The organism is Corallococcus sp. Z5C101001 (assembly GCF_007352635.1).
GTDB classification, from domain to species: Bacteria; Myxococcota; Myxococcia; order Myxococcales; family Myxococcaceae; genus Corallococcus; species Corallococcus silvisoli.
Genome location: NZ_VKLU01000001.1, coordinates 1,020,733 through 1,251,418 on the forward strand (window position 1 = coordinate 1,020,733; position 230,686 = coordinate 1,251,418).

Consider the following 230,686-nt stretch of genomic DNA (forward strand, 5'->3'; position numbering starts at 1 on the left):
GGCCTCATCATTCCTGGTGTCCAGGTCACGGTCGTCAAGGAAGTCTTGCCCCAGCAACTCGCCCCCTCGGGAGTGCTTGGCATCACCGGCTTCACGGAACAGAACGCCGGCAAGGTCGTCCGCGCCGAGAGCTGGTCCCGCTTCGTGGAGGTCATGGGGCGCGCCAGCGCCTACAGCCTCCCGGAGGCGAGACAGGCGCTCGACAACGGCGTCTCGGAGCTGGTCATCTCGCCGCTCCCCGTGGGAGCCGGGGCCGCCGCTTCGATCGCCATCGCGGGCGACGCCAGCCGGTTCCCCGCGGGCGCCACGGGGGATAAGGCGGGCATCACCCTGACGGCGAAGGCCCCCGGCCCCTGGGCCAACGGCCTCACCGTCAAGGTGGAGTACCGCGAGTACATCGACAAGTCGGTGTCCTTCGACCTGGAGATCACCCACCCGGCCAGCGGCGCCTCCGAGGTGTTCCGGCGCGTCGGCTCCGCGTCGCTGGTCTCCTCGCTGGAGGGCTCGTCCTTCGTGAAGGTGGACGCGTCCAAGCCCGTGGGCTGGCCCACGGCGGGCACGTACACGCTGGCGGGCGGCAAGGACGCGACGGCGGACGAATACGCCACCGCGCTCGGCCGGCTGTCCAACGAGCCCGACGTCGACCTGGTGATCGCCGCCGTCCAGGACTTCAGCGACCGGGCGAAGGTGACGCGCATCTACGGCGACGTCATCAGCCACTGCAACAGCTTGAGCGGCGACAGCAAGGGCCGGCTGGGGCTGGGCCAGGTGCCCCCCTCGGGGGCGGCGAGCGCTCACACGCAGCTTGCCAGCAACCTCGTGAGTGACCGCTTCGTGCTGGTGGCGCCCAATGGCGTCGTTGGCGCGGTGGCGGGGCTCGTGGGCAGCCTGGCTTCGCACCAGTCCCCCACCTTCAAGCGGGTCTCCGGCGTCGGAGAGCCCACGCTGACGGTGGCGGATCAGAAGGAACTGCTGCGCGGCAACGTGGTGCCGGTCGTCGTGGAGCGTGGCCGGGGCACCATCGTCGTGCGCGGCCTCACCACGGACGGAGATCAGATCAACGTCCGTCGCGTGGCGGACCGCGCCGTGCGCACGCTGAAGATGGTGGGCGACCTGTTCATCGGTCTGCTCAACAACGCGGACGGCCGCAGCGCTCTGAAGCAGAAGCTCGTGGAGGCGCTGGTGCAGATGCAGAAGGACGGCGCCATCGTTCCCTCCACGGACGGCAAGGACCCTGCCTTCAAGGTGGAGGTCTATTCGTCGCAGCAGGACTTCGCGCTCGGAATCGTCCGGGTCAACATGGCCGTCCGGCCTGTGCGAGCCATCGACTACATCTACGCGACCATCACGGTCCAGGTCTGATGAGGAGGAGCACTGATGCCAACGGTATTCTCTGCCAACCGTAGCAGCATCCTGGTCGACGGCGAGGCCGTGGAAGGGCTGCAGTCGCTCGCCTTCCGCGTCGTCACCGAGCGCGAGGACATCCGAGCCATTGGCTCCAACGAGCGCGTCGACGTCATCTTCGGGCTGCGCACCGTCCTGGGCGAGATGGTCATCCGCTCCGCGGCGGTGAAGCTGGATGAGCTCCTGGAGGCTCGCGGGAAGTTCCAGCTCGTGGCGAACCTCAACCGCACGGAGGGGACGGACGAGACGCGCACGCTCTCGTTCGATGACTGCTTCGTGGAGGGCAAGTCGTTCCAGATGGACGCGCACGGAAGCGCGGCCACGACGTACGCCTTCACGGCCACGCGGATCCGGGAGGAGTAGTCCGTGCGGGAGGCGTCCGAAATCCCAGACACGGAGGCCCCCTCCTTCTCGACCGAAATCGAGATCGACGGGCTGTGCTTCCGCGTCCACCTGGGGGGCCCCACGGGCCCGCTGGAGCTGGAGACGACCGCCGGAGAGCATTTCCGGCTGCGTCCCTGGGGTTTCGACGCGCACCTGCGCGCCCTGGATCAACACACCCGGGTGGACGCAGCCGGGCGGACCTTCGATTCGGAAGGCTTCGCCCGCGACGTGCTGCGGGACTCGGGTGTGCCGGAGTCGAAGTTCGATGAACTGGCGCCGCTGGCGCTCTGGTGGGCCTCGGGGGGCGCGCGCTCCGGCCCGGTGCCGGCGCGCCTCCGCCCGTGGACGTACTCCGAGCGCTCGAGGGCGCTGGAGGAGAGCGTTGTCTCGCGACCCGACGGCACGCGGGAGCTCAGCCTGGACCGCTATCTGCGGGCCATGCTGCAGGCCTCCGTGGTGACGCTGGAGCCACCGGGCGCGACCCTGTCGGCGCTGGATGGCCCCAGCACGGCGGCGCTGCTCGAAGAGGTGGTCGCGCTCAACCAGGGCGGTGAGCGTGTCGAGGACCAGACCGTGAAGTCCGCGGGCCGCGAGGCCCGGGCCCTGGCGCAGATCACCTTGCGGCTGTGCAAGGCCCTGGGCTGGACGCCTTCCCAGGTCTGGGCGACGCCCGCCGCCGAGGTGGATCGGCTGCTCGCGCTGCTCCAGCTCACGGAGCCGCCCACCCCCGCACCCGCACCCGCGCCTGTCTCCCGGAGGCCGCGCCTGTCTGACTTCCCCGACGCGGTGGTCATCCAGGTAGAGGACCGGTGATGCGGAAGACCTTCACCACCGCTCAGCTCACGGCCTTCCTGTCGCGTCCCGCGCTCCTCGCGCTGGAGGGCGTCGCGCGGCAGCTCGGCGTCAAGCTGCCCCCGGAGCCCGAGGCACGGCGTGAGGAGCGCTCCGAGCCGTCCGTGGCTGTCGATGGGGCCGCGAATGCATCACCCGCTGGGGCCCCGCGCGGCATCGACGGGCGGACCCAGGGGGCACCGGAGGTCGCTCGCGCGGAGGCCCGGCCCGTCATGGCGTCCACGCCGGCTCCGGGGGCAGAAGCCCGCGCCCCCTTCGTCGAGACGCCCGGGGCCTCGCTGGTCCAGGCGCGCGCACCCGGGTCGCCCTCGGCGTCACCGGACGGCGCGAACGCTCCGACCTCGGAGGGCCCTCGCGCCCAGAGGACAGCCTCGATGCCCGCGAGCCCCGGAGCCTCGGGCCCTCGCACGGTGCGGGTGGTCCGCCCCGCGTCGCCCGGTGGCGATGCGAATCCGCTGCCGCCCGTCGCGCCGCTCGCGGCCGTGTCCACGGCTCTCCCGTCGGAGGGCTCCGCCTCCGCGCCGGCACGCGACGCGGGGGCAGCCGCGAGCAGCCCGACCTCCGACCGGCGTGTCATCCGACTGCTCCCGTCGAAGCCCGCCTCGCCCCCCTCCATGCCCGAGCACCCGGAGGCCACTCGAGACGCGACGTCAGCCGTCCCTCCTCGGACGGATGCGCACTCCGGCACTCCCGCGGTGGCCGCGCCAAGGCGCCGGCTCACCTTCTCGCCCGAGGGCGGCTCGACGACGGATGCGGCTCCGGGTCCGGGCTCGCCGCCTCAGGCGACGACCGGCCTGGGGGCGCCTCTGGAGGTCACGGCTTCACCGGGCCGGGCAGCACCGGCCGTGGGCGCCTCCACGGCGGAGGGCACACCTTCGGTTGGCCTCACGCAACCCGCGCTCCGCGCCTCGACTCCTGTGACCGCCGCTTCGGCCAGGAGCGTTCCTCCGCCCTCTCATGCGACCCCTCCGTCGTTCGACCTGCCGCGACGGGAGTCCTCCGCGCCCACCGTCGAACGCGCGCACCTGGAGCCGCGGACCGGCGCGCCCGCGTTCGCGCCGGGCTCCTCGGACACTCCCTCGCTCGACGTCTCGCGGCCGGAGCCTCGGGCGTCCGCGCCCAGCGAAATCGCCCCCGGGGTTGAACGCGCGACGCCGCGTCCGCAGGCCCCGCTGGGTCACTTCACCGAGAAGGTCTCCGCCGGCCTGACCCCGGTCTGGGAGCAGGCCCAGGGGGCCACCCACGCCGCGCTCCCGGTGGAGCGAGTCACCACCTCCTCGGCGCAGGGCGCCGCCGTGCGCAACACGTTCAATGTCAACGTCCACCTGGACGCCTCGGAGGCTCCGGCGGGCATGGACCGACGCTCACTCGAGGACGCCCTGGTGGACATCCTCCGCGAGACGGCGCGCCGTCACGGGCTGGAGGTCTGAGCCGATGGCGGGCATTGCCTACAGCGTGACGATTGGAGCCTTCCAGGCCTCCAGCAAGGCGGGCCGGGGCAATGGCTTCGTGCGCTCCATCCGCAGCGAGCTGACCATGGACGGGGCCGGCGGCCGCTGCACCCTGGAGCTGGTGACCTCGGACGCGCTGCCCGCTCCTGGCGACGCGACGACCCTCTCCCTCGACGCGGGCGATGGCGGGGTCACGGTCTTCACGGGCGTGGTGCTGGAGACGCGCGCGACGCCGGAGTCCGTCATCGTCGTCGGCACGGATGCGCTGGCGGACCTCGCCCGCCTGGATGTCTCCGGCTCCTACGCGCAGACCACCGCCGGCTCCATCGTCAGCGGGCTCGTGAAGCAGGCCGGAGCCACCGCGGGCACCATCGAGGATGGCCCCACGTTTCCGGCCTACGTGCTGCACCCGGGGCCCCGCGCGCTCCGCCACATCCAGCGCCTGGCCGAGCAGTGCGGCTGCGACGTCTACACGGACGGCGAGGGACAGGTTCACTTCGCGGCGCCGAGGACGGGCGGCCCGGACCACACGTTCGTCTACCGGGAGCAGGTGCTGCGCACCGAGCTGCGCCAGTCGCCCGCCGCCTATGACGGCGTCGTCGTCTGGGGCGAGGGCGCCAGCAGCACCCAGGGTTCGGAGAAGGCCCACTGGCTCGTGGCCGACCTCGCGTCCATTCGCGGCAAGGCCTCGCTCGCGAAGGATGGGAGCGTGCGGGCCGGGAGCGAGGGCTCCCTGCCGCGCGAGCTGCGAGACGGCGCGCTGCGCACCGGTGACGACGCGGCCACCCAGGCCCAGGCGCGGATGACGGCGCTGGCGTCGCGCCCGCTCCGGGGCTTCATCGAGGTCCTGGGGGCTCCGGCCGTGAACCCGGGGGACCTCGTGCAGCTCGAAGACATTCCCGAGGGGCAGCCGGTGAAGGCGCTCGTCTCCGGCAAGCAGCTCCGCGTCCGCGCGGTCCGCCACACCCTGAATGCCCGCGCGGGCTTCACCACCCGGATGGAGTTCTGACATGGCGGTCCGGATTGGAAAGATCGAACTCGTCGGGCTCACCAACATCTACACCGAGGATGCGCGCAACCTCGTGCAGCAGCGCGTGCCCGGTCAGTCCGGCAGCGTCTTCCAGGACCTGGGCCGCGAGCCTGTCACCATCGTCATGGAGGGCATCTTCCTGGGCAATGACACCCAGGCGGAGCTGGAGGAGTTGCGCCAGGCGCAGATGAAGGCCACGCCGATGTCGTTCGCCTCGGACGCCATCGCCGGAGCCGACCTCACCGACGTCCTCATCGCGGACTTCCAGGTCAAGCAGCTCGCGGGCCACCAGAGCCGCTTCAGCTTCTTCCTCCGCGTGAAGGAATACGTGGAGCCCCCCGTCGCCGCGGACGCGGGCGTCGCGGCGGTGAACAAGGCCGTGGCCGCGGACGCCGGGGCCTGGGCCAAGGGCTCCGTGGATGCCGCTGGCGTGCTGCAGGACCCCAGCTCGCTCATGGCGGCGGTGGATGGAAACCCGGAGCTGCTGGGCCACCTCACGCCGGATGAGCTGGGCTCCGTCGTCAACGGCACCAAGGACTCGCTCACGGGAGAGAACTTCGGCAGCCTGCTGGGCTCGCTCGGCAAGGTGAACCCCGCCGCCGTGGGGGGCTTCATCGACTCGCTGAAGGAGTCCGGGAGCATCGGGGAGTTCATCCAGAAGCTCGCCACCGAGGGTGTCAGCCTCCTGGAGATGGTGAAGGGCATCGACTTCGGCGCGGCCCTCGACGTCATCAAAGGCATCGCTGGCGCCGGCGACTTCCTCGCCAAGCTCAAGCGCGTCGCGGAAGAGGCGTCCGCGCTGGGCACCACCCTGGGTGAGTTCGATCCGCTCGGGCCCTTCAAGGACCTGGAGTCGAAACCATGAGCAACACCGCCGACATCGTCGACGGAATCACCCGCCTCGTCAGCGCGGTGGACGCGCTGCTCCAGACGGACACCGTGAAGGCGCTCACCGACCTGGTGCGCTCGCTCGGCATCGGTGGCTACGTGAAGACGGGGCTCCAGGCGATTGGCAAGGTGCTGGACCTGATCACCGGATGGCTCTCCCGGCTGGAGCAGGTGGCGGCCATCCCGCTCCTCCTGGAGAAGCTGGAGCCCGCCTTCGACGGGCTGCGGGCCATTGGCGAAACCTCCGGCGAGGAGATGCGGGAGATGGGCATGGATGCCCTGGCCCCGCTGGCGGGCGCGGCCCACTCCGCGTTGCTGGTGCTCGAGAAGGTCCGCGCCGGTGTCGCCACCGTCATTCAAGGCTACCTGCCCGCGGAGTCCCTGAAGGCGTTGCGCGAGTCGGTGGAGTCGGTCGCGGCCACGCTCGAGGAGCTCGAGTCCGCCGTCGTCGTCGCGCCTCCGGCCAAGGCGAAGCTCCAGCTGGCGGGAGGCACGACATGAGCGACCTGGTCACCATCATCCGCGCCATCGTCCGGGATGAGGTCGCCTCCCTGCGCCTGGGCGACCTGGGCGTGGTGACGAGCGCCTTTCCGCACGCGGACGGGGATGCGCACAACCACGAGTGCAACGTGAAGCTGCGCGAGAGCGGGTTGGAGCTGCGCAAGGTGCCCATCGCCACGCCGCACATCGGCATGGTGAGCGCGCCGCACGCGGGCGAGGTGGTCGTCATCACCTATATCGGTGGGGATCCGAACCGCCCCATCATCACCGGCCGGCTCTACTCCGACTCCATCAACCCGCCCCTCCACGAGGCGGATGAGTGGCGCGTCGTGGCGCCTCCGGGCGGCAAGACGTCCATCGCCATCGACCAGGAGCAGTCCATCATCCTCACCGCGGGCGAGACGGTGGTGACGGTGAAGCAGGACGACGTCATCACCATCAAGGGCAAGACGGACCTCAAGCTGGAGGTCGAGGGCAACGTCCAGCTCAAGTGCGCGGACTGCACCCTCGACGCGTCCGGGAAGATCGACCTGGGCAAGGGCGGCAGCGGCGTCATCACCGAGCAGAGCCACAAGTGCTACTTCACCGGCGCCCCGCTCAAGGGCTCCCAGGACGTGAAGGCCAAGTGACCATGCCCGCACCCACCGGCTCCGAGATAGGCAACCTCGCCAAGGGCGCCATGCAGTCCGCGAGCCTCCGGGGCGAGAACGCGCCGGACCTGGCCACCGCGCTGGGCGACGCCTGCGGACAGGCCTTCACCCTCTTCGTCGGCATGGCCATGGTGTCGCCCGGCATCCCCGCGGCGGCGCCTCCGCCCGCGGGCTCGGGCAGCACGGTGGGGCCGGGGATGATGCTGCCTCCACCCGCGGGAGGACCGGGCGCCTCGCAGATAGAGCCCATCGTCCAGGGGCTGCTGGCCTCCAACAAGATCAACGGTGAGAAGCAGGGCGCGCTGGCGAAGGCCATCGCCCAGTCCGTGGAGCAGGCCCTCACGCTCTTCACCTCCATGGTGATGGTGGCGCCGGGCATGGCCATCGCGGGCTTCACCACCTCCTCGCCGGGCACCCTGATGGGCGCGGCGCCAGCCAAGGCCCTCCTTCAGCCCCTCGCGATGGGCTTCCTCCAGGCGGGCGGCATCCAAGGCGAGAACGCGCCGGACCTGGCGGGCGCCATCGCGGAGACGCTGTCCAACGCGATGACCCAGATGATGTCGCGCCTCAAGGTGACCCCGGGCATCCCGTGCTCTCCTGGCGCGACGGCCGGCCCCGGGAGGTTGATGTAATGGCGGACGAGCTTCGGACCGACCTGCGCCTCGCGTTCAAGGAGTCCGGCGAGGTGGACCTGGACTGGTCCACCGACACCGGCGCCACGACGGTCAGCGGCAAGGACAACCTCATCCAGGCGCTGACGCTGCGCCTCATCGTCTACCGGGGACACCTGGAGCAGCTGGGCCACACCCGCTACGGCAGCCGCGTCGCGGACCTCATTGGAGAACCGTTGGACCGGGCCAACCTGGACCTGCTGCGGCGCTATGTGCGTCAGGCGCTCAAGGAGGACCCGCGCGTGGACGAGGTGACGGCGTTGAGCGTCACCGCCCGGGCCGACCTGCCGGGCGCGGTGGACGTGAGGGCCAGCATCCGGGCCGTCACGGGAGACGCGGTGGAGCTGGGGCTGGCGCTCGACCTGGGTTGAGCGGGACGCGGCAAGGACACGACTTCGGGAGGACGCGATGGAACTCAGGGAGAAGCAGGGCCTGGCGGGGGTGCTGACAATCGAGCTGCTGGACACCGGTGGCGCGCTGATGGAGCGGCGCCACGTGCCCAACCTCATCACCACCGCGGGAAAGCAGCTGCTCGCCAGCCTCCTCATGGGCAAGGCGGATGCGCTGCCCACCCGCTGGGCCATCGCGGTGGGGACGGGCACCTCGCAGCCGCAGAGCCTGGACACGGCGCTGGGCACCAAGGTGGACGAGGCGACCGACACGACGCCGAAGGTGGAGGTCGTCAGCCGGGGGGATGGCACCAGCCAGGTGCGCGCCACGGTGACGGCCATCCTGCCCGCGCTCACCCAGCCCGGCGTGCAGCCCCTCACCGAGGCCGGCATCCAGATCACCCTGGGCGGCGCGACCCCGGTGTTGTTCAACCGCGTCCGCTTCGAGGAGGTCAACCGCGGTCCCAACATGGTCATGAAGATGACGTGGGAGATCTCCTTTTGAGCCTCCTCCCGCCCGAAGAGACCTCGTTCAGCGCCATCGTCGACCGGCTGCTGTCGAACCTGGGGCCGGGGAGCGACACGAACGCTGGCAGCATGGCGCGCACCCTGGCGGAGGCCTATGCCCGGGAGATGGCGACCTTCTACGCCATGATGGATCTGGCCCACCGCTCCGGGTACCTGGACACCGCCGAGGGCGCCGCCCTGGACAACGTGGTGGCCGTGCTGGGCCTGGAGCGCGCTCGCGCCGGACGCCTGACCGGCGAAGTGGAGCTCAGCCGCGCCGCGCCCGCCCCGGATGACATCGGCATTCCCGCGGGCCGTCAGGTGACGGGCGTGACCGCGGACTCCAAGCCGCTGCCCCTCTTCGAGACGATGGAAGAGGCCACGCTGCGCCGCGGAGAGACGCGCGTCACCATCCGCGTGCAGGAGATCCGCGACGACTCGGATGCGTCCAAGCAGGCCCCGCCCGTCATCAACCCCCTCCGGCTGACGATGATGCCCCGGCCCATCCTGGGCATCGAAGCCGTCACCAACCGCGCGCCGCTGCACCGGGGCAGCGAGGACGAGTCGGACGCAAGCCTCCGGGCCCGCGCGCGCACCGCCCTGCGCGATGGCGAGAAGGGCACCGTGGAGGCCATCGCCGCGGCCGTGCGCCAGCAAGGCGTGCAGCAGGTCACCGTGCGCGAGCCGGAGGATGCGCCCCCGGGCGTCATCGACGTGCTCGTGGGGGATGCCGACTTCGAGCTGAACACCGCGGGAGTGGCGCGCGTGGAGGCCGCCATCCGCGAGTCGAAGGCCGCCGGCATCCGCGTGCGGCTGCGCTACGCGCGCACCGTCTACTTCCAGGTGGACTTCCAGGTGGAGCCCGTCGACCCGGAGATGGACGAGGGGACCTTCGACCGGCTCCGCCGGGAGCTCCAGCAGGCGCTGATGCGCTACACGCTGGAGCTGCCGGTGGGGGAGAGCCTGAACCGCCGCAAGCTGGAGGCCCTCCTCTTCGGCAACGCCGCCATCCGCCGCATCAGCGACCTGGCGGTGGAGACCTTCGTCTGGGGCTCGAGCCCCCAGAACCCCCTCCAGAAGCAGCTCGTCCGCGAGAGCAAGAGCCGCGTCTACGGGGCCAACCGCGACTGGAAGATGGATCCGTTGGAGGCGGCGCGGATCGACCTGGACCTGAAGCCGCCGCGCATCACCCGGCTGCGTCCTCCCGTCTGGCGCCTGGATCTGGTCGTGGCGCTGCCAGGAAGCGAACCCCGCACGCCGGAGCAGGTTCGCGAGTCGCTGCGCGGCGCGGTGGAGGTCTACGCCGCCCGGCTCGGCGAGGATGTCCAGATGGGCCGTGAAGCGCGCGTCAGCCTGGACGACCTCCAGCAGACGCTGAAGACCCAGGCGCGGATCGACTCCCTGCTGGCCTGCAACGTCACCCTGGAGACGGGGCTCGCTGTCTCCCTCGTCGCGGCCCCCCCCGCGACCGGGCTGCGGGAGCAGGTCACCTTCATCGTCCTGCGGCCGGATGTCCGCATGGTGCTCGGCGGCGCCGAGCTGGTGGGGGTCGGATGACGCCGGAGCAACGTGCGCGCCGCATGGTGGGCTACCTCCCGCCGGTCCTCCAGACCGGCGCGAAGCTCAAGCTCTTCTTCTCCTCGCTCGCGATGGAGCTGGGGAAGATGGAGGAGGGTCTCACGCAGCTGATGCGCTCGCGCTGGTACACGCTGGCGAAGGGCTTCGCGGATGAGGACTCCCTGGCGGACAAGGCGGCCTCCGAGCTGGGGATGCTGGCCGCGCTGTATGACCTGCATCCGCGCAGGGGAGAGGCGGCGGACTACCTCCGCCAGCACCTCGCGGCGCTCGTTGAACTCCACCGCACGGGGCTGGGCTCGGCGACCGCGCTGCTCCGGCTGGTCTCCCTGGTCTACATGGCGCGTCAGCCTCCGGAGCTCTTCTGGGAGGGCGACACCGCCGTCGGGCTCTTCAGCGTGCCGCGCGCGGATGGCACCTTCCGGCCGCTGCGCATCGAGCTGGTGGACAGTCCGGCGACTCCGGCCATGGCGCGCTTCAGCGGCGTCGGCGCGAGCCAGCGGCTGCTCACCGTCAATGGCGGGCTGGAGACGGCCATCCCTGAAATCTCGTTGAAGGCCACCGCGAAGGAGATCGCCGTCCCCATCCTCCGCCACCACGAGTCAGGGCTCGACCTCATCTTCCTGGGCCGTGTGCCCAAGGGTGGCACCCTCACGCTGCGCAACCTGCGCGCGCCGTTGATCGACGGGCGCCCCGTCACCGAGTCCATCATCCTGGCCCACCCGACGCGCTTCTCGAGTCTGGACGATGGTGGCGTGATGGCCCGCTTCAATGCGCCGGAGTCGCGCTTCTCCGTGTTCGGAGAGGACCGCCGCATCCCCGAGCTCGTGCCCGGTGAGAGCCATTGGAGCTACGACACGCTGGAGCGTAAGGATGTCCGCTCCTACCTCCTGGGCTGGACGGAAACGCGCCAGAAGGAAGCGGAGGAGAGGGCCCTCGTGAAGCGCGACACGCCGCTCGCGGAGCTGCGCTTCGACTGGACGGAGATCACCCCCGCCACCTGCGTGCTCCGCATCCCCGCGGACCACATCCCCCCGCACCTCCAGGTCCCGGACCAGGAGGGGGAGGTCCCCGGCCTGCCCGGGCTGGTGCGCGAGCTGACGGCGGCGCTCAACTATGGCCGCGCGGCGGGCGTGCGCACGCGCGTCGAGCTGACCCTGCCCATGCCCGCCGAAGTCCTCTCCATCGACGAGGGCCCGCTCCGTCAGGAGGTCTCCACGTCGTTCACCGACGCCCTGGAGACGAAGGATTCGCTCACCTCCTTTGGCTACACCATCGAACTGCACGAGCAGGTGCCGGAGCCCCAGGAGAAGCTGTCCTGGTCCGGCATCTTCGATGCGACCCGCTTTGACTCCTCGAGGTTCCAACCATGAGTGACCCTTTCTACCCGGCGAAGTCTGGCGACCCCATCCTGGCCGACACCTGGAACAACATGCAGATCAAGGTGCGCGACGAGATCCGCTCGCACACGCACCGGGGCGCGGATGATGGGAAGCAGCTCGATGGGGACAGCATCGTCCCCACCGCCTCGTTGAAGGTGAACCGGGTGGACGCCTCCGTCGCCCTGACGGTGAAGAGCATCGACGTCCTCACGCGGCTGACCGAGCTGGGCGCCCAGAAGCTGTCGCTCACGGGAGGCGCCATGACGGGCGCGCTCTCCGTGAACTCGAGCGTCGCCGTCGGCGCCTCCGCCCCTGGTACGAAGCGGCTGCTCGTCGTCCAGCCGGGGACTCCTGACAACAACGCGGGGTTGGAGGTCCGGGGCAACGGAGACCACTCCTGGGGCGTGAACCTGGTCTTGCGCACGGTGGCGGGCGTGGATGGCGCGTCCATGCTGTTGCGCAGCCGGAGCAAGAGCTGGCAGGTCCGAGGCGAGACGGGCGCCGCGGCGACGGGCTTCCAGATCACCGAGGACGGCGGCGATGTCGAGTACGGCAGCGGAGCCGGCACGCCACGTCTGCACATCAAGTCCGGCGGCGCCGTGGGCATCGGCACCACGGATCCCCAGGGCATGCTGGACGTCCGGGTCCCGGGCGCCAACGGCTGGGACCGGCTCACGGTCACCACCACGGCGGATTGGGGCGACGGCACGCTCCAGTATGTGACCATTGGCGCGGGGGGCGCGTCCGGCATCATGATGAGCAACCCCCATGTCGTCTGGCACAAGGGGGCCCAGAGCGCCGCCATCCGCTATGGCCGCAGCGGGGGAGTCCAGGCTGGGGCCTTCTGGGACGTCGGCACACGTCCGAACAACGCCTTCTCCCTGGCGCTCAACGGCGGCAACCACGCGCTCTGGCTGACGCAAGAGGGCAACATCGGCATCGGCACGACGGCGCCTGCCGTCCGGTTGGACGTCCAGGGGGGAGGACTCCGCGTCAACGGCGGCGCGATCATCCCGTCCGTGGGCAACTCGCCCTCCGCCGGCATCATGTTCCCGACCGACCCGGGTGGCGGGAGCGGTGACGCGGCCTTCATCCGCTACTACGTCGTGGGCGGAGAGGCGTGCAAGCTGCTCATCGGCATCGACAACGACGGTGACGACAGCCTCGGGTTCTGGCAGACCGGCGGGGAGCGGATGACGGTGATGAACGGCAACGTCGGGATCGGGGTCACGAACCCGCTGACGGCGCTGCACATCAACCAGCGGGCCTGGTCGCAAGGCATCCGCATCCAGGACTACACCGGCGGCGGGAGGTACTTCGGCATCCACTACGACAACCCGGGGGTCATCTGCCTGTACCATCAGAACGGCTCCGGCCAGTACATGAAGGAAGACGGGCTGTGGAACCGGAACTCGGATGTCTCGCTGAAGGAGAACATCGTGGAGATGCAGGGGGTGCTGGAGCGCTTCGTCGCGCTCCGCCCGGTGACCTTCGACTGGAAGGTCGACGGCCTGCCCACCCTGGGCCTCGTGGCACAAGAGGTGGAGCCCCTCTTCCCGGACATCGTCAGCGAGAGCGGGAAGCGCGGAGAGGATGGCAGGCCGCTCAAGGGCCTCGCCTATGAAGCGCTGGGCGTGCTGGCGGTCGCGGCCATCAAGGAACTCAAGCAGCACTACGACGCACGCATTGAAGCCCTGGAGCGACAGCTCCAGCGCCAGGAGTCGAATCGATGAAGGACCAGATTGAAAAGCGCCTCGCGGGCCTCCGCGCCGAGCATGAAGAAGGTCAGAAGATGCTCGCGGACCTCGACGCGAAGCGGATGCAGCTCGTGCAGACCATGCTCCGCATCGAGGGTGCCATGCAGGTGCTCCGGGAGATGCTGCCGCCGGAAGAGGGCGCGTCGGCCACGGTCACGGACATCAAGGACGCCGCTCGCTGAGCCCCAGCGCCACGTCGGGACATCTCCATGAGTGATTCACGCGTCGGCGCCACGTTGACCTATGCGGGGACGGCGAAGCCCCCCACCACCGCGGTGGTTCCCGTGGACTCCGCCGGCCTCGTCCTCGCGCTGGACGTGCCGGCGGGGGTGGCATTGTCTCGCGCGGCGCTGACCGTGCAGGCTCCCGGCGACGACCTGACGGTGGACCTCACGCCGGTCGCGGCGCTGACCACGAACCTGGGGAAGAGCACGCTCGGCACCGACAAGGTCCAGTGGCTCAGCCTGGACTGGAACGCGCGCCGGCCGCTCATGTCCCTGGAGCTCCAGCCCAAGAGCACGACCCAGAAGGGGCGCCTCAGCGTCGCCGAGGGAGGGCCCTGGTATCCACCCACGCCCTCGGACACCGTGCCCATCGGGAGCGTGGTGCCCCTGCCGGGCCTCTTCGCGAGCCGGCTCCTGGTGGAGTTCGTGGACGCGGCCAGCGCCACGCCTGTCGGGACACCGAAGACGCTCGTGGACACCCCGCTCACCAGCGTCGTGGTGCGCGCCGCCGCCCGTCCTCCGGACCTGTCGGCGATGCTGGGCGCGGGCGCTCTCTTCTTCCATCAGGCGATGCCCTTGTTGCCCCGGCAGGAGTTGGTGCTGGGGGATGCCCTGAGCAGCGCGTTGCAGCGCGCCTGGCCTCCGGAGCTGAAGGGGGGCGCGCTCAACGTCACGCTCCGCTCCTCGGGGCTGGGGATGCTGGAGCGCGTGCAGCTCACCCTGGACACGCTCGCCGTCGCCCAGACGTGGAGCGGTGGAGAGGCGGCGGTGTCGCTGCCGGTGGCGACCGACGGCCAGGCGGCGGGGCTGGTGGCCGTGCCGCCCGACCGCGCCCTGTCGGAGGTCCGCTTCGCCGTGCGGTATCAGCCGAAGGACGAGCGGCTGCCGCTCGCGCCCCAACCGCCGGAGACACCTCCCCTGTCCCATCGCTGCGGCTCCGGCTACTCCGCCGCGCAGGCCTTCTCCACGCCCGGGCCCGCGGAGGCGCTGGTGGGGCTGGACCTCCACGTCCGGCCTCTCACGCGCTCCGTGAAGGCCCTGCTGTCTCTCTACGCCGATGCCCACGACAGGCCCGGGGACGTGCCCCTGATGGCCGCTCCCGTGGAGCTGGTGCTCGAGGAGAAGGGGCCTCCGCCCTGGAAGGCGCGCTGGGTCTCCTTCGAGCCCCTGAAGCCCGTGGCGCTGACGTCCGAGACCTGGTGGGCCGTGCTCACGGTGACGGAGGGGGACCTGCTCTGGAGCCTGTCGCCGCCGCTGACGGGCTCGGCCGCGGCCCGGTCCCTGGTCCCTGGCCTCGCGCTCTACCGCACCGACGCCGCGGGGCCCTGGCTCCCCAGGGACACGTCCCTGACCGCGGGGCAGGCCCCCGGAACGTCCTGGGCCTGTGCGCGGCCTCGGCTGCGCGCCACCGCCTCCGCGCCGCCCCCCGCGCCCGGGGTACAGCTGCGCTGGGGGACGCGCGTGCTGGACGTGAGCCCCAGCGAGGACGGGAGCGTGGCGTTGGATGCCAAGGCCCTGGCCGCGCTGACACCGCCGGGAGGCACGGGGAGCGCGCCTCCGTTGGAGGTGCTCGTCCGCTCGCGCGTGGCCGGAGTCGTCACCCTCTCCGGGCTTCGCGTGACGAGCCCGCGCAGCGAAACCTACGCGCTCTTCCCGCGGAAGTGAGGCCCGCCGTCATGCTCGTTGCCCTCGAGTCCTACTTCCACGATGCGCTGCGCCCCGCCGTCCCCGACGCGGTGGAGATCTCGACGGGGCCGTCACTGGGGCCTGTCGCGGGGGCGGAGTCCCTCGTGGAGGTCTGCGTCTCCCAGTTGAAGCTGGAGCCTCTGCCGGGGCTCGACCTCGCCGCGCAGCGCGAAGCGGCCTACTTCGCGCAGGTCCACCGGTGGGCCTCGGACGGGAAGAAGGTGGACTTCGAATTGCCAGCGAAGGCCCTGGGACAGGTGGCGGAGGTGGAGTCGCCCCCAGGCCGGCCGCTGCGTCGGGGAGACGACTACGTCGTCGACGGGCGCACGGTGCGCTTCTATCAACCGCCCGCGCTCGCCGACGTGGCCGTGGTCGTCTTCCTCCGGGGAGCGCGGTCCGCGGGCTTCCTGGAGCGGCGGCGCTGCGAGCTCTCCCTCGTCATCCGGGCGTGGGCACGGCAGTCGGGCGCGGCGGATCCGCTGCTCTCGGCCGCGCTCGCCGCGGCGCTGGTGGCCTCCGCGGACCTGGGCAACCTGGACGACTCGTACGCGAGCCCGGCGGACTCCGGTGTTCGCCTCCGGCTGCTGCGGCCCGTGATGAGCCTGTCGGGCATCCACCGGAGCGCGGAGACCGTCGCCGAGACGCCCTTCTTCCGCGCCGAGGCGGAGTTCCTGATCCGTGGCGACCTCGAACAGCTCGTCGCGCTGGGCGAGCCCGAAGCCGAGGGCATCATCCGCGAGGTGCGCAAGGCGTAGCGTGCCCTGGCCGTGGAAGAGGGTGCTCCGGGTTCCAGGCGGGGCGTCCTGTGTCGCGGCGGCCCGTCTCGAGTCGCGGGCGCCACTCCGGACACGTGCCTCGCGCGCCCGCCGCGCAGCCTGCTCACGGAGCTGTGGCGGGTCCTGCTCCGGAACGGGGCCGTGCTGGCGCGACGGGCCACGTCGAACGTGACGCTCTGAAGACCGCCGCGCCTCCCTGCGGGTGGAGGCGCACCGGACGTCACTCCGCCGCCTTCGCGGCCTCCACGAAGTGCGCGAGCGCGGCCTCGAAGTCCGCAGTCGCCTCGATGAAGGGCAGGTGCCCCACGCCGGGGAGCCACGTGCCCCGCGCCGCGCGGGCGCGCGACAGCACCCCCTCCGAACTCATGGCCGGAAGGACCACCAGGTCGAGCTCACCGTGGAGCGTCGCCACGGGGCGGCCGCAACGCTCCAGCTCCACCGAGTAGTCCTCCGCGCGGGAGAGGAGCGCGCGCCGGACGTTCGGGGGCACGCGGAGCATGGCGCGGACGCTCTCCTCGGCCAGCGACGGGTCGACCCGTCGCGCGGAGCATGCGCCGATGAAGGCGCGAGCGGCGGCCTCGTAGGTTTCCGTGTCCTCGGACAGCAGGCCCCGCGCGTTCGACATCATTCCCGGCCCGAACAGGGCGCGCGCGGGCTTGCCTGTCTTGAGCGACGCCGCCACGAAGAAGAGGCCGCCCAACGCGGCATCTCCCCGGTGCCGGAGGTAGTCCCCGACGACGACGCCACCGTATGACCAGGAGACCACGACCGGCCGCTCCAGGCCGAGCCGCTGGATGACCGCCTCCAGGTCTCCGGCGAAGTGGACGCCATTCACATACGGCTCGTCCCCTTCAGGCTTGTCCGAGTCGCCGTGACCGCGGAGGTCGACCGCGACGAGCCGGTGGCTTCGAGCCAGGCCGCCCTGGAGGACCGTGTCCCACGCATGGCGGCTCTGGGCGAAGCCATGCACGAAGAGCACGGAGGGAACACCCGACGACGGGCCCGTGTCGCTCACCGCGAGCCGGACGCCACCGGAACCTTCAACGAAGCAAGTGCGCAGCATGTCGTCCGCCGCCAGTACGCGCCCGTGGACGGGCCGTCAATCCTTTGCGGGAAGGGAACGGCTTTTTGTCGGCAAATTCTTTTGAGGGGATGGAGCGTTCGCGCGCAGCCCCGGGTGGACCTGGAGGACCAGCTCGGTGGTCCTCGCCAGGTGTTCGGTCAGGAGCGCGCAGGCACGCTCCGCGTCGCGGTCCAGGGTGGCTCGCACGAGCGCGGTGTGCTCTCCCTCCACGTCCCTCCCGGCCTTGCCGTGCGCCTGGGCGAGGCGCCGGTAGCGCTCGGTCTGGTCGAACAACGTCGCATGGAACTTCAAGAGCCAGGGCGAGCCGCACGCGCTGAGCAGGGCCGCGTGGAAGCGCGCGTGCTCGAGCTCCCAGGCCTCGTCGAGCGTCCCGCGCTCCGAGGTCTGGACGCTCCGGAGGAGGCGGTGCAGGGCCGCGGTCACCTCGCCCTCCCAGGTGATGTCGCCATGGATGATGGCCGCGCGCAGCGCGAGCGTCTCGATCTGCTGGCGCGTCCGCGTCAGGTCCAGGATGTCGGCGCGAGAGATGGGCGCCACCCGGAAGCCACGCTGGTCCTCGATGGTGACGAGCCCCTCGGACGCCAGTCGGCAGCAGGCCTCCCGCAGCGGCGTCCGCCCGACGCCGTAGCGTGGCGCCAGGTGTTCGAGCCGCAGCTTCTCACCCGGGGGTAGCACCCCATGAAGGATGTCCCCGCGCAGCCGGTCCACGACCGCTGACGCGAGCGTGGGTTCGGACACCGGGCCACGGATGCGGGATGGAGCAGCCATCGACCTCCTCATGGGAACGACAGGACCTATACGCCAGGGGGCGAAATTGACACAAGGCGTCGAATTGGGTGCAAAGTGTATTTTGTCGACATTCGATTGAAGTGCCTCGACTCCCTCGCTAACCTGGGCGGGCGGCACAGGAGACCAGCGACATGCGGATGGCATCGATTCTCGTGAAGGATGTGCCCGCCCTGGGCGTGCGCACCCCCAGAGGGATGGTCAACATGACGGCTCTCGATCCGTCGGTCGGGAGCTCGCTGCGGGCCCTGCTCGAACGGGGCCCTGGTGTGTTGGCGACGCTCGCCGCGCGTGCGGCGGAGGCGGCCGAGTCGTACGTGCTTTCGCCCTCGGAGTTCCGCTTCCGGCCGCTCGTGCCGGAGCCGAGCAAGTTCCTCTGCCTCGGGTTGAACTACGTCGCGCACGCGTCGGAGGCGACCTACGAAACGCCGCGCCACCCCGTGGTCTTCACGCGTGTACCGTCGAGCCTCCTCGCGCACGGTGAGCCGCTGGTGGTCCCCACCTGCTCGAATCAGCTCGACTACGAGGCCGAGCTCGCCGTGGTGGTGGGGCGCCCGGGGCGGAACATCCCACGGGAGCGGGCGCTGGAATGGGTCGCCGGGTACACGCTCTTCAACGACGGCTCGATTCGGGACTACCAGAAGCGCACTCCCCAGTGGACGGTGGGGAAGAACTTCGATGGGACAGGGCCCCTGGGCCCCGAGCTCGTGACCCCTGATGAGCTGCCCGAGGGAGCCCGCGGGTTGCGCATCCAGATGCGTGTCGGGGGCGAGCTCCTCCAGGACGCGAACACGTCGGACATGATCTTCGACGTCGCCACCGTCATCGCGGACCTCTCCGAGGCCATGACGCTCCAGCCGGGTGATGTCATCGCGATGGGGACTCCGAGCGGCGTGGGCGCCGCGCGAACGCCGCCGCGGTACCTCCGCGCCGGTGACGTGTGTGAGGTCTCCATCGAGCGGATCGGCGCCTTGACCAACCCCGTCGCCGACGCTGTCTCCGCGCGCGCCGGGGCGCCGCGCACGCACGAGCAGCCAGCCGCACCGGCGGCGAAGTGAGCTGGAATCGTTGAGGAAGCACCCACGGGAGGACGAATGTCCACGCAAGCGAAACTGCCCAGCAGGCTGCATCACACGGCCTACGTGACCCGGGACCTCGAGGCGACACGGAGGTTCTACGAGGAGCTGATTGGCCTGCCGCTCGTGGCGACCTGGTGCGAGTCGGACGAGCTGTTCGGTGCCGTCCGCACCTACTGCCACACGTTCTTCGAACTCGCGGATGGGAGCGCGCTCGCGTTCTTCCAGTTCGAGAAGCCGGAGGACCAGCAGCTCTTCGGGCCGGAGATGCCCGCCTCTCCGTTCCACCACATCGCGCTGAACGTGGACCAGGAGGCCCAGCACGGAATCGAGCAGCGTCTGCGGGCTGCTGGCTACAAGGAGCCCGAGCTGTACGTGCTCGAGCACGGCTACTGCCGCTCGCTCTACGTGAAGGACCCGAACGGGATGATCGTCGAGTTCACGCATGACAGCCCGGAGGCCGTGAAGCCCGCGCTCGTGGAGGTCCGCCGCGCCAAGGCCCGCCAAGAGCTGGCGCGTTGGCTCGCGGGAGACCGCACCTCCAACAACGTGTTCCGGTGAGCCTGCTCACGCTCTCGTTCGACAACGGGCCCGATCCCCGCGTGACACCGCGGGTGCTCGACATCCTGGCGTCGCACGCCATCCCCGCCTGGTTTTTCGTGCTGGGGAAGAACCTCGTCTCGGACGAGGGGAGGCGGCTCGTCGCGCGTGCGCGCGATGCGGGGCACGTCATCGGGAATCACTCCTTCACGCACGCCATTCCGCTTGGGGAAGATGCGCGCCCGGACGCGGTGGAGGAGGAGATCGCCGCGACGGAGGAGCTCCTCTCCCCGCTGGTCTCCGCGCCGAAGTGGTTCCGTCCCTTCGGAGGCGGAGGGAGGCTGGGCCCACACCTGCTGAGTCCGCGCGCCGTCGACCACCTGTGCACCCACCAATACTCGTGTGTGCTCTGGAACAGCGTTCCCGGCGACTGGCTCGACCCCGTGGGATGGCCCGAGAAGGCGCTCCAGGATTGCGCGATGCGCCCTCACACGCTGATGGTCTTGCATGACATCCCGGACGCCTGTCTGGAGGGATTGGACGGGTTCCTCGTCCGGGCGAAGGCGCTGGGCGTGCGCTTCACGACGGAGTGCCCGCCGGACTGTGTGCCCATCGTGGAGGGTCGCATCGTTGGCGACCTCTCGGGGCTCGTCGCCGCTGGCTGACGGGGCGAGAGGCGTCGGCTCACGGGCGGGCTTCAATCGGGGGGCGCTCTTGCTGTAGCGGTGCACGCCCGGGCGCGCGAACTACGCGGCGAACTGCGGCTGGGTGGCCATTTGCGCGACCAGCGCGTCAATCACCAGTCGAATCCGCGGAGGCATGTGCCTCCCCCTCGGCCAGACGGCGTGGATGGGGAGCGAGGCCCCCCGGAGCATCGGCAGCACACGGCGCAAGGCGCCCGCCTGCAAGTGTTCAGCGGCCAGCCACGAGGGCAGTTGCGCCACGCCCATGCCCGCCAGCGCCGCATCCAGCAATGCGCCGGTGTCACGCAGGCAGAGCGCGCCATCCACGGGAACCTCGCTCGAGGCCATTCCCGCCTCCGGTCGCGTTGCGTCCACAAGCTCCGTCAACCGCCAGCCCGTCCGGCGATCCGATAGCAGGCAACGGTGCCCGGCGAGGTCGGCGAGGGTCTGAGGCACGCCGCCGCGCGCCAGATACGTCGGTGAGGCGCAGAGGATCGTCCGCTGTACACCCAAGGGACGCGCCATCAGCTCCGCGCGGTCCGCCAGCTTGCCGATGCGCACGGCCAGGTCCACTCCGTCGGCCACCAGTTCGCTCACGCGGTTGGAGAACGTCACATCGAAGCGCAAACGCGGATGCCGCGCGGCCAGCTCACCCACGACCGGCATGACCCAGCGACGGCCGAACAGCAGGGGCACGTCCAGGCGCACGTCGCCCGCCGGCTGTGTCCGCCGGGTGCTGACGGACGCCTCCGCCGAGGCCAAGGCCTCCATCACCTGCCGACAACGCTCGTGGAATTCACGCCCCTCCGGCGTCAACGCCAGCCGGCGGGTGGAGCGCTCCACCAGGCGGACGCCCAGGCGCGCTTCAAGCCGCGAGACCGCCTTGCTCACGGCCGTACGCGACACGTCGATGCGTTGCGCCGCGTCGGTGAAGCTGCCCGTGTCGCCCAAGGCGACAAAGGCGCGGATTCCAGCCAGTGCGTTCTCCGTCAGCATCCGGTCCCCTTTGGGTTCGCCGTCGAACGACGGACTGGTGACACTTTGTCACGTTGGAGGCGACCTCACCGCACGCCACCTGCTCGGTAGATTGAAGGTTTGACGCAGCTCAATCCGTCATCGAGGAGACAGGATGTCACGCGACAAGACGTTGGTGGTGATTGGCGGCAGCTCCGGCATCGGCCTGCGGACCGCGGAGCTGGCGGCCGAGTGCGGGATCCACGTGGTCATCGGGGGCCGTTCTCAAGACCGGCTCGACGGCGCACTGGCCCGGTTGGGCGGCGGCGCGCGCGGCTACACCGTCGATTCGGCGTCGCGCGAGTCGCTGGCGGCGTTCTTCGGCCACATCGACAGCATCGACATGCTCTTCACGCCAGGGGCGAGCTACCGCGTCGGGAGTTTCGCCGACAGTCCGCCAGAGGTCGCGGAGAGCCCGTTCACGCACAAGTTCTGGGGACAATATTGGGCCGTGCATGCCGCACTGCCGAAGTTGACGGAACGTGCCTCGGTGGTGCTGATGTCGGGCGCGGCCGGCGCCCGGCCCGTCAAGGGGGGCGCGGCCTACGCCGCCTGCAACGCCGCGGTCGAAGGGCTCGCGCGGGGGCTGGCCACGGAGCTCGCGCCACGTCGGGTCAATGTCATCGCGCCGGGCACCGTCGACAGCGACCTGTGGCGTCGGCGCCCCGCCGAGCTCCGCGATGCCGCCTTCAGCGGCTATCGCGCCGCCACGCTGCTCGGTGAAGTCGGGCGTGTCGACGATGTCGCGGATGCGGCCCTGTTCTTGCTCACCAACAGCGCCATGACCGGTTCGACACTCTTCGCCGATGGCGGCTACGTGTTGCGCTGAGCCTGGTGCTTGTTTCGGGAGGTCGAGCCGGGTTGGAGGGAGGCGCAGGAGTGCGCCTCCCTCCGTGGAAGACCCGCGGTCCTCCGGCCCTACGGAATGTTGTACGTCAAGGTCAGGTCGTAGGTGCTCGCGGTGTAGCCCCGCACCATGAGGTAGACGCGTTGCACGCCGGCCGGAACCGTCATCAGGCACGACTCGGCGGCACCGGAGAGGTAGGGGCGGCAGTCGTAATCCGTGAGGGTGGGGGGCTGGTTCCAGCGGACGTACAGGTCTGGGTCCCCCGTTCCCGTCATCACCGCGGTGAGCTTGCTGCCTGGAATGACGCAGAAGGGGCCCATGGGGTGCTGATCACCAAGGCTGAGGCTCCCCTTCATGTTCACCGTCGGCGTGTCGTAGGTGCCAGGGGTATAGGTGGCCGTCAGCGAGACGCCGGCGAAGGCGCTCTTGCCATGCAACATGACGTACCACTTGCCAGGGGACGGGCTGGGGAACGTGCAGGTCTCTTCATTTCCGGGAAGCATCGACCGGCAGTCGAAGTTGGTGAGTGTCGGCTGCGCGTCGAACTTCACGTACAGGTCCGCGTTCCCCGTGCCGCCGCTGCTGCTGATGGTGAGCTTGCTCGGGGTGGCCAGCGTGTTGAACGTGCCGTTCCCACCCTGTGCGAGCGGGAGGCAGTTTCCGCCGCCCGGTTGACTCGGCACCTCGAAGTAGGCGTATTGCGTGCTGTCCGGGGCGCCTCCCAGACCTGGGAGCGGCACGCCGTTGATGAGCTGTGGCGTCGCGAGCGAGGACACCCCCACGGCGGTCCATGCGTCCTCGACCGACCGGGTCGTGGCCGCGTCGTAGCCGAGTGCCTGGGCCGCCTGCACCGTGTACAGCCTTGCCTGCCGGAGGGTGGTGGTGGAGGTGAAGTAGTTCGTGTTCGCCCAATAGAAGATGCGCCCTGCCTTCTGGATGCCAATGCCCGACACGACCGTGGTCGTCTTGCCGCGTGGGTGGGTGCCACCTTGGGCGAGCAGATAGAAGGCCAGGTTGGGAATGCCGGAGCCGTAGTGCACATCCGTGCCGGAGGAGTAGTTCGGGTAGTAGTCCACCGACGCCCCGTCCAGCACGGGGTCGTTCATGTAGCGGAGCGCGTCGTTCGGGATGCTCGGAGTCCAGACGTCGTCGCCAATCCTGTAGACGCCGCTGTCGATGCTCCACCCTTTCGCCCACGCTTCGCAGTAGGCGGAGAAGATGTCGCTCAGGGACTCGCTGAGCGCCCCGGACTCGTTGGCGTAGACAAGGTTCGACTCGCGCTCCGTCACCGCATGCGTCAGCTCGTGCGCGGTCACGTCCCGCGACTTGCCCAGCGCGATGGAATTCACGCCGTCCCCATCGCCGTACACCAACTGCACGCCATTCCAGTAGGCGTTCACGTAGTTGGTGCTGTAGTGCACCGTGCTCCTGAGCGGTGCGCCCGCGTTGTCGAAGGAGTCGCGGCCGAAGTTCTGGAGGTAGCACTGGTAGACGGTGCTCAGGTGGCCGAAGTTCTCGTCCACATGTGAGTCGCCCGTGGCCGCGCTTCCCTCGGAGCGTCTGAGGGTGCCGGGGAGCGTGGTGCCGTTGTTGGCCGAGTACACCTGGCGGTTCAGCGCCGTCTGGATGCGCGAATGAACCGCCAGCCGCGCTCCCGTCTGCGCGTCCACGTACACCTGCTCGTCCGCTGGCAGGTCGCCGCGGTCGCCTGTGACGTGCACCTCGTAGGCCAGCGTCGTCGGACGCGCGCCTTCGCCCAGCAGATACACCAGCCGCGCGGGACGCTCCGCCACCGCGCCGCTGACCCCCAGGTCGCGGACCGCCGCGCTCGCCGCCAGGGCCTCTGACAGCGCCGGTGACACCGCCGCCTTCGCCCCGTCACGCGCTGAACCGTTGGCCGCGTAGACGAGGCCCGCGGTGTCCGCGTGGAGAATCAGCTCGCCGCCCACCACCTTCAGCCCGTTCTTGAACTGCTGGAAGCGCAGGTGGCCGTGGCCCCGGTCGTCCACCGTCACCCGTGACAGCACCAGGTCTTCGCCACGCAGGCGGAACGCGGGCGCGATGCCTCGCAGCGACTCCTGCGTCCGCGGTCCTCCTGGGAGCAGCCGCGCATCCGCCCCCGTGTCGATTCGTCCCAGCTCGCCACGGATGAAGTAGGGAATCCCTCCCTCCGCTCCCTCGCTCCGGGCCTCGTGCAGGTTGCTCAGCGCGGCCCGGATGTCGTTGTCCTCTTGCTCCACCGGAGCCGCGGGGGCTTCCCCGCCGGCCATGCTGCATCCGCAAAGCGAGAGGCCAGCCCAGACGGCGCAAAGACTCCTCAATCGGCTTTTCATTGGAGAATCCCCCACTTCAATTGGAGTTTTGCTTTTACCATGAAGACTGGCAATTCCATGCTCAGGGGCGTCCTGGCCGCCAGGGGAGGTTCGCCACCGCGCAAGATTCTCCAAGCGCGGTGCGCGGGGCGTGACTAGGGTCGCGCCGCGTCATGACAGCGCCCGGGGCCGCCCTCCTGGATGCGGCGGCTGGCGGACGGGGAGAACGATGGCGGCGACGACGGTCATGAGGTGTGACTCGCTCTCGGTGTTCGACTACCGGTGCCACGCGGGTCCCTGGGACACGCCGTTCACGGAGCAGCACACGGGCTTCTCCATTGCCTATGTCAGGAAGGGGAGCTTCAGCTACCACACGCGGGGGAACACGTTCGAGCTGGTGGCGGGCTCGCTGCTGATTGGCCACCCCGGTGACGAATACCAGTGCACGCACGAGCACGTGGTGGGGGATGAGTGTCTGTCGTTCCGGCTCTCGGAGACGCTGGTGGATGCCCTCGGCGGTCGGCAGGAGGTCTGGCGGACCGGCTCCATCCCTCCGCTGCCGGAGTTGATGGTGTTCGCCGAACTCGCGCAGGCGACGGTGGAGGGCAGGCGCGACCTGGGGCTCGATGAGCTGGGAGTCCTGTTCGCTGCACGCTTCGTGGATGTCGCCTCTGGAAGGAAGCGCAGGCCGGTGGACGCCCGGCCGCAGCAGCGCCGCCGCGCGGTGGAGGCGGCGCTGTGGTTGGACGCGCACTCGCACGAGCCGGTCGTGCTCGAACGGGTGGCCCGGGAGGTCGGGCTCAGTCCATTCCACTTCCTCCGGCTCTTCTCGAAGGTCCTGGGCGTCTCTCCGCACCAGTATTTGATCCGCTCCCGGCTGCGCCACGCGGCCCGCCTGCTGGCCGACGACGCTCGCTCCATCACCGACATCGCGTTCGACGTCGGCTTTGGTGACCTCTCCAACTTCGTGCGCACCTTCCACCGCGCCGCGGGCGTCTCTCCCGGAGGCTTCCGTCAGGCCGCGCGGAAGGAGCGCAAGTTCCACCAAGTCGCGCGCACGGTGCCCTTCCTAGGATGACGGTCATCACCCAGGAGAACATCGTGTACGACCATATTGGATTGAAGGTGACGGACCTGGCCAGGAGCGTGCGCTTCTACGAGAAGGCACTGGCTTCGCTGGGACATGTGCTGTGCACCCAGGACGCGTCGAGCGCGGGCTTTGGCCCACCGGGCGAGCCGTGCCTGTGGCTCTATGACTCCAAGGATGGCGCGGGCCCCGGCGTGCACGTGGCGCTGAAGGCCTCCGAGCGAGCCGCGGTCGACCGCTTCCACGCGGAGGGGCTGGGGGCGGGCGGACGCGACCACGGGGGGCCTGGGCTGCGCGCCGACTACAGCCCCACGTACTACGCCGCGTTCCTGCTCGACCCGGACGGCAACAACGTCGAAGCGGTCTGCATGCGCTGAGGTCTGGCTTCCCCGTCGTGCGGGGGAGGGTCGGCAGGGGTGTGTGCCCTGCCGACCGCATGGCGACGCATGCCCCTGCTTCTCGGAGACTGGGGCGTGATGCGGGGTGCGCTATGCTGGCGCCCTCATTCCTATGGCCTCTTCTCGAAAATCTCCCGGTCTTGTCCGCGGCTACGTGCTGCCGGCCCTCCTGCTCTTCGCCGTGCCGCTCTTCGGGTTCTGGTTCTCCGGCCATGCGTCCGACCGCCTGGATGCCCGGGTGCTCGACGTCGTCGAGAAGCAGATCGCACAGGACACCGCGTTGAGCGAAGCGGACCGTCAGGAGGCGCTCGCCTTCTACCGCGCGGTCCCCGCATCGGCGGCCTGCGCGGACGACAGGGCGGAGTTGACGAACTACCGCAACAGCCTTGGCGGCGCGTGCTCGGACCTGAGGCAGTTCGGGTGGGCGCACCTTGCCTCCTGGGTCCTGCTCGCGCTGGGGCTTGCGTCCACGGTGCTCGCGCTCCTGTGCGGTCTGGCCGCGTTCATCTCACGCCCCTTTCAATACGGCAGCTTCGTGGTGGGCTGGCACGTGCTCCGGGTGACCAGCGCGCTCCAGGTGCTGGGCCAGGGCGCACTGGTCGTGTGGCTCTCCTACTGGGGGCCCGCGCTGTGGTTCCAGCGCTACTCCCCGAAGCTCATCATCCTCATGGCCGTCGTGGCCGGCCTCGCCGTGTTCATGGTGGTCGTGGCCATCTTCCGCCGCCCCTCCATGGACTTCGAGGTGGAGGCGGAGGAGATCCTCGAGGAGCGCGCCCAGGAGCTGTGGGCCTGCGTGCGCCGGCTGTGCAAGCGGCTCCAGACGTCGCCGCCCGACCACATCCTCGCGGGCATCGACACCAACTTCTTCGTCACCGAGCATGAGGTCCGCGTGGGCGGGCGTACGCTCTCCGGGCGCACGCTCTTCGTGAGCGTGTCCCTGCTGCGCCTGCTGGAGCGCTCCGAGGCGGAAGCGGTGCTGGCGCACGAGATGGGCCACCTGCTGGGCGGTGACACGGGGCACAGCAAGCGGCTGGCGCCCATGCTCTCGCACTTCGGCGACTACCTGCAGGCGCTCTACGAGGGCGGCATGACGCGCCCCATCTTCTATTTCATGGCGGCCTACCGGGGGCTGTTCGAGCTGTCGCTGGGCCGCAGCCGGCGCGCCAGCGAGCTCGCGGCGGACCGGCTCGCGGCGGGGGCCACGTCGGGGCAGGACATCGCGCGCTCGCTGGTGAAGGTGAGCGCGTACGCCAGCTTCCGCGCGCGCGTGGAGGCGAAGCTCTTCGCTCAGGACGAGCAGCAGGCGTCGGTGGCCATCGCGCAGCGGGTCGCGCACGGCTTCTCCGAGTACGCCCAGTCCGAGGCGGTGCACGACGACTTGCAGGGGGCCGTGACGCCCCACCCGTTCGACTCCCACCCGCCGCTGGCCGCGCGCATGGAGAACGTGGGCGTCCAGCTCAAGCCCGCGGACATGGCGCAGGTGCTCCTGGAGCCGGTGACGTCCTCCTGGGTGGACACCCTCCTGGACGCGGAGGCCATCGAGGCGCGGCTGTGGGGCGTCTACGAGGCGCGCTTCGCGCAGGCCCATGACCTCGCGCTCGCCTGCCGCTACGAACCGTCCACGGAGGAGGAGCGGCGGCATGTGGAGAAGCACTTCCCGCCGCTCGTCTTCGAGGGCAAGGAGGCCCGCTTCGAGGTGCGGATGAACTACGCGGAGGTGAGCTGCGCGGAGTGGGAGCAGCCCGTCCCATTCGACGAGGTCGCCTCCGCCGCCACCGCCGAGCGCATGTTCAAGAAGTACCTGGACCTGCAGGTCACGGGAGAAGGCTCCAAGCGCCGCCGCTCCATCTGCCTGAGCAGGTTGCGGGATCCGGACGCGCTCCTGCAAGCCTTCCAGCGTTACCTGGGGCGACACCAGTACATGCGGGCGCACCGCTCCAACTCGGAGGCCGCTTGAGCCGCACCATCCGCCGGAGCGTGGCGGGGTAGAGGAGGAGGGCCGGGGCGAGGGGGCTGTGCCGCTTCCTCGCGCGTCTCATCCCCGCGGGTCGTGGCCGGGCTTCTTGGCGAGCAGGTCCCTGGCGCGCGTCACCGCCGACATCGCGTTCGGCCAGCCGGCATAGAACGCAAGGTGCGTGATCATCTCGACCAGCTCTTCCTGCGTGACGCCATTCTCGAGCGCCCGTGGGAAGTGGAAGTCCATCTGCTCGGTCTTGCCCATCGCGATGAGCGCGGCGCACGTGATGAGGCTCCGGTCGCGTTTGCCGAGCTGCTTTCGCTCCCACACATCTCCAAAGAGAACGTCGTCGGTGATGTCGACGAGCTTCGGCGCGAAGTCACCGAGTGACTTCCGGAGCGCGCTGGGAGGCTTCTGGGTGCTCATGTCATCTTCTCCTGGAGGGGCCTACGCCCGAATGATGCAACCGTGACGATGGAGGACAGCGACTTGCATCGGTCACTGCTCCTGCGTGGGCGCCCACGCGCTGTACTGCTCGTTGGAGACCTTCTCCAGCCACGTGACGTTCCTGCCGTCGAGCGACTCTTGAATCGCGATGTGCGTCATCGCCGTGGTCGGCGAAGCGCCATGCCAATGTTTCTCCTCCGGCCCCACGGTGACGACGTCGCCCGGCCGGATCTGCTCGATGGGTCCACCCCAGCGCTGATGAAGGCCGCGTCCCGAAGTGACAATCAACGTCTGGCCCAGCGGGTGGGTGTGCCAGTCGCTTCGCGCGCAAGGTTCAAACGTGACGTAGGCGCCGCCAGCACGTGCTGGCGCGTTGGCGGAGAACAGCGGGTCGATGCGCACGGTGCCGGTGAAGTGCTCGGCGGGGGCCTTCTGAGAGGGTTGCGTGCCGTTTCTCTTGATGTCCATGTGTCCAACCTCGTGTTCATTCCGTTCCAGGCGCTCCCGCTACGCCGCCGCCAGGAAGGGCCCACGCTGGGAACATGCGTCGCCGCTTCCGTGACAACCAGGCGCCGCGGAGACCCAAGGGATGGGGTGCCCTCCCGAGCGAGCGACCCCTTGGGACATCGGGCAACGATGCCGCCGGATCGCGTGGACGGAACATGTTCTCGGTCGCGGCGAGGAACTAGAGGCCCATCACAAGACAGGCTCTTAAGCCCTGGTTACCAATGGGCCTTGCTCCTCGGGAGGACAGGCCGTCTCTTCGCGACGCGGGAGCCCCACCTCCCGCGACCGCGGCGACCCGTCTCTCCAAGCCTGAAGGCCTCGCACGACCCCGCGCCACCCTGGACAGGGCGCCTCACGCCGCTGGAGCAGGCCAGGGCCCCCCTGGTGCGGTCGTGGCCTGAGGGAGGGGGCCTCCCGAGGCGGCGCGCGCTGGGCGGCGGTACCTCAGGGGCTGCGCTTCTGCTCCCGGAACTCGCGGGCCCAACGCTGGGCGGCGGCCGTGGCGCGCTCGGTCTCCGAGGAGAGGCTGCTCGCCTCTGCCTTCGCGGGAGGTGGCGGCGCCCCTGGGGCTGGAGCCAGCGCTCCGGCCACCTCCGCGCCGAGAGGCAGCTCTCCCTTCTTCCGCACCCACATGCGTGGCGTGGCGCTGGCCGGCTGCTTGGGTGATGGCGTCGCGACCTCGGCCTTGGGCCTCCGCCCGCGCGGAAGAATGACGTCGGGAATGCTGTGGGGGGCCGCCCCCTCCACCCACGCCGCGTGCAGGCGGCCCGTGGCCACCATGAGGCGCCGCTTCTGGTAGTGAGCGGCGCAGTAGCCCTGGCTGCGGTGGGGCTGCCTGCAACCAATGACGGCGCAGGCCCTGACCGCGGGTGCGGCGGCCGGAGCAGGCGTCTCACGGATGGGCTCCGCGGCGGCCTTCGTCGGCCTCGTGGCGCTCCCCTGACGCTCTGCCCGGACGGGCTGGGGCTCCCCGGACAGCCGGCTCGCCAGCCGGCCCAGCGCGGCCACGAGCGATGCGACAGGGCCCGTTGCCTCGCCCCGAATGGCGGCCCGGAAGGCGCTCTCGACAGGCCCCATCGACGTCACGGGGACCGGGTGGGGACGGTCGAGCTTCGATGGAGGAGAGGGTCGTGAAACACGAGGACGCTGAATTCTTCGCATGTGATGTTTTGCTCTGCTCGTGCTGCTGACGGGTGGGGAGCGCCTCGGGACCCGGCGCGATAGTGGACGACTACCACTCCTTGGCGCGATGTCGTTAATCGGTGAGCAGGGGCGGACCTTACACGGGTTGGGGCAACTTCTTGGAGAATGAAGGGGGATGCCCATCCGTTCTCGGGTGTGCACTCCGCGTCGTGGCACCGGGGCGCTGGCAGTCGAAGCGTGCTGAGGCCGCGACCCGACGCGGCCGTAGGCCGTCCGACACCTGGAGGCAGGGCGCGGCCCGATGCCAAACAGATGGTCCCGCGGGGCTTTGTCTTTCACGTCCGGTTCAGCCTTGCTGCATGGCAATCCTTCCTTTCACAGGAGCGACCCATGCGAACGCGCTTCACCGAACGCTTCAAGCTGAAGTACCCCATTGTCTGCGCACCCATGGCGTACATCGCGGGTGGCATCCTGGCGGGTGCGGTCAGCCGTGCCGGCGCGATGGGATTGATTGGCGGGGGATATGGCGACGCGGATTGGATCGCCAAGGAGCACGCGCTCGCCGCTGGCGCGACCGTGGGGGGTGGACTCATCACCTGGACGATCGAGCACAATCCGCCCATCCTCGACGCGGCGCTGTCGCACCGACCGCATGCCTTCATGTTGTCCTTTGGAGACCCGCGTCCCTACGCCGCGAAGATCAAGGCCTCGGGCGCGGCCTTGATCTGCCAGATTCAGCGCCTCGCCCAGCTTGATCAGGCGCTCGAGGCAGGTGCCGACGTCATCGTGGCGCAGAGCAGCGAGGCCGGGGGGCACGGGATGCACGACCGCGCGACCACCACCCTGGTCCCGGAGGTCGCCGACATCCTCGCGAAGCGCGCTCCGAACACGCTCCTGCTCGCGGCGGGAGGCGTGGCCGACGGGCGTGGGCTGGCGGCGGTCCTGGCGCTGGGCGCGGATGGGGCGCTGGTGGGCTCGCGCCTGTGGGCCAGTCGCGAGTCATTGGCGCACGAAGCCTCCAAGGCGATGGCGGTCCGATTGACCGGGGAGGACACCGACCGCTCCACCGTCTTCGACATCCTGCGTGAGAAGGACTGGCCGGAGGGCTACACCTTCCGCGCGCTCAAGAACACGATGACCGAGCGCTGGTCCGGACGTGAGGACGAGCTGTTGCTCGTCGCCGAACAAGAGCGCGCGATCTACCGGGCGGCGATGGCGGCGGCCGACTACAGCATCGGTCACTCCCCCGTCGGCCAGGCGGCAGGGTTGATCCGCGACATCCCCACCGCCGCGGAGATCCTGGCGCGGATGGACAGTCAGGCAGCCGACGTGCTCCTGCGCCTCAGCAAGCACACCTAGGAGGTGATGAGAACCCGACGAACACGGAGGTCTTATGAGTCACCCGCGTAGGTGGATGATTGGAATCATCCTGGCAGGCGCCGTCGTCCTCTCCCTGGGCATCCGCCGCGACCGGTCCGCCAAGGAGATTGAAGAGCGACGCGCTCGCCCCCCGTCGAAGTTCATCACCGTCGATGGCGTGCGAGCCCACTACCGGGATCGCGGCAAGGGCTCGCCCATCGTGCTGCTCCACGGCTCCAACGCGTCGCTCTTCGCCTGGGAGGGCTGGATGGACACGCTCGCGTCCGAACACCGGGTCGTGACCATGGACCTCCCCGGCCAGGGCCTCACCGGGCCCGACCCCCAGCACCGCTACTCCGACACGGAGGAGGTCGCCTGGGTGGACGCCTTCGTCAAGAAGCTGGGGCTGGACCGGTTCACCCTGGGCGGCAACTCGATGGGCGGGGGCATCGCCTGGCGTTACGCCGTGCTCCACCCGGACAAGGTGGACCGGCTGATCCTGGTGGACGCCTACGGCCTGCGGCGCGACGAGAAGCTGCCCTTCGTCTTCCAGCTCTATGAGCAGCCGGTGCTGAGCCATGTGGTCCGCTGGGTGACGCCTCGCTTCATGGTGAAGAGCGCCGTCGCCGCGACCTATGGCGATCCAAGGCACGTCACCGATGAGACCGTGGACCTCTACGAGGACATGCTCCTGCGGGAGGGCAACCGCGATGCCACCCGCAGGAGGTTCGCGCTCGAGGATGAGGACACGCTCGAGGAGCGCCTGTCGGAGATCAAGGTCCCCACGTTGATCCTCTGGGGGGGCCGCGACGAGTGGATCCTCCCCAAGTACGCGGAGACGTTCCACTCGAAGATCCCCCAGTCGCGGTTGGTGATGTTCGACGGACTGGGCCACGTGCCGATGGAGGAGGACCCCGCCGCGACCGTGGCCGCGGTCCAGGACTTCCTCCACATGCATTAGCCGCTACCGGCCCACGGGGCCTGAGAGGAACCGCGCGACCGACCGGACCTGTTTCCGATTCCGCTTGCTGTCAATCGTGCGGGTCAGGTCGCGCGGCACCTTGCTCATCGTCTTCATGGTGTCGCTCACCGCCTTGCCGGTGTTCTTCACCATGTCGCGGAGCGCGCCATCCTTCTTCTTCTCCGCCGACTTCTTCTCATTCTTCCGGTAGGTCTTCATCCCGTCGGAGACTGCGGCGGCCATGTGGTCCATCGCGCGGCTGACATTGCGGTGGGCCTTGTCCAGGTTCTTCAGCCCCTTGCTTGTCTTGCGCTTCTTCTTTGGCGGGACCGTGCTCTCCACCATCACGTCCGCCGTCATCGTCCCGGTCCCGCTGCCGTTATGGCCATCCGTCTTCACGGTCATGTCGGCGGACACTTCCTTGCCTGGAATGCTCATTGTCTTCCGCTCCTTGTTTCTGCTCCACGGGGTTCACGGCATGAAGGGAGGCACGAAGGGCAGCGGCAGGCCCCCACGCCGCTTCTTCTTGGGCTGCTTCCGGTAGAGCAGCACCACCGGCACGAGCTGCTTGCCGGTGCTCTCCTCACCCAGCCGATTCCGGACCTCGTCCAGGACCTCGTTCACTTCGAGCATCAGCGTGCCCTCGCCACGCTTGAGGTCCTTGAGCTTCTTTCGCCGCTGCTTGCCCATATCGATCACGATAGGGAGGGGACCGGTGAGTCGCTGAGGATCAATCGCCATTCGATGTTCTCCTTGCAAGGTGTGCAAGCCCATCCGCCCCGTGAGGCGGTACGGTCAGAGCGCGCTTCGAGAGCCCGCCTCCCTGTTCTTGTCGGATAGACGAAAGCTGATCCCCCGGAGCGTCACCGCCAGCGCGAGCAGCGCGGCGCCGACGAACAGAGGGCTGACGAACATCGCCCCCCACGCACGGCCTGACAGCACCTCCGTGGAGAACGCCTCTTCCGCGCCCTGTCCCCGTTGGACCATCCGGGTGAAGGCCGCGCCAACGCGGATCGCCAGCCCCCCCAGCAGCAGCGTGGCTCCGGCGCGGAGCGACTGGGCAATCGCGAAGGAGAGCGTCCGCTCGGTCACGGCGAAGCGATAGGTGGAGGAGTCGAGGAAGCGCTGGAGCCGGTAGAAGCCCGCCATCGCCGCCTCGTAGATCTGGTCATAGCGAATGAACGAGCGGTCCTCGGCCAGACTGTCCAGTTTCTTCTCGAACCGCCGCCGCATCCGGCGTCCCAGCTGCACTTCGTACCGGCGGTACTCCCGGTAGTGGTCGATGCGGGGATCCAGCCGGGCGGCCAGGCTGTCCGAGAGCATGGTGGAGCGAATCATCCGCAGGGTGTTGAGGTTCATGGGCACCCGGTACTCCTGGGCGAGCTTGAAGAAGCCAATCCAAAGGTTGGCGGACGTCCGCTCCCACCAGCGCGAGGTGCGGCTCTTGTTCGCGTAGAGGTCCTGCCAGAAGACCCCCTCCAGTTTTCGGGAGAACTCCTCCACGTCCACCGCGGGCAGCGGCTCGAGCAGCGCGAGCACCGCGGACACCATCCGGCCCACGTCCTCGTTCGCCTGGGCGTCCGCGATCTCCCGCCACACCCGGCGCTCCCGCGCGGTGAACGCGCCGCAGGAGCCGAAGTCGATCAGCACGAGCTTGCTGTCCGGCTGCACCACCACGTTCGCCGGGTGGAGGTCCGCGTGGAAGAACAGGCCCTCCTGGGCACAGAGGCGTGCGATCTTGAGCAGTCTGCGGGCCACCTTGCGGGGGACGATCCCCAGCTCGGCGAGCGCGCGGAGCCCCTCCTGGTCCTGGCGCTCGGCCGCGGAGACGAGGTCCTTGAGCCAGATGCCGGAGACGAACTCCGTGACCAGCACCTCGTGGTTGGAGAGGTCGCCGTGGACGCGCGGCGAGCGCGCGAACTGCTGACCCAGCCGGTCCAGCCGGTCCTGGAAGAGCTCCGTGTAGCGGGCCTCGCGGACGAAATCGAGCTCCTCGTAGAGCATGGAGCTGAGCTCATAGAGGAGCTGGCGCGAGTAGCCGGGAGGCACGAACCACACCTCCGCCAGCCAGAGGATCCACCCCAGCGCGCGCATGTCCGCGGCGAAGAGCGCGCCCACGCCGGGCCGGCGGACCTTCACCGCCACCACCTCGCCGCTGTGGAGCACCGCCCGGTAGACGCACGCGACCGAGCCGGAGCCCACCGGCGCGGCGCTCAGCTCGGAGAACACCTCGGAGATGGGCCGCTGGAACGCCCGCTCCATGATTCCCCGCACCTGCGAGGAGGGGATGGGCGGAGCGGCGTCGAGCATCTTCTCCAGCTCCTGGGCCACCGGGTAGGGGAGGAGGTCCACGCGGATCGCCAGCTGTTGCCCCAGCTTGATCCACGTCCCGCCCGCCTGCTCAATCAGACGCCGCAGGTGCTGCGCCCGCCGCTGGAGCGAGTCGCGCCGCCGGAGCACGTCCGCCGCGATCCGCGCCAACAGCCACAGCGCGCCGAAGAGCCAGACCCCGAGCTGCAGGAGCGCCCGGCCGATGCTGGCGTGGTATTGCTCCGCCTCCCGGTGGTGCGGGGACGGAGGCGTGTCCCAGGCCCGCGCGCGGAGCACCTGCCCCAACGCCTTCGCCGCCTCGATTCGCGCGCCCTTGCCCTCGCGCCGCCGCCAGCGCTGGACCGCGGCCTGGATCCGTTGGCCGCGCTGCTCCGCCGGCAACGCCGCCGCGGTGGGGGGCGCCTCCTCCTCCGTCTTCTGGGCGGCGGCCAGCGGGCTCACTTCGCGTCGCCGCGCAGGTGCCGGACGGTGGACTCGAGCGTCGCCGCGGAGTGGAACGTCTCCGCGGTGAGGAGTGCGTCCGGGACGGAGATCTCGAAGGCGCCCTCGAGCGCGAGCATCAGGTTGATGGCGCTCATCGAGTCCAGCCCCAGCTCGTTGAGCGGACGCGCCATCTCCACGGGCTCGCCGGGAGCCACCCGGGGCAGGAACTCGCGCAGCACGTCGACCAGCTTGGTCCTCACCTCTTCTGCGTTCATGGTGCCTCCTCCGACAGAATCGACCTCGCGGCGGCGGGCCGCGCGTGCGCTTCATGGCCCCAGCGCAGCCGGTGCACCGACGTCAGCTCTCCGTTCCGGTGCGCCAGCTCCAGGGGCGGCGGCCGGCTGAGGAACCCCGTGAGGCTGGCGGTCAGCCCGTAGGCGCCGACGTTGGGCACGAAGACCCGGTCCCCTGCCCGGAGCGGCGGAAGCCTGAGGTTGCGCGCGAAGCAGTCCAACGGGGTGCAGAGCGGCCCCACCACGTTGACCTCCTCGAGCGCGCCGGACGGCACCTCCGCGCCCCCCCGCGCGACGCCAATCCCCATCAGCGGCACCCGCCCGAGGCCGGACATCCCGCCCAGGTGGTGGATGCCGGTGTCGAGGATGACGTACTGCTTCCCCTTGGAGCGCTTCACGTCCATGACCGTCGCCCAGAGGGTGCCCGCGGCGCCGCAGAGCCAGCGGCCTGACTCGAACCAGAGCGTGGCGGCGGCGGTCCGCTCACGACCGGCGGCCAGCTGGGCCAGCGCCTCGCGCAGGGGGCTCAGGTCGGGCCCGACGCCCGGCGTGGCGAAGGGCCAGGGGAAGCCGCCGCCCAGGTCCATCACCTGGAAGGCCACCCCGAGCGCGTCGGAGAGGCGCTCACCCACTTGAAGCGCGACCTGCATCGCCGAGAGCAGCGCCGGTACGTCCGCGAGCTGCGTGCCCTGGTAGATGTGGAGCCCCTTCAGCTCGATGCCCTCCAGCGCCTCCAATCGCGCGCGGCCTTCGAGCAGCTCCGCCTCGTCGAAGCCGAACTGGCTGCTCACCCCGCTCATCGCCAGCCGGGCCACGGGGGGCGCGCTCGGGTTGACCCGGAGCAGGACCCGCGCGCGGAGCCGTGCGGACCGCGCGGCCCGGTCAAGCCGCTCCAGGTCCGACCAGGACTCGGCGGAGAAGCCAGTCACTCCGGAGGCCAGCGCCGTCCGCACCTCCTCCGCGCTCTTGCCTGGGCCGGTGTACAGCACCCGCTCCGGAGGGAAGCCCGCGGACAGCGCCACCGCCAGCTCTCCCGTGGAGGACACCTCCGCGTCGCAGCCGAGCCGGCAGAGGTGCTCGGCGATCGCGGGCAGTGGATTGGCCTTGAGCGAGAAGAGCAGCCGGCTGCCCTCGGGAAGCAGCGCGGTGAGCGCTCGCGCGCGGCGCTCCACCTCCCCCAGGTCGTAGATGTAGAGGGGCGAGCCGTAGACCTCCAGCCAGGTCGCGGCCCGCTCCAGCTCGGGGAGGGACACGGGCGCGCTCATGGTCGCCCTCCCGTTCCCAGCAGGCCCGCGAGCGCGGCCCGGTCGAGCTTCCCGTTGGGGGTCTTGGGCAGCTCTGGGACCCAGTGGACCTTGTCCGGCATCTTGTAGGACTCCAGCCGGCTTGCGAGGGCGTCGAGCAGCCCGGTCTCCCGCAGCGGGGCCGCGTCCTCGCTGGCGCTGGCGGTGACGAAGAGGTGCAGCCGGTCGACATGCGGCTCCTGGACCACGCCCGCCTCGGCGACGCCGCGCAGTCCGCACGCCACCTCTTCGATCTCCAGCGGATGGATCCGGAAGCCACGGCACTTGAGGAGGAAGTCACGCCGACCGACGAACTGGAGGAAGCCTTCCGCATCCATCCGGAACAGGTCGCCTGAGTACAGGACGCGGCCCAGCCCGCGCGGATGGGTCCGGTAGCGCAGCGCGGTCTCTTCAGGGGCCTGCCAGTAGCCGAGCGCGACGTGGCGGCCCTGGAGGACGAGCTCCCCCACCGAACCCGGAGGGAGCACGCGGCCCTCCTCGTCGACGACCATCGCCTCGGTGCCCGGCAGCGCGCGCCCCACCGAGCCCGGGTGCGCCTCCAGCTCCTCGGGCAGGAGGATGGAGACGCGCTTGCATTCGGTCAGCCCATACATCAGGAACACGGAGACGCCCGGCAGATGCTGCCGCAGCTGCTCCACGTGACTGAGCGGGAGGTGCGCGCCGGTGTTGGTGAGCGCGCGCAGCCGGAGCGTGCGAGTCCCTCCGCGCGCGAGGAGCTTGAGCAGCGCGGCGAAGAGCGTGGGCACTCCGGGGAGGACGGTGATCCGCTGGCGCTCCAGGGTGGCGAGCAGCGCGGCCCCGGCCAGCTCCGCCCCGCCGATGAACACGGAGGCGCCCACCTGCGCGGCGAGGAACACCTGATAGAGGCCGTAGTCGAAGGAGAGGGGGAGGAAGACCCCCACCACGTCCTCCGGCACGTACTGGAGGCGCTCCTGGATCGCGGCCACCACGAAGAGGATGTTGTCGTGGCTGAGCGTCACCCCGCGCGGCGCGCCGGTGGAGCCGGAGGTGTAGATGAGGCAGACCGGATCGACGTCCACTCCTGGGAAGGGTGGGCACTCCGCGGGCTCCCTGGCCAGGAGCTGCTCCAGGCGCGCTCCGTTGGAGGGCAGCGCGCCCCCTCCAACCCAGACGATGGGCACGTCTCCGAAGGCGGGGGCCAGGTGCGCGGTCGTCTCATCCAGGAAGGCGACGGCGGGCGTCACCTGGCCCAGGATCCTCCGCAGACTGGCTTCGCGGATCGCCCCGTGGAGGACCGCGAAGATGCCGCCGACCCGCGCGGTCGCGAACGCGGCCAATGCCTGCTCCGCGCGGTTGCGGGTGAGGATGATCGCCCGGTCTCCGCGCTGGACCCCGCGGCGCGCGAGCCAGCCCCCCAGCTGCCGGGTGGCGGTGGCGAACTGGGCATAGGTGAAGGTGTGGTCGTCGCTCAGGAACGGGCGGTCGCCGTGAAGGCGTTCGGCCTCATCCAGCAGGCCGCTGAGGTGTCTGGTGAACATGGGCGTCGCTCCCGAGGAGTCAGGACAGCCGGTCGTCGCTGAAGATTTCCTTCTTCACCAGGAACCTCACCGTCTTGGAGAGGATGCGCTCGTTGAAGGCGATCCGCTCCGGATGGGCGAGCAGTTCATTGCGGAGCTTGAGGGGCTCCGGCAGCCCGGCGTCCTTGTAGATCTCCGGGTTGTAGAGCTTCTGCATCGACATCAGCATGAAGCGCTTGAGCGCGCGCTCCACCTCCCGCAGCCGCTCCACGCCGTACCGGGTCCGCAGGTCCTGGTGGAGCCGCTCGATGTTCAGGCGCCCGTAGCTGATGTGACGTGTCTCATCGGAATGATGCAGCCGGTTGATCTCACGCACGAAGGGCGGCAGGCCCGCGTCCTTCGCCATCTGGCTGTTGTAGATGTCGACAATCTCCTCGAACACCAGCACCGTGGCGAACGCCAGGAACTCCTTGATGTCTGACTCGGGGAAGTTGTCGTAGCGGATCCGGCGGTCCTTGTAGATCTTTCCGCCGTAGGTGAGGCAGAACCGCGAGAAGTACCACATGTGCTCATTCTCCTCGAGCACCAGGTGGTGGAGGTACTCCGACGACACCTCATGGCCCGGGGTGTGGATCCGGCTGATCATCTCGGTGAGCAGCTCCCGGATCCCCGTCACGTTGAGGCTGAAGAAGTTGATGCACTCCCACTTGCTGAGCAGGAGGAGTTGCTCCGGCGTCAGCTTCTTCTCCCAAGGCGTGCCATGGACGGAGAGCAGCTCCGGGCTCATCCAGTACTGGTCCTGGGGGAGCGACTTCTCCCAGACGAGATCCCGGAAGGGATTGCTCGGGTCGGCGTTGGAGAGATGAATCAGCCGTTCGAGGGTGCGCGCGAAGCCCTCGGTGGCCGGCTCCGGGGGGGCGGCCAGCGGAGGCGCGTTCTGGGCGAAGTCCTCAATCATGGTGGCGATCCCTTCATCGTAGAAGTGGGAGAAGTGGTCGGCGGTCGGGTTGAGCACCGTCCGCGCGTCGACGAGACGGGAGGCGAGCGCCGCCACCTGGTCCGGATGCGAGATGAGATCCGCGCCACCGCCATAGACGAGCACGGGCTGCTTCACGGACGTGGTCCACGCATCCTCACGTTCGCGGAAGAGCGCGGAGACCATGTGCGCGTAACGGAAGAGGCTGGCCGGCGTCCGGAACGGAACGCTGGTCATGTAGAGCAGGTGCGGATCGGTGGAGGTGAGGACGCTCGCCACGATCTTGCGGTCCTCGCTCTGGGGCGCTCCGCCGGCGGAGGCGTTGCCGAAGATCAGCTTGCAATAGCGCTCCGCGACGCTGGGGTTCGCGGCGATCTGCGGGAAGAGTCGGCGCAGGTTCTTCTCGAACGAGGTCATCGGCGGGCCCGCGTCCGCCGGGAGGGAGACCGTCCCGTTGAGGAGGACGCCCCTGGCGAAGCGCGCCGGGTGCTCGGCCAGCGCGCGGAGGGCCACCTGCGCGCCGCTGCTCCAGCCCACCACCGCCTCCACCCGGGGGATCTCCAGCCGGTCGAGGATGGCGGTCAGATCCTCCACGTGGACGCTGGAGTCGCAGCGGTCGGGATTGAAGTCCGGCGTCGGGGTGGGCAGCCAGCGGGTGTTCCAGGTGATGACCCGCCAGCGTTGGGACAGCCGCTGCGCGAGGGGCGCCAGGAACTCCTCGGGCATCGCGTACGCGTTGCAGAGGACCAGCACCGGCCGCGACGGGTCGCCACGGGTGAAGGCGCACACCTCCACTCCGTCGCGGGCCCGGACCTGGACCGGGGTGAACACATCTCCGGTGCTCTCCCGCGCCAGCTCCGCGAGGAAGCTCGAGAGGTAGACCTCCAGGTCCGCCAGGGTGAGCGGCGGGTGCGGTGGCAGGGCCCGGGCGAAGCGCTTCGGGTTCTTTCCGTAGCTGGCGTAGAAGGCCCCCCGGAGATCGAAGAGCTGCTCGATGGGAGACGCCTCCGTCTCCCGGCGGGTGGTGAAGCTGAGGATGGAGAGCTGGAGGGCGCGGGAGACCCGGTCGATCATCCCCTCGGCCGCGACCTCCTCCGGACCGACCAGGTGATGGACCGGGCCGCCCTCGAAGCCCGTGGCGCTCAGGCGGAGCATGTCCAACACCACGTGGTCCACCGGGACCAGGTTGATGACCGCGCCCTTGTCACCCAGGACTCGCAGCGGGTCGGTGACCTGCGCCAGGCCTTCACGCAGCCGGTGCAGTTCGTGGACGAAGCCGTAGAGCCCGAAGCGCGTCCCACCGCTCCGCCGGCTGCCGCTGGGGCCGACGATCACCGATGGGCGGACGATGCTGTAGGCCAGCCCCGCCTCCGTGCAGGTGCGTGAGACGTCACGCTCCGCCTCCGCCTTGCTCTCCTCGTAGTAGTTGTTGAAAGCGGCGGCGCCGTCCGGGGGAACCGGATGCAGCTCCTCCGCGATCAATCCGCGCCGCGTTCCCGCCGTGTACGCGGTCGAGACATAGATGAACCGGCCAACGCCGGACCGCAGCGCGACGTCCAGGACATTCCGAGTCCCGACGCAGTTGTGCGCGTGAATCTTGGTCCGGTGGCGATTCTCATACGCGAGGCTCGCCGCGGAGTGCCACACCTCATCCAGCTTCGCCTCCGTCAGCTTCGCCTGGTCCTCCGGTGAGAGTCCGCAGCGCGGCAGGGTGATGTCTCCCACCAGGCAGTGGACGTTCTGTTCGAAGGCTTCGATTGGGACCGGCACGTCATAGGAGGCCGCGCTTTGTGCGAGCGACTCCAACAGCCTTGCGCGCGCCTCCGCCACGGACTTGCCACGAACCAGGACAAAGACTTGCCCTCCCGCCCTCAGACGCCAGAGGAGGAAATGGCTCCCAAGAAACCCGGTCCCCCCAGTCAGGAGCAATCGAGTCGGACGGACTGCGCGTGCGTCGAGTTCGAGAGGATTGCCGAATTGAGGACTCAAGGCGGCTCCGCTGGGGATGGGCATCGATGTCGTTGGGCTTATGCATGGCAATTAAATCCAGGTCAATCCGATTGTGCATTGTTTGAATGTTAAGCGCGGTTCTCTGGTCTGATTGACTGTGTGGTTGCCAACGCATCGTCGGAGCGCGGGGTTGGGTGTTACTCAAATCAAGACAGCGAAAGGCCATTTGTCATGGAGATGGCGCGAGGGGGGTAGGGCAGGTCAGGTGCGCGGGCATGGACCACAACTGGAAGGAGCGGGTCTCATCGAAGGCGCGGAAGTAGAGCCGGTCCCCGAAGTAGCTAAAGGCTTGGGGGATCGAGCCACTGGGGCCTGGGTTGAGATCCTGGAGCAGGCCGGTCGTCGCCAGGGTCCCCCGGGTACACCAGAGCTCGAGCCCCGTGGCGGCCGCGCTCGCGACGAAGAGGATGGAGTCCTCGCTGATGGCGAAGAAGGGGGGGACGTACTCGTCCCCGGGGTTTATCCCGTTCGTGAGGAGGAGGGTCCCCGTGGCCGTCCCATCCGACACCCAAAGCGATACTTCGCGCGCCACGGGGCCGGTGCCGCCAATGCCCGCGGCGAAATAGAGCCTGCCGTTGATGCGTGTGGACCAGGCCAGGAAGGGATACGCACTCGGTTCATTCGCATAGGGATTGGGCAGGGTCTTGACCGAACTCTTGCCGCCTCCACTGAGCGAAAGGCTTTGGATGCGCAGCCTCTGCGTCGTGTAGTCCGGTGAATACACCAGCACCTTCGAGCCCGCCACGCCGAGCAGATAGACGTGATGGCCGAACGCGTCCAGCCGCACCGTGCCCGCCGGGCTGCCATCCGACTTCCAGACCTCGGTGTTCGCTCCATCCTCGAACAGGAACAGGGCCTGATTGCCTTCACGGGTCCAGTGGGTGAACGTGACGACCTGCGCGTCCAGCTTCTTGGCGAGTGACGTGCCGGCCGTGGTGCCGTCCGTGCGCCACAGCGCTGTTCCCTGCGCCGGCGAGGTCACGACGAAGAGGACGAGGCCGCCCACCTGCAAGAGTGTCTGACGGAATGTCTCGGTGGTGCCGAGGGACTTGAGGGCATGGGTGCCATTCGCGGTGCCATCCGTGCGCCACAGCGTGTCCCCATGGCCGGGCGAGGTCAGGACGAAGTAGAAGAGGCCTTCCGTCTGGAGCGACGGGCCTCCGAGCGTCCCGGAGGCACCCAGCTGCTTGAGGAGCACCGTGCCATTCGCGGTGCCGTCGGTGCGCCACAGCTCCGTGCCTTGCCCTGGCCTGGACAGGAAGAAGTTCACGACCCCACCCATCTCGAACGAGCTGGGCACGAGCGTCACGGGCGGACCGAAGTTCCTGAAGCGGACGGTCCCCAAGGAGGTTCCATCCGTGCGCCACAGCTCGACTTGCGAACCGTCAGGGGTGGGCGACCACTCGCGGAAGAGCGTCAACTGGCCGCCCTGCCTCGTCACGAGGTTGAACCAGGTGTCACCGGGACCCGGGGTCAGGTCCTTCACCAGGTGCGTCCCGCTGTCGGTCCCGTCACTGAACCACAGCTCCCGGCCCGTGGTCCCCGGGTCGTCGAGCATGAAGAAGACCTTGTCCCCGAAGGGCATCAGGTCCGTCAGCCGGGGGATGGCCGCGAAGACTTCTGGAAACGACTTCACCGGGACGGTCCCTGGCTCCGTGCCATCACTGCGCCAGAGGACCGCCTTGCCGTCAAAGAAGTTGGTCGCGAAGTAGAGGAACCCTTCCGCGCCGACAAGAAACTCGGGATAGGGGCCGTTGCTGGAGGCGCCGGAGCCTGGGGGGATGACAATCTTCACGCGCGAAGCCACGCCCGCGAGGGAGGACTGCGCAGGGACCTCGGAGCGCCCCTTTTCGACTGGCGTTGCCCCGCACTCGAACATCCCCAGGCTCAGCAGGACAAACCAATGCCTTGTGCGCATGCCAATTCCTCCTCGGGTGAGGTCGGAGATGGTAGCGAGCGATTGGAAGTCATTGCTACGACCCTGGAGTGCCGGGCCTCAGCCGGCGTGGCCCGTGTCCGTGATGATGCCCGCGCCCTCCGCGGGGCGCCGCGGTGCGCCGTTCAGCTCCGCGTGGAGCTTGTCGTGATCCAGCTCATTCTCCCACCGCGCGATGACGATGCTGGCGACGCCATTGCCGATGACGTTGGTGATGGCCCGCGCCTCGCTCATGAACCGGTCGATTCCCAGGATCAGCGCCAGGCCGGCCACGGGGACCGAGGGAACGACAGCGAGCGTGGCGGCCAGGGTGATGAAGCCCGCCCCCGTCACGCCGGAGGCTCCCTTCGAGGTCAACATGGCGACCGCCAGCAGCGAGAGCTCCTGGGTGGTCGTGAGCTCGACGTCGAGCGCCTGGGCCACGAAGAGGGCCGCCATCGTCAGGTAGATGTTGGTGCCATCCAGATTGAACGAGTAGCCGCTGGGGACGACCAGCCCCACGACAGACTTTGAGCAGCCGAGCGTCTCGAGCTTCTGCATCAGCGGGACCAGGGCGGACTCCGAAGAGGAGGTGCCCAGCACAAGGAACAGCTCGGCGCGGATGTAGCGCAGGAAGCGCAGGATGGAGAAGCCCGTCACCCGGGCGACGAGCCCCAGGACCAGCAGCACGAACAACCCGCACGCCAGATAGAAGCTGCCCATGAGCTTCAGCAGGGGGCCCAGGCTGCTCACGCCGTAGGCGCCGATGGTGAAGGCCATGGAGGCGCCCGCGCCCACGGGGGCGAGCTTCATCACCGCGCCAATCATGGTGAAGAACACCTTGGACAGCGTGTCGCACAGCGCGATGACCGGCTTGGCGGTGTCCCCCAGCTTCGAGAGCGAGAAGCCGAACAGCAATGCCAGCAATAGCACCTGGAGCAGGTCTCCATTCCCGGTGAAGGCATCCACGAAGGTCTTCGGCACGATGTGCAAGGCGAACGCGACGGCGGAGGTCTCGTGCGCCTGCTGCGTGTAACGCGCCACGCTACTGGCGTCGAGCGTCCCAGGGTCGACGTGGAAGCCCGAGCCGGGGCGGATCGCCTTGACGACGATGAGCCCGATCATCAGCGCGAGCGTGGAGATGAGCTCGAAGTACAGCAGCGCCTTGCCGCCGACCCGCCCCACCTTCTTGATGTCCGAGACGTTGGCGACGCCGAGCACCACCGTGAGGAAGATGACCGGCGCGATCAACATCTTCACCAGGGCGATGAAGGCATCACCCAGGGGCTTGAGGCTCACCGCGATCCCCGGTGAGAAGTGGCCCAGCAGCCCTCCCGCGACGATCGCGGTCAGGACCCAGAGGTAGAGACGGGAGACCTTCGGTTGCGCCGCGTGTTCGGAGAGGGACATGAGAGCTTTGCTCCTTTGAGACAGGCTCTCAGGCATTCCCGGTCCTGGCCATAACACCTTCGCACTAGACGCGGCCCACGACGTGCCGCTCCCCCCTAATACCTTCTAGCTATTCTTGCTGAAGGCCGATGCTCAATATGGTGACAGGATGTCACGTGCTTCGGTCTCCAGCGGATGGGTTTGGTGTCTCGCCCTTCAGCTCTGCTTGCTTGGGTGTGTCGCGGGAGCCGCCGAGGTCTCGACGGAGGGCGGCCTGACGGTCCGCTCCGATGACGGGCTCTTCGAGTTCAAGGTGGGGGGGCGCATCCACTTCGATCTGGATCTCGTGCGCGACGACAAGGGGGCCTCGTTTGGCTCCGGGCTCACTCCGAAGAACAGCTCCCCGTTGTTCCGACGCGCCCGGATCACCTTCTCCGGCAAGGCGTTCGGATGGGAATACATGTTCGTCCCGGACTTCGCCCAGTCGTTCTCTGGAAACCTGCGCCTCCAGACCTGCACGGAGACGCCGTGCACGATCCCCACGCCGGGCGTCGTCTTCCAGGAGCTCTATATCGCGAAGCCCCTGCTGGGCGGCCGGCTCTATATCGGGCAGTTCACGCCTTTTCGCTCCATTGAAGACAACACAAGCTCCAACGAGCTCACGATGATGGAGCGTGCGTTCACGAGCGCGCTCGGGGTGTACCGCGCGGGCGTGCTGCGTCTCTTCGTGATGGGGGTGGGCTACCAGACGAACCCGACGCCCAACACGATGCTTGGCGTCGCCCTCTTCGGGCTGCGCAGGGATGACTCGCTCGCCAACGAGGGCTTTGGCGGTGCGTTGCGAGCCACCTGGCGGCCCATCTACGCCGAGCGGCGCATCCTGCACCTCGGCACGTCGGTCAGCGCGGAGAACCCGGATGGCCCGGGCCCGACAGGCAACGTGGGGGCCTCCCTGTCCTATGTCGGGATCCGAGGGCCCCAGGCGGCCATGGGCAGCACCACGGGGGGCCACTCCGCGCGCTATGCCGCGGCGGAGCTCGCGGGGACGTGGGGGGCGTTCTATCTCCAGAGCGAGGGCGTGCTCGCCTCATTCGGGCAGTCCGGGCAGTCCGTGGACCGCACCTCCACCTGGCTGCACCACGCGACGCTGAGCTGGAACGTCTTCGGTGAGTCCAAGCCGTATGATTCGAGGCGCGCGTCCTTCAAGAACATCACGCCTCGAAATGCGTTTGGCGCCCTGGAGCTGACCTTCCGCCACGAGTTCGCTCAGAACTTCGATCCGCTCACGCCGACCTCCGTGGAGACCGTGCTCGCCCATACCGTCGGCGCCAACTATTACTTCACGCCGAACGTGCGGATGATGGCCAACTGCATCTTCGCCAGGACGCGGCGCCTGGACGGGGCACTCGACCGACCGAGCGCCGCGACCTTCCGCTTCCAGATGAACTGGTAGGCGACATGGTGCGACGATGCAAGACCATGTCCGGCTTCAAGATGAGCGCAGGGCGGCTCGGGGTCCTCCTCGTCGCGCTCGGAGGGCTGGCGGCGGCGTCGGCTTCGGCGGTCCACTTCAGCGCCCGGCGTGGGCTTCGCCTGGATGCGCAGCAGGCCCATGAGCAATTGGTGCTCTGCGCGGATGCGCTGCAGGGCGTCATCGACCGCTACCGGATGCTGCCCTCCGTGCTCGCGCTGGACTCCGAGCTTCGCGAAGCGCTGTCGGGGCCGCTGGACGCGCGCCGGCAGGCCCTGCTCAACCGGAAGCTGGAGGAAGTGAACGGGGCGACCCATTCCTCCACGCTCACGCTCCTGGACCGACAGGGCGTCGCCGTCGCCGCGAGCAACTGGCGCACCGCGGGCAGCAACCTCGGGCGCGACTACGCGTTCCGGCCGTACTACCGCCAGGCCGTGGAGACCGGCAGGGGGCGGTTCTATGGCGTCGGAGTCACGACGACCGAGCCCGGCTACTACCTCTCCCAGGTCGTTCGCGATGACGCAGGGGCGTTGCTGGGCGTGGTGGTCATCAAGGTGAACCTGAGCCCCCTGGAGGGCGAGTGGTCGCGCAGCCGCGACATCGTCCTGGTCTCCGACCGCGATGGCATCGTGTTCCTGGCGAACCGACCGCAGTGGCGCTACCGGGCCCTGTCGCCCATGTCCGCCGAGGCCCGTGCCGCGCTGCGGGACAACCGCACCTACGAAGGGCTCGAGCTGACACCCCTCCCGTGGCACGAGACGGAGGGGTTGGGGCCGGACGGCCTTCTCGCCTCCGTGCGCCCCGCTGCCTCCGACCGCGAGAGGACGTTCCTGTGGCAGTCGATGCCATTGGAGCGCGACGCATGGACGCTGCACCTGCTTCGCGATGGAGAGCCGGACCCGGTCGCCACGGTCCTCGCCGGGGTGGCGGCGGGCGGCGCGTGGCTGGCGGCCGTCTTTCTTGCCCTGTTCATACGAGGGCGGAGGCGGCTCGCGCGGCTGCGAGAGCGCAGTCGCCGCGAGTTCGAGCAGTTCGTGGAGCAACACGCGCTGGCCCTGCGAACGACGCAGGACGGGCGTGTGCAGCTCGCGCTGGACATCGCCGCGGGGCGCAATGACAGCCTTGAGCATCTCCCCCAAGGCGTGAGCGTCGTCGACGCGGACCTTCGGCTGGTGGCGTGGAACCGCCGCTACGTGGAGCTGTTCCAGTTTCCCCAGGAGCTGATGCGGGTCGGGCGACCCATCGCGGACATGTTCCGCTACAACGCCCGACGTGGGTGGCTGGGACCGGGCGACGTCGACGAGGCAATCCAGCGCCGGCTGGAGCACCTCCGCATGGGGACCTCGCACATGCACGAGCGCGAAGGTCCGGATGGAGTGGTGCTGGAGATACGAGGGAATCCCCTTCCGAATGGGGGCTTCGTCACCAGCTACGCGGACATCACGAGCTACCAGAAGGCGGCGCGGGAGCTGCGGACCCTCGCGGGTGCGCTCGAGCGGCGGGTGGAGCAACGGACGCGGGACCTGCACGCGGCGACCGCCGAGGCGCAGCGCGCCAACCGCTCCCGAAGCCGGTTCGTCGCGGCGGCGGTGCACGACCTGCTCCAGCCCCTCAATGCCGCACGGATGTTCGCATCGGCGCAGCGGGAAGCGCTCCGGCGCCCTCCGGCGCCAGAGGAGGGGCGGCGCAGCGAGCTCGCCTTGCTCGACAACATCGAAGAGGCGCTGTTGGCCCAGGATGCGATCCTCAACGGGCTGTTGGACATCTCGCATCTCGAGTCCGGCACGTTCGAGGTGAAGCGGCGCGACGTCGCGCTCGGGCCGCTGCTCGAGGCGCTCGCGCGGGAGCTGGGCGTTCTCGCGCAGGCGCGCGGGCTGGAGCTGGTGACCGTCCCGTCCCACGTGGTCGTGCACACGGACGAGAACCTGCTCCGGCGCATCGTGCGGAACTTCCTGTCGAATGCGATCCGCTACACGCCGCGCGGACGCATCCTCCTGTGCTGCCGTCGCGAGGGCGCCGACGTCCGCATCGAAGTGAGGGACCACGGCCCCGGCATCCCCGAAGCGCTTCACGAGGTCATCTTCGAGGAGTTCCGGCGGCTCGACGTGGCGGATGCATTCCAGGAGCGGGGGACGGGGCTCGGCCTCGCGATCGTCGAACGGATCTCCCGGCTGTTGGGACACCGGCTGGGCCTCCGTTCCCAGCTTGGGCGGGGCAGCGTCTTCTCTGTCACGGTGCCGCGAGGAGACCCTTCGCGCGTCATGGCCCCCGAGGCGCCGGACGATGAAGGACATGGCTCCCTGCTCCAGGGCTGCCACATCTGGTGCCTGGATGACGACCCCCGGGTTCGCGACGCCACACGAACGCTGCTGGGCTCGTGGGAGTGCAGGGCCGTCGTGGTCGCCAGCGAGGACGAGGCCGTCCAACTCGCGAGCGCCAGCGACGTGCCAGGGCTGCTGTTGCTCGACTACCAACTCGGCGAGCGCACCGGTCCGGAGTGCCTGCCGGCGCTGTTCGAGCGCTGGGGCCGTCCGGTGCCGGTCATCGTCGTGTCGGCGGAACGCGACCCGGCGCTGCGCGAGCGCATCCGTGCGTCGGGCTGGGGCTTCCTGACGAAGCCCATCCGTCCAGCGGCCCTGCGCGCCCTCGTCACGCAGCTCATCACTCGGGAAGGTCCCCCATCCCCTCTGGCTCCACCGGAGCGTCGGGTTGCAGGGACTTGACGATGAGGGCCGCCTGGGTGCGGCTGTCGCACTCGAGCTTGCGGAGGATCGCGGTCACATGCACCTTGACGGTGTTCTCGGCGAGCCCCAGCTCGGCTGCGATCTGCTTGTTGAGCAGTCCATCCGCGAGACACATCAGCACGCGGACCTGCTGCGGTGTGAGCTGGGCGAGCCGGGTGGCCAGACGCGCATCGTCCGCGCTCTTGTCGGCGGTCAGGGGCGGGAACCAGGTGCCTCCCGCCATCACCGCCCGGATGGCGTCCATCATGTGCTGCACCGGAGCTGCCTTGGGAATGAAGCCCGAGGCTCCGAACTGCTGAGCCCGGCGGATCGTCCGCGGATGATCGTTCGAGGAGATGATGATGACGGGGATGTCGGACCACTCGCCACGCAGTGAAACCAGCGATGAGAATCCGCGCGCGCCCGGCATGTGCAGGTCCAGCAAGACCAGCTCGACGTCCACGTTCTGCATGAGCGTGTCCTCGAGCGTGCGAAAGCTCGAGGCTTCCAGGGGACGGTCGTCGCCAAGCAGCTCTTTCAGCGCCTGTCCCACGGCGGCGCGGAACAGCGGGTGGTCGTCGGCAATCAGGACTCTCATGGCGGACCTTCGCGGGCGCGAGGAGGGTGGGGTGATCTCCTAACAGATCTCAGGGCATGCTGGTATCGACGGATTGATACGGGGCCCTTCACCGACACTGGAGACCCTATGAGGCAGTTTGATGACAAGGCCGTCCGCGCAAGGCGTTGCAGCACGAACGCGACCGTCTGAAATAGGACCCGTTCCGGAGCGCGGCCTTGTGTCGCGGCCGCGCCTCGGTTTCCCACTCAAGGTTCCCTTTGAGAGTGTCGTCAGACAGCCGTCACCCAGGGCGCGTCCCCGTGACGATGTGAACACAGGCATCCAGCCGCACGACGCCCTGATTCTCGTGGCGAGCGAAGCGAGTGGTCAGGGACCGCATTGCTGCCCCTCGGCCTGCCTCATCCGTTTCGGAGAGCCGCTCCGCGACGGAGAAGGCCGCGAGCGCGAAGGCCGCCGCCTCAGCCGCGGCGAGACCACCCCCGATGGCCAGCCCTCCGCGCCATTCGCTCACCTCCACCTCGTCGAAGCCCGCCCGACCGAGCAACAGCCGCAGCTTGTCGGCCTGGCCGTACCGAAACGGGCCTGGAGCGTCGGGGTCGGGCGCCGGGAGTTCAACGACTTCGGCGACCGCCTCGCGCACGGTCGTCACCCATGGGTTGTCGGCCGGTCGCCCCCAGACAGCGAACGCGAAGCGCCCGCCCGGTGCGAGCCAACTGGCGAGATTGTGGAATGCGGCAGGCGGGTCGTCGAAGAACATGACACCGAAGCGTGACGTCAACCGCTCATACGCCGCGCCAGACAGGGGCGTCGTCGCCACGTCCGCCCGCGTGAAGTGGGCGGGAAGCTCTTCGCGCTGGGCGCGGGCGCGAGCCGTCTCAATCAAAGGCTGCGAGATGTCGAAGCCGTGGACGACACTCCCGGCTGGAGCCCGGCGCAGGAGCTCCAGCGTCGTTCTGCCGCCACCGCATCCGACGTCGGCGATCCTTCGCGGCGCGTCGAGACGCAGCGCCTGAATCAGCGGCTCGTCGACGGGCGCGAGCATCGCCTCCATTCCGTCGAGTTGGGCTTGCCACTTGGCGCCCCGCTCGGCCGTCCAATCGAAAGCAATCGGGCGCTCCTTCGCGGAAACCTCTGAATGTCTTGTCGTCATGAATCACGTTTCTCCACGTCCTCACGACGGATGGCCGCGCCAGCCAGCCGGCGCGAGGCTTCGCCTCTTCTTCTACGGCACCCACGGCCTCCCTGCCCGTGGCATTCGCCAGGCACGAGACGAGGCCGGGTGTCGGCTCCTCACCGAGGAAGACGGGCCGCTTTGCCTCCTGGAGCCTAACGTCGCCGTCAAGCCCCCGCATGGTCACCTGCCAGCCGTGCACCTATTCCACGTGCGGCGAGCGCCCCACGGCACGGGCGGTGCGCGGAGGCGCTGCGTCTTCACGCTCACCCCTTGTCTGCGTGCGGCGTCGCGCTCGCCGCGAGCCGCCATCCCTTCGCGCGCTCCTGCTCCTGCCAGAGCGCTGCGTAGACGCCGCGCTTCGCGAGCAGCTCTTCGTGGGTGCCTGACTCCGCGACGCGCCCCTTGTCGAGCACGACGATGCGGTGCGCCCGCCGCACGGTTCGCAGGCGATGCGCGATCACGACGACAGTCTTCTTCTTGACCAGCTCGTCGATCGCGCGCTGGATTTCAGCCTCCGCCGACGCATCGACCGAGGCGGTCGCCTCATCGAGGAGCACGATGGGCGCGTCCTTGAGGATGGCGCGCGCGATGGAGAGCCGCTGGCGCTCGCCGCCTGAGAGGGTCCCTCCTCCTTCTCCGAGGAGGGTGTCATAGCCGTTCGGCAAGGCGGTGATGAAGTCGTGGGCGCGCGCGGCCCTCGCCGCGCGTTCCACCTCCTCGCGCGAGGCGTCGGACCGCCCGACGAGCAGGTTCTGGAGGATGCTCCCGGAGAAGAGGACGACGTCCTGGAACACCATCGCGATGTGCTGGTGCAGCTCCTCGAACGGGATGTCGCGGATGTCGACGCCACCGATCCGGATGGCACCCTGGCTCGGGATGTCCCACAGGCGCGCCACGAGGTGGACCAGCGTCGACTTGCCGGAGCCCGAGGCACCGACGAGCGCGGTGAGCGAGCGCTCGGGGAAGGACACGGAGACTCCGTCGAGCACGGCCGTGTCTTCATAGGCGAACGACACGGAGTCGACTTCCACGTCGAACGTCCGGAGCGACGCCGCTCTCGCGGACGACTCCGCGAGCGGCTTCTCCGCGAGCAGCCGGTCGACATGGCCGAGCGCGCGCTGGGACGCGCGAAGCATGAGCAGCGCCACCCCGAGGTCCGCGACCTGGCGCACGACGCCCACCGTCACGACGAGGAAGACGAGCAGCACCCCGGGCTGGATCGAACCGCGCAGCGCCAGCGCGCTTCCGGTGTATGCCACCGCGACGAAGCTCACCTCGACGACGAAGCCGAACACCGCGAGCAGCGGAGAGGGCAGGACGTCGGCGCGGATGAGGGCGTCCCGCAGGCGCTCCATGGCGCTCACGAAGCGCTGGTAGACCTCGCCGTGCCGGCCGAACGCGCGAAGCACGGCGATGCCCTGCACGTACTCGACGACCCGAGCGCTCACGTCCGCCGTGGCCTCGAGCACGGCCTCGAACTCGCGCACGAAGACGGGCGTGGTCGCGGCCAGCACGAGGAGCGCCATCGGGAGCGCCGCGAGGACGATGAGCCCCAGCCGCCAATCGAGAAAGCAGAGGCCGAGGCCGACCAGCATCGGCAGCGCGAAGCTTGACGCGAAGATGCCGAGGGTGTGCGACCACACGTCCTCGACAAGCGCGACGTCGGTGGTGAGCACGCCTGCCAGTTCACCGCTCCTTCGGTGCGTGAAGAACCCCATGGGCAAGCGTCGCAGGTGATCGGCTGCGCGGATGCGTGCCTGCCCCATCAGCGCGTGCGCGGCGATGAAGATGTTGGACATCGCCCCGCCCGAGAACGCGAGGCGCAGCAGGACCGAGAGCGCGATGCCACAGGTGATCCACCACGTCAGGCGCATCGACAGCCGGTGCTCGAGCGCTTGGCGAATGAAGAAGAGGACCAGGGCGTAGGGCGCGGCGATCGTGAGCGCTTCGGCGAAGGCGAAGAGCAGGCCACGCCGGAGACGTGCGTCCTTGCGGCCCGCGAGCCGCTCACCGAGCATGAAGACTTCCCCCAGCATCACACCACCTCCTTCGCGAAAGCAGCTGTGCCTGGCTCGCCCAGCGACCAGTCGAGCGATTCGGTGTGCCTGCGCCAGAGGCGTTGGTACAACGCGCAGCGCGCAAGCAGTTCGTCGTGGGTGCCCTGTGCGTTCACGCGACCGCCCTCGAGGACGACGATGTGGTCGGCCGTGGCGATGGTCGACAGCCGGTGCGCGACGACCAGCACTGTCCGCCCCGCGCACAGAACGGAGAGCGCTTCCTGGATGCGCGCTTCGTTCTCGGGATCGGCGAACGCCGTCGCCTCGTCGAGCAGCAGGACCGGCGCGTCCTTGAGGAGCGCTCGCGCGATCGACAGGCGCTGCTTCTCGCCCCCGGAGAGGCGCGCGCCGCGCTCACCGAGCAGCGTGTCGTACTTCTTGGGGAGCGCCTGGATGAAGTCGTACGCCCTCGCGGCGCGACACGCGGCATCGATTTGCGCATCGGTGGCGTCCGGCCGAGCCAGGCGAAGGTTGTCGCGAACGGTGCCGTGAAAGAGGAACACCTCCTGGAACACCATCGCGATGTGCGAGAGCAGTCCGTCGAGCGGCAGCGTCCGCACGTCGACGCCGCCGAGCTCGACCGCGCCGTTCGTCGTCTCCCACAACCGGGGCACGAGCCGCACGAGCGTTGTCTTGCCCGCGCCGGAGGGGCCGACCAGCGCCGTGACCTTGCCCGCGGGCGCTTCGAAGGTGACGTCGTGGAGCACCTCCGGTCCCCCGTCGTCGTACCGGAAACCGACGCCACGGAACGCGATGCCGTGGTGTGCGGGGCGCTCGACGCTCGCGGGAGTCTCCAGGTCCGGCGCGGTGAGGATGGCCTGAATGCGAGCGTTGCCCGCCTGGATGCGGTCGACGTTGCCCCAAGCGAACAGCAGTCGCATCATCGACATGAGGAGCTGGGGCCCGAGCACGAGGAAGAGCACCAGCGACTCGAGCGAGAGCGTGCCGCGCGTATAGAGCCAGCCGCCCAGGGGCACGAGGACGACGAGGCTGGAGCCGATGAGCGCGCCGAACGCGCCGTAGCCACGGCCGTTGGTGCGCATGAACCCCTCCATCCAGGCGAGCCCCTCTTCGATGGACCGTGAGAGGTCGCCGAAGCGCTGCGCGGACAGGCCGAAGGTCTTGATGACGTGAATGCCTCGCAGGTACTCGAGCAGCGCGCTGCTCATCCGGCTCTGGATCTCATTCCACTGCTGATGCGCCTTGCCGACGTCGCGCATGGCGACGGCCATCGCCACGACCGCGAGCGGTGCCATCACGAGGCTGGCGAGGGCCATGCGCCAGTCGACCGACAGGAGGGCGACGGCCGTCGCGAGCGGGACGATGATCGCGGCGACCACATCCGGGAAGTGATGCGCGACGAACGCTTCGATCTGGTTCACGTCGTCCATCAGCGTCTTCTTCAACTCCCCGGCGCCACGACGGCTGAAGAACGAGAGCGGAACGGCGCCCAGCTTCTTCGCGAGCCGCAGGCGCAGCTCATGAAGGATGCGGAACGCGGCGACGTGCGCCAGCATGTTCGCGGCGGCGACGAGGACGTAGCGCAACGCGAGCGCCCCCGCGGCGACGAGGGCGAGCGACCGGACGGAGTCGAGGTCCGGTGGCGTCGCGTAGATGGCGGTGGCCATGCGCGCGACGACAAAGAACGGCACCAGCGCGAGGGCGGCGGCCAACGTCGACGAGAGCGCGGCTCCAGCGACGAGCGACCCTTGTAACCAGAGGAGTGCCCCGAGGCCCTTGAGCGAGCGCTCCTCGACCCGCGCGGCGGGGATGTCGGCGCTCATGCCCACCCCCCACGCTGGAGGGGGCGAGCCACTTGCATGATGCGGCCGTGGCTCGCCCTTGCCTCCAAGGCCGGGCCTGCCGACGCGCGTCGCGGGGAGCGTTCACTCGGTTCCATGCCGCCGAGGAAACGCGAGGACAGGCTCCAGGGATTGGATCTTTTTACCCGTGGACCGAGACGTGGTCGGTGCCTGCGACGCGCGCCGCGAGGTATTCGCGCGGGTTCGAGCCGGCGAGCGACCGGAACTCGCGAAGGAAGTGGGCTTGGTCGAAGTACCCGTGCTCGGCGGCCAACGCGGCGCCACGCAAGGCGCCCTGGTCGAGGTCGCGCAGGGCCGCCCGAAATCGTCGGACACGCCAGAAGGTCTTCGGACTCAAGCCGACCTCCTCGCGAAACAGCGCCAGGAGGCGCTTCGGCGAGAGCCCCGTTCGGCGATTGACCTCGGCGACCGAGGTGAGGTCGGGCCTCTCGAACGCGTCCAGGGACGCACGAAGCGCGGGAGCCAGCTCGAACGAGCGGCGCAGCCGGTGCAGGAGGTGCTCTTCCAGCAGCCGCACTTGCTCGAGTGGCGAGGACGCCTCCATCAACCGTTCGCGCAGCGAGCGGGCCGACGTGCCCCAGAGCGCATCCAGCGCCACGGTCTGCTCCGCGAGCGCATCGGCGGCCGCGTCGAAGAAGGGGCGCGCGCCACCGGGCTTGAAGTGGACGCCGACGGTCGGACCGAAGGTGGTGCCGATGATCAGCGGGCTGCTTCGGGCGCCGCACAAGATGGCCCCCAGGGCTTCGGCGGCCTCGGTCGTGTCCTCGCCGGAGTAGACACGCAACGGGGTCTCTCCGAGATGGACGACGAGGGCCTGCGCGCCCGTCGGAAGCACGCGCTCTCGCGGCGCCTGCCCGACATAGCTGCTTGACACCCAGAAGAACTCCACGAACTCGTCGAGGGGCGCCTTGGGGCGATGGAGCACGTGGTTCATGGCGCGTGTCGGCGGCTCTTGGAGACGCCGAAGAGTGCGAACAATTCGAGGGATGTTCAAGACCCCGCGCTGGCCCGGGTGGATGAGGCGACAGCGACTGCGAGAGGAGGCACGGGGGCGAGAGGACGCACCGGCGGTGGTCGCACGCCTCGAGGCCATCATATCCCTTGACGGGTATATGGCCCGTGAGGAATATATGGCTCATGGAATCCGCGTTCGCAGTCATTGCCGAACCGAACCGCCGCGCCATCCTGAGCATGCTGTCCACTTCCGAGTGCTCGGTGGGCGAGCTGATGCACCACCTGCGCTTGCCGCAGCCGTCGGTCTCCAAGCACCTCAAGGTGTTGCGGGAGGGGGGCTTCGTCGAGTCGCGCGTGGAAGCCCAGCGGCGGGTCTACCGCCTCAATCCCAAGCCGCTCCAAGAAGTGGACGAGTGGTTGGTTCCGTTCCGGCGCTTCTGGTCCATGCACGTCGATGCCCTGGAGCAGCACTTGGATCGGATGGAGAAGGCCTCATCTGTGAAAGGAAAGAAGTGACATGAGCGGTCGTGAGAAATACGCGCCGGGCGCCGCCTTTGGCGCGGAGGTCCAAAAGGAAGGGGAGCGGTGGACGCTCGTGCTCGTCCGGGACCTCCGCCATCCTCCGGTCAAGGTCTGGAAGGCGCTCACGGAGCCCGAGCAGCTCCGCGAATGGGCTCCCTTCGATTCCGACCGGAACCTGGGCACCGTGGGTACCGCGAAGTTCTCGACGGTGGGCGCGCCGACGCCGCACGTCGCCGAGACCCAGGTGAAGCGGGCCGAGGAGCCCAGGCTGCTCGAGTTCAGCTGGGGAGATCAGGACATCCGCTGGGAGCTGGAGCCGCAAGGTGAAGGCACTCGCCTCACGCTCTGGCACAACATCAACCGCAAGTTCATCTCGATGGGCGCCGCGGGCTGGCACATCTGCATCGATGTACTGGATGCCCTCCTCGCCGAGCAGCCCCTGGGACGCCTCGTCGGCGCCGATGCCATGAAGTTCGGAGACTGGCAGCGGTTGAACGCGGAGTACGCGAAGCAGTTCGGCGTTGAGGCGCCCTCCTGGCCGAACCCCCCGAAGCGTTGAAGGAAGACCTCATGGAATCGACCCTACAGAAGCCGGCGCTCGTCGCCGCCGGGACCTCATCCAAGGCCAAGACCCTCGCGTATTGGGCCGTCACCGCGCTCTTCTGCCTGCAGATGGGCTTCACCGCCTACGCGCAGCTGAACCTGCCGCAGGTGGCGGAGGCGTTCACCCACCTCGGCTTCCCCGCCTACTTCCGGGTGGAGCTCTCGTGGGCCAAGTTCATTGGCATCGCGCTGCTGCTCGCGCCGGTGCCGGCGCGGCTCAAGGAGTGGGCCTACGCGGGCTTCGCCATCAACCTCGTTTCCGCGGTCATCGCCCACCTCGCGGTGGGAGACGGCCCGGAGGCATGGGGCTTCGCGGTGGGCACCAGCGTGCTCTGGGGGCTCTCGTATTTCTTCTGGCGCCGCCTGCAGGTCACGCCGGCGCGCGCCTGAGGGCGGGCCCGATGCGCGGAAGGAGGCGCGATTCAACAGAGCGCGCCTCCTTGTGCGTTCGAGCCGCCCTTGAACGACTTATCCTCGGAGCCGTGCCGGCTCGAGCGGAGAAACCATGGCGACGAAACGTGCTCCGGACAACGTGGATGCTTCGAAGAACATCACGATGAAGATTCAGGAGCTGGGGGACTGGAGAGGCGGGACGCTCGCCTGGATTCGCCAGCTCATCCACGACGCGGACCCGGAGATCCAGGAGGAATGGAAGTGGATGGGGACTCCGGTCTGGGCTCATGACGGCGGCGTCTGTACCGGGGAGTCCTACAAGCAGGTCGTGAAGCTGACCTTCTTCCGGGGCGCCTCCCTCCCGGACCCCCATAAGCTGTTCAACTCCAGCCTCGAGGGAAACACGCGCCGGGCCATCGACATTCGCGAAGGCGAGAAGCTCAACGAGGCCGCCTTCAAGGAGTTGATCCGGTCAGCGGTGGCCGCCAACACCGCGGCGCGTCCCCGACGCGCATCCGCGAAGAAGAAGTAGCCCGGACTCCGGCGGCCCCCTACCGCGGGCGCATCGTGATGGAGCCGCCTGGACGACCGGATCCCTGTTCGATCCACACGCTCCTTGGCTCCTCCTGGGCGTGGATCAACGAGCAGGTGACGCGCTGCTCGCGCGCCAGGCGCTCCCGGAATTCGGCGTGGGCGCTGTTGGTGAGCGCGAAGTAGTAAGCGCTTCCATTCTCCCCCTCGGGAGGGGGGCTCGCGAGGTATCCGACGGGCACCCCGTCCATCGCGAGCCACCAGCGGTGGCTCCGGGTGAGCACGATCTCCTGGTTCGCATCGTCGAACTCGAGAACAACGGCTTCGGCGTCATCCCCAAGGTGCGGCAGGTCCGACACAAGGCCTCCGCTATCCACTGCTTGGAGGAGGGCGGGGAAGCCGACACCCAGATCGAGAAACCTTCCGTAGTGGGCTTCGAGCACGACCCTCCCACGAACGGTCTCTCCTCCCACGAGCCGGTCCTTGACGGCGGCCCAGGAGGCCGCTTGTCGACGAGCCCAATAGCGGCGGAAGCGTGGCGCGAGCTTGAATCGCTTGGTCCACCGCTCCTGAAAGATGGCGATGCCGAACATGCCCGCGACCGCGCCAATCCCAGAAGCAAACCCCCCGACGACTCCGGCAACAGCACCCCCCATCAGCCCCACGGTGCCAGCATGGTCATGGCCAAGCCAGGCACCGGTGACGAGACCCACGCCTGCGCCCAGGAGCCCGGCCAGCTCGAAGAGATTCATGCCTCAGACATTTAGCAGCATCCATGCCAACCCTGCGTGGGGCGTGGCGATGTGACGGTCAGGGAGCTTCGGTCCGCTCTTCCGTCGCTCCCCGCCCTGGCCGCTCACATGCGTTCGCCGGGCAATTGGCTGGCTTGCTTCACCCAAGCGGCGAGCTGGGCTTCGTCGAGCGCGTCGCTCTCACGGATGTCGAGGTAGCGCGTGCCTTCGTTCTTGGACTCACCGGGAGGGACAGGCCGCAGCGACGTGCCGCGGAAGAAGGCCACCTTGATGTGCTTCGTGAAGCAGTGCACGCCGAGGAACCAGCCCTGGCCCTCGACTCCATACAGCGGCGAGTTCCATTTGACCGCCTTGTGCACGCCGGGGACGGCTCGCGAGATGATCGCGTCGAGGCGGAGCCCGACGTCGCGTTTCCAGCCCGGCATGGCCTCGATGTAGGCCTGCACGGGGGCGTCGCCGTAGGCCTTCGCGATCTGGGGATTGCCGCCGGAGAGGAGCGCCACCTTGCGTGGTCTGGTTGCCTTCACGGTGCTCTTCTTGGCGGCGGTCTTCTTCGCGACCTTCACTTTCTTCTGGGCTGTCTTGCCGGGCATTGAGTTCGCTCCAGGGGGCGGTGACGACGACACGGGATTGGCTTCAGCGTGGACCGCGCGGCTGCTTCGGCCGCGCGAGCGGTCTACTGCTGCTTCATCAGGCGTTCGATGAGCGCCTGTCCCGTGGCAGCCACTTTGTTGGCGAAGTTGTAGTCGATGCCCTTCCCCGACCGGACGATGGTGCTGAGGCGGGAGAAGCCGAGGGCGAAAGGCTTCTTCTTGACCATCACGATGTCCGCATGTCCTCCAATCCCATACGTGCTTCCCCCTGATCGACTCCACGGCCCCACGAACTCGGGGCACGGTGGGATCTAGCACAGGGCAGGGGGGCGACGGGGATCCCGAGGCCGCTACTTCTCCGGAGTCCCCGAGCCCTTCGGGTCGACCTTGTGGTCGCGGACCATGGCGAGCTGGGTCTCGCCCGTCAGGTTCTTCAGACCCATGTGGCCATAGGGGAAGGTGTGGAACACCTTGGAGCCATCCTCCTGGGGGATGGGCGAGGTCCGGCCCGCGAGCCCCACGCCCACCACCTCATCGACGCTGGACCAGATGCTGTAGAGGTGCGCTCCCTCGGCATGACCCACCGCGTTGATGTCCTTCAAGAAGGCCGAGTCGGGGTGCAGTCCGGTGGTGCGGTTGGTGGTGGGCACCAGGTCCCCCGTCCACCGCGCCGCGGCCAGCCCGTGGTTGGCACCGGCGATGCCCACGAAGGTGTCCACGCTGTCCGTCAGCGGCTTGCCCAGGTTGAACTTCCCTCCCGCGTACGGGTCGAAGCCGTCACCGCCCTGGATGGCCTTGCGCGCCAGCGTCACGCCCATGGAGTGACCGATGACGTCCACCTTCTCCGCGCCCGTGTACTCCTTCACGGCCTGGATGAACGCGCGCACTTCTCCCAGGTACTTCTCTGAGTGCGCCTGGTTGGCCGCGAGCATGGGGTTCGCTGGCCCCCACGTCATCGCGTACAGCTCCGAGGGCTTGTAGCCATTCTTCGCGAACGTCTCGATGGAGCCCTTCCACCCCGCGGCGCTGTCCGAGTTGCCGTGAATGAAGATGACCGGCTCCTTTGTCACCTTCTCGCCCGAGCCGCTCTTGCCGCCGAACGCGGGCACGTTCCCCTTGGCGAAGTCGTACTTGCCGTATCCGTGGGTCTGGAGCCACTGCTGGAAGTCGTTCGAGAACCGCGAGCTCTTCGACACGTTCACATCGCCTGACCGGGCCAGGGGAGCGGGGGACTGGGGGCTGGAGATGCGCGTCGTCATGACGGTTCACCCTGGGGGGTTGGGGGCCGGCGTGCCGCCCACATTATCACCCCGGCCGACCGCGAGTTGCCTGGCGGCGGATGATTCATGGATTTTCATGTATCACGCGCAGGGAGCGCGGGGCTCACCCCCTTCTCGGTGAGGCAGCCCGTGGCCCTGCCTTGCCGTGGTGGGAGAAGCGCTCGCGGAGCAGCTGGATGAAGTGGGTCAGCGGCGCGGGGCGCTGGCGGGCCGCGCGGGTGACGGCGCTCCAGCGGCGTCGGATCCCCCCAGGGGTGAGCCGGACGGTCTGGAGCCCGTGGCGCTCTGCCGGCAGCATCCATTCAGGCAGCGCGGTCACGCCGATACCGCCACGCACCAGCTCGATCAGCGCCTCGGTGAGGGGCACGGGGGAGACTCGCTGTGGTTCGAGGCCCGCGGGCCAGAGCACGCGCGTGAAGACATCCAGTTGCTCCCGAGGCGCGGCGAAGGTGAGCAGGTGCTCCCCCGCCAGGTCCGTCGCCGTGACATGCGCGCGCCGCGCCAGCGCGTGGTCCGCGGGGACCACCAGCAGCAGCTCGTCCTCGAAGAGCGCGGTCTGGGCCAGTCGGGCCTGCCGGGGGACGTCCGCGGTCAAGGCGAGGTCCAGCTCGCCATTCAGCAGCGCCCCCAGCGGTTGACGCGTGGCCTCCAGGACGATGCGCAGCTCGACGCGCGGGTGTGCGGCCTGCCACTGCCCCAGGATGGGCGGCAGCCAGCCATACACCGTGTAGCAGCCCGTGCTGAGCCGGAGCAGGTCGTCCTGCGGGTGCGCGCGGCAGACGGCCTCGGCCTGGGCCACCTCGCTCAGGACCCGCCGTGCGGAGACGAGCAGCTTCTCTCCCGAGCCGGTCAGGAGCAGGCGTCGCTGGCGCCGCTGGAAGAGCTGCACGCCCAGGCGCTCCTCGGCATCGCGGAGTTGGTGGCTCAGCGCCGAGGACGTGAGGTGAAGCTGCCGGCTCGCGGCGGCCAGGCTTCCGGTATCGGCGACCGCGGCAATCAGCTTGAAGTGACGGAGCTCGAGCATGCCGGAGATTTTCACATGAAGCCTGTTCAGCATCTTTGTGAAATCGTTTCGCTGTGCTCATGACCTCGGCGTCCCTAGTGTGTCGGCACCCCGAAGCGAGGAGGGCGGACCGATGCCCCAGACAGAAGACTCCCCGAGGACGCGGAACCCTGTTGTCTCCACCTGGTCCTCCGTGCGGATCGACGACGTTGAGCCAGTCGTCGTCGGCCCAGGCTGCCTTCGGAGGGACTTGCCGAGTACTCCCGACGTGAGGGTCTGGGTCGTGGACATGGCTCCCGGGTGCCAGTGGCCGTCCGTGGACTTCCACGACACCGGCGAAGAGGTCTTCGTGGTGAGCGGTGAGGTCATCGAGGGGGAGCGGCGCTTCGGGCCGGGCTCGTACCTGTTCTTCTCGCCGGGAAGCCGTCATCAGTCGCGGACCGAGACCGGCGTGCGCCTCTTCGGCATCAATCTCGTGGCCTCCTCGGGGGCTCGGTGAGCCAGGATGTCCATGACCCCGCCTCCGCGTCCCTGATGAGGTCATCGAACCCGGAGAGGCAGGACACGATGGCTGGGCCCGAGCGGAGGAGCCGCCGGGACTTCCTGCGCACCGCGGTCGCGCTCTCCGCGGGCGCGGTCCTGCTCCCCCCTGGCATGGGCAGCGCGAAGGGGCCTGTCGACAGCGCCGCGCTTCGTGCCCAGCGGTTGGCATGGGCCGGGGTGCGGCTGCTGCTCGGACAGGACACGCTCTTCCTGGATCCGCTGGTCGACCCCACCGTCTGGGGGGCCGCGTTGAAGGATCCGCTCGTCTCGGTGGACGCGAGCAGCGGGAGCCGCTTTGTCCTGGTGACGCATCGCCATCCCGACCACTTCGACAGGGTGGCTGTCCGTCAGGCCCTGGGGGACACCGGGACGCTGGTGTGCCCTCCGGACATGGCCGCGGCGGCTGCCGCTTCGGGGTTCCGCGTGCGGTCCGCCCCGCTCTACGAGCCCCTCTTGCTCAATGACTTCACGGCCACCGCCGTCCCCGCGGCGGATGGTTATGGGGATCCCCAGGTTTCGTGGGTCGTCTCCGGCGGAGGCCGCCGCATCATCCACTGCGGCGACACGCTGTGGCACGGGGCCTGGTGGCACATCGGGCGTCAGTTCGGCCCCTTCGACGCGGCATTCCTGCCCATCAACGGGGCACGCTTCGGCTGGCGGAAGCCCGTGAGCAACGTGCACTCCGTCCTGACGCCGGAGCAGGCGGTGGCCGCGGCCGTCGTGTTGGGGGCACGGCTCCTCGTGCCCATCCACTACGGCGTCGCGGCCTCTGAGGACTATCGGGAGGTTCCGGACGCGGAAGCGCTGCTCCTGGGCACCGCGCGCTCGCGGAAGGTGAACGTGGAGCTGGCACGTCCGGGGGAGTGGCTGACCTGGCAGGCCCGGACCTGACACGGGGCCGCGTGGCGATGGTTCTCATCGCCTCCGGCTCGCGGACCTGCCTCAGTCCACGATGAAGAGCCTGGCCCCTGTCTTTGTCGACGAGCGGTGCGCTCCGTCGTCATCGCTGACCTGGTAGCTCATCATCGGCCCGAGCTCGAAGCGCCGGCCATCCTGCAGCTCCGTGAGCAGCGTCCCCTCCAGCACGAGCAGGACATGTCCGCGGCGGCACCAGTGGTCCGCCACGTATCCGGGGGTGTACTCAACGAGCCGGACCCGGATGTCTCCTGCCTGGATCGTCCGCCAGAGCGCCTTGCCCGAGACCCCCGGATGCTCGGTGGGCTGGAGGGTGTTCCAGTCCGTGGTGCAGAAGGGAATGTTCGCGATTTTCAGAAGGGGCTCCTTCCAACGGAGAGGGACGCGCGCCCCAGCCTCCTCATTTCTTGGAATTGTTGCAAAGCGCTTCTTGCTTTCTCGATAATCGAGGCCGCGAAAGTAGTGAAAACCGGCTGAGGAAGGAACCCAGAGAATGCGCATCGTGAACAAGCTTCCCATCGCGGCGGTGTTCGCCCTGTTGCTCGGCGGTTGCGGAGCGTCGGAGACGGACCTGGGCGGCGAAGGCGTCGCGAGTCAGCTCGAGCAGGACTTCGGCGGCCCGAGCGGTCTCATGGAGTTCTTCGACAGCCACACGGAGCAGGAGATCCGGGAGGCGATGAAGCCGTACGGCGTTGGATACACCCTCCATGGAGGCGTCACCCAGGCGGTGATCAGCGACTGTCCGAAGTACTTCCCGGCGGGTGACCGGAACATCTGGCACAACTTCGACGGCGAGTACTACTTCATCGACAGCGCGGGCCGGCCGAACCGGGCCTACAAGAACCTGCCACCGATTGTCGCCGCGCCGCGCGTCGACTCCTGTCAGACGAACGTGGGGCAGTGGGGCGACGCGGAAGACCCCAGCAACGATTATGACGGGGGACACCTCATCGGCTCGCAGCTCGGGGGCTGGGGCGGGCGGGCGAACCTGGTGCCTCAGGATGCCAACTTCAACCGTGGCAACTGGCTGCAGTTGGAGAACAAGATGGCCAAGTGCGGGAGCCTGCCGAGCAACCGGCTGCGCTACACCATCGGTGCGAACTACCCGAACTCCACCGCGCTCGTCCCCAACAACATGACGATGGAGCTCCGGAACCAGTCCTCGGGCGCCACCGTGTCCATGTCCTTCTCGAACACGGACAGCGGCGGCTCGAACGGCACCAGCGAGCGGACCAAGGGCGTGAACTGGCTGGCGAGCCAGGGCTGTAACTGACGCGTCGGGCCGCGCCGGGCTCCCTCCCCGCCGAAGGAGGGACCCGGCTTTGGACGCTATGGGCTGACCGCGAGGCGATACGTGTATTCGATGGCGTCGTTGCTGGGGTCCACGCCGGTGACGTGGACCACATGGTCACCGGGGGGCAGGGAGAGCATCAGCCACCACCCGTCGCTGACTCCTGGTTGGGACGTCCCCTGGAGACAAGCATCGGGGAGCTTGCCGACCAGGCTCGGATCCGCGGTGAAGTTGAACAGGCCCGTGGTGTGCCGGTGCGCGGTGGGGTCGATGGCTTCACCATCCAGCGTCACCGCGAGTTCCCGAACCAGGGCGTTGTAAGCGATGGCTCCCTGCGCGAGGAAGTCTTCCAGCGACTGCCCAGGAGCGGGTTCGAAGCTGGAGTCGGGACAGGGATAGTCGTTGATGACGGCCCACAGCGGGACGAGCACGGGCCGGCCCGCCGGAACATGGCAGGTTCGCTGATAGCGTTTGGCGCCGTCGTAGAGCGGGACGAAGAAGACGGGCTCGCTCTGGCCGACGCCGCAGTCCGCCTCCAGCACGAGCGCGGGGTTCTGGCTGGCCGGCACCGCGAAGTTCCAGTGAAACCACGACTCGGTCCACTCCGTGATGCCGCGACCCTCGATGGAATCCTGCGCCGAGAGCACCTGGGCGCGGGGCTCTTCCGCGCCACAACCCCCGAACACAGCCGCCGCGCAGACCAGACTTCCGAGAATGCATTTCATCGTGCGTGCCTCCGTGACATGAGGCCGCCGAGGATAGGTTTTGCCCCTGGGATGACCATTCCCCTGAACAGGGGATAGAGTCCGCGGGCATGTCGGACCTCGTCACGTGGCAAGACGCTCGCGGCGTCTTTCGTTTGCTGGATGAGCTGAAGCAGTTGAGCCACGACACGCTGGCGTGGCGGCGCCACCTGCTCACCGGCTTGAACGCCCTCGTGGGGGCCCAGGTCGGCCTCGCCGCGGAGACTCCGGAAGGGGGACTCCTGGACCCGTCACGCCACGTGGGCGGCGTGGATGTGGGCTGGGGGACCGGGTCCGACCGCCGCGCCTGGATGCAGGTCTGTGAGCGCCAGGAGCCGGAGTTGGACCCCTCCGACGCGCGCATCATGCGGCTGGGCGTGGGGTCGTTCACGCACCGCAGGCACGAACTCGCGAGTGATCGAAGCTGGTACAGGTCGGTCATCTTCAACGACCACTACCGGCCCGCACGGCTCAACCACTATCTCCTGTCGGCCCTCCACGTTCCCGAACATCGGGCGATGCATTTCGTGTTTCTCTTCAAGACGCAGTCCGACGCTCCCTTCAGCGAGCGGGAGCGTCTGCTGGTCCACCATCTTCACGGCGAGCTGGGCGCGCTGTGGCGGGAGGCGAGTGCGGTGCGGCTCCCGCGCCGGCTCCATCAGACCCTGACCCTCTTTCAAGCGGGCTGCGGCGAGAAGGAGGTGGCGGATCGGCTGGGCATCAGCCCGCGGACGGTGCACGACTACAGCAAGGCCCTGCACCGGCGGTTGAAGGCGCGCAGCCGCGCGGAGCTGCTGGCGCGAGCCCGTGCCCTGCCTCAGCCGCCCCGCTTGCTGATGCAGGATGTGAGTCCGTGAACGTGTCCTTCCTCACGGAGGAGGGATGCGCAGCCGCCGCCCGAGCGAGGGCACCCCGGCGGCGTTCACGATGAAGAGCTGGTAGTACCCGGGTGGCGCGATGTTGCGATTGGCCGGAGCGGTCACCGTCAGGCTCCCGGCACCGCGTGTGAAGTTCAAGGTGAGCAGCCGCTGGTTCTGGTCGAACGTGTGCGTCACCGAGCTCAGCGCGATGAGCGACACCCGGGTGATGTTCGCCGCATCGGGCGTGGTGATGGTGAAGGTCGCCGCGGGCAAGGAGGTGGTGGGCGCCGCCGTGACGACCGGCCGCGGACCCTTGAAGAGGTAGGGTGGGGAGTAGACCTCGGCGGTCGTATCCTCATAGCCACCCGCCGACAGCACCCGCCCATCCGGCAGGAGCAGGGCGGTGGAGTGGTAGCCACGGTAGCGGGCCCCACTCGAGAGCGAGGTCCAGGTGTTCGTGACCGGGTTGTAGAGCTCTGCGTAGAGGACGGGGAAGTCGGACGAATTGAAGCCGGGACCGCTGCTGCCTCCAACGACCAGCACGGTGCCGTCCGGGAGGATGACCGCGTTGTGCTGGCGTCGGGCGATGCTCATCGGCGCCAGGTAGCGCCAGGCCGGTGACGCCGTGGTGAGGTCGATCTCCTCGACGGTGGCGGTGGGCGGCTGGCTCCCGCCGATGAGGAGGATCTTGCCGTCCAGGTACACGGCGGGCCCATAGCTGCGGCTGCCGTAGTTGCTCAGGGGGCCCATGCTCCAGGCGCCCGAGCCGGTCGGGTCCAACCAGAGCGAGTTGCGCAGCTGCCCGGCGTAGAAGATCCGGCCATCCGGGGCGAGGAACATCTTGGGGTAGAAGGGAATGTCCTGCTGCGCCCCGATCAGGGTCCGCCAGGCGCTGGTGGCCGCGATGAATCGCTGGGGGATTTGGTTGATGTCTCCGGGGCCGTCTATCTCACCGGAGGAGGTCAACACGTCACCGTTGTTGAGCGTGGTGTTGGTGGGATACCAGCGACCGGCGTTCATGTCCGGCACGCGGGTCCAGGTGCTGGTGTTGAAATCGAAGAGGCTCGCATGGGGGAGCCCCTCGTCCGTCGCGATATGTCCGCCGCTGTAGAGCAGCTTTCCGTTCGACAGGAACGTTTGTCCGGAGCAGAAGACGTTGTAGCCCGGCGCGGGAAACTGGGAGAGCGTCTGGGTGGTGGGGTCCCAGCGCCCGGGCGGCAGGAGCCCCTGCTCGTACTCGCCGATGAAGATCACCTTGCCATCGGGGAGCAGGCTGGTGTGCGTGGCCGACATGGGCCAGGTCATCACGCTCGACCACTGCCCGACCTGCGCGGCGGACTGGGCGTGAGCAGGAGATGCCAGCACGACGAATCCGAGAAGCCCGGCGACGACCACGCCCGGCGAGAGAACGTCGTGGTTCTATTTCATGGCATCTCCAAGAGGCCGCCTGACAAGCGAGGGGCCGGAACGTAAGCGCGAAGGCACGGGTGTTGATCTGTTCCCGCGTCGGAGCGGCTGACGGCTGCGCGACGGGTCGCTCCTACCGGAGGGGCGTTGTCTCTGGACGCGAAGTGGCTTCGTCTTCGCCCCCGCGGCCGCTTCGCGCGGATGGAGGAGAAGTCCCAATGAGATACGGCTGCTGTTTCCTGATGTTGCTGGCGCAGTTGCTCGTGAGAGGGGCCTCGGATGCGGCGACGCAGGACCCGGCGGGGACGCCCACGCCTCAAGTCGTGAATCCCTGGGCAATCTGTACGAGGACCGCTGTCTCGTTGGGGGTCACTCCGGTCGAGGTCCAGCCGCGCGTCCCGGACATGGCGCGCAGCCCGGCGGGGCTGGTGTTCAGCTCGGATGATGGCGTGCTGGGACGGGAGCCATGGGTGAGCAACGGAAGCCCCGGAGCGGGGACGCGGCTGCTGAAGGAGCTCTTTCCCGGGCCGACAGGCTCGAACCCGACGCAGTTCACGCGGGTGGGAGATCGCGTGTTCTTCACGGCGGATGACCCCGCTGTGGGCAATGAGCTGTTCGTGACGGATGGCACGCCCGCCGGCACTCAACTGGTGAAAGACATCTGGCCCGGCCCGCTCGGCTCGTTTCCCAACTCGCTGTTCGCGTTCAAGGGCATGGTCTATTTCTCGGCGGGAGACGTGGCGCACGGTCGGGAGCTGTGGCGCAGCGATGGCACGGCCGCGGGCACCATCCTGGTTCAGGAGCTGACCGAGGGCGTCGAGGACTCCTCCCCCAACCAGTTCGCCGCGGGCGGCGACGGCGGGCTCTAGTTCCTCATCGATGTTCGAGGCACCTTCACGCTCTTGATGCGCACGGACGGCATCTCCGACGCGGCCGAGATCTTCCGGACGACGACCGACCCGGGCTTCCTGAGGCCCCTGACGCCCGTGGGCCGCAAGCTGTTCTTCGTCGTGGGCATGTCCCATGGAGGCGACGTGTCCTTGATGATGACGGACTCCGGCGCCACCCCCGTGACGCTGGGACATTTCGGAGACATCAGGGCACTCGCCGCGCTGGGCGGGAGGCTGCTCTTCAGCGCCACCCCCGAGAAGGGGAGCAGTGACAGGGAGCTGTGGATCAGCGACGGAACGGTGGCGGGCACCAGGCTCCTGGAGGACCTGCGCCCGGGCCCCCTGGGCTCATCCCCCGACAACTTCGCCGTGCTGGGCAATCGGCTCTTCTTCTCCGCCACGGAAGGAACGAATGGCGTGGAGCTCTGGGTGAGTGACGGGACGGCGGCGGGGACCCATCGATTCGCGGACCTGGAGGTCGGCGCGGGAAGCTCGTCCCCCCGGACGCTGACCGTCGTCGAGGACCAGTTCTTCTTCAGCGCCGAGGTCCAAGGACGGGGCGCGGAGCCCTGGGTGAGCAATGGGGACCGGCTCGGAACGGTGGCCCTCACGGAACTCGCCCGGGGCCCCCTGTCCTCCAACCCCAGGGGCTTCGTCCGCTCCGGCGGATACGTGTTCATCACGGGGGAGGACGCAGGGGGTGTCCGCCGGCTGTTCTCGATCACCTACCGGCCTGACGGGACGTGCCCTCCCTGAGCCCATGAACCCGTGAGCCTTCCGAGGGGACGCGCCGCGACGGAGCCAGGGCCACGCGCCCTCGCTCCGTGCTTCGCCAGGGCGCGCTGCCCCCGGGAAGGCCTGCGCGGCGGCCTCTTCAGGCCCAGAGTCCTTGCTCGAGCGAGTCCAGGAGCGCCGCCGCGACCTCGGGCGAGGGGAGGCCCGCGTCGACCCTCAGCTCCGCGTCGAACGGCACGGCCACTTCCGACCGCAGCACCGCGACGGCCTGCCTCCGGGCCTCCTGAAGCGCGCTGCGCTCCCCGGGGGACAACCGGGACTCGGCCCAGGCGTCGATGTCCCAGGACAGGGCGGCGTGCCGGGTCTCATCCTCGGCGATGCGCACCATGGCCTCGCGGACCTCCGGGTCGCGCGCGTGCAGGGCCTGGTGGTGCGCCAGGAGCGCGCCATAGGTTTCCCGCACGCAGCCCTCCACGGTGTTGTCCAGCAGCACCTCATGCAGGGGCCGCAAGGGCAGGGGGGCCACGGAGGGCGGCGGTGGGGTGGTTCCGTAGCGCAGGGCAAGCCGGGTGGTGACCTCCGCGTGCCGGACCTCATCCAGCGCGCTGGTGAGCGCCGCGTCCTGGAGCGCCTGACTGGCGCCATGCAGGGCCAGCTCTTCACGCAGCCGGAGGAAGGCGTGGATGGACACGGCCTCCAGCCGGGCGGCGTCCGCGAAGTAGTGGCCCCGGGCGTCCTCGCAGGCTCCCGCGTCCGCGGCCTGGAGCCCCACGGACCTCCGGCCGATCGCGACGCATTCGGGGGGCGGGCCGGTCACCGCCACCCGCCGCGTCTCGGTGAGCGCTCCGGACGCGGTGATGCTCAGCTCGTACCGCGTCGGCCCCACCTTCGTGTCGCAGTCGGACGCATGGGTGCTGATGATGCTGAAGGTGCCATCGGGCAAGGCCCTCACCTTGCCGGGTTCGAGCGCGGGATGGCCGCAGAGGGCGTACCCCGAGGCGTACGCCAGGATGGCGGCCTCCCGGGGGTTGTCGATGTGGCCCAGCAACGTCGCCACGGCTTGGGCGGTCGTGTACGCCGACACCTCGTTGCCTCGGGTCGTGACCATGAAGTCCTGATCGCATCCGCCCATGAAGTTGCCGCAGATCCCCGGGAAGCCGCGGAACACCGTCAGCGAATCGAGCTGATCCCGGCACGCCTGGAGGTCGGTGGCCGTCGCGCACTCCACCCCCTCGGAGCTGCGGCGCTGGATTCCGGAGCCGGGGGGCATGCCCATCTCGAGGAGGGTGCGGATCTGGATCACGTCGGGCGCCGGCTCGATCGTCAGCCCCGCGATGACGGGCGCTCCGTTCGCGCACTCGACTTCCGAGTACTGGCTCAGGTCGACGGGGCCCGGATCCGGCGCCGGCGCCCCCTCGTCCGGAGCCCCCTGGCAGCCCGCGAGCAGCAGCGGCGTGGCCAGCGTTGTCCGCAGTGCGTGGGAGAAGAGGCGGCGCAGCCGGACCCTGTTCATGAATTCCTCGGAGAAAGATGACGGGCCCGATACCCGCCCTCCTTCGACACTCGACCCCGGAGTCGTGGGACACGAGGTCGGCGCGACGCCTCCCTGGCGTTCAGTGCGCGTGGGCCGCTGGCCTCGGGGTGGCTCCAGGAGCCAGGGAGGCCGTGGAGCGTGCCGTCTCCCAGGCCGAGGCCCTCCACGCCGCCGCGCGCGAACCAGGGGCCTTCACTCAGGCGCCGCGAAACACCGGCTGCCTTGTCGCGCCACGCCGCTCGATCTCCTCATAGTCAAGGATGGCGCGATCGCTCCCGGGCTCTTTCTGAACGAGTCCCTCCGCCAAGAGCGACTCCGGCGAGACCCCCTGCACGCCCGAGGGCCGCGTCTTCTCGCTGCCTCGTTCGTAGACCGCGCTTTCGGCGACGACGCGCGAATGCACGGCCAGGTGTGGGTTGTCGTAGAGGCGGCACGAGACCTGGCGCGCGAAGAGGATGCCGCCATTGCCCTCCGCCCGCACGAAGTCTGCTTCGATATCGCCGAGGACGACGAGATTTCCAATGCAGCGAACCCCATGCGCCTTGAGCCCACCGGCCACGACGACCGTGCTGCCGTCGTTCACGCGAAGCCAGCCATCGACCGTGAGCGATCCACCGACAATCAAGAGCGGAGCCGCATCCAGACCTTCGCTGACAACAGCGCTTCCCTGCCAGAGGACCACATCGTTCGTCTCGTCGTCCGGCGCCCGCGGCACCGTCGACCCGTCGCGCAGCGCGAGCGCGATCCACTGAGGCCCACCCGCAGGACAATCCTCCTCGAGCGCGACAGCGAGTTCGTCTACATCGCCAAGCGCCTCGGCTACTTCGCCGGGCCAGGATTGCGACCAGAGGTTGGCGAACGGAGCGATCGACTCCCACGGGAAGCCAGCGATCGCCGAGCCTGCGCGTGCGAGTGTGTCGAGGTTGCTCAGTCGGCGGAGGAGACTCTCGGTATCGATGGGCATCGCACTCCCAGCTACACGGCCGAGCCTCCCCGTGCAAGGAGCCGGCTCGAGCAGGTCGGCGCCCTCATCAGCCCCACTTGCCCACCTGAGTCAGGCGGAGCGCTGCTCTCCCAGCGCGGCCTCGTCCACCTTGCGCGGTGAGTTGAAGCCCCCCGTGAGTCCTCCGAGCACGACGTACGCCATGGAGGCGCCCCCCCAAGGCCAGCAACACCCATGGCGCCGTCCACTGCCCATCGAGCGTGACGCACTCGCTGCCGTCCTCCTGGTGGAAGGGGGACAAGAGCGGCGGCTCCGGCTTCCAGCCGCGCCCCACCCGCGAGGCATTTCTCATCCAGATGCTCAAAAGCAGGGAATCGTCTCGATATGGCTCATCTTCGCGCGTCTCCGCATCACTCGCGTGTCGGCCGCCCACCGGGAATGTCCCCGTGTGATACGGCTTCATTCGTATCTTTGACGCAGTTGCACCTGCGTCACATTTGACCGGGGTCCATGGTGCCTCATGGCCGGGTCACTTCGTTTCACGCGTGTCTTTCGCTACCCACTTACGCGCATGGCGTCCCATGGACTTGCATGTGGACCGTGGTGACGCGTCTCAACGCGTGAGTGGACGACAGTCGCCCGCTCCGGTCCCACGATGCAGGCATTCCCCCCTCGAAAAGGAGTTCGCGATGAAGCAATCCCTGTGGAGCATGTTTGGACTGGCGAGTGTCGTGTGCGCGGTGGGTGCGCCGTCGTTGGCCCTGGCGCAGGCCTCTCCGCCGACGTGGGTCCGCCAGTTCGGCTCGACCTATGAGGACATGGCTCAAGCCGTGGCCGTCTCGGGAGACAGCGTCTATGTCGTCGGTCACACCGCGAATCAGCTTGGCCCAGAGCCGCTCGCCGGTGGGCAGGACATCTTCGTGGCGAAGTACGACACCAGCGGCACGCAGCTCTGGATTCACCAGCTCGGCACGCCGGCGACGGACCGCGCCACGGCGGTGGCCACCGACGCGGCGGGCAACGTGTACGTGGTGGGCCACACCTTCGGCGGCTTCGACTACTACGTGAATGCTGGCGGCCTGGACTTCTTCATCACCAAGTACGACGCCCAAGGCAATCGGCTCTGGCTGCGCCAGCGGGGCACGCAGATGGACGACTTCGCCACCGGCGTCGCCGTGGGCGAGAACGACACGCTCTACATCGCGGGCTACACCGGCGGCAGCTTCGCCAACGGCGGCAACCCCAACAACTATGACGTCATGGTGGGCCTCTACGACACCGACGGCAACCCGTACTGGCTCCAGCAGTACGGCTCGCCCAACGGCGACGTGGCGACGGGCATCGCCGTGACGCCGACGCATGACGTGTACGTGGTGGGAGAGACGACGGGCAGCGTCGACGGCACCACCACGCCCGTGGGCACCGACATCTTCCTGATGAAGTTCAACATCCTGGGCGCTCAGCAGTGGGCGCGGCAGCTGGACGTGTCTGGCAATGACCACGGCACCAGCGTGGCCGTGAGCCCGAACGGCGACGTCTACCTGGCCGGCTACACGTTTGGCGAGCTCGACGGGAACGTCAACAATGGCCTCTTCGACGCGCTCCTTGCTCGCTACGACAGCGCCGGCAACCGCCAGTGGAGCCGCCTGCTCGGAGGCACCGGGGCCGACTACGCGCACGCCGTCACCGTCGCCGCCGACGGCACCATCAACCTCGCGGGCCGGGCGGGAGCCTCGCTGAACGGCAACCCCCACGCGGGCTGGGATGACGTGTTCCTGGCGCGCTACAACGCCCTGGGCTCCCTGCTCCAGACTCGCACGGTGGGGACGCCCTCGCTCGAGGTCACCCGAGGCGTGGCCGTGGACGCCGCGGGCAATGCCTATGTGACGGGCTACACCTACGGCGGGCTGGGGAGCACCGCCAACGCCGGCGGCTACGATTCGTTCCTCATCCGCTTCTAACGCATCCCGTTCCGACGAATCCGGCCCTGGCTTCCATGCGTCGGCCGGATTCACGTCGCACGGGAGTGTCTCGTCGAGCGTCGTCGGGGGAGCCGCCACGGCATCCAGTGGCGCACCCCACCTTCCGTTCCCGTCAGGTCCCCAGCACCGCTCGCCGGACAAGTCCGCGCAGGTGCCGCGCCGCGGGGTCGACATGGGTGCGCTCATGCCAGCACAGCGCGAGCTTGACGGTGTGCGCGGGGAGCGGAGCGTCGAGGGGGCGCACCCCCAAGCGCGTGCCCTGCGCCGCGACGAGTGACTCCGGCAGCGTCGCGACGAAATCCGTCGCGGCCACGACAGCCGCGGCGGCCGTGAACGAGGGCACGGTCACCGCGACCTCACGGTGGATGCCCGCGCGCGCGTACGCGGCACCGACGCGATCCCGAAAGGCCCTTCCCGGCACCATCTCCACGCCGACGTGCCGGAGCGCGCCGAGCGCACGCGAGGACAGGCGAGCACCCAGCGCGGGGTGGCCGCTCCGCGCGACGAGGACCATGCGCTCCTCCAGCAACGGCTCGATGTGCAGCCCCGTGCCTCTTCCGGCCATGCCGATGTGCAGATCCACCTGGGACGAGGCCAGGTCGCCGAGTGAGACGAGCGAGTCGATGCCCACCACGCCGAGGCTTGCCTTGGGCATCTCCTGGGTCATCCGCGCAACGATGCGAGGCACCCAGGTGAGCTGCCCGGCGTCGGCGACGGCCAGGGTGAAGGCGCGCGTGCATCCGGTCGGATCGAACGGGAGCTCGTGAATCGCGAGCTCCAGCTCCCGCAGGCCCCGCGCGAGGGCGGGCGCGAGCGCGAGGGCACGCGGCGTGGGGACGATGCCACGGCCCTTGCGCGTCACGAGCGGGTCGCCCAGCACGGAGCGGAGGCGCGCGAGGCCGTTGCTGATCGCGGACGGAGTGACATGGAGCCGGCGGGCCGCGCTCGCCACGCCGCGCTCGGCGAGCACGGTGTGGAGCACCAGGAGGAGATTGAGGTCCAGGGAGGCGATGGGATTGCTCACGGTTCGTGAGGTTATCACTCACGAATCATCACTCACGCGGATGATTCGACGAACCCATGATGCGGGCATGCACAGGTTGTTCGGCGGTCTTGTCGCGGGCGCGCTCCTCGCGTGCCACGCCCCCACCCCCATTCCTCCTCGGAGCACTGCCATGCCCTCGACGTCCAGCATCCAGGTCCTCGACTCGTTCATTGCCTACCGCGACGCCGGGACCGGCTCGCCCATCGTGTTCCTGCACGGCAACCCCACGTCCTCGCACGTGTGGCGCAACGTGACTCCACGGCTCGCCGACCTCGGGCGGTGCCTCGCGCCCGACCTCATTGGCATGGGGGCTTCGGGCAAGCCCGACATCCCCTATCGCTTCGCGGATCACGCGCGCTACCTGGATGCGTGGTTCGCGGCGCTCGACCTGCGCGAGGTCGTGCTCGTTGGCTACGACTGGGGCGGTGTCCTCGCCCTCGACTGGGCGCGGAGGCACCCGGAGCGCGTGCGCGGCGTGGTCGTGTTCGAGACGTTCCTCCGGCCCATGCGCTGGAGCGACTGGCCTCCGCAGGGGGAGCAGCTGTTCCGCGCCTTCCGCACGCCAGGGGTCGGCGAACAGCGGGTGCTCGAACAGAACGAGTTCCTGGCGAGGTCGCTCGCGAACGGAGTCCTGAGCGGCCTGTCGGAGGACGACCGCGCCACCTATTACGCGCCCTATCCTGATCCGGCCTCCCGCCGGCCGCTCCTCCAGTGGCCTCGGGAGATCCCCATCGACGGCGAGCCCGCTGACGTCAGCGCGGTGATCGAAGCCTACGACGCGTGGCTCGCGCGCACCCCCGCGAAGCCAGCGCTCCTGTTGACGTTCGGGGACACCGGTCTCAGCGCGCCGGGCATTGTCGAGTGGGCACGAAGCACGCTCCCCGCGCTCGAAATCGTCCCGCTCGCCCGCGCGGGACACCATGCGCCCGAGGATGCGCCCGAGGAGATCGCGCAGGCCATCCGCGGCTGGCTCGAGCGCCACGCGCTGTGAACGCCGCCTGCGCACGAGGCCGCGCTCGAAGCTTGGATGGGCGGGTGCTCCTGCCCGTGGTGACTGGCGCCATCCTCCTGGTGACTGCTGTCACCGCCGGGGCACCTGATGTGCGGGCCCCGGAGTCATCCCATCCCTGAGAAATCCACGGGTTACGGGGGCCTTGTGGGTGGCATGCGCGCTGCAGTGAAGCAGCGCATAGGCGGTGTGAACTCGCCGCGGCGGTCCTCCGTCGCTGCCAAGAACCAGGTGATACCGATGATCAACGTCAAGGCCACGGCCCTCCCCCTCTCCTCGATGCGTCAGGGCGCTGCTCAGTCTTCTTCCGTCAACCCGAAGCAGCTGCTCTCGGCGGGGCCTGTTCAGGACACGGGAGCCCGAACCCTCCAAGGCGCCCCGCGCACGCCCGCACGCGGTTTCACGCAGGTGGACTCGTTCGAGCCCGCTGTCATCAACAGGAGGCAGCCCAACACCGCGTCCAGGCTGGAGGGGGCGCTGGGCGCGACGAGCGAGGCGCTCACCTACGCCCCCCGGGGGCTCCCCCAGCAGCTCCAGGAGGTGGCTCCGGCTCCGCAGGCCTCCGGCTCTGGCGTCCCCAGCGCCAACGACAAGCGGCCGGCCGGGGACAACCGGTCCGCGGCGCAGATCGTCGACGACACCCCCGTGCTGAAGAACCTGGGCCGCCAGAAGGACATCAAGTTCGAGCAGCTGTGCAAGCAGACGGGAGTCGATCCCAAGCTCGACCTGAAGGACTCGAAGCAGAACCCCGACGGCGTCTACCGGCTGGCCAAGGTGCTGGAGTTCATCGACAGCGCCAAGGCCTCCAATGGCGGGGACCGGTCGAACAAGGTCCAGAACGCCCAGGGAGACGGCAACATCGAGGGCATCACCAAGGATGGCGATGCGCGGCACGGCACGGAGGCCGGCATGGTCAAGGACTTCGCCGAGAAGGGGTACTCCTTCCTGGGCGAACACCAGCTGCCGACCACGAATGACACCCACGTCAAGGCGGACGGGAGCAACAAGGACAACTTCCAGTGGTTCGCGGGCGAGGCGGGCAAGCACCTGTGGTTCTTGCCGGTGGTCAGCAACGTCCTGACGGGGGTCGGCAACTCGGAGGGGGGCTTCGGGGGAGTCCTCAAGGGTGCCGCGACCGGTTACCTCAACACCTTGAAGGGCGCCGCGGAGGGTGTCGTCGGGTCCATCACGAAGGGCCGCGCCAATCCGGCCTCCATGATTTTTGGAGGCGTCATGGGCGCGCTGGGGAGCACCGAGGCCGCTCCCCAGCCGGTGAAGGACATCGCCAACCTGTTCTAAAGACAGGAGGCGATCCTCAACGCCATCCGCCGGGTGGAAGCGCTTGGCCTGGAGGGGCCCCGTCAGGCCCCCCGGGCGAGGCCGCCGGGCCCCTAATTACAGGGCGCGCCGCAGACGCCAGCCCCGCGGGCCTGACATTGCGCCGTGCCGGTGCAGAACAAGCCATCCCCCGTGCAGCAGCCGAGCAGTCGCGCGGACTCGTCAGGAACCGCGCCGCGGGGGGCGGTCGATACGAGCACGGGCTCTTCATTCACGACCGCGCTTGGGGCGGGCTGCGAGGAAGAGGGGACAACCATTCCCACCACGAGGGCGAAACTCAGGGCGACTCCGGAAACAAGATTCCGCAGCATCTGGGGCTCCTGGGGTTGAGAGGCATTTGGGAGGGTACTCCCAGTGTGTCTCCAATCCAAGGCGCCGCCCCGCCGCGGAACTCTCGCGGTCCACCTGTCACGCGGAGCGTCGCGAGCCTCCGCCGTGCGTCGACCCGTCTTTGAACCCCTCGATGCGGCGATAGAGAATGTACGAGTAGAGCACAGGGACTCCGACCGCCACCGCGATGGCCACGAGGAGGGGAATCGGGCCGCCGCCAAGAAGCCCCGAAACGAAGCTGACACCCCCGGCGAGGACAAAGAGCCTTCCGCCCAGGCGGTGCGTGCGGAGCCAGACTTCGTCACTCGCGAGCGTCCAGGGCGTCCGAATGCCACAGAAGAAGTTCTTGGTGAACTTCCCCATGAAGTTGCCCAAGACCACGAAGAGCAGCCCCGTGGCGCAGACGAGCACGCGGTCCATGGGCACGGGGACTCCGATGCCTGCGAGCATGACCAGGGCCGTCACCAGGAGCATGAACGCGAGAATCGCCGCCTGGATGCCCTCGTAGACGCCCTGAAACCGGTCCACGCGGAAGCCTTGCGGCGAGATCCGGGGGACGACCACCAAGAGCAGGAACATGCCGGCCATCACCAATGGCAGGAGGAAGGGGCCCCAGGGCTTCGACGCGTGGCCGTCCACCACCCCGCTTGCATTCCAGTGGGTGGGCATCGATTCAGGGAGTCGGTTGTAGAGCACCGCCGCCATCACGAACGACCCGATGACGAGCCCCAGGCTCAACAAGTTCGCACGGCTGATCTTCATGGCTGCTCTCCGTTCCGCTTGTCGACCTTGAAGAGGTCGAGAAGCATGGCCGCTACGTCTTCAAACACGGTCGTATTGAGGGAGTAGACGAGCTGCTGCCCGCGCCGCTCGCAGCGCACCAGGTCGGCGGCCTTGAGGACGTTGAAGTGATGCGATAGCGACCCCTTCGTGATGTCGAACGCCTCCGCGAGCTCACCCGCGGTCTTCGACCCACCCTGCAGAAGCTTGAGCACACTGCGCCGGGTTGGATCCGAAATCGCCTTGAAGACCTCCTGCGTTCGCATCCCCGTCCCTCGATTGTTTGACGACTTTCAAAATAACGACCGGGGAAATCTTGTCAAGGGGCTCTCGCCAGCACGCCTCCTCCTTCGCCGTAGGGGCAGGGGGAGCGCGGACCGCACGTGGTGCGGGACGGGCCCCAATCCATTCCTGCCGTTGTGGCGATTTCCGGCCGGTGGTCTGTCCAGTGCCTTACAACTTCGCTGGGCGTCAGGCTTGACGCTGCACCGAGCGGATAGTTCCGTCGCCCGCCTGCAGACTTCATGTCTTGGATGTGAAGTCCCTGGGGGGAGCCATGTTGGAGACCTTCGATGCCGCGCGGCTGAAGAGCGCGGGCCCTACCACCTTGTCGGATGCGCTCGAGCGCGGGCGCATCGTCTACTTTCCCGAGAGTCCGGTGCTCCTCCCCTCGCCGGAGGATGCGGCGTTTCTGCGAGAGGAGCTTCCCTCACAGTTGAAGCGCAAGAACGTGAGCTATTACCCCGAGGCGCAGCGGCTGGTGGGGCTTGCCTCCGGAGGAGAGCTCGCCGCGCGCACGCATCGAATCCTGAGAGACCACTCGCGGCGCGTGACGGACTTCCTCACGGCGACCATGCCGGGCTTCGTGAAGGACTGGAGCGTGGGCACCTCCAGCTTTCGGCCACTCCAGGAGCGCGGGCGGAAGCTCAAGCCTCACGCGAGCAACGAGCTCATCCATGTGGACGCTGGCGCATACGGCGCGACCCATGGCGACCGCATCCTGCGCTTCTTCATCAACCTGCACTCCACCGAGGAGCGGCGGTGGGCGACGCGAGGCACGTTCGAAGCGCTCTACCTCCGCTATGGCGACATGGCGGGCGTCGCCCCGGCGAATGGGGGCGAGAGGCCGTTGCGGCCTGGGGGCGCGGGCCGGATGTACTCGAGCCTGCTGCGAGGGGCATCCCGGCTCGGATTGAGGATGGCGCGGGTCGTCGACACCTCTCCGTATGACCGGGTGATGCGGCGCTTCCACAACTACATGAAGGACACGCCAGAGTTCCAGGCGTCACGAGAGGGTTACGAGGAGTTCGGGTTCCCTCCCTTCTCCGCCTGGATGGTGCTCACCGACACCGTGAGCCACGCGTGCCTGTCCGGCCAGTACGCGCTCGTGGACACCTTCCTCATCCGGCTCTCGAGCTGCCGTCTCCCGGAGATCGCGCCGTATCACCTGCTGCAATCCGCACCCGCGCGGTCGCCACGACGCGAAGCCGCGTGATGTCTGTCGGGCCGGTGGCCGCGCGACGCTGAATTGGGGCGGTGACAGTCCTCGTCGGCTCCGGTGTTCCCTTGAGGTGTGTCCGCCATCCCCCCGCGCTTCGCGGGGCCGTGGCGGCACTTCGCAAGGAAAGAAAGCCCATGCATCCGTCATGCTCGTCGCTGGCGTCCACGTTCCAGGGCGCGTGGCGCCGTTGCTGCTCGTGGTTGGGGACTCCGGCCGCGTTGGGCCTCTGCATCCTCACCGGCGCCGGCTGTGGCGGAGAGGGACCTCGGAACCCGGAGGACCCGAATGCCACGCCCATGTACACGCGGGTCGACAACGCGGCCCTGGACGTGATGCCGGGCGTGTACCCCAACGCCGTTGACGGTTCGGACACGGGGGATCTCCAGGTCGCGGTGCTGAGCTCCGAGGGCCTTGATGCCAAGACCCTCGACCTCACCACGGTGGTGCTCACGAATCCCAAGGGGACGGGGAAGGTGCGGGCGAGCGGCGTGGGCACGCCGCGGGACGTGAATGGCGACGGCCGCCTGGATGCCCTCTTCAGCTTTCCCCTGCCGGCCCTGCGCGACGCGGGCGTGCTGACGCCGCAGACCACCCGGGTCCTCCTCGATGCGAAGACCCAGGGCGGCGCCGTCGTCTCCGCGCAGGACGGAGTGCACGACGCACACCATGTCGTGGTGGACCTTCCCGTCCCCACCGGGCCCTACGCGGTGGGCACGACCGAGTTCACCTGGACGGACCCCGCGCGGGAGGAGACGTTCACGGCGTCCCCCGACGACCGCCGCGCGCTGCAGGTGCGGCTGTGGTACCCCGCGCGCCGGATGCCGCGGGCGCAGCCGTCCCCCTACTTCCTCAACCCGTACGAGGGGGAGCTGCTGGCCGCCTTGCAGGGGTTCCCGCCAGAGCTGTTCGGGTTCTTCTTCGCCCACTCCGTGCGCGACGCTCCCCTGGCGGAGGGCTCCGAGCGCTTCCCCGTCCTGCTCCTCTCGCCTGGCTATGGCACCGGGACGGCGGTCTACAGCGGCGCGGCGGAGGAGCTGACCAGCCAGGGCTACGTCGTGGCGGCCATCTCCCACCCCTTCACCGGGGGCCCCGTGGTGTTCCCGGACGGCCGGGTGGCGCCGCACACCGTCGACATCTCGCCGTTCGACGCCGCCCAGAACGCCCACATCCAAGGGGTGTGGACGGGGGATGCCCGGTTCGTGCTCGACCAGTTGGAGAAGCTCGGCGCCGAGGCGTCGGGGAGCCCCTTCGTCGGCCGGTTCGACTTCTCGCGGGTGGGCATGTGGGGTCATTCCTTCGGAGGCTCGACGGCGGCGGATGCCTGTCGCACGGATGCGCGCTTCAAGGCGGGCCTCAACATGGACGGGTCCTTCCACGGGGACCTGGACGCGGAGGTCCATGTCCCGTTCCTCGTGATGAACAGCGATGGCGCGGCCATGGACTCCACGCGGGCCGCCTTCTTCCAGAAGCTGCGCGCCACCGGCTACGACGCGAGCATCCATGGCACCGGCCACTTCAGCTTCAGCGACATCGCCCTGGCCCTGCCGCTGGTACGGACCTACGCACCGCAGGCGACAGGCACGGACATCCAGATCGGGAACCTGGAGGGCACGCGCGCGTTCGCCCTGACCGTCACGTACCTGCGCGCCTTCTTCGACAAGCACCTTCGCGAGGGAACCACCCCGTTGCTCGACGGCCCCTCACCGGAGTACCCGGAGGTCGAGCTGGTCGTCCACCGCCCCTGATGTCTCATCAATTCGCTGCGGTACGGGATGAGCGTGGTCTGCTGGCCACTTCCCAGCGCGCAGTGTCGTGATTTCGATAGGAATGACCTGGGGCCGATCCTGCGCTCCCTGCAAGGCATGTGAGGCTTTCCGGCGGCGACTCTTCCCGGGAGCCCCACATGCCAACGAAGCCGTGGATGCGAGCGTTTGGACTGCTGTCCCTTGGCATCCTGCTGCTGGGAGGCGGTGCCCCTCTCATCGGGACCGCTCCCAGCGTCCCTCCGGAGTGTGAGCCAGAGACGCACGACTGGGAGACGAGCTCGCTCCCCGAGGCGGACACCTACGTCGAGGAGGCTTTTCCAGACAGGACTCACGGGCGAAGTACCGTGTTGGTCTCGGACGGCAATCCTCGCCAGGAGATCTACATGCGCTTCCGCGTCGCCGATACCACCGGTCGACTCGGGGCCTGGCTGGATGTCCCCGTTCTGGATGGCACCTCCAACGCGCCGGCCCTCCACCTCACCCAGCCGGATTGGGATGAGGGGACGCTGACCTGGATGACCCGCCCGGCGCTTCTGGGCGGGCCCGTCGCAAACGTCGGACAGGCTCCCTCTGGCAGCCATATCCAATACGACCTGGGGCAGGTGGTCACGGGGCCAGGGGTCTACTCCTTCGCGCTCATTCCCGAATCCACGGATGGAATGGACATCCGTGCGCTGGATGCTCGAAACGCCGACACCCCGAAGCTCATCATCCCGGTTCGACAGTCCACCTGCACGTATCGCGGGACTGGCGGGACGCTGGGGCAGCCCTGGCGTTATGGCGGCGCTGGAGACGAGGTGGCGCGAGCGATGGCGACGGATGGGACGGGAGCCTTCGTCCTCGCGGGGGCCTATGGCGCGGGCGGCAGGCTGGGGCCCGTGGGCTTCCCCGGGCAGAGAGGGTTGATGCTGGGCCGCTTCCGCGCGGACGGCAGCCACGACTGGTCGCGGGGCTACGCCCAGGAGTCGGCGGTGATGACGGTGGAGGACGTGGCGCTGACGTCCCTGGGGAACATCCTGGTGGTGGGCAGCTACACGGGCACGCCGAACCTGGGGACGGGGCCCTTGCCAACAGCGGTGGAGGCCACCGTCCCGGCGATGTTCATCGCGAAGTTCTCTCCGAATGGGACGCCTGTCTGGGCGAAGGGCTTCGTGGCCAGCCTCGCGCAGGGGGGCACTCCGCGGCGCGTGCCCGCGAGCGCGGCGTCGGTGGCCACGGACGCGCAGGGGAGCCTCATCGTCACCGGCTCCTTCCATGGGACCATGAACCTGGGGGAAGGGACGCTGGACGCGGGACCTTCGAGTCGTGACTCGCTCCGTCCCCAGCCGGGAATGTTCCTCGCGCGCTTCTCCTGGGAGGGGACCCACCTCTGGTCCAAGGCCTTTCCAGGGCTCGCTGGGTGGAACACGCAAGGGTTCCGAGTCGTGACAGACAGCGTCGGCAACGTGGTCGCGGGCGGGGTCGCGAGTGGCGACTCCACCACGGGCGAAGTGGTCCTGGGCGCGATGTATGCGGGAGTGCCTTTCATCGCCAAGTTCTCTCCGGAGGGGGCTCCGCTCTGGGCACGCGCCCTGAACGAGCCAGACGGGAGGGTCAATGGACTCGCCATCCTCCCGGGAGACGCCGTGGCCTTCAGCGGGAGCTTCAGGCCCTGGTTCGATTTCGGCGGACAGTGGATCTATAGCTACACCTGGGAAAACGACCCGTATCGGGAAATCCCAGATGTGATGCTGGGCGTGATTGAGCCTGGCGGAGCGGATCGCTGGGCGCGTGCGATTGGCTCCGAGAACCATGAGCACGCCGTGCGAATGGTGGCGGATTCGCAGGGGCGGATCGTGATCCTGGGTGACTTCGCGGGCGGTTCTGATGTGGGCGGAGGGTTTATTTCGAGCCAGGGAAATGGGTTCGTGGCCAGCTATGACCCGGGGAGCGGCGCGCACCGTTGGTCGCGTGCGCTGCCACTCGGCATGGAGCCCGCGTTGCTGGGCGTGACATCGGCAGGAGGCGTGCGCGTCGGTGGGTCGTTCAGTGGATCATTGCGATTGCGTTCGACGACCCATGGCTCCGCGGGCGGCTCGGATGTGATGCTCCTGAACATGTCACCCTGAAGTGACCGAGCCTGGGGCGGGCCGGCCACGCCTGAATCCATGCGTCGAGCACCCAGCGGGCCTTCCCTCCGTGGCAGACGCGAGCCGCTCGACCTGTCTCCACTCCGCGAACCGTGCCTTCGCTCCGCGGTCACTGGCTGGCGCGTGTCCGCGCGCGACATGCGCTCGTCTGCGGCCGCGCTCTGTCGCCTCAACGAGTTCATGACGCGGCGTACGGATTTTGGCTAAACACAGCGCCTTCCCATGGTGGTCGAAGAGGAGCGGTTCTCGGTGCGCATCCTGAAGAGGCTCGTTGGTGGCGTGCTGGTCGTGGCGTTGTTGCTGGGCGGAGCGTTCGTCTGGGGCATGCAGCGCGTGTCGCGGGCGCGGGCGGCACGCGTCGAGGCCCTGGGGCCGCTGCTCGCGAGGGCGACGGCCGTGGAGTCGCTGAGTCCCGAGGATGCGTGTCTGGTCGTCGAGGGCTATTACATGAAGCGGGCGAAGGTCCTCACCGCGGAGTGTAGGAACGTCACGCTCGAGGCCACGCGCCCCGGGGTCATGAAGTTCCGGGGGCTGGTCGTGGCCGACGCATGGAGCGATGCGGTCCTGGGGGGAGGCTCCGTCCCGACGCTGTGTCTCTCGAAGGGCCCACGGGGCTGGGAGGTCGCGGGGGGCTCGCACCAGCTCCTGGACTGCCAGTTCGATCCTCCGACGGGCCCGGAGCTGGCGAAGGAGGCCCTTGCGCAGGTGGAGCAGCGCCGGCGCGCCTGGATGGACGACGCGTTCGCGGCGGTGCGAGAGGCGCTGACGCGCCCCGGGTCGGACAAGGAGGTCTGCGAGGGCCTTCCCGCCTTGTCGAGGCGCGACGTGCTGGTCCTGGATGCGGACCTGCTCGGTGACGACCTCTCGGCGCGGATGGAGCGCACCACGCGCACCGGAGACATGCTCGGCTACCAGTGCATCCCCGCGATGAAGGGGCAGGGGCTGAACCTGGGGCCGTGCGCGGCGAACCAGTTCATCAGCCATGTCGTGGTCATCGACGACATCGACGAGCTTCCGCTGAGGGTTGCGGGGAGCAGCTATTCCGGCGGGCACTATGCCGCGGTGGTGAAGCTCGTGGACGTGCGCAAACACGAGGTCCTCTGTCAGCGCGAGGTGTCCTTCCAGCTCCCGGAGAAGGTCCTCCTCGTGAAGCGGCAGGACCTGAACTTCGAGTACAGCAAGCAGGTGCGTGCGGCGCTGCGCCAGACCATGGAGACGCTCACCGGAGGAAAGCTGTCGGCGGAGTTCTAGCTCCGGGCTGGACAGGTGTCATTGGGCCTTCAAGAGGCGCGAGGGGCGCACCTCAGAACGAAGGCAGGTCATTGGCCAGGTGGGATGACAATCCCCCATCGACCACCAGCGTCGCGCCGTTGATGTAGCCACCGTAAGGCCCCGCGACGAAGGCCACCAGGCGGGCCACCTCGTCGGGACTCGCGAACCTTCCCGCGGGGATCCTCCGCAACAGCTCCTTTCGAAACACGGGATCCGCCTTCGCCAACATGTCCGTGTCGATGTAGCCAGGACAGATGGCATTGCAGGTGATGCCATGGGCGCCCCACTCGGCGGCGATGGACTTGGAATAGCCGACCAGGGCGTGCTTGGTGGCCGCGTAGGTGGAGGAGAGCGCCCCGCCGGACAGCCCAAGGATGGAGGAGATGTTGACGACCCTCCCGAACCCGGCTGCCTTCATTCGGGGGAGGGCCCACCGGCAGAGATGGTGGACGGCGTCCATGTTCACGCTGAACAAGGCGTCCCACTCGGCCTTGGAGACCTCGTCGGCGCGATGGAAGGGCCCTCCAAAGCCGGCGTTGTTCACGATGACCCCGGGGACGCCCACCGTGGCCTCCACCCTGGCGAGCATCGCGTCCACCGCCGCTTCGTCGGAGAGGTCACACGCGAACGCCCATGTCCGGGCACCAGAGGCGAGCAGCTTCTTCTCCTGTCGGGACAGGGCCTCCTCGTCACGCGCCACCAGGACCACCCGGAAGCCGTTCTCCGCGAGGACGTCCGCGATGGCCGCGCCAATCCCCCGGTTGGCTCCGGTGACCAGCGCCAGGTTCCCACTCGATGGCCGTTCCATCAGAGGACCCCCTTGGAGGGGACGAGGCGGAGCTCATCGACGCGGATGTGCAAGGGCTTGCGGGCGATCTCCCAGATGCACTCGGCTACGTCCTCCACGGACAGCATGTCGGCGGGGCTGAACTCCGGACGCGACCTCCAGAAGTCCGTGTACACGGCTCCCAACGAGAGGAGCGTGGCCCGGATGGCGTGGGCCTTCCCCTCCTCGTTCAAGACGCCCGTGAGCCCGCGGACGCCATGCTTGGAGGCCGCATAGGACCCATTCATGGGCAGGGTGAGGTGGTCGCTCACGGAGCCGATGTGGATGAGCCTCCCGCCGCCATGCGCTCTCATCCGCTTGAACGCCTCGCGCGCGCACAGGAAGGCCCCGGTCAGGTTCACGTCGAGGGTCTTGCGCCAGTCCTGGAGCGAGGTCTCCTCGATGGAGGTGAAGCTTCCAAAGCCTGAGCAGTTCACCAGAAGCGAGAGGGGGCCTGACGCATCCGTCCTGTCGAACAGCGACCTCACGGAAGCCTCGTCCGTGACGTCCACCCGCATCGAGTCGGATGACTCCGTCAGCACATCATCGGAGGCACAGACAACGTGCAGTCCCTCTGCCCTCAATCTGCTCGTGACGGCCCTGCCGATGCTGCCCGTCCCGCCGACGACGACCGCATTCTGAACGCTCATGCCGGGAGAGATATCGGCCGCTGTGCCCCGACACCAGGGGCAATCGCCGCTGCGCACCTCACCCGCCGCACGGGGCCCCGTGGGGCCCGACGCATTCGAGCCCCGACCCCGCCGGACAATCACAGACGGAAGACGAGGACGTCCTTGTCCGCGGGGCTCATCCACACGATGGCGTCCAGGCTGGGGAAGTAGATCGCCCGGCGCCGCGCGATGCCGCTCTGCAATGCAGGCGCGGCGTTGGCGAAGGTCTTCGGCCGCAGCGTCGCGGGCGTGGTCTTGAGGTCGAGCTCCAGCCACGTCATTCCGCTGTTGAGCTTCGTGTACACCCAGTAGAGGCCCTCGGTCGGCACCCAGACCATGCCGTGTCCGTCGGTGGCGTGATCGGTGTCGGGGAACGAGGCGAGCGACAGGCCCCCTTCGTAGTTCCACGTCGCGCCCGACGACAGCACGGTGTGGGTGGCCACGTCGTAGCGCTGCCAGCGGCCGGGGGAGGCGTAGTTCCCGGCGCTGTTCGGCGGCACGAAGAGCGTCACGATGTCGCCCTCCTGTGTGTAGGCGGCGCCACTCCAGTCCCAGCCGCCCCAGCTCGCGCGAGGCGCGAGCCAGGTGTTGGTGCGCAGGTCGTAGTCGGCCGCGAAGGGGCCGGTGGAGCCGCAAGAGCCGATCACCAGCTTCGAGTCGTGGTCGAGCACCGCGATCACCTCCTCCGTGAGCGCGGTGCTGTCGCCGTCGGCGCGCGGGTGCGTCTTGATCGTCCACTGGTGGCCCGCGAGGGAGTACCGCCACAGCCGGCGGCAGGCGACGACCAGCTCGTTGCTCTCCGGCACGTAGATGAAGCCGTCATATACGTGCCGCGCCGTGGGGTTGCCCATGGGGTTGCTCACGGTGCGGTCCCAGAAGATCTCGTCGTAGTACCAGCGGTCGCGCTGCGCCCAGGTGCCCGCGTCGACCTCGGCGTCGTAGGCCGCGCGCGACTCGGGGCAGCCCGCGAAGGTGCCGGACTCACGGTATGCCTGGCTCCAGAGGTTGGTGTCGCTCGGCATGTGCTCGATGGACCAGCGCATCAGGTCGAGATCGAAGCGGTAGATGCCATTGTTGCTCGAGTCACCGTGACCGCCGCCGTGACGCCACAGCCGGCGGCCGGCGAGGTCGAAGGCTGGCGCGTTCCACGCCTCGGTGACGCCGCCCCAGCCCATGCTGCCGTAGTCCCTCCACCCGGGAATGGCGGCCTGCACCTGCGCCCCGAGGACTTCGAGCTTCGTGCCCGCGACGCTCACCCACCGGCCGTGCGGCACGAGCGCCCAGCTCGATTCATTCACGCGGCCCTCGTTGTCGCGCCCGGGCGTCCACACGTCGTCGACGAAGGTTCCGGTGTTGGTGCCCTGACCCCAGCCGGGGGAGTCGCCGGCATCACGCACGCCCGCATCGAAGGGCTGCCCCGCGTCCCGCGTGCCCGCGTCAACGCCGCCGTCGACACCCGCGTCGAGCACTTCGCCCGCGTCGCTCGAAGCCCCCGCGTCGGGGGACGTGAAGGAACCCACACACCCCGAGAGCGCCAGCACCGCGATCAGCCATCGTGACATGACTCGCAGTGTAAATGGTTCACGGGCGGACGCATAAGTGGGACGGAGACCCCAGGCGCCTGGCAACCCGAGACGTCGTCTTCCCCGCCTCCAACAACAGCCGTACTGCCTCGCCTTGGAGCGCTTGGGTCCAGCCAGTGGCCGCGCCCCCGGTGCAGCCTACGGCGTCTGCGCCGCATCCCGTTTTCCGAGCGGGCGGTGAAGGCGCACGCCCTTGAAGGTGAGCGACGCCCCGTCCGCCCCGTCCGTGGCGCGGAGCACCTCTCCCCGGCCTCGGCCCAGGCCCGCGACGGCCGCGAGGTCAGCACCTGCTGGATCCAGCACCGCTGTCACCGCTCCGTCGTAGAGCGGGCCCCTGTAGGAGAGCAGAAGCATTCCGCCCGCCTCGCTCAGCACGACCTCGTCAATCAGCTCGCGAGGGTGGCCGGGTGAAATCCGGTAAGCGCCCAGCCGCGCACGCCACGACTCCGGCATGGGGGATGGGGCGATGCGAGTCCCGAACAGGCCCTCGCCTTGCGTCTCCGAATAGCCAATCAGCAGCGTGTGACTCCCCGACTGCTGGAAGGTGAGCCACAGAGGGGCGTCGCCCACCTGGGCCCTGAAGAGACCTTGTTGGTGCGGCACCAGCTCGAGCACGAGGTCGCCGACCGTCGCCACCAGATTCTCCCCCCGCACTTCCATGTGCATCGGGCCCGCGTCGGTCGAGTAGAGCCCCGCCCATGACGCGAGCGCTTCGGGGGGCCGCGGCTCGGGTTGCGCGGTGGGCGACGAAGGCTGGGCAACCACCTGGCCCGTCTTCACCTTCAGGGCGCGCGCGAGCACCTCCCGCGCGAGCCCATTGACGAGCCCACCCGCGCTGTCTGTGTTGGACATCACGACCACGCCAAGGCGGTGCTCCGGCACCAACGCCACGATCGCGTTGAAATAGAGTGCACCGCCGTCGTGCTCCACCATCCGCACGGATCCTCCGCCCTTCAGGGGCACGTCGTGCAGGTACCAGGCGAGCCCGATGCGTGTGCCCACGTCGAGCGGATGGCCGGCGTTCTGCTCACGCCACAGCTCCTGGAGGGACTCGGGCTGGAGGACCTGCTGGCCGTCGAAGCGGCCGCCATCCAGGAGCATGAGGACGAAGTGGCTCACGTCCTCCACCGAGCCACGCAAGCCTCCCGCGGGCCCTTCGCTCTCCAGCCAGTACGGGGGAACGTTCTCTGGCGGCAGGGCGCCATAACCCTTGGCCAGCCGCTCTGAAATGGCAGGTGTCACGCGGAACGCGGAGTGCTCCATGCGCAACGGCCCGAAGAGGTGCTGCTGCATGAATGTGTCGAAGTCACTCCCCGAGGCTGTCTCCACCGCGCGGCCCGCGATGACGAAGCCCGTGTTGCTGTAGGCGTGGAGGGTGCCCACGGGCCACGCGCGGTGTTCTTCCCGGAGCGCTTCCACGCGCTCGGTGAGGGTGAGGGGGCGGGGCGAGAAGCCGCCCCCGACCTGCTCGGGGATGCCCGCGTGGTGCGTGAGCAGGTTCCGCAGGGTGATGGGGCCGCTGGAGAACCGGGCCTGCATGCTGAACGCTGGGATGACCTCCTCGATGGGTTGGTCCAGTTGGGCGCGTCGCGCTTCCACGAGCTGCATGACGGCGGACGCCGTGAAGACCTTGGCCACCGAGCCCAAGGGATAGACGGTCTGGGGCGTGGCCTGGAGCCCGGCCTCTGCGTCGGCCATGCCGAAGCCCTGGGACCAGACCACCTTGTCGCCATCGACCAGCGCGACGCTCAGGCCCTTCACTCCGGCTTGAGTCAGGGCGAGGGGGATTTCTCGCTCGAACCTTCGCTTCAGCGCGGCGTAGTCCGGGCTGGAGGGAGGTGGGGCGTCAGCACAGGCAGCGGCGAGGGTGCAGGCGAGCAGCAGCGCCAGAAGGCCGCGGCGTGGGGCAAGCGGGTGTGGGTGCATCGACGTCTCCCATGGCCCGGGGTTCGGGCTCGCGGAGACTCTTTTCAGAGCGTGGCGCCCGGCGCCGTGGGAGTCGCGTCAGCGATTGTCACCGTTTGTCACCGCGCACCTCCTGGGCGTTGGGCCAGGACAGCGCGACGCGTGCGCCCCCCAGGGAGGACTCCGTCACCCACGCCTGGCCCCGGTGCGCCTGCATGATGCGGTGGGTGATGGCCAGCCCCAGGCCGTGGCCCCCCGTCTTGCGGTTGCGGCTGTCGTCCAGACGGGTGAAGGGGAGGAACAGTCGCTCCCGCTCGGTGGAAGGAATGCCAGGCCCGTCGTCATCCACGGCGATGGTGCAGTGGGCCGCATCCCGGCTCACATGGACGTGCACCTCCGAGCGGGCGTGGCGCTGCGCATTCCGGAGGAGGTTGCCGAGCGCCCGGCGCAGATAGCGCCCGGAGCCCTCCGCCTCCACGGTGCCCTCCGCATGGAGCTGGAGCCTCAGGTCCGGGCTGAACACCGCGAGCTGACGGAACAGCTCCGTCACCATCGCCGTCAGGTCCACGCGTTCCCGCTCCAGAGGGGGCGCGTCGCGATGCAGGCGTGCGAACGTCAGGAGCTCCTCGGTGAGCTGATCCAGCTCGTCCACGTCCTGTTCCATGTCGGCCAGCTGCGCGTGGAGCGCGGCCACTTCTTGCGTTTCGCGCGCGAGGTGCAGGGCGAAGTGCAGGCGGGAGATGGGGGTGCGCAGCTCGTGGGAGATCGCCTGCAGGCTGGCCTGCTGCTCCTGGCTCATGCGCTGGATTCGCTCCGCCATGTCGTTGAACGTCCGCGCCAGGTGTCCCATGGGCTCTGGCCCTCGGGCCTCCGCTCGGGCTTGGAGGTCACCCTGTCCGAAGGTGCTCGCGGTCGCCGCCAGCCGCGTGACGTGCCGGTACATCGGCCACGTGAGCGCCAGCACCGCGAGCCCGAGCACGGCGAGCAGCACGGCGGTCTCTGGCGCGAGGAACTCAATCGCCCGCTCCGGGCTGGGGCCGAGCCGGAGTTCCTGCACCACGACCTGCTCCGAGCCGCGAAGTGGAAGGGCCAGGAACACCCGGTCCCCCGTGACGCCCGAGGACTTCATCCAGGCCGAGGGCACGCCCCGCGCGAGCCGCTGTCGGACGCGCTCTGGCGGATTCATGCCCAGCACTTCGCCCTGGGCGCGCAGCTCGATGGGGTAGTCGAAGTGCCGCCGCCATTCGGCCACGACCTCGCCCCACCGCTCCCGAGGCTGGGAGAGAAGCTCCTGCTCGATGAGCCATTGCAGCCCCTGGGTGAGGCCCTCCAGCTCGCGGCCCGAGGTCTCCGCGTGGGCCGCTGCCTGCTCCGCGTCGAGCGCTTGGGGCGGCAGCCGCTGCGTGGACATTCGCACCATCACGACGAGCGCGACGATGATGGCGGCGACGATGCCCGCGTACATCCGGAAGAAGAGCCCGCCCCATTGGTGGAGTGGGCCCACGCGCGGATTCATCACGCGAGCGCCTCTTCCGCTCTCGTGCCGAGGCGGTCCTGGCGTCGAGGGGACTCCCTGGGCGGCGAGGGTCGCGTCACGTGCCTCTGGACGTGTCATGGGTTGGGTCGGGCAGTGCGTGCCCCGGGGCTCGTCCTAATCCGGCGTGCAGAAGTAGCCACGGCCGCGCACCGTCTTGATGATCCGGTGTGGCGGCTGTTCGTCGCCCAGCTTCCGGCGCAGCTTGGAGATGCGCATGTCGATGGAGCGGTCCAGCCCATCGTGCTCGATGCCGCGAAGTGACGAGAGCAGGTCATCCCGGCTGAGCACCTCCGGGGCGCTGCGTGCCAGCAGCCACAGCAGGTCGAACTCGGCATCCGTCAGGTGCACGGGGGCGTCCGCGAGGCTCACCGTGCGCAGGACGCTGTCGATGCGCAGCCGCACCGCCGGAAGCCACCGACTGTCGCGAGCCGGTACCGCGGGCCCTCGGGTGGTACGGCGGAAGAGGGCTCGCAGCCGGGACAGGAGCACATGGGGGCGCACGGGTTTGGTGAGGTAGTCGTCCGCGCCCGTATCGAGTGCCACCACCTCGTGAATGTCCTCGTCCAGGGCGGTGAGCATGAGGATCCAGCCCGAGAAGATGGCGCGCGCTTGCCGGCAGACCTCGATGCCATCCATGCCGGGCAGGAGGATGTCGAGGACGAGGCAGTCCGGTGGGTCGCTCCGGAGGGCGGCGAGCGCGGCGGGACCCTCTGTCACGGTCCTGACTTGGAAGCCCTGGCCCTTCAGGAAGGTGCTGACCAGTTCGGCCAGCCGTTCATCGTCCTCGACGAGGAGTATGGACCGAGGGTTCTCCATGGCTCGCGTCAGCATCTAGCATCCGGTCACTGGACGCGCTTGATGTACGCGTCCGGGGCGCAGGACCGCAGTTGCTTGAGCGCGGCGTCGGCGCCCTGGCGTGAGGTCAGGAAGCTGGCCACCACCCACTTGTCTCGGGTGAGCCGAGGGAAGTCGTTGGTGTCCACCGCGAGCAGCGTCGAGCCCTTGCATCCCGCTTCCAACCGCGCCTCCGCCGCGCGCGCTGCAAGCACCGAGTCCTCCGTGCGGAGGATGACGGCCCAGGCCTCGGCGGGCTTCTCCACCACCTTCTTGCGTCTGGCATCCCAACGCAGCTCGGAGAGGGACCAGAGGTCCGCTTGATCTCCGTCGCCGATGTCGAGCGCGCGAGAGAAGAGGAGCCGTCCGTCCTGCTCCTCCACGCCGGAGGAGGTGGGCCCCTGACCCTCGCTCCCTTCCCAGGCTCGGGTAACGCCCTCCGCGTCCGCGATGAACAGGCCATGCAGGCGGTGCACATGCTCGAAGCCGGCCGAGTGGGTGATGAGGAGCGCCGTCGGCCCTTCCCGGAGGTTCACGGCCCGGACTTGGAGGGACCAGGAGGTCGACTCCTCGCCGCCAGCCCAGTCCGACCCAGGCCCCGTGCCCTTCGTCACGTCGCACGTGAGCGTGTTGTACGGCGCGGACAGCGTCGCCGTGCGCTTCGCGTCGCCGCTGCGAACACGCAGCGCGCGCTGGTCCTTGACGCACGGTAGCGCCACGGCCTCGATGCGAGGGGCGCTCCCCGTCGACCCCAGCACCTGCTCCTGGGCGCGCCCCGGCGCGGCTCCGGCGAGCAGGGGGGCGGTGGCGACGAGGAATGCGGCCGAGTGTCGGCGCATGGACCTGGGGACATGGGGCATGGACGTTCGAGCCTCGGAGAGAATCGCCTCACGGAGTCTGCACGGACTTCCCGCCTCGCAGAAGGGGGCCGGGCTGGCAGTGCCTGTCGCGTCCTTCCAGGAGTGGCAGCCGCTTCAGGGGACAGGTCGCGGCGACTTGAGTTCTGGGCGGGTCCAGGAGTAGCTGCGGGCCCATGCCTGTCGACACCTTGTTCCTGCTCGCTCCCGACTTCGCGGACCCTGCATATCCAGGCACGCGCTTCTACTGCGAGCACTGTGCACAGATAGAAGGCGTGTTGAGCTACTACCCGCAGGTCGCGCGCGTGATGGAGGTTCGGCGCATTTCATGGCCGCGGCCTCGCGCGGCGGTCGTCGCGCTCGTGGGGGAAGACAACCAGTGGTTGCCGTTGGTGGTGCTCGGCGAGGGCTCGGACGACCACGGCTGTGCCTCGGGTGTCCATGAGGGCAGACGCTTCATCTCTGGCAAGGACGGCATCGCCCGTTGGTTCTCGGCCCGCTTCGGCATCGCCGTGCCACATCCTTGAGCGACGTGCGTCGCGCGGATGGACGTGCATCCCGCTTCGTTCATGTCACCGACGCTCATCCGCGCCGGGGCTGGAGGACGATGATGGCCATGCCCGCGATGGCCACGAGTGCGCCGACGAGGTCCCAGGCCGAGGGCCGCTCGCCCTCGACGAGCCACATCCAGACGAGCGCCACCGCGATGTACACCCCGCCGTACGCGGCGTAGGTGCGCGCGGCGCCGGCCGGATGCAGCGTCAGGAGCCACGCGAAGGCAGCCAGGCTCGCGGCCGCGGGGAGGAGCAGCAGCGCCGACTTGTTCTCACGCAGCCAGAGGTAGGGCAGGTAGCAGCCAAGTACTTCGGCCACTGCCGTGAGGACGAAGAGCCCGAAGGCGCGCAGCAGCACGGTGCGGTACCTCCCACGAGACCAGGGACGCGGCGGGTGTCCTGGTACTACAGGCGGGCTCTCAAGTCCGAGCGAAACCGCGCTCCGAGCGCGCCTCCGGGCGCCGAGTGTCACGGGCCTCCGTGGCGCGCGCCAGCACAGCACGTGGACGGAGTTCTCCGCTCCGCTCTCCCAAGGAGCACCGGCAGTGGTGTCGCGGTCGTCCCCTGAGGCGTGTCCCTTTACTGGCTGGCTGACCGGCGCTGCCTCCCAGTAGGGGTTCGTGGGGGAGACGCAATCGCCGGTCGGCCTGGGCGTAGCCGCCCCGGAGGCCGCTGTCCGGCCTCGGGAGAAGTCCTGCATGGATACCGTTCTGGGTGGACTGCGTCAGAGCCTGCGCTCGTTGGGCCGCAGCCCCGGCTTCACGCTGGGATGCGTGCTGATGCTGGCGGTGGGGATCGGCGCGAGCACCGCGCTCTTCAGCGTGGTGGAAGGGGTGCTGCTGCGCCCGTTGCCCTATCCCCGCCCCGAGCGCCTCGTGGAGCTCGCCCAGCGCGCGGCGGACGGCCATACGATGCGGTTCTCGGACCCCAACTTCGAGGATGTGCGGACGCGCGCTCATACCGTCGCGGCGCTGGCCCAGGTATCGGGCACGGAGAGCGTCGTCGTCACGGGCGCCGACGAGCCGACCTTCGCCACACGGGTGCTCGCCTCGCGCGACTTCTTCTCCGCCTTCGCGGTGCGGCCCGTCCAGGGCCGCCTCTTCGGCGAGGAGGAGCAGCAGATGGAAGGGGAGCCCGTGGTGGTGGTGAGCCACGCCTTCTGGAAGCGCAACCTGGGTGCGCGGCCGCTGCCCCTGTCGAATACCCTCACCTTCGAGGGACGCGCCTACACCGTGGTGGGGGTGATGCCCGAGTCCTTCGACCATCCGGCGGGCACGCAGCTGTGGATCCCTCGCGAGCTGGAGGCCCGGCTGCCCAGCCGCTCCGCGCACAACTGGCGGGTGGTGGGGAGGCTGTCGGACGGCATTGACCTCCAGGCCGCGCGAGTGGAGCTCACACACATCGCTCGCGAGCTGGCGGCCCAGTACGGCCAGGAGACGCCGATGCGCGACATCGCCGTGGAGCCGTTGCAAGAGAGCCTGGTGGGGCGCGTGCGTCCCACGCTGTACCTGCTGTCGAGCGCCGCGGCCTTCCTGCTGCTGGTGGCTGGCGCCAACGTCACGAACCTGCTGCTCGCTCGTGCGGCCACCCGTGCCCGGGAGCTCGCCATCCACGTGGCCCTGGGGGCGGGGCCCGGCGCGTTGATCCGGCGGTTCCTCATGGAGTCGCTGCTGCTGTCATTGGCGGGAGGCGCACTGGGGGCCGTGCTGGCCGCCTGGGGCGTGCGCGCCCTGCTCGCGGCCGAGCCGGGCCACCTGCCACGGATCAACGAGGTGGAGGTGAACGCCACGGTGCTCCTCTTCACCCTCGGGCTCTCGCTGGTGCTCGCGCTGGGGCTGGGGTTGGTGACGGCGCTGCGCGCGGCGCGGCAATCTCCAGGGGCCGCGCTGGCGGGCGCCGGGCGCACGCTCAGCGGAGGAGGGGGCGCCGAGCGGACGCGCCGGGCCCTCGTCGTGGGACAGCTCGCGCTCGCGTTGATCCTCCTGGTGGGCGCGGCGCTGCTCGGGCGCAGCCTGATGGGGCTGCTCTCGCTGGACCCGGGGTACCGCACCGAGGATGTCGCGGTGCTCAGCCTCGTGCTCCCGCCAGCCAAGGAGGAGGCGCAGGGGCGGCGCAACGTGCAACAGCAGGAGCACCTGCTCTCGCGACTGGCGGCGCTGCCCGGCGTGCGCGCGGTGGGCGCCGTGAGCAACTTCCCGCTCGAAGGAAGCGCGGCGGGGGATGGCACCTTCATCGTCCTCAACCGCTCGGACGAGGTGCGGGACTTCGAGGACTTCGGGCGGCTGGCGCGCGAGCGCGAGCGCACCGGCTCCGCCGAGTACCGCGTGGCGAGTGAGGGCTACTTCGCCGCGCTCGGCATCCCGCTCGTGCGCGGGCGCCTGTTCGATGCCCGTGACACCCTCGACGCGCCTCACGTGGCCGTCATCAGTGAGTCGCTGGCGAAGGCCCGCTGGCCCCACGAGGATCCGCTGGGCAAGCTCATCCAGTTCGGCAACATGGACGGAGACTTGCGCCCCTTCACCATCGTTGGCGTGGTGGGGGACGTGCGGGAGCAAGGGCTGGATGACGCGCCCAGTCCCATGTTCTATGGCTGCTCCCGGCAGCGTCTGCGGCTCTCCTCCCACTTCCACGTCGCCGTGCATGGTCCGATGGGCTCCGCGGCCCTGGTCGCCGCGGCGAGGCCGGTGCTGCGAGAGCTTGCCCCGGAGCTGCCCTCGCGCCTGTCCACGGTGGAGGGGCTGCTCGCGGGGTCGCTCGCGCCCAGGCGCTTCAGCCTGCTGCTGCTGGGCGCCTTCGGTGCGGTGGCGCTGCTGCTGTCGGTGGCGGGGCTCGCGGCCGTCGTGTCCTACGCGGTGGCGCAGCGCACACGGGAGTTCGGTATCCGCTTCGCGCTGGGCGCGACGGCGGAGGACGTGCTGGGGTTGGTGCTCCAGCAGGCCGCGCGGCTCGCGGGGCTGGGAATCGTGCTCGGCGTGTTGGGGGCCGTGGGGCTCAGCCAGGTGCTCGCGGGGCTCGTGTATGGCGTCAGCACCACGGACCCGCTCGTCTTCGTCGCGGTGGCGCTCCTCCTGCTCGGCGTGGCGCTGCTCGCGAGCTGGCTGCCGGCCCGGCGCGCCTCGCGCGTGGACCCGAACACAGTGCTTCGCTCGGGTGCCTGAAAGGCGGGAGCCACGGGTGCGCTCAGGTCAGGGGGCGGGCCTGCAGTCGATGCCGGCCTTCACGGCGGCCCGGAGCAGGTCGTTCGCTCCCGTGCCCATTCGTGTCGCATCCATCCCCGCGACGGCGACACCGAGGTCGAGGTCTGGGCACACCATCGCCGCCACACCCCAGAAGCCCTCGTGCAGCCAGCAAGGGCTTCCATCGGCGCGCTCCATCCGGAAGATGCCCATGCCCCCGCCGTCCTCGGTGTTCGTGGAGGGGACCCGCGACATCGTGTCGAGCGTGGAGGCCCGGGTGAACACCTCTCCGGAGAACAAGGCCTGGAACCAGCGGGCCAGGTCCGTCGTGTTGGACACCAGCCCTCCACCGCCAAAGAGGTCGGCCGTGGCGTCGATGCGGGTGAGCGGAAGTCCGTCATAGGCCTGCGGTGCCAGGACGACAGGGTTCGCGGGGGGCGGCTCCAGCTTTTCGAGCCATGTGGCCTGGAGCCCCAGCCGCTCGAAGCCGAGCTGGCTCCGGTAGGCCTGAGCGAGTCCCCAACCGGTCCTCGCTTCCAGCACGGCCCCCAGCAACAGGTAGCCCGTGTCCGAGTACGCGTAGCGCTCGCCCGGTGCGCCCACGGGCGCGCCATGCTCCAGCGCGAAGCGGACCTGCTCCTCGCGGGTCCAGACGTGCTCCGGTGCATCGAGGACCGTCGTGAGGTAGTCCTCGCTCTGGGCGTAGTCGAACAGGCCGCTGGTGTGGGTGAGGAGCTGCGCCATCGTCATCCGCTCGGGCGCATAGCCTCCTGCGTGCAGCAGCTCCGGATAGGGCGCGGGGACCACCGCCGCCACGGTGTCATCGAGGGACAGCTTGTCGTCCTCCACCAGCCGCAGGATGGCCGCGGCCATGTATGTCTTGGTCACGCTGGCGATCCGGAACGGGGCCCTTGGGTCGAGCGACTCCATGCCGGGAGCCTGTACCGCGCCTGAGAACTCGAGCCCCGCGGATGGGATGCGCACGCTCATCAGCCAGCCGGCGTTGCCGGGGTGTGCTTCCTGGACCTCCTGCAGCGTCTGCTGGAGCGACTGTCGCACGGCGGCGGCGTCACAGGTGGGGACGTCAGGGGCATCCGACCGGCAGGCCAGCGAGCCGAGGAGGAGACAACTCGTGACGGCGAGCGCGCTGCATGCCGCGTATGTTGGGGACCTGCGTGACGCCATGGAGACTCCGGGATGTGGAGCCTCCACTGTGTCGTGGCCAGGGCCGGCGGCGCTTGAACGCTCTTCGGAAGAATGAACCTCCCACCTCTCTTCGTCCTCGCCCCGGAAGCCGGCATCTTCGTCCTGCGGTCCAACGACGCTCACTCCGCGCCCCACCGTCAGTGGGGCACCGCGATTCTCTTCGGACTGGAGGGCGCGGTGACGGTGCGGCACGCCTCGGGCAGCGCGCGAGGCCGCATCGTGGTGGTGCCTGGGGATGTCCCGCACGTGACGTCGTCCCGGGGACCGCTGGCCAGCGTGGTGCTGGACGCGGACCACCATCGCGCCACGTTCCGAGCGCTGGCGCGGCGCCTGCCCTTCGCCCTGGAGTCCTCCAGCGCCCTGGCTCAAATGGTGGCGGTGGTGGCGCGCGGGAAGGGAGCGGTCGCGCGCGGCGCCGAGCAGGCCGTGGCGGGCCTGCTTCCAACGGGCTCGGCCCCGGTGGGGGATGGCCGCATCGCGCGCCTGCTCGACATGCTGGAAGGGGAGGAGGAGCACCCCCTCCCGGTGCACGCGGCCCGCCTGAAGCTGTCCACGGGACATGTCTCGACCCTGTTCCATGCCAGGGTGGGAATCCCCCTGCGGCGCTGGTTGCTGTGGCGTCGCCTCTTGCGCTCACTGCCCCTGATGCGCGCGGGCGGCCTCGCGGAGACGGCCGCGGCCTCGGGCTTCTCGGACCAGGCACACCTGACTCGGACCTGTGTCCGCTTCGCGGGCTACACGCCCCGGCAACTGGCGAACGCGCTCGCCTCGCACGGATGAGCTGTCGTGCTCATGACGCAGCGGCCGGATGCGGAGCCAGCACCGAGGGATTCCAGTTTGAAGCCGTGGTCCTATGTACAATCGTTGACGTGGCTGGATACGCTCCGCTCTCGCGGGCAGGTCGACTCTCTTTGAGCGTGCAGTGGCTGCGCACCGCGCACCCAGGAGCGACGCCTTGTTCCATGAGTCCCGACGACTTTTGACGACTGTCATTGGTGCGGCCCTGCTGTGGAGCCTTCCCCTCTCATCGTGGGGGCAGGCCCCCTCCGCGGAGAAGCCCACGCGCATCGCCTTGCGCGCCGCGAGGCTCTTCGATGGCAAGAGTGACCGAGTCCTGCCGGATGCGGTCGTGCTCATCGAAGGCTCGAGCATCCAGGCAGTGGGCACCGGCCTCGCCATCCCCGCGGGGACACGGGTCGTGGACCTGGGGGATGTCACCCTGCTTCCGGGGCTGATCGACGCGCATTCGCACCTGCTGATGGAGGACGACACGGAGAACGGAGGTGACGGCGTGTTCAGCACCCTCCTCCAGCGCAGCACCGCCGAGCGCGCGCTCCTGGGCGCGAAGCTGGGCCGTGAGATGCTCGAGGCGGGGGTCACCACGGTGCGCGACGTCGGCAACTCCGGGGTCAACGGGGACGTGGCGCTGCGCAACGCCATCCAGCGCGGCTGGGTGCCAGGCCCACGCATCTCCGCCTGCACCCGCGCGCTCGCTCCACATGGCGGGCAGTTCCCCACGTTCCAGCTCGCGGCTCAGCCCCTCATCGAACAGGAGTACGTCACCATCTCCGGCGCGGAGGAGGCCCGGCGCGCCGTGCGGCAGGCCATTGCCGACGGCGCGGATTGCATCAAGGTCATCGTCGACAACGGGCACAACCTCCTCTCGTTGGAGGAGCTGAAGGTCATTGCCGAGGAGGCCCACCGCCAGAAGCGGCCGGTGGCGGCGCACACCACCCTCGACGAGAGCATCCGCATCGCGGTCCAGGCGGGCGTCGACTCCATCGAGCATGGGTATTCCCTCCCCGACGACGTGGTGACGCCCATGGTCCGTAAGCGCATCTTCCTGGTCCCCACCGACGGCCCGTTGGAGGTGTGCGACTCCTTCGATGAGAAGGTGGGCAACGTGGAGCGCCAGCGCAAGATGAAGGAGCGTTGCCGGAGGAACATCACCAAGGCCCAGGACCGCCTCCGCCGCGCGGTGGCCGCTGGCGTTCGGATTGCCGCGGGCTCGGACATGTACATCGTGCTGCGCGGGCTGACCCGAGGGCAGGCCAGCGTGCGGTGGTTCATCGCCTATGCGGAGGCGGGCCTCAAGCCCGTGGAGATCCTGCGCGCCGCGACAGTGAACGCGGCGGAGCTGCTGCGCATGCAGGACCGGGTTGGCTCGCTCGAGCCGAACAAGCTCGCGGATCTTCTCGCGGTGGAGGGTGACCCGCTGAAGGACATCCGCGCGCTGAAGCAGGTGCGGTTCGTGATGAAGGACGGACAGGTGGTCCTGGACGCACGGGCTCAGCCGAAGCGGGTGGATGAAGCGGTCCGTTTCTGAGCACCGCGCCCTCGGAACCGCGACGCCAGGGCCGCGGTCAGGTCGGCTCGCGACGCTGGCGTGCCCAGGTCTCGAAGCTCATGGGCGAAAGACCGTAGGAACGCGCGAGCTCTGGCCGCGCCAGGACCGGGGCGACGTTCATGTACGTCAGGCCACTCGCCACGCCGGGATGCAGGCCGGCCGCGACGGCCTCCTCGACCGTGCCGGACTGGACCGTGTACTCCTTGCCGTCGAGACGCGAGAGGATCTCGGCGATCCGAGGGAGCGTGAGCAGGTCACCCGCGAGCTGCAGCGTCACGCCGTTGAACTTCTCGGGATCGTTGATCGCCGCCGCGGCGGCCTTGCCAATGTCCTCCGGCGCGATCAGCGGGATGGGCCGGTCGGTCCTGATCACGGTGATCAACCGGCGCCCGTCGACGAAGCCGGAGGGATCCAACATCGGATGATCCATGAAGGTGGAGGGCAGGATGAGGGTCCAGCGCTTGAAGCCCGCGTGGCGTACGAGATCGCAGGTCGCGAGCTTGTTCTCCCAGTACTCCTCGTGCGACTTCCAGCGGCCCTCCGCCCACCCTTCGACGTTGCGGTGGTCACCGACGCCGGACGTCGCGGTGTGCACGAACGTCCCGATGCCCTCGGCAAGCGCGGCCTCGACGAGGTTCCTCCCTTGCTGTCGCTCCTTGCTGAAGTCGACACCGGTCGCGGTGAGGGTCGGTGACTGCATCGAGAAGACCGCCCGCGCCCCGGCGCAGGCGGCGCGCAACGACGCCGGATCGTCGAGGTCCCCGACGACCACCTCGGCGCCAGCCGCCGCGAGGGCCTTGGCGGTGGGCGCCTCCGAATTGCGCACCATCACGCGCACCGACGAGCTGCCTTCGGCCAGCAGCGCCCGGGCGGTGGCGCCGCCCTGGCGCCCCGTGGCCGCGGTCACGAGAACGGAATCAGTGCTGCCCATGGGCCGCTCCTCTTTTAAGTGGGGGACCCCACCGTTTAATTTCGTGGTTGAATATGGGGGGGGGCCCCGTTTGTCAAGGAAGGTCCCCATGAGGAGACGAGCGCCGTGAGTCATGTGAAGCCGTTGCGCGCGGACGGGCGACGCAACCGGGAGCGGATTGTCGCCGCCGCCGCGGAGCTGGTCGGAAGGGATGGCGCGCAGGCGTCGCTCGAAGAGATCGCGCGGCGGGCGGGGATCGGCTCGGCGACCCTGCACCGGCACTTCCCGTCGCGGCAGGCGCTGTTGGAGGCGGTCTTCCGCGATGGCGTCGCGCAGCTCTGTGCGCGGGCCGCCGCGCAAACGGGTGAGGATCCCGCCGCCGAGCTGGTGACCTGGCTCGAGGAGGTGACGGTCTACACCGCGACCAACCGCGGGCTTGCCGCCGCGCTGTTGGCTGGCCCGGATGGGCTCACACCCGAGGAGCTCTGCTGCACCGACATGCTGCTCGACGTGTTGAAGGGGCTGGTGACACGGGCGTCATCGGTGGGCGCGATCCACTCCGGCGCCACGACGGAGGATCTGATGATGCTGGCGAACGCGATCGCCATCGCCAACGAAGACGATCCGCTCACCGCGCGCCGGGTGCTGCGCCTCGCGCTCGCCGGCATCCGGTCGTGAACGCCATGGGAGCACCTCCTCCCGCCCCCGCTGCGGCTCGGCGACAGGGGCGGCCGCCTAGCTTGCCCGCGAATAGCGGCCCGGAGACTGGCCCACACGTCGACTGAAGGCCGTGGTGAAGGTGCTCGCCGAGCTGTACCCGACGCGCTCGGCGACCTCGGAGATGGCGAGTTCCCGGCGGCGAAGCAGCCCGCGGGCAACAGCCATCCGCCAGTCCAGCAGGTACTCCATCGGCGGCAGACCCACGGTGCGCGTGAAGCGATCGAAGAACGCCGAGCGCGAGAGGGCCGCGCTCTTCGCGAGCTGGGCCACCGTCCACGGTCGCGTGAGGTGCGCGTGCATCTGCCGTATCGCGGGAGCGAGCCGCGCATCCGCCAGGCCGCGGAGGAGCCCTGGGGGCGCGTCGTCGGCCGGTGTCGAGCGCAGCGCCTCGATGAGCAGCAGCTCCACGAGACGCGTGAGCACGAGGTCCCGGCCCGAGCGCTGCTCGCTCGTCTCGTCGCGGACCAGTCGCACCAGCGTCGAGAGTCGCTCCACGCCGCGCACGTGCACCAGGGCCGGGAGCAACGACACCATCAGGGCCGCGTCAGGTGAGTCGAAGACGAAGTAGCCGCCGAGCGTGCGCACGTCGGGACGGCCGCCGCGCGTGCCGTAACGAATCTCCCCCTTCGGAGTGGGCGCCGCCTTGGCGTCGATGCGCTCGGGCACCACCGGCTCGAAGCCGGACATGGTGAAGCCCGGCGTCGCCGGCAGGAGCACGAAATCACCCGCCTGGAGCGTGAGGGGAGGCTGGCCGTCGACAGCGAGTCGGCAGCTCCCTTCGAGCACGGCACTGAAACTCGGCTGGCCAAAGTCCGAGTAGCGAACCCCCCAACGGCCTGCTCCGCTGATGCCCTTCGAGAAGACGGCTCGTGGCTGAAGCAGGGCGATGACTTCCGAGAGTGGGTCGGTCATGTCTGGACTCTAGCAAAAGAAATATGGACCGCACGTGGTGGAGAGTCCTGTCGGCGGCACGTACCTTGGGACCATCAGCGCCGCATGAACCGCGGCCAACCAAGGGGTCGACATGAAGGCAACGTATGGGTTCCGGGCGACGATGACCGCGCTGCCGGGACGAGGCGATGAGCTGGCGGCGCTGTTGCTCTCCGCGGTGAGCGGCACGGGTCTCGTCACCAACCAGGACTGCGTCCTCTATCTGGTGGGGCGCTCCAGCAGCAATCCGGACGTCGTCCACGTCACGGAGGGGTGGACCACGAAGGAGGCGCACGCCGCGAACTTCGCGAGCCCGCGGGCCCAGGCACTCATCGCCGAGCTCGCCCCGCTCGTCACCGGCGAGGCTCAGTACCAGGACGAAGTGCCCGCTGGCGGCAAGCTCGGCGCGGGGGTGGTGTCATGAAGACGGTGCTCATCACGGGTTGCTCCTCCGGCTACGGACTCGAGACGGCGCGCCACTTTCACGCGCAGGGCTGGAGCGTGGTCGCCACCATGCGAGCCCCTCGCGAGGATGTCCTCCCTCGTTCGGACCGGATGCGCGTGGTGCCGCTCGACGTGACGAAGCCGGAGAGCATCGCGGCGGCGCTGGAGGCGAGCGGGCCCATCGACGTGCTCGTCAACAACGCGGGCATCGGGCTCATGGGGGCCTTCGAGGCCACGCCGATGGCGACGGTGCGTGAGGTGTTCGAGACCAACGTCTTCGGGGTGATGGCGATGACGCAGGCGGTGCTGCCCCAGTTTCGCGCACGCAAGTCGGGCGTCATCGTCAACGTGACGTCCAGCGCGACGCTGGCGCCGATGCCGCTGGTGGCCGTGTACACCGCGAGCAAGGTGGCCATCGAAGGCTTCACCGCGTCGCTGGCGTTCGAACTCGAAGCCTTCAACCTGCGCGTGAAGCTCGTCGAGCCGGGCTATGGCCCGACCACCCGCTTCACGAGCAACGGCGGCGCTCGCATGGAAGGGCTGTTCCCCGAGGCATATGCGCCCTTCGCGCAGCACATCTTCGCTTCATTGGGGCAGCCGGCCGCGGTGACGCGCGAGTCCGACGTGGCTGAGGTGGTGTGGCTTGCCGCGAACGACATGTCGGCGAAGCTCCGTTATCCCGCGGGCCCTGACGCGGTCGCCCTGGCCCGGTCGGCATGAGCAAGCTCGGTGAGGCATGGACTTCGCTGAGCGGGTTTCTGCTGCTCGGCGTTGGGTGGCTCGCGTTCGAGCACTACTACTTGTGGGCGCGGCTGGTCCGGGATGTCGGCCTCCCCAAGCCCGCTGCGTGGACGCTGACGTGGAGCCTGGTTGTCCTCGCGGTCAGCGTTCCCGTGGGCGTGTTCGCGAGCCGCCTGGTGCCTCCCGATTTGTCGGTGTGGTGGCTCACGCCGGTCTACGTGTGGATTGGCGTGTCCACGCTGTTGCTCATGTCACTCGGGGTGGTGGACGTGCTGCGGGTCGGCGCTTCCATGGCGCTTTGGGGCTCCGAGCCGATGGACGCAGACCGCCGGCAGGCGTTGGCGCGCATGAGCGCGTTGGTCGCGGTGACGGTCGGCGTCGTCGCCAGCGGTTGGGGGCTTCGAGAAGGCCGCCGGGTTCGCGTCAAGCGGGTGGAGGTTCCGCTGAAGAAGCTGCCGCCCGAACTCGACGAGCTGAGCATCGTCCAGCTGTCGGACATGCACATCGGGCCGATGGTGGGTCGGGAGTTCGTCGAGCACGTCGTGAGGACGGTGAATGCGCTGGCTCCAGACGTCGTGGCCATCACGGGCGACCTGGTGGACGGCAGCGTCGAAGACCTCGAGCAGCACGTCGCGCCGCTCGCGAACCTCACCTCCACCCATGGCACCTACTTCGTCACGGGCAATCACGAGTACCACGCGGATGCGAGTCGGTGGTGCGAGCACCTCGGGCAGCTCGGCGTGCGAGTCCTTCGCAACGAATACGTGGAGCTGGGGAGCGGTGAGCAGGTGCTTCACCTGGCGGGTATCGACGACTACGAGTCCGCCAGGTTCGACATCGGCCATCGGGTAGACCTCCCACGGGCCGTGGCGGGCAGAGACACGCGTCGAGCGCTGGTTCTTCTGGCGCACCAGCCCAAGGCCGTCCACGAAGCCGTCCTGCACGAGGTCGACCTGCAGTTGTCAGGGCATACCCACGGAGGGCAGCTGTGGCCGCTGGGGTGGCTTCAGCGCTTGGGGCAACCGGTGGTCGCGGGGCTCGCCAGGTTCAGCAAGACCTGGGTCTACGTCAGCAGCGGCACCGGCTTCTCGGGGCCTCCCATGCGGCTCGGCGCTCCCGCGGAGATTACGCAGCTCGTCCTGCGAGCAGCCTGAGGGCATTTGGAAGTCGGCTGCTCGATTCTTGTCTTGAAATAGAAGCGTTTGGATTTGAGGCCTGGAAGGTCTGAGCCAGGCCATGTCGATACATCCCCATGAGCGCCGCCTTCATCGCGGCCACGCTCGAATCTGGAGAACATACAAGCCATGAAGACGCTCCATCTGGTCGACCCCGCCGTGCGCGACATCGTTGCCTCCATGAAGGCTTTTGATCCCGCGAGTGAGCCCCTGGAAGCGTTCCGTGCTCAGCTCCTCGCGAGCTATGCGCAGATTGCCGCCCCAATGCCTCACGCACGAGAGGAGCGCTGGGTGCCGGGGCAGTCCGACGTGCGAGTCCTGGTGTATCGACCGAGCAACCCGCCCGCGGTGCAGGGGGCCATCCTCTATGTGCACGGCGGCGGCTACATCGCGGGCGTCGCGGAGATGACCGATGCGGCGTGTGTGCAGCTCGCCGAGGAGTACCAGTCGCTGGTCGTCAGCGTCGACTACCGCCTCGCGCCGGAGACGCCCTTCCCCGGTCCCATCGAGGACTGCTACGCCGCGTTGAGCTGGCTGATGCGGGAGGCGCCTGCCTTCGGGGTGGACACGTCACGGGTCGTCATCATGGGGCACAGCGCTGGCGGAGGGCTCGCGGCGGCGACCGCGCTCCTGCACCGCGACCGCGGCGGCGCTCCCCTGGCAGGACAGGTGCTCATCTATCCGATGCTCGACGCCCGCACCGGAACGCCGGACGCTCCGGTCGACAACCCGAGCACTGGCGAGTTCGGGTGGACGCGTCCGCTCAATCAATTCGCGTGGCAGGCGCTGCGGGGCGGCGCCGCGATTCCGAAGGAGCGCGAGGGCCACTACTCGCCCTCGCTGGCGTCCGGGGTCGAGGGCTTGCCCCCGACGTTCCTGGCGGTGGGGGGCGTGGACCTCTTCCTGGAGGAGGACGTCGCCTACGGGATGCGCCTGTCCCGCGCGGGCGTGCCCGTCGAAATGCACGTCTACCCAGGCGGCATCCATGGCTTTGATTTGTTCCCGACCGCCTCCGCGGCCCGGTTTGTCGCTGACCTTCGGAGTGCGCTCGCGCGCCTGCTTCGATGATGCGGGAGGGGCACGGGGCAGGCGACCCTCTATAAAGGGCTCCATGCCTCAGCCCCGTTCGGAAGCGTTCACCCCGCGCCGCCGCCGCGCGCTCCTCTCACAGCGGCTCCGCACCGAGCGGCTGGCGCCCACGGAGCTCCAAGCACTGCTCGCCGCGCCCGAGCCTGAGGAGGTCCACGCAGCGCTGCTGCATCTGAAGCGGCGGCTGGAGCGGCTGGAGGGCGGGGACACACCGTCGTCGCTGATGGAGGCGCTTCCGCCGGCCCTTGGCGCGTGTCCTCCCGAGTCGCACGTCCTCCTCGCCGAACTGGCCCGCCTGCTTCCTCTGGAGGTTCCGCTGGCGAGGCTGGCGTCCCTGTCGGAGGGATGGGGACCCCTTCCCGTCGAGGCCGAGGTGGCGTGGCTCGTGGCGGAGATCCTCCGTGAGCCCGCGAGGCTGGCCTCCCTGCCGGTGGGAGGGCGGGTGTTGCGTGCCGTCCAGCGGCTCTCCCCGGCCGAGGCTCCCGACGCGGAAGCATTGATCGACGCGCTGTGCTCCCATGCGGATCCGGAGCTCCAACTCGAGGGCCTTCGCCACCTGGGCGACGCGCTCGAGCTGGGGCTCGTGACGTTGACGCACGCGCTGGCGCTGGGAGTCCGCGCGCTTGAAGCCACGGATGCGCGCGTGGCGCTCCAGGCCGCGGAACTGCTCGCCGAGCCCTGGGCCGCCAGGCCCGAGCTCGCTCCCCCCACCCGCCCGCTCCATCCGCTGACAGGTCGTTCGGAGCGGCTCGCGCTCGCTTCGCTGCGAGTCGCCGCCCGTCGAGGCGACGCCGCGGCGCTGCGGCTCGTGTTGGAGGACGGGCGGCAGTCGGGCCCGGTGCGGCGCGAGGCCATGGCGCTGCTCGCGCCCTTCGCGGGCCATTCGGAGCTGCGGCTGGCGCTCCACCTCTCGCGGGAGGACCCCCTCTTCTTCGGGCCCACATGCGCGGGGCTGCTCCAGACGCTCTACCGGCGGGGCGTGCGGTGCGAGCCTGACGACGTTCCCGGTGTGAGCGAGCTGTTCCTCTCCAGTCCATCGGTCGCTCCCGCCGTCATCGCGGAGGTGTTGAGCCTCCGGCAGCGGGAGTACGTCGAACCGCTGTGGACGCTGTCCGCCACGGACGCGGACTTCTCCCGGCACCTCACGCTCCTGCGGGAGCTGGACGGCCCCGAGGCGCTGGGCCTGCTCCGCGCGCTGCTCGTCCGGCCCGAAGCGCATCCACTCCGGCCTGAGATCATCGAGGCACTCGGACACCAGGGACACGCGTCCGCCGAGGAGGACCTGCTCCGCTGCTTCGATGCCGAGCCCTGGGCCTGCCTCGGTGCGCTCCGTTGCCTGGGAGGCGCGCGCGCCGTGGAGTTCCTTCGCGCCCATCCGGGCCTGCCTGCTGCCTCATGGCGCGCCGAGGCACTTGGCTTGGTGGCGATGCTCGAGGACGCACCCGCGGCCATGCCGTGGGCTGAAGGGGGTGCGTTGGGCCGGGAGGCGCTGGCGAGCCTTCAGCCGGTCCACGACGACGCGACCTTCGCCGAGGTCTCCCGGCTCGCCCTCCAGACGCAGCACCCGCTGCGGATCCAGGCCATCGGCCAGCTCGGTCGGGAGGCCCGGCGGCGCGCCCTCGTGCCGCTGGGCGCGCTGTTGCTCGACGCGGACGAGCAGGTCCGGACCTCGGCGCAGCAGGCCCTTGTCCAGGTGGGGCGCGGGCTCCATGCCAGTGGCCGCATGCGTCTGAACGGACTGCCTGCCTGCGCTTCGGAGGACGAAGCCGGCGCACGGGTCGTCACGGAATGTCTGCTCGAACAACTCCAGCAGCGGGACCTGAGTGACGCGCAGCTCGAACGCGTGCTGGGCCAGCTCGTCGGGCGGAGGCATCCGGCGCTCGCGCGGCGGCTGCGGCGCTTGCTCCGCCATGGGAGTGTGCAGGTGCAGAAGCTGGCGCTGGAGTGCCTCTCGCAATCTGGAGACGCGCGGGCCGTGGCCTGGCTGGTGCCCTTCGCGCGCTCGGAGGACATCTATCGCCTGCGGCAGGCGCTCAGCGGGCTCGGGGCGTTCAAGGTGGAGTGGGGCGTGCCGTTGCTCGCGGCGGGGCTCGACCATCCCAACATGAACATCAAGAAGACCGCCGCTGATGCGCTCACGAACACGGGCCCCGGCTGGCCGGCGCCCATCGGGGTGATGCTGGGCTGGCTCCGGCGCCACGACAACCCGGGCCTGCGCGAATCGCTCGTCCGGGCGCTTCGTGCCACCTGCGGCCGGGGCTACGTGGCGACCGTCCTCGATGCGCTCCAGGACGCCGGCTCGCCTCGTGAGCAGGAGCTGCTGTGCGAAGCGCTCTCGGGCGTGCTCTCGCCCCAGGCGCTCGTGACGCTCCTGCGGCGGGGGGCGCGCTCCGCGACGGCGCTGAACGACGCGGTCCACGGCGGAGTCATCGAACTCTCGCCGCGAGCGCGCGCGGAGCTGGAGGTGCTGCTCCGCCGCCATGCGCTGTCGCGCTGGATCCCCGCCACGTCCGACGATCCCGAGCAGGCGAGGTTGCTCCGTGAAAGGCGTCTGGACGTGGAGCTGGCGTGGGTGGATGACGTGCTGTCCTCCGGGGACGCGGGCGTCCTTGAAGCCGAGGCGGAGGACTTGCTGAAGCGGCTCTCCGCGTTGGCCTGCGCGGGGCTCACGGATTCGCGTGCGGCCGTCCTGACGCGGCACCTCGATGGGCTGCGCACCTTGCTGGACAGCCCCAGCGCCGCCTCGCGGCGATTGGCCCTGGGCCTGTTGAGGGCGCTCGCCGGGCGGCTGTCCGAGTCCGAGCGCGTGGGGGTGCTCGCGGAGGTCCGCCGCGCGTGGACGGGGGCGCGCATCGAGCCTCACGAAGCGCTCACCGTGCTGCATCAACTGGGGGCCGTGCCCTCCCTGGAAGAGGCGCGGATGGCCTCCGCGCTCCCGGAGGAGCCCGTGGCGCTCTGGGGAGCGGAGCGACTCGTCCTCGCGGAGGAGCTGGCTGGCCCGCGATTGCTGGAGGCCCTGACCCAGGCCCGCTCACCCAGGGTCCGGCGGTTCTTCGTGCCATACGCGCTGCGGCAGGTGCCACCGCTCCAGGTGCTGGCCGCCGTGGCGCGGGGGCCGGACGTGGACCTGCTGGAGACCGTCCGGAAGGCATGGGACGCGCGGGTTCCAGAGGACGCACTGCTTGAAGCGCTTGCTGACGCCGTTGGAGTGGGGGCGTCCGCGCAGGTCGGAACGCTGGTGCGGTGGATGGCGGACGTCGGGACAGAGGCGGCCCGCGCGGCGCTGCGGCGACTCGCGCGCCACGCTGAACGGGGGATCGCGCTCGAGGCGCTCACGGCGCTCGCGGTGCCCACATCGGGCGAGGACGAGGCGCTGCTTGTCGACCTGCTGTCCCATGCGCACGTCGAGGTCCGGCGACAGGCCGCGCGACAACTCTGGAGGGTGCGGGGACTGCCTCGCCTCCAGAAGCTGCTGGACACCCTTGGCGAAGCGCGGCCGCTCCGGTGGGTTCCTCCGGGGGCCGTGGACCGGCAGGACCTGGATGCCCTCCGCGAGCGGATGGGCTCCCTGGAAGAGGGCGTGGAAGGAGAGCTCTGGCTGGAGGCGCTGCTGGAGCTGCTGGACGGTCTCCGCCCGACGCCGCGCCTGCTCCCGACCCAGGTCCTGCTCCTGCTCGACGTGTGGCGGCTGGGCCGTGGTCGAACAGGGGAGAGGGCGGCGGCCATGCTTCGCGCGTTCCCGGCCACGCAGGTGCTGCCCTTCGCCCTCCCGATGCTTCGAGAAGGCCACACCGCGGTGCTCGAAGTCCTGCCGGGCGATACGGTGTGGGGGCCCGAGCTGATGGCGTTGTTCGTCCAGGCACAGGGCCTGGACCGAACGCACTTCCTCGAGTGGCTTCAGCGAGGGGGATTCGCGCAAGGCCGCGACGGCCGGACGCTGGAGGACGCGCTCTTGCGCATCGTCCACGAGGACGCCAGTCATCGCGAGGTGGCGCTGCGGGTCCTCGGTGGACTTGCGTCCTGGGGAAACCGCGACGACGCCTTCCGACTGGGAGAGGGGCTCATCGCGCTCGCGAACCGCGACGACGACGCCCAGGCACTCGCGGCGATGACGCGAGGCCTCGAACGGCAGGGCCCGGAGGTGCGAGCCGCGCTGCTCGGGCGGGTCACCACGCCGGTGCTGCGGACGGACGTCGTCAGCGCGCTCGCGCCCCTGCTGCTGGATGACCCGTCGCTCGAAAGGAGCCTCACCGCCGAGGTGATGCGCGACGTGGAGCGAAAGCTGGAGACCCTGGCTTGGGAGGTCCCGGAGCCCGACCCGAGGGCGATGAAGTGGATGGCGCTCCGGGGGACGCCTCACCTCGTCGAGCGACTGACGAAGCTGCTGGCCCACCGGAAGTCCTCGGTGCGCCTGCACGCGCACCGGCTGCTGAAGGACCAGGTGCCCCGTGAGGCCTACCTGGAGCTGACCCGGGCGCTGCTCCGGGACGCGGAGGCCGGGCACGTCGTCCGAGCCCTCCGGACGCTCGCCTTTGGAGGGCACCTTCCCGCGGTGGCGGAGATGGCGGCGCTGCTGCACGACCGCCGCAATCCGGTGGCGCGCGCCGCCCTGGACGGATTGCGCGTCATGGGAGAGGCCGCGCTGCCCATCCTCCGGGGGGAGCTGGCCCGTGCCCGCCCGGACCGCCGCGCGCAGCTCGCCCAGGTCATTTCGAGCCTGGAGCCAGGGGCACGTGATTGAGCGCGACGGGCGGGGACCCTCCCGCCCGTCACGCGTCGCGCCTGGGGGCCTTCGTCACCTGCCCCCTGTGGTCGCGGAGCTTCAGGCCCTGTGGAAGGCCTTGGCGAAGAAGTTCTCGATGCGCGACTTCTCGGGCTGGAGGGTGTTCGCGGGCGAGGCCACGCCCGTGGCGTTGGCGAGGGCGGGGCGCAGGCCCGACGCGACGCCCGGCTTGATGTGGTGGCGGAGGTCGACCGCCACGTCGGACTTCAGGTGGGTGCCCACGCCCGCGGAGGCATTGAAGTCCGCGGAGTGCTTGAAGAAGCCATTCTCCAGTCCCACCTTGCCGCCCGCCTGGGCCGCCGCGCCCGCCACCGCGCCCGCGGTGACCGAGCCGTGCAGCCGGCCCACGTGCCCGCCCGCCGTGGCGTACGCGCCCGCCGTGGCGGCCGCGCCCACCTGGCCCGAGAGCATCGCCGTGGCCGTCTTCGGATCCAGGCTGGCCACGCCCTCGGCGTAGGCGGTGGCGGAGGCCTTGGCCTCGCCCTTGACGTACCCGCCCAGGTGCCGGTTGAAGTCATGGCTCGCGCTCGCCGTGACGCCCACGCCCGTCTCCGCCTTCGCCGTCAGCGCGCCCGTGTAGGCGTGCTCGTTCCGGTCGAGCGACACACCGGCCTGGGCCTGCCCCTTGAACGTGTTCGCCTCCGCGGTGAGCTGGCCGCTCGTCACGCCCAGCCGCCCCGCGTGCGTCTTCTGCAGCTCGTAGGCGGCGTGGGGGCCGTTCACCTCGGTCTGGGCCGAGTAGTGGCGCACGCCACCGCCGCTGTAGCTGGAGGTGGAGGCCTGCAGCGAACCCACGTTGCCGCTCAGCTTGCCGCCACCGAAGGTGTCCTTCTCGAAGGGCCTGCCCGGCCGGTCCACGAGCACGTCCTGCCGGGCCCCCGGGGGCGGCGTGAGCTTGTTGTCACCGCCGCTCACCATCACGTCCGAGGCCTGGCCCGTGGTCTTCTCCCAGGGGCTGTAGGAGGGGCCACCCTCGGGCATGCCCGCGTGCTTCGGAGGCTTGGGCTCCGGGGCCGCCGGCGCCTTCGCGGGGGGCCTGGTCGCGGCGGGCTTGACGGTCTGAGAGGAGGGCGCCGTGGGGGGGAGGGTGGAGGCGCGCGCCGGAGGCTTGGGCTTGGACACCGCGGAGGACGGGAAGGTCGAGGCGCGGGGCAGGGACGAACCGAGGCGGGAGAGACGCATGGGAGGCTCCTCAAGAGGGGCGGCGGATGGGGTCGGTACAGCGATGCCCTGTCCGTTTGCATCCGACATGCCATGCTCATGTCGAACGATGTGGACACGCCGCCTCCCTGGTTTCAATGGGTTGGCGAGAGGGGGCCCCGGAGGTGATGTCAGGGCCCTGGTGACCGCGGTCATCAGGGCCGGGACAGCAGTCATCCCCCCGCGCCTGGTGGGGTGTCGCCGAGCGGCGACGAAGGGGTGGCTCCTCGGTCGCAGCGCTGGAGGTCCTCGGTGACGAAGCCATTCCGGGTGGAGATGCTCCGGTCGTAGCAGTCACCGGGCTGTCCGGTCAGCCGGTAGCGATGCGTGGAGGTCCCCACCGCGTTGCGCTGCGCGCGCGGGACGCCCAGCGTATAGGCGGCCTCGCCGGTGTAGACGTCGCTGAGCTCGCGGTGCTCCAGCGTGCGAAGCCCTCCCAGCGTGAGCGAATCATCCGCGTCGTTGATGCCGAGGGTCGTGGTGAGCCGGTTCTCCGGCGTCACGCTGATGAGCCCGTCGAGCACGAAGTGCTTGTGGGAGCGACTCACCGTCGGGAAGACGTCACGCCCGACGACGGTGACGGTGCTGGTGTCCGTCCACGTCGCGGTCAGCGCGTCCGGGTTCTCCGTGTCGCCCAGCCAGCGGTGCATGCTCGCGTTGGAGACCGACTGCTCCACCGTCGTCAGCTCCCATCCGCGCGAGGTGCGCACGTAGCCGGACACCTTCAGCGAGTGTTCGCCCCGCGTGTCCACCTGATGCCACCCCTCCACCAGCGAGTGCGCGGAGTCATTCGTCAGCGTGCCGACCTGGTGCTGGAGCAGCCCACCCGTCACGCGCGTGGACCGGGCGTCCGTCCAGATGAGCACGTTGGTGGGGAGATCCCAGCCGGGGCGGCCTTCGGGGACGCCCAGCACGCTCACCTTGAGCTGGTGCGGCTGGCCGTCGGTCAGCAGTCCGGCGAACGGCGTCAGGTCATAGCGGAGGGGGCGGATGTTGAAGGCGCGCGGCGCCGGCAGCACGTACCAGAGGAACGGATTGGACCAGCCCCCCGTGTAGACATGCGGGAAGGGCATGGCGATGCCGGCCAGCTTGCCGTCCACCTCGATTCGCACCTCGCGGTACGGGCCGTCATCCGCGGGGCAGGAGTACGGCACGACAGGGGGCGCGGTGAAGTACCAGAACTCCTCACAGCCTCCGCCGGAGCCCGTCGCGTAGACCTCGGCCACGAGCCGCGCCGTGTTCCGGGGCACCGTCACCTCTCCCACCAGCGCGCTTCCCTCCCGGCGTGGGTGAGTGAGGGGCCGCACGTCGCTCGCCGTCTCCGCGGGGGGCGAGCGCCTGCCCTGGGCCGTGTAGAAGGTCAGGGACACCTGCACGTCGAGCACGCCGGTGTAGGTCTCGTTGACCACGTTGCCAATCAGCATCCACACCGGCTGGGGCTGGCGCAGCAGGGGCGCGTACGCGGTGACGTCCTTCTCCACCGCCCAGGAGATGCCGTCACGGGACGGCTCCGGCGTGGACGTCTTGAAGAGGGTGACACCGCCTACCTCCAGATGGCCGAGCCGGTCGTACTGCACGCCCTGCACCTTGCCCTCCATGCGCAGCACGACCTTGTGCCACGGGCCCGGACAGGCCGCGGGCGGGGTGAAGGTCCCGGTGTAGGGCGTGAAGTCGTCGAACTTCTCGTCGACGATGCGGACGGTGCACGAGGGCGTCGCGGGTCGCTCCAGGGCCGGGACGGCCGTGCGAGGGTCGTCCCAGTCGGTGCCGAACTCAGGGGGAGGCTCGACGGCCAGCGCGGGCACCGCCGCGCCAAACACGAGGACCACGGCGACAAAGGCTCGGGGAATGGCTCTCACGGCTTTTCCTTTTTGAGCTGTGAATTCTGAAAGACTAGGTTCTTGCCAGGGATTGCGCCAGGGGCCCTGAAAACGACAACGCCGGAGCCTCCGTGGGAGACTCCGGCGCGACGCCGACATCCGCGATGTCGAGGACGACCTAGCGGTAGGCCGCGGTCAGCTGATCCGCGCGCGCCGACTGGCCAGCGGTGAAGCTGTCCATGCAGGCGTCGTCGGTGTAGTCCATGAAGTTGGTGATGGGGTCGTTGCCCGCGCCGGTGCAGGTGTTGCGGCCCGTCGGGCAGCCGTAGGCGGGAGAGGCCTCGGCCGGGGTGTCGCTGACGGAGTCCCCCGCGCCGGTGCAGCCGCCCTGGAACGTGTGGTACAGGCCCAGCCAGTGGCCGACTTCGTGCGTGCCCGTGTCGCCCAGGTGGAACGGCGCGGCGGTGCCGCCCGGGACGGTGGTGTACCGGATCACCACGCCGTCCTGCTTCGGGTTGCTGGCGTAGCTGGAGGGGAAGGTCGCCCAGCCGAGCAGGGTGCCGCTCAGGTTCGCGCTGTAGATGTTGAGCGTCTCGGGGCCACCCTTGCGCAGGGCCGTCTTCATGGCCCGCTCGTTCGCGCTGTTGTCCTTGAGGGCGTACCACTTGGCGTTGGTCGTGCGGTCCGTGCCCTGGAGGACGAACTTGAACGGCGTGGTGGCGTAGGCCGCGTTCAGCACGTCGATCTGCGCGGCGATCTGCGAGGCCGGAATATCGCCGTTGGCGAGGCCCGTGCCCTGGTTGATGACGTGGAAATACACAGGCACCGTCACCGAGCCCACCGCGCGCTGCTGGCTCTTGCGGGTGCGCAGGAGCGCCTCAATGCCTTCCTTCTCCTGCGCGGACGGCTCCACCGTCACACAACCCCGGAGTGACGCCGTCTGTTCTGTCGGTGCCTCGTCTGCCGGGGTCTCACCCGTGGCCTCCGGGTCCTGGCAGCCAGCCAGCGCCATCAATGCACCAGCGAACACAGCGAGACGACCCGTCCTGCGCGCGACGTTGCCAATCATTGCCCACTCCTCGGAAGGTGGTGATTGATTGGATGCAGGAGCTGGTCTGAGTGCGTCGATGGGGCTGAGACATTTTTTGAAATACAGCGCGCGGGTGGGGTTGCTGGCTGGATTTATGAGACATGGTCAGTCCATGTGTTGGATGTGTGTGTAAATGGTGTTTACGTTATGTGACGATTCCGTGACGGAGCGGGCAATCGCAGTCACTGGGCGGCGTGAGAGGCATTTCGTTGCTCCCGCAAGTGTTTGGGCGGGTCGTTGGCCGTACGGCCGCGGCGGCGCGCCGTGCGCATCGCTCGCCGTCATGACGCCGCGACCGGGCTCTGGGTGGGTAGAGGTGGGTGAAAGGTGGGGTCTCCTCGGGGATGTCACATCCCGCGGGCGCCCGGTGTCATCAGGCCGGCGGCATCCGCTGCCGACACCCGGAGAAGAGATGACCTCGACCAGGATTCCCCCGAAGGAGCTCACCGGGCTCTACGGTGCGATCGTGAAGATGTTCGCCGGCAGGACGTTCGGTCTCGTCCCCAAGTCGCTCGGTGTGATGTGGCACCACCTGCCCGTGCTCAAGGCCAGCATGGGCTTCGGGCAGAAGCTCCAGAAGTGGGACCAGTGCGATGAGAGCCTGAAGTCGTACGCGCACATGGCGGTGGCTTCGCTGGTGGGCTGCTCATTTTGTCTCGACTTCAACTATTTCATGGCCCACAACCATGGGTTGGACCTGGGCAAGGCGCGGGAGATCCCGCGGTGGAAGGAATCGGATGTGTTCACCTCGCTGGAGCGGGAGGTGCTGGGGTATGCCGAGGCGATGAGCCAGACTCCGCCCACGGTGACGGATGAGATGGTCGCGAGGCTGAGGGCGCAGCTGGGTGACGCGGCGCTCATCGAGCTCACCACGGTGGTTGGGTTCGCCAACCTGACGACCCGCTCCAACACGGCCCTGGGCATCGAGTCGGAGGGCTTCGCCGCCTCGTGTGGGCTGAAGCCGATGGCCCAGCCGAGTGCGCGGTTGAGGGAGGCGTCCGCGCCATGACCGCCTCGATGCGCCCGACGTCGCCAGGAAGCGAGCCTCCCGGCGACGGGACGGATTCGACCTCCTCGCCTGATGCGGCCCCTGCTCCGCCGGGCTCGGAGGGCCCCTTCGTCACCCACCGCAGCCTGCTCTTCACGATCGCGTACGAGATGCTCGGCTCCGCGGCCGACGCCGAGGACGTCGTGCAGGAGGCGTGGCTGCGGTGGGCGGACATCGGTGACGCGGGGCGGGCCGAGGTGCGTGATCCGCGCACCTACCTCGTCCGGATCGTCACCCGGCAGGCGCTCAACCGGCTGCGCACGCTCGCCCGCCGCAAGGAGGAGTACATCGGAGAGTGGCTGCCCGAGCCGCTGCTCACCGGCCCCGACGTCGCCGAGGATGTCGAGCTCGCGGAGAGCGTCTCGATCGCGATGCTCACCGTGCTGGAGACCCTCACCCCGGCCGAGCGGGTGGTGTTCGTGCTCCGGGAGGTCTTCGACATGCCATATGACGAGATCGCCCCGGCGCTCGACAAGACGCCAGCCGCTGTCCGGCAGATCGCGCACCGGGCGCGAGCGCACGTGGTCGCGCGCCGGCCTCGGATGCAGGTCGACCAGGCGGAGCAGCGGGTGGTCCTGGAGCGGTTCCTGGCCGCCGTGAGCTCTGGCGACCTGCAGGGCCTGCTCGACGTGCTCGCCCCCGACGTGGTGCTGGTCGCCGACGGTGGCGGCATCGTGACGGCGGTCCGGCGCCCGGTTGTCGGTGGAGATCGCGTGGCCAGGGTCCTGTCCCGTTTCCCCGCGCTCGCGCCTGGCGTTCGGATCGCGACCGTCTGGCTCAACGGCGCGCCCGCGCTTCGGGTCGACGCCGCCGGCGACTTCGACACGGCGATCAGCGTCGTCGTCGAGAGCGGCCGCATCTCCCGGATCTATGCCATGCGCAACCCGCACAAGATGGGCAGGCTCGACGAGCAGGTGACACTGAGGCGGTAGCGGACAGCCCGAGTCTCCGCCGTCGCATGTTCATCCACGCAAGGTTCGAAGCACACCCACTCAGAGGAGGAATGGTTCCAGATGCACGACACGAGAGCGATGGCCTTGACGCTGGAGCAGAAACGCGAGGCGTGTCTGCGCGCGCCCATGGGCGACGACCTGGTACGGCCGGACACGCGCATCATCGCGCGCCCGGGCTGGTACCAGGTGGTCACACCCTCCGCGCCCGGCAGCGTGTTGAACGAGGTCATCCTCTCCCAGGTGGAGGCCCCGGTGGCGGAGCAGGTGATTGACGAGACCCTCGCCACCTATCGGGCGACCGGGCACCCGACGAAGTGGTGTGTGGGCTTCTGGACCCAGCCCGAGGACTTCGGGGAGCGGCTCGCGCGGCGCGGCTTCTCGAGCTGGGATGTGCGAGGGATGGGCTGTGACACCACCGTGGCGCGCACGGACGCACGGCATGTCACGGTCGAAGCGGTCACGGAGCAGGGCCTGGACTCCTACGTGGCCGTGGAGCAGCAGGGCTGGTCTCTCCCTGCGAGCGATGCCGGGCTCCAGCGAGGGGTCTACCTGGCCGCGCTGCGCGCCCGCCCCCGCAGGGTGCACCTGTTCGTGGCGCGCCTCGGGGAGGAGGTCGTCGGCACGGCGGGCCTCGTCCTGCGTGACGGCTACGCCTACCTGCTCGGTGCGCAGGTGCTGGAGGCGGCCCGTGGGAAGGGGGCATACCGGGCGCTGGTCACGGCGCGCCTGGAGTTCCTCCGCGACCAAGGTGTCGACTACGCCGTGACGCAGGCCCGCGAGGCCACCTCCGCGCCGATCCTCACGCATCTCGGCTTCGAGACGCTGTTCCGTTCGAAGTGCTATCGCCTGCCATAGGTCCGCGGCGATGACGCGGACCTTCAGATGACTTGGGATGGCACAGCGGGGTGTGGCCGCGCACTGTGAAATCAGCGCCGGCCGGTCCGCTGCTCCTGGAGGTCATGCGCCTCCTGCGGATGCGGGTGCAGGCGTTGGAGTGTCGCCTGGCTGGGATTGAGCACGCCCAGCCAGTTGGCGGGTCATGGGGACGAGGGGTTCTCGTCGGCGGCCATGTCGATGGAAGGGGACTCGGCCTGCGTGTCGGGGAGCGAGGCGATGCCGAGCCTGGCTCACATCCTGTCGCGGCAACCATGCGGCGACTGATGTTGGGCCAGACATCGCGGCTCGGCGTCGCCACGCGGGCTCGTCCGCCTCAGCGGCTGCTCTGCGTTCCGTTCCCTTCCCACGACAGCGCGAGTTCGGTCAGCCAGGACGCGCTGTCCGTCGGGTCCACGCGCAAGTAGGTCTCGCGCAGGGGCGTGGATGGGGTGCGCCCCTTCGAATGAACGGATGCGAAGAGGCGGGCCCAGGACGGGCCCACCGACCGGGGCGCCCCGGAGTGGACGAGCGTGACTGCCTGGACCTCAGGCACCTCCTCGATGGAGACGCCTTCCGGAGTGGCCCCCGGTGCCAGGGGGACACACCAGGACAGGTCCGCGTCCTCCTCGCGGTACTCCGCTTCGTGCAGGAGGCAGAAGGGCGCCCCGGCCATGTGGGGGCCGCACGCGGCGAGCAGCCTGGGGAAGACCACCGATGCGTCGGAGTATCGTCCCCGCGCCCGGTGCACGGCGACGCGGGCCGGGGAGAGCCAGCGCTCGAGGAGTGGCGGTGGTGCGCGCAGGTACGCCTCCGCCTGGGCCTGGTGCCGCAGCAGCGTGTCCAGCGCGAGCACGGAGCGTTGCGCGCTGGCGGCCTCCTCCGCGAGCCGGGCCCGCGCACGCGCCAGCTGCTCCGCGAGCGAGGCGCCCGAATCCAGCTCCGCGAGGACGCCGTGAATCTCCTCCAGGGACAGCTTCAGGTCGCGCAGCGCGCGCAGTGTGTGGGCCAGGGAGATGTCGCGCTCGGTGTAGTAGCGGTAGCCGGAGGAGGGGTCCACGCGCGAGGGTTCGAGCAGTCCCTTCTCCTGGTAGAAGCGCAGGGCCTTCACGGTCAGGCCCGTGATGCGCGAAACCTCGCCAATGGAATACAGCAGTCCGCTCACCGCTCCTCCGAGAGGAAGGCGCTCACCGTGGCGGCGAAGGCCTCGGGCTGCTCCTCGAAAGGGAAGTGCCCGCTGCCCGCCAGCTCCACCAGCCGCGCGTGGGGAATCACTTCTACCACGCGCTCGGTGGCTGAGCGCGGCTGGAGGTCCTGGTCGCCATGGATGACGAGCGTGCGCGCGCGCACCCGGCCCAGCCAGTGGCTCCAGTCGTGATGCCGGCCCAGGCTGAGGTAGAGCCCCAGCGACAGAAAGCCTCCCGTGGCACCGGTGCCGGCGAGCTTCGCATCGGGGCGCTCGCGCCGAATTGCCTGGACGTACAGCGGCCTGAAGGCGGCGAAGTGCTCGGCCAGCCGGGCCTCGTCGTCCTTCAGACGGGCAGGGAAGTCGAAGGTGTGCTTCAGCCAGGCATCCAGCTCGCGTTGGCTTGTCTGGTCCAGCCGGGCCCGCACCTGGGTGAAGAGGTCGCCATCGCCCGCGGGCATTGTCACCAACGGCGCGGGCGCGACCAGCACCAGGGCCTCCACCCGCTCAGGCCACTCCGCGGCGTAGAGCGCGGCCACCAGGGCTCCGAAGGAGTGTCCCACCAGCGTGAGGCGCTCCTTGCCGAGCAGGCGTCGGATGCGCTCGAGGTCCGCGAGCTGCGCGGCGAGTCCCAGTCGGGCCTCCACCGCCTGCATCGCCTGCCAGGTGCCGCCAGGTGGCGCGTGGGTGAAGGGCCGCGAAGAGGCGCCGCAGCCTCGCTGATCATAGAAGTGCCAGCGCAGGGACTCGCCCGCCATGGCCGCTCCGCGCCAGGGCTCCGCCGGCGGGAGTCCGGGACCGCCATGCACGACGACGACGTCCCGCCCGTCACCCACGGCCAGGTGGCGGAGCCGCACGTCCGGCGACACCTGCCAGGACGGCGCGTCCGCACGTTGTCCCGAGGGGACCTCCAGGGTTTCGCCCCGCGCGGCCAGCACCTGCTCCACGGTGCCCGGTTGGAAGAGCGCTCGCCCCATCCACCACCAGATGCCCGCCGCCGCTCCAGCCAGCAGGACGAGTGTTCCAATGACTCCGACCATGATCCTCCTCCGAGACGTCGTTCCGGGTGACATGGAGCGGAGGGTGGCGGTCTCCCCTTGGGGGAGAGTCAAGCGGAGGCGGTCCACGCCGGCATGGAATGCACCGCCCGCGGCCGGACGCGTCCCATCCGGGGGGATGGGCGCCATCCTCCTGGAGACCGCGGGGGCCTGCTCTATCTGGAGCTGGCGGGCGCGACATCACCGGCGCGCTCGGCGATCGGACGGACATCGCGAACGAGTGAGAGCAGCACCTTGCCCGGCTCCTCGGCCATCAGCTCGTGCGCGGACTGCTCGAACCACACGAGCCGCCTGGCAGGTGCCTTGACGCCCGCGAACCATTCGGCGGCGACCGTCGCCGAAACATTTCGGTCGTGGCGTCCGAGGAACGGGAACAGCGGCGTCTTCAACCGCTTCAATAGGTCTTGCCCGAGCCGCGCTGGTCCCACTGGATGACGGTGAAGAACTCGTCCCAGCCGTGCGCGAAATACCAGCGCGTCGGCATCGCCACCCAGCCAGGGCCGCCGTGAAGCACGAGCAGCACCGGATTGCGCACGAAGCCGTGGCTCCGCCACCGCTCGAGGAACCTCTCCACCTTCTCCGGGAGACGGATGGCGAACCGCCGACCTGCTCTTGTCCTCGGCCCGTGGGGTGCACGTCGCGATAACACCGTGAGCCGAGCGATGTCGATATGTCCCACCCGCCCCGAGCGTTTCAGCGCGCGACGCGGCCAGGAGGCTCGAAACCCGCCTCCAGGGCCTGTGGCTCATGGAGGAAGTGATGCGACGGTATGGAATGATGCTGGGGCTCCTGGGGTGCGTGGGCTGCGCCACCCCCATGCAAGGGATCGCGACCCAGTACAACCCAGAGACGGGGCGGTACGAGACGCCCACGCACGAGCTCGTCTATCAGGTGCCCGCCGAGGACGCGATGCTGACGGCCCGGTACATCCTGGAGAAGAGTCGCTACGACGTGATGGAGAAGAAGGGGGGCCTGGAGATGTTCTCCTCCTTCATTCCGGACGTCGTCCCCCCGGAGCGCTACTACATCCAGGGCGAGCGGATCGGGCCCCGGCAGTCGCTCGTCCGGGTCTTTCGCATCCGGTACACCCAGGTGGGGAGCTTCGGCGCGGAGGCCCCCGGGTGGACCAACGAGCAGGTCTCCGTGCCGGATGCCTTCACCAACGTCCCTGGGCTGGAGGGCTACCGGCCGGCGCGCGGCTACCGCGACATGAGCGTCGAGCAGAAGATCCTGGAGCGGCTGGAGATGGTTCCCGCGCTGGAGCTGGTGGGCGGCAATCCCCCCGTTCCCCTGCGCTCGGTGGTGATGGAGGGCTCGGGCGAGGAGGGGAAGACCCCCGCCGCCGCCGCCGCTCCCGCCTGTGGTGCTCCCGTGGAGGGAGCCTCACCCCTGTTCTCCGCGGGCGGCGTCCTGCTCGTGGCGGACCCGCTAGGCACGCAGGAGGTGCCATCCGCGGCGCTGCGGATGGTGTGCGAGGCCACGGCCCAGGACCTGCCGGTGACGCTGGCGCTGTCCATCCCCGTCTCCGAACAGCCGCTCCTCGATGCCTACTTCGCTGGAGACGGGGGGCCCGCGACCGTCCATGAGCTCCTCTCGGGGAGCGCCTTCTGGCGCCGGACATACCAGGACGGGCGCAGCAGCCGTGCCATGCTGTGGCTCGTCGAGCAGGGCCGCCGCTTGCGCGCCTCCGGAAAGGACGTGGCCGTGGCCGCCATCGACTCCGACAAGGCCCACGGCAATGAGCGCGAGGCGCAGATGGCCCAGCACCTCTTGGACGCCCAGGCGAAGCGCCCCCAGGCCTGGACGCTGGTGATCACGGGCAGCGTCCACGCTCGCACCACGGAGGTGAACTGGGACGGCGACTTCGAGCCCATGGGCTCTCGCGTGGCGCGCGCGCTGCCCTCGGTGCGTGTCCTGGACGTGGGCTTCCAGCGCGGCACCCAGTTCGCTTGCCGCTACAACATCTGGGACGAGGAGGTGGAGTGCGACGTCTTCGGCATCAGCCCGCCGCTCGAGGTACGGCAGTCCTCCAAGCAGGCTGTGGGCCTGAAGCTCTTCACCGCCCAGCAGCCCCACGGCTTCCACGGCCGGCTCTACCTGGGCGCGCTGACCGCATCGCCTCCCGTGCTCCAGCCGCCGCGCCAGGTCACCACCGCCAATCCCGTGCCCGCCACGAAGTGACCCCTGTGCCGCCCCCCATCCGGTCGCTGAACGGATGCGGGGGCTCGTCTTCTGTCCGTTCGAAATGGGGGGTGCACCACAGTGCTCCTGGTCTGGCGTTCCATGCCAGTCCTGCAAGGAGGCAACGGCAGTCGTCGTGTTGGTCCTGATGCCATGGTTTGTTTGCTGTCATTGGGGAGGGCCAGGGCAGGGCTTGTCTGGGTTCAAGGGCATCCACAGCTTTTGCGGCATGGTTCGTAAGCTTGTACCTATGCCATCAAAAGACGGGGCCGGGCCGGCACAGGTGATGAGCGCAGCGTTCCTGTTCTCCTTCAAGCACTCTCCCGACGGGCGTGCCGATCCCGAGGCGTTGGCACGGCAGGTCGGGGACGCACTGCCACCGCCACGGGCCGGCCAATAGACGCTGGTCGTGGTCTCTCCGCTCCTGAGCCAGGAGCAGGCGGACGCGTCGGAGGGGATGCTCCAAGCCCTTCGCGGAGAACGCACACACGACAAGGCACATAAAGGATTTCCTTCATGCACCAGATTCCCATTGCAGATGCGGGCTTCCGCGCCGGACACATCCACGAATGGCGACTGAGCCCTCCGCTGAACACTTTCGACATCCGTTCGCCCGGCGACAGGCCCGCCTCCTACAACCAGGAAAAGCACTTCGCGGCCGCGGTGGCCGCCCGGAAGGAGCACGCCGCGGAGGACTACTGGGTCGGTCTGTCGTTCAGGATCCCCGGCCCCCTCAACCTGTCCGCATTGGAGGCCGCGCTCCTCTTGTTCGTGAAGCGGCACGAGGTGCTTCGATGCGGGTTCGATCAACTCATCGCCGGAGACCTGCGCTGCGATGTCATGACTCCAGCGGAGGTCAAGCTGCTGCACACCGACCTGGGGCCCTTCTCCTCGAACGACGAGGTCACCGCCCATATCCAGACCACGTTCGACCGGGACATCGACACGCTGTCCTGGCCCCTGTTCCTGATGGGCGTGGTGATAGAGGGCTCGCAGTCCACCGTCTACATGGGATTTGACCATATCTTGTGTGACGGCCTCTCCCTGGTGGTCGCGGTCGACGAGGTGCAGCGGGACTACGCGGCCCTGTCGGTTGGCCAACGACTGGAGATCGAGGAGCCGGGAAGCTATCTCGACTTCGGTGATGCCCAGCGCCGTCGCTATTCGACGCTCACCGCGGACAGCTCCGAGCTGGACTACTGGAGGTCCTTCATCGCTGACGCGGGTGACTTGTTCCCGCGCGTCCCGCTCGATCTGGGCATTGAATACGGTCGGATGTATCCAGCGCTCAACCTCACCGTCCAGCTGCTCGACGACGCCGGCGCCCTGGCCTTCGAGAACCTCTGCCGGCAGCACGGCGCGAAGCCGTTCATGGGCCTGCTCGCTACCGTCGGCATGGCCCTCCGAGACATCTCCGGAAGTCAGACGTACCACGGGTTCCTTCCGATCAGCGAGCGTCAGGAGCCCCGTTGGCGCAATTCATTCGGTTGGTTCGTCAATACCCTGGCGATCACCTTTCCAATCGCTGATGGCATGTCGTTCCCGGAGGTTGTCGAAGGAGTGCAGGCTGGCTTCAAGCAGCTCATCCGCAACGTCGACGTACCCTTCGTGAAGGTCTGGGAACTCCTCGCGCCGCAGTATTATCACCTGCGCACCTGGCCGTTCCCGGTCAACTTCTTCTCCTTCATCGACTACCGGAAGATGCCCGGCGCCGACCACTTCGACGTCTCGCGGCCGAAGACCATTCCCGAGTCGTCGCACTCCAACACCGGGAACATGTGGTTCTTCCGCAATGCGAACGGACTCTTCCTCAACTCGATCTTCTGCGATGTGCCCAAGAGCGTGGACGCGATGGCGCGGTACCGCACCGCCATCGCGTCCACGCTCGATGCGCTCATTCACCGGACTGGTGCCCTCGAAGCCCCCGCCATGCCGCACGGGGGGCACCCGCGGCCGCCGGTGGGCGTGGAGTGCGGGGTACCAGGTTAGCGATAGTAGCCATCAACAGGTGCGCGGGCTTCGTCGAACAACGCCGGGCCGTCTTGAGGGACCTTGGGCGGACCGCCCGAGGGCTTGAGTCCCGTTAGTTGGTCCGTGGAGAGGGCGTAGACGACCCTGCCAATCCCGGAGCGGTCGATGGCGCCCGTGCACATGCCACACGGCTGACAGCTCGTGTACAGGGTGCTCGCCGCCGCCGCGTTCGGAGCAAGCTCGCGAGCCGCCCACCTCGCGAGCTTCAGCTCCGGGTGTGCCGTGATGTCATGGTCGGTGAGCACCGTGTTGTGCGCTTCCAGCAGCACGGTGCCATCCTGGCCGACGAGCAGGGAGCCAAAGGGCGCGTCTCCGGTCGCCCGCGCCTTGGCTGCGAGTTCAATGGCTCTGCGCAGAAATCGTTCATCGTCGCGATTCATTGTTCTCCTCCGATGCGAGCTGTCAGCTCAAGGTAAGCAGTCCGCGAAGCACCACGACTCCAAAGCCGGAGATTTCGGGCTCCGGTGTCAGGCGAACATGCAACAGACTGCGCCTGCCCAGGTGAACCCCCTGCTCGACAACGAGTGCCTTGTCGTCCGCGAGCAGGCCCTCCGAACCCAGGTAGGCGCACAGCGGCCCGGCGGCCGTGCCTGTCGCCGCGTCTTCCCAGAGTCCCACCGTGGGATTGAAGAAGCGTGCGTAGGCCGTCCGTGGCGCGGCCGGGTCGAACGCGTAGACATAGCAGCCCTGGGCCCCAGCCTCCGCCAGCACCGCGAGCAGCTTGTCGGTCACGGGGCGCGCGCGATCAACGGTCAGGGAGTCACGCACGCGAGCCAGGAGATGACCTGTGCCGGTGTTGGCGACGAGGGGCGCGGGGTGCGTCAGGACATCCGCTGTGGGCAGGCCAAGCGCCTCGGCCAAGGGACCGACCGCGCCGAGCGGTGGCGACAGCCGCAGCGGTGACTGTTTCATCCGCCCATGGATGCGGCCCGCCCGTGTCTCGAGCGTGATGGGCAAGACGGCTGGACCGATTTCCTGTTGAAAGGTCTTCGGAACCGTCAGCGCACCGAGGGCCCCATGCTCGGCGAGCCACAGCCAGGCTCCGAGCGCATTGTGCCCCGCGCCGAAGATCTCCGCGCCCTTCGCCGTGAACGAGCGCAACTTCCAGTCGGCGCGCGTGCTCTTCAGGAGAAAGGTCGTCTCCGCTTGATTGAACTCACCGGCGATGCGCCGAAGCGTGTCGTCAGGCAAGGCATCCGCGCCGTCGACGACCGCGAGGGGGTTGCCGCTCAGCGGGGTGTCAGCGAACACATCGATCAGCCCGGACGTCAGCTCCACCATGCATCGTCCCTCGGTCGTAGATGAGCTACGCTCACCTTGCTCTGACCTGACGGAAGATAGTGGCGCTTGGAAAGTGTCGCAAAAGCGAAATTCTCACCCTGAAGATGAAATGAATTCAGCATGCCCTCGTACGCGCTTCCCCCCTTGAACGCGCTGCGCGCCTTCGAAGCGGCAGCCCGACATTCCAGCTTCAAGGCCGCCGCCGCGGAGCTCTACGTGACTCCCACGGCCATCAGCCACCAGGTCCGGCAGCTCGAAGCCTATCTGGGCGTGCGGGTGCTGGATCGAACGCCGCGCTCCGTGTCCCTGACGCCGGCCGGCGCGGAGCTGTACGAGGCGGTCGCCGCGGGCTTCACGGACATCAGCCGGGTCGTGTCACGTCTGCGCCAGGGGCCGACTCCCGTGACGCTGACACTCTCCGCCACCCCGGGTTTCTTGAGCCAGTGGCTGGTTCCGCGTCTCGACGGGGTCCGCCGCCTCCTGCCGGACATCGAGCTTCGGCTGCATGCCGGTGACGCGCCCGTTGTGCTGAAAGCAGGCGAAGTCGATGTGGCCATCCGCTATGGCAAGGGGCCGTTCCTGGGGGCCGCGGCGACCGCGCTGAAGCGCGACGCCTTCGCCCCCGTGTGCAGTCCCAGCCTGAAGCTCTCGCGCGCCAGCGACCTGCGCCGCGCCAAGCTCATCCACATCGATGGTCAGCGTGTGCCCAGACCGCCGACGACCTGGGCGCGTTGGTGCGCCGAGGCTGGCGTCACGGGGGTGAATACCGAAGCGGGCGTCCGGTTCACGGACAGTCTGCACGCAGTCCAGTCCGCGCTCGCGGGCCAGGGCGTCGCCATCGTCAGCCTGCTCTTGGTGGCCGACGCCTTGGCCGCGGGCCTGTTGGTCCAGCCGTTCGCCAAGGTCCTTCGCGGCGAGACCTATCACTTCGTTTGCGCGCCGAGCCTGAGCACCCGCGCCGACGTCGTCGCCCTCCGGGAGTGGTTTCAGCGCAACCTGATTACACCCCCACAGGAGGCCGAACTCAGCCAAGACGCCACAAGCGCAGGGCCTCCTCGGCGATGACCTCCGGGAACTCCTCGGGAAAGAACAGCTTGGCCCCGGGGACGAAGCGGATGCCCTGGGATTGGGGGAATGTGCGGTCGAGGTAGCGGGCATCCTCTGGCGAGAAGATGTCATCGCCATCCCCCCACACGATTCGCACTGGAACCTTGCTGTGCTGGAGCCGTGCCTCGATCCCGGCCAGTGGGTTGGGTTCCAGCGCGAGGTGGAAGGCGTGGTATTGCGCCCTGCGCAGCGGCGAGCTCACCAGCGGCGCGGCGTAGTACTCGATGGTCTCGTCCGCGAAACGGCTGGGGTCCCGGAAGACAGCCGCGCCGAACGTCGCGCGCGCCAGCGCCTTGTCGGTCAGCCACTGGGCGGTGGCATCCGCGAGTGCTGCGGCACGTGCCAGCTCGATGGCCGGCTTGACCTTGGGGGGCGGACTGTTGGGTTCGGTGTCGCAGTTCGTCAGGAGCAGCGTCCGGACACGCTCGGGATGATGGACCACGAGCAGCTGCGCGACCGCGCCGCCGCTGTCGCTGGCGACGATATCGACCTGGGGTATCGCGAGTGCATCCAGCAAGGCCACGAGCATGGCGGCCTGCGCGTCGGCCGCGAGTGACTGGCGTTCGGGAATCCGGGAGTATCCAAGGCCCATGAAGTCGGGGGCGACGCAGCGCCGGTGAGCGGACAGTCGCTCCATCGCGCCGCGCCACTGAAAGCCGTTGAGCGGAGCGCCGTGCAGGAACAAGGCCGCATCCCCCACGCCGCGTTCGACGTAGGCAATCTGGCCGAACGAGAGGTCGGCGAAGCGCCGCGCCGCGCGAAAAGCCTCCGCGGCGGAGCATGGCGACGGGGCCAGGCCCACCGCTCCGTGGCCGGCGTCCACGTGCGATGCACATGCACCTACAACACTGGCGGCGAACGCGGCGCCGGTCCAGTGCAGGAACTGTCTCCGTCTCATGGCGAGTCTCCCAGCAGCGGGTGTTTCCGAATGCGAACACGCTCGCACCGCAGCCGCTGTCGCGCGCGCACGGATGGCCGGTTCCGGGCACGAACGGATGATCTTCCGCGCTTGCGCAAAGCTGGAGCCACGGAGATGTTCGAGGCGATGACCGACAGACCCTCCTGCTACCCGAGCCCTCCGGCCGCGCTGCTACCGGGCACAGGGCCAGAGCGCTTGCCGCTGCTCGACGTGCTCACCTCCCCGGTGCCCTCCGGAGTGTTCCAGTCACCGGTGGATGAGCGTCATGTCCTCTGTCTCCACCTGGGCGACCCGGTCCCGGTCACCTATCGGGTGGGCAGCCACGAGCGGCAGGGGACACGGCTCCATGGCCAGTTCTGCGTCGTTCCCGCTGGATCGAGCACCCGTTGGACGGTGTCGCGGCCCGCGCGCTCATTGCTGCTCCGCCTGAGGCCGTCGCTCGTGAAGGACGCCTCGGACACCATGGGCCTGGGCGTCCGAGGCGCCGAGCTGGATCCTTCGATTCACGTCCGGGATGCCCAGATCGAGCGCATCGGCTGGATGATGCAGGCGGAGGACCACGACGACTATCCGGGAGGCCGGCTGTTCGCGGACAGCCTCGCCACCGCGCTCGCCGCGCGTCTCCTCGCCCTGCAATCGCACAAGGGCGACTCGTCCTCCAAGCCAGCGCGAGCGCTGCCTGCCTGGCGGCTGCGTCACGTGCTCGAGTACATCGAGGCGCACCTGGATGAAGACCTCACGCTCGCCCAGCTCGCCAGCGTGGCGGGATTCAGCCTTTCCCACTTCAAGCCCCTGTTCAAGAAAGCCACGGGGGTGCCCGTTCATCGCTTCGTCCTCGGTCGGCGCGTGGAGCGCGCACGGATGCGACTGCTCGAAGGAAGGATGAGCCTGACGGAGATCGCCCTGGAGGCAGGCTTCGCGCACTCGAGCCACATGGCCCGTTGCATGCGCCGCGTGTTGGGGCTGAGCCCCACGCAAATCGCGGGTTCGGCTCAGTGACCCGCAGGGCAGGCTTCGAGGACTTGAAGACCCAGCCGTGTCCACCCGCAGTGGGAGCATGGGACCGCTCGAGCTCCTCCTCGCGATGACACTTCGATGCGGGCCGAAGCGAGCGCGTGCTACCACCGGCCCATGGACCCAAACACTTCGGGCGCTGGGGCGCTGACCCCGGCGGACGTGCGTTACATCACCGAACACTTCGTCCCGCTCGACACGGTGGCCGCGGGGCGGCCGGAAGCCCCGGACGCGCTCCTGGCCCTCATCGACTCGGGATCCCTGCCCCGACCCACGTACACGCTCGCTGATGGCACGGGCATGTACCCGCGCGACCTGCTGGGCCTCCTGGACGCGGCCGGGAGTCCGGACGCGGTGCGCGCCCATTTCGATGGGCGGCTGCTGCGCATGGCCGCCCGCTTCGGGACGGCCCTCACCCAGGAACGGCTCGACGCCGAGTGGCGTGGATACCTGAAGGGCCACTACGGCGCGTGTCTGCGCGTCGTCACTCCGGAGCACATCTTCTGCAAGGAGCGGCTCGTTCACCGACTGACGGAGGCCCTGGCAGCGCCCGCTCCGGAAGAAGAGGCCTGGTGCGCGCGGCTGTGCACCGACGTGGAGGCGCTGGACGCATTGGAGCGCGAGTTCGCGCCGTGGGACCGGATCCGCTTCGGGGGACCGGTGTCGCGTGACCGGCTCATCGCCGCCCCTCGGCTGCGCTACCCACACCTCTTCGCTCGTGCGGGGACACCTTCGGGACCGAACCTGTCGTGTTGACGGATCCGGACATCGCATCCGTCGCGATGGCGGTGGGCGAGCCGTCGCGGGCCGCCATGCTGGTGGCGCTGCTGGAGGGCCCTCCGCTCGCGGCGCAGGAGCTGGCACGACGCGCGGGCGTGTCCGCGCAGACCGCGAGCAGCCATCTGGCGCGGCTGGTGGAAGCGCGCTTCCTGACGTCCCGAGCGCAGGGGCGGCAACGGCTGTTCCAACTCGCGGGACCGGAGGTCGTCACGTTGCTGGAGGCCCTCGCGGTGCTGGCGCCAAGGACCCCCACCCACCTCGTGACGGATGGGCGCGGTGCCACGGCGCTTCGTGAGGCGCGGACCTGCTACGACCATCTCGCGGGCCGGCTGGGGATCCGCGTGACGGACTTCCTCCTCGAGCGCGAGTTCCTCCGACTCCAGGGTGACGCGTTCCAGGTGACGAGGGCCGGGGACACGTGGCTGCGCGACTTCGGCATCTCCCTGGATGGACTGCGCGCAGGCCGCCGGCCCCTCACGCGCGCTTGCCTGGACTGGAGCGAGCGCCGCCCCCACCTCGCGGGCGCGCTGGGCGCGGCGCTGACCAAGCGATTCTTCGAGCGCGGGTGGCTCACGCGGTTGCGCGGCACGCGCGCGGTCCGGCTCACGGAGCGAGGGCAGGTCGCGCTGCGCGGCGAATGGGGGATGTCCTTGGCTGAGCGCGGCCCGGCTTCGTGGACACCCGAGCCGTGATGGAAGGGCACGGGCTGCCCGCGACCGAGGAGCTGTCGGGGCAGCCCCGTCAGCCGCGCCGTGGGTTCTCGGTGGAGGATGGGAGCGCCATCCCCGCGATTCGGCCCGGCACCGCGAAAGCTTGAGGTCTCGGGCCTGCGTCACCTGGTGAAGACGCCCCAGCAGATGTCGTTCCGCGCTCGCTGGTCTTCGAGGACCCACTCACGGAGGGGGGCGGGGATCCGTTCCCGCTGCCAGCCGAGCTCCCGCAGGCGAGCCCCTTCCGCGTCACCCACGGCGACCGCCGCGGCGGCGGCCCGGATGGCGTACGCCGCCGCGCCCAGGTAGTGCGCGGCGACATGCGCGACGGCCACCGCCTGTCCTGCCGCGAGCGCCGCGAACCTGGCCGGGTCAGGCAACCCACGGCCCGCGGCGTTGGCGACGAACGCGGTTTGGTGGGCCTCACGCATCCGCACCTCACCCCGGATCCACGCCCGCCCTACGGCGATGGCGTCACGAGGGCGCGTGTCCGCGGGGCACGCACTCTCGAACAAGGGCAGGACGTGCTCCGCGCAGAGCGCGGCCCACTCCGCGAGCAGGTGATGGTCCTCGTCGGACAGGCTCCCGCCACGACGAATCGTGATCAACCTGGGGTCTCGCACTTTCGGCAGGATCGGCATGGGCGGATCCTCGCCCATCCTCCTCGTCGACGCGATGGAGTCGGCGCGGCGGAGGGGGCGCCTCGGGACCGAGGTCCCGTCACGAAGGCGCGAGCTCGCGCGCCTGGAGCCGCCTGCGCGAGATGAGGTAGGCCACGCCGAGGTTGGGGAGCCAGCAGAGCCAGGCGACGATTCTGTAGGCCGAAACGAAGTCGCCCAGCGCGTGAGCCAGGAAGGGCAGCCAGAGTCTCAGCGTGACCGCGGCGAAGCAGGCGGCATAGCTGTAGGTCATCATGAGCCGGTGCTCTTCGATTCGCCGGCCCTTGACGAGCCGATAGGCGGAGGCCGTGGTGTAGAGCCAGACAATGCCCAGGCTGACGAAGCCCGACGCGGCGATGACGCCACCCGTGGCGAAGAAGCCAACGTAGACGCTGGCGAGCCCGCTCAGCAGGACCGCCCCGACATAGACCTTTCCGAGGAACCGGTGGGCGCCTGGGCGCTCGAGGCGCAGTCTCGCGACGAACTGGGTCCAGCCGATGGCCAGCGCGAGTCCCCCCAGGGCGATGTGCGTGTAGAAGGCCGCGTTCCAGACGGGGTCGGTCAGCAGCTCGCTGCTCTTCGAGGCGCGGAGTCCGAAGTTGGAGGCCGCGAGGAAGTAGCTGCCGGGATAGAGGCCTACGGCCAGACAGAGGGCGGCGAACAGGACCCAGAGCCCCTTGCTTGCCATCGTGGAGCCTCGTGGTTCGGAGGAGGGAAGCGCCATGCGGGAATTCAAACACCAGCAGCCGCGTGCCGTGTTCCTCTGCTTCGCTCAGGCGCTGCGCAGCTTGCGTCCTGACAGGTTGCCGTCGTTCGCGGGCGCGATGGACCGGAACGTCGCGCCCGGCTTGCACCCCTTGGGGACCAGGGCCTTGGGGAGGATGAGCACGTAGTGGACCTCGCCGGGCACCGTGCCCCTGCGCAGGGTCCGCTCGGGCTCTTGGGCGAAGCTTCTCGGAGCGATGCTCTCCGCCAGGTCGAACCCTCGCGAGCGACAGAAGCGGAGGTGATCCACGTTGACGTGGCGATGAAGGGCCTGGGCGCCCGGAGCGTCGAGCAGGAGCTGGAGCCCGTGCAGGGGAACGCTCACCCGATAGGTGGAGTGGTACGCCGTCCCCAGGCGGGTGGCACGGAGCCTCACGGCGCACAGATTCTTGGGCAGCGCATCGAGGAAGAAGTCCTGCCGCCAATCTTCCGAGCCACCCAACTGGCTCAGCCGGGCCTGCAGCCTTGCGCGGGCCGCGGACTTGCCGGTGTCGAGCACCGTCGCGATGGTCCGCGCCAGCGTGGCGCAGTCCGCGGCATCCACGCCCGCGGCGGTGGCGAGGACCTTGCGGCGCCTCGGAGAGAGCCACGCGAGGAGCTGGGCGCGCAGCGCCTCCGCGCCCATGTTCTCCACGGCTTCTATCTCCACCGAGAACGTGGGCTCCGTGCGCAGCGGCTGGGCATCCACCCACTTGCGGGCGGCTTTCGCCTTCGCGGGCTCGAGGAACCAGTACGACGCGAAGCGGGCCTCGACCGCCTTGCGGACGTACTCGGCCATGCTTCGCGCCACGGGGACGGGGGAGCCCTCCTCGCCCGCGGCGGCGGCCACGACGCGCGCCTCTTCGAGGCCCTGGCTCGCGCTTCGGAGCAGGTATGCCATGGCCTGGTCGTTGTGCAGGTCCACGATCATCGCCCGAGCATCTGGAGCGAAGTTGTAGCTGGAGCTTCTCTGGAACCACGAACCCTGGATGAGGCCCACCGCGCCGCTGTGCCCGGAGTCGTCGGTGGCGCGCCAGCGGAGGACCCTGGCCCCCAGGTTCTCGAAGAAGTTCGCGCTGTGCTTGGGGACCTTGGGGCTGGAGCGCGCCATCGGCGGCATCTGTCGCTCGACCGCGACGTTGGCCAGATGCTGAAGCCTGGTCATCCACAGCTCCAGGTCGTTCAACGCCTCCAGGTCTTCATCGAGCCGCGCGGGTGAGAGTGACTTGGGCATGTCTGGCCTCTTCCAGCCTCCCGGAGAGGTCCGAGAGGCGTCTGGGAAGATAGCAAGGGTGCGCGTGTGCGAACCATCACCGCGCGCCGTCGTCTGTGCTTCGCATTGACGCGCCCATGACGTCGCCTCTCCGTTCATGGAGAGAAGGTGCTTGCTCATCAAGGTGTGGATTCCGCCCGTGGCGCAGCGACGGGGGCTTCGGGTCACCGAGGGCGACGGACTCAAGCCACGTCCATCCCGGCAAGGCCGATGCTGCTCATGCGCCCTCCCGCCGCGTGCCGGCACCCGTCGGAGCATCCCAGAGGCCCAGTCGGCCGACCATCGTGCGGATGTAGTCCGCTTCCGAGAGCTGCCGACGCGCCGCCACCGCCAGGGTGGCCTCCTTCCCGAGCACGTAGCGCAGCGCGGGGGCGGGGTTCGCGAGCACGTCCAGCACGCAGACCGCGAGCTCCGCCGGGTCACCGCCCGCGTCGCCCGTGATGCGCTCGAGCCTCGCGAGCATTCGCGCACTTGACTCGGCGTAGCTGGGCTCGCGCCTGGAGGGCCTCGCGAACGGGATGCCCGTGCGCATCCCATCCAGTTCGACCAGCGAGACATGAACGCCGTGCGGACGGACTTCGTAGGCCAGCGACTCCGAGAGCGCTTCGAGCGCGTGCTTGCTGGCGGCGTACGCCCCCAGAAAGGGAGGGGGAAGCAGGCCCGCCAGCGAGCTGATGGCGACGATTCGCCCCTGCTGGCGCACCCGCATCGCGGGCAACACGGCCCGCATCACCCGAAGCGCGCCGAAGCAGTTGGTCTCCATCTGGGCCTGTGCCTCCGCGATGGAGGTCTCCTCGACGGCGCCGACGAAGGCGCACCCGGCGTTGCTGATGAGCACGTCGATGCGCCCGGCGGCGCGCAGCACCTCCGCGACGCAGGCTTCGACGGAGGCGTCATCGCGGACGTCCAGGGGGAGCAGCGTGAAGGGGGCCTCGGGTGCGCGTGAAGGGGTCCGGCTGGTGCCGAACACGCGGTACCCCTGGGAGGCGAGCAGGGTGGCGGTGGCGCGGCCAAGCCCGGAGGACGCCCCTGTGACCAGGACGACGGGAGAAGAAGCGGTGGAGTCCATGTGCGTGTTTCCTTTCGGTGCGAGGCAGAATACGAATGTTCATTCGCGTTCTGTATTCGCATTGGCTCCAGGAGGACCTCGCATGGCTCGACCCAAGCTCCACCCTCGGAAGATGCCGCGGCAGGAGCGCTCGCGCGCCATGGTGGAGACGATCTTGGAGGCGACGGTTCGCGTTCTGCTCGCGCGGGGGTACGAAGGGCTGACGACCATCGCGGTCGCCGAGCGCGCGGGAGTGAGCGTCGGCTCGCTCTACCAGTACTTCCCGAACAAGGAGTCGCTGGTCGCGCTGCTCGCCGAGCGGCACGTGGCCGAGCTGATGACCTGTGTCGAGGACGCGCTCTCAGGCGCGGACCCGTCCAATCCCGAATCCGCCATCCGTGCGCTCGTGCGCGCCGGTGTCGACTCCCACCGCATCGCGCCCGCGCTGCACAAGGTCCTGCTCGAGCAGGTGCCGCGCATCGGCCGGCTGGCGAAGGTGATGGAGGCCGGCCAGGCGATTGTCGTGAAGCTCGAACACTTCCTCCGCCCCTACCAAGGCCGGCTCGTCGTTCCAGACCTGAAGGTCGCGGCCTTCGTCGTCGAGACCCTCATCGAGTCCCTGACGCACCGGCTGGTCATCGAGCAGCCAGACTTTATCGACGCCACGCGGCTGGAGGAGGAGGCCACGGAGGCGGTGATGGGCTACCTCTTCGGCCCGCGCGGCAGGCGCGGACGCCGGTCGTCACCGCGCGCCTTGAAGGGCTGAAGGGGACCGGGAAGGCGACCATGGCGAGGACCTTCATCGCAGCCAGAGGAGGGGCCTGATTTCGGTGTATTGAGTCGGCCCATCTCCTGGGGTGCGGCGCAAGCGTGCTTCCTTGGAGTCACTCTCCGTCCGAGGCCCTCAGCGAGCGCGTACGGTGCAGGAGGTCTTGATGTAGTCCACGTCGTCGTAGTAGGCGCATGAGAAGTAGACGTCGAGCTTGGCGGTCGCGGTGCAGTCTTGCCGCCCGGTCTGGGCGGTGAGGTCCGTGTCCAGGTTCACGCAGTCGCAGCTCTTGCAGGTCGCCTTCTTCTCCAGACAGAGATGGCTCGTCTCCGCGGTGACGAGGGTCGCGCAGTACTGGGTGGCGCGTTTGCAGGTGGTGTCGCCACACTCCAGGGTCTCCGGGAACACGTGGGTGTTCTCGTCCACGGGCTCCTTCACAGGGTCTTCGTTCGAGCCACCACAGCCCACCACCAGCATGGAGAGAAGCACCAGGTACCGCGTCGTCGCTGTCATGTCGTCCACCCGAAGAGTCATGGAGGGCATGAACGCCCCCTGACGGGGAGAGACAGGCCGGGCGACATCGTTGCGTGAAATCGACCGCCACCTCCCGGTGGAGGTGCCGGACGGGCACGCTGATGGCTTCTGCGTGAGGGAGGTCGTCGCATCGGCGTGCGCGCTGGGCTCCCACTCGCAGTGCCGTTCGGGGTGGGCGGACCCGCTGGGAGTATCTGGGGGCTGACGGAGGTCGGAGGTCAGGCTGGAGTTCTGAATCGTGCGCCAGCGAGGGTGTCCTCGTCTGGCGCTTTTTATTTCGACGCGGCGCTTCGGACGCTCGCCGCGCCAATCCAACCGCAGCGCCAGTGCGCCACTCCCCAGGGGGTTCAGCCATTCACGGCTGAGCGGTTGGGGCCGTGCGTCCAGATGGAGATCGACGATGACCCGCTCAAAGTTTGACCACCCTCCCCACACGACCCCTCGACGAGAAGTCTGGTTCGAGAGCGATGGCGCACGGCTCTTCGCCCTCGACGTCGGCCAAGGACACCCCGTCGTGTTTCTCCACGGCGGGCTCGCCGACCATCGCGCGGCGCTCTTCCGCGTCGCGAAGCTGGCGGACACGCACCGCCTGCTCTGCCCCGACCTCCGTGGTAGCGGCCGCTCCATCCACACAGGCCCGTTGAGCTGGGATCGGCTGGCCGATGACGTCGCCGCGTTGCTCGGACACCTCGGTGTCGAGCACGCGGTCATCGGCGGAACGTCGATGGGCTCGGCGGTGGCTCTTCGGGTGGCGCTGCGCCACCCGCGGCTGCTCCGGGGGCTGATCCTGATGTCGCCGCTGTACCCGGGAGCGGAGAGGCCCATGGCGGAAGCCGTCACCGCGGCCCTGCGGGCGATGGGCGAGGCCGGGGAGCGTGCGCTGGAGCAGGGAGTCGAGTCGCTGCGTCCGCTCTTCGAGCGCTTGCCGTCACCCGTGCGTGACGTCGCCCTCGAGATGATGCTCGGATTCGATGCTGGCAGCGTCGCTGCCTCCACGCGTTTTCTGGCCCGGAGGGAGCAACCAATGCATTCGGTCCGCGAGCTCGAATCGTTCGACGTCCCGGTCATGGTGTTGCCGGGGATTGATCCTCAGCATCCCGCCGAGGTCGCCGAGCTCTATCTGCGGCACCTGCGGCATCCAGTCCGTGTCGAGCTGACCTCGCCCGACATGCTGGAGCGTGTCGAGCGGTTCTGCCGTGAGCTGGATGGGCGCCCGAGCCGATAGCGCGCACGGCTGGAGGTCGGACGGTCCAGGGGGCCGCCCGACCTCTGGGCCGTACAGGACGACGGGGCCGTCACCGGCAGCCCGTGTTCCGTCAGCCCCTCAGGACCCGGAGCTCCTTGCCGCTCCCGTGTGCGGGATCTCCGAACGTGGAGTCCGAGGCGGTGACGGAACCTGTCAACCCACCGACCACGTTCCAGCGCGTGTCGATTCCGAACGCCACCGTCGTCGGCGTGGTCCCCAGGTTCACGGTCCCATTCTCGGAGCAGAGCCGGGTGAAGTTCTGCTGCACGTTGTACGTGGTGCGGTTGGGATAACCGAGCTGTCGGTAGTAGCCGAGGTTCGCGCCACCGGACTGCGGATCGCCGAAGGTCGCCGCGTTGAACGTGACGGTGCCCGTCACGCCTGGGATGAAGCGGTAGTGGCCGTTCGCCCCGTAGGCCACGTCGCAGGGCCCGGGCAGGTTGAAGGTGCTGCCATCCGGAACGCCGGCGTTGAAGGTGGCGATATCGTATCCACCGGGCAGGTCCTTGGGCACGTTGGTGGGCGCCAACTGGAGCGGCCCCTGGTCCCAGCCCGTGACGACGAACAGGAAGCGCGTGGGCAGCGACTGCTCGTAGAGCAGGAGGCTGTCCGCCGTCGTGGTACCGGCGAGCATGTCCAGGTTCGGCTCTTCCGTCGGAGAGGTGAACTCCCCCTGGGCCTTGGCGTTGCGCAGGGCCTGGAGGTACCAATCACGCGCGATGGCCGGGAAGTACTTCAGCTCGAGCGCCCACAGGTATGCCTCCTTGAGGATGTACAGCCGGGCTGACATGGACTGCGTCGGCGCCAGCGTGTTCAGGTAGGTGTAGACGCCGACGCCGCTCGAGGAGTTGCTCGTCGACTCGCGCTTGTACGAGAAGGAGAAGTCGAGCGACGCCCCCACGTAGGTCTCTCCAGTGGCGGAGATGCCCATCGGGGTCCCGACCTCCGCGGACTGAACGAACCCCGCATAGGCGTTGATATCCAGGTGGACGCCGAAGCCGGTGCTCTGGCCGCTCGACACCCGGTACTGGCCGTCGCAGACCGAGCCGCCGCTCATGGCGAACTTGAGGTACTTCTGGCCATTGATGTTGGTCTCCGTGCCGTACTTCTTGACGACGGCCGCCACGTAGTTCTGGCCTGTGTAGAACGTGCTGAGGTCGGTTCCATCCGGAGCGGTGAAGATCTGCCGGATCTGCTCCTGTGAATTGCCGGCGGTCGCGAGCCTGTTCACGCACTCGGTATACAGGCTGAACATCCGGGCGTTGATGGCCGCCTCGGTGTAGGAGTCGACCACGCCGGGCGTGCAGGCGTAGCTGAAGAAGTCGCCCGCCGCGGTTTCATCGGCGTCTTCGGAGGCGACGGGCCAGTGGGCCACGATCAACGGCGCCGGACTGAACGAGGCATCCTGGTTGAATGCGAGGTTCGTCGCCGTCCCGTACTGGGAGCGCAACCAGAACAGGGACCGCCCGAAGTAGCACCCGTAGGGGCGGACCAGGTAGGGGGACGCGTCGTCGAGCGGGAAGTACGGATGACGGTAGGCCTTCGTCTGCACCTTGATGCTCTGGGCCGTGAACTTCCCGCCCTGCCACGCGATGCGCCCCGAGACTCCGGCCTTCACGGAGAGGCCGAAGCTCGCGCCTGCCTTGAGGCCATCGAACGCCTCCACGGAGGCCGTCTCCTTCGAGGAGTACTGGACTCCCAGGCTCGCGGCGATGTTGATCTCATCCAGGACCACGTCCTCCTGGGTCGTGTCCATCTCGTAATCAAACATGTTCCAGTCGGCCATGCCGTCGGGGCTGGCGTTCCCCCAGACCTCCGGCGCGGGGAGGGGCATGGGGAACGGATCGCAAATCGACGTGAGCAGGCGCCCGCCCATGTTCTCCTGCTTCGGCGGATGGAGGGCGGTCTGCAGCTTGAAGTCACCATACTTCAGGGACGACATCTGGATGGGTGAGCCGACCGAGTATTCGCTGCGGACCCATGCCATCCCCAGGATGATGGGGAGGGTGGAGGTGTCCTGGCTCGTCGACTCGGGGATGGCTCCGATGGAGAAGCACATCGACAGAGGTCCCTCCGTGTCCTCGGTCGCGTTCGTGAAGATCTTGCCGTACTCCTTCCAGACGGGCGCGGTGGCCGACGTACCGAGCTGGCGCAGGGGGAGGATGTCTTGAATCACGGCGATGGAGATCACGTTGCTCTTGTTGTTGTCAGCGAACAAGGCGACGAGCCGACCCGCGGGGTCCACGGCCAGACCCATGCCCAGGGCCTTGCGGCTCTTGGGTGAACTGCCCGGCCAGGTGAGGAGCATCGGCGCTGGCGCGGGGCTGGGGCTGGCGTGGCACTCGGCGTCCAGCGTCCAGGAGAAGGTGGTCGCGGTGAAGTGGGCTTCATCCCACAGCGCGGCGATGACGCAATTGACGGGAGCGCTGGTGCCGGTGGCTCCCGGCTGGGAGACGAGGATGGTGCGGACGTCGAGATGCGAGAGGTTCGAGGACGTCTGGGTGGGACTGGTGGCGGGGGCCGTCACGGACCAGGGCGCGACGCGGGACACCCAGTCATTGGTGAGTGGGTTGTAACCATCCGTGTCCAGGACGAGGTGGCAGACCTGGAGCGCGTTGTGCGAGGAGTCCCAGGCGAGGTAGTTGATCAGGATTTCCGTCGGGCCCTTGCCGACGCACGCCGACACGCCCTTGGCGAGGACCTTCACAGGGGTCGAGCTGCCTCCCGTCGTGGCGGGCAGCGAAATCTGACACCAATCGGTCGTGGCGCGCCCGGAGCCGGGGGCCACCCGCGCCGCGCACAAGCTGTTGTTCGCGGTGTCGATCCAGAAGACGTAGACGAGATCCCGGAGCGCGACGACGCCGATGCGCTTCTGCGTCTCGAAGTCGAGGGTGGACTGTGTCGAGTCCTTCTCGATGGTGAACTGGGTCCAGGGATCCAGCCGTTTCGGGTTCCCCTGGGGGCGGCTGAGGTAGGCGACGGTCGACGAGCTGAAGTAGCCCTGGAGCTTCTGGTCATCGTCGACGCCGACCAGGACCAGGGAGGAGCCGGTCTGGATGAGCCGGAACTCTCCGTTGTCGCCATCGACGTCGAGCGGTCCGGCGACGGGAATGCTGATGACATCCGTGGTGGGGGGGACGGGAGGGAGCTGAGGAGTCGAGGTGGTGGACACGGAGGTTCCGTTCTGTGGTGGAGAGACCGCGGGCGCGCTGGCGTCTGTGCTCAGCGCCCGCGAATGACCACGCCGTCGAACGACTGGAGCCGCTCCAGGAGGAGTCGGCGGCAACCGGCTCGTTATCTGTCCCGGGTGGGGACGTGACGTTGTTCTCGGATCTGGACCAGTGGACGCCCAGCGTCGTCCTGGAGCGCGATCGTGGTGGCGAGGGTCATCGGGCGGGTGCCGTAGCAAGCGCAGGGCCAGCGGTGGAGGCAGGCTCCTCCCAAGGGAGCGCCTGGAGCTCCTCGCTCGGAGCCACGGCGTCTGCGTCCAGCGCGGACGCAGGCGCGTTCTCGCGGAGGGGGAGGCGCTCGGGTCCGTGAGGGCTTCCCGGCGGCGCTCCTGTCACGACTCGACGACGAAGGTGGTGGAGTCCACCCCGGTGTTTCCCGTGATGGGGTCGTATGCCGTCACGGTGACTTCGTAGATGCCCGGCTGCTGGACGGACAGCGCTGCCTCGAAGGTGCTGGTCTTCCCGGCGTACTTCAGGGGGACCTGGGTGAGCGGCTTCCCGTTGTGTTTCACCGTGGCTTGCAGCTCATACCGGTTCGAGTCCCAGAGCCCGTTGGGCTCGGTAGGGCAGCCACACATGAGCGTGAGGTTGGCGCGAAGAGGAACGGTGAGCTTCTTGTCGGCTGGGAGCTTGAGGAACTCGTGCGCTGACGGGGTCACCACATGCATCACGAAGCCGGGAAGCTCCAGGATGAGGCCATCGCCCTCGATGTGCTTGCCGGGCAGCATCCAGAGTTGGGTCGTGCTGGTGGCGAGTGCCTGCCGCTGCGCGAGGGGGCCGGACACCTCCACGGTCACCAGCCGCGGCTCGGTGAGGTCCAGGGTGGCCGTGAACTTCGCGGAGGACTCGTCCGCGAGCGGTGCCCCGCGCACCTGTGGTTGCTTCATCAGCGTCTGGGTGTTGCCTGTCGAGCCGGCGATGACACCGCTGACCAGCACCTGGCCGGACTGTGCATCCCGGAGCACCACCCGAACGCCTCCCATGGACGTCCCGACGAACTTGCCGTCCCGGGCGCGAGCCCTCACCACCAGCCGGGTCTCGGTTGCCAGGGTCGTCGTGGAGAACAACAACAGGGTGCAGAAAATGAGGCTGCGCATGGCTCGCTCCGTGTCGGAAGAATTCCGCACCGGATGGATACCAGATGGGTTGTCTTCAGGCCGCCTGTATCCGCCTCCGCGCGCGGCCGTTGATGCTCGCGGTTCGGGAGCGACAAACCAGAGGCGCAAAGGCAGAAAAAATGGCCAGGGCCTGTTGCGCCTGTTTCAGGGTCATGTCTGGTCTTGGCGCGGCCTCCAGGGCGTCCTCTGCTTCGCGTCAGTCGCGGACATCCCGTGCTCCGCGTCAGGCCCGTGCATCCGCCGCGGGCAGTGACACGAGGAAGCAGGCCCCGCCGCCGTCGTCGCCCTGCTGACAGCGGATGCTGCCGCCGTGCAGCTCCACGATCTGCCGGCAGAGGTACAGCCCGATGCCGGAGCCTCGGGTGCCCGCCTCCGTTCCGGGGCGGTGGTGCTCGACGCGAAAGAACTTGTCGAAGATGCGCTCGCGGAACTCCTCGGGGACGCCGGGGCCGTTGTCGGTGACGGAGATGCGCACGGTCCGCTGTCCGTCCTGGCTCACCACTCCGACGGTCAGCCGGACCTGCCCGGTGGAGGGCGTGTACTTGAGGGCATTGGACAGCAGGTTGTCCAAGACCACCCGCAGGCGGACTGGATCCGCCCAGAACGTGGAGGGGGCTCCCTCCACGGAGAGTTCCACGTGGGGGCCGTCGTCCTCGGTGCGCGCGCGACAGCGGCGGACGCACTCGGAGGCCAGGGCCGCGGGGGAGAAGTGCTCCCGGGAGAGCTTGAGCTGTCCGGCCTCGATGCGGGTCAGGTCGAGGAACTCGTCCACCGTCTCCGCGAGCTGCTCCACGCCGCCCAGTGAGGTCCGCACGAGCTCCTGGTTCCGGGGGGAGAGGGAGGCGGCGGACTCCTGGAGCATGAGGAGCGTCATCCGCAGCGTGGTGAGTGGAGTGCCCAGCTCGTGGGAGGCCACCGCCACCAGCTCCGCGCGCATCTCGTCCAGGCGCACGAGCTCCGTCACGTCATAGAGGAGCAGCAGCGCCGCGTCGCGCTCCGCGGAGAGGCTTGGCACGGGGACCACGCGTGGAAGCAGCCGGTGGATTCGCTCGTCCCGGGTGATGCGGAGGGCGCGGCCCAGGTCCGCCAGGGGCGGCGCGCTGTGCGGCGAGGAGGCCAGCTCCAGCACGGCACGAGGGTCGAAGCCACTGAGCGTGAGCTCGTGGATGTTCTCGAGCGATGGGATGCCCGAGGCGACGAGCAGCTCGTGGGCGCTGCGATTGGCGGAGAGCACGCGGCCCGTGACGTCCAGCAGCACCACCGCGTCGGGGAGCGCCTCCAGCGTGGCTTCCAGGGCGGCCTTGGCCTGGAGGACCTCACCCAGCTTCGAGCGGCGGAACTCCGCGAGGTCGGTCGCCATCTGGTTGAAGGCACTCGCGAGTTGACCCAGCTCATCGCCCGACTCCACGGGAATGGCCTCTCCGAACTCGCCGCGGCGGATGGTCTCCGCCCCGCGTGTCAGCCGGCGCAAGGGGAGGATGACCGAGCGGGCCAGGTGGAGCGCCAGGAGGGCGGAGGTGAGCAGCGCCACGACGGTGATGGTCAGCACCACGCGCAGCGCTCGGATGGACTCCTCGTGCGCGAAGCGGGCCACCTGCCGCGTCGCATCGAAGTGGTGGTCCCGGATGCTCAGGGTCGTCGCGGCGGCATGTCGGAGCAGCGGGTTGGCCTCGCGGTGGTAGCGCCCGAGCGCATCGGGGGTGCCGGCCCCGGCCGCGATGCGATTCGCGGCGTCGCGATAGGCCTCGACCTCCTCGCGCAGGAGGGTGGCGGCCTGATGCTCGGGCCGCGTGGTCAGCAGCGCGGCCAGCTGCGCGAGGGCCTCGTCCGTGCTCTGGCGCTTCGGACCCAGCGCGTGGTCATCGCCCGTGAGGGCCAGCAGGAGCGCGTCGTCCTCTCGCTCCAGCGCGCTGCCCAGCCGCGCGGTGGCGGCGGTGGCCTCGTCGCTGTCCTTCACCGTGGCGCCCACCTCGCCGCTGAGGCGGGTGAGCGTGGCCAGCGTCCACAAGCTCGCGCTCACGGTGGTGAGCACGAGCAGGACACACGCGACGAGGAATCTGGCCCGAAGGCCCCAGTGTCGAGGCATGGGCATGCAGTTCTTCTCAGACGAGCCCGTAGCGCTTGCGCTTGCGCTGGAGGGTGGTGGCATCGATGCCGAGGACCCGCGCCGCGGCCTCCAGCGTGGGGGCCTGGGTGATGATGGACGCGATGTGCTCCCGCTCGAGTTCGTCGAGGCTCACCATGTCCCCCACGCGCACCCGCGCTCCGCCTCCGCCGAGGGGCGCGCGCGTGGCGGTGAGTCCCAGGTCTCCGGGCCCCAGCGTGGCGGAGGCGCCCAGGATGACGGCGCGCTCCACGGCGTTGCGCAGCTCGCGCAGGTTCCCCGGCCAGGGGTGCGCCGCGATGGCGGCCTCCGCCTCCTGAGAGAACGCGAGGCCTGGCCGGCGCTGCTGGCGCGCGAAGAACGCCAGGTAGTGGCGCGCGAGCGGCACCACGTCCTCGGGGCGCTCCCGCAGGGCCGGCAGCGTGAGCATCAACACGTTGATGCGATAGAGGAGGTCGTCCCGAAACCGCCCCGCGCGCGCCTCGTCCTCCAGGGGACGATGCGTCGCGGCGAGGATGCGGACATGGGCCCTGCGCTCGCGCGCCTCGCCAAGCCGCTCATAGGTCCGGTCATTGAGGAAGCGCAGGAGGCGGGCCTGGGCGTCTGGAGACAGGTCGCCAATCTCATCGAGGAAGAGGGTGCCGCCCTCCGCCTCCTGTACCTTGCCCGCGACGTCCGAGACCGCCCCCGTGAAGGCGCCGCGCCGGTGGCCGAACAGCACGCTGCTCATCAGGTCGTTGGAGAGCGCCGGGCAGTTCACGCTCACGAACGGAGCGCCCGCGCGCGGGCTGTGCTCGTGAATCCAGTGGGCGAACACGTTCTTGCCGGTGCCGCTCTCCCCGCGCAGCAAGACCACCGAGTCCGATGCCGCCGCGCGTGCCGCGGTCTCCAGGAAGCCGTGGAACAGCGCGCTCTTCGAGGTGAAGACATGCCCGACATCGCTGTCGTCGAGCCGCTGCTCGAGCTCGACCACGCGCCGGCGCAGGCGCTGGGCTCGCAGGAGGCGATCCGCGGCGAGCCGGACCTGGTCCGGGGTGAAGGGCTTGGGCAGGTAGTCCGCGGCGCCGCGCTTCATCGCCTCCACGGCGCTCTCGAACGTGGCGAACGCGGTGATGACGACGACCCCTGCGTCGGGCTGCCGGCGCAGCAGCTCGGGGAGCGCGTCGAGCCCGGACTCGGCGCCCAGCCACAGGTCGAGGAAGACGACGTCGAACCGTCCGTGCTCGAGCGCCTCCTGCGCGGCGCTGGGGGTCCCGACCCCGAGCACCCGTCCCCCCGCCGCCTCCAGACACAGCCGGAGGGACTGACGGACGCCGGGGTCGTCGTCCACCACCAGCGCGGTCCAGGGAACGTCATGTCGCTCGGGAGGAGGCATGGAACAGCCAGCCTAGCGTGTGGGGCGAGGCGTCAGAAGCAACGCGGAGGGTGAGGCGCGGGCGGGCCCCCAGGGCGAGCAGGCATTTCGCCGGTTCCGAATCCCGCCCAGGCGGCGGAATGCCTGGACGCGCGTGGTCCGTGCCCTCGGAGGAGTCCCTGGCACGTGTGTCGCAAAGCGGCCCGGCGTGAGTCGCTCTGCGTGCTCCACCTTCGGCGAGTCGAACGCCGCGCCCCATGTACGCTCCACCGAACCCCTCCTATTGGCGCTACGCCGCGTTGCTCGTGGGCCTGGGGCTGGCTTGCATTGGCGGTGCCGCGGTGAGCGACGGCAATCCCATCATCACCGTGGCGCCGGTGGTGGCCGCGACCGTGGTGTGGGGGATGACGAAGGCCCCGCTGCGCTACCAGGCGCTCGCGGTCCTCTACCTGGTGCTCGCGGTGGACTATACGCCCGAGCGCCCACAGTCGATGTTCTGGAAGTCGCCCCTCTTTCCCCTGGGGCAGCTGCTGTTCTCCCAGTTGCATGAGCTGGTGGGCATTGGCGCGCTGCGCTTCCCGCTCATCGACGTGCTCATCATCGGCCTGATTGGGCTGGGCATCTACCGGCGAGCGACGAAGTCCACCATCGACCCACCGGTGGTGCCGCTGCCCCGGCCGCTCATCGTGCTGGTGGCGCTGTCGGCCGTCACCATCCTGTGGATGGAGGTCTGGGGCATCCTCAACGGCGGGGACGTGAAGAACTCGCTGTGGCAGTGGCATCAGGCGGCGTGCATGCCGCTCATGGTCATGATGTTCCACTACAGCCTGCGAGGGCCCCAGGACTGGCCGGCCGTGGCCCGGACGGTCATCGCTGGCGCGCTCACCAAGTCCGCGGTGAGCACGTACTTCGCGGTCGTCGTCATCCCGGAGATCGGCAAGGAGATTGAGTACACCACGTGCCACTCGGACTCGATGACCTTCATCTTCGCGCTCATGGTGTGTGTCACCCGATGGCTGGAGCGACCCAAGGCGGCCCATGCCATCCGCGGGATCGTCGTCGCGGTGCTGGTGTTCGTCGGGATGTTCTACAACGACCGTCGGCTGGCGTATGTGAGCATGGTGGGGTCGATGGGGGCCGCGTACCTGTTCAATCCGTGGACGCCGCTGAAGAAGTTCGTCACGCGCGCGGCCATCCTGATGCTTCCGCTCGGCGTCGTGTATCTGGGCGTCGGCTGGAACTCGAGCAGTGGCGTCTTCAAGCCGGTGCAGACGTTCCGCTCCCTCGTCGAGGGCCAGCACGCGGAAGGGGAGCTGGACTACCGCGACATCGAGAATCTCAATCTCATCGCCACGTGGAGCAGCCATCCGCTGGTGGGGGTCGGCTATGGGCATGAGTTCGTGCTGGATTACCCGATGCCAGATATTGCCTTCGTGTTCCCCCAGTTCCGGTATCACCCGCACAACTCGCTGCTGGGGTTGCTCGCGTTTGGTGGCGTGCTGGGCTTCACGGGCATCTGGATGTACCTGGTGGCGACCGTGTACCTGATCGCGCGCGCGTACCACCGCAGCTACGCGGCGGAGCACCGGTCCGCCGCGCTGGTCATCATCGGCGTGGTGGCGTCGTACCTGAATCAGGTGTTCGGAGACATGGGCATCATCTCGTACATCTGCACCATGCTCGTGGCGGTGAGTGTGACCATGACCGGGAAGATGGCGATGGTGACGGGGGCCTGGCCGTGGCCAGGGCGCGAGCGGGCGCTGGGGCTCCATCCTGTGACGGATCACCGCGAAGCGGCGTGAGCCCGCGTCGAGCGTCCCCTGGCGCGCTCGACACGCACGAGCAGCTCCGGGTCCGCGAGCCTGTTCGCGATGGCGGCGGCCCGTGAGAGCGTGCTCGCGTCGTCCGGGGCGCCCTGGATGCGCGCGAGCATCAGCAGGCCCATCACGCGCAGGCGCACGTAGCCGCCATCGCCCGCGTGCTCGCAGGCCCGGCGCGCCGCTTCGAGCGCCGCGTCCCGCTCGCCGCGCTGATTCAGGCCGAACGCCAGCCCCGCGTCGCGGCGGTAGCTGGCGAAGGGATGGACGTCGTCGGTGGGCAGGGCGCGGTACAGCGCGAGCGCCCGCGCGAAGTCGCCGCGCCGGTTGGCGTCGAAGGCCGCGTGGTCGACCAGGCGGGCCTCGAAGCACGCGGCATCCGCGGGCTCCAGCTCCGCGCGGGACGTGTCGAGCAGTCGCCGCGCCCGTTCCAGGTGTGGACGCGCGGCGGCCTCCGCGCGCTCCACGTCCATCTCCAAACGGGTCAGCAGATAGCTCGTCGCGAGGTGATGCTCCAACCGCGCCGCCGGCGTGTCCGCGAGCGCCGCGGCGCTCTCCAGCAATGGCTGGGCCTCGGTGAAGGCCCGCCTGCGCAGCGCCACACCCGCCAGCCCCAGGAGGATCCAGACGCGTGCCCTCGACTCCGAGAGGGGTGGGCGCTCCCACAAGCGCAGCTGGTCCACACACAGCTGGATGGGCAGGTCCCCGAAGGGGCTGTGGTACGTCCCCATCCAGCGGGCCTGGGCCTCGACGCTCGCGGGCACGCCGAACACCCGCAGGAGCCGCTGGCCGATGAGGCCGCCGTCGCGCTGTCCCCGTCCGCGCAGGCGCCGGAGCGCCCGCTCCACGGAGGTCACCTCCTCGGACAGCCCCCGCTCGACGAGCTTCCAGGCGACGGCGGTGAGCGTGCCGTGCTCCGACACCAGGGCCTTGAGGTAGTCGTCCCACGTGTAGCCCACGGGGGCCTGGGCCTCGCCCGCGCGTTGTCCGGTTTTCTGTCCGCTCCCGTGGGACCGCCCCGGTGCCATCGTGTCGTCAGCCTCGCCTCGAAAGGACACGCGCCATGCGCCTGCTGCTCATCTCCGACACCCATGGACATCTCGACATCATCGAGCGGCTCGCGAAGGAGTCCCGGGCCGACGCAGTCTTGCACGCGGGGGACTTCGGCTTCTACGACGGCGGTAGCGTGGAGCGCATCGAGTCGCGCGAGCTGTTCCTCCGGGTCGTCCACTCGAAGCTGCGCGGCGACGCGAAGCAGCGGGCCAAGAAGCTGAAGGGCGACGCCCTGCGCGCCTTCGTCCGCGAGCAGCTGCCGCTGTCCGACCTCGGCGGGTGGCTGGACTCCGGGCGGGGATTCTCCCTGCCCACGTTCGCGGTGTGGGGCAATCACGAGGATGGCGCCGTGGTCTCCGCGCTGCTGGAGGGGAAGAGGCGCGTCCCCAACCTGACGCTGCTGGGGACGGCGACCTGTGGCCCCTTCCGCTTCTTCGGCCTGGGGGGAAACCTCCTCCCGGCGCTGCTGGGAGAGAACGCGCCGCTCGATGGGGGCCGGGGGAAGATCCTCACGACGGAGCGGGAGCTGTCAGCGCTGCTCGACTCCGCGCCGCCGAGGGTCGCGGGGGAGGTCCGCGTGCTCGTGACCCACGTGAGCCCTGGGAAGGAGCCGCTGGTCGGACTCCTCGCGACGGCCCTCGACGCGGACCTGACCGTCTCCGGGCACATGGGTTCGCCCTATGGCTGTGTCTGGGATGACTTCGCGGTGCGTGGCCCCTCCGAGGCCGAGAAGCGGCTCGCCAGCGCCGTGGCGGTGCTCCCAAAGGCCCTGCGGGCACGGCTCCCCGCGCCCGCGTCAGGCGAGGGCCGGGCCCGCTGGTACCGGGGCACCTTCCACGTCAACCTCCCGGATGCGCCGGATGGTCACGCCGTGGTCGAGTTCGTGGGTGGACGCGTGCGGTTGGAGACGGTGTCCGCCGGTCTGCCCCCGCGGTCATGACGGGGGCACGTGTTCCAGAGGCGGAATCGCTGAGGGCTGGGGGGCGCGTGGGTCGACCACTGTGCCCTCAGCCAGCACGTGGGGCGGCCCCTGGCATGCGGGCCCCGTGGAGTGTCCATCGCGTGGACGCAGGCAAACGAGCGACGCGACCCGACGGACAAAGTGCTCTGGCTGCAGGTGATGCGCATTGTCTCCGGGTGCTACGCGCACGAGCGCCTCTCGACTTTCCCCTGGGGGTTTGGATCTTCCACGAGGCCCGCGAATCAGGCTGGAAGGAGGGCCCTTCCTCCCCATCGTAACAGGACGACGGTCGTCTACGGACAAGGTGCGCCGCCGCGCGTCATTGCTGTGTTTGGTACGCTCGCGACGAAAGCCGATGAAGGCCGTCCAATTACGTGCGGGACGGGGAACTCAGCCAGTCCGCTCCTCAAGGGTGTTTCCTTTGAGAAGCTGCGTTGAGTAGTTCCTGAGTGTAAGGGAGCCTTAACGATGAGGGATATGGACCTCTGGTCGGGACATGCTGAATGGCTCAAGTCGCTATCGCTATTTCTGGGTTGCTCGCTGCGGATCGTTCATGGGAGCGAAACGGTTGAGGTTGACGCAGCCTCCGCAACACTGGAGGGAATGGTTGGGGCTCTGCATTCGGGGATCGTTATTGAACTTGTTGTGAAGTTGCTCGTGGCCCAAAAGGACGACGGTAGTGTGACTGTTTGGGCGCTCGTGTTTTTCTTCGTTGATAAGCGACGCGTCGCAGAACAGGGCATGTGTTACTTGGCGCTCGAATGGCGCGAAGACCAATGGTGTCGACGTGGCTGGGAGTCGGACGTCGATGACGAGTGGGCAGGTCTTGAGACGCTTGCGTGACGAAAGGGGCTGGAGGGGGGGGCGTTCGCTGTCGCGCTGAGCCCCGCTCTTGATGGGGCAGCCAGCTTTGCGCAGGGGGCATGGGCGTACTTGCCTTTGGCGTTGCGCATCTGTTCCGACCTTTCCGGCGCCAGTCCCTGGCTTGGTCCCATGTGAGGGGGAGCCGTCCGGTCGAAACGGGGGGCTGCACCACGCAGCTTGGCCCTCCCTTCATCACGAGCGCACAGTCCCTTGTGTGCACGGGACGGCGTAGGCGCTGGCTCGGCGATTCCGCGCTGACCTGATGGGCCCCGTGCGCACCTTGCTTTTCGGCCGGCCACAGACGTGGGACTGTCTGGCGCTCCGCTGCCTGGCCTCCGCAGGCTGGGGGGCGGCTCCCATCAGTTCGGGTGATTCACACCGGAAGTCCGAGCACCTGCCCGCCTGACAGGCGCCGCGCGCATGGATTGCGGCGGGCATGCCCGGCGCGTACCTTCAGCGTCAATTGAATGGGCTCCCATATAAAAAGAGTCGCGAGCGCGGAGCAGGGCGAGGTGCGGGAGGTGATGGACGGCATCCGCCGTCTGGTGCGCCTGCTGCGCGTTTCGGCCCGAGCGTCCGAGCAGTTGGTGGGCATCAGCGGCGCGCAGCTCTTCGTGCTGCAGCGGCTGGCGGAGGCCGGCCCCTGTTCCGTCAACACCCTGGCCGAGCAAACCCTCACGCACCAGAGCAGCGTGTCGACGGTGGTGGCGCGCCTCATCGAAAGAGGGCTCGTCACGCGCCGGCCCTCGCCGCGGGATGGCCGCCGGGTGGAGGTGTCGCTGGCTCCCGCGGGCCGGGCGCTGTTGCGTGAGGCGCCGCCCATGGCCCAGGCCCAGCTCATCGCCGGGCTGCGGAGACTGAAGCCGGACGTACGCGAGGGGTTTGCACGCGGGCTGTCCGCGCTGGTGTCGGAGCTGGGGCTGGACGGCGACTCGCCGCCGCTCTTCTTCGAGGAAGAAGCGAAGCCGCGCGGGCGGCGCAAGGAGAAGTCGAATGGAGCGGCCTGAGGTGGAGCGCGTCGAGGCGGGCCTGGACGGAGGCCCCGAGGCGCGGGAGACGTTGCCGGTGGCCCCGTCGATGGGGCCGGCGCTCGTGGGCGTGCGCACGCCGCATGTGATGGAGTCGGTGGATCGGCGCGTGGTGTTCATCAGCACCATCGCCGTGGTGCTGGCGCTGGCCGCGGGGCTGGTGGCGCAGGCGCTGAGTGCGCTCATCGGGCTCTTCACCAACATCGCCTTCTTCGGCCGCTTCACCACGGCGCCTTTGTCTCCGGCGGACAACACGCTGGGCCCGTGGGTCATCGTGGTGCCGGTGGTGGGGGCCATCATCGTCGGCTTCATGGCGCGCTATGGCTCACGCGCCATCCGCGGGCACGGCATCCCCGAGGCGATGGAGAACGTGCTCTACAACCAGAGCCGCATTCCGCCGCGGATGACATTCCTCAAGCCGTTGTCGGCGGCGGTAGCCATCGGTACCGGTGGCCCCTTCGGCGCGGAGGGACCCATCATCGCGACGGGCGGCGCGCTGGGCTCGCTGGTGGGGCAGCTGCTCCACGTCACCGCGGATGAGCGCAAGGCCCTGCTGGCAGCGGGCGCTGCGGCGGGCATGGCGGCGACGTTTGGCGCTCCGGTGTCCGCGGTGCTGCTCGCGGTGGAGTTGCTCCTGTTCGAGTACCGGCCCCGCTCCGTCATCCCCGTGGCGCTGGCCACCGCCACCGCGACGGGCGTGCGCATGGCCTTCGTGGGGGGCGCACCCGCGTTCGTCATGCCGGACCTCCTGCCCCCGAGCGGCTCCGCGCTCGCCTTCTACATCGTGCTGGGCGCGGTGATGGGCGTGGCGTCCACGCTGGTTACCCGCGCTGTGTATGCCATCGAGGACGCCTTCGAGAGACTGCCGCTGCACTGGATGTGGTGGCCCGCGCTGGGCGCGGTCGTGGTGGGCGTGGTGGGCTTCTTCTCCCCTCGCACGCTGGGCGTGGGCTACACCAATATCGAGGACATCCTCTCCGGCCGCTTCGTGGGCACGGCGATGCTGTTCTTCTGCGCGATGAAGTTCCTCTCCTGGTCAGTGGCGCTGGGAAGCGGCACTTCGGGCGGCACGTTGGCGCCGCTCTTCACGCTGGGCGGCGCCCTGGGCTCCGGCTTGGGGCTGCTGGCGACCCACCTGTCGCCGGGGCTGGGCGTGGACGTGCGCGTGGCGGCGCTGGTGGGCATGGCGGCCATCTTCGCGGGGGCGTCCCGTGCGCTGTTGGCCTCGGTGGTGTTCGCCTTCGAGGCGACGCGCCAGCCCATGGGGCTGCTGCCGCTGCTGGGGGGCTGCGCGGCGGCCTATCTCGTATCCGCGCTGATGATGCGTCACTCCATCATGACGGAGAAGCTGGCCCGGCGCGGCGGGCGCGTCGTCACCGAGTACGGCGTGGACGCGCTGGGACAGGCGCTGGTGCGCGACGTGGGGCTCAGGCCCGTGGTGTCGCTGGAGGCGGATCGGCCGCTGGGAGAGGTGCGCGCGTGGCTCGCCTCCGGCACGCCGGGCAGCACGCATCAAGGCTTCCCGGTGGTGGCCGGTGGGGGGCTCGTCGGTGTCGTCACCCGCCGCGACCTGCTGGATGGCCGCGACGCCGCGGGCCGGCGCGTGCGCGAGCTGGTGAAGCGTCCTCTGGCAGTGGCGTACGCGGACAGCTCGCTGCGCGAGGCGGCGGACCTGATGGTGGAGGTGGGCGTTGGCCGGCTGCCGGTGGTGCACCGTGACGCTCCCACGCGTGTGGTGGGCATCCTGACGCGCAGTGATCTGCTCGGCGCCAACCGGCCGCGGATGGAGGATTCGCGGCGGATGGAGCGCGGCGTGGGAGGCCCCCGGCGGACGGGGCCGTCGCCGGCCTGAAACGGGTGGCCCTTTGGAATATCTCAGACATGGGCGCCCCAGGTCGAAATGAGTGAGGCGCCCTCCCAGTTGCCTCGCGGAGTCCTCTGTCGCGCATCGCGTGTTGGGCCGCCTTGCACCTCAGAGTGCCTTCTTGGGATGGTGCGCTCCATGGCTGCGCACCTCCGAATCGAGTGTGGTCCCTGCATCCTGCGCCCATGGCGGCGTGGGGATGAGGAAGCCCTCGTCCGACACGCCAACAATCGCGAAGTGTGGCGCCACCTTCGCGACCGGTTTCCCCACCCCTACACGCCCGAGGATGCCGCATGGTGGGTAGGCCACACGGCCAGCGAGCCTTCTCCGACAAACTTCGCAATCGAGGTGGCGAGCGAGGCCGTGGGCTCCATGGGGCTGATTCTCGGCACGGACATCGAGCGCTATTCGGCAGAGGTGGGCTATTGGCTCGGCCAGTCACTCTGGGGCCGGGGCATCACAGCCGCGGCGCTCGAAGGCTTTTGCGCTTGGGCCTTCGAGTGCTTCGACCTCATCCGCCTGTTCGCGCTCCCCTTCGCGGACAATGCCGCGTCGTGCCGGGTGCTGGAGAAGGCCGGCTTCCAGCGCGAGGGTCTGATGCGGCAGAGCGCCGTGAAGGACGGAAAAGTCCACGATCAGGCCCTCTATGCGCGCCTTCGCCTGGTGGGCTTGAGGGACTCCGACCTGACGGGTGGTGCGGCGTCTCGCTAAGGCTGGACGCTGCCGCGCAGGAGGATTTGCAGAGCGGGGGCGAGAGGCTCTGCGCCGGGGCTCGGGCGCGAATCTGAGCACCTCCTCTCTCGGGGCCCACCCTGTCGCTGGAGTCAGGCAGGGAGGGTCGCTCCACGCCGATGGTGATGTCCTACCTTCCCCCAGGATTTGGACGGGCGTGCCCTTGGCAGAGCGCTGACGCGTCACCGCCGGGCCATGACACGTCAGGGCGCCGTGTGGGGAATCCTGGCGCATATGGGTTTTGCAGTGATTCCGGCTTCTTGTGAAGCCAGACGGCTGGCATTGGCCTTGCGATGGAGGGCTGCACACCCAACCCCAGCCAGGGACGCCCGCATGTCGATCGTGAGTTGCAATGCGCAGAACCAGCTCTTCCAGAAGGGCATCATGACCGTCAAGGTCTGCTATAATATGGCGGACGCCGTCGCCAAGCAGGCGAATGAGAAGCAGATCAAGGCCTACTCGAACCTCAACGGCCTGCCGGACCTCTCCACTCCGCTGATGGTGGAGAACGTCATCAACACCAAGAACGGCCAGCTGGTGGACAACGGCCAGGGGGTCATCATCCCGCCGGACACCTATATCGGCTTCCAGATTGGCTTTGGCTGTCAGGTGGGGTTTGGCTTTGGCATCGAGATCCTCCCGAGCAACATCGCCATCTTCGACAACAACGCCGCCATCATGCCGCGCGCGTCCGAGCCCTCCGTCAATCAATGGGCTACCGCCACTCAGTATGCGTTCCTTGCGAATAATAAGTACAACGGAGACATGGTCTATGTCTACGACGACAACTTTGGCGAACATCCGCTGGACGAGGCGATCGCCGCCAACTCCTACCAGATTCGCGTCACCTGCACCCCGTTGAAGTCCTGGACCGACAGCGGCAACAGGAAGTACTCCGCGCCCCGGCCGAACCTGGATCCTCCCCAGAGCACGTTGCAGCTGTCCGGCAGGATGGACGCGGAGAGCGGGGGGGACACCAACATCAACGTGCATGGCGGCACCGTCACCGGTTCCGGCACCTCCGGGCAGACGTACGGAGGTTGCAACGGCTACGAGACGGCCGACGACCTGGCTGTCTCGATGGTGTTCGACGTCTTCGTGGTCAATCAGAAGTATTACAACTCACAGACCTATCAGTTCTTCACGTCGAATGGCGGGGACGGGCTGAACGACTAGGGACGCCGGGTTGCTGTCTTCTCACGGAACAGACACTTCCACGAAGGAACAATGACAATGCCCATGCTTCAGCTCAAGAGCGCTGATCTGCCCAGCGATCCCCATGACTTCACCGCCCAGGACTGGCTCCACCTGTTCGAGGACCGTGGCCTCTTCCACGCCATGATCATCACCGAGGAGGTGAACCCCACCAACGTGTTCAGCATCCATCAGGGATTGCAGCTCACGTCGCCGACCCTGGTCCTCCCGGATCCGACCAACCCGGGAAACAACCCGACCTTCCAGTGGCTCATCCCGAACCTCACCGCCCAGCTGCACACGGTGGAGACCTTCTTCCAGACGGAGCACACGTACCACGAGCAGGGCTACGACGTGAAGAAGGCGGACATCGGCGTCCCCGGCATCTTCAGCCTGAAGTTCGAGCACGAGCACGAGTACACGAATGACCAGTCGTTCTCGGAGACGGACTACTTCGTCACCAGCATGTACCGCGTCCCCAAGCTGCGGATTGGCTTCAGCGACGGGGCGATGACGCTGACGGCTGACTTCGTCGATGCGCTGCGGGACGCCGCGAAGCTCGGCGTCGGCGATTCACGCTCCTACGACCGGATCGTGAACGTGCTGAACGCGTGGGGCCATTACTACGTGAAGCAGCTGGACCTGGGCGGACTCCTGTTCGGCACGGACACCAAGAAGGTGACCAGCATGAGCCAGGGGCAGAGCTTCTCGGACAGCGTGTCCAAGGGCTTCGAGGTCAAGCTGGAGCTGGAGGACGTGCCCATCTCCGGCGGAGCCGACAATGGTCATGGGACGGGGTCCTCCTCGAACGACAGCTCCGTGGAGGCGGACAACAACGTCACCATCAACGTGATTGGCGGCGACGGGTCGCTCATTGGCAAGTACCCCGCCTGGGCTGCCTCCCTGAACGACAACTACGTGAGCTGGCACATCATCAACACCCTCACGCTGGATCCCGTCATCAACCTCATCCCCGACGATGCGCTGCGCAACCAGGTCGCGGCCATCCTCATCAACAAGGACGGCGTCACGCCGTACACGCAAGACATCTCCAACGCGGAACAGAACGACTTGAACGACTGATGTGGCCCCCCGGGGCGGCGCATGCGCCCGTGCGCCGCCCCGCCACGTCTCCCCCGTGACGATCGCCATGAAATACACGACCGAGCACCTGCTGAAGCCTGTCTCTCCGGACGCATTCCTGCGGACGTACTTCGAGAAGGAGCGGCTGCTGATCCGCCGGGGAGACGCGGAGTACTATTCAGGCCTCTTCGGCATCGAGGAGATGCTGGCGTTCCTGCAGAAGGAGAACAACGCCTATCCCCACGTGCGGATGGTGAAGGACGGCCGCGAGACGTCGTACAACGAGTTCTCGTCCTCCATGTCGTACAAGGAGTCCCGGGTCAACTTCAACCATGTCATCAACCGTGAGCGTGTCTCGCGCTTGTTCCTGGAGCAGGGACACTCGGTGATTGTCTACCAGGCGCAGACGGCGCTGGAGCCCCTCCGGCGGTTCTGCGACGTGCTGGAGCAGGAGTGGCGGGTGCGGGTGCAGGCGAACCTGTACATGACGCCCGCGGGCGCCCAGGGCTTCACGCTCCACTACGACACGCACGATGCCTTCATCCTGCAACTGGAGGGGGAGAAGCGCTGGCGGCTGTACGACAAGCCCATCCACCTGCCCTTCGACGGCGAGCCGATGCAGAACCCGGAGCAGCACCGGCCCTCGCTGAATTGCGTGTTCGACGAGGTGCTGCGCAAGGGAGACCTGCTGTACGTACCCCGAGGGCACTTCCATGACGTGAGCGCCACGGACGTGCATTCGCTGCACCTGACGGTGGGCCTGCTGACCAGCCCCTGGCAGGCGCTGTTCCGGCGGGCGGTGGAGCAGCTCGAGAAGGAGGACTTCATGCGCAACACCGTCCCGCTGGCGGTGTGGCAGCAGGGAGAGCTGGCGGCGTTCAAGGACGCGCTGAAGGCCGCGGTGATGGCGGGCCTGGACTCGAAGCTGGACGCGCTCGTGGAGGAATACCTGGGCCGGCAGGCGGGAGGCAGCGCCTCCGCCGGAATCAATAGGATGGCGCGGTCCTTCGCGGAGCAGGCGCGGCCTCGGCTCCGCGCGGTCGCCACGGGGGGCGGGTGACATGGAGCGCGTCCCCGTCCCCACCCGGATGTACCTCCAGGGAGGGCAGGCCATGCTCCAGACGGCGGAGCTGTCTCCCGCTGTCTACGAAGCCCCCTTCATGAGCGACGGCCTCCGGCACGCGCTGGAGGCCGGGGAGGCGGGTCTTGGCTACCGGGTGTCCGCGGTGAAGGAGCTGCCAGAGGACGGGGCGCTGCCGGCGGGGCTCCTCTTCCACGTGTCGCGGTGCGGGAGCACGCTGGTGAGCCAGATGCTGGGGACGCTTCCCGGGCTTCGGGCGGTGAGCGAGCCCGAGGTGCTGTCGCTCTACCTGCTGCATTGCGCCCAGGGGGCCTGTGCCTTCGACGCGGAGGTGTTCCGCCGGTTGATCAAGGTCCTGGGGCGGGGGAGCGGGCGCTATGTCATCAAGTTCTCGTCATGGAACCTGCTGTTCCTGGACTGGATCCGGGGCGCGTTGCCGGACGTGCCCTGGGTGTTCCTGACGCGTGACGCGACGGAGGTGATGGCCTCCAACTTCCGCAGCCCGTCGGCGCCCCTGCGGTGGTACCGGCGCGGCGACCCGAGGTTCAAGGCGTGCTTCCCGGACTGGCCCGGTGAGGCACGAGGGGCTCCGGAGGCATTCTTCGCGTGGTGTCTGGCGCGCTACGCGCAGGCGGCACGCCGGCACGCGGGCCCCCGGGGCTTGTGGGTGGACTACGCGCAGCTGCCCGGCGGGGTGCCCCGTCACATCCTGGCCCACTTCGGATTGGAGGCGGATGTGTCGCAGCGGGCGCGGATGGAGGAGAAGGGCCGCTACCGGTCGAAGGGGAACACCCGGCAGCCGTTCGTGCCCGACGGCGAGGCGAAGCGGGCGGAGGCCACGGAGGCCATGCGGGAGGCCGTGAAGCGCTGGCTCTGAGCATGGGCCTCGTCGTGCGTCGCGGTCGGTCCACCGCGTCACGGCCCGCCCGTCACGAGCGCCTGTCCTCGTACCAGGCGTTCATCCCATCCACGGCCCGGTCCACATCGGCAATCGTGTTGTAGATGTGAGGGCACAGGCGGAACGTCTTGTCGTCCCCGGAGCCGGCGACGCGGTAGCGCGGGTCCTGGTAGAGCCAGTCGTACAGCGTCTTCTCCCGGTGCTCCTTCGGCGCCTCGACGCGCACCACGCCCCAGCTGCGCGCGGGGTCGCTCGGCGTGACGAGGCTCCACCGGCTCCCCGCCTCCTGGAGCCGTGACATGAGGTGCTGGGCGAGCTGGGCGATGCGCTCGTGGGGTTTGCGCGGCTGTAGCGCCGTCCACATCCTCTGGGTGAGGTCGAGCGCGATGATGTTCACGTCGTCGCGCTGGCCGATGAGCTCGAACCGCAGCGCGTTCTCCGGCAGCTCCCGGTACGGCACGATGACGATGCGGTAGTCGTAGCCGTAGACGCTCGGCATGAAGTTCCGGGTCTTCTCCTTGCGCATGAAGAGGATGCCCGTCTCCTTGGGGCCCAGGAACCACTTGTGCGCGCTGGACACGAGGCTGTGGCAGTACGCGTCCGCCAGGTTGAGCGGGCGCGCGCCCCACGCCATCGTCCCGTCGATGTGGATGTGGCAGTCCGGACGGTTCGCCTTCACGTGGTCCCAGATGGCCTTCATCACCGACTCGGGCATGCGGAAGCCGTTGCTGTTGGCCGTCTCCGTGTACGTCACGAAGCGCGTGCGCGGGGTGATGCGGCTGATGAAGGCCGCCGCGATGTCCGCCTCCGAGGCGTTCGTCGGGAAGCTCACCTCCTCCACCTTGAATCGCGTCGGGCCGCCGGACCACTCGGCTCGCATCTTCCATGCCTCGCGGTTGGTGGGGTGGTTCTCCGACCACATCACCACCGTGTCGTTCCCGTCCGCGCTCCAGCCTCGGAAGCCGCAGTTGACCGCGTTGTTCGCCTCCGTGGCGTTGCGCATGATGGCCAGGTCGTTCGGGTCCGTCAGCCCCAGCCCGAGCGCCAGGCTCCTGCGCGTCTGCTCCAACTGGCGCACCCGCTCGCCCTGCGCGGTGCGCATCTGCTGCGAGACGTTGAGGTTGTATTCGAGGCGCAGCTCGTTGAGCGACTCGATGAGCGCCGTGGGCTCCGGGCAGAGGTTGGCGGCGTTCATCGGCGTGACGCGCTCGGAGGGCGCGACCGTGGCGAAGCCGAACTCCTGCTGGAAGGCTGTCCAGAACGCCTCGTCCGTCTTCTGGGATGGGGCGCGAACCGCCTGGAAGAAGCGGTTCAGCTTGTCCGTCAGCGCGCGTCCCCTCGCCTTGGAGAGGAGGCCTACGTCGGTCAGCGACGTGAGGAGGGAGAGGCTGTCGGCGGGCTCGGCCGTGCTGGCGGCCATGTCGGAGTTGCTGGCTTTGAACAAGGGGCGCTCCGGAAGGGGTGGGTCGGCCACCGTGCACCAGGTGCCGACTCCGGGACATCCCCCCGCGGGGCACCGCGCCCGTCAGGGATCGGACATGTCAGGGTGAACTTCGACTCCAGGGTGCCTGTTTCAGCCCGTCCTTCCGGGGTGAGCGTTGGCCTCGCGAGACAGGTCTCGCGAAACGAATCGTTCAAGGCTTGGCGACGTGCCAGACGTCCTTGACTCCGTCGCCCGTCTTGTCGCCGGCCTTCTTGTCTTTGATGAAGGTGTACAGGGGCTTGCCGTCATAGGCCCACTGCATCGTCCCGTCGTCACGCTTGATTTGGGTCCACTTGTCCTGTGCCGTTTCGTCACCTTTCTTGACGAGCAGTGGGGGCCAGTTCTTGGCGCACTCGCCGTTGCACATGGACTTGCCGCCGCCGTCCTTGTCGAAGGTGTAGAGCGTCATGCCGTGATGATCAACCCACATGCCGTCCTTCTCCATCGCATGATGAGCGAGCGCGGAGAGAGGAAGGAGCAAAGCGGCTGCGGCATACAGCGCCATCCGGGTCGAAGCGTGTCGCGTCATTGTCTGTCCTCGTGACTCGCCAGGAGACTTCCTGGCGAACCGGAGCGGTCTCCAGTCGATGGCTCTCTAGGTGGCGAGGGACACGTGCGCAATCGCGCGCGGCAGGCGCGACGCTGGACCATCCAGCGGTAAACAAGCGTCGTCTGCTGCTTGGGTGTCCCGCTCATCGCGCACCGCCGCTGCGCAATTCCTCCCATGAAGCGGGGCAGGGGGGCGCTCCGTGCCCGCCGTCACCGAGGCGTCATCCGAGGAGCGTCCGTTGGCTGGAGCTCCAGCGAGCCATTGCAGACCGTCGGAAGGGCCTCGGACTCACCCGTGAAGGAGCACACCAGCCGCACGCCTTCCTTCCCCATCCGGCCCGCTCCGAGGAGAAGCCAGAGCGTGCTCCGGGGTGTTTGTACCCGATACCGATGGCAGAGCCCTTGTTGCTCCAACACGCGGCAGGCCACCTCCTGGCCGTTCACGGAGGCACCGCTCGCGGCGAATCGCTGCCGGAGGTCGCGGCCCGCCTTCTCCGTCTCTTGCGAAAGCCACTTCTTCAAGTCGACCTCCGGCGCCAACACCGCCCATTCGAGGAAGCTGCTGGGGCACTTGATACGTCCCACCTCCGGCGCGACGCTTGGCGTCAGGTCGCAGCCATCCGGAACCATCAACTCACGCGTCCCCATCATCGCCTTCGTGAGCACCGTCCGGTTCCGCAAGTCGAGGGGCTCGGGGACCTTCTGGGACGCGAAGAACTCCAGCACGCTCTTGCATGGACGCGTCGCCCCTCGCCGCCGAACGTCCTCCATGCATGTATAGGCCCAGAAGCCCTTCTCGGTCCGCTCCTCGATGATGACGTGCCCCGTCCTCTTGAGCTCCCCCGTCCCTTCCTCGCGAATCGTCACCTCCAACGCCTCGCGCTCGACGCCAGCCAGCACGAGCGTCGTCTTCTTCGACTCCACCGCACCGTCGGCTGACGCGATGATGGAGTCTCGCATGCCCTCGAATACCCGTTCGTTGGAGTGGTTCATGGGAATGGGCAACCAACCGATGCTCGCGCTCAGGTTGGGGCACAGGTATCGACGACCTGTCGACCCGTCCGCCGTCGCCTTGCACCGACCAAACAGGGCCTGTGCCTCCCGCCTGTAGGTCGTCGTCGGGGGCTCCCCGTGCGCGCCTCCCGCGAGCAACACCAGCCCCGTACTCCAGAGCGCATGAAGAAAGGTCAGACACCACCGCGGCAACCGGACGTCACCCCACGAGTTGGACATGGGCTGCGTCTTTGCACGGTCCGTACCCGGCGCTCCACGGCGAGGGACTCCCGTCACCGTGCAACGCTTGCGCGCCTCCTGCTCCGAGCATCGTGCAAGGCTTGCACTGTCCTCGGCGCATCCCTCGGAGGGTCACGCCCTGGGGGGAGCGTCCGCGGGAAGCCGTGCCATGCACGTGACACGGCGACCGAAGTTCGGATAGGCACACCCGACGCCCCATCGCTGGGGAGCAGGCCTGGCGCCTGCGTAAGGACAGACCGTGGAATTCCGACACCTCTCCGCACCCGCCTGGTCGGCGTTCAAAGCCTGGCTGCTCAAGTTGACCGGCGTTCCCATCGCCCGCCTGCGGCTCCTGACCGGCGGCTGTCCGGCGGAGGAGCTGCCCGCGCTCGCGAAGGAGCTCAAGCGCGTGCGGGCCGACTTCCAGAAGCGCCCCAACGCGGTCTCGGCCCCCGCGGACGAGGGACTCCGGCGGGACTACGCGGCGCTCGGGGTTCCCTGGTCCGCGTGGAGCGAGGTGGCGCGCGAGGTCCAGCGCGACCTGAAGCGCAAGCGGTACGCGCGCTGGACGGGAGCGGATGCGCTCGAGTTCCCCGAGGGGCCTTGCGCCGAGGACCTGATCACCGTCCTGTTGTTCGGAGGCGTGGAGCAGGCACGTCCCCATCTGCTGCGCCGCGCGTCGCTCGCCGCGGGCTCGCTCGAGGCGCTGTGGTGCCGCTGGCTGGCGGGTGAGCCGCTCGAACCCGAGACGCTGCGCTCGTTCGCGGGAGCGCCGGAGCGGCTCGCCGAGCCCCTCTACACCCCAGGCGTCGATGAGGTGCTGCCGCTGTTCTTCGTCGAGCCGGACCCCGCACGCGCCGAGCGGGCGCTGGAGATCGCCTCGGCCCAGGTGGGCTCGTCCCGGTCGCGACCGTTGAGGGGCTTCCTGCGCTCCCTGCTCGGCCTGTGGCGTCAGGACACTTCGGTGGAGGAGGTGAGGGCGTGCTTCGAGACGATGGTCGCGGCCGTCTCACCCTCCGACGTCGCCCAACTGAGCGCGCCCGCCTATCTGTATGGCCGATACATCGAGGCACTTCCCCCGCATGTGCTGCTGGAGCGGATGGGCTCGCATCTCGAGCGCATCGCCGTGCCTGCCAGGGTCGCCGATGTCCAGCCCGTCATGGAGGCCCTGGCCGCGCTCGAGGAGTTGACGGCCCTGGGCCTGGGCCTCCGCGTGGAGCAGCGGCCCGGAGAGGTTCTGCTCTCCGCGCAGGAGCCGGAGACTGGGGCCGGGGACGAGTTCCTGTAGCACCGCCGGATGAGGTGCGCGTCTTCCGGAGGGCCCCGCGCCTGGTGTGCTGGGCCCTGGGAGACTCCGCCTGCCTCGCCCACACCGAGAGTCGATGGCCGCGCGCCTTGCTCCCTTTGACGCGCTGACGCAGCGGCCGGATTCCGGGCGGACGCAGGTCTACCCGCGCCGCTTCCGTTCGAGCTGCGCTCGGAGCCGGTTCTTGCCCTCCGCCACGGCATCACTGCGTGCCGCGCTCACCTCCACGCCCTTCGGCTCCGGCTGGGACTGCCGCAGGTGCGCCGCGAGCGTGTGGACGGTGGTGAACTGGAGCAGCTCGACGAGGGGCAGGGGACGTCCCAGCCGCTGCTCCAGCCGGTGGTGGAGCTGCACGACGAGGAGGGAGTTTCCCCCCAGGTCGAAGAAGTTGTCGTGCACGCCCACGCGGTCCACGCCCAGGGCCTGTCGCCACTCTTCGGAGACGAGGGCTTCGAGCTCGTTACCGGGAGCGACGAAGGCTTCCGGGGCGGCCTGCGCGGACGGGGCTGGCAGGGCCTTCCGGTCGACCTTGCCGCTCGGGGTGAGCGGAATCGAAGCCAGTAACACGAAGGCGGCGGGCACCATGTAGTCGGGCACGTGCTCGCGCAGGTAGGCGCGCAGCTCCGCGGCGATGGGGGCATGGCCGGACGCGGGGACGACGTAGGCGCAGAGCGCGCGCGCGAAGTGCTCGCCGTGCGCCAGCACCACCGCCGCCCGCACCCCGGCGTGCTGTGAGAGCACCGTCTCGAGTTCGCCCAGTTCGATGCGGAAGCCGCGGATCTTGACCTGCTGGTCGAGCCGCCCGAGGAACTCCAGGTTCCCATCGGGCCGGTACCGGGCCCGGTCGCCGGTGCGGTACATCCGCGCTCCAGGCTCTCCCCGCCACGGGTCGGCGATGAACCTGCTCGCCGTCAGCGCGGCATCCCCCACGTACCCCTCCGCGAGCACGTCCCCCGCGATGAACAGGTCTCCTGGGACTCCCACCGGGCAGGGTTCGAGGTGGCGGTCCAGGACATGGTAGCGGGCGTTCTGGATGGGCTTGCCGTACGGAATGCTCGCCCAGGAAGGGTCCACACGCCCAATCGGGTAGTGGTTCGACCAGATGACGGCCTCGGTCGCGCCTCCCAGGCTCACCACTTCGGCGGCTGGGAACGCGGAGCGGAGCTGCTCCGGGAGGGTCACCGGAATCCAGTCACCGGAGAGGAACGCCCGCCGGAGCCGGCCGCCGCTCCCGCCCTTGAAGTACGGGACGCACTGCACGAGCGTGGCGGGGGCCGAGTCCCAGAGGGTGATGGGCTCCGTCTCCAGGACCCGTGCCAGGGCGCTCGGGTCTCGCAGCTCATCCTGGGTGGCGACGCGGATGGAGCCTCCGGCCGCGAGGAGCCCGAACACGTCGTAGACGGACAGGTCGAAGCCGATGGACGTCACGAAGAGCACGCGGTCGTCCGGGCCGACCCGGTAGGTGCGGTTCACCCACTCCACCAGGTTGATGACCGGCCGGTGCCGCACCGCCACGCCCTTCGGCGTCCCGGTCGAGCCCGAGGTGAAGATGATGTAGGCGAGGTCATCCGCGGTGGCGAGCCGGCTGGGCCTCGTGTGGGGCAGCCGCTCCGGCAGGCCTTCCCCATCCAGACACAGCACGTTCTTCAGCCCGGGCAGCGAGCCCCGGAGGGTGTCGAGCGTGGGGTGTGTCACGTCATCGGAGAGCACGGTGGCGATGCCGTGGTCCTCGAGGATCCTTCGCACGCGGGCGGGCGGGGTGCTGGCCGGCAGGGGGACATAGCAGCCACCTGCCTTCAGCACCGCGAGCATGGCGGGCACGAGTTCGAGGCCGCGCTCGAGCAGCAGCGCCACCGGGACGCCGGGCCCCACTCCGAGCCCGCGCAGGTGGTGGGCCAGCCTGTTCGCCCGCGCTTCCAGCTCGCCGTAGGTGACGGAGCGCTCCCCCAGCACCAGCGCGACCGCCTCGGGCCGCGCGTCGGCGCGGGCCTCGAAGAGCTGATGGAGGCACAGCTCGGAGGAGTAGGGGGCCCGCGTCGCGTTCCAGCCGTCGAGGATCCCGGTGCGTTCGGCGGGCGTGAGCATCGGCAGCCGGGAGACCGGCAGGTCCAGCGCCGCCACCGCCCCCGACAAGAAGGTCTCGAACCCGGTGCGCAGGCGGACCGCGGTCTCCGCGTCGAAGAGGTCGCTGCTGTATTCGAGCAGCCCGGACAGCTCCCCGTCATCCCGCGAGAAGGCGAGCAGGAGGTCGAACCGGGCGCTGGGGTTGTCCAGCCCGATCCACTCGGAGGACAGCCCGGTCAAATGCACCGGGGGCATCGACGGCAGCACCGAGAGCATCACCTGCGCGATGGGCGTCCGGGCCGTGCTGCGCTCCGGTTGCAGGGCCTCCACGAGCAGGTTGAAGGGCAGGCCGGCATGGACCTGCGCCTCCACCGAGACCGCCCGCGCCCGGCCCAACAGCGCGCGGAGCGAGGGGTCCCCCCGGAGGTCTCCCCGGTGCACCACCGTGTTCACGAAGTTCCCGATGGAGGCCGCGACCTCGGGGTGGGGGCGATCCATCATCGGCGCCGCCACCAGGATGTCCTCCTGCTCCGACAGCCGGCCCAGGAACGCCCAGAACGCCGCCAGCAAGGTCTGGAACAGCGTCGTGCCCGCGGCCCTGCTGGTGGCGTCGATGCGCTCGACGAGCGGCGCCGGAAGACGGAATGCGAGCCGCCCGCCGCGGCTGCCGCGAATCGCCGGGCGGGGCCTGTCCGTTGGGAGCTGGAGGGTGGGCAGCGGGCCCGCGAGCTGGCGCTTCCAGTAGGCGAGGTGCGCCTCCAGCACCTCGCCCCGCAGCCAGCTCCGCTGCCAGACGGCGAAGTCCGGGTACTGCGCGGGGGGCGCGGGGAGCGCGGGCCGCCGGCCCTCCTGGAGCGCGGAGTACAGGGCGCCGAGCTCCTGCGCGAACGGCTCGTGTGAGCCGTCGAAGGCGATGTGGTGGGTGACCAGCGCGAGGACATGGTCCCGGGCGGAGACGCGCATGAGCCGCGCGCGCAGCATCCGTCCCTCCCTCAGGTCGAAGGGGCGGGCCGCCAGCTCCGAGGCCCGCTGGAGCGCCTCGCTCACCGCTTCCGGACCGGGCAGGTGCGAGCAGTCGTGGACGGGCAGCTCCAGCGGCGCGAAGGGCCGCACCTGTTGGAATGGCCGGCCGCCGTCCAGCACGTAGCCGGTGCGCAGCGCTTCATGCCGCTCGAGGATGGCGTCGAGCGCGCCCCGCAGCGCCGGGACGTCGAGCTCCCCCCGCAGCCGCAGCGCGGTGGGGATGTTGTAGGCCGGGCTGCCCGGCTCGAACTGCTCGAGGAACCACAGGCGCTCCTGGGCGAAGGAGAGCGGAGCGTGCGCCTCGCGCGGTCCGTCGGGAGCGAGCGGCGCGAGGTGCGAGGCGCTGGACTCCGTGAGGGCCCTCGCCTGTCCTTCCAGCGTCGGGGCCTGGAAGAGGCGGGCGAGGGGGACGTCGGTCCCGAAGACCCCGCGGATCCGCGCCGCGAGGCGGGCGACCATCAGCGAGTGGCCCCCGAGGGCGAAGAAGTCGTCGTCCACGCTGACGCCGGACACGCCGAGCAACTCGGACCACACGCCCGCGAGGCGGGCCTCGGTGGCATCCCGGGGAGGCGTCCCCGGCGCGTGGGCGGCCCCCCGTGCGGGAAGGGGCAGGGCCTCGCGGTCCACCTTGCCGTTGGGCAGCCGGGGCAGGGCCTCCAGCCGGACCCAGGCCGCCGGCACCATGTACCTGGGCAGGCGCCCTTGCAGCGCGTCGCGCACCGCCGCGAGCTCCGCCGTCCCGGACAGCACGACGTAGGCGCACAGGGCAGGCTCCCCCGCCGCGCTCTTGATGGCGCTGACGAGCGCCTCCACGACGCCGGGGAGCTCCGCGAGCACGGCGGTGATCTCCCCCAGGTCGAGCCGGTGGCCGCGCAGCTTGAGCTGGTGGTCGTTCCGGCCCAGGTAGTCGAGCCGTCCATCGGGCCGCCAGCGGGCCAGATCCCCCGTCCGATAGAGCCGGCCCCCTCGGGGTGAGAAGGGATCCGCCACGAAGGCCGCGGCGGTGAGCTCGGGGCGGGCCAGGTAGCCACGCGCCACGCCCTCGCCCCCGAGGTAGAGCTCGCCCGTGACGCCTGGGGGCACCGGCTCCATGCGCGCGTCGAGCACGTACGCGCGCCGGTGCGCCAGCGGACGGCCAATGGCCGGGCGGTCCTCCCCCCGAGGGACGTGCTCGAAGGTGGAGTACGTCGTGTCCTCCGTGGGGCCGTACAGGTTGTAGACCCGGCACTCGGGGAGCAGCGCATGCACCGCGCGGACGAGGTGGCCGGACAGCGGCTCGCCCGCGAGGTTCACCACCCGCACCGAGCGGGGGATTGCCTTCAGCGAGACCAGCTCGGACATCGCGGACGGCACGGTGTTGAGCAGGGTGATGTGCTCGCGCCCCGGCCCATCCGCGAGCGCCAGGACGTTCTCCACGAGCTCCACCCGGCCGCCGCGCGACAGGGGCGCGAACAGCTCGAACACCGACAGGTCGAAGGTGATCGACGTTCCCGCGAGCACCCAGGCCAGGTCCGCCTCGGAGTACGCGCCGTGCGCCCAGGCGATGAAGCTGGTGGCGCTGTGGTGTTCGATCATCACGCCCTTGGGCCGGCCCGTCGACCCCGAGGTGTAGATGACGTAGGCGAGGTTCCCTGGCCGGGCCGTGTCCTGGGGCGGATGCTCGGGCCACGCGCCGAGCGTCGCCGCGTCCCCATCCACCAGCACCACCCGGGCGCCGTGGGCCGGGAGCCGGGGCAGCAGCGCCGCTTCGGTGATGAGCACCGGGATCCTCGCGTCCGCGAGCACGAAGGCCATGCGCTCCGCGGGGTGGTCCGGGTCCATGGGCACATACGCCCCGCCCGCCGCGAGCACGCCCAGCAGCGCCACGGGCAGGTGGCTGTCGCGGCGCAGGCAGACCCCGACCGGCACGTCCGGCCCGATGCCCAGGGCGGCCAGGTGATGGGCGAGCTGACTGGCACGCGAGGCCAGCCGCGAGTAGGTCAGGGGACCGTCGGCGGCGCTCACCGCGATGGCCTCTGGCGTGCGCCGGGCCTGCTCGAAGACCCCGTGGTGCAGCAGCGGGTTCCGGACCTCCGGCAGCGGGACGCGGGCCGGGTTCCAGCCCTCCAGCAACTTTTGGCGCTCCTGGGATGAGAGCAGCTCCAGCTCCGCGAGCCGCAGGTCTGGCCCGGCGGCGGCGGAGGCGAGCAGCCGATTCAGGTGGCCCGCCATGCGCTCCACCGTGCTCGCGTCGAACAGGTCGGTGTTGTACTCGAGCCAGCCCGCAACCGCCCCACCCGCGCTCTCCAGCAACAAGGACAGCTCGAAGGCGGCGCCCCGGTGGGGCAGCGCCAGCGAGCGCGCCTCGAGCGCCCCCAGCCTCCACGGGGCCGCGACGTCCTCGGGCTGCATCAGCGCCACGTCGCCCGGCGCGGTGGGCGCCCGGTCGAGCGCGAACAGCACCTGGAAGCCCGGGGGGCGGCTGGGGTCGCGCTGCAAGCGCAGCCGCTCGACGATGACCGGGAAGGGCAGCTCCTGGTGGTCGAGCGCGCCGAGCACCTCGCGCCTCGCGTGCTGGACCAGCTCCCGGAAGCGCGTCGGGCCGCCAGCGCGGGAGCGCAAGGGGAGGACGTTGACGAGGTAGCCCACCGGGTGGGTGTGCTCCGCCCGGGTCCGGCCGTGGAACGGCGCGCCGACGGTGAGGTCGTCCTGTCCGGTGTGGCGGTGCAGCAGGGCCTGGAAGCCCGCGAGGAGCACCACGAAGAGCGTCGTCTTCTCGGCGCGGGCGAGGGCCGCCAGCGCCGAGAGGACGGCCGGCTCCAGCCGCACCGGGTGCCTCGCCCCGGCGAAGGTCTGGACGGGCGGCCAGGGCCTGTCGGTGGGCAGCGCGAGCAGCGGCGGCGCTCCGCCCAGCCGCTCCCGGTAGTACTCGAGCTGCCGGGCACCCTCCGGGCCCGCGATCAGCGCCTGCTGCCAGGCGACGTAGCGCGCCAGCCCCGAGGCCGGAGCGGGGAGCGCGGCGGGATGCTCCGCGCGGGCCAGCAACTGGCGCAGCTCGTCGAGCAGCAGGGACAGCGAGCCGTAGTCGGCCACGAGGTGGTGGACCGAGAGCAGCAGGACGTGGTGGTCGCGCCCCCGGGAGGCGAGGTGCGCGCGGAAGACCGGCCCCTCCTTCAAGTCGAAGGGCTGGTGCGCCACGTCGGCCAGCCGCTCCCGGCGGCGGGCCTCGTCCAGCCCGGAGAGGTCCGACGTGCCGAGCACCAGCGCCTCGCGCGGGAGGACCTCCTGGAAGGGCTCGCCCTCGTGTTCTCCGAACCGGAGCCGGAGGGCCTCGTGGCGATCCACCAGCGTCTGGAGGGCGGCGGTGAGCCGCGGCGGCTCCAGGGGGCCGCGCAGGTCGACGGCCAGGGAGAGGTGATACGCGGTGCTCGTGGGGTCCAGTGCCTGGAGGAGCCAGAGCGCCCGCTGTCCAGCGGACAGCGGGAAGGCGCCACCCGGCTCCGCTGGGGCGCCGGGGAAGAGCAGGGCCCCCGCCGGCGCGAAGGCACCACCCGGCTCCGCTGGGGTTCCGGGGCTGGCTTGCCGGGGCGCGCGCCGCGCGTCCTCCATCAGGGAGGAGAGCGTCAGGGCGAGCGACTCGATGGAGGCCCCATCGAGCAGCCTGCTGGTGGGAACGCGCACGCCCAGGTCGCCCTCGAGCTGCTGCGCCAACTGCACCGTCGCGAGTGAGTCCAGCCCGAAGGCCAGGAGGTCATCCTGGGGCGACAGGCCGGCGCTCGCGGAGGACCTCTGGCCGAGCAGGCCGAGCAGGTACGCTTGAAGCAGCGCCGGCCGCTCCTCGCGTCCGGCGGAGGCCAGCGCGGTGGGAGGAACAAGGCCGGGGGCGGCGGGCTCCTCCCGCAGGAGGACCTCCCCCACCTGTTCGAGGGTGCCCTCCAGGAAGGCGCGCCGGCACGCCTGACGCTGAACCTTGCCGCTCGATGTCTTCGGCAGCGCACCGCGCCGCAACAGACACACCGCATGCAAGTCGATGCCATGGCTGTCCGCCACGGCCTGACGGATGGCCCGCGCGATGGCGCCAGCCTCCGCCTCGGTGGCGGGCTCGGCTTCAATCGCGAGCACCGCGCGCTCTTCGCCCGCCTGCTCGACCGAGAACGCGGCCGCGCTCCCGGGGCGCAGCGCCGCGGAGGCGGCCTCCGCCGTTCGCTCCAGGTCCTGCGGGGAGTGATTGCGGCCCCGGATGATGAGGAGGTCCTTGGCGCGGCCGGTGACGAAGAGCTCGGCCCCCTCGAGGAAGCCGAGGTCTCCGGTGCGAAGGAACGGCCCCTGGCCGTCCGCCAGCCGGGCGTGGAACGCGGCCTCCGTCCCGGCGGGGTTCTCCCAGTAGCCGCGGGCGATGCTCGGACCGCGGACCCAGAGCTCCCCGACGTGCCCGCCCGGCAGGGGGGTGTGGTGGACGGGGTCGACGATCAACACCTCGTGGCCGCGGACGACCCGCCCGCATGAGACCAGCGCCCTGGATGGCCCCGTCCCTTCCGCGGCCCGGGCCACGTGCTGGCCCAGCGCCGCGTCGTCGAGCCGCCTGACGGGAGGCGCGTCGCTGACGGCGCCCGACGAGACGATGAGCGAGGCCTCCGCCAGGCCATAGCAGGCCATGAAGGCCTCGGGCCGGAAGCCCGACACGGCGAAGGCCTCCGCGAAGCGCGCCAGCGTCTCCGGGCGGATCGGCTCGGCGCCGTTGAAGGCCACCCGCCACGACGACAGGTCCAGGGCGGCGCGTTGCTCCTCGGTGCTCTTCCGGACGCACAGGTCGAAGGCGAAGTTGGGGCCTCCACTCGTGGTCCCGCGAAACCGGGAGATGGCCTGCAGCCAGAGCAGCGGGCGCCGGAGGAAGGTCTCGGGCGCCATCAGCAGCGAGGGGTAGCCCGAGTAGAGCGGCTGGAGGATGCCGCCGATGAGCCCCATGTCGTGGAAGGGCGGCAGCCAGAAGACGCCTCGCGTCCCCGGTGACTGCTCGAAGGCGAGGCGGATGCACTCGGAGTTGGCGAGGAGGTTCTGGTGGGAGAGGACGACGCCCTTCGGATGGGACGTGGACCCCGACGTGTACTGGAGGAAGGCCACATCCCCGGGGCGGATGCCGGGCGGTCTCCAGGTCTCTGAGGAGTCCTCGGGCAGCACGTCCGTGGCGATCCAGTCCATGCCGCCGAGGTCCGGCGCCTCGGCGGCCATGGCGCTGGCCAGCGGCAGGATGGCGTCGAGCGTGAGCGCCACCGCGCTCCGCGCATCACGGACGATCGCCTGCAGCCGCGGCAGCGTGCGCTGGAGCCGGGCGGGGTTCGGGGGGTATGCCGGAACGGCGACCACCTTCGCGTAGAGACAGCCGAAGAACGCGGCGACGTAGTCGAGGCCCGCGGGGTAGAGCAGCAGCGCGCGCTCACCCTGCGGCGTCGACGCGAGCAGCCGCGCGGCGATGGCCCGGGCGCGCCGGTCGAGCTGGGCGTAGGTGAGCCGCGACTCGGTCCCGTCCTCGTCCCAGAAGGCATAGGCCAGCGCGTCGGGCTGGTGCTCCGCCCGTCCTCGCAAGAGCTCGACGAGGGTCGCCGCTGGGGGGCTCAAGTGCCGCTCCATGAAGGGTGCGCCGGGGAAGGCAGGGCATCCGGCAGCTCATCCTCGACGTGCCGGAGGCGCGCGAACTGGTAGCTGACGATGACGGTGAGCACCGTGAGGCTGCCGATGACGATGTAGAGCAGGGCGATGCCCCGGCCCGTGCCCACGCCGATGAACCGCCCGACGCTGTCCGCCAGCGCTCCGCCGGGCGCCAGCAGCGGCTCGAAGACGTGGTCCGCGAGCGGTCCTCCCACCAGGTAGGCCAGCGGGAGCGAGGACCAGCCCAGCATGCGGCGGACGGAGAAGACCCGTCCCTGGACGTCCAGCGCCACCTTGCTCTGCCAGAGGGCCTGGCTGCTGCCGGTGACGATGGGGAAGCAGAACGACAGCATGAACACCGAAAGCCCCACGAGGAAGGCGTTCGGAAGCAGTCCTCCCAGGATGATGACGACGCCCTGGATGAGCGTGAAGCCGAGCACGCCATGGATGCGCCGCCGGGGGCCGCCCCAGGCGGTCATCGCCGCGGCTCCCAGGAGCAGGCCGGCGCCGCCGATGGACAGCAGGGTGCCCAGCGCCTTCGGAGAGGTGAAGCCCAGGATGAGTGGCGTGTACAGCGTGCGCGCCAGCCCGATCACCGTGAAGTTCGTGACGGCGAAGAAGATCAACAGCGCCCACAGGCCCGGCCGCGCCCGGATGTAGCTCCAGCCGTACGCGACCTCCGCGCCCAGCGAGGGCCTTCCTGTCCCAGCCCGGTCGTGGGGCTGGGGTCCCGGGGCCGGGCGCGGCAGCGCGGCCCGGACGGCCAGCAGGGTGACCATGCTGATGACGAAGGTGGAGAGGTCCATCAGGAGGACCCCGGGGAGGCGGAGCGAGGTGACCAGGAAGCCCGCCGCGAGTGGGGCGACGATGGCCGCTCCCGCCTCCGCCGCGTGGATCATCCCATTGGCGCGGCCCAGGTGCCGGGCGGGGAGCAGCAGCGGTGGCAGCGTGGAGTACGCCGGCCAGCGCATCGCGCCGAACAGGGAGTTGACCAGGGCCAGCACGCAGACGGTCGCGAACGACAACTGTCCCGTCCAGGCCAGGAGCATCGCCGTCAGCACGCACAGGCCCTCGCCGAGGTCGGCGAGCAGCATCGCCCGGCGTCCCCCCCACCGGTCCACCAGCGCCCCGGCGAGCGGCAGCGCCACGACTCCCGGCAGGACGCCGAAGAACGCCACCAGCGTGAACCGGGTGTTCGAGCCGGTCTGCTCGAGCACCCAGAACCCGAGCGCGAAGGTCGTCATGCCCGAGCCGACGAGGGAGACGAACTGGCCGAGCCAGACGACGAGGAAGGTCCACATCCGGCTCGAATCGGAGCGCTCGGTCATGTCAGCTCGTGGGGGGGATGCGGGTGGCCTGGCGGCGAACGGACTTGAGTCCCTGGACGAGCAGCTTGCGCTGCTCCTGCTCCTCGGCGTCCTTCAGTCGCCGCTCCTGTTCGTCGAGCGCGTCCACCAGCGTGCGCAGGGGTGTCTCGGGCGCCTCGGCCACGCGGCGCAGGAGGTGCTCGAAGAGCGCCACCATCCGGGCGATGGTGGCGGGCTTGAACAGGTGCGTCCGGTAGTCGATGGCGCAGTGGAGGCCGTCCTCGCCCTCCAGGATGCCCAGCTTCAGGTCATGGACCGCCGTGAGGTAGTGCGTCTCCAGCGGGGTGATGACGGCCTCGCCCAGCGCCAGCTCGGGCATCGGGACGTTCTGGAGGACGAACCAGACCCGGAACAGCGGCGCGCCGCCCGGGTTCCTGCCCGCCGCCCGAAGCTCCTCGACGAGCTTGTCATACGGCAGGGCCTGGTGCTCATGGGCGCCCAATACCGTCTCCCGCACGCGCCCGAGCACCTCCCGGAACGAGGGGTCTCCCGAGAAGCGCGTGCGCATGACCAGCGTGTTCACGAAGAACCCCATCACCCCCGAGACCTCGGGCCGCTCGCGGTTGGCGATGGGCGTCCCGACGAGGATGTCCTCCTGACCGGAGGAGCGGCACAGCAGCGTCTGCCATGCCGCGAGCAGGCCCATGAAGAGCGTCACTCCCTGGCGCTGGCACAGCGCCTTGAGCGCCACCAGGAGCGCGGCGGGCACCTTGAAGGGATGCCGGGCACCGTTGTCGCTCCGCGCCACGGCGTGCGGCGTGTCCACGGGCAGTTGGAGCACGGGCAGGGGACCCTGGAGCTGGTCCTTCCAGTAGACGAGGTGCTCCTGGAACGAGCCGTCCCGCAGCCCCTCCCGCTCCCACTCCGCGAAGTCCGCGTACCGCAGCGGCAGCGGCTCCAGGGGGGAAGGCGCGCCTCGGGTGAACGCCCCGTACAGCACGGTCAGCTCGTGGATGAGCAGCGCGATGGACCAGGCATCGCTGACGATGTGGTGCAGCGTGACCACCAGCACCTGCTCCGCCTCGTCAAGGCGCAGGAGCCTCGCCCGCAGCAGCGGTCCCCGGGCCAGGTCGAAGGGGGTGGCCGCCTCGTCCGCGAGGAGCCGCCGCAGCTCTTGCTGCCGTGCCTCCCGCGGGGACTGGCGCAGGTCGGTCCGCGCCAGCTCCAGCGTCTGGTGGGGCGCGATGACCTGCGCCGGCTCCCCGTCCGCCTCCGTGAACGTCGTCCGCAGCACCTCATGGCGGTGGACGAGCTCGTTGAAGCCCCGCTCGAGCGCCGCGGCATCGACCGCCCCGGTGAGGCGCACGGCCTCCTGGACGTTGTAGGTGCAGCCGCCGGGCTCGAGCCGGTCATGGAACCACAGGCGCTGCTGCCCGGAGGACAGGGGGACGCGCCCGGTGCGCGGCGCGGGGCGGATGGGCCGCGCCAGCGCCCCTCGCGCTTCCGGGCGGGCCTGCTCGAGGTGCCGGGCCAGCCCCCCGAGCGTCGGCGTCTCGAAGACGGTGCGCAGCGGCAGCTCCACCTGGAAGCCCGCGCGCAGCCGGGACAGCAGCTTCGTCGCCAGCAGCGAGTCGCCGCCCTGTTCGAAGAAGTGGTCCTCGAGGGCCGCCCGCTCGACGCCCAGCACCTCCGTCCAGAGCTTCGCCAGCCGGACCTCCACGGGCGTGCGGGGGGCGGTGGAGAGGGCCGCCCTGGCGGACAGGTCCGGCGCGGGCAGGGCGCGCCGGTCGACCTTCCCGTTGGACGTCAGCGGCAGCGCGTCCAGCAGGACGAACACCGGCGGCACCATGTACTCGGCCAGCTTCGCCGCCAGGAACCGCCGCAGCTCCTCGGCGGAGGGCACCGCCGCCCCCGGGTGGGGCACCACGTAGGCCACCAGCCGCTTGTTGCCATGGCGGGCTCCCGCGGCCACCACGACGGCCGAGGCCACCGCCTCGTGCCGCGCCAGGGCTCCTTCAACCTCTCCCAGCTCGATGCGGTGGCCCTGCACCTTGACCTGGAAGTCCTCGCGCCCGAGGAACTCGATGTTGCCGTCCGGCAGGAGCCTCCCCAGGTCTCCGGTCCGGTACAGCCGCTCCCCGGTGTCCGGATGGTGGATGAACCGGGCCTGGGTGTCCGCCTCGTTGCGCCAGTAGCCCAGCGCGAGGCCGACGCCGCCGATGAACAGCTCGCCCGGGACCCACACGGGGCGGGGCGCGAGGTTCGCGTCCAGCACGTGGAAGCGCTGGTTCGCCAGGGGCTTTCCGTACGGAATGCTCGTCCAGGAAGGGTCCACGGCGTCGATGGGGTACCCGATGGACCAGATCGACGCCTCGGTGGCGCCCCCCAGGCTGATCAGCCTGACGCGCGCGGCTTGCGCCCGGACCCGCGCGGGCAGGCCGACGGGAATCCAGTCTCCGCTCAGCATCGCGAGCCGCAGCGCGCCGAAGGGCGACGGGCCTCCGCCCTCCGCGTGCTGCACCAGCAGCTCCAGGAGCGCCGGCACCGAGTTCCAGACGGTGACGTGGTGGGCCGTCATCAGCCCGGCCCAGTGCGCCGGGTCGCGGGCGGCCTCGGCGTCGGGCATGACGAGCGTCGCGCCGGCGGCCAGCGCGCCGAAGAGGTCGTAGACCGAGAGGTCGAAGCTCAGCGACGACAGCGCCAGCACCCGATCCGCCGGCCCCACGCCGAAGCGGTGGTTGATGTCGGTGACGGTGTTGAGGGCGCCGCGGTGGTCGATCATGACGCCCTTGGGCAGCCCGGTCGTGCCCGACGTGTAGATGACGTACGCCAGCTCCCCGGGCTCCTGGAGCGGCTCCAGGGGCCCGTCATCGGAGGCTCCAGGCTCCGCGTCGCTCACGTGGAGGCGCGTCACGAAGCCGGGCCAGGACAGCCGCTCGTCCACCCAGGGCTGGGTCAGCACGACGCGGGCCCGCGCATGCTCCAGCAGGGCCTCCAGCCGCTCACGCGGGAGCGACGGGTCGATGGGCACGTACGCGGCGCCCGCCCGCAGGACGCCCAGCGCCGCGGCCACCTGCTCCCAGCCCTTCTCCATCACGATGGCGACGAGGGCGCCACGGCACGGCGCCGTGCGCCGGAGCTGGTGGGCGACCCGTCCGGCATGCAGGGCGAGCTCCCCGTACGTCAGCGTCCGGGATGCGGTCAGCACCGCCGGGTGCGACGGCCGCCGTTCCGCCTGCTCGAAGAACGCGGAATGCAGCAGCCCGGCCGGTATGGGCGCGGCGGTCGCGTTGGCGGCCTCCCGCGTCGAGCCCTGGGCCGTGGGGAGCAGCCGGGGGGCGCGGCGCGTCTCGCGCCAGGACTCCTCGTCATTCGCCAGGGCATCGAGGAGCCGGCGGTACGCGTCGAACATCTCCTGGAGGAGGTCCGCCGGGAACAGCTCCTCGACCGCGTCCCAGTTGAAGGTCAGGCCTCCGGCCCTCTCCGCGACCTGATGGTCGAGCCACACCTGCGGCGTCTGCGAGATGCCGAAGACCTCCTCGCCGAAGGTCGCGCGGGCCTCCGCGGAGACGTCCTGCGCGCCCGGCATGATGAGGCTCGTGAAGACCACGGGCATGACCGCGCGGGAGGGCTCGCTCCGGGCCAGCTCCCGCATGACGCTCACGCCGCTGAAGTGCCGGTGCTCCAGGTCGCTCCAGAGCTGCTGCTGGAGTCGCCGCGCCAGCGCCTCGAAGGGCTCACGGCCCGGGGGGGGCACCTCCAGCAGGATGACCGAGGTGAAGTCCCCGGAGATGTCATTCACCTGGGGGTGGACGGGGGGCCGGTTGAACACCGGCAGGTTGATGCAGAAGTGGGGGCTCTTGCTCCACAGGGCCAGGACCTCGGCGTAGGCGGCGCACAGCACCATGGAGGGCGTCAGCCCCGCCTGGGCCGCGCGGGACTTCAGCCGCGTCCACACCGCCGGGGCCAGCGCGCCGCTCCGCCGGGTGAACCGGGGGCGCGCGATGGCGCCGGGGGGCCGGGCCAGGGGCAGGGCGGGCGCGGCCGGCAGGGTCGGCAGGCGCTTCAGCCAGTACTCGCGCGAGCGCCGGTAGCTGTCGGAGTCGCGGAACGCGGCCTCGGCCAGGACATGGTCGCGGAACGTGAGCTCGAGCGGCGGGAGCGCGGCCTCGGGCTCGCGGTACAGCCGCAGCAGGTCCCGGGAGTAGAGGACCAGGCTCCAGGCATCCGCGAAGAGGATGTCCACGCTGATGTGGAGGCGGACCCGGCCCCCGTCCAGGAGCGTCGCGCGCACCTCGAACAGCGGCCAGCGGTCCGAGGGCAGCACCTGGTGGGACATCCGCTGGCGGAGCTCCTCCAGCCGCGCCTCCACGGTCCGCGGCGCCTGCCCGCGCAGGTCCAGGACCTCGACCGGGTAGGGCGGCACGCGCTCCAGGACGCGCTGCTGCCCCTCGGAGGTTGTCACCGCCCGCAGCATGGGGTGGCGGTCAATCAGCCGCCGCAGCGCGGCCTCGAGCCGCGGCACCTCGAGGCGGTCCCCCTCCAGCTCCTGGTAGACGTGGGACGCGACCTCGCCGAGGTCGAGGACGCCGCCACGGCCAATCCAATACGCCTGCTGGATGTCCGTCAGCGGGAAGGGCTCGTGGCGGCTCTCCGGTGCCGGGAGCACGGAGGGCAGCCCTGACAGCGGCTCCAGGTCGGCCGGCGCGCCGGGCTCCTGCCCCGCGGGCGCGGCGCTGACGGCCTCCGCGAGCTGGGCGAGGGTCGGGTGCCGCAGCAGTTGCTGGGGATGCAGCCGCAACCCGCTCCGGTTCGCGAGGGCGCAGAGCTGGAGGCTGACCAGCGAGTCCCCTCCCAGCGCGAAGAAGCTCTCATGGATGCCAATGCCCTCGACCCCGAGCGCCTCCTGCCAGAGCGAGGCGAGCCGCTGCTCCAGGGGAGTCCTGGGCGGGTCGGCGGGGACGGAGGCGCGGCCCCGGGACGGCCCTTCACTCCCGGGCGGGTCCGCGTGCACGGGCGCTGCTTCATGCCCCGGCGCCGGCTCGCGGGCCCCGGCGGCGCGCGGTGGCGGCCGAGGCTCGACCCAGTAGCGCTGGCGCTCGAACGGGTAGGTCGGCAGCGGGATGCGCCGGCCCCGCGGGGGGACGGGCAGCTCGAGTCCGGCGCCCAGGCACCACAGCCGCCCGGCGGTGTGCAGCATGTGCTGGAGCTCGTCCTGGGCGGCCTTGGGGTGCGGCAGCGAGGCGAGCGCCACGCACCGCTCCCGGGCCTCCACCTGCCGCCGGACCGAGGACGTCAGCGTCTGTCCCGGGCCCACCTCCAGCAGGACCCGGCCCCCGTCCTTCAGCAGCTCGGCGACCCCGTCGGAGAACCGCACCGTCCGCCGCAGATGGGCCGCCCAGTAGTCCGGGCTCGTGGCCTCGGCCGGGGTGATCCAGGTGCCGGTGACGTTCGAGAGGTAGGGGATGCGCGGCGGCCGCAGGGGCACCTGCTTCACCCGCGCGGTGAAGGCCTCCAGCGCCGGCTCCACCAGGTGCGAATGGAAGGCATGCGACGTCTGGAGCCGCTGGCAGCAGAGGCCTTGCGCGCCGAGCTGCCGCTCCAGCCGCTCCACCGCCTCCGTGGGGCCGGAGACCACGCACAGGGCGCTCCGGTTCACCGCCGCGAGCGACAGGTCGTCTCCCAGCAGCTCCCGTGTCCGCTCCTCGGGCAGGGGCACCGCCAGCATCGCCCCGCGCGGCAGCTGCTGCATCAGCCGCCCCCGGGCCGCGACGAGCGCCAGGGCGTCCTCGAGGGACAGGACCTCCGCGAGACAGGCCGCCACGTACTCGCCGATGCTGTGGCCGAGCATGGCCTGGGGCCGGACTCCCCACGCCATCCAGAGGCGGGCCAGCGCGTGCTCGACCACGAACAGCGCGGGCTGCGAGAGCCACGTCTGGTCCAGCGGCGCGCCGACGGCCTGTCCCTCGCGGGGATACAGCACCTCGCGCAGGTCCAGGCCGAGGTGCGGCCCGAGCAGCTCCGCGCAGTGGCGCACGTGCTGGTGGAAGACGGGCTCGTCCCGGTAGAGGCCCGCCATCATCTGGACGGACTGCGTGCCTTGACCCGGGAACAGGAAGGCAACGGAGGGGGGCTCGGGCTCGCACTCGCCGGTGGCGACCCGGACCGCGTCGCCTGACTCCAGCGCCTGGAGCGCCTCGTCCACGCTGGCGCAGGGCAGGGCCATGCGGTGATGGAACGGCCTGCGCCCCACCTGGAGCGTGTACGCGACATCCGCGAGCGAGTCCCCCGGGTGCCGCCTCAGGTGCCGCGCCAGGTTCGCCGCGGCGGCCTGGAGCGCGGAGCCCGTCCGGGCCGACAGCCGCAGGAGCTGGGGGCGCCGCGAGGCCTCCGTCGCCGGGGCGGCGGGCGCCTCCTCGAGCACCACGTGCGCGTTCGTGCCCCCGATGCCGAAGGAGCTCACCCCGGCCCGCCGCGGCGTGGCCCCCGTCTCCCAGGGCGACAGGGCGGTGTTGACCCGGAAGGGGCTGCTGTCGAAGTCGATGGCGGGGTTGGCGCGCGTGAAGTGCAGGCTCGGCGGCAGCTGGCGGTGCCGCAGCGCGAGCACCACCTTGATGAGCCCGGTGACGCCGGCCGCCGCGTCCAGGTGGCCGACGTTGGCCTTCACGGAGCCGAGGGCGCAGAAGTTCCGGGCCTGGGTCTGCGTGCGGAAGGCCCGGGTGAGCGCGGCCAGCTCGATGGGGTCGCCCAGCGCCGTGGCCGTCCCATGGGCCTCGACGTAGGTGAGGGTCTCCGCGTCGACCTCCGCCGCGACATGGGCGGCGCGGATGACCCGGGCCTGTCCCTCCACGCTGGGGGCCGTGAAGCCGAGCTTCGAGGCGCCATCGTTGTTGATGGCCGAGCCCTTGATGATGGCCAGGACGGTGTCCCGGTCCTCCAGCGCATCCCCGAGCCTCTTGAGCACCACCACGCCGGCGCCGTTGCCCTTGACCGTCCCGCGCGCCTGCGCGTCGAACGGCCTGCAGTGGCCGTCGGGCGAGGCCACGCCGCCCTCCTGATACAGGTAGCCCGCCTTCTGGGGAACGCTGACCGACACGCCGCCAGCCAGGGCCAGGTCACACTCGCCATTGAGCAGCGCGCGACACGCCGTATGCACGGCGACGAGCGACGAGGAGCAGGCCGACTGGACCGTCACGCTCGGGCCCTTGAGGTTGAGCTTGTAGGAGATCCGGCTCGCCAGGTAGTCCTTGTCGTTGCCGAGCACCACCTGCATGGCGCCGACGGACCTCAGGAACTCCCAGTTCGCGGAGACGTTGTTCAGCAGGTAGGTGTTGGCACCGGCGCTGACGTAGACGCCCACGTCCCCTGCGAAGGACTCCGGGCTGTGGCCGCTGCTCTCCAGGGCCTCGTGGGCGCACTCCAGCAGGATGCGGTGCTGCGGGTCGGTGACCTGGGCCTCCTTGGGGGGCATGCCGAAGAAGGCCGCGTCGAAGGACTCCACGCCCGCGAGCACCCCGCCCGCCTTGACGTGGCGCGGGTCCCCGGGCGCGATGGGCTCCAGGGCCGAGGACTCGAGCTCCTCATCGGTGAAGCGGGAGATGGACTCGAGCCCGTCCTGAAGGTTTCGCCAGAACGTCTCGGGGTCCTGCGCGCCTGGAAACCGGCCCGCCATCCCCACGACCGCGACCTCAAAGCCAGTCCATGGCTGCGAATCCTTCGCGTGACCCATTCGTACATCCTGTCCTTCAAGACCCGGCATCGGCCTTCAGGGAAAGGGCGGACCGCACGGGCCCCCTTCCGCAGAGAGAGGCAGGCGGGGGACCTTCAGGTCTCCACGCACCTGCTCCGGGGGCGCCGCCCCCTCGCGCCTCGGAGCCAGGCTCCTGCGCGCGAGGGGTGTTGGTGCATCGCGAAGGCATGCCACGAAGCCCAACGACGACCGGGGTGATCAGCAGGGGTTGACGGCCCACAGCACCAGCGTCCAGCGATCCTGGTTCAGGGCATAGACCGCCTTGTACGAGAAGGTGCTCTCGAAAGGCTTGCCGCTGATGAAGGCCTTCACGGTCCGCTTGCCCGTGACGACGGCCGAAGTGTTGGTCGTGAACTTCACGCTCTCCACCTCGCTGCGGATGGCCTCGTAATAGAGGTTGCCTTCCTTCAGGCCCCGGATGAGCTCGTCGCGCGACTTGAACTGGAAGTCACCGCCAGCGGAGCTGAAATCAGCGGAGAACTCCTGCGCCACCGCATCCACGTCGCCCTTCACCAGGGCCTCGGTCGAGCGGGTCTGCGCCTTCAGGACATCGGCCTCCGACAGCACGACCTCATGAGCGCTCGCCGTCAGGCTCAGGGACAGCATGGCAAGGGCAATGATTCCCTTTCGCATCAGTTTGGACCTCCTTTTGGAACAGGTGGAAAGTTGAGTATTCACCTTGTTTTTCCATGAGACAAGGTCTTTACGGGTTTTGGCCTCACATCTGCAGGCTAACGCACCGCAACACTGGGAGTGTGTGTTCGGACCCGGGGCCGGGTGTCGTGGCGGGGCCGCCATGCGGCCAGGAAGGGTGCTTCACCTCCAGAAGCCGTGCATGCTGCCCGACCCATGAGGATCGTCATCACTGGGGCCAACCGTGGCATGGGGCTTGAGCTCGCGCGCCAGTATCTCGCCCGGGGCGACTCCGTTCACGCGGGAGTCCGGGAGCCGGAGCGCGCCGCCGAGCTCGCGGCCCTCGCGGAGTCGTCCGGCGGCCGGCTGCGGATTCACCCTTGTGACGTGGCGCTGGACGCCAGCGTCCGCGCGTTCGCGTCCGCGGTGGCCGAGCCCGTGGACCTGCTCATCAACAACGCGGGCATCCGCAACAGGGTGCGGGCGGATGGCATCGAGGAGCTGGACCTGGATGACGCGGCCCGGGTCTTCCAGGTGAACGCGCTCGGAGCGCTCCGGGTGACCGGCGCGCTGCTGCCGCTGCTGCGCCGAGGCCAGGGCGCCAGGGTGGTCAGCGTCAGCTCGGGGCTGAGCTCCATTGGCGACAACACGTCGGGCGGCGCCTATGGCTACCGCATGTCCAAGGCCGCGTTGAACATGGCCGCGCGCTCGATGGCCCATGACCTGAAGGGCGACGGAATCATCTCCGTGGTGCTCAGCCCGGGTTGGGTGCGGACCGACATGGGCGGCGCGAGCGCGCCGACGCCGGTGGCGGAGTCGGTCGCGGGGCTCATCGGCATCATCGACCGGCTCGCCCCGGGGGACAGCGGGAGCTTCATGGACTTCCGCGGTGAGCGCATCGGCTGGTGAAACCCCGCCTCCTGCCCGCGGCGCTGAAGACGTATGTATTTATTCACTGCGGGAGGAGAAGGTTTGGGCGGGGGTGGTGTCCTTGACGCGCGCGGCCTCATCAGTCAACTTCCCGACTAAGCAGGCTGTCCAGCTCCCTCGACTTCACGCTTGCTTCAAGAGGAGGCGAGGGGGCCGGTGGCTGATGCATCGCGCCATGTGAAGGAAGGGACCCATGCCACATGACCTCGAAGTGCTGAAGGAGTCCCTGGTCGGGCTGGGAACCACCAAGGTCGCCCATCTGGACGGGACGCTGCTGGCGCACATGGTGAATGTCTACAGGGGCCTGGAGCGTTTCGGGTGCCCGGAGCACGTGATGCTGGCGGGGCTGTTTCACGGCGTCTACGGCACGCATGCCTTGCAGGCCACCGGTGTGTTCGAGCTCCAGGCGGGCCAGCGTGAGCATGTGCGTGCGCTCGTCGGCGCCCCCGCGGAGCGGCTTGTCTACAACTTCTGCGTGATGACCTACGAGTCGCTCGGCAGGAGCATGCGCAACGTGCTGCGGAAGGGCGGCCGGCCCGAGCTCCAGGACCGGTGCACGGGCGCGCTGGCGGACGTCACCCTGGAGGACTTCCGTGAGCTGCTCTGGGTGAAGCTCGCCGACCTGCTGGCGCACATTCCGCAGCTGCCGCCCGAGACCCGCGACATGGTGGTCGCGGACTACGGCCCCTTCTGGCAGCTCGTCGCCGAGTACCTCGGACCCGCGGCGGTCAGCGGCTGGAACGACGTCCTCGGAGATGTCCTGAGAATCCAGCCGCGAAGGCGTCTGGCGTCCGGAGCCGGTCCGCACTGACCGGACGGCGAGGACCTCGCCACTTCCCATCCGCTACGCACCGAGCGGTGCGGCGGTGAGTCTGGTGGAGAGCCTTCCACCTTGCGTCTCTGCCCTGTCGCGACTTCCCGTGGACTCTCCGATGCAAGACCCGGCTCTCGAAGGTTTTAGGCTGTCTCCGCAGCAGGAACGCCTCTGGGGGCTGCAGCGGGACGGCACCGCCTATCGGACGCAGTGCGCGGCCGTCATCGACGGGGAGCTGCACCGGGACACCCTGCTCGCGGCGCTTCAGCACCTGGTGGACCGGCATGAGATCCTCAGGACGTCCTTCCGCTCGCTCGCCGGGGGAGACGTCGTGCTGCAGGTGATTTCCCCCAGCGCCACCCCCTGTCTCCAGGAGCAGGACCTGGGCGCGCTGGCCCCTGCGCGGCAGGAGGCGCAGGTCGAGCGGTGCTACCAGGAGGAGTGGGGGCGGCCCTTCGAACTGGAGCAGGGCGTGAAGCTGCGCGCCACGCTGCTGCGGCTGGCGGCCGGGCGGCATGTGCTCGTGCTCGGCGCGCCGGCGGTGTGCCTGGATGCCGGGTCCATGGAGCGGCTCCTGGAGGAGCTGGCGCGGGTCTACGCAGCGCTGCGGCGGGGCCCGGCTCCGGCCCAGGACGAGGTGGTGCAGTACGCCGACTTCGCCCAGTGGCAGAACGACCTGGAGGAGACGGACGCGGGCCGGGAGGGGAAGGCGTACTGGGACGCGCAGGTGGGGCGGGCCGAGGCGGTGCCGCGGCTCGCCTTCGAGCTCGACTCGAAGGCCCACCCCCTGGCGGTCCGGGCGCTGACGCTCGATGGAGAGACGCTCGCGGGGCTCGAGGCGCTGTCCCGGCGCGAGGACATCCCCACGTCGTCGGTCGTGCTGGCCTGCTGGCAGGTCGTGCTCTGGCGCATGGCGGGACAGCCGGATCCGCTCGTCATCGAGGTGCGCTCGGATGGACGGAAGTACGAGCACCTGCACTCCGCGCTGGGGGCCTTCTGCCAGTACGCCCCCCTCCGGATGGGGCTCGACGCAGGGGCCGCGTTGGCGGACGTGGCGAGGCAGGCCGGCGCCGCGCTCCGCGAGGCACACCGCTGGCAGGAGTTTCTTCCCGCGACGCTCCGGGCGAAGCAGGACGAAGGGCTCGGCGCGCGGCGGATCGGCTTCTCCCACCAGGACTGGCCGGCGGCATGGCGGGCGGAGGGCGTCACCTTCGAGGTCGGCCGGCTCGACAGTCGCAGCGAGCGGCTGAAGCTGGAGCTGGTCTGCGTCCGGCGGGGAGACGGGCCTCGGCTCGAACTGCGCCATGACCCCACGGTCTACTCCGCGCGGAGCATCGACCAATTGCAGGACGCGCTGGAGGCCCTCGTTGGAGCCGTGGCGCGGGAGTCGCGCGACCCGGTCGGGGCGCTGCCCATCCAGGGCGCGAAGGCGCGCCAGCTCATGCTCGAGCAGTGGAAGGCGCCCGCCAGTGGCGGGCCGCCGTCCCGGTGCATCCATGCGCTGTTCGAGGCCCAGGTGGAGCGCACGCCCGAGGCCCCCGCGGTGACGTACGAGCAGGTCCAGCTCACGTACCGGCAGCTGAACGCGCGCGCCAACCAGCTGGCCCGGCACCTGCGGGGCCTGGGGGTGGGGCCGGATGCCGTGGTGGGTGTCCGGGTGGAGCGCTCGGAGCGGATGATTGTCGCGCTGCTCGGCATCCTCAAGGCCGGTGGCGCGTGGCTGCCCATCGAACCCTCGCTCCCGGAGGCGCGGCTCGGCCACCTGCTCCAGGAGGCCGCGGCGCGCGTGCTGGTGACGGAGCGGGACCTGGCGGGCGCGGCGGGGGCGAAGGCCGCCGTCGTGTGCCTGGACTCCGACGAGGAGGTCCTCTCGCGCCAGGGCGTGGAGAACGTGGGCGGCGGAGCCGGCGCGAGCAACCTCGCGTATGTCATCTTCACGTCGGGGTCCACGGGGCTGCCCAAGGGCGTCGCCGTGGAGCACCGGCAGCTGGCGGGCTACGTGCAATCGGCCATCGAGAGGCTCGCGCTGGCGGAGCTCACCCGCTTCGCCACCGTCTCCACGTTCGGTGCCGACCTGGGGCATACCGCCATCTTCCCGGCGCTGTGCACGGGGGGGCACCTGCATGTGATTTCCCAGGAGCGTGCCTCGGACGCGGACGCGCTGGCCGACTACTTCGCGCGCCACCCGTGCGAGTTGCTGAAGATCGTCCCGTCCCATCTGGCGGCCCTGGTCGCGTCCACCGCGCAGCCGGAGCGCATCATGCCGCGCGAGCGGCTGGTGCTCGGCGGCGAGGCGCTGACCTGGGGCACGCTGCGGGTGTTCCAGTCGCACGCTCCTGGCTGCCGCATCTTCAACCACTACGGCCCCACGGAGACCACCGTGGGCGTCGTCGCCGGGGAGACGCAGGCGCATGCCCAGCCGGGCCTGGCCGCGACGGTTCCGCTCGGCACGCCGCTCGCGCAGGCGGGGCTCTACCTGCTGGACCCGGGGGGCCAGCCCGTGCCCGGCGGGGTGCCGGGCGAGGTGTACATCGGCGGCGCCACGGTGGCGCGTGGGTACATCCATCGTCCCGGGCTCACCGCCGAGCGGTTCGTCCCGGATCCGTTCTCCGGGACTCCTGGTGCGCGCCTCTACCGGACGGGGGACCGCGCTCGGGCCCTGCCCGATGGCGCCATCGAGTTCCTGGGACGGGTGGACCGGCAGGTGAAGCTGCGCGGGTTCCGGGTGGAGCTGGGCGAGGTCGAGGCCGTGCTCCGCGGACATGCCACCGTCAAGCAGAGCGTGGTGGTCGTGGGAGGTGAGGCGGGCTACCAGCGGCTGGATGCCTACGTGGTGGGCGACGCCCTCCGGCCTCCGTCGGAAGACGAGCTGCACGAGTACGTGAAGGCCCGGCTCCCCGACTACATGGTGCCCGCCCACATCATCGTGCTCGACAGGATTCCCCTGACCCCCAATGGGAAGATCGACTCGCGCGCGCTGCCCGCGCCAGAGCACCTGCTGACGGAGGCGGGCACCGCCTCCCTGGCGCCGCGCACGGGGACCGAGGAGCTCCTGGCCGGAATCTTCATGGAGCTGCTGGGGCTCGACCGGGTCGGCATCCACGACGACTTCTTCGACATCGGCGGCCACTCGCTCCTGGCGACGCGGCTGCTGGCGCGCATGCGCGACGTGTTCCAGGCGGACCTGTCCCTGCGAGACGTCTTCGAGTCACCCACGGTGGCGGGCCTCGCGGGCATCGTCGAGTCGCTCTTGCGTGGCGAACCGGAGCCCACGTTCGAGCCCATTCCCGTGGCGCCGCGCGAGGGCGGGCTGCCGCTCTCGTTCGCCCAGGAGCGGATGTGGCACCAGGACCGGGTGGCGCCCAACAGCCCCAACACCACCGTCGACGTGCTGCTGTGGCTGACGGGGCCCCTCGACGCCGGCGTGCTCTCCCGGGCGCTCGAGGAGATCGTCCGGCGGCACGAGGCCCTGCGGACCACGTTCACGCGGAGGGGGGAGCAGCCGGTGCAGGAGATCTCCGGGGCCGGGCCGGTGTGCGTGACGGCCGAGGACCTGGGAGCGCCAGCGGGCGCGTGGGAAGAGGCAGGGCGGCGGGTGGCGCAGCTGGCGCAAGGCGCCTTCGACGTCCGGGAGGGCCCGCTGTTCCGGGCCCGGCTGTTCCGGGTACGCCCCGAGGAGCACGGGGTGCTGCTGAGCATGCACCACCTCGTCTCGGATGGCTTCACCCGGGGCGTGCTCATCCGCGAACTCGCCGCGCTGTATGACGCCTTCAGCGCCGGGCGGCCCTCCCCGCTGGAGCCGCTGGCGATCCAGTACGCGGACTTCGCCGTCTGGCAGCGGGGCCTCCTGCGAGGAGCGTCCTGGGAGCGGCACCGGGACTACTGGACGAAGCAGCTGGCGGGAGCGCCCGCGCGGCTCGCGCTCCCAACGGCCTCCACGTCCCGGAGCGGAGGGCCCCGCCGCATGGCGGTCCACCCCTTCACGGTGCCGGAGGAGGCCGCCGCCAGGCTCCGGGAGCTGGGCCGGCGGCAGGGGGTGACCCTCTACATGGTGCTGCTCGCCGCGTGGCAGACGCTGCTCTCGCGGCTCACGGGGCAGGAGGACGTCGTGGTCGCCTCGCCGATGGCGGGGCGGAGCCGGAGCGAGACCCAGGCGCTCGCCGGGCTCTTCGTGCACACGCAGCTGATGCGCACGGACCTGTCCGGGGACCCGCCGTTCCAGGAGCTCCTCGTGCGGGTCCGCGAGGGGGTGCTGGGGGCAGGCGCGCACCAGGACCTGCCGCTCGCGACGCTGGCTGGAGACCTGGAGCCGGGCGCCGCGCCGGGCTCCTGGCCCAGCGCGCAGGTGCTGCTCGTGGTGGAGAACGCGCTGCGGGAGCAGCCGAGGTTCGGGCCTCTGGTGCTGGAGCGGGTGCAGCGGCTGGGCGAGGACCGGAGCGAGGCCGCCAGCCACGAGCTCGCCCTACGGGTGGGGGTCACCACCGGCGTCCTGGAGGCAGGGCTCGAGTACAACACGGCGCTCTTCGAGCCCGCGGCGATGGAGGAGCTGGCCCGGCGCTGGCTGCGCCTGCTCGAGCGGATTGGCGAGGATGTCCAGCAGCGGCTGTCCGCACTGGCGTCGTGAACGGCGCGGCCTGGGAGAGTCCAGCATGAGTGAGTCGGGTTCAGACCATCCCAAGGCGCCGCCCTTCCCTGGGCCGGGGCCGCGCCGCAAGCCGGTGAAGCTCTCGGAGGAGTCGCTGGTCCGCGGCGGCCTCCTGCTGCCGGACCGGTCGCTGCCCTTCGCCGTGCAGCCCACCCTCCCGGGGATGCGCCTGCTGACCTATGCCACCGGCCACCGCGAGCTGCTGGACCCGGCGCTGGCCCGGCACGGCGCGGTGCTCTTCCGGGGGTTCAGCGGCCTGACCCCCGCCGGGTTCGAGCAGCTCATCGGGGAGCTCTCGGGAGCGCTGCTCGAGTACACGCACCGTTCGACGCCGCGCACCCGGGTCAGCGGGCGGATCTTCACCTCGACGGAGTACCCGCCGGAGCAGACCATCCCGCTGCACAACGAGCAGGCCTACGCCCGCGGCTGGCCGCAGCGCATCTACTTCTGCTGCATGCAGGCGCCGGCCCAGGCAGGTGAGACCCCGCTCGCCGACAGCCGCCGCGTGCTCGCGCGCATCAGCCCCTCGGTGCGGGAGCGGTTCCGTCGGACCGGGGTGATGTACGTGCGGAACTATGGGGAGCAGCTGGATCTCCCATGGCAGGAGGTGTTCCAGACGCACGACCGGCGTGAGGTCGAGGCCTACTGCCGTGCCATGGGCATCTCGGTGGAGTGGAGGGACGGCGGCCGGCTGCGGACCTCCCAGGTGGCCCAGGCCACGCTGACCCACCCGGTGACGGGGGAGGACGTCTGGTTCAACCAGGCGCACCTGTTCCACTTCTCCAGCCTGGAGCCGGCGGTGCGAGACGCGCTGCTGGCCGTGTTCGAGCCCGAGGAGCTTCCCCGGAACGCCTGCTATGGCGACGGGACGCCCATCGAGCCGCCGGTGCTTGAGGAGATCCGCGAGGCCTACCGCGCGGAGGAGGTGGTCTTCCCCTGGCAGGAGGGGGACGTGCTGATGGTGGACAACCTCCTGGTGGCGCACGGGCGCCGCCCGTTCACGGGACCCCGCAGGATCGTCGTGGGCATGTCCTCTCCCGGCGGCGCGGGTCCGGGGCCCGAGTCTCCTTCTTTCCAGGGCACCGCCGCGTGCCCGCCCACGAGGGACTGATGGCGGCTTCGACATTCGAGCGCGCTCGGCGCGAGATTCAGTACGCGTACGAGAAGGTCGCCTTCTTCCGCAAGCACATGGACGGGGCCGGGCTCGTCCCGGCGGACATCCGGGAGCCCGCGGACCTGCTGCGGCTGCCGCCGACGCAGAAGGTGGACTACCGCCGGAGCTTTCCCGTAGGCGTCATCGCGGCCGGGTACAACCTCCGGAGCCGTCACGTCCTGCGCTTCCAGAGCTCCGGCACGGAGGGGGAGCGGCTGGTCAGCGTCGTGTTCTCCTACGACCTCGCGCGCCGCCAGGCGACGTGCCTGGAGATCAACCCGCGGTTCGAGGCCCTCTGGAAGCCCGGGCTGCGCCTGCGCACGTGCCGCTACGCGGCGCCGAACTGCTCGGACGTCGAGTGCTCCAATCCGAACAGCGTGATGCGCGACCGCCTCCTGGCCGACGGCACGCTCGTGCTGCCCGTGTACCACGACCTGCTGACGACCCCGCCGGAGCTGGCGTCGAGGGCGCTCGACGAGATCGCCGAGTACGACCCCCACTTCCTGTTCGTGGACCCGACGCACTTCGCGTTCCTCATCCGGCAGCTGCGCAAGGCGGGCAGGGCGCCACACAAGACGCGCGGGTTCTGTATCAACTCCGGGTACACGCTCTGCACCCGGGTGGCGCGCCGGCAGATCCAGGAGTGCTTCGGGCCCGAGGTGCCGGTCGCGGACATGCTCGGCATGTCGGAGCTCGGCTACCTGGGCTTCGAGTGCCCGGAGGGCAAGCTGCACCTCAACGCGAGGGACTACCACGTCGAGTTCATTCGCGATGGGCGCCCGGCGGAGCCCGGCGAGCTGGCCGAGCTGGTGCTCACCACGCTCGAGGACAAGCTGTCGCCGCACATCCGGTACGCCACGGGCGACCTCTACCGCTTCAGCGCGGAGCGCTGCCCCTGCGGCAACCCGCTGCCCGTGGTCCTCGCGGAGGGGCGGGCGAAGAACATGCTCTGGCGCAAGGAGGGCACCGTGCTCACGCCTCGGGAGCTGGACGCGCTGGTCGGGGACGCGCCGTGGATGGACCTGTATCGCATGGAGCAGACGCACGAGGACGCGTTCTCCTTCCAGTTCCTGCGCAACGAGCGCGCGGACGCCGGGCTCGAGGCCGGGTTGGCCGAGCGGCTGAGGGACGCGCTGAAGACCCCTCACCTGAAGTTCGCCGCGACCCAATACCTGCCGTCGGACCGCGGAGGGAAGTTCATCTCGTGCGTGTCAGCGGTCGCCATGAACCACGTCCAGCGAGGCCCGAGTGGAAGCGCCTGCTTGTAGAGAAGACTTTCCCGCGCTCACCCGCCGGATCGACGGCCAGCGGATCACCTACCTCGACAACGCGGCGACGACGCTGAAACCTCGCGCGGTCATCGAGGCCATCACGCGCTTCTACACGGAGAACGGCTCCAACATTCACCGCGGCAAGCACTACCTCTCCGAGGAGGCTTCGGACCAGTACGAGGGGGTGCGCTCCAAGGTCGCCCAGTTCCTGGGGGCGTATGGAAACGAGGTTGTGTTCGTCAAGAACACGACCGAGGCCCTGAACCTGGTCGCGGGGGGGCTGGGCCTCTCGCGGGACGACGTGGTGGTGGGCAGCTTGGACTCGCACCACGCGCAGCTGCTGCCCTGGCGCCGCGTCGCGAACCTGAAGCTCGTCCAGGTGGACCGGGAGGGGCGCGTCGACCTGGAGCACTACCAGGAGCTGCTGCGGTCGCGGCCGAAGGTCGTCGCGCTCACGCACTGCTCCAACGTCACGGGCGCCATGGCGCCCATCGAGGCGATGGCCGCCGCGGCGAAGGAGGCCTGCGGCGCCGTGGTGGTGGTGGACGCCGCGCAGTCACTGCCTCACGTCCGGCTCGACGTGTCCCGGAGCGCGGTGGATTTCGTGGCGTTCTCGGGGCACAAGCTGCTGGGACCCACGGGGGTGGGGTGCCTGTTCGGGAGGCGCGAGGCGCTCGAGGGGCTGCGGCCGCTCATGGTGGGGGGTGGGATGGTGGACTGGGTGGACACGCAAGGCTCCCGTGAGCGGAAGATCCCGCATCGCTTCGAGGCAGGCACGCCGGCCATCGCCTCCGTGCTGGGGCTGGGGGCGGCGCTCGGCTATCTGGAGCAGCTGGGCGAGCAGCGCCAGCGCTCGCATGAACGAGCGTTGACGGAGGCCCTGCTCAGGTGCGCGCTGTCCCGGGACTACGTGGAGCTGTTGGGGCCGCGCACCGCCGAGGAGCGCTGCGCCATCGCGACGTTCCGGATCCGCGGGTGCGAGGACCTGTCGGACGTCGCGCGGTCACTCAGTGACTCATACGGCATCATGTGCAGGAGCGGGCACCTGTGCGCCCAGCCCATGGTGGATGCCGCCGCGAGCGGAGAGGTCCTGCGAGCCTCGGCCTACGTCTACAACACGCCGGAGGAGCTGGAGCGGTTGTTCCAGGCCCTCGACGAGCTGGTGGTGTTCCTGGCGCGGTAGGGGCCGGCGCGGCGCGCCAACCCGCGATCCACCGCCTACGTCCCGCGGACATGATTGCTACACACCCCTCGCATGGGTCTCGGCGGGGGAGTCACAATCATAGACCTGATAGAGGGGGAGCCATTGGGGAGGCGGACGGCCTTCGCGGGAGCTCCAGCCGCCTGGGTGCAGTCTGCGTCCGCGGCCTCTGTCCATTCCGGGTCCGCCGTGTCTTGGGCCATGGCGGCTCCTGACAAGAAGAGGAGCGAGAACGCCACGATTCATGTTTTGACGTGTCAGACAGAGGTCTACGCCTTGCTGTGCGTTTCGCCGAGCCGCTTCGCTCGCTCCTCGGCCTCGCCCGGCACGTCGAACTCCGTCGGGTCGAACAGCGGCCGGAGCTCGACCTCCACCTCCTCGCCCTCTGGCACGAGGAGGTGGAACGGCGCGCGCATGGCCCACTCGAGTGCCTCGGCGAACGTCTTGACCTCGATCAGGCTGTAGCCGGCGATCAGCTCCTTGGCTTCGACGAACGGGCCATCGATGACCCTGCATGTGGTCCTGCTGTACCGCACGCGCGCGCCGCGGCTCATCGGCGTGAGGCCGGCGAGGTCGAGCAGCACGCCTGCCTTCCGCAACTCCTCGTTGAAGTGGTGCATCGCGACCAGCGCCTCTTGGGTGGGCTTCTGGGCCGCTTCGGCTTGCTGCGTCGCCTTCACCATCATCATGACCTTCATCGCGAGTCTCCTTGTTGGCGTATCCGATGCGACGACGAACAGCGCGCCGCCGGATCGACAGCCGCGATGCGGATTTTTCCGTGGGAGAGGGACGGCGCGTCACACCCAGGTCGCTCCTCCGGGCGCCAAGGCCCACCGGACTTCCACGCGGGCAAACCAGGGGGCGAGGGCCTTCACTCTGGATGCGAGGCTTCGGGTTCCCGAACATGCATCGTTGGGCGGTGCCTTCGAAGAGATAGCCACGCTCCCTTGACGCGGCTCGCTGCGCGGCGGTGCTCCTTCGCCGGGTCATCGCGGCCCCCGTGGTGTCATCAATGAACGAGTGGATGAACGCAGATTGTCCACGAAGAGAATCGCATTGCTGTTACTTTCCCCGCGCTTCTTCGCGAGCCAAGGAGTTATTGTACGATGCGATTCTTCGAACGGGCTGTCTATCTTTGTGCCGCCGCTCTCCTCACTGCCTGCGGCGGGGGAGATGGGATGACCGGGCAGGACGACGCGCTGGCGCAGCAAGAGTCCGCGGTGTCCTCCGCGTCGCTTGATGGATGCATCTACAGCATCTCCGCCTATCCACAGTCGGGCGTGACGCCGACTGTCTATGATATCAAGCTCTTCCGCCAGCCCATCCCGTCGTGTGGGTATGGTTACGGCACCGTGACCCTGGGCACGTCCGTCATTTATGAGCCGACGCGGTCCGTGGCGGTGAACGCGCTGGGACTCGCCGCGAGCTACACGAAGAAGTCGAGCGTCAGTGGCAGCTCGCCCATCACCCTCAGCGTGCACCAGGTGGACCCGGCCACGCTGACCGTCATCCGGAGCAACAGCCTGGGCGTCTACCTGGGGGCGGGCAACATCGTGTCGGAGAACGTGGCGATCGCCGCGGACGGCACCACGGTGACCGTCTCGGGCTCGAAGACCGGCGTCATCTATGGAGAGAGCGGCAGCGGGAGCCACTACACCGCGACCTTCGTGGACTTCTTCACCAGCACCACGCCGCCGACCGTCGCGGCGTTCCCGTGAGGCTTCGCCTCGCACCTCGGTCCACATGAGGTTTGGGGGCGGGAGAAACCTCGTTCGAGGACTCCCGCCCCAAGGCTCACGGCCTGCTCCATCCATGGGCATCGTGAGAGGCTCCGGCGTCACGCCATCGGTCAGGCCCCGGTGCCGGATGCGGGCTCGCGGCTTGTGCTCTTCACGGCGCGGCGAGTGCCCCCGTTGCCTGCGCATCGGCATCCCGCGCGCGGGCGTCCAGCACTCCCTGTCCGTCCTTCATCACGAAGCGCACCGAGCGCGGCGCCCTTCCTGAAGCCGCGGACCCGGTCCCTCGGTGCCCAGCGGGTGGGGCTTCGACCTGCTGCGTCGCAGCGAACGCACTTCGGATGGGCGCACCCAGGGGAGCCATGGATACTTGCTTCTGAGTTCCACCTTCCCCCTGAGGACATGGATGTCGGCGACGTCGAACGGTGATGCGACCCAGGCCCTGCTCGCGCTGTGCGCGGACAGGAGCCGCTGGAACGAAGAGCTCCATGCGGAGACGGTGAAGGACCTGGTGGCGCGGGGCGCGGACGTGAACGCGCGCGACGCGTCCGGGATGACGCCCCTTCATGCCGCCGCGGAGTTCGGGACGGCTCCCGTGGCCCAGGTCCTGCTCGAACGAGGCGCGGACGTGAACGCCATCGATGGGCTCGGACGCACGCCGCTCGCCGCGGCGCGGCTCAAGCAGGAGGACCGCTGGGTCGTGTATAGCGGGCGCACCGCCGACTTCGACGCCGTCCTCCAGGCCCTGGAGGCCGCTGGAGGCAAGCCGCGCATCCCCTTTGAGCGAAGCGCCGACCCCTTCGCGCCCTTCCCCGTGGATGGCGACGCGCTGCTTCAGGCGCTGGAGGCACAGGGAAGAGCGCTCTCGTTCCGCCACACGCCCAACTCGGCGCAGGAGGTCGCCGGGGGGCTGCACAGCCTTGGCGAGCCCAGCAAGGCGCTGGCGATGTTGAAGGTGCTGCGGGACACGCTCGGGATGGCGCCGCGAAAGGCGCACCTGAAGGGGGACCTCACGCTGGACCGAGCCTTCTTCCACCATGGCGACCTGGAGGTGGATGGACACCTGCGGATCCACGGGCCATTCGCGGTGACGGGCAGCGTCCTCGTGCACGGCGTGGTGTGGGACCGCGGCAGCGACTCGCTCGTGAACGTCCTGGGCGACGTGAAGTGCCACGCGCTCCATACGAGTGGTGAGCTCTCCATCGGAGGCATCCTCGAGGCGCGCGACGTGGTGCTCGGCTACTACAACGACCACATGCTGAAAGCGGCGCGCATCCGGGCCGCTGTCGTCATCGAGGATGACCACGCCTTCCTCTCCACCGTCGAATCTCCCCACCACTTCGACCTCGAGCGCTATCGCGACGGAGCGGGCGTGCACGAAGAGCTGCAGGCGCTCTTCGTCGACGAGGTCTTCGAGATGGACGACGAGGAAGAGCCCCGGCTCGACAGGCGCAAGCTCTTCGAGCGCATCAGTAAGGGCCTCCCCGTCTTCCGGAAGTGAGCCCTCTCGGAGCGTCCGGATGAATCGGGCGCTCCTGTCCGAGACGTTCGGTGCCCCAGGCCGCGATGGGATGCATGAGGCCGCGGCCGCCGCATGGGCGGATTGGAGCTCTTGCCGGGGCCCTGGTGGGGCAGGGCGGGGTCGCGCTCGGCTTGGCGCCCTCTTCGCCACCGGGCATCACCTCCGAGCGCCAGCGGCGCGCTCGTCGCGAGGGACGCGTCCCGTGGTCAGTCGTGGGTTGTCTTTTTATGTGAATCATTGATGGAGGTTGCGGATGTCTATGTAATCGCGTCTGGCTCGTTTCATGTCGAGGATTCCCCTGCTCGCGCCCCTGGCCGCCCTGAGCGCCGTCACCTGGAGCATGCCGGCAGAGGCGCGCCCGCCCGGGGGTATCCTCGGCGGCGGGTATTACGACCATCAAGGCCCGCCGCAGTGGTCGGAGGTGGCTTGCCCGTTCAGGGTGAACCACATTCCCTGTAATGGCCCATCACCCGCCAAAATCGCCGGCGACAGCGCGTTGGGTTGCTCCGACAAGAGCTCTGCGTAATCCACCGTTCTCGTGCGGCAGGGGGATGGGCGCGGCATGGAGCCGCGAACATCCCCCCTTTGGCGGGGTGTTGCTAGCCTGCGCGGATGGCAACGACGGAGACGAAGTCCACCGAGGGTGCGCAGGACCTGCCTCGTCCCTGGAATGACGTCGGCAACTTCCTGAAGGAGGGCTGGCCCTCGTTCGTGGAGACGCATTCGGACGGCTCGCCGCAGGCGGAGGCCCTGGATGGGGCGGTGACGGAGGCATTCCAGCTCTGGGGCGCGCCGCTTCCCTCGGACCTGGCCTGGCTCTTCGCGCCTCTCGCCGCGCGCTCGCCGCCAGCGCTCGCGCAGTTCACACCCGGCTCGTACGCGCCCCGGCTGGCGAGGACGGGGAACCTGGCCGAACAGCGCATCGTGGCCGCCCAGCAATACCGGCCCCTGTGGAAGGAGCTCCTCACCGGCGTCGTCGAAATCGGATCCACCTCGGCGGGTGATATCTGGATGTATGGCCGTGAGCCTCAACGCGGCACGGCGCGTGCGCAGATCTACCTCTACAGCCACGAGACGGAGGTGCTCGAGACGCCGCAGGCCGCCGACCTCGACGCCCTCGTGTTCCGCGCGGCGCTCGTACGGGCCCACCGACGAGGAGAGGTGGACGCGGCGACGTTCGCGGCCGCAGGCAAGTCGCTCGATGGCTGCGTACGAGACCTCTTCTTCGCGGACGTGTTCCCGGAGGTGGCGTCGTACAGGGCCAAGGTGGCGCCGGCCTACAACAACGACCTGCGCGGAGGCTGGCTCGCGACGCTGCTCACGGAGGTGGATGCCTCCGACAGGGAGCTGCGCGGCGCCTTCAACCTGGAGATGAACAAGCCGCTCACCGAGGAGCTGCTGGCCTCGAGCGTGGAGCGCTTCAAGCACTTCCCCCCGGCCGCGTTCTACTTCTGCCTGGCCAGCTTCTTCTCCGGCGACGACGCGCGGCTCACCCAGGCCCTGGAGTTGAGCCGGCTGAGCGAGGCGCCGCTCATCAAGGACCTCGTCACGTTGATGGAGGAGCTGCGCGCGGGGCGCAAGCAATTGGGCATCATCCCGGACGTGCATGCCCTGCGTGCGCGGGTGATGGCGCTGGAGCTGTGGGACCCGGAGGCAGGGGCGCGGGCCTTCGAGAAGGCCGTCGCCGCGGCCCAGGAGCCGGTCGCGCGCGCCGCCAAGGAGGGCACGCTGGACGCGTTCGCCTGGGCGTCGGCGAAGGACGCCGCGGTCCTCGCCGCCGTGGAGAGGGCCTACGCGGAGGATGCCTCGATGGCGCCCTCGCTCTCCCTCCTTTCGACGTGGACGAACGAGGAGGGGTATCGCGACGAGGCGGTCATCGCCCGGCTCATCGCGGAGGGGGACCGCCGGCTGGTCCCGCTGCTGGCGGCTCGTGCCCGGAACGAGGAGGACCGCTCGAGCATCATCGCGTTGGATGTGCTCGCGGAGTGGGCCGAGCCTCGCAGCGTGGAGTGGGTGAGGGACGCGGCGAAGGTCGTCGACCGCTTCCATCTCAAGCGCCACGCATTCATCCGTCTGGTGCAAGGCGTGGGGGACCCGGCGAACGCGAAGGCCTTGCTGTCCATCGTGCAGGCGCATCCTCCCCAGAAGGGAGACTCCGCGCGCAACAAGATGCTCGCCGCGCTGACGGTCGCGCTCGGTGAGCTGGGCGACCCCGCGGCGGGCGACGTGCTTTTGCCATACCTGGACACCCAGGTGACGGACGTGGGGTCGGAGGCGCCCATCCCCTTGCACGACGCGGTCCTCTTCGCGTTGGGTGCGTTGGGTGAGACGCGGGCCCTCGCGCCATTGGTGGCGAAGGTGGAGGCGAACCAGTGGGCGCCCTCGGACTCCCCCGCGCTTTGCTTCGCGCTTGGCCGGCTGGCGGAGGGCGCGGACGCGGAGACCCGGGAGAAGGTGGTGTCGATGCTGGATGCGAACCGCATCACCCGGTTCACGTACACCGGGGTGGACGAACAGACCCGGCAGCGGACGCGGGCCTCCCTGTTCAGCGAAGTGGGCGGACAGACGCGGACGACGGCCGCTCAGTTGATGCTGGAGGACGCGCTGACAGGGCTCACCGAGGGGGCCGTGCGAGAGGCGTCGCTGGCCAACATGCGGGAGCTCGTCACGGGAGTCCTGGAGGGCTGGGCGTCGAGGCAGGACGCTCAGTGGCGCGGTTACGAAGGGTACGCCCTGCTGGCCTGGACGCTGCTGGCGCTGCGGCGTCACCCCGAGCTGGGGCGTGAGCGCGCGAACCCGTTCGTCGGCTTCTCCGTGCCGCTCGTGCGTCACCTGGCGAAGCAGGTCGCGCGCGGGTAGCCGTCTCTCCTGCGTGCCCACGTTCTCCGTGCGCACGCAGGGGTTGAGCCCGTGCCCGGGCTAGGACTTTCCGTGCGAGGACCCCTGCTGATAGGTAGGCGTGCTTGAGATCCGCGGGATGTTGTTCCTGGAGTTCAAGTTGGGGGCGTACACGTGAGAATCAAGGGGTTGATGGGGCTGGCGGTTCGACTCGACGTCGCCTACAGCGCTCAGAAGAAGTGGTCCCGGGGCCAGTTGGAGGGGTGGGCCGGTACGGCCGAGGCGTTTATCGAAGAGCTGCGGCAGCGTCCTCTGTTCGATCTGAGCGCGGGCCTCCCTCCCAGCGAAATCCGTGGTGCCGTGCCAGAGGCTGACTTTCCTGCGCAGCGCGCGCTGATGGTGTCGCTCCTCGACCTGACCGTGCAGCTGGGGGGACGTGGGGAGCTGGCGGAGTTCGCCTTGGATGGGGAGGTGCGGTGTTTTCTCTGGGAAGGGAAGACGCGCGCGCGCCCGGTTCGTCCAGAGGACGCGCGGGTGAAGACCGACTTCCTCTTGCTGCAGAGGAACTGCCGGGAGGAGGTCCTGAAGTACGTGCCTCCCCGCCTCGATACGCTGCGCTGTTCGTGTGGTACGGCCGCCGCTCCGGCCGACGTGGCTTGTGCCCACTGCGCGCGAGACTTCACCGCGCCCATCGGCGTCGAAGAGAGGCCCGAGGACGACAAGCGCTTGCGGACTCTGCGCGCCCGCTTGATGGAGCTGAAGATTCCGCTGCCGGAACACGACGTCTTCCTGGCGAACGTGTTCCGGCCGCGCAACGCGTTCGAGGCGCTGACTTTCGACGAGCTGCTGCCCAAGGCGGGGCTCACGCTCATGAAGGGCGGTGCGCTGTCGCGCATCATCTCGCTGATGTTGGAACTCGAGACGTGGCCGAAGCGCTACCCTCTCCCGGGACTGGAGGCGGAGGCGGACTTCGCCACGTGGTGCTCGTTCATGCTGAAGGAGCCTAGGCCTTCGGCGCGCAGGAGTCTGGAGCGACTGGCCAAGGAGCAGGGGCCCCGGTTTCAGAAGCTGGCCTCCGTGATTCGCCTGAAGCACGGGTGGTTGGCGGCGGCGGAGGTCACCGGAAGCTCACTGCCAGAGACAGAGCATCCCGAGTTCATCGGCGGCGTCCTGACCTTCATCCAGCGCTTCGGGGAGGCGAGTGGGGGGCTGGCCCCGAAGTTCCTGGAGGCGCTCCAGGCAATCGCTCCGGACCTGCTCAGCGCGAAGGAGCGAAAGCTCCGCGAGCAGGAGGTCGACAAGAGGGCCTTGAGTTCCGGAGAGGGTTTTGGCGAGTACTTGAAGCGGCGGGCGGCGGCGGCGAAGTCCCCCGTCCACGGGCTCGTGGCGGTGCTCAAGGAGGCGGGTGACCCGGACGCGGAGGCCTTCTCCACGCCGGACGTGCTCAACGAGCTCTCCCGCGCGGCCGTCGAATGGCTGGTGGACGGACACCGGCCCGAACTGGAGGACGTGGATGGGGACTGGCTCGCAGGGCAGTTCAAGGCCGTCCAGCGCGCGAAGGCGTTTCCGAAGGTCATCCTCAAGCGCGCGGAGGAGGCGCGGCTCCACCCCGCGCCTTTCGGGCTGACGGGTGCGCGAAGCTGGGATGTCCAGCCGGCGCGGCCCTCCTCCGCGGACGTGAAGGCCCTCGCTGCTTGCCCTGAGTGCAACCGGCGGGTGAAGCCGAGCCAGGTGTTTCACGTCCCCGCGCTCGACAAGGGAACGCAAGGACGCACCCTCCGCTTCTACGAGTGCGAGCGGTGTGACCGGGCCATGCTGTTCGCTCGCGCCGCGCCGCCGGCCCGCCCCACGAAGTCACCCGCGAACGTCTTCATCGAATACGAGGACCCTCAAGCGAGCGGAAAGCCGTATCCCCGTGGCTTCGTGCCGTGGCGCTTCGAGCGCTTCGTCACCCGTCAACATCAGGGCCCGCGACTCGCGCTTCAGTTCGGGGGACTGCCGGTCTCCCAGGAGGGGCATGAGCCGGCCATGGCGCTGCGCTGCAAGCATCCCTCCGTGACCGTTCGCATCCATACGCGCCATCTGGACCTCCAGCCCGCGTACGGCGGATCATTCATGCTGGGCGGGGTGTGCATGACGCCGGGATGCAAGAAGCCCGACGTCAGGACCGAGAACGACGACTGACACCACGGGCCGCGACCCGGGCTCATGAGCCCGGGCCGCACGCGCATCACGTCACACCTGCGGCATGGGCGGCGCGGTGCGCTTCCACGCATCGAGCTCCTGCACGCGCCCGAGCCAGGCGCGGATGTTCGCGTAGTCCCCGAGCGGCAGGCGGGCCGGACCGGCGAGGGCGAACGACGCGGCCAGGGAGAAGTCCGCGAGCGTCAGCCGCTCCTGCGCGACCCACGCCTTGCCCGCGAGGTGCGTGTCCAGGACCTGCGCGTGCTGCGCGAAGAGCGCCTCGCCCCGCGCGACCTCGGAGGGATCCGCCGACCCACGGCCCGTCCGCACCTTCACGAAGTTCTCGAACACCAGGATGGTGTTGGCCTGGGCCATGTGCGCCGAGCACCAGAAGAGCCAGCGGCTCACATCGGCGCGGCCGCGGGCGTCCGTCGGCAGCAGGGTCTGCCCCGGCGTCTTCTCGGCCAGGTATTGGATGATGGCGCGCGACTCCCAGAGCAGGAAGCCGTCGTCATCGAGGACCGGGACGCGCCCGTTGGGGTTGCGGCTCAAGTGGGACGCACCGCGCTGCTCGCCCTGGGGCAGGTCGACCAGGATGCGCTCGAGGGGAATGTCCAGGTGGGTCGCCACGAGCAGCACGCGGCGCGAGTTTCCAGACAGGGGGTGGAAGTAGAGCTTCATGACAGGGCTCCTGGGCGACACGGGTTGATGGGCCGTAGCTACCCATCTGGAGTGACAAGGGCATGTCAGGAATCCTCCGAAGCACCCACCTTCGAAACCCTGGAGGAACTCCGGCAGGCGCTGCGGGAGTCAGCCCGCCAGTGCGACGTCGAGGCGCGTCACCCGTTCTCCAAGGACCCAACGTGAAGCCGCCGCAACTCCGTGTGGCTCCCGTGGCCCTTTCGTGACCATCAGGCCTCCCCCCCGTTTCATTGGGGAAGCGACCTTGTATACTGGCGGACAATTACGCTGACCATGGAACGTACGGGGGGATAGGTCTGAGGCTGTACGGGCCCTCCGCCATGCGCGTGATCCTTCCGGCGGCGGCACGCCACCACGGGTGCTGACGGCGGGAGTTCCCCTGAACGCAGTGTGTGGAGTCAATTCCATGTCCAAGCCGTGGCCCCGGTGGCCTCTGCTCCTAGCCGGTCTTTTCTCGGCGAGCTCATCCCTCGCGGCTGAGAAACTCACCCCCGTTTCCGCGCCCACGCTGGCCCAGCTCCAGGTTCGGGAGTCAGCCCGTGTGGCGGAGTCCCTGGCGAACCTCAAGGCGCAGAGCTTCAAGCTCGGGTTGAGCTCGCGGGACGACTTCCAGCTGTCCAGCTCCAGCACGGACGCGTTTGGCCAGACGCACGCGCGCTTTGCGCAGACATACCAGGGCGTCCCCGTATGGGGCGCCATGGCCATCACGCACCAGGGACTGTCCGCGGGGGACATCCGCATCACCGCCGACGGCCTGCGCAAGGGCATCCGCCTGAGCGTGACGCCTTCGCTGGACGCGAAGGCCGCGGTGACGAAGGCCACCCAGGAGCTGGCGCCCAAGGGTGAGTTCGGCGTCACGCCGAGCAGCAAGCTCGTCGTCTATCCCCAGACGCGGCTCGTGAACCGCTACCCCGGCAAGCCGGTCGCGGAGCAGAACGCGGCGGACTTCGACACGGAGGTCACCGGCTACCGGCTCGCGTACCATGTGCACACCGAGCTGGAGAACGCGAAGGACGGCGTCAAGCACACGGACTTCATCATCGACGCGAACTCGGGCGACGTGCTGAAGAAGTGGAACTCGCTCCAGACGGCCGCCGCCAAGGGCCTCGGCCACTCGCAGTACAGCGGTGACGTCTCGTTGGACGTCTTCCAGAATGACCAGGGCCTCTTCGAGCTGCGCGACGTCACGCGCGCCGGTGGCGAGGGCATTCGCACCTACGACGTGAACCACGCCGCGGTTCAGAACGGCGTCGTCCCCACGCTGACCCTCTACACGGACGTCGATAACGTCTGGGGCGACGGGCAGAACTACATCGTCGGCGCCAACAACACCCTGAGCACCAACGGGCAGACGGCCGCCGTCAACGCGCACTTCGGCCTGCTGGCGACGTGGGACTTCTACAAGAAGATCTTCGGCCGCAACGGCGTGGACGGCCTCGGCTCGCCCACCTACAACCGGGTGCACGCCAGCAACCTCTACGACAACGCCTTCTGGAGCGACGGCTGCTTCTGCATGAGCTACGGCGACGGCTCGTATCCGGCCGCGGGCGGCTTCCGGTCCATGGGCGTGCTCGACGTGACGGGTCACGAGATGACCCACGGCGTCACCTCGCACACGGCCGGCCTCATCTACGAAGGCGAGTCCGGCGGCCTCAATGAGGCCAACTCGGACATCTTCGGCACCCTGACGGAGTTCTGGGTGGCCAACGGCCGCGGCAGCACCATTGGTGACACCGGCGGCAACTGGCTCATGGCCGAGCAGCTCAGCGACTTCCCGCTGCGCGTCATGTTCCGCCCGTCGCTGGACGGCGCGAGCGCGGACGCCTGGTTCCCCAGCATCGGCAACGTCGACGTGCACTACAGCAGCGGCCCGATGAACCGCGCCTTCTACTTCCTGTCCCAGGGCGCGCAGCCGCTGTCCGTCGGCACCGACTACTCCAGCACCTACCTGCCCGCGGGCATGAGGGGCATCGGCAACGACAAGGCGGCGGCCATCTGGTACCGCGCGCTCACCACCTACCTGTTCCCGTCGTCCAACTACATGTCGGCCCGCACCAGCGGCCTCCAGGCCGCCGCGGACCTCTTCGGCTCCCAGTCCAACGAGTACCGCGCGGTGCAGAACGCCTTCGCGGCCATCAACGTGGGCTACACCGCCGGGACGTACGACGACCGCACGGCCCCCACCGTCAGCGCGAGCACCTCTGGCAGCGCGCCTGACATCCAGCTGCAGGCGCAGGCCGACGACAACGTCGGCGTGACCCGCGTGGAGTTCTACGTCGACGGCGGCCTGGCGGGGAACGTCCTCGCCCAGCCGTACCGGTTCTCGCTGGACGCGACCTCGCTGTCCAACGGCGCGCACACGCTGGTGGCGGTCGCGTTCGACGCGGCCGGCAACTCCGGCGCGTCCGCTCCGGTGAGCTTCACCGTCGCGAACAGCTTCGATCAGCTCCTGATCAACCCGGGCTTCGAACAGAACACCCTGGGCTGGACGGACGACCCGTCGAACATCAACTTCCCGGTCTCCTCCGGCCCGCGCACCGGCCAGGGCTTCGCGTGGCTCAACGGCTACGGCACGACGCACGTCGACCGGCTGTGGCAGGACGTCACCATTCCCGCCGACGTCACCAAGGCCGCGCTGACCTTCTTCCTCAACATCACCACCGCCGAGACGACGACCACCGCCGTGCGTGACACGCTGACGCTGCAGGTGCGCAGCACCTCCGGCACGGTGCTGGGGACGTTGTCGACGTGGTCCAACCTGGACGCGACGCTGGGCTATGCGCAGCAGAGCCTGGACCTGACGGCCTACGCGGGCCAGACGGTGCGCATCTTCGCGGAGGGCAGTGAGAACGCCTCGCTCGCCACCAACTTCCAGTTGGATGACTTCTCGCTGCGCGTCACCCGCGCGGCGGACGTCGAGGCGCCCCGCGTGGCGGCCAACGTGGTCATCTCCGGCACGCGCGCGGGCTACTTCGCGGAGGTGTCCGACAACGGCTTCGTCAACGCGGTGGAGTTCCTCGTCGACGGCGTGTCCCTGGGCAACTCGGTCAAGTCGTTCACCCGGGTCGTCAACCTCTCCACGCTGACGGCCGGGGCGCACACGCTCGTCGCCCGCGCCACGGATGCGGGCGGCAACGTGGGTGACTCTCCCGCGGTGACGTTCTACGTGGACAGCACCGCCGCCCAGCGCGTGCTCAATCCCAGCTTCGAGACCTCCGGGAGCTGGACGAGCGCGACGACGGTGTCGGGCTCGACGGGCATCTACAGCAGCGCGTCCTTCGCGCACACGGGCAGCCGCTTCTACATCTTCTGGACCTCGGGGCCGGTGCGGCACTCCGTCCGTCAGTCCGTGGCCATCCCGGCGACCTCGACCTCGGCCATCTTCAGCTTCTGGCTGCGCATCTTCAACGGCGGGTTCACCGACTCGCTGCCCCACCACACCTTCAGCGCGAAGGTGCGGGACTCCGCCGGCACCGAGCTGGCGACGCTGAAGACGCTCTCCAACGTCGATGACACCCACGCGGAGTACGTCCAGCACCGCTTCGACCTGTCCGCGTACAAGGGCCAGACGGTGCAGCTGTTCTTCGACGTGGACCAGACGGCGGCCATGCAGGTGCCGGACGGCGACGTCCAGTTCTTCCTCGACGACGTCAACCTGGTCACCTCGACCCAGGCGGACATCCAGGCCCCCACGCTCTCCGCGGCGGTCGAGGGCAGCTACGGGACGGTGCAGCTCAAGGCCACCGTGCGCGACAACGTCTGGACGTCCACCCTGGCGTTCCAGGTGGACGGCTCCCCGGTGGGCTCGTTCACGGACGTCGAGGGCGTCTACGCCAAGGCGTTCGACACGAAGACCCTGACCAACGGCCCGCACCAGTTCAAGGCGACGGCGACGGACCGGTCGGGCAACACCACGGAGCGCACGGTGAACTTCGAGGTGCGCAACTCCACCATCCAGGACCAGGGCGCGCCGCACATCACCGCCAGCGTGGAGGGCATGTTCGAGACCTACACGATGCGGGCCGAGGCCACCGACGACACGGGCGTGACGTACGTGGAGTTCTACGTGGATGGCGCGCTGAAGGGCCGGAGCACGTCCGCGCCGTACACGCTGCCGCTGTTCACGATTCCGCTGGCGCTGGGGGAGCACGTCCTCGAGGCGGTGGCGTATGACGCCTACGGCAACTGGTCCAAGGCGACCACCACCTTCACGCTCCTGCCCGTCACGGTGGAGTTCGCGGTGGCGCAGCACGTGGTGCCGGTGGGTGGCTCCGTCGCCCTGCAGGCGAACGTGGCGAACGCGGTGAACACGGCGGTGACCTGGGCCGTGACGGAAGGCCGCGTCTGCGGCACCGTCGGCGCGGACGGTGTCTACACCGCGCCGGGGGTCCGTGGCCTGTGCCACGTGTCCGCGGCGAGCGTCGTGGCACCGACGGCGAAGGCCGTGGCGGCCCTCCGGGTCTACACGGGCGACATCAATGGCGACAACGTCGTGGACGGAGAGGACATGGGCCTGCTCGCGCAGGACTACGGCACCAACGGCTCCGAGGAGACGAACCTCGACGGCGTCGGCTCTGTGAACGACAACGACATCACCCTCTTCGTCAGCCAGTTCGGACGGTAATCCCCATGAAAACGTGGATGAAGCTCATTGTTCCGCTCCTGATTGGAGCGCTGGCAGCCTGCTCCGACCCCGATTCGGGGCCGGTGACGGTGACTCCGAAGAGCGTCACGGTGAAGGCCGGTGAGAAGACGACCTTCAGCGCTTCGGTGAAGGACTCGAAGGACCCGCGCATCCTCTGGTCGGTGGAGGGAGGCGACTCCCACGGCACCATCAGCAGCTCGGGCATCTACATCGCGCCGGCCGCCGCCGGCACGTACACCGTGGTGGCCACCAACGCGGTGGACACCTCGAAGAAGGACTCCGCCACCGTCAAGGTGGAGGCGGTCCAGACTCCGACGGTCATCGTGAAGGTGACGCCGGAGGTGGTGACCATCGGGCAGGGGACCGCCACGAACCTCACGGCGGAGGTCTCCGGTTCCTCCATCACCGCGGTGGAGTGGGCCGTGGAGGGTGGAGACGAGAACGGCACCGTCAGCAGCACGGGCCGCTACACGGCGCCGGACAAGGCGGGCACGTTCACCGTGACCGCCACCAGCGTGGCGGACCCGACGAAGAAGGCCTCCGCCACCATCACGGTGGAGCCTGTCGTCGTCGGAGAGGTGGCGGTCACGGTGAGCCCCACGTCGGGGAGCACCACCTGGGATGGCACCGTCCAGCTGACGGCCGAGGTCACCGGCACCAACAACCTCGCGGTGCTGTGGTCCGTGGAGGGTGGCGACGCGAACGGCTTCGTCAGCAGCACGGGCGTGTACCGCGCGCCCAAGAAGACGGGCACGTTCACCGTGACGGCCGCCAGCGTGGCGGACGCGACGAAGAAGGCCAGCGCCACCATCCGGGTGGACCCGGTCGTCGTCGAAACGGTGGCGGTGACGGTCTCTCCGAAGACGGGCACGGTGGCGCAGGATGCGGCCTTCTCCCTGTCCGCGCAGGTCACCGGGACGAACAACGTCGCGGTGCTGTGGTCCGTGGTGGGCGGTGACGACAACGGCACCGTGAGCAGCACGGGCGTGTACCGGGCGCCGCGCCGCGCGGGCACGTTCACCGTGACGGCCACCAGCGTGGCGGACTCCACGAAGTCCGACTCGGCCACCCTGACCGTGGACCCCGTCGTCGCTCCGACGGTGGAGGTGAGTGTCACGCCGAAGACGGCCACCGTGGTCCAGGGCGGCGTCGTCAACCTCTCGGCCTCGGTCACGGGCAGCTCCATCGTCGCGGTGACCTGGTCCGTCGAGGGCGGTTCAGCCAACGGCACCATCACCAGCGCCGGCGCGTACACCGCGCCGAGCAAGCCGGGCACGTACACCGTGACGGCCACCAGCGTGGCGGATGCGTCGAAGAAGGACTCCGCCGTCATCACCGTGCCCGTCGCCGGCACGGTGAACTACGTGGACCCCGTGGGGACGGGCTGGCGCCTGGTTCGCAACGCCACCCTGTCCTCGGGCAACACGCTGGTGCTGGACCTGGTGGGCCCCACGGGCCAGTCCGGCCGTGGCGCGGACCTGAAGCTGGGGCTGGATGCGGCCACCGCGTCCTGGGCCACCGTGGACGGCTCCGAGTTCGTGGCCAACCGTGGCTACGAGCTTGGCGCCGCGCCCCAGCTGCTCAAGTCTGCCGTGAAGGGCAGCACGCTGAGCGTGGGCGTGTACCAGAAGGGCGCTCCGGCGCGCGCGTACGACGGCGCGCTGCTGTCCGTGGCGCTGTCGGTGCAGACCAGCGCCCAGACGCCGGCTGGCTCCGTGGTGCCTCTGAACGTCCTCAAGGCGCACGCGCTGCCGGCTTCCGGCTCGCTGCAGGCCATCACCGTGGCGGTGGGCACCATCACCACCGCGCAGTAGTCCGGAGTCCGAAGCAGTGAGAGCGGCGGCCTTCCCCAGGGAAGGCCGCCGTTTTCTTTTCCGAAGTGCGCGGGCCCAGGAGCGCCGCTCGTCTGGCTCAGCCGTCCGGGTCGGTCAGCAGCACCGTGACGGTCTCCTGGGTCGCATCCAGGAGCACGTTCGTTCCCTCGTCGCTCGACTCCCTGTTCAGACTGACGAAGAACGAGATGGCCTCGAAGGGCAGCCCTTCCATCTCCGCGCCACCTTCCGCGTCGAGGCGCCCGGAATGGAATGGATGCGGCAGGGGGCCGCGCAGAGGCGCGTCCGCGGTCGGGATGATGTCGACGCTGATGCCAGCCATGGGCGCGCGTGTCGTCTTGTTCAAGACCGTGAATCGCACCTTGCGGCCCCGGCTCATCCGCAGCGTTCCCAGGTCGATGTCACGTCCAGGGCTCACGACGAACTCCCGCTGGAGATTGAAAAAACCCTTCGCGCACACCGTGATGCTTCTGGGGCCATCCTCTGGCAGTGGGAGGTCGAAAGCTCCGGCCGGGGCGTGCAGCATCCCGAGATCCCATTCCCAGATGTCGCAGGGCAGCGGCGCTCCGTCGTCGCTCACGACCCGTCCTCGCAGATGGGGTCTTCGCTCCAGGACCAACCTGACGTCTTCTTGTCCCGTCGCGACAAGCAGGGCGGCGGCGTCAGGCGTTCCTCCTCGGGAGCGCGAGGGAGCGAAGGCATGGCCTTGCTTCCAGGCGATGAGCTGGTAGGCCGGCGCGGTCAGGTGCTTGAAGGTGAAGCGGCCATCCGGCCCGGAGAGGACACCGCCCTCTCCCCTGACGGTGCAGTCGGGGGCGCGGCCCTGCCAGGCGGGGATGTCCTCCAGCAGGAGGCAGGCCTGGATGCGCACGCCGGGCAGCGGATATCCGTCGGTGTCGACCGCCGTCCCCTGCAGCGTGCGCCCTTCGTCGAAACGCACGGACACGGTGGCCTGTTGCCGTTCCTCCAGGTCCACGGGCCGCGAAGCCGTGTGCTCGATGCCGGGCGTCCTTCGCCGGGCCTCCAGGACGTAGTGCCCTGCCTCCAGGCCGTCCAATGTGAAGGCGCCCTGCGTGTTCACGGCGGTGGTACGGGCGTCTCCGCTCTGGGGCGCGGTGTTCCAGAGCCGGAGGTCCACATCGGACAGGGGCCGTCCTGTCGCATCCATGACCGTGCCAGACACGGACGCGCCGCGGTTCATCACCACCCGGACGCCTGTCGACGGGACCTCCACCGGCAACTCCAGGTCGAGGAACCCCCGGGCCGTGACGAAGAGAAGGCCGGTGGCACTGGCCCTGCCGTCCACGGTGAAGTGGCCCGCTTCGTTCGACTCGGCTGCCTGTTCCGCGGGAATGGCCGGGCCCCAGCGCCATTCAGGGGCGTCTTTCTTCATGACCAGCTTCACCTGGGCGCCGGCGAGCGGCATGCCTCCTGTGTCGACCACCTGGCCTTCGACTGGCATGGCTCGCGCGAGCGTGAAGTCCCACGGCCCTTCATGGGCACCCCCCAGGCGGACCCTTTGTCGCTGGTCGCGGTAGTGCTCTCGCCGCAACAAGAGGTTGACGGAGGGGTCCAGCAGGGGGCCCAGACGGTAGTGGCCTGCCGCGTCCGTCAGCGCCTCGGGTGGAGGCTGGCCATCCGACCGCGGGCCATTCGCGCGCAGGCGCACACCGGCGAGCGGCCTTTGCTGCTCGTCCCTGACGGTCCCCTCCATGAATCCGAAGGGCCTCATCTGGAGGACCACATACTCGGGCGGCGTCACCTTGGCGTCGCCATAGGCGGCCTCCTGCTCGGTTCGGGCCCAGAGGAGGTGCGGAAGCGCGGGGACCTCCTCGAAGACGAACCGGCCCTGGGCATCGCTCTGGGCGGTCGAGGTGTCGTCCGCTTCCTCCGCGAGCCTCAGATGGACGCTCATGCCACTGGCGGGAAGCCCTTCGGGCGTCAGCACCCGACCCTCCAGCCGTGCCTTCCGTTGAAGCTCGAGCGTCACGTCCACGTCGGCGTCGAGCCAGACGTCCTCGCGGAAAGCCTTCGTCCGCCATCCCTGCGCGCTCGCGACCCGCAGGTAGCGACCCGGGGGCAGGGGGCCGACGCGGAAGCGCCCCTGGTCGTCCGCGAGCGCATCGAAGTAGCGGGACCCGGCTTCGTGGATCAGCGTCACCCGCGCATCTGGAATGGGAATGCGCGTGAGTTCCTCGACCACCGTTCCGGAGAAGAACACGCGCTCCTCCAGCGTCAGCATCACTGCGTCGCTGCCTGCGGCGATGTCCGGCTGCACGGCCGCACTGCTGTCTCCCAAGGCCCAGAGGGTGACCGCTCCGGGGGACAGGCCATCGAGCACGAAGGTGCCATCGTCCGCGGTCACCGTCTGGGCAAGCACGGGGGCTTCACCCTCGCGAGCATCCACCCGGCGCGCGTATTCCGACGCCACCTCCTGGAAGCAGCAGTTCTCCTGCCGCATCCGCTGCGCGGAGTGCCGATGGTCGGGTTGGGTTTTCGGACAGGGGCGCTCCGACAGCGTGTCCGCGTCCACGCGAGACGCGGACACCTGCACGCCCGCGACCGGACCCTGCGCATCGCGCACGACGCCGCTGATGCGCAGAGCTTCCCCTTCGGGGGCCATGGCGAAGGAGCCCGTCATGGAGAGAGGGACGCGCGCAGGACCGCCGGAGGTGCTTCGGCCCGGATGGCGCGAAGCATCCTTCCCTGCGCGCAGAAAGCAGGCCAGGAGCAGCGCCGCGACGATGCCCACGACGAGGAACGCTGCCCGGCGATGCCCCCTCTTCATGCGTGTCTCTCCCTCTGGTCGATGTGCCCGTCCGGCTCAGCGGCCCGGAGCTGGCAGCGTCACCGTGATGACCTCCTGCCGTGAATCCACGATGCCTTCCCGATAGGGAAGCCCCGGCTCCGTCATGACCTTGAAGTGGATGGGGAAGATGGGCAGGTCCTCGAACTCGATGCTACCCGCCGTGTCGAGGCTCCCGCGCAAGGATGGCGGTATGGCAACCACGTACGGCCAGACATCCAGGCCGTAGCTCAGCTCAATGGAGACGCGTGTTCCAGCGAGGGGCGCGCGGGTTGCTTCATCGAGGACGACGAACCGGACGTTCCGGCCCCTGAGCAATTTCACGGTCCCCAGGTCGATGTCCTGACCGGGGCTCATTTCGATGTACCGCTCGAGCCCAAGGAAGCCCTTCGCGCTCACGGTCACATGCCAGGTCCGGTCCTCCGGTAGGGGGATGGCGAAGCGGCCATCCGGGCGGTGTTCCTCCATCCAGAGTTCGTGGGACGGACCCGGGCACGCAACGACGGTGTTGGCCTCCTCCACCCAGATCTTGCTGGGGAGGGGCGCGCCGTCGTGATCCACGACCCGTGCCCTCAGCCGGGGGGCGGGTTCCATGACCAACCGGACGTCGTTGGCTCCCGCTGGAACTCGCAGGGAGAGCGGGCCGGGCGTCCCACCCCGGGAGAGGCTGGGCGAGAGGCGGAGATCCTCTCTCGTGGCGACGAGCTGATACACCGGCGCGGTCAGGTGCCTGAGGGTGAAGCGGCCATCCGGGCCGGAGCGCACGCTGTCGTCCGCGGTGAGGACGCAACTCAGCTCGCGCACCTTCCCCGCGGAAGAGTCGTCGGGAGAGAGACAGGCCTGGACCCAGACCCCTGGGAGGGGCAGGCCCGCGGCATCCGTCGTCATTCCGCGCAGCGTCCGGCCCTCATCGAACCGCAAGGCCACGTCCGTGTGGGCCCGCTCCTCCAGAACAAGCGTCTGGGAAACCCATTGCACGGCGCCCGGCGTGCGATGCCAGGCCTCCAGCACATAGTGGCTCCCTTTCAGTCCGCTCAGCGAGAAGGCCCCGTGTTTGTCCGTGAAGAGGAAGTCGGGTTGCGGACGGCTGCTCGGAGCCGCTGAATCCCAGAGACCGATCCGCACCTCGGGCAGCGGCTGGCCCGTCGCATCCGTGACCGTGCCAGAAACGGAGGCCCCCCGGTCCAGCACCAGGCGGACCGCTGCGGAGGGTACCTGTACGGGGATCGTCACGGGGATGAAGCCCTGAGGCTCGATGTTGAGGTCCCTCCTGTCTGCGTCGAGCGAACCCGCGACGAAGCGCCCCGCCTCGTCGGACTTGCCGAGCGCATCCTCGAAGTTCGTTGCCGCGAGGGTGAATCCACCGGAAGCGTGAGCTGTTCCTAGCGCCAGAGACACGCTGGGGACAGGCTTGCCTTCGGTATCGACCAAGAAGCCCTCGACCGACAGCCCTGGCGTGAGGGTGAAGTCCCACGGACGGGTCCGTGCTCCATCCAGGAGCAGTTGCTCGCGTCGAACGCGGTAGTGGTCACCTTTCAGAGAGAGTTCGAGGGAGGTCTCGCACAGTGGGCCCAGCCGGTAGTGGCCGGCTTCGTCGGTGACGGTCTCCGGCGGAAGCGAGTCACCCGTGCCACCCGTGAGGGCCTGCACGCGCACATCGCGCAGGGGACGCCCCTGCGTGCTCTTCACGGTGCCCTCGATGAACGTGCAGGGCTGCATCCGGATGACAGCGCTCCGGTGCGGTGTCACCCGGCTGTCGCCGTACGCGGTCTGGCCGTCGGTCCAGGCCCAGACCACGTATTCCGCGGCAGGGATACCGTCGAAGGCGAACCGTCCCTGGGCATCGCTCCGGGAGGTCACCGTCTCGCCAGACTCTGAGTTGGGCCGCAAGTGGACGGTCAGCCCGCTCGCGGGGCTTGCCTCGGGTGTGAGGACCACGCCATCGAGCCGGTGCTGCCGCTTGAGACCGAGCGTCACCTCCACCGCCGAGTTCAGCCAGACGTCCTCGCGGAAGGCGCGGGCGACACGGCCCTCCGCACCCGCGACCTTCAGGTAGCGCCCTGCCGGCAGGGGACCGATGCGGAAGTGTCCCTGGTCGTCCGCGAGCACGCGGAAGAAGCGGGACGTGGACTCGTGCACCACCGTCACCCATGCCCCAGGAATGGGCGTGCGCGCGTCGTCCGCCGCCACCGCGCCGGAGAGGAAGAAGCCTTCCTCCAGCATGACGGCCACGCCCTCGCTGCCGGCCCGCACCTCCGGCCGCATCGCCGCGCCTGTGTCGCCCAGCGCCCAGAGCGTGAAGGCGCCTGGCGGTAGTCCCTCGAGCACGAAGGAGCCATCCGCGGCCGACACCGTCCGCGCGAACAGGGGCGCTTCCCCCGCGCCGGCCTCCACGAGGCGCGCGGTGGAATCCGCCAGCTCCAGGAAGCAATGCTCGAGCGGTGTTTGCAATGGAAGGGCGCGGTCCGGGTGCGGACATGGACGTTGCGACAGGCTGTCGGCGTCCACGCGCGTCGCGGACAGCTCCACCCCTGCGATGGGGCCTCGTGCGTCGCGCACCACGCCGGTGATGCGCAGCGAGCCCAGGGGAGGCGAGGGCAGGGGGCGCGTGGAGTGAGTTCCCCCAGGGGGCACGCTTGCTTCGAGGCCTGTCGCGCTCTGAATGGACACACACGCCACGCTCAATCCGAAGAGGAGCGAGACTGCCCACCACCATGTCATCCTGGAGCGCATGCGCGGTCAGGATAGCAGCGTGCGTCCGGGCGTGGCGAAGCCAACCGGAGGGTCAGCAGGCTGCCTTTTGCCAGGTGATGTCCCATTCGCAGGCTGCGAAACGGCGAATGAGCAGTCCATGCTTCGATCGAGAATTGGGCAGAGACCTATGCCTTTCGACCCATCCCGCCGGTGCTCGTTCAAGTGCCGCACTTGCTCGCGGGCGGCCGCGCAACCCCGATTCAGCAGAGCCGCAGCGCCGTCGTGGTCCCGTCGCGGCGGATTTCTGCGCGGGCTCCCGGAGGGTCCGGAACAAGGTAACCGTCCGGCCAACGACGTGCCGGAAGGATTGAAGACGGACCACGACCGTGCTCGGCGGGCGCCGCAAGGAGCGAGCTGTTAAGGGACTGGGCTGGAAGGGCGAGTCGGGCGGATCGGCGGCGCGTCGCCGCCTCCACTCGTGGGGTAGCAGCTCACGGATGCGCGAGTGGGGATGCGTCTGGACGCGCAGCAGGACATCCGCGAGGTAGTCCTCGGGATTGACCTGGTTGGCCTCGCAGGTGGCGACGAGGGCGTAGAGGCCCGCGAGGTTCTCCCCCGCGGACGCATGGCCGACGAAGAGGAAATTCTTGCGGCCCAGGGCCCTGGGCAGGAAGGACTATCTCTTCGTTGGCAATGCCGAGGCAGATCGGAATCTGGCGGGACTGAGCTCCCTGGTGGCCACGTGCGAGGCCAACGGCGTCAATCCCGAGGCGTACCTCGCCGGCGTGCTCATGCGCTTTGGCAGCCACCCCGCATCACGTCTGGACGAGTTGCTGCCGCACCGCTGGCAACCGTCCTCCACCTCCGCCCCTGACTCATCCTGATGCCATGCAAGCCTCGTCGACCAGGACCTCCGTGCGCGGCTACCACGCGGCACGAGTGGAAGGGTGCATCCATCGGACGTCGCCCGTCGGTCGGTTAGGGAAGCTCGGTACGCCGGCTGAAGCCTCTCACGCGACAACTCCCTTGTCGCTCACCGGTGGCCGAATCTGGGGAGGCACAAGGCACAGCAATTGGCCCGTGTGAGAAGATGTCCGTGTGCCTGCCTTCGTCACTTCCGCCGCCGGCTCGGCGGAACCTGCGCCAGCACGGACTGGCCGCGCCGGACGAACGCGGCGAGCTTCTCCGGGTCGATGGCGTCGATCCACGGCGCATCCGGGTCCGCCTCGTCGCCTTCCTCGTCCTCGAACATCTCGTCCGCGAAGACCTTCAGCAGCTTGGGCGAGAGGCGTTCGCGGACCTCGCGAGTGGTCTCCTCGATGAATGCGTACTTCTGCTGGCTCCGGATGTGCTTCGCGTCTCCCGTGACGAGTCGTGCCTTCACGCCTCCATGTACCTTCACCGCGTGGTAGTTCGTGTAGACGAAGGGGGCACGGACGTCTCCGAAGACCTCGCAGCAAGCATCGTTGTCGATGAAAAGGATTGAACGCTCGGCGACCAGGTCCCCGTGAACCTCGAGAAACCCCTTCGTGATGACATCTCCCGCGCGCAGGGTGCCGGTGACGACCACGACGGAGCCGGGGTCGAGCGAGTCTTCATAGCGTCCCTTCACGAGGAGGTCCCCCTCGACGACCAGGAGGCCAATCCGAGGTCTCCGTCCGGTCGAGAGCTCGTCGAGGACGAGTCGTCCCTCATGGTGGATGATGTCTCGGTCCGCGCACTCTCCGGCGAGGCGTTGCGCGACGAAGCGCTTGGCTTCGCGGAGCGTGCTCGACTTCGCGAACCTCCCGCGAACTGTCCGCTTCAGGAGTGACGGGACTTCCTCCGGCGTGAGGGTTCCCGTGCTGAGGCGCTTGGCCTTCGGGCCGGGATGCTTCGTGGTGGGCATGGCTCCACGTTACCGCGCGCGGCCCCCCTGCGTCAGGGAAGCCGCGGATTGGGCCCAGCTTGGCGATTCCGACCTGCTTCGCGGCGACAGGAACTCGCCCGCTACTCCAGGGCGAGCGGGAAGGCCGGCAGCGTCCCCAGGTCTCCGGCGTCGTGCTGGACGATGAGCCGGGCCCCCGTGTGGCGGATCACCTTGGCCACCCGGTCGAAGGCCGCGAGCGTGTCCGCGCGGCTGGTGTTGGCGCCCGGCACCAGCGACTTCTCGAAGTTCTCCCGCGAGTGAAAGAGGTCGCCTGACAGGAGCACCGGGCCCGTCTTCGGCAGCTTCACCAGCAACACCTGATGGCCCGGCGTATGGCCCGGCGTCTTCAAGATGCGGACCGAGCCGTCGCCGAAGACGTCGTGGTCCCCATCGAGCAGCACCGTCTTCTCCTTCGCATGGTTTCGGACGAGGCTCGCATCGACTCCGAGCGGCGTGGGAGCGCCGGTCGCCCAGGCCCAATCGGCCCGGTTGACCAGCCACGTGGACGCCGCGAAGTCCGGCGCGTTGCCCGCATGGTCGGCGTGCAGGTGGGAAAAGGACACGAGGTCGATGTCGGACGCCTTCAGCCCGAGCTTCGCCAACTGGGACGCGAGCGTCACGGACACGAGGAAGCGCACGCCCGGCGTGCCCGAGGCGCCGTGGGCCCGCGAGGCATGCTTGTCCCCGACCCCGGTGTCCCACAGCAGGTCTCCCCGCGGGTGACGGATGAGGAAGCACGGCGCCACCAAGGTCCCCGGCTCACCGTCGTGCTCCCCGCTGTCCGAGAAGAGCCCCAGGTTCTCCAACTCGATGCGCCCGCAGTCGAGCACGTGGATCCGGACCGCCGGCTTCGATGTGGCGACACCCGCGTAGACCGCCTCGCGCACGGCGCCGGGGAAGGCCCCCGACATACCCTCGTGCGCGGTGTTGGTCAGCGCCACCACCGTGAGCCCATTGCGCGAGTCCACGAACCAGGTGTGCCCGTATGCGCCACCCCACTGCAGCGTCCCCGCCCCCTGCGGACTGTGGGCCTTCAGCGGGTCCACCAGCACCGCCGAGAGAAGCCCCCAGCCCCAGCCCGGCCCCTGGGTCTGTGCCTCCGCTCCCACCTCGAGCTCACCCAGCCGCTCTCCCGTGGCCTTGGCGAGCACCGGCGCGCCGCCGCGCCGCAGCGCCTCGAGGAACTTCACGTAGTCCTCCGCCGTCCCCACCATGCCCGCCCCACCCGACGGGAAGGCCTGGTCATCCAACGCCCGGCCCGGCGCGTAGTGGATCGCCCCGACGCCAAAGGGGACGTCCTGCGTCGCCGCCATGCGCACCGGCTCGGGCCTTCCATCCGCGTAGGCCACCGCGAGCCGAGCGCCGTCCGTCACGCGAAAGCCCGTATCCTTCATGCCCAGGGGGCGGATGACGAGCCGCTCGATGACCTGCGGCAGCGGCGCGCCTCCCGCTCGGGCGACCACGGCACCGAGCACGTCCGTCGCCACGGAGTAGCGCCACCCCTCTCCCGGTGCATTCGACAGCGGCACCGTGGCGAGCCGGCGCAGGTTCTCCTCCAGCGTGAGCCCGGGAGGATTGTCCAGCCCATCCGAGACGCCGGCCCGCGCATAGCGCCGCTGGCCCTCCGCCTCGTTGAAGCCATACGTCAGGCCCGCCGTGTGCGTCAGGAGATTCCTCACGGTGATGACCGGCTCACGCCCATCCGCGAGCTTCGGACGGAACGCCGGGAGCCACTTCGTGACGGGGTCCTCCAGCGACAGCGTGCCCTGGTCCACCAGCGCCAGGGCGGCGACGGAGACCAGCGGCTTGGTCATCGACGCCAGCCGGAAGATGGCATCCTCGCGCATCGGCCGCTGCGCCTCCCGGTCCGCGAAGCCCGCTGCGCGCCGGTAGACGACCTTCCCATCCTTCGCCACCACCACCACGGCGCCGACGATGCGCTTGTCCGCGAGCGACCGGTCGATGACCGCGTCCACGCTCTCGGCGAGGCCTCCCGGCGCGGACTTCGCGAGGGCTGCAGGGGACAGACCAATGCCTACGGCTACCAGGAAGGTTGCGACTGCGGAATGCATGGGGCGAAACTCCTGTTTATTTAGCGAGCGATATTCAAATAGGCCCCGCCTCGCGCCAATTCAATAGTGAATGCTATGAAAAATGACCCTGCCCCCAAGCCTCGGCCTCGAGGGAGGCCCCGCGAGTTCGACGAGACGAAGGCGCTCGACGCGGCTCTGGAGGTGTTCTGGCGACAGGGCTTCGAGGGCGCGTCCCTGACGGACCTCACCCAGGCCATGGGCATCACGCCGCCCAGCCTGTACGCGGCCTTCGGCTCCAAGGCGGAGCTGTACCAACGGACACTGGAGCGTTATCAGGCCGGGCCTGGAGCCTTGGCGTGGGCCGCGCTCGCCGAGGAGCCGACCGCGCGGGAGGCCATTGCGCGGGTCCTCCAGGATTCGGCCAGGAGCTTCAAGCGCCGCAAGCAGCCCCCTGGGTGCATGATTTCCACCGCCGTCCTGCGGTGCGCGGACGAGCTCCGGCCCATCGCTGAGTTCGTGACCTCCCTCCGTGAGAACGCGGTGGGGAGGTTCCACGAGCGCATCGCCCGGGGAATCGAGGAGGGAGAGCTGCCTTCCGACACGGACGCGCGGGTGCTGGCCCGCTACTACGGCGCCGTCCTCCAGGGCATGTCGGTGCAGGCCCTGGACGGCGCCAGCGAGGCGGAGCTCCTCGGCCTGGCCGAGTTGGCGATGCGGGCCTGGGGCGAAGGGGGCGGACGCCGCCGCGCGCGGTAGCGGTAGGTGAGGCGAGGTGCGCTCGGGCCTGGAGAAGGCCCTGGGAGTCCCTGCTTCCGACGGCCATCACTCGCGCGAAGACGACCACCACCGCGAGAGGTTCAAATCCAGGTCCACCTGACGACCGAGACGGCTCAGGCGATGCAGGTCGGCATGGAAATAGACCCGCTGGACCTTTCCATCCCCGACCGCGAGCACCAGCGCCGCGAAGGGCCTGGCGCCGTCCCAGAACACGGCGGCCGGCTGCCCGTTCAGCCGGTGCTCTTCGACCCGAAGCACGCCCACGGTGTGCCGCGCGGTCGCGATGACAAAGGCGGCGATGCGTGCAGCGCCCTGCAGCGGTCGTGAGAGGTTGCGCTGGCCGGCGAAACGGCGCCCCTCGGCCCCGCCGTCGGTCACCAGCACCGCGTCCTCCGCGAGCAGTTCGACGACGCCCTGGAGGTCATTGCCTGACGCGGCTCGGAGGAAGGCCGCGAGCAGACGACGGTGCTCCTCCTGCGAGGCCGAAAGCATTCGCCGCTCGGTCGCCAGGCTCCGACGCGCGCGCTCGAGCAGCTTGCGGCACGCCACCGCGCTGTTGCCGAGGCGCTCGGCGATCTCCTGATGCTCGAAATCGAAGACGTCGTGGAGCAGGAGGACGGCCCGCTCGGCGGGTGTCAGGCGTTGGAGCGCGACGAGGAAGGCCATGGAGACTTGCTCCAGGCGCTCAACGCGCGTGATGCCGCCCTCGTCGAGATCAACGGGCTCGGGCAGCCGGTCGGGGCGCGTCTCCTCCCGGCGCGCCCGCGCGGAGCCGAGCTCGCTCAAGCAGAGGCGGGTGACGACCGTGACGAGGAACGCCCTCGACGACGCCACGTCGCCCTCGTGGGCCTGCCACCGCGGCCAGGCCTCCTGGACCATGTCCTCGGCGCGCCCGAGGTCACCGAGCATGCGGTACGACAGCGCGACGAGTTCGTGCCGGCACGACTCAAAGGCCTCCAGACGACGTGCCAACGACAGCCGGGCTGCCATCAGAAGTGCCTGCCGAGCATGAGTGCTCCGTTGGGCATCATGGGATCCACGCGCCATGTTATCGCCGGGCGAGCCCGACGACCTCTCGCATGTGAGTTCCCTTCTCGACGCTATCGAGTAGGAACGCCCCCACCGCTCGGAACGACATCGACCAGGCACCGAGGGGAAGTCGTTCGCGCTCGCTCCGGTAGGTCTCCTCCGGGGACTCGACCAACTGCGGCGGTCGAGCGAGCGTCCAATCGAAGGGCGTGGCCCGAACCACGGCTTCGGCGGCGGTGAGGTCTCGGAGGTGATGTCGGATCAACCAACGGAAGAAGGCGAAACGCAGGCCTCCTCCGGGGAACAGCAGCGCGGCGGAGACCAGGGCGAGTCGATTGACGGAGGCCCGTTCCATCGCCGCCACCGTGTTGGCCGCGCATTCGGCCAGCAGCGTGCTCGGTCGAAAGCCCTCGCGCCCTGATGGACCCAGGGCGGAGAGGACGGCGTGATGACCGGTGAGCGCCTGAGCAAGCGGGTCGACCTGCATCGGGTCGCCCTGGACGATGGAGAGCGCCGGGTGGCGCCGCACGATTTTCTGGGGTGAACGAACGAACGCCGTCACCTGGTGCCCGCGCGCGAGCGCGAGGTCGAGGATGTGAGTGCCGGTCTTGCCTGTCGCACCCAGTACGAGGAGTCGAAGGGTCATGCCGGGAAGACCGGACAGCGCGCTCGAACGTGACGTGGGGGCGCCGCTTTTCTCCTCGCTCGACCCAGAGGCTCGCCGACGCGGAGCAATACCTTCGAGACGTCAGCCCGAAGCGCTCCGGCGCCTCCTCGGGCGCCACGACTCAGCCGGAGCGGGGCGCTGCCAGGCGGTGACAACCGCGAGCTGACGCAGCGACAGCCGCACTGGGGGCACGCCGTGTCAGGGGACGTCATTGACGCGTCAGGGGCCGTCATTGATGCGTCAAGGCTCCATCCACGCGCCCTAGCTCGAGGGATATCGTCGTGGCCTCTCTTGGAACGAGTCTTGCTGAACCGTGAATGAAGCTGTTCCCTGAGAGCCCATGTCCAAGAGAAGTGACCCGCGGGGCCGCTGGATGCATCGCCGTCCGCCCCTGCTCCTGCCGATGCTCGTCGGCCTCCTGTTGACGGGATCGTGCGCGAGGACGCTCCCCGAGGACGATACCCCGGACGAGTACACCGTGGAGAGCCCGCACGAGGACCTCGAGAGCCTCGTGTGGGAGCCGCGGTTCGAGCCCGACTACAACACCCTTCAGCCCCAGCCCTGGGTCGAGGTCGTCACGCAGACGCAGGCTCGCACCGTCGTCGTGAGGCCCGACTCGCTCGTCTTCCCGAAGGCGGAGAACCCCGAGGTGCGGCAATGGGAGCCCGGGCGGGTCGTGGTGTCGGCTCCGAGCGATGGCCCGGGCGCCAATCCCTTGGGCTTCGCCCGCAGGGTCGTCTCCGTCGCCGAGCTGGGTGAATCCCTCGTCGTGGAGACGGAGGCCGCCGCGCTCGAGGACATCGTCACGGGGGAGCTGCGGCTCACGTTCGACTACGCGAACATGGAGACCGTGGACATCTCGAAGCTCGACCTCGAATGGGCCGCCAGCCATTTGTATGTCGACGCGAACGTGATGTCCCCCAGCGTCGAGGGCAATCCGGACGATGAGCCCCTGCCCGGGGTCGAGGAAGAGAGGGCGCCGGGCCAGGTGAACGCCCTCTTCCTGGGGGCCATCTGGAATGCCATCTCCGCGGTGGGAGAGGCGCTGGGCGGCGCGGCGCTGGCGGTGGCCCACGCGGCGGTGGACGTCTGGAAGGCCGTGACGGTCGATGGAATCACCACGGGCGTGAACATCCAACCCGAGATCAAGAACAGCTACTCCAGCACCTTGTTCACGCTCAAGTACGAGAAGGACTTCAACGAGGCGGGAAAGAGGCCGCTCCAGCTCTCACTCCAGGGGAGCGGCAAGGCGGCCGTGTCCTATTCCTTCAACCCAGGCGCGCAGGTGGAGGTGAAGGTGCCCGCCATCCTGGCGGTGGGCGGAGCCGAGTCGACCAGCATGACGCTGAACGTGGACAGCAAGGCCCGCCTCAAGCTCGATGTCGAGGCCCTCGTGAACGCCACGATTTCGTCCGCGGGAGGAAAGAGCGGCAAGGAGCTCCAGGACAAGCTCGCGGAGCGAACGAAGTTCGCCGAGGAGGTCCTCACCCAGGCGAAGCTGAAGTACCTGGGCCATCCGGACATGCGGCCCGCGGGGGGCTGGAAGCGCAACATCCTCGTCACCAAGCCCGCGGTGCAGACCGTCCTCGTCGGGCCCGTGCCAGTCGTCTTCACCCAGACCATCCAGGTGGACCTCGAGTGCGGATTCGAGGCGAAGGCAGGCGTCAAGGCCACCTTGAGTCATGAGCAGAACGCGACCTTCAAATTCAAGGCGACCTACAAGAATGGCAAGCTGACGACCGAAGAGCCTGTGCTGACGAAGAAGAAGAACACCAAGGCGAACGTGACCGGTGAAGGCAGCCTGGTGGTCGTCTGCGGGCTCATCCCCCGCCTGAATGTGTATGTGTACGACGCGCTCGGGGTGAATGCCGGTGTCCGGGCGTCGTTGGTGGCCAGCGCGAAGTATGCGTCACGCTGCGTGGGGAACAAGGCCAAGGCGGACCTCACCCTGGGGCTCGACGGCAATCTCGGCGTCCAGGCGGGTGGGCGGGTCCAACCGCCGGGGACCAGCTATGCGGGCTCCTCCGGAGTGGGGCTTGGATGGGACATTGGCCCCATCGAGCTGGCCAACGTCCAGTTCCCGCTCGTGGATCCGCTGAAGTTCACCCTGAACGATGGCCTGGGCTATTGCGCGGACACGTGCGGCAACAAGAAGAAGGATGGCTTCGAGACGGACGTGGATTGCGGCGGTGGCTCTTGCGGAGCCTGCGCCAAGGGCAAGGTGTGTTCGCTCAACTCGGACTGTGCGTTCGGGTACTGCAACGCGGGGAAATGCTCGGACGCAAATCACTGCGGCAACGGTGTCGTGGATGGGGACGAGACAGGCGTCGACTGCGGCGGCGCGCGATGCGGGCCCTGTGCGAACAAGCAAGGCTGCATCCGCTCCGAGGATTGCGTCTCCGGGTTCTGCAAGAGGTCCACGAGCTCCGGCATCGACTTCGGGACGTGCGTGCAGAACCACTGCAAGACTGGCGTCATGGACGCGGACGAGAGCGGCGTCGACTGTGGTGGGAAGGACTGCCCCAAGTGTGAGCTGAAGGCGCGCTGCTCGGTGGACGCCGACTGCACTTCGGGCGTGAGCGATGGCGTCTTCTGTGTCCCAAGCACCTGCAAGGACCGCCGGAAGTCCGCGGGCGAGACCGACGTGGACTGCGGTGGGCCCGTCTGCGCGCGCTGTGATAGCGGCAAGAAGTGCGAGAAGACCTCTGACTGCATGCTGCAAAAGGGCGGTTCCCACCTGTATTGCTCCCAGGCATTTGCCCCCCCGCTCGGGCCGCTCTGCATCCCCTCGCTGTGTGATGACGGAAAGGAGAGCTGGGACGAGTCCGACGTGGACTGTGGGGGGCCTTGCGCGCCTTGTGCCCAGGGCAAGAAGTGTCTCCGGCAGAGCGACTGTGGCGTGGGCCTGACGTGTGACGCGTCGACCTCGCCCCACCGCTGCGTGGCGTTCACCTGCGACGCGGGCAAGTACCTTGCCAATGACGTCTGTTCCGACGTGGGAGTCGGCTACTGGTCTCCCGCGAACTCCAACGCCCGCAATGCCTGTACGAACGCCCCCGGGAACGCGGAGTATACGAGCGCGACGGCGACCCAGGCCGACTGTCCCTGGACGTGCAAGGTCGGCTACCGGCGCGACTCCACGGGCACGAGGTGCGTGGAGAGCAGCACGGCCCAGTTGCTCACGTGCGCGGCGGACGAGGTGGCGGTCGGCATCCACGGAAGGGCGGGCGCCTGGCTGGACGCGCTGGGGATGCGCTGTGCCCGCTTCGACTCTGGAGCCATCATCGGTGCCGCGACGAGCGCCACCGCGATTGGCGGCTCGGGCGGCACTGCCTTCATTCGGGACTGTGGGCCGGGCGCCGTCCTCCACAAGGTCACGGGTATCAATGGTTGGGCGGTGGGCTCGCCGAACCAGTCCTGGTGCAGTGAAATCAACCTCTCGACGATCGAGGTGTCGTGCAGGGACCTCCAGACAGGCGCCGTCGACACGCTGACCCCGGTGGGCGGCAGCGGTTCCTGCACCAAGGGCAAGGAGACATACTCCCTCCAATGCGGCGGCAATGGCGTGGTCCGCGGCTTCGTGGTGGATAGCGCGAACACCTCCACGTACGTCGGCTACATGCTCGACCTGAGTTGCCGCTAGGTACCCTCTGTAGGTCTCCGTCCAGAAGCCGTGCCAGCAAATCGTCGTGTCTCGTATGGTATATTGATGGGCTCCTCCTCCTTGACGGGGGGGGGGAGGGCGCTTTGAACTCGGTAGGGCCGACCCATCGGGGCAAGCCCACCCGTGCCGCCAGTGTTTGACTTTCACAGGGGGATTCATTCGAATGTTGAATCAAACTCCAGAGTATCAATCCTGTATCCAGAGCTCGGAGAAGGTCTCCTGGCGTCTTGATGACCTGCTGCCCAGGGACACGGTCCTGGACTTCAGCCACCGCTTCCTCTCGGATGCGCTGACGGGCGCGGAAGCCATTCCCTTCCTGAACGCCGAGGAGCGGCTGATGCTGAATCACATCCGCTCCAACAGCTATGCGCACCTGTTCCTGTTCCTGGAGGAGTACGCCGTGGCCCTGGCCGCCCAGCGCGCCAGCCTGGAGCTGCACGGGAACGCGACGCACATGCGCGCGCTCCTGCGCTTCACGGAGGAAGAGCTGAAGCACCAGCAGCTCTTCGCGCGCTTCACCGGCGCGTTCGCTCGGGGGTTCAAGGTTGTCCCCGGCCTGCTCGACAACCACGTCGAGGTGGCACGGGCCATCATGGCGAAGTCGAACCTGGGGGTGCTCATCTTCAACCTGCACCTGGAGCTGATGACGCAGCAGCACTATCTGGAGACGGTCCGCGGAAACAAGACCGAGACGCTGGATCCGCTGTTCTGCAACCTGCTCAAGCACCACTGGCTCGAAGAGGCGCAGCACACCCGGCTGGACTTCCTGGAGGCGCAGAAGATCCTCGCCCGGGAACCCGATGCGTTGGACGGGGCCCTCACGGAGTACGGGGAGCTGCTCCAGGCGCTGCGGGGGACGTTGAACGCCCAGCTCGCGCTGGATCTCCAGACGCTGGAGAAGGCGGTGGGGCGCACGTTCACCCCGGAGGAACACAAGCACCTGGCCGAGTCCCAGGAGCATTCGTATGTCTGGGGTTTCATCGGGATGGGGATGAAGGCGCCCCTCTTCCTCTCACGCCTGCGCGCGCTCTCCCCGATCGCCGAGCAGCGCGTCCTGGAGCTGGCGCCGACGTACTACTGTCATTGAGGCGGGCTTCCGGACCGCCGCCTCGCCGCGGCGGTCCGGACGGGCGCCCCTCTTTCGAGATTGGCCTCGTCTGGCTCGACCACGAGGGGGCCCGCGCGAGGTCACTCAGCCTGCCTCCGAGCCGACCACCTGACCTGCCACCTCGGTGCTCCGCTCCTGCGCGAGGAGGATCAGCTTGGACCGGCTGGGCACGGCCAGCTTGACGAAGACTCGCTTCAGGTGCGTCTTCAACGTGTTCAGCGAGCTGCCGATGTCTTCCGCGATGGTTCGGTTGTCCCAACCGTTCAAGACACGCTCCACCACGTCCAACTCACGAGGCGTGAGCCGCTTGCGCCACTCGGTGGGGACCTGGACGCTGTGAGACACCTCCTGGAACAACAGCGCCCAGGGTGTTCTCCCGGGATGGACTGGCAACCGGAGGAAGGTCACCTTCAAGCTTCGCCCCGGCCGGCGGAACGTCAGGACGTCCTGCCCGGAGATCAGCCGCTGTCCGGAGCGACTGAGCTGCTCCAGTGCATCCAGGAGGACCTGGGGCAGACCGAAACGGCCACAGGGCGCGTCGGGGAACCAGCGGTGGAGCAGCGCGGTGGAGTGGGGCGTGCGCATCAGCTCGGTGGAGGGAGGGCTCAGTACGATGCTCTCAAGCCCCGTATGACGGAAGAGCTGGTCCAGGAGGTCTCCCTGACGGGCCAGGTCCCCCAGCATGAGGCAGTTGCGAACCGTCCTGGCGAGGATGGGCGTCAGGCGCTGAAGAAAGGACTGCTCCTGCTCCGAGAAGGCCTTCCGGTTCTCCCGGTACAGGGTGAAGCCGCTGTGCCAGCCAAGCCCCATGTCCAGTGACACAGACAGGATGCGTTCCACCGGCATGTGCATCTCCCGGCAGTGCGCGTACATGGCGCTGTTCCGCATCGCCTGGCGTGACAGCATCTCGGAGTCCCGCAGCACGGTGTTGGGATGCTGGACCACCGAGGCACTCACGAAGCACTCGTCTGAAATCTCCGGGTAGCGGTCAAAGAAGACCTGGGGCATGTCCTGGACCATGGGCCAGTCGTATTGGCCGGGCTCACCGGGCCTGGATACGCAAAGTGCTCCAAAGTCCGCGGCCAGCACGCGCGACAGGATCCGGTGGGACTCCGCGAAGACCTCCTTCAAGTCGAGCGAGCTGGTCAGCGCGGTCATCACATCCAGGAGCACCTGCTCTCGCCGCGTGGAATCTGAAGGGCTCTTCACGCGCATGGCCTTCTCCTTGTCTGGGTCCAAGCATGGGCGCGACGTCTGAGATGAATTTACCATGCGTGGCGGGGTCACCCCTATGGGTGATGTCCGCCCCCGGCAGGTTCCCGTACGGTTCGTGAGCTGCATCCGGGTCCCACGCGCCAAGGCGTCTGGGGGGAAGCTCATTCGAATGACAGGGATGGAGCGGAAGCGTCACGGTGGAGTCGCGAAGCCCGGCGCGCTCATCGTCCACGGAGTGCGTGGCATCCATGTCGCCCCCCAAGCAGTACACCCTCCCGGTGTGGAATGGGAAGGGCTGGGTGCCCCTCCGCGCAGAACAGGGTGGAGGTCTACGAGAACCGAGCTGCTCTTGCCCGTGAGCTGGTGCTCACGGTTGATGACCCCGCTGTAAATCAAGGAGAGAGTCAATGCGAAATCAACTGTTTGCGTGTATTCTGGCTGTGAGTGTCATCCTGGTTGGCGCCAAGGCCGAGGCCATCCCCAATGGCTGGTACACGGTGGAGCTGAACAATGCCATCACCATGTACAACCAAAAGAACGAGCCCGTCTGGCGCGGCTACTTCGATGTCTGGGGGATCTGGCACGAGACGACCTACAAGCCCGCGGGCGGTAGCGGGAGGGAGCAGGGCGAAACGCTGGGCGACATCAAGAGCTCGGAGGGATACGTCTTGGCCGAGATCCCGAGGCGGGTGGGAGGAATCGTCGTCATCGACCCGTCGAAGCAAGATGTCGTCTATGAAGTCAGCGGCGGCGTGGAGGCTGGGACGATCGTCAAGATTCCCGCGGACAAACTCGGCGACGCCGTGCACCTGCTTGCCACGGTCGACGACAAGGGGGCGGCCCTCGACGTTGTGTTCTTCGGGCGGGCAGGCACCTGCAGCAGCAAGTCGTTCTGGATCAGTCGCTAGCTGCTCGCGGCGTTGTCCTCGCAGGTTTCCTGCTTCCAGGTCTCACCGCACAGGCCCCTTGACCCGGGCCTGTGCCCTTGATTCCTTCCGCTTCATGCCAACCTGGATGCGTGGAGTCAGCGGAGCGAACGGCATCAACCTCCACTACCTCCGAACCGGAGGCGCCAACCCTCCCATCGTCTTGCTCCATGGATTGATGGGGAGTGGCGCCTGTTGGACTCCGGTGGCGCGCGTGCTCGAAGGTGACTTCGACGTCGTCATGCCCGACGCCAGAGGGCACGGTGGCTCGAGCGCGCCGCACCACGGCTACGGGTACGACGCTCACGCGAGCGACGTCGAGGCCCTCATCCGCGGTCTGGCGCTCTCGCGTCCGGTGCTGCTTGGCCACTCGATGGGCGGAATGACCGCCGCCGTGGTGGCGGGTCGACGGGCAGGGGGCCTGCGCGGAGTCATCCTGGTCGACCCGACGTTCTTGAGCCCCGAGCGCCAACGCGAGGTGCACGACAGCGACGTCGCCGAACAACACCGCCAGGCCCTCGGCTTGCAAAAGTCCGAACTCGTTGCACAGGGCCGAGCCCGCAGCCCGCATCGCTCGCCCGAAATCGTCGAGCTTCTTGCCGAGGCGAGACTGAAGACCCACATGGGCGCCCTCGATGTTCTCACGCCGCCCAACCCCGGGTATCGCGACGTGGTGAGCGCCATGGACGTCCCCGTCCTCCTCGTCATTGGAGACCGCGGCCCTGTCGTCACGCTTGAGATGGCCAGGGAGCTGCGGAGCCTCAATTCACGGGTGCGAATTGAACAGATACAGGACGCCGGCCACGGCCTCCCGTTCGACCAACCCGAGCGCCTGGGCGCGGTGGTCGCGTCGTTCCTGCGTGAGCTGGCTTAGCGCCTGTTCCGGGAGGGTGGGAATGAAGCGGCCCGCTCCTTCGGCGTGGCGAGACGACAGCGAGCGGTCCGGTTCATGGGGCCGGACCGCATCGCCGGGCGTCGGTGTGCTCGCTACTTCGAGCAGGCCGTCACCTTGAACTCATCCTCGAGCCCCGAGGAGTAGGAGAGCGGGGCATAGGCACCTGCGCCTTTGTAGGTCCCCGAGAAGCCCACGTCGTCGTAGAGCCGGCAGAACCCGCCGTCGCTCGCGACGCGCACGAGCGCCGCGCCATGGGTGGACTGCGCGAGCGGGATGCCGAGGTCGTTCTTCTCGATCATCGTCGTGCCGGAGGTGCGGAGCTTCACCAGCGTACCGCCGAAGGACTTGACCTGCCCGGAGACCGGGCCATTGAGCTTCGCGTCGTTCGTCGACCAGGCCTTGGGGAAGCGATCAACCCGGCCCGCGGCGGCCAGGATCTCCTTGAACTTCTTCGCCTGGGCCTCGAGCGGCTTGAAGTGCTCGGCGCCAACGGTCACGCCCGCCGAGGCGGTGAGCTCGGCGAACTCGCTGGCGACCTGCTTGGCGTGCGCGGCGGGGTCCTTGAAGCGCGCGAGCCAGACGCTGGAGAGCGCGCCATCCCGCTCGAGCGCGGTGAGCGCCTCCTGGTCGACCTTGAGCTGGTCTTCAAGGCGCGCCTTCGCCGCGAGCGACACGTAGGTCTCGGCGATCTTCTGGTGGTTCCCGGCGAGCTCGCAGACCACCTTCGGCTGCTTCGCGCGCCCTTCGTCCTCGTAGTACTTCTGAATCGTCAGGTACTGACGGTCTTCGCACTCCTCGGCGAGGGCGGGGAGCGCGAGGATCGCCTCCATGTCCTCCCGGACATTCCCGAGCGCGCCTCGCACCTGCCCGTCGAGGGTCATGAGCCCGGCCTGGATGGCGGCGCCGTGGCGGTCACCGATGGTCGTGAAACGGGCGCGGCGCTCCAGATCGAGATCCCTCTCGCCGTGGGCCGCGTTCACCTCCTCGCTCGCCTTCTTCCACTTCGCCGTGGACTCAGAGAAGAAGGTCTCGAAGCTGGAGGTGTCCCAGTCCTTGTCCTTCTCCTTGATGCGCGCGATGCGGGTCTCGACGTCATCGAGCATCTTCGCGATCTCGTCGAGCGTATTGGAGTTCTTCCAGTCCGACCTCTCGAACTTCTTGGTGATGCTCTTCATCTTGACTTCGACCGTCTGGATGTCGACCTTGGCTGGGCTCTTGTTCGCGACCGAAGGCGCGGCGAACGCCGTGCTGGCCGTCGCCAGATGCATGACGGCAGCAAGAAGAAGGGTGGCGTGCGAGCTTCGGCTGGCGCTGCGCGCCTCGGATGAGGGACGGAAGTTGGATCGCTCACGCGACTGGGTCGACAAGGAGGGACTCCTGATGGTTGGGATTGCAAAGGGCCAGGGACAGCGAGCCAGCGCTTTCGCGCCCACCTCGTCGCTGTGGCGCAGTCATTCGAAGCCGGTGCTGGCCGTCGCGGAGATTAGCCACAGGAAACCCGCGTGTCAGTGAAATCCGTACGCAGAGTGATAAAATCCTGAGGACAGCCGACGTCCTCTTTGGGAGACAGGTGGCCCGCGTACGTGTCACCCCGGCACGCTTGTGCACGAAGGCCCCGCGATATTCATCGCGGGGCCTGTGTTGAACCAAAAGGCCCTGCCGGTCGGCAGGGCCTTTCAGGGGGCTCGCCGAACCAAGCCCTCGGCGAACCCGTTCTCGATGTCTCCAATGTCATCGCGGAGGACCGCCCGGAGTCTTTTCCCCACCGGCGCGGAGGTCGGTGGAGATCCAACGGTCCGGTGCCTCCTTTTTTCTCAGGCCTTTAGCGTCTACGGGCTGAACATGCCGGTGAGCACGCTGGCGCGGCCTCGAGGCAGCGAGCGCTTGAACGGGCTCGCCGCGAGGTCCGAGCCGGGCTGGTACCAGCTCTGGATCTCCGCGAAGTAGGTCTGGCCTGCCTGGAGCACGTCCGGGGGCAGGTACACGCTCTGGAGATCCGTGTGCAGCACCGCCACGCGCGTCACGGTGGTGGAGCCGTTGCTCACGCCGAGCCGGTAGATGTTCACCACGTAGTTCGTGGCCGTGCCGACGAGCGGCTTCGACCAGCGCAGCGAGGCGTCGGTCCCCACGCCCGTGAGGTTCTGGAACGCGCCGCGCGTGTTCACCTGGGGCGCCTGCACCGGCCCGACGAGGGGCTGCACGGGCGCGGCGGTGAACGCGCTCGCCTCCTGATCCACGCGGATGTCCACGCCCATGGTGTAGGGCGTCGCGGTGCCCAGCGCGTAGCTCTTCGTGAAGCCGGCGGCGACGAGCGCCACCTTCTGCCACGTCGCCGGGAGCGGGTTGTTGTAGGTCATGCTCCCCGTGACGATGTCGGTCCGCAGCGTGTCAGGATTGAGCTTCACGAGCAGTGGCGGCCCGCTGATGGACGCGAGCGCGGCGCCCAGCGCGGCCGGCCGGGCGGACATCCAGATCTCGTTGTATGTGCTGACCGCGTCGGGATTCACCTGGGTGCGCATGGCGTCGAAGGCCGAGCGTCTCCAGTCCACCGAGAAGGTGCCTGTCGCGACGGGCTGGGTGAAGGTTCCGCTGACAGTGACGGGCTGGCCTTCCACCTGGGTCACGCTCGTGTCGAGCACCTTGTGCATCGCGCGGTAGGGCACTCCATTCGCGCTCGTCTGCCACCGCATCTGCGCCAGCGAGAATACGTCCCCGCGGCCGCTGTCGAGCAGCACCGGGTTGAGCATGTTGGCGTAATTGAAGCTCAGCCCGGAGAGTGACGTGGCGCCCACCAGGGGGCGCCCCGTGGCGATGCTGTCCACGTAGCCGAACGCGCCTGGGTTCAACGAATACATGTCCAGGAAGTCCCCCGACTGCCAGGGAGACAGGCCGGTGGCGGACACCGTCACGGGAGTGGGCAGCGAGGCGAAGGTGCCATCGCGCCCCCACTCCGTGGAACCCAGGTCGAACGCGCGGCCGGTGCTCACCAGATAGCGCGAGCCCAGCTTCAGGTAGATGCGGCCAGAAGGGACGTTCGGCACGGAGATGGTGCCGTCCGCGGAGCCCGTGCCTGGGTAGGCCGTGAACGCCCCGGTGGTTGAGTCGCGCATGTATGCCACCACCGACGTGGCGGACTGGTCGTATGGCTTCGTCTCGTTGCCCGACGTGGCGACGAAGGTGACCGGGCTGGTACCGGTGACCTGGGTGACCAGGCCTTGGGTGACCTGGGAGGCCCCGTCCGCTGACACGGAGGAGTCCACCGCCTCGGCCTCATCGAGCCCCGCGCAGCCGCCCCCTGTCACGCCGACCAAGAGCCCGAGGGAAATCAAAGACAGTTTCATTGTGGAGGCAACCCTTTCGGCGACGCGCAGAATGGCGCCGCGCAGGGAGATTCATACTGGATCGGTCTGACATTTCCGGCAGCGCTTCGATTTCGACTCTCCCTTTGGGCTGTGAAAACAAACGCGCTTGTTGACAGGTGAGCCTGGGGCTGCGCGGTTTCGTGGCTCTCCCGCGCTTCTCGTGGACCGTCGACTCAAGCGGCGAGCAGCACGCCGCGACGTGGAAGATCGATGCGGGTGGGGTCCTGTCGCTGAAGCTCGAGGAGCTTGAGCTTTGTCATCTGGCCCTCGGCCTGGCGCTACTCCCGGGAGACGTCAGCGCGGCCCGGACCGCATCGCGGTCCTCAACCCCAAGGCGGGCCTGAGTGGATGCTGTGTCGCCGGAGCGCGGGTCTGAAGCACGGACGAGCTGGTGCGCGTGGTGAGCGAGACCTCTCCCAATGCCTGGCACCTGCATGATTGAGCGGATCTCGCGGGACATGCACGCGAATGTCACCCGCGACCATCGGCGCAAGAAGATGTCGGCGCTCATGGTCGAGGTGGCCGCCCGCCTGGACGCTCGCGACGCGCAGCAGACGGCGAGCCTGCTGCTGCGCGTCGGTCCCGCTCGACGCGCAGCATGAGACCGGTCGAGAATCGAGAACGGTCGTTCAGACGCGCCGGCTACTGACGCACGAAGCCGCGCGGGTGGCTGCGCGCGGTGCTCGTGGGCCGCAGATTCGCGGACTCGAACTGCTCGTAGCGGAAGCCAGAGCCCGGCTCGAAGACATTGGCGGTCACCTCCCAGGCCGTGCCCTGACCGCTGGGGGCGGGCCTGCTCGGCGCCAGCGTGCTGGGCTGAGGGAAGTCGAAGGACCGCGCGCCTGCCTGTGCCTGCGAGAGATACACCCAGTCCCACGACATCCCTCGCGCGCCTCGACGCACGGAGATCAGCTCCGTGCCCGCGGGCGCGGTGAGCTGATACGCCCCCTCCGCGGCCGTTGGCACCGTCCCGGTGCCGCATTCACTCAGCCCCGGCGCCACGCCCCGGATGCCATCCGGTAGCGCCACCGCGCCGACAGCACCCGCGGGAGGATTGTAGACCCAGGTCGTCAGCGTCTCGCAGAGCGCTGCCCCCACGACCATCGCCTCGAGCGAGACGGCCTGCGTGGCGGGAGCGGACGCTGGGATGTAGGTCGCGGAGAACGTCCTCGACGTCCCGGCCGTGCTCTCCGCGGGGCCATTGGGCTGTGCGGGAAGTCCTGACTGGAAGCGAACCCCTCGCGCATAGCGAGCGTTGATGGAGGCGGGCCAATCCGCGGGAGTTACGAGGGTGCCTGTCGTCGTGGTCGTCGCCAGGGGCCCTGGCTCCAGCGCGATGTTCAAGGTCGTGTCCGCGACCAGGGGCCCCACCGCCCCCACGTCCTTGTGAGAATAGAGGCCCCCCGACTCGTAGTAGGCATAGACGGAGAGCGGAACGCCCGCCGGCACCCCCGCGAGCTTGTAGCTTGCGACCCCACCCGTCAGCGCGACGTAGAACGTGGTCGCGCTGAAGCCGGTGGGGGCGACCACCCAGAGGGTGGCGCCACTGAAACCGCTCGTCACTCCGCCCGAAATCGTCCCCGACAGCGTGACGGTCTCCGCCGCGGACGACGGAGTGGCCCGCTGCTGCCACGCCGTCCCGTTGAAGGTCCACACCGTCCCGGTCCCCATGACGAGGACGAGGTCGCCTGTCGAGGGGTCCGTCTCGAGCTTCACCCCACCGCTGCTCGGAGGACTCCCCGCCGCGCCCTGCGCGGTGACCGTGGTCCACGCCCCCGCGCTGAACCGGAGCAGATCATTGCGCGCGGCACCGTTGGTCGATCCTCCGAAGAGGTACATCCCCGCGCCGGGCCGATAAGCCATCAATCCACCACGCCGGGCCGCTGGCAGCGAGGTCGCGCTCGCCCAGGCATTGGTCGAGCGGTTGTACGTGGAGCACGTCGCCAGGTCGGCGCCGATGGGCGCGCTGCTCGCTCCGCCGCAGAGCCACATGAGCCCGGTGCTCGTGTCGAGCGCGGCGGCGGCGAAGGCGCGGGCGGTCGGCAACGTCCCGGTGGGAGACAACTTGCCCCACCCCTGGGCATAGCTCCAAAGCTCGTTGTTGACGATCTGGCCGCCCTGCGAGCTTGTCCCGGAGGTGCCTCCGAAGAGCAAGATGCTGCCGGAGACCGGGGAGGCCGTCACCGCCGCGCCTGAGCGCACGGAGGGCCCCGGCGCCCCCACCTGCTGCCAGGTCCGAGTGGCCGAGTTGAACTGCCACGTGTCCGACAGCTTCGACCCCGTGCAGCTCTCTCCACCGAAGAGCACGCTGATGCCGCTCCCGCGATACTGGAAGGCGCCACCGACCCGCGCCGGGGGCGCCGCGGGCGTCGAGAGCCCCGGGACGCCCCACTCCTCCCAGGTCCCGGTCGCGACGGAGGTGAGCGCCACCGTGTCATTGAGACACCCCTTGGGCTGGTTCGCACCCGAGCCCTGTCCGCCGGTCATGATGAGGCCCCCCGCCTGCGCATCCCAGGTGGCGCTCGCGCTGCCGCGCGGCAGGGGCACCGGGTAGCTGGGGACGAGCAGCGTCACCCGCGAGGCATTCACCCGCGCCATCGTGGCGTTGGAGAGCCCCGCGCCGTTGGCGGTCACGTCCACGGTATCCGATACGCCATCCAGCCCCAGGCCGGTGAAATAGGCGCGCCCCGCCGCATCCGTGAGGGCCTCGCGCGCGGGCACGTACTCCACGCCATTCTTTCGCACCCGTACGCCCACGCCCTCGTGTGCGCGCCCATCCTCTCCAATCACGAAGACGGTCAGCGCGTCCGTGATGGGGCTGCCCTCCGGCTCCACGCCCACCGTGCCACTGGACCCGAGCGCCCGCGGAGCCACCACCTCCAGCGACAGCGTGGCCTGGGCCGTCTGCCCGTTCGCGTCCGTCACGACGACGTCCACCGCGTGGCTTCCCGCCATGCCGGGCGTGGGAATCCCCGAGAGGATGCCGGTGTCCTCGTCGATGGTGAGACCCGACGGGAGTCCGGTGGCGCTCACCTGGAGCGGC

General features: G+C 69.2%; 180 protein-coding genes and 1 pseudogene (1 of these 181 cut by a window edge). 96 read left to right on the top strand and 85 right to left on the bottom strand.

Annotation, left to right across the window (positions count from 1 at the left end):
• Positions 1–45: 45 nt before the first annotated feature.
• Genes FOF48_RS04185 through FOF48_RS04265 form a run of 17 tightly spaced genes read left to right on the top strand, consistent with a single transcriptional unit; the run spans position 46 to position 16,106 of the window.
• Positions 46–1,362 (top strand): phage tail sheath C-terminal domain-containing protein, encoded by a 1,317-nt coding sequence (locus FOF48_RS04185; RefSeq protein ID WP_255441872.1) that lies wholly within the window; start codon positions 46–48, stop codon positions 1,360–1,362.
• Positions 1,363–1,377: 15 nt separating this feature from the next.
• Entirely contained in the window at positions 1,378–1,767 is a 390-nt protein-coding gene (locus FOF48_RS04190) for a hypothetical protein (protein ID WP_143898812.1), read from the top strand.
• Between the two features lie 3 nt (positions 1,768–1,770).
• Positions 1,771–2,601: a hypothetical protein gene (locus FOF48_RS04195; RefSeq protein WP_143898813.1), complete on the top strand. Its 831-nt coding sequence runs from the start codon at positions 1,771–1,773 to the stop codon at positions 2,599–2,601.
• Positions 2,601–4,070, top strand: a complete 1,470-nt coding sequence (locus tag FOF48_RS04200) for a hypothetical protein (RefSeq protein WP_143898814.1) — start codon at positions 2,601–2,603, stop codon at positions 4,068–4,070. The genes FOF48_RS04195 and FOF48_RS04200 overlap by 1 nt, the downstream gene beginning before the upstream one ends.
• Before the next feature lie 4 nt (positions 4,071–4,074).
• Complete coding sequence (locus tag FOF48_RS04205) at positions 4,075–5,100, top strand: hypothetical protein (RefSeq protein WP_143898815.1); 1,026 nt, start codon at positions 4,075–4,077, stop codon at positions 5,098–5,100.
• A 1-nt stretch (position 5,101) separates the two neighbouring features.
• The gene (locus FOF48_RS04210) at positions 5,102–5,986 is read left to right on the top strand and encodes a DNA circularization N-terminal domain-containing protein (protein WP_143898816.1); all 885 of its coding nucleotides are present in this window, start codon (positions 5,102–5,104) and stop codon (positions 5,984–5,986) included.
• On the top strand, positions 5,983–6,510 hold the full coding sequence (locus FOF48_RS04215; protein WP_143898817.1) for a hypothetical protein: 528 nt from the start codon (positions 5,983–5,985) through the stop codon (positions 6,508–6,510). The genes FOF48_RS04210 and FOF48_RS04215 overlap by 4 nt, the downstream gene beginning before the upstream one ends.
• Positions 6,507–7,139 (top strand): phage baseplate assembly protein V, encoded by a 633-nt coding sequence (locus FOF48_RS04220; RefSeq protein ID WP_143898818.1) that lies wholly within the window; start codon positions 6,507–6,509, stop codon positions 7,137–7,139. The genes FOF48_RS04215 and FOF48_RS04220 overlap by 4 nt, the downstream gene beginning before the upstream one ends.
• Before the next feature lie 2 nt (positions 7,140–7,141).
• Positions 7,142–7,792 carry a hypothetical protein gene (locus FOF48_RS04225; protein WP_143898819.1) on the top strand — a complete coding sequence of 217 codons (651 nt, stop codon included), beginning with the start codon at positions 7,142–7,144 and terminating at the stop codon, positions 7,790–7,792.
• The gene (locus FOF48_RS04230) at positions 7,792–8,202 is read left to right on the top strand and encodes a DUF2634 domain-containing protein (protein WP_143898820.1); all 411 of its coding nucleotides are present in this window, start codon (positions 7,792–7,794) and stop codon (positions 8,200–8,202) included. The genes FOF48_RS04225 and FOF48_RS04230 overlap by 1 nt, the downstream gene beginning before the upstream one ends.
• A 37-nt stretch (positions 8,203–8,239) precedes the next feature.
• Positions 8,240–8,725 carry a hypothetical protein gene (locus FOF48_RS04235; RefSeq protein ID WP_143898821.1) on the top strand — a complete coding sequence of 162 codons (486 nt, stop codon included), beginning with the start codon at positions 8,240–8,242 and terminating at the stop codon, positions 8,723–8,725.
• Entirely contained in the window at positions 8,722–10,284 is a 1,563-nt protein-coding gene (locus FOF48_RS04240; protein WP_143898822.1) for a baseplate J/gp47 family protein, read from the top strand. Before FOF48_RS04235 ends, FOF48_RS04240 begins: the two co-directional genes overlap by 4 nt.
• Positions 10,281–11,675 (top strand): hypothetical protein, encoded by a 1,395-nt coding sequence (locus tag FOF48_RS04245; protein ID WP_143898823.1) that lies wholly within the window; start codon positions 10,281–10,283, stop codon positions 11,673–11,675. The genes FOF48_RS04240 and FOF48_RS04245 overlap by 4 nt, the downstream gene beginning before the upstream one ends.
• The gene (locus tag FOF48_RS04250) at positions 11,672–13,417 is read left to right on the top strand and encodes a tail fiber domain-containing protein (protein ID WP_143898824.1); all 1,746 of its coding nucleotides are present in this window, start codon (positions 11,672–11,674) and stop codon (positions 13,415–13,417) included. The genes FOF48_RS04245 and FOF48_RS04250 overlap by 4 nt, the downstream gene beginning before the upstream one ends.
• Positions 13,414–13,623 carry a hypothetical protein gene (locus tag FOF48_RS04255; protein WP_143898825.1) on the top strand — a complete coding sequence of 70 codons (210 nt, stop codon included), beginning with the start codon at positions 13,414–13,416 and terminating at the stop codon, positions 13,621–13,623. The genes FOF48_RS04250 and FOF48_RS04255 overlap by 4 nt, the downstream gene beginning before the upstream one ends.
• Before the next feature lie 27 nt (positions 13,624–13,650).
• The gene (locus tag FOF48_RS04260; protein WP_143898826.1) at positions 13,651–15,330 is read left to right on the top strand and encodes a hypothetical protein; all 1,680 of its coding nucleotides are present in this window, start codon (positions 13,651–13,653) and stop codon (positions 15,328–15,330) included.
• Positions 15,331–15,341: 11 nt separating this feature from the next.
• Positions 15,342–16,106, top strand: coding sequence for a hypothetical protein (locus FOF48_RS04265; RefSeq protein WP_143898827.1), 765 nt, complete (start codon positions 15,342–15,344; stop codon positions 16,104–16,106).
• Positions 16,107–16,347: 241 nt separating this feature from the next.
• Here FOF48_RS04265 and FOF48_RS04270 read toward each other — a convergent pair whose 3' ends face one another.
• Both FOF48_RS04270 and FOF48_RS04275 read right to left on the bottom strand, forming a co-directional pair.
• Positions 16,348–17,190, bottom strand: coding sequence for an alpha/beta fold hydrolase (locus tag FOF48_RS04270; RefSeq protein WP_143898828.1), 843 nt, complete (start codon positions 17,188–17,190; stop codon positions 16,348–16,350).
• A gap of 36 nt (positions 17,191–17,226) precedes the next feature.
• Entirely contained in the window at positions 17,227–17,979 is a 753-nt protein-coding gene (locus tag FOF48_RS04275) for a GntR family transcriptional regulator (protein WP_143898829.1), read from the bottom strand.
• Between the two features lie 158 nt (positions 17,980–18,137).
• Here FOF48_RS04275 and FOF48_RS04280 point away from each other — a divergent pair, with 158 nt between their 5' ends.
• Genes FOF48_RS04280 through FOF48_RS04290 form a run of 3 tightly spaced genes read left to right on the top strand, consistent with a single transcriptional unit; the run spans position 18,138 to position 20,278 of the window.
• Positions 18,138–19,055, top strand: coding sequence for a fumarylacetoacetate hydrolase family protein (locus FOF48_RS04280; RefSeq protein WP_235685329.1), 918 nt, complete (start codon positions 18,138–18,140; stop codon positions 19,053–19,055).
• 36 nt (positions 19,056–19,091) lie between these two features.
• Positions 19,092–19,634, top strand: coding sequence for a VOC family protein (locus FOF48_RS04285; protein WP_143898831.1), 543 nt, complete (start codon positions 19,092–19,094; stop codon positions 19,632–19,634).
• A complete protein-coding gene (locus FOF48_RS04290) occupies positions 19,631–20,278 on the top strand; it encodes a polysaccharide deacetylase family protein (RefSeq protein ID WP_143898832.1) in 648 nt (215 codons plus the stop codon). The genes FOF48_RS04285 and FOF48_RS04290 overlap by 4 nt, the downstream gene beginning before the upstream one ends.
• An 81-nt stretch (positions 20,279–20,359) precedes the next feature.
• Here the strand turns inward: FOF48_RS04290 and FOF48_RS04295 are convergent, their stop codons facing one another.
• The gene (locus FOF48_RS04295; RefSeq protein ID WP_143898833.1) at positions 20,360–21,292 is read right to left on the bottom strand and encodes a LysR family transcriptional regulator; all 933 of its coding nucleotides are present in this window, start codon (positions 21,290–21,292) and stop codon (positions 20,360–20,362) included.
• Between the two features lie 133 nt (positions 21,293–21,425).
• Here FOF48_RS04295 and FOF48_RS04300 point away from each other — a divergent pair, with 133 nt between their 5' ends.
• Entirely contained in the window at positions 21,426–22,139 is a 714-nt protein-coding gene (locus tag FOF48_RS04300) for an SDR family oxidoreductase (protein WP_143898834.1), read from the top strand.
• An 89-nt stretch (positions 22,140–22,228) separates the two neighbouring features.
• Here the strand turns inward: FOF48_RS04300 and FOF48_RS04305 are convergent, their stop codons facing one another.
• Entirely contained in the window at positions 22,229–24,427 is a 2,199-nt protein-coding gene (locus FOF48_RS04305) for a M4 family metallopeptidase (RefSeq protein WP_255441879.1), read from the bottom strand.
• Between the two features lie 289 nt (positions 24,428–24,716).
• On the opposite strand from FOF48_RS04305, the gene FOF48_RS04310 reads away from it, so the two are divergent.
• The 3 genes from FOF48_RS04310 to FOF48_RS04320 all read left to right on the top strand — a co-directional run bounded on the left by FOF48_RS04310 (position 24,717) and on the right by FOF48_RS04320 (position 27,911).
• On the top strand, positions 24,717–25,547 hold the full coding sequence (locus FOF48_RS04310; protein ID WP_255441880.1) for a helix-turn-helix domain-containing protein: 831 nt from the start codon (positions 24,717–24,719) through the stop codon (positions 25,545–25,547).
• Positions 25,544–25,933, top strand: a complete 390-nt coding sequence (locus FOF48_RS04315; RefSeq protein ID WP_255441881.1) for a VOC family protein — start codon at positions 25,544–25,546, stop codon at positions 25,931–25,933. Before FOF48_RS04310 ends, FOF48_RS04315 begins: the two co-directional genes overlap by 4 nt.
• A 133-nt stretch (positions 25,934–26,066) precedes the next feature.
• Positions 26,067–27,911, top strand: a complete 1,845-nt coding sequence (locus FOF48_RS04320; RefSeq protein WP_143898837.1) for a M48 family metallopeptidase — start codon at positions 26,067–26,069, stop codon at positions 27,909–27,911.
• 78 nt (positions 27,912–27,989) lie between these two features.
• Here FOF48_RS04320 and FOF48_RS04325 read toward each other — a convergent pair whose 3' ends face one another.
• The 3 genes from FOF48_RS04325 to FOF48_RS04335 all read right to left on the bottom strand — a co-directional run bounded on the left by FOF48_RS04325 (position 27,990) and on the right by FOF48_RS04335 (position 29,942).
• On the bottom strand, positions 27,990–28,337 hold the full coding sequence (locus FOF48_RS04325) for a carboxymuconolactone decarboxylase family protein (protein ID WP_143898838.1): 348 nt from the start codon (positions 28,335–28,337) through the stop codon (positions 27,990–27,992).
• 72 nt (positions 28,338–28,409) lie between these two features.
• Positions 28,410–28,826, bottom strand: coding sequence for a cupin domain-containing protein (locus FOF48_RS04330; protein ID WP_143898839.1), 417 nt, complete (start codon positions 28,824–28,826; stop codon positions 28,410–28,412).
• 483 nt (positions 28,827–29,309) lie between these two features.
• Positions 29,310–29,942, bottom strand: coding sequence for a cell wall protein (locus FOF48_RS04335; RefSeq protein ID WP_235685332.1), 633 nt, complete (start codon positions 29,940–29,942; stop codon positions 29,310–29,312).
• Positions 29,943–30,320: 378 nt separating this feature from the next.
• Here FOF48_RS04335 and FOF48_RS04340 point away from each other — a divergent pair, with 378 nt between their 5' ends.
• Both FOF48_RS04340 and FOF48_RS04345 read left to right on the top strand, forming a co-directional pair.
• Positions 30,321–31,367 carry a nitronate monooxygenase family protein gene (locus tag FOF48_RS04340; RefSeq protein WP_143899112.1) on the top strand — a complete coding sequence of 349 codons (1,047 nt, stop codon included), beginning with the start codon at positions 30,321–30,323 and terminating at the stop codon, positions 31,365–31,367.
• Positions 31,368–31,422: 55 nt separating this feature from the next.
• The gene (locus tag FOF48_RS04345) at positions 31,423–32,328 is read left to right on the top strand and encodes an alpha/beta fold hydrolase (protein WP_161663992.1); all 906 of its coding nucleotides are present in this window, start codon (positions 31,423–31,425) and stop codon (positions 32,326–32,328) included.
• Positions 32,329–32,331: 3 nt separating this feature from the next.
• On the opposite strand, the gene FOF48_RS04350 is transcribed toward FOF48_RS04345, so the two are convergent.
• From FOF48_RS04350 to dctA, 9 genes are all read right to left on the bottom strand, one after another.
• Positions 32,332–32,766 (bottom strand): hypothetical protein, encoded by a 435-nt coding sequence (locus FOF48_RS04350; protein ID WP_143898841.1) that lies wholly within the window; start codon positions 32,764–32,766, stop codon positions 32,332–32,334.
• 33 nt (positions 32,767–32,799) lie between these two features.
• Positions 32,800–33,069: a hypothetical protein gene (locus FOF48_RS04355; protein WP_143898842.1), complete on the bottom strand. Its 270-nt coding sequence runs from the start codon at positions 33,067–33,069 to the stop codon at positions 32,800–32,802.
• A gap of 54 nt (positions 33,070–33,123) precedes the next feature.
• Positions 33,124–35,100: an AarF/ABC1/UbiB kinase family protein gene (locus FOF48_RS04360; RefSeq protein ID WP_143898843.1), complete on the bottom strand. Its 1,977-nt coding sequence runs from the start codon at positions 35,098–35,100 to the stop codon at positions 33,124–33,126.
• Positions 35,097–35,357 (bottom strand): phosphopantetheine-binding protein, encoded by a 261-nt coding sequence (locus FOF48_RS04365; RefSeq protein WP_143898844.1) that lies wholly within the window; start codon positions 35,355–35,357, stop codon positions 35,097–35,099. Before FOF48_RS04365 ends, FOF48_RS04360 begins: the two co-directional genes overlap by 4 nt.
• Entirely contained in the window at positions 35,354–36,640 is a 1,287-nt protein-coding gene (locus FOF48_RS04370; protein WP_143898845.1) for a type III PLP-dependent enzyme, read from the bottom strand. Before FOF48_RS04370 ends, FOF48_RS04365 begins: the two co-directional genes overlap by 4 nt.
• Positions 36,637–38,178 (bottom strand): class I adenylate-forming enzyme family protein, encoded by a 1,542-nt coding sequence (locus FOF48_RS04375; protein ID WP_143898846.1) that lies wholly within the window; start codon positions 38,176–38,178, stop codon positions 36,637–36,639. Before FOF48_RS04375 ends, FOF48_RS04370 begins: the two co-directional genes overlap by 4 nt.
• Before the next feature lie 19 nt (positions 38,179–38,197).
• Entirely contained in the window at positions 38,198–41,146 is a 2,949-nt protein-coding gene (locus FOF48_RS04380) for an alpha/beta fold hydrolase (RefSeq protein ID WP_143898847.1), read from the bottom strand.
• Between the two features lie 166 nt (positions 41,147–41,312).
• Positions 41,313–42,938, bottom strand: coding sequence for a hypothetical protein (locus FOF48_RS04385; RefSeq protein WP_186001758.1), 1,626 nt, complete (start codon positions 42,936–42,938; stop codon positions 41,313–41,315).
• Between the two features lie 201 nt (positions 42,939–43,139).
• Complete coding sequence (gene dctA / locus FOF48_RS04390) at positions 43,140–44,468, bottom strand: C4-dicarboxylate transporter DctA (RefSeq protein ID WP_143898849.1); 1,329 nt, start codon at positions 44,466–44,468, stop codon at positions 43,140–43,142.
• 205 nt (positions 44,469–44,673) lie between these two features.
• Between dctA and FOF48_RS04395 the strand changes: the two genes are divergently transcribed.
• Both FOF48_RS04395 and FOF48_RS04400 read left to right on the top strand, forming a co-directional pair.
• Positions 44,674–45,900 carry an OprO/OprP family phosphate-selective porin gene (locus tag FOF48_RS04395; protein WP_161663998.1) on the top strand — a complete coding sequence of 409 codons (1,227 nt, stop codon included), beginning with the start codon at positions 44,674–44,676 and terminating at the stop codon, positions 45,898–45,900.
• A gap of 26 nt (positions 45,901–45,926) precedes the next feature.
• Positions 45,927–48,641 (top strand): PAS-domain containing protein, encoded by a 2,715-nt coding sequence (locus tag FOF48_RS04400; protein WP_221938210.1) that lies wholly within the window; start codon positions 45,927–45,929, stop codon positions 48,639–48,641.
• Here the strand turns inward: FOF48_RS04400 and FOF48_RS04405 are convergent.
• The 5 genes from FOF48_RS04405 to FOF48_RS04425 form a co-directional block, all read right to left on the bottom strand.
• A complete protein-coding gene (locus FOF48_RS04405; protein ID WP_143898851.1) occupies positions 48,580–49,239 on the bottom strand; it encodes a response regulator transcription factor in 660 nt (219 codons plus the stop codon). The two genes, FOF48_RS04400 and FOF48_RS04405, sit on opposite strands and share 62 nt — an antisense overlap.
• A gap of 262 nt (positions 49,240–49,501) precedes the next feature.
• The gene (locus FOF48_RS04410; protein ID WP_143898852.1) at positions 49,502–50,371 is read right to left on the bottom strand and encodes a class I SAM-dependent methyltransferase; all 870 of its coding nucleotides are present in this window, start codon (positions 50,369–50,371) and stop codon (positions 49,502–49,504) included.
• Positions 50,372–50,658: 287 nt separating this feature from the next.
• A complete protein-coding gene (locus tag FOF48_RS04415; RefSeq protein ID WP_235685333.1) occupies positions 50,659–52,413 on the bottom strand; it encodes an ABC transporter ATP-binding protein in 1,755 nt (584 codons plus the stop codon).
• Between the two features lie 17 nt (positions 52,414–52,430).
• On the bottom strand, positions 52,431–54,236 hold the full coding sequence (locus FOF48_RS04420; RefSeq protein WP_143898854.1) for an ABC transporter ATP-binding protein: 1,806 nt from the start codon (positions 54,234–54,236) through the stop codon (positions 52,431–52,433).
• A gap of 160 nt (positions 54,237–54,396) precedes the next feature.
• The gene (locus FOF48_RS04425) at positions 54,397–55,209 is read right to left on the bottom strand and encodes a helix-turn-helix domain-containing protein (protein WP_143898855.1); all 813 of its coding nucleotides are present in this window, start codon (positions 55,207–55,209) and stop codon (positions 54,397–54,399) included.
• A 203-nt stretch (positions 55,210–55,412) separates the two neighbouring features.
• On the opposite strand from FOF48_RS04425, the gene FOF48_RS04430 reads away from it, so the two are divergent.
• The 4 genes from FOF48_RS04430 (at position 55,413) to FOF48_RS04445 (ending at position 57,279) form a co-directional block, all read left to right on the top strand.
• Positions 55,413–55,745: a helix-turn-helix transcriptional regulator gene (locus tag FOF48_RS04430; protein ID WP_143898856.1), complete on the top strand. Its 333-nt coding sequence runs from the start codon at positions 55,413–55,415 to the stop codon at positions 55,743–55,745.
• A gap of 1 nt (position 55,746) precedes the next feature.
• Complete coding sequence (locus FOF48_RS04435) at positions 55,747–56,310, top strand: SRPBCC family protein (RefSeq protein ID WP_143898857.1); 564 nt, start codon at positions 55,747–55,749, stop codon at positions 56,308–56,310.
• An 11-nt stretch (positions 56,311–56,321) separates the two neighbouring features.
• Positions 56,322–56,744 (top strand): DoxX family protein, encoded by a 423-nt coding sequence (locus FOF48_RS04440; RefSeq protein WP_143898858.1) that lies wholly within the window; start codon positions 56,322–56,324, stop codon positions 56,742–56,744.
• A gap of 115 nt (positions 56,745–56,859) precedes the next feature.
• Positions 56,860–57,279 (top strand): DUF1801 domain-containing protein, encoded by a 420-nt coding sequence (locus FOF48_RS04445; protein ID WP_143898859.1) that lies wholly within the window; start codon positions 56,860–56,862, stop codon positions 57,277–57,279.
• Between the two features lie 19 nt (positions 57,280–57,298).
• On the opposite strand, the gene FOF48_RS04450 is transcribed toward FOF48_RS04445, so the two are convergent.
• The 5 genes from FOF48_RS04450 to FOF48_RS04465 form a co-directional block, all read right to left on the bottom strand.
• Positions 57,299–58,030, bottom strand: coding sequence for a hypothetical protein (locus tag FOF48_RS04450; RefSeq protein ID WP_143898860.1), 732 nt, complete (start codon positions 58,028–58,030; stop codon positions 57,299–57,301).
• Between the two features lie 104 nt (positions 58,031–58,134).
• On the bottom strand, positions 58,135–58,623 hold the full coding sequence (locus tag FOF48_RS04455) for a DUF1801 domain-containing protein (RefSeq protein WP_143898861.1): 489 nt from the start codon (positions 58,621–58,623) through the stop codon (positions 58,135–58,137).
• Positions 58,624–58,706: 83 nt separating this feature from the next.
• On the bottom strand, positions 58,707–58,853 hold the full coding sequence (locus FOF48_RS36320; RefSeq protein ID WP_161664003.1) for a hypothetical protein: 147 nt from the start codon (positions 58,851–58,853) through the stop codon (positions 58,707–58,709).
• A gap of 120 nt (positions 58,854–58,973) precedes the next feature.
• Positions 58,974–59,882, bottom strand: coding sequence for a lipase family protein (locus FOF48_RS04460; protein ID WP_143898862.1), 909 nt, complete (start codon positions 59,880–59,882; stop codon positions 58,974–58,976).
• 124 nt (positions 59,883–60,006) lie between these two features.
• Positions 60,007–60,927, bottom strand: a complete 921-nt coding sequence (locus FOF48_RS04465) for a LysR substrate-binding domain-containing protein (RefSeq protein WP_186001759.1) — start codon at positions 60,925–60,927, stop codon at positions 60,007–60,009.
• Positions 60,928–61,174: 247 nt separating this feature from the next.
• On the opposite strand from FOF48_RS04465, the gene FOF48_RS36865 reads away from it, so the two are divergent.
• On the top strand, positions 61,175–61,405 hold the full coding sequence (locus FOF48_RS36865) for a cupin domain-containing protein (RefSeq protein ID WP_255441885.1): 231 nt from the start codon (positions 61,175–61,177) through the stop codon (positions 61,403–61,405).
• 68 nt (positions 61,406–61,473) lie between these two features.
• Complete coding sequence (locus FOF48_RS04475) at positions 61,474–62,340, top strand: MBL fold metallo-hydrolase (protein ID WP_255441886.1); 867 nt, start codon at positions 61,474–61,476, stop codon at positions 62,338–62,340.
• Between the two features lie 51 nt (positions 62,341–62,391).
• Here FOF48_RS04475 and FOF48_RS04480 read toward each other — a convergent pair whose 3' ends face one another.
• Positions 62,392–62,865 carry a DHCW motif cupin fold protein gene (locus FOF48_RS04480; RefSeq protein WP_221938211.1) on the bottom strand — a complete coding sequence of 158 codons (474 nt, stop codon included), beginning with the start codon at positions 62,863–62,865 and terminating at the stop codon, positions 62,392–62,394.
• Between FOF48_RS04480 and FOF48_RS04485 the strand changes: the two genes are divergently transcribed.
• The gene (locus FOF48_RS04485; protein ID WP_143898866.1) at positions 62,858–63,637 is read left to right on the top strand and encodes a DNA/RNA non-specific endonuclease; all 780 of its coding nucleotides are present in this window, start codon (positions 62,858–62,860) and stop codon (positions 63,635–63,637) included. The two genes, FOF48_RS04480 and FOF48_RS04485, sit on opposite strands and share 8 nt — an antisense overlap.
• Positions 63,638–63,693: 56 nt before the next feature.
• On the opposite strand, the gene FOF48_RS04490 is transcribed toward FOF48_RS04485, so the two are convergent.
• Complete coding sequence (locus tag FOF48_RS04490; protein WP_186001760.1) at positions 63,694–64,380, bottom strand: hypothetical protein; 687 nt, start codon at positions 64,378–64,380, stop codon at positions 63,694–63,696.
• 89 nt (positions 64,381–64,469) lie between these two features.
• Here FOF48_RS04490 and FOF48_RS04495 point away from each other — a divergent pair, with 89 nt between their 5' ends.
• Positions 64,470–65,255 (top strand): helix-turn-helix transcriptional regulator, encoded by a 786-nt coding sequence (locus FOF48_RS04495; RefSeq protein WP_186001761.1) that lies wholly within the window; start codon positions 64,470–64,472, stop codon positions 65,253–65,255.
• Positions 65,256–65,267: 12 nt separating this feature from the next.
• Here the strand turns inward: FOF48_RS04495 and FOF48_RS04500 are convergent, their stop codons facing one another.
• A complete protein-coding gene (locus FOF48_RS04500; RefSeq protein WP_143898867.1) occupies positions 65,268–66,623 on the bottom strand; it encodes a galactose oxidase-like domain-containing protein in 1,356 nt (451 codons plus the stop codon).
• 284 nt (positions 66,624–66,907) lie between these two features.
• Between FOF48_RS04500 and FOF48_RS04505 the strand changes: the two genes are divergently transcribed.
• A complete protein-coding gene (locus FOF48_RS04505) occupies positions 66,908–67,534 on the top strand; it encodes an ELWxxDGT repeat protein (protein ID WP_186001762.1) in 627 nt (208 codons plus the stop codon).
• Positions 67,535–67,570: 36 nt separating this feature from the next.
• Positions 67,571–68,311, top strand: a complete 741-nt coding sequence (locus tag FOF48_RS04510) for an ELWxxDGT repeat protein (protein ID WP_255441932.1) — start codon at positions 67,571–67,573, stop codon at positions 68,309–68,311.
• 118 nt (positions 68,312–68,429) lie between these two features.
• Here the strand turns inward: FOF48_RS04510 and FOF48_RS37490 are convergent, their stop codons facing one another.
• Together FOF48_RS37490 and FOF48_RS04520 are read right to left on the bottom strand one after the other, a co-directional pair.
• Positions 68,430–69,803, bottom strand: coding sequence for a ferritin-like domain-containing protein (locus tag FOF48_RS37490; protein WP_143898870.1), 1,374 nt, complete (start codon positions 69,801–69,803; stop codon positions 68,430–68,432).
• A gap of 217 nt (positions 69,804–70,020) precedes the next feature.
• Positions 70,021–70,788 (bottom strand): hypothetical protein, encoded by a 768-nt coding sequence (locus FOF48_RS04520; protein ID WP_143898871.1) that lies wholly within the window; start codon positions 70,786–70,788, stop codon positions 70,021–70,023.
• A gap of 668 nt (positions 70,789–71,456) precedes the next feature.
• Here FOF48_RS04520 and FOF48_RS04525 point away from each other — a divergent pair.
• Positions 71,457–72,728, top strand: coding sequence for an SBBP repeat-containing protein (locus FOF48_RS04525; RefSeq protein ID WP_235685335.1), 1,272 nt, complete (start codon positions 71,457–71,459; stop codon positions 72,726–72,728).
• Positions 72,729–72,861: 133 nt separating this feature from the next.
• On the opposite strand, the gene FOF48_RS04530 is transcribed toward FOF48_RS04525, so the two are convergent.
• Positions 72,862–73,791, bottom strand: a complete 930-nt coding sequence (locus FOF48_RS04530; protein WP_255441889.1) for a LysR family transcriptional regulator — start codon at positions 73,789–73,791, stop codon at positions 72,862–72,864.
• Between the two features lie 133 nt (positions 73,792–73,924).
• On the opposite strand from FOF48_RS04530, the gene FOF48_RS04535 reads away from it, so the two are divergent.
• Together FOF48_RS04535 and FOF48_RS04540 are read left to right on the top strand one after the other, a co-directional pair.
• On the top strand, positions 73,925–74,785 hold the full coding sequence (locus FOF48_RS04535) for a haloalkane dehalogenase (RefSeq protein WP_186001763.1): 861 nt from the start codon (positions 73,925–73,927) through the stop codon (positions 74,783–74,785).
• Positions 74,786–75,043: 258 nt separating this feature from the next.
• Positions 75,044–76,102: a hypothetical protein gene (locus FOF48_RS04540; protein ID WP_143898873.1), complete on the top strand. Its 1,059-nt coding sequence runs from the start codon at positions 75,044–75,046 to the stop codon at positions 76,100–76,102.
• A gap of 447 nt (positions 76,103–76,549) precedes the next feature.
• Here FOF48_RS04540 and FOF48_RS04545 read toward each other — a convergent pair whose 3' ends face one another.
• Positions 76,550–77,233, bottom strand: a complete 684-nt coding sequence (locus FOF48_RS04545; protein WP_143898874.1) for an SdpI family protein — start codon at positions 77,231–77,233, stop codon at positions 76,550–76,552.
• Entirely contained in the window at positions 77,230–77,517 is a 288-nt protein-coding gene (locus FOF48_RS04550; protein ID WP_143898875.1) for an autorepressor SdpR family transcription factor, read from the bottom strand. Before FOF48_RS04550 ends, FOF48_RS04545 begins: the two co-directional genes overlap by 4 nt.
• A gap of 290 nt (positions 77,518–77,807) precedes the next feature.
• On the opposite strand from FOF48_RS04550, the gene FOF48_RS04555 reads away from it, so the two are divergent.
• From FOF48_RS04555 to FOF48_RS04570, 4 genes are all read left to right on the top strand, one after another.
• A complete protein-coding gene (locus tag FOF48_RS04555) occupies positions 77,808–78,746 on the top strand; it encodes a Kdo hydroxylase family protein (protein ID WP_143898876.1) in 939 nt (312 codons plus the stop codon).
• Between the two features lie 140 nt (positions 78,747–78,886).
• Positions 78,887–80,497 (top strand): hypothetical protein, encoded by a 1,611-nt coding sequence (locus tag FOF48_RS04560; RefSeq protein WP_143898877.1) that lies wholly within the window; start codon positions 78,887–78,889, stop codon positions 80,495–80,497.
• 365 nt (positions 80,498–80,862) lie between these two features.
• Positions 80,863–82,626: a hypothetical protein gene (locus tag FOF48_RS04565; protein ID WP_143898878.1), complete on the top strand. Its 1,764-nt coding sequence runs from the start codon at positions 80,863–80,865 to the stop codon at positions 82,624–82,626.
• Between the two features lie 270 nt (positions 82,627–82,896).
• On the top strand, positions 82,897–83,898 hold the full coding sequence (locus tag FOF48_RS04570) for a hypothetical protein (RefSeq protein WP_143898879.1): 1,002 nt from the start codon (positions 82,897–82,899) through the stop codon (positions 83,896–83,898).
• Between the two features lie 52 nt (positions 83,899–83,950).
• Here the strand turns inward: FOF48_RS04570 and FOF48_RS04575 are convergent, their stop codons facing one another.
• The 7 genes from FOF48_RS04575 to FOF48_RS04605 all read right to left on the bottom strand — a co-directional run bounded on the left by FOF48_RS04575 (position 83,951) and on the right by FOF48_RS04605 (position 92,114).
• Complete coding sequence (locus FOF48_RS04575; protein ID WP_143898880.1) at positions 83,951–84,727, bottom strand: SDR family NAD(P)-dependent oxidoreductase; 777 nt, start codon at positions 84,725–84,727, stop codon at positions 83,951–83,953.
• Positions 84,727–85,395, bottom strand: a complete 669-nt coding sequence (locus FOF48_RS04580) for an SDR family oxidoreductase (RefSeq protein ID WP_143898881.1) — start codon at positions 85,393–85,395, stop codon at positions 84,727–84,729. The genes FOF48_RS04575 and FOF48_RS04580 overlap by 1 nt, the downstream gene beginning before the upstream one ends.
• 119 nt (positions 85,396–85,514) lie before the next feature.
• On the bottom strand, positions 85,515–86,978 hold the full coding sequence (locus FOF48_RS04585; protein ID WP_143898882.1) for a hypothetical protein: 1,464 nt from the start codon (positions 86,976–86,978) through the stop codon (positions 85,515–85,517).
• A 159-nt stretch (positions 86,979–87,137) separates the two neighbouring features.
• Positions 87,138–88,760, bottom strand: a complete 1,623-nt coding sequence (locus tag FOF48_RS04590) for a serine hydrolase (RefSeq protein ID WP_186001764.1) — start codon at positions 88,758–88,760, stop codon at positions 87,138–87,140.
• Between the two features lie 253 nt (positions 88,761–89,013).
• The gene (locus tag FOF48_RS04595; RefSeq protein WP_186001765.1) at positions 89,014–90,408 is read right to left on the bottom strand and encodes an ATP-binding protein; all 1,395 of its coding nucleotides are present in this window, start codon (positions 90,406–90,408) and stop codon (positions 89,014–89,016) included.
• A 147-nt stretch (positions 90,409–90,555) separates the two neighbouring features.
• On the bottom strand, positions 90,556–91,257 hold the full coding sequence (locus tag FOF48_RS04600; RefSeq protein WP_143898885.1) for a response regulator transcription factor: 702 nt from the start codon (positions 91,255–91,257) through the stop codon (positions 90,556–90,558).
• 26 nt (positions 91,258–91,283) lie between these two features.
• Positions 91,284–92,114: a hypothetical protein gene (locus tag FOF48_RS04605; RefSeq protein ID WP_235685337.1), complete on the bottom strand. Its 831-nt coding sequence runs from the start codon at positions 92,112–92,114 to the stop codon at positions 91,284–91,286.
• Between the two features lie 194 nt (positions 92,115–92,308).
• Here FOF48_RS04605 and FOF48_RS04610 point away from each other — a divergent pair, with 194 nt between their 5' ends.
• Entirely contained in the window at positions 92,309–92,659 is a 351-nt protein-coding gene (locus FOF48_RS04610) for a DUF3088 domain-containing protein (RefSeq protein ID WP_143898887.1), read from the top strand.
• A 55-nt stretch (positions 92,660–92,714) separates the two neighbouring features.
• Here FOF48_RS04610 and FOF48_RS04615 read toward each other — a convergent pair whose 3' ends face one another.
• On the bottom strand, positions 92,715–93,044 hold the full coding sequence (locus tag FOF48_RS04615) for a YnfA family protein (RefSeq protein ID WP_143898888.1): 330 nt from the start codon (positions 93,042–93,044) through the stop codon (positions 92,715–92,717).
• 340 nt (positions 93,045–93,384) lie between these two features.
• Between FOF48_RS04615 and FOF48_RS04620 the strand changes: the two genes are divergently transcribed.
• Positions 93,385–95,844, top strand: coding sequence for an ABC transporter permease (locus tag FOF48_RS04620; protein ID WP_143898889.1), 2,460 nt, complete (start codon positions 93,385–93,387; stop codon positions 95,842–95,844).
• A 27-nt stretch (positions 95,845–95,871) separates the two neighbouring features.
• Here FOF48_RS04620 and FOF48_RS36325 read toward each other — a convergent pair whose 3' ends face one another.
• Positions 95,872–96,921 carry a serine hydrolase gene (locus FOF48_RS36325; protein WP_186001766.1) on the bottom strand — a complete coding sequence of 350 codons (1,050 nt, stop codon included), beginning with the start codon at positions 96,919–96,921 and terminating at the stop codon, positions 95,872–95,874.
• 198 nt (positions 96,922–97,119) lie between these two features.
• Between FOF48_RS36325 and FOF48_RS04630 the strand changes: the two genes are divergently transcribed.
• The gene (locus FOF48_RS04630; RefSeq protein WP_143899118.1) at positions 97,120–97,848 is read left to right on the top strand and encodes a helix-turn-helix domain-containing protein; all 729 of its coding nucleotides are present in this window, start codon (positions 97,120–97,122) and stop codon (positions 97,846–97,848) included.
• Positions 97,849–98,047: 199 nt separating this feature from the next.
• Positions 98,048–99,394, top strand: a complete 1,347-nt coding sequence (locus FOF48_RS04635) for an amidohydrolase family protein (protein ID WP_255441895.1) — start codon at positions 98,048–98,050, stop codon at positions 99,392–99,394.
• Positions 99,395–99,431: 37 nt separating this feature from the next.
• On the opposite strand, the gene FOF48_RS04640 is transcribed toward FOF48_RS04635, so the two are convergent.
• Positions 99,432–100,346 carry an NmrA family NAD(P)-binding protein gene (locus FOF48_RS04640; RefSeq protein ID WP_143898892.1) on the bottom strand — a complete coding sequence of 305 codons (915 nt, stop codon included), beginning with the start codon at positions 100,344–100,346 and terminating at the stop codon, positions 99,432–99,434.
• 105 nt (positions 100,347–100,451) lie between these two features.
• Here FOF48_RS04640 and FOF48_RS04645 point away from each other — a divergent pair, with 105 nt between their 5' ends.
• Positions 100,452–101,003 carry a TetR/AcrR family transcriptional regulator gene (locus tag FOF48_RS04645; RefSeq protein ID WP_143898893.1) on the top strand — a complete coding sequence of 184 codons (552 nt, stop codon included), beginning with the start codon at positions 100,452–100,454 and terminating at the stop codon, positions 101,001–101,003.
• Positions 101,004–101,060: 57 nt separating this feature from the next.
• Here the strand turns inward: FOF48_RS04645 and FOF48_RS04650 are convergent, their stop codons facing one another.
• Positions 101,061–101,957, bottom strand: coding sequence for an AraC family transcriptional regulator (locus FOF48_RS04650; RefSeq protein WP_143898894.1), 897 nt, complete (start codon positions 101,955–101,957; stop codon positions 101,061–101,063).
• A 112-nt stretch (positions 101,958–102,069) separates the two neighbouring features.
• Here FOF48_RS04650 and FOF48_RS04655 point away from each other — a divergent pair, with 112 nt between their 5' ends.
• From FOF48_RS04655 to FOF48_RS04675, 5 genes are all read left to right on the top strand, one after another.
• Entirely contained in the window at positions 102,070–102,399 is a 330-nt protein-coding gene (locus FOF48_RS04655; RefSeq protein WP_143898895.1) for a putative quinol monooxygenase, read from the top strand.
• A complete protein-coding gene (locus FOF48_RS04660; RefSeq protein ID WP_143898896.1) occupies positions 102,396–103,139 on the top strand; it encodes an SDR family oxidoreductase in 744 nt (247 codons plus the stop codon). The genes FOF48_RS04655 and FOF48_RS04660 overlap by 4 nt, the downstream gene beginning before the upstream one ends.
• Entirely contained in the window at positions 103,136–104,314 is a 1,179-nt protein-coding gene (locus FOF48_RS04665) for a metallophosphoesterase (RefSeq protein ID WP_255441896.1), read from the top strand. The genes FOF48_RS04660 and FOF48_RS04665 overlap by 4 nt, the downstream gene beginning before the upstream one ends.
• Positions 104,315–104,464: 150 nt before the next feature.
• A complete protein-coding gene (locus tag FOF48_RS04670) occupies positions 104,465–105,403 on the top strand; it encodes an alpha/beta hydrolase (protein ID WP_143898897.1) in 939 nt (312 codons plus the stop codon).
• A gap of 43 nt (positions 105,404–105,446) precedes the next feature.
• Positions 105,447–110,165, top strand: coding sequence for a hypothetical protein (locus tag FOF48_RS04675; protein ID WP_143898898.1), 4,719 nt, complete (start codon positions 105,447–105,449; stop codon positions 110,163–110,165).
• An 81-nt stretch (positions 110,166–110,246) separates the two neighbouring features.
• Here FOF48_RS04675 and FOF48_RS04680 read toward each other — a convergent pair whose 3' ends face one another.
• The 3 genes from FOF48_RS04680 to FOF48_RS04690 all read right to left on the bottom strand — a co-directional run bounded on the left by FOF48_RS04680 (position 110,247) and on the right by FOF48_RS04690 (position 114,296).
• On the bottom strand, positions 110,247–111,389 hold the full coding sequence (locus FOF48_RS04680) for a hypothetical protein (RefSeq protein ID WP_143898899.1): 1,143 nt from the start codon (positions 111,387–111,389) through the stop codon (positions 110,247–110,249).
• A 191-nt stretch (positions 111,390–111,580) separates the two neighbouring features.
• On the bottom strand, positions 111,581–113,266 hold the full coding sequence (locus FOF48_RS04685) for a peptide-N4-asparagine amidase (protein WP_143898900.1): 1,686 nt from the start codon (positions 113,264–113,266) through the stop codon (positions 111,581–111,583).
• 139 nt (positions 113,267–113,405) lie between these two features.
• On the bottom strand, positions 113,406–114,296 hold the full coding sequence (locus FOF48_RS04690) for a zinc metalloprotease (protein ID WP_143898901.1): 891 nt from the start codon (positions 114,294–114,296) through the stop codon (positions 113,406–113,408).
• Between the two features lie 433 nt (positions 114,297–114,729).
• On the opposite strand from FOF48_RS04690, the gene FOF48_RS04695 reads away from it, so the two are divergent.
• From FOF48_RS04695 to FOF48_RS04705, 3 genes are all read left to right on the top strand, one after another.
• The gene (locus tag FOF48_RS04695; protein ID WP_143898902.1) at positions 114,730–115,326 is read left to right on the top strand and encodes a carboxymuconolactone decarboxylase family protein; all 597 of its coding nucleotides are present in this window, start codon (positions 114,730–114,732) and stop codon (positions 115,324–115,326) included.
• Positions 115,323–116,297, top strand: a complete 975-nt coding sequence (locus FOF48_RS04700) for an RNA polymerase sigma-70 factor (protein WP_255441897.1) — start codon at positions 115,323–115,325, stop codon at positions 116,295–116,297. Before FOF48_RS04695 ends, FOF48_RS04700 begins: the two co-directional genes overlap by 4 nt.
• Before the next feature lie 81 nt (positions 116,298–116,378).
• Positions 116,379–117,173, top strand: coding sequence for a GNAT family N-acetyltransferase (locus FOF48_RS04705; protein ID WP_143898903.1), 795 nt, complete (start codon positions 116,379–116,381; stop codon positions 117,171–117,173).
• A gap of 355 nt (positions 117,174–117,528) precedes the next feature.
• On the opposite strand, the gene FOF48_RS04710 is transcribed toward FOF48_RS04705, so the two are convergent.
• The 4 genes from FOF48_RS04710 to FOF48_RS36885 all read right to left on the bottom strand — a co-directional run bounded on the left by FOF48_RS04710 (position 117,529) and on the right by FOF48_RS36885 (position 120,009).
• Positions 117,529–118,356 carry a MerR family transcriptional regulator gene (locus FOF48_RS04710; protein WP_143898904.1) on the bottom strand — a complete coding sequence of 276 codons (828 nt, stop codon included), beginning with the start codon at positions 118,354–118,356 and terminating at the stop codon, positions 117,529–117,531.
• On the bottom strand, positions 118,353–119,417 hold the full coding sequence (locus FOF48_RS04715) for an alpha/beta fold hydrolase (RefSeq protein WP_143898905.1): 1,065 nt from the start codon (positions 119,415–119,417) through the stop codon (positions 118,353–118,355). Before FOF48_RS04715 ends, FOF48_RS04710 begins: the two co-directional genes overlap by 4 nt.
• Before the next feature lie 173 nt (positions 119,418–119,590).
• Entirely contained in the window at positions 119,591–119,824 is a 234-nt protein-coding gene (locus tag FOF48_RS36880; protein WP_255441898.1) for a hypothetical protein, read from the bottom strand.
• A 5-nt stretch (positions 119,825–119,829) separates the two neighbouring features.
• Positions 119,830–120,009, bottom strand: a complete 180-nt coding sequence (locus FOF48_RS36885) for a hypothetical protein (RefSeq protein WP_235685342.1) — start codon at positions 120,007–120,009, stop codon at positions 119,830–119,832.
• Between the two features lie 185 nt (positions 120,010–120,194).
• Here FOF48_RS36885 and FOF48_RS04725 point away from each other — a divergent pair, with 185 nt between their 5' ends.
• Entirely contained in the window at positions 120,195–121,616 is a 1,422-nt protein-coding gene (locus FOF48_RS04725; protein ID WP_186001767.1) for a hypothetical protein, read from the top strand.
• Positions 121,617–122,132: 516 nt separating this feature from the next.
• Entirely contained in the window at positions 122,133–123,605 is a 1,473-nt protein-coding gene (locus FOF48_RS04730; RefSeq protein ID WP_143898907.1) for a condensation domain-containing protein, read from the top strand.
• Here the strand turns inward: FOF48_RS04730 and FOF48_RS04735 are convergent.
• Positions 123,602–124,027 (bottom strand): nucleoside deaminase, encoded by a 426-nt coding sequence (locus FOF48_RS04735; RefSeq protein ID WP_143898908.1) that lies wholly within the window; start codon positions 124,025–124,027, stop codon positions 123,602–123,604. The genes FOF48_RS04730 and FOF48_RS04735 overlap by 4 nt on opposite strands.
• A gap of 22 nt (positions 124,028–124,049) precedes the next feature.
• Entirely contained in the window at positions 124,050–124,928 is an 879-nt protein-coding gene (locus FOF48_RS04740) for a PhzF family phenazine biosynthesis protein (RefSeq protein WP_143898909.1), read from the bottom strand.
• Between the two features lie 120 nt (positions 124,929–125,048).
• Between FOF48_RS04740 and FOF48_RS04745 the strand changes: the two genes are divergently transcribed.
• A complete protein-coding gene (locus FOF48_RS04745; protein ID WP_143898910.1) occupies positions 125,049–125,993 on the top strand; it encodes a LysR substrate-binding domain-containing protein in 945 nt (314 codons plus the stop codon).
• Here the strand turns inward: FOF48_RS04745 and FOF48_RS04750 are convergent.
• On the bottom strand, positions 125,953–126,858 hold the full coding sequence (locus tag FOF48_RS04750; RefSeq protein ID WP_255441900.1) for an alpha/beta fold hydrolase: 906 nt from the start codon (positions 126,856–126,858) through the stop codon (positions 125,953–125,955). The two genes, FOF48_RS04745 and FOF48_RS04750, sit on opposite strands and share 41 nt — an antisense overlap.
• A 186-nt stretch (positions 126,859–127,044) precedes the next feature.
• On the opposite strand from FOF48_RS04750, the gene FOF48_RS04755 reads away from it, so the two are divergent.
• From FOF48_RS04755 to FOF48_RS04765, 3 genes are all read left to right on the top strand, one after another.
• The gene (locus tag FOF48_RS04755) at positions 127,045–127,953 is read left to right on the top strand and encodes a helix-turn-helix domain-containing protein (RefSeq protein WP_235685343.1); all 909 of its coding nucleotides are present in this window, start codon (positions 127,045–127,047) and stop codon (positions 127,951–127,953) included.
• 132 nt (positions 127,954–128,085) lie between these two features.
• Positions 128,086–128,724 (top strand): DUF6058 family natural product biosynthesis protein, encoded by a 639-nt coding sequence (locus tag FOF48_RS04760; protein ID WP_143898912.1) that lies wholly within the window; start codon positions 128,086–128,088, stop codon positions 128,722–128,724.
• Positions 128,718–129,440 (top strand): helix-turn-helix transcriptional regulator, encoded by a 723-nt coding sequence (locus FOF48_RS04765; protein WP_221938212.1) that lies wholly within the window; start codon positions 128,718–128,720, stop codon positions 129,438–129,440. Before FOF48_RS04760 ends, FOF48_RS04765 begins: the two co-directional genes overlap by 7 nt.
• Before the next feature lie 140 nt (positions 129,441–129,580).
• On the opposite strand, the gene FOF48_RS04770 is transcribed toward FOF48_RS04765, so the two are convergent.
• The 4 genes from FOF48_RS04770 to FOF48_RS04785 form a co-directional block, all read right to left on the bottom strand.
• Positions 129,581–130,099 (bottom strand): putative immunity protein, encoded by a 519-nt coding sequence (locus FOF48_RS04770; RefSeq protein ID WP_143898913.1) that lies wholly within the window; start codon positions 130,097–130,099, stop codon positions 129,581–129,583.
• Between the two features lie 79 nt (positions 130,100–130,178).
• Entirely contained in the window at positions 130,179–130,805 is a 627-nt protein-coding gene (locus tag FOF48_RS04775) for a DUF2306 domain-containing protein (RefSeq protein ID WP_143898914.1), read from the bottom strand.
• Between the two features lie 84 nt (positions 130,806–130,889).
• Positions 130,890–132,095: a hypothetical protein gene (locus FOF48_RS04780; RefSeq protein ID WP_143898915.1), complete on the bottom strand. Its 1,206-nt coding sequence runs from the start codon at positions 132,093–132,095 to the stop codon at positions 130,890–130,892.
• Between the two features lie 256 nt (positions 132,096–132,351).
• Positions 132,352–133,203, bottom strand: a complete 852-nt coding sequence (locus FOF48_RS04785; protein WP_143898916.1) for an SDR family NAD(P)-dependent oxidoreductase — start codon at positions 133,201–133,203, stop codon at positions 132,352–132,354.
• Positions 133,204–133,285: 82 nt separating this feature from the next.
• Between FOF48_RS04785 and FOF48_RS04790 the strand changes: the two genes are divergently transcribed.
• Positions 133,286–133,948 (top strand): TetR/AcrR family transcriptional regulator, encoded by a 663-nt coding sequence (locus FOF48_RS04790; protein WP_143898917.1) that lies wholly within the window; start codon positions 133,286–133,288, stop codon positions 133,946–133,948.
• Positions 133,949–134,086: 138 nt separating this feature from the next.
• On the opposite strand, the gene FOF48_RS04795 is transcribed toward FOF48_RS04790, so the two are convergent.
• On the bottom strand, positions 134,087–134,494 hold the full coding sequence (locus tag FOF48_RS04795; protein WP_143898918.1) for a hypothetical protein: 408 nt from the start codon (positions 134,492–134,494) through the stop codon (positions 134,087–134,089).
• Positions 134,495–134,885: 391 nt separating this feature from the next.
• On the opposite strand from FOF48_RS04795, the gene FOF48_RS04800 reads away from it, so the two are divergent.
• Positions 134,886–135,710 (top strand): alpha/beta fold hydrolase, encoded by an 825-nt coding sequence (locus tag FOF48_RS04800; protein WP_143898919.1) that lies wholly within the window; start codon positions 134,886–134,888, stop codon positions 135,708–135,710.
• Positions 135,711–135,801: 91 nt separating this feature from the next.
• Here FOF48_RS04800 and FOF48_RS04805 read toward each other — a convergent pair whose 3' ends face one another.
• The 4 genes from FOF48_RS04805 to FOF48_RS04820 all read right to left on the bottom strand — a co-directional run bounded on the left by FOF48_RS04805 (position 135,802) and on the right by FOF48_RS04820 (position 143,558).
• A complete protein-coding gene (locus FOF48_RS04805; RefSeq protein WP_143898920.1) occupies positions 135,802–138,903 on the bottom strand; it encodes a hypothetical protein in 3,102 nt (1,033 codons plus the stop codon).
• A 390-nt stretch (positions 138,904–139,293) separates the two neighbouring features.
• The gene (locus FOF48_RS04810; protein WP_143898921.1) at positions 139,294–140,058 is read right to left on the bottom strand and encodes a hypothetical protein; all 765 of its coding nucleotides are present in this window, start codon (positions 140,056–140,058) and stop codon (positions 139,294–139,296) included.
• 244 nt (positions 140,059–140,302) lie between these two features.
• Positions 140,303–142,171 carry an ATP-binding protein gene (locus FOF48_RS04815; protein ID WP_186001768.1) on the bottom strand — a complete coding sequence of 623 codons (1,869 nt, stop codon included), beginning with the start codon at positions 142,169–142,171 and terminating at the stop codon, positions 140,303–140,305.
• Between the two features lie 10 nt (positions 142,172–142,181).
• Positions 142,182–143,558, bottom strand: coding sequence for a sigma-54 dependent transcriptional regulator (locus FOF48_RS04820; RefSeq protein WP_143898923.1), 1,377 nt, complete (start codon positions 143,556–143,558; stop codon positions 142,182–142,184).
• Between the two features lie 236 nt (positions 143,559–143,794).
• Here FOF48_RS04820 and wzy point away from each other — a divergent pair, with 236 nt between their 5' ends.
• Complete coding sequence (wzy, locus tag FOF48_RS04825) at positions 143,795–145,339, top strand: exopolysaccharide repeat unit polymerase (protein WP_143898924.1); 1,545 nt, start codon at positions 143,795–143,797, stop codon at positions 145,337–145,339.
• On the opposite strand, the gene FOF48_RS04830 is transcribed toward wzy, so the two are convergent.
• On the bottom strand, positions 145,321–146,313 hold the full coding sequence (locus FOF48_RS04830) for a hypothetical protein (protein WP_143898925.1): 993 nt from the start codon (positions 146,311–146,313) through the stop codon (positions 145,321–145,323). The two genes, wzy and FOF48_RS04830, sit on opposite strands and share 19 nt — an antisense overlap.
• Positions 146,314–146,417: 104 nt before the next feature.
• On the opposite strand from FOF48_RS04830, the gene FOF48_RS04835 reads away from it, so the two are divergent.
• From FOF48_RS04835 to FOF48_RS04875, 9 genes are all read left to right on the top strand, one after another.
• Entirely contained in the window at positions 146,418–147,347 is a 930-nt protein-coding gene (locus FOF48_RS04835) for a metallophosphoesterase (protein WP_143898926.1), read from the top strand.
• A 498-nt stretch (positions 147,348–147,845) separates the two neighbouring features.
• Positions 147,846–148,211, top strand: coding sequence for a hypothetical protein (locus FOF48_RS04840; RefSeq protein WP_235685344.1), 366 nt, complete (start codon positions 147,846–147,848; stop codon positions 148,209–148,211).
• Positions 148,212–148,699: 488 nt separating this feature from the next.
• On the top strand, positions 148,700–149,239 hold the full coding sequence (locus FOF48_RS04845; RefSeq protein WP_255441902.1) for a MarR family winged helix-turn-helix transcriptional regulator: 540 nt from the start codon (positions 148,700–148,702) through the stop codon (positions 149,237–149,239).
• The gene (locus FOF48_RS04850) at positions 149,226–151,112 is read left to right on the top strand and encodes a chloride channel protein (RefSeq protein WP_143898929.1); all 1,887 of its coding nucleotides are present in this window, start codon (positions 149,226–149,228) and stop codon (positions 151,110–151,112) included. The genes FOF48_RS04845 and FOF48_RS04850 overlap by 14 nt, the downstream gene beginning before the upstream one ends.
• 150 nt (positions 151,113–151,262) lie before the next feature.
• Positions 151,263–151,835 (top strand): GNAT family N-acetyltransferase, encoded by a 573-nt coding sequence (locus FOF48_RS04855; protein WP_235685345.1) that lies wholly within the window; start codon positions 151,263–151,265, stop codon positions 151,833–151,835.
• Between the two features lie 354 nt (positions 151,836–152,189).
• Complete coding sequence (locus FOF48_RS04860) at positions 152,190–153,032, top strand: hypothetical protein (protein WP_143898930.1); 843 nt, start codon at positions 152,190–152,192, stop codon at positions 153,030–153,032.
• A gap of 57 nt (positions 153,033–153,089) precedes the next feature.
• Positions 153,090–154,133 carry an MAC/perforin domain-containing protein gene (locus FOF48_RS04865; RefSeq protein WP_143898931.1) on the top strand — a complete coding sequence of 348 codons (1,044 nt, stop codon included), beginning with the start codon at positions 153,090–153,092 and terminating at the stop codon, positions 154,131–154,133.
• 67 nt (positions 154,134–154,200) lie between these two features.
• On the top strand, positions 154,201–155,193 hold the full coding sequence (locus FOF48_RS04870; RefSeq protein ID WP_143898932.1) for a cupin domain-containing protein: 993 nt from the start codon (positions 154,201–154,203) through the stop codon (positions 155,191–155,193).
• 1 nt (position 155,194) lies between these two features.
• Positions 155,195–156,091, top strand: a complete 897-nt coding sequence (locus FOF48_RS04875; RefSeq protein WP_143898933.1) for a sulfotransferase — start codon at positions 155,195–155,197, stop codon at positions 156,089–156,091.
• Positions 156,092–156,143: 52 nt separating this feature from the next.
• Here the strand turns inward: FOF48_RS04875 and FOF48_RS04880 are convergent, their stop codons facing one another.
• The 3 genes from FOF48_RS04880 to FOF48_RS04890 form a co-directional block, all read right to left on the bottom strand.
• On the bottom strand, positions 156,144–157,556 hold the full coding sequence (locus FOF48_RS04880; RefSeq protein WP_143898934.1) for an aminotransferase class V-fold PLP-dependent enzyme: 1,413 nt from the start codon (positions 157,554–157,556) through the stop codon (positions 156,144–156,146).
• Between the two features lie 190 nt (positions 157,557–157,746).
• A complete protein-coding gene (locus FOF48_RS04885) occupies positions 157,747–158,124 on the bottom strand; it encodes a hypothetical protein (protein WP_143898935.1) in 378 nt (125 codons plus the stop codon).
• Between the two features lie 230 nt (positions 158,125–158,354).
• Positions 158,355–159,377 carry a hypothetical protein gene (locus tag FOF48_RS04890; RefSeq protein WP_143898936.1) on the bottom strand — a complete coding sequence of 341 codons (1,023 nt, stop codon included), beginning with the start codon at positions 159,375–159,377 and terminating at the stop codon, positions 158,355–158,357.
• Between the two features lie 259 nt (positions 159,378–159,636).
• Between FOF48_RS04890 and FOF48_RS04895 the strand changes: the two genes are divergently transcribed.
• Entirely contained in the window at positions 159,637–160,665 is a 1,029-nt protein-coding gene (locus FOF48_RS04895) for a hypothetical protein (RefSeq protein ID WP_143898937.1), read from the top strand.
• Between the two features lie 159 nt (positions 160,666–160,824).
• On the opposite strand, the gene FOF48_RS04900 is transcribed toward FOF48_RS04895, so the two are convergent.
• The 4 genes from FOF48_RS04900 to FOF48_RS04915 form a co-directional block, all read right to left on the bottom strand.
• Entirely contained in the window at positions 160,825–169,365 is an 8,541-nt protein-coding gene (locus FOF48_RS04900; RefSeq protein WP_186001770.1) for a non-ribosomal peptide synthetase, read from the bottom strand.
• Complete coding sequence (locus tag FOF48_RS04905; protein ID WP_143898939.1) at positions 169,362–170,723, bottom strand: MFS transporter; 1,362 nt, start codon at positions 170,721–170,723, stop codon at positions 169,362–169,364. Before FOF48_RS04905 ends, FOF48_RS04900 begins: the two co-directional genes overlap by 4 nt.
• A gap of 1 nt (position 170,724) precedes the next feature.
• Entirely contained in the window at positions 170,725–178,431 is a 7,707-nt protein-coding gene (locus tag FOF48_RS04910; RefSeq protein ID WP_186001771.1) for a non-ribosomal peptide synthetase/type I polyketide synthase, read from the bottom strand.
• A 219-nt stretch (positions 178,432–178,650) separates the two neighbouring features.
• Positions 178,651–179,085, bottom strand: coding sequence for a nuclear transport factor 2 family protein (locus FOF48_RS04915; protein WP_161664051.1), 435 nt, complete (start codon positions 179,083–179,085; stop codon positions 178,651–178,653).
• A 216-nt stretch (positions 179,086–179,301) separates the two neighbouring features.
• Here FOF48_RS04915 and FOF48_RS04920 point away from each other — a divergent pair, with 216 nt between their 5' ends.
• The 6 genes from FOF48_RS04920 to FOF48_RS04945 all read left to right on the top strand — a co-directional run bounded on the left by FOF48_RS04920 (position 179,302) and on the right by FOF48_RS04945 (position 189,081).
• Positions 179,302–179,994, top strand: coding sequence for an SDR family oxidoreductase (locus FOF48_RS04920; RefSeq protein WP_143898942.1), 693 nt, complete (start codon positions 179,302–179,304; stop codon positions 179,992–179,994).
• 214 nt (positions 179,995–180,208) lie between these two features.
• Positions 180,209–180,826 (top strand): DUF6817 domain-containing protein, encoded by a 618-nt coding sequence (locus FOF48_RS04925; protein ID WP_143898943.1) that lies wholly within the window; start codon positions 180,209–180,211, stop codon positions 180,824–180,826.
• Between the two features lie 121 nt (positions 180,827–180,947).
• On the top strand, positions 180,948–185,453 hold the full coding sequence (locus FOF48_RS04930) for a non-ribosomal peptide synthetase (RefSeq protein WP_143898944.1): 4,506 nt from the start codon (positions 180,948–180,950) through the stop codon (positions 185,451–185,453).
• A gap of 25 nt (positions 185,454–185,478) precedes the next feature.
• Positions 185,479–186,585, top strand: a complete 1,107-nt coding sequence (locus tag FOF48_RS04935; RefSeq protein WP_143898945.1) for a TauD/TfdA family dioxygenase — start codon at positions 185,479–185,481, stop codon at positions 186,583–186,585.
• Complete coding sequence (locus FOF48_RS04940; protein ID WP_143898946.1) at positions 186,585–187,895, top strand: phenylacetate--CoA ligase family protein; 1,311 nt, start codon at positions 186,585–186,587, stop codon at positions 187,893–187,895. Before FOF48_RS04935 ends, FOF48_RS04940 begins: the two co-directional genes overlap by 1 nt.
• Positions 187,876–189,081, top strand: coding sequence for an aminotransferase class V-fold PLP-dependent enzyme (locus tag FOF48_RS04945; RefSeq protein WP_143898947.1), 1,206 nt, complete (start codon positions 187,876–187,878; stop codon positions 189,079–189,081). The genes FOF48_RS04940 and FOF48_RS04945 overlap by 20 nt, the downstream gene beginning before the upstream one ends.
• A gap of 287 nt (positions 189,082–189,368) precedes the next feature.
• Here FOF48_RS04945 and FOF48_RS04950 read toward each other — a convergent pair whose 3' ends face one another.
• Entirely contained in the window at positions 189,369–189,797 is a 429-nt protein-coding gene (locus FOF48_RS04950; protein ID WP_143898948.1) for a YciI family protein, read from the bottom strand.
• Positions 189,798–190,277: 480 nt separating this feature from the next.
• On the opposite strand from FOF48_RS04950, the gene FOF48_RS04955 reads away from it, so the two are divergent.
• The 4 genes from FOF48_RS04955 (at position 190,278) to FOF48_RS04970 (ending at position 197,379) form a co-directional block, all read left to right on the top strand.
• A complete protein-coding gene (locus FOF48_RS04955; RefSeq protein WP_143898949.1) occupies positions 190,278–190,817 on the top strand; it encodes a hypothetical protein in 540 nt (179 codons plus the stop codon).
• 424 nt (positions 190,818–191,241) lie between these two features.
• On the top strand, positions 191,242–192,336 hold the full coding sequence (locus tag FOF48_RS04960; protein WP_143898950.1) for an ankyrin repeat domain-containing protein: 1,095 nt from the start codon (positions 191,242–191,244) through the stop codon (positions 192,334–192,336).
• Positions 192,337–192,969: 633 nt separating this feature from the next.
• Complete coding sequence (locus tag FOF48_RS04965; protein WP_143898951.1) at positions 192,970–195,216, top strand: hypothetical protein; 2,247 nt, start codon at positions 192,970–192,972, stop codon at positions 195,214–195,216.
• Between the two features lie 153 nt (positions 195,217–195,369).
• Positions 195,370–197,379 carry a hypothetical protein gene (locus FOF48_RS04970; RefSeq protein WP_186001797.1) on the top strand — a complete coding sequence of 670 codons (2,010 nt, stop codon included), beginning with the start codon at positions 195,370–195,372 and terminating at the stop codon, positions 197,377–197,379.
• Between the two features lie 51 nt (positions 197,380–197,430).
• Here FOF48_RS04970 and FOF48_RS04975 read toward each other — a convergent pair whose 3' ends face one another.
• The gene (locus FOF48_RS04975; protein ID WP_143898952.1) at positions 197,431–198,060 is read right to left on the bottom strand and encodes a glutathione S-transferase family protein; all 630 of its coding nucleotides are present in this window, start codon (positions 198,058–198,060) and stop codon (positions 197,431–197,433) included.
• Positions 198,061–198,622: 562 nt separating this feature from the next.
• Here FOF48_RS04975 and FOF48_RS04980 point away from each other — a divergent pair.
• Together FOF48_RS04980 and FOF48_RS04985 are read left to right on the top strand one after the other, a co-directional pair.
• Positions 198,623–202,705, top strand: a complete 4,083-nt coding sequence (locus FOF48_RS04980; RefSeq protein ID WP_186001772.1) for a M4 family metallopeptidase — start codon at positions 198,623–198,625, stop codon at positions 202,703–202,705.
• Between the two features lie 17 nt (positions 202,706–202,722).
• Positions 202,723–204,540, top strand: coding sequence for a hypothetical protein (locus FOF48_RS04985; protein ID WP_143898954.1), 1,818 nt, complete (start codon positions 202,723–202,725; stop codon positions 204,538–204,540).
• 97 nt (positions 204,541–204,637) lie between these two features.
• Here the strand turns inward: FOF48_RS04985 and FOF48_RS04990 are convergent, their stop codons facing one another.
• The 3 genes and pseudogenes from FOF48_RS04990 to FOF48_RS05000 all read right to left on the bottom strand — a co-directional run.
• The gene (locus FOF48_RS04990; protein WP_143898955.1) at positions 204,638–207,346 is read right to left on the bottom strand and encodes a carboxypeptidase-like regulatory domain-containing protein; all 2,709 of its coding nucleotides are present in this window, start codon (positions 207,344–207,346) and stop codon (positions 204,638–204,640) included.
• Positions 207,347–207,382: 36 nt separating this feature from the next.
• Positions 207,383–210,034, bottom strand: coding sequence for a carboxypeptidase-like regulatory domain-containing protein (locus FOF48_RS04995; protein WP_255441903.1), 2,652 nt, complete (start codon positions 210,032–210,034; stop codon positions 207,383–207,385).
• Positions 210,035–210,530: 496 nt separating this feature from the next.
• A pseudogene (locus FOF48_RS05000) lies at positions 210,531–210,719 on the bottom strand (transposase domain-containing protein); the annotation flags it as partial.
• A 73-nt stretch (positions 210,720–210,792) separates the two neighbouring features.
• On the opposite strand from FOF48_RS05000, the gene FOF48_RS37685 reads away from it, so the two are divergent.
• Positions 210,793–210,942, top strand: a complete 150-nt coding sequence (locus FOF48_RS37685) for a transposase domain-containing protein (RefSeq protein ID WP_161664062.1) — start codon at positions 210,793–210,795, stop codon at positions 210,940–210,942.
• A 227-nt stretch (positions 210,943–211,169) separates the two neighbouring features.
• On the opposite strand, the gene FOF48_RS05010 is transcribed toward FOF48_RS37685, so the two are convergent.
• Complete coding sequence (locus tag FOF48_RS05010) at positions 211,170–211,946, bottom strand: polymer-forming cytoskeletal protein (RefSeq protein ID WP_143898958.1); 777 nt, start codon at positions 211,944–211,946, stop codon at positions 211,170–211,172.
• Between the two features lie 101 nt (positions 211,947–212,047).
• Positions 212,048–214,039, bottom strand: coding sequence for a serine hydrolase (locus tag FOF48_RS05015; RefSeq protein WP_143898959.1), 1,992 nt, complete (start codon positions 214,037–214,039; stop codon positions 212,048–212,050).
• Positions 214,040–214,114: 75 nt separating this feature from the next.
• Between FOF48_RS05015 and FOF48_RS05020 the strand changes: the two genes are divergently transcribed.
• Positions 214,115–214,756: a TetR/AcrR family transcriptional regulator gene (locus FOF48_RS05020; RefSeq protein ID WP_143898960.1), complete on the top strand. Its 642-nt coding sequence runs from the start codon at positions 214,115–214,117 to the stop codon at positions 214,754–214,756.
• A 66-nt stretch (positions 214,757–214,822) separates the two neighbouring features.
• On the opposite strand, the gene FOF48_RS05025 is transcribed toward FOF48_RS05020, so the two are convergent.
• A complete protein-coding gene (locus FOF48_RS05025) occupies positions 214,823–215,767 on the bottom strand; it encodes a sigma-70 family RNA polymerase sigma factor (RefSeq protein WP_186001773.1) in 945 nt (314 codons plus the stop codon).
• A 58-nt stretch (positions 215,768–215,825) separates the two neighbouring features.
• Positions 215,826–216,452: an NAD(P)-dependent oxidoreductase gene (locus tag FOF48_RS05030; RefSeq protein WP_143898962.1), complete on the bottom strand. Its 627-nt coding sequence runs from the start codon at positions 216,450–216,452 to the stop codon at positions 215,826–215,828.
• Positions 216,453–216,813: 361 nt separating this feature from the next.
• Between FOF48_RS05030 and FOF48_RS05035 the strand changes: the two genes are divergently transcribed.
• On the top strand, positions 216,814–220,116 hold the full coding sequence (locus FOF48_RS05035; protein WP_143898963.1) for a hypothetical protein: 3,303 nt from the start codon (positions 216,814–216,816) through the stop codon (positions 220,114–220,116).
• Positions 220,117–220,300: 184 nt separating this feature from the next.
• Complete coding sequence (locus FOF48_RS05040) at positions 220,301–221,224, top strand: hypothetical protein (protein WP_143898964.1); 924 nt, start codon at positions 220,301–220,303, stop codon at positions 221,222–221,224.
• A 105-nt stretch (positions 221,225–221,329) separates the two neighbouring features.
• Here FOF48_RS05040 and FOF48_RS05045 read toward each other — a convergent pair whose 3' ends face one another.
• Complete coding sequence (locus FOF48_RS05045; protein ID WP_143898965.1) at positions 221,330–222,460, bottom strand: helix-turn-helix transcriptional regulator; 1,131 nt, start codon at positions 222,458–222,460, stop codon at positions 221,330–221,332.
• A 407-nt stretch (positions 222,461–222,867) separates the two neighbouring features.
• Here FOF48_RS05045 and FOF48_RS05050 point away from each other — a divergent pair, with 407 nt between their 5' ends.
• Together FOF48_RS05050 and FOF48_RS05055 are read left to right on the top strand one after the other, a co-directional pair.
• The gene (locus FOF48_RS05050; RefSeq protein WP_143898966.1) at positions 222,868–223,368 is read left to right on the top strand and encodes a hypothetical protein; all 501 of its coding nucleotides are present in this window, start codon (positions 222,868–222,870) and stop codon (positions 223,366–223,368) included.
• A 106-nt stretch (positions 223,369–223,474) separates the two neighbouring features.
• Positions 223,475–224,260, top strand: a complete 786-nt coding sequence (locus tag FOF48_RS05055) for an alpha/beta fold hydrolase (RefSeq protein WP_255441933.1) — start codon at positions 223,475–223,477, stop codon at positions 224,258–224,260.
• 113 nt (positions 224,261–224,373) lie between these two features.
• On the opposite strand, the gene FOF48_RS05060 is transcribed toward FOF48_RS05055, so the two are convergent.
• Together FOF48_RS05060 and FOF48_RS05065 are read right to left on the bottom strand one after the other, a co-directional pair.
• Positions 224,374–225,648 (bottom strand): hypothetical protein, encoded by a 1,275-nt coding sequence (locus FOF48_RS05060; protein ID WP_255441904.1) that lies wholly within the window; start codon positions 225,646–225,648, stop codon positions 224,374–224,376.
• A 462-nt stretch (positions 225,649–226,110) separates the two neighbouring features.
• Positions 226,111–227,622, bottom strand: coding sequence for an ABC transporter substrate-binding protein (locus FOF48_RS05065; protein ID WP_143898968.1), 1,512 nt, complete (start codon positions 227,620–227,622; stop codon positions 226,111–226,113).
• Positions 227,623–228,077: 455 nt separating this feature from the next.
• Here FOF48_RS05065 and FOF48_RS36335 point away from each other — a divergent pair, with 455 nt between their 5' ends.
• The gene (locus FOF48_RS36335; RefSeq protein WP_186001774.1) at positions 228,078–228,245 is read left to right on the top strand and encodes a hypothetical protein; all 168 of its coding nucleotides are present in this window, start codon (positions 228,078–228,080) and stop codon (positions 228,243–228,245) included.
• 40 nt (positions 228,246–228,285) lie between these two features.
• Here the strand turns inward: FOF48_RS36335 and FOF48_RS05070 are convergent, their stop codons facing one another.
• Positions 228,286–230,686 carry the 3' portion of a kelch repeat-containing protein gene (locus FOF48_RS05070; protein ID WP_143898969.1) on the bottom strand. The gene runs 242 nt beyond the window's last position, so only the last 2,401 of its 2,643 coding nucleotides appear in the window; its start codon lies off the right edge, out of view; the stop codon is at positions 228,286–228,288.

Coding starts and splice junctions, on each gene's coding strand:
- FOF48_RS37490 (WP_143898870.1), bottom strand. CDS start 69,803: ATGAACAGGGTCCGGCTGCGCCGCCTCTTCTCCCACGCACTGCGGACA.
- FOF48_RS04670 (WP_143898897.1), top strand. CDS start 104,465: ATGAAGACGCTCCATCTGGTCGACCCCGCCGTGCGCGACATCGTTGCC.
- FOF48_RS05050 (WP_143898966.1), top strand. CDS start 222,868: ATGCGAAATCAACTGTTTGCGTGTATTCTGGCTGTGAGTGTCATCCTG.
- FOF48_RS04375 (WP_143898846.1), bottom strand. CDS start 38,178: ATGTTCACCAGACACCTCAGCGGCCTGCTGGATGAGGCCGAACGCCTT.
- FOF48_RS04485 (WP_143898866.1), top strand. CDS start 62,858: ATGCGCATCGTGAACAAGCTTCCCATCGCGGCGGTGTTCGCCCTGTTG.
- FOF48_RS04660 (WP_143898896.1), top strand. CDS start 102,396: ATGAAGACGGTGCTCATCACGGGTTGCTCCTCCGGCTACGGACTCGAG.
- FOF48_RS04600 (WP_143898885.1), bottom strand. CDS start 91,257: ATGGAGAACCCTCGGTCCATACTCCTCGTCGAGGACGATGAACGGCTG.
- FOF48_RS04270 (WP_143898828.1), bottom strand. CDS start 17,190: ATGCTGCGCACTTGCTTCGTTGAAGGTTCCGGTGGCGTCCGGCTCGCG.
- FOF48_RS05065 (WP_143898968.1), bottom strand. CDS start 227,622: ATGAAACTGTCTTTGATTTCCCTCGGGCTCTTGGTCGGCGTGACAGGG.
- FOF48_RS04305 (WP_255441879.1), bottom strand. CDS start 24,427: ATGGCCGGCGGGGAAGCCCCCGCGGCTCCGGTGGAGCAAGAGGACAAC.
- FOF48_RS04785 (WP_143898916.1), bottom strand. CDS start 133,203: ATGGACTCCACCGCTTCTTCTCCCGTCGTCCTGGTCACAGGGGCGTCC.
- FOF48_RS04905 (WP_143898939.1), bottom strand. CDS start 170,723: ATGACCGAGCGCTCCGATTCGAGCCGGATGTGGACCTTCCTCGTCGTC.
- FOF48_RS04860 (WP_143898930.1), top strand. CDS start 152,190: ATGTCGATCGTGAGTTGCAATGCGCAGAACCAGCTCTTCCAGAAGGGC.
- FOF48_RS04415 (WP_235685333.1), bottom strand. CDS start 52,413: ATGCTCGGTGAGCGGCTCGCGGGCCGCAAGGACGCACGTCTCCGGCGT.
- FOF48_RS04225 (WP_143898819.1), top strand. CDS start 7,142: ATGCCCGCACCCACCGGCTCCGAGATAGGCAACCTCGCCAAGGGCGCC.
- FOF48_RS04965 (WP_143898951.1), top strand. CDS start 192,970: ATGGCAACGACGGAGACGAAGTCCACCGAGGGTGCGCAGGACCTGCCT.
- FOF48_RS04810 (WP_143898921.1), bottom strand. CDS start 140,058: ATGCGCAGCCTCATTTTCTGCACCCTGTTGTTGTTCTCCACGACGACC.
- FOF48_RS04855 (WP_235685345.1), top strand. CDS start 151,263: ATGGCTGCGCACCTCCGAATCGAGTGTGGTCCCTGCATCCTGCGCCCA.
- FOF48_RS04925 (WP_143898943.1), top strand. CDS start 180,209: ATGCCACATGACCTCGAAGTGCTGAAGGAGTCCCTGGTCGGGCTGGGA.
- FOF48_RS04295 (WP_143898833.1), bottom strand. CDS start 21,292: ATGCTGACGGAGAACGCACTGGCTGGAATCCGCGCCTTTGTCGCCTTG.
- FOF48_RS04990 (WP_143898955.1), bottom strand. CDS start 207,346: ATGAAGAGGGGGCATCGCCGGGCAGCGTTCCTCGTCGTGGGCATCGTC.
- FOF48_RS04450 (WP_143898860.1), bottom strand. CDS start 58,030: ATGAATCTCTTCGAGCTGGCCGGGCTCCTGGGCGCAGGCGTGGGTCTC.
- FOF48_RS04315 (WP_255441881.1), top strand. CDS start 25,544: ATGACGGTCATCACCCAGGAGAACATCGTGTACGACCATATTGGATTG.
- FOF48_RS04300 (WP_143898834.1), top strand. CDS start 21,426: ATGTCACGCGACAAGACGTTGGTGGTGATTGGCGGCAGCTCCGGCATC.
- FOF48_RS04640 (WP_143898892.1), bottom strand. CDS start 100,346: ATGGGCAGCACTGATTCCGTTCTCGTGACCGCGGCCACGGGGCGCCAG.
- FOF48_RS04940 (WP_143898946.1), top strand. CDS start 186,585: ATGGCGGCTTCGACATTCGAGCGCGCTCGGCGCGAGATTCAGTACGCG.
- FOF48_RS04325 (WP_143898838.1), bottom strand. CDS start 28,337: ATGAGCACCCAGAAGCCTCCCAGCGCGCTCCGGAAGTCACTCGGTGAC.
- FOF48_RS04890 (WP_143898936.1), bottom strand. CDS start 159,377: ATGTCCAACTCGTGGGGTGACGTCCGGTTGCCGCGGTGGTGTCTGACC.
- FOF48_RS04870 (WP_143898932.1), top strand. CDS start 154,201: ATGAAATACACGACCGAGCACCTGCTGAAGCCTGTCTCTCCGGACGCA.
- FOF48_RS04955 (WP_143898949.1), top strand. CDS start 190,278: ATGACCGGGCAGGACGACGCGCTGGCGCAGCAAGAGTCCGCGGTGTCC.
- FOF48_RS04285 (WP_143898831.1), top strand. CDS start 19,092: ATGTCCACGCAAGCGAAACTGCCCAGCAGGCTGCATCACACGGCCTAC.
- FOF48_RS04425 (WP_143898855.1), bottom strand. CDS start 55,209: ATGAACCACGTGCTCCATCGCCCCAAGGCGCCCCTCGACGAGTTCGTG.
- FOF48_RS04835 (WP_143898926.1), top strand. CDS start 146,418: ATGCGCCTGCTGCTCATCTCCGACACCCATGGACATCTCGACATCATC.
- FOF48_RS04250 (WP_143898824.1), top strand. CDS start 11,672: ATGAGTGACCCTTTCTACCCGGCGAAGTCTGGCGACCCCATCCTGGCC.
- FOF48_RS04655 (WP_143898895.1), top strand. CDS start 102,070: ATGAAGGCAACGTATGGGTTCCGGGCGACGATGACCGCGCTGCCGGGA.
- FOF48_RS04410 (WP_143898852.1), bottom strand. CDS start 50,371: ATGACGACAAGACATTCAGAGGTTTCCGCGAAGGAGCGCCCGATTGCT.
- FOF48_RS04280 (WP_235685329.1), top strand. CDS start 18,138: ATGGCATCGATTCTCGTGAAGGATGTGCCCGCCCTGGGCGTGCGCACC.
- FOF48_RS05040 (WP_143898964.1), top strand. CDS start 220,301: ATGTTGAATCAAACTCCAGAGTATCAATCCTGTATCCAGAGCTCGGAG.
- FOF48_RS04580 (WP_143898881.1), bottom strand. CDS start 85,395: ATGAGCGTTCAGAATGCGGTCGTCGTCGGCGGGACGGGCAGCATCGGC.
- FOF48_RS04960 (WP_143898950.1), top strand. CDS start 191,242: ATGTCGGCGACGTCGAACGGTGATGCGACCCAGGCCCTGCTCGCGCTG.
- FOF48_RS04730 (WP_143898907.1), top strand. CDS start 122,133: ATGCACCAGATTCCCATTGCAGATGCGGGCTTCCGCGCCGGACACATC.
- FOF48_RS05020 (WP_143898960.1), top strand. CDS start 214,115: ATGAAAAATGACCCTGCCCCCAAGCCTCGGCCTCGAGGGAGGCCCCGC.
- FOF48_RS04430 (WP_143898856.1), top strand. CDS start 55,413: ATGGAATCCGCGTTCGCAGTCATTGCCGAACCGAACCGCCGCGCCATC.
- FOF48_RS04665 (WP_255441896.1), top strand. CDS start 103,136: ATGAGCAAGCTCGGTGAGGCATGGACTTCGCTGAGCGGGTTTCTGCTG.
- FOF48_RS04540 (WP_143898873.1), top strand. CDS start 75,044: ATGATCAACGTCAAGGCCACGGCCCTCCCCCTCTCCTCGATGCGTCAG.
- FOF48_RS04845 (WP_255441902.1), top strand. CDS start 148,700: ATGGGCTCCCATATAAAAAGAGTCGCGAGCGCGGAGCAGGGCGAGGTG.
- FOF48_RS05025 (WP_186001773.1), bottom strand. CDS start 215,767: ATGGCAGCCCGGCTGTCGTTGGCACGTCGTCTGGAGGCCTTTGAGTCG.
- FOF48_RS04620 (WP_143898889.1), top strand. CDS start 93,385: ATGGATACCGTTCTGGGTGGACTGCGTCAGAGCCTGCGCTCGTTGGGC.
- FOF48_RS04915 (WP_161664051.1), bottom strand. CDS start 179,085: ATGCGAAAGGGAATCATTGCCCTTGCCATGCTGTCCCTGAGCCTGACG.
- FOF48_RS04220 (WP_143898818.1), top strand. CDS start 6,507: ATGAGCGACCTGGTCACCATCATCCGCGCCATCGTCCGGGATGAGGTC.
- FOF48_RS04310 (WP_255441880.1), top strand. CDS start 24,717: ATGAGGTGTGACTCGCTCTCGGTGTTCGACTACCGGTGCCACGCGGGT.
- FOF48_RS04820 (WP_143898923.1), bottom strand. CDS start 143,558: ATGCCTCCTCCCGAGCGACATGACGTTCCCTGGACCGCGCTGGTGGTG.
- FOF48_RS04920 (WP_143898942.1), top strand. CDS start 179,302: ATGAGGATCGTCATCACTGGGGCCAACCGTGGCATGGGGCTTGAGCTC.
- FOF48_RS04875 (WP_143898933.1), top strand. CDS start 155,195: ATGGAGCGCGTCCCCGTCCCCACCCGGATGTACCTCCAGGGAGGGCAG.
- FOF48_RS04435 (WP_143898857.1), top strand. CDS start 55,747: ATGAGCGGTCGTGAGAAATACGCGCCGGGCGCCGCCTTTGGCGCGGAG.
- FOF48_RS04735 (WP_143898908.1), bottom strand. CDS start 124,027: ATGAATCGCGACGATGAACGATTTCTGCGCAGAGCCATTGAACTCGCA.
- FOF48_RS05010 (WP_143898958.1), bottom strand. CDS start 211,946: ATGCCCACCACGAAGCATCCCGGCCCGAAGGCCAAGCGCCTCAGCACG.
- FOF48_RS04910 (WP_186001771.1), bottom strand. CDS start 178,431: ATGGGTCACGCGAAGGATTCGCAGCCATGGACTGGCTTTGAGGTCGCG.
- FOF48_RS04235 (WP_143898821.1), top strand. CDS start 8,240: ATGGAACTCAGGGAGAAGCAGGGCCTGGCGGGGGTGCTGACAATCGAG.
- FOF48_RS04245 (WP_143898823.1), top strand. CDS start 10,281: ATGACGCCGGAGCAACGTGCGCGCCGCATGGTGGGCTACCTCCCGCCG.
- FOF48_RS04780 (WP_143898915.1), bottom strand. CDS start 132,095: ATGCCCAAGTCACTCTCACCCGCGCGGCTCGATGAAGACCTGGAGGCG.
- FOF48_RS04445 (WP_143898859.1), top strand. CDS start 56,860: ATGGCGACGAAACGTGCTCCGGACAACGTGGATGCTTCGAAGAACATC.
- FOF48_RS04340 (WP_143899112.1), top strand. CDS start 30,321: ATGGTCCCGCGGGGCTTTGTCTTTCACGTCCGGTTCAGCCTTGCTGCA.
- FOF48_RS04535 (WP_186001763.1), top strand. CDS start 73,925: ATGCCCTCGACGTCCAGCATCCAGGTCCTCGACTCGTTCATTGCCTAC.
- FOF48_RS04745 (WP_143898910.1), top strand. CDS start 125,049: ATGCCCTCGTACGCGCTTCCCCCCTTGAACGCGCTGCGCGCCTTCGAA.
- FOF48_RS04510 (WP_255441932.1), top strand. CDS start 67,571: ATGCGCACGGACGGCATCTCCGACGCGGCCGAGATCTTCCGGACGACG.
- FOF48_RS05015 (WP_143898959.1), bottom strand. CDS start 214,039: ATGCATTCCGCAGTCGCAACCTTCCTGGTAGCCGTAGGCATTGGTCTG.
- FOF48_RS04265 (WP_143898827.1), top strand. CDS start 15,342: ATGCTCGTTGCCCTCGAGTCCTACTTCCACGATGCGCTGCGCCCCGCC.
- FOF48_RS04480 (WP_221938211.1), bottom strand. CDS start 62,865: ATGCGCATTCTCTGGGTTCCTTCCTCAGCCGGTTTTCACTACTTTCGC.
- FOF48_RS04760 (WP_143898912.1), top strand. CDS start 128,086: ATGGACCCAAACACTTCGGGCGCTGGGGCGCTGACCCCGGCGGACGTG.
- FOF48_RS04605 (WP_235685337.1), bottom strand. CDS start 92,114: ATGCGCCGACACTCGGCCGCATTCCTCGTCGCCACCGCCCCCCTGCTC.
- FOF48_RS04740 (WP_143898909.1), bottom strand. CDS start 124,928: ATGGTGGAGCTGACGTCCGGGCTGATCGATGTGTTCGCTGACACCCCG.
- FOF48_RS04885 (WP_143898935.1), bottom strand. CDS start 158,124: ATGACGCGACACGCTTCGACCCGGATGGCGCTGTATGCCGCAGCCGCT.
- FOF48_RS04420 (WP_143898854.1), bottom strand. CDS start 54,236: ATGAGCGCCGACATCCCCGCCGCGCGGGTCGAGGAGCGCTCGCTCAAG.
- FOF48_RS04675 (WP_143898898.1), top strand. CDS start 105,447: ATGCCTCAGCCCCGTTCGGAAGCGTTCACCCCGCGCCGCCGCCGCGCG.
- FOF48_RS04400 (WP_221938210.1), top strand. CDS start 45,927: ATGTCCGGCTTCAAGATGAGCGCAGGGCGGCTCGGGGTCCTCCTCGTC.
- dctA (WP_143898849.1), bottom strand. CDS start 44,468: ATGTCCCTCTCCGAACACGCGGCGCAACCGAAGGTCTCCCGTCTCTAC.
- FOF48_RS04525 (WP_235685335.1), top strand. CDS start 71,457: ATGAAGCAATCCCTGTGGAGCATGTTTGGACTGGCGAGTGTCGTGTGC.
- FOF48_RS04365 (WP_143898844.1), bottom strand. CDS start 35,357: ATGAACGCAGAAGAGGTGAGGACCAAGCTGGTCGACGTGCTGCGCGAG.
- FOF48_RS04275 (WP_143898829.1), bottom strand. CDS start 17,979: ATGGCTGCTCCATCCCGCATCCGTGGCCCGGTGTCCGAACCCACGCTC.
- FOF48_RS36335 (WP_186001774.1), top strand. CDS start 228,078: ATGATTGAGCGGATCTCGCGGGACATGCACGCGAATGTCACCCGCGAC.
- FOF48_RS04790 (WP_143898917.1), top strand. CDS start 133,286: ATGGCTCGACCCAAGCTCCACCCTCGGAAGATGCCGCGGCAGGAGCGC.
- FOF48_RS04575 (WP_143898880.1), bottom strand. CDS start 84,727: ATGGAACGGCCATCGAGTGGGAACCTGGCGCTGGTCACCGGAGCCAAC.
- FOF48_RS04690 (WP_143898901.1), bottom strand. CDS start 114,296: ATGATTGGCAACGTCGCGCGCAGGACGGGTCGTCTCGCTGTGTTCGCT.
- FOF48_RS05055 (WP_255441933.1), top strand. CDS start 223,475: ATGCGTGGAGTCAGCGGAGCGAACGGCATCAACCTCCACTACCTCCGA.
- FOF48_RS04680 (WP_143898899.1), bottom strand. CDS start 111,389: ATGCGTCTCTCCCGCCTCGGTTCGTCCCTGCCCCGCGCCTCGACCTTC.
- FOF48_RS04460 (WP_143898862.1), bottom strand. CDS start 59,882: ATGACGACGCGCATCTCCAGCCCCCAGTCCCCCGCTCCCCTGGCCCGG.
- FOF48_RS04440 (WP_143898858.1), top strand. CDS start 56,322: ATGGAATCGACCCTACAGAAGCCGGCGCTCGTCGCCGCCGGGACCTCA.
- FOF48_RS04705 (WP_143898903.1), top strand. CDS start 116,379: ATGCACGACACGAGAGCGATGGCCTTGACGCTGGAGCAGAAACGCGAG.
- FOF48_RS04550 (WP_143898875.1), bottom strand. CDS start 77,517: ATGCGAACGCAGGAGGTCTTCAAGGCGATTTCGGATCCAACCCGGCGC.
- FOF48_RS04935 (WP_143898945.1), top strand. CDS start 185,479: ATGAGTGAGTCGGGTTCAGACCATCCCAAGGCGCCGCCCTTCCCTGGG.
- FOF48_RS04255 (WP_143898825.1), top strand. CDS start 13,414: ATGAAGGACCAGATTGAAAAGCGCCTCGCGGGCCTCCGCGCCGAGCAT.
- FOF48_RS04795 (WP_143898918.1), bottom strand. CDS start 134,494: ATGCCCTCCATGACTCTTCGGGTGGACGACATGACAGCGACGACGCGG.
- FOF48_RS04560 (WP_143898877.1), top strand. CDS start 78,887: ATGCATCCGTCATGCTCGTCGCTGGCGTCCACGTTCCAGGGCGCGTGG.
- FOF48_RS04700 (WP_255441897.1), top strand. CDS start 115,323: ATGACCGCCTCGATGCGCCCGACGTCGCCAGGAAGCGAGCCTCCCGGC.
- FOF48_RS04950 (WP_143898948.1), bottom strand. CDS start 189,797: ATGAAGGTCATGATGATGGTGAAGGCGACGCAGCAAGCCGAAGCGGCC.
- FOF48_RS04520 (WP_143898871.1), bottom strand. CDS start 70,788: ATGCCCATCGATACCGAGAGTCTCCTCCGCCGACTGAGCAACCTCGAC.
- FOF48_RS04975 (WP_143898952.1), bottom strand. CDS start 198,060: ATGAAGCTCTACTTCCACCCCCTGTCTGGAAACTCGCGCCGCGTGCTG.
- FOF48_RS04370 (WP_143898845.1), bottom strand. CDS start 36,640: ATGAGCGCGCCCGTGTCCCTCCCCGAGCTGGAGCGGGCCGCGACCTGG.
- FOF48_RS04350 (WP_143898841.1), bottom strand. CDS start 32,766: ATGAGCATTCCAGGCAAGGAAGTGTCCGCCGACATGACCGTGAAGACG.
- FOF48_RS05035 (WP_143898963.1), top strand. CDS start 216,814: ATGTCCAAGAGAAGTGACCCGCGGGGCCGCTGGATGCATCGCCGTCCG.
- FOF48_RS04695 (WP_143898902.1), top strand. CDS start 114,730: ATGACCTCGACCAGGATTCCCCCGAAGGAGCTCACCGGGCTCTACGGT.
- FOF48_RS04380 (WP_143898847.1), bottom strand. CDS start 41,146: ATGCCCATCCCCAGCGGAGCCGCCTTGAGTCCTCAATTCGGCAATCCT.
- FOF48_RS04335 (WP_235685332.1), bottom strand. CDS start 29,942: ATGGGGCCTGTCGAGAGCGCCTTCCGGGCCGCCATTCGGGGCGAGGCA.
- FOF48_RS04465 (WP_186001759.1), bottom strand. CDS start 60,927: ATGCTCGAGCTCCGTCACTTCAAGCTGATTGCCGCGGTCGCCGATACC.
- FOF48_RS04200 (WP_143898814.1), top strand. CDS start 2,601: ATGCGGAAGACCTTCACCACCGCTCAGCTCACGGCCTTCCTGTCGCGT.
- FOF48_RS04475 (WP_255441886.1), top strand. CDS start 61,474: ATGGCTGGGCCCGAGCGGAGGAGCCGCCGGGACTTCCTGCGCACCGCG.
- FOF48_RS04610 (WP_143898887.1), top strand. CDS start 92,309: ATGCCTGTCGACACCTTGTTCCTGCTCGCTCCCGACTTCGCGGACCCT.
- FOF48_RS04585 (WP_143898882.1), bottom strand. CDS start 86,978: ATGTCACGATGGCTGATCGCGGTGCTGGCGCTCTCGGGGTGTGTGGGT.
- FOF48_RS04490 (WP_186001760.1), bottom strand. CDS start 64,380: ATGAAATGCATTCTCGGAAGTCTGGTCTGCGCGGCGGCTGTGTTCGGG.
- wzy (WP_143898924.1), top strand. CDS start 143,795: ATGTACGCTCCACCGAACCCCTCCTATTGGCGCTACGCCGCGTTGCTC.
- FOF48_RS04930 (WP_143898944.1), top strand. CDS start 180,948: ATGCAAGACCCGGCTCTCGAAGGTTTTAGGCTGTCTCCGCAGCAGGAA.
- FOF48_RS04455 (WP_143898861.1), bottom strand. CDS start 58,623: ATGCCCGGCAAGACAGCCCAGAAGAAAGTGAAGGTCGCGAAGAAGACC.
- FOF48_RS05045 (WP_143898965.1), bottom strand. CDS start 222,460: ATGCGCGTGAAGAGCCCTTCAGATTCCACGCGGCGAGAGCAGGTGCTC.
- FOF48_RS04210 (WP_143898816.1), top strand. CDS start 5,102: ATGGCGGTCCGGATTGGAAAGATCGAACTCGTCGGGCTCACCAACATC.
- FOF48_RS04355 (WP_143898842.1), bottom strand. CDS start 33,069: ATGGCGATTGATCCTCAGCGACTCACCGGTCCCCTCCCTATCGTGATC.
- FOF48_RS04345 (WP_161663992.1), top strand. CDS start 31,423: ATGATTGGAATCATCCTGGCAGGCGCCGTCGTCCTCTCCCTGGGCATC.
- FOF48_RS04330 (WP_143898839.1), bottom strand. CDS start 28,826: ATGGACATCAAGAGAAACGGCACGCAACCCTCTCAGAAGGCCCCCGCC.
- FOF48_RS04840 (WP_235685344.1), top strand. CDS start 147,846: ATGGACCTCTGGTCGGGACATGCTGAATGGCTCAAGTCGCTATCGCTA.
- FOF48_RS04800 (WP_143898919.1), top strand. CDS start 134,886: ATGACCCGCTCAAAGTTTGACCACCCTCCCCACACGACCCCTCGACGA.
- FOF48_RS04865 (WP_143898931.1), top strand. CDS start 153,090: ATGCCCATGCTTCAGCTCAAGAGCGCTGATCTGCCCAGCGATCCCCAT.
- FOF48_RS04850 (WP_143898929.1), top strand. CDS start 149,226: ATGGAGCGGCCTGAGGTGGAGCGCGTCGAGGCGGGCCTGGACGGAGGC.
- FOF48_RS04775 (WP_143898914.1), bottom strand. CDS start 130,805: ATGGCAAGCAAGGGGCTCTGGGTCCTGTTCGCCGCCCTCTGTCTGGCC.
- FOF48_RS04545 (WP_143898874.1), bottom strand. CDS start 77,233: ATGAAGATCAGCCGTGCGAACTTGTTGAGCCTGGGGCTCGTCATCGGG.
- FOF48_RS04230 (WP_143898820.1), top strand. CDS start 7,792: ATGGCGGACGAGCTTCGGACCGACCTGCGCCTCGCGTTCAAGGAGTCC.
- FOF48_RS04985 (WP_143898954.1), top strand. CDS start 202,723: ATGAAGCTCATTGTTCCGCTCCTGATTGGAGCGCTGGCAGCCTGCTCC.
- FOF48_RS04770 (WP_143898913.1), bottom strand. CDS start 130,099: ATGCCGATCCTGCCGAAAGTGCGAGACCCCAGGTTGATCACGATTCGT.
- FOF48_RS05030 (WP_143898962.1), bottom strand. CDS start 216,452: ATGACCCTTCGACTCCTCGTACTGGGTGCGACAGGCAAGACCGGCACT.
- FOF48_RS04320 (WP_143898837.1), top strand. CDS start 26,067: ATGGCCTCTTCTCGAAAATCTCCCGGTCTTGTCCGCGGCTACGTGCTG.
- FOF48_RS04715 (WP_143898905.1), bottom strand. CDS start 119,417: ATGGTCGGAGTCATTGGAACACTCGTCCTGCTGGCTGGAGCGGCGGCG.
- FOF48_RS04495 (WP_186001761.1), top strand. CDS start 64,470: ATGTCGGACCTCGTCACGTGGCAAGACGCTCGCGGCGTCTTTCGTTTG.
- FOF48_RS04205 (WP_143898815.1), top strand. CDS start 4,075: ATGGCGGGCATTGCCTACAGCGTGACGATTGGAGCCTTCCAGGCCTCC.
- FOF48_RS04555 (WP_143898876.1), top strand. CDS start 77,808: ATGTTGGAGACCTTCGATGCCGCGCGGCTGAAGAGCGCGGGCCCTACC.
- FOF48_RS04215 (WP_143898817.1), top strand. CDS start 5,983: ATGAGCAACACCGCCGACATCGTCGACGGAATCACCCGCCTCGTCAGC.
- FOF48_RS04505 (WP_186001762.1), top strand. CDS start 66,908: ATGTTGCTGGCGCAGTTGCTCGTGAGAGGGGCCTCGGATGCGGCGACG.
- FOF48_RS04190 (WP_143898812.1), top strand. CDS start 1,378: ATGCCAACGGTATTCTCTGCCAACCGTAGCAGCATCCTGGTCGACGGC.
- FOF48_RS04405 (WP_143898851.1), bottom strand. CDS start 49,239: ATGAGAGTCCTGATTGCCGACGACCACCCGCTGTTCCGCGCCGCCGTG.
- FOF48_RS04815 (WP_186001768.1), bottom strand. CDS start 142,171: ATGCCCATGCCTCGACACTGGGGCCTTCGGGCCAGATTCCTCGTCGCG.
- FOF48_RS04630 (WP_143899118.1), top strand. CDS start 97,120: ATGAACCTCCCACCTCTCTTCGTCCTCGCCCCGGAAGCCGGCATCTTC.
- FOF48_RS04725 (WP_186001767.1), top strand. CDS start 120,195: ATGCGACGGTATGGAATGATGCTGGGGCTCCTGGGGTGCGTGGGCTGC.
- FOF48_RS04650 (WP_143898894.1), bottom strand. CDS start 101,957: ATGACCGACCCACTCTCGGAAGTCATCGCCCTGCTTCAGCCACGAGCC.
- FOF48_RS04260 (WP_143898826.1), top strand. CDS start 13,651: ATGAGTGATTCACGCGTCGGCGCCACGTTGACCTATGCGGGGACGGCG.